This is a genomic window from Ruegeria sp. G2 (assembly GCF_056533505.1).
Map to the genome: position 1 here is coordinate 733,343 of NZ_JBQFON010000001.1, position 210,177 is coordinate 943,519.

General features: G+C 56.5%; 204 protein-coding genes, 5 tRNA genes and 2 pseudogenes (1 of these 211 running past the window's edge). 109 read left to right on the plus strand and 102 right to left on the minus strand.

The window, feature by feature from the left end; all coding sequences use genetic code 11:
- Window positions 1–1,681: the beginning of a vitamin B12-dependent ribonucleotide reductase gene (locus ACR0DU_RS03630; RefSeq protein WP_480872518.1), read on the minus strand. 1,937 nt of this gene lie to the left of the window's left edge; 1,681 of the gene's 3,618 nt are visible here — the first part of the coding sequence; its start codon is at window positions 1,679–1,681; the stop codon falls past the left edge of the window.
- Window positions 1,682–2,224: 543 nt separating this feature from the next.
- Here ACR0DU_RS03630 and ACR0DU_RS03635 point away from each other — a divergent pair.
- Complete coding sequence (locus tag ACR0DU_RS03635) at window positions 2,225–2,659, plus strand: hypothetical protein (protein ID WP_480872520.1); 435 nt, start codon at window positions 2,225–2,227, stop codon at window positions 2,657–2,659.
- A gap of 9 nt (window positions 2,660–2,668) precedes the next feature.
- Here the strand turns inward: ACR0DU_RS03635 and ACR0DU_RS03640 are convergent.
- From ACR0DU_RS03640 to pdxH, 4 genes are all read right to left on the minus strand, one after another.
- A tRNA-Pro gene (locus tag ACR0DU_RS03640) sits at window positions 2,669–2,745 on the minus strand.
- Between the two features lie 43 nt (window positions 2,746–2,788).
- Window positions 2,789–3,253 carry a DUF192 domain-containing protein gene (locus ACR0DU_RS03645; protein ID WP_319547241.1) on the minus strand — a complete coding sequence of 155 codons (465 nt, stop codon included), beginning with the start codon at window positions 3,251–3,253 and terminating at the stop codon, window positions 2,789–2,791.
- 10 nt (window positions 3,254–3,263) lie between these two features.
- Window positions 3,264–3,791: a cold-shock protein gene (locus ACR0DU_RS03650; protein ID WP_029621826.1), complete on the minus strand. Its 528-nt coding sequence runs from the start codon at window positions 3,789–3,791 to the stop codon at window positions 3,264–3,266.
- 121 nt (window positions 3,792–3,912) lie between these two features.
- The gene (pdxH, locus tag ACR0DU_RS03655; protein WP_010440273.1) at window positions 3,913–4,518 is read right to left on the minus strand and encodes a pyridoxamine 5'-phosphate oxidase; all 606 of its coding nucleotides are present in this window, start codon (window positions 4,516–4,518) and stop codon (window positions 3,913–3,915) included.
- A gap of 134 nt (window positions 4,519–4,652) precedes the next feature.
- Here pdxH and fabI point away from each other — a divergent pair, with 134 nt between their 5' ends.
- From fabI to trpE, 5 genes are all read left to right on the plus strand, one after another.
- Window positions 4,653–5,459 (plus strand): enoyl-ACP reductase FabI, encoded by an 807-nt coding sequence (gene fabI / locus ACR0DU_RS03660; protein ID WP_010440274.1) that lies wholly within the window; start codon window positions 4,653–4,655, stop codon window positions 5,457–5,459.
- Window positions 5,460–5,465: 6 nt separating this feature from the next.
- Window positions 5,466–5,975, plus strand: a complete 510-nt coding sequence (gene gpt, locus ACR0DU_RS03665; RefSeq protein ID WP_010440275.1) for a xanthine phosphoribosyltransferase — start codon at window positions 5,466–5,468, stop codon at window positions 5,973–5,975.
- 38 nt (window positions 5,976–6,013) lie between these two features.
- Window positions 6,014–7,189 (plus strand): aminotransferase, encoded by a 1,176-nt coding sequence (locus tag ACR0DU_RS03670; RefSeq protein WP_480872521.1) that lies wholly within the window; start codon window positions 6,014–6,016, stop codon window positions 7,187–7,189.
- A gap of 81 nt (window positions 7,190–7,270) precedes the next feature.
- Window positions 7,271–9,112, plus strand: a complete 1,842-nt coding sequence (locus ACR0DU_RS03675) for a peptidyl-prolyl cis-trans isomerase (RefSeq protein ID WP_010440277.1) — start codon at window positions 7,271–7,273, stop codon at window positions 9,110–9,112.
- An 11-nt stretch (window positions 9,113–9,123) separates the two neighbouring features.
- Window positions 9,124–10,635: an anthranilate synthase component I gene (gene trpE, locus ACR0DU_RS03680; protein ID WP_480872523.1), complete on the plus strand. Its 1,512-nt coding sequence runs from the start codon at window positions 9,124–9,126 to the stop codon at window positions 10,633–10,635.
- 24 nt (window positions 10,636–10,659) lie between these two features.
- On the opposite strand, the gene ACR0DU_RS03685 is transcribed toward trpE, so the two are convergent.
- The gene (locus tag ACR0DU_RS03685; RefSeq protein WP_480872525.1) at window positions 10,660–12,141 is read right to left on the minus strand and encodes a divergent polysaccharide deacetylase family protein; all 1,482 of its coding nucleotides are present in this window, start codon (window positions 12,139–12,141) and stop codon (window positions 10,660–10,662) included.
- A gap of 197 nt (window positions 12,142–12,338) precedes the next feature.
- On the opposite strand from ACR0DU_RS03685, the gene ACR0DU_RS03690 reads away from it, so the two are divergent.
- The 6 genes from ACR0DU_RS03690 to lexA all read left to right on the plus strand — a co-directional run bounded on the left by ACR0DU_RS03690 (window position 12,339) and on the right by lexA (window position 17,156).
- Window positions 12,339–12,920: an anthranilate synthase component II gene (locus ACR0DU_RS03690; RefSeq protein ID WP_170470574.1), complete on the plus strand. Its 582-nt coding sequence runs from the start codon at window positions 12,339–12,341 to the stop codon at window positions 12,918–12,920.
- Window positions 12,917–13,936 (plus strand): anthranilate phosphoribosyltransferase, encoded by a 1,020-nt coding sequence (gene trpD, locus ACR0DU_RS03695; protein ID WP_480872527.1) that lies wholly within the window; start codon window positions 12,917–12,919, stop codon window positions 13,934–13,936. Before ACR0DU_RS03690 ends, trpD begins: the two co-directional genes overlap by 4 nt.
- Complete coding sequence (gene trpC, locus ACR0DU_RS03700) at window positions 13,933–14,745, plus strand: indole-3-glycerol phosphate synthase TrpC (protein WP_170778474.1); 813 nt, start codon at window positions 13,933–13,935, stop codon at window positions 14,743–14,745. The genes trpD and trpC overlap by 4 nt, the downstream gene beginning before the upstream one ends.
- A complete protein-coding gene (gene moaC / locus ACR0DU_RS03705) occupies window positions 14,745–15,218 on the plus strand; it encodes a cyclic pyranopterin monophosphate synthase MoaC (protein ID WP_170778473.1) in 474 nt (157 codons plus the stop codon). The genes trpC and moaC overlap by 1 nt, the downstream gene beginning before the upstream one ends.
- The gene (locus ACR0DU_RS03710; RefSeq protein WP_480872528.1) at window positions 15,215–16,387 is read left to right on the plus strand and encodes a molybdopterin molybdotransferase MoeA; all 1,173 of its coding nucleotides are present in this window, start codon (window positions 15,215–15,217) and stop codon (window positions 16,385–16,387) included. Before moaC ends, ACR0DU_RS03710 begins: the two co-directional genes overlap by 4 nt.
- Window positions 16,388–16,457: 70 nt before the next feature.
- Window positions 16,458–17,156: a transcriptional repressor LexA gene (lexA, locus tag ACR0DU_RS03715; RefSeq protein ID WP_480872745.1), complete on the plus strand. Its 699-nt coding sequence runs from the start codon at window positions 16,458–16,460 to the stop codon at window positions 17,154–17,156.
- Here the strand turns inward: lexA and ACR0DU_RS03720 are convergent.
- Complete coding sequence (locus tag ACR0DU_RS03720; RefSeq protein ID WP_480872530.1) at window positions 17,150–19,177, minus strand: ComEC/Rec2 family competence protein; 2,028 nt, start codon at window positions 19,175–19,177, stop codon at window positions 17,150–17,152. The two genes, lexA and ACR0DU_RS03720, sit on opposite strands and share 7 nt — an antisense overlap.
- A gap of 78 nt (window positions 19,178–19,255) precedes the next feature.
- On the opposite strand from ACR0DU_RS03720, the gene gltX reads away from it, so the two are divergent.
- The 3 genes from gltX (at window position 19,256) to ACR0DU_RS03735 (ending at window position 23,186) form a co-directional block, all read left to right on the plus strand.
- A complete protein-coding gene (gene gltX / locus ACR0DU_RS03725; protein WP_480872532.1) occupies window positions 19,256–20,662 on the plus strand; it encodes a glutamate--tRNA ligase in 1,407 nt (468 codons plus the stop codon).
- A gap of 114 nt (window positions 20,663–20,776) precedes the next feature.
- A complete protein-coding gene (gene gltA / locus ACR0DU_RS03730; RefSeq protein WP_480872533.1) occupies window positions 20,777–22,072 on the plus strand; it encodes a citrate synthase in 1,296 nt (431 codons plus the stop codon).
- A 172-nt stretch (window positions 22,073–22,244) separates the two neighbouring features.
- Window positions 22,245–23,186 (plus strand): autotransporter outer membrane beta-barrel domain-containing protein, encoded by a 942-nt coding sequence (locus tag ACR0DU_RS03735; protein WP_480872535.1) that lies wholly within the window; start codon window positions 22,245–22,247, stop codon window positions 23,184–23,186.
- Between the two features lie 9 nt (window positions 23,187–23,195).
- Here ACR0DU_RS03735 and ACR0DU_RS03740 read toward each other — a convergent pair whose 3' ends face one another.
- Window positions 23,196–24,263, minus strand: a complete 1,068-nt coding sequence (locus ACR0DU_RS03740) for a PA0069 family radical SAM protein (RefSeq protein ID WP_480872537.1) — start codon at window positions 24,261–24,263, stop codon at window positions 23,196–23,198.
- 308 nt (window positions 24,264–24,571) lie between these two features.
- On the opposite strand from ACR0DU_RS03740, the gene ACR0DU_RS03745 reads away from it, so the two are divergent.
- Both ACR0DU_RS03745 and ACR0DU_RS03750 read left to right on the plus strand, forming a co-directional pair.
- A complete protein-coding gene (locus tag ACR0DU_RS03745) occupies window positions 24,572–25,270 on the plus strand; it encodes a corrinoid protein (RefSeq protein WP_170392964.1) in 699 nt (232 codons plus the stop codon).
- Between the two features lie 94 nt (window positions 25,271–25,364).
- Window positions 25,365–26,030 carry a DUF1638 domain-containing protein gene (locus ACR0DU_RS03750; protein ID WP_480872538.1) on the plus strand — a complete coding sequence of 222 codons (666 nt, stop codon included), beginning with the start codon at window positions 25,365–25,367 and terminating at the stop codon, window positions 26,028–26,030.
- A 3-nt stretch (window positions 26,031–26,033) separates the two neighbouring features.
- Here ACR0DU_RS03750 and ACR0DU_RS03755 read toward each other — a convergent pair whose 3' ends face one another.
- On the minus strand, window positions 26,034–26,444 hold the full coding sequence (locus ACR0DU_RS03755; protein WP_480872540.1) for a SufE family protein: 411 nt from the start codon (window positions 26,442–26,444) through the stop codon (window positions 26,034–26,036).
- Between the two features lie 141 nt (window positions 26,445–26,585).
- On the opposite strand from ACR0DU_RS03755, the gene ACR0DU_RS03760 reads away from it, so the two are divergent.
- On the plus strand, window positions 26,586–27,110 hold the full coding sequence (locus ACR0DU_RS03760; RefSeq protein WP_480872542.1) for a hypothetical protein: 525 nt from the start codon (window positions 26,586–26,588) through the stop codon (window positions 27,108–27,110).
- Here the strand turns inward: ACR0DU_RS03760 and rnd are convergent.
- The 3 genes from rnd to purM all read right to left on the minus strand — a co-directional run bounded on the left by rnd (window position 27,107) and on the right by purM (window position 30,014).
- Window positions 27,107–28,264: a ribonuclease D gene (gene rnd / locus ACR0DU_RS03765; RefSeq protein WP_480872544.1), complete on the minus strand. Its 1,158-nt coding sequence runs from the start codon at window positions 28,262–28,264 to the stop codon at window positions 27,107–27,109. The genes ACR0DU_RS03760 and rnd overlap by 4 nt on opposite strands.
- 110 nt (window positions 28,265–28,374) lie before the next feature.
- Window positions 28,375–28,971, minus strand: a complete 597-nt coding sequence (gene purN / locus ACR0DU_RS03770; protein WP_010440296.1) for a phosphoribosylglycinamide formyltransferase — start codon at window positions 28,969–28,971, stop codon at window positions 28,375–28,377.
- Complete coding sequence (gene purM / locus ACR0DU_RS03775; protein WP_480872747.1) at window positions 28,968–30,014, minus strand: phosphoribosylformylglycinamidine cyclo-ligase; 1,047 nt, start codon at window positions 30,012–30,014, stop codon at window positions 28,968–28,970. The genes purN and purM overlap by 4 nt, the downstream gene beginning before the upstream one ends.
- A 107-nt stretch (window positions 30,015–30,121) precedes the next feature.
- Between purM and ACR0DU_RS03780 the strand changes: the two genes are divergently transcribed.
- Window positions 30,122–30,198, plus strand: a tRNA-Ile gene (locus tag ACR0DU_RS03780).
- Between the two features lie 2 nt (window positions 30,199–30,200).
- Here ACR0DU_RS03780 and ACR0DU_RS03785 read toward each other — a convergent pair.
- Window positions 30,201–31,520 (minus strand): ATP-binding protein, encoded by a 1,320-nt coding sequence (locus ACR0DU_RS03785; RefSeq protein WP_480872546.1) that lies wholly within the window; start codon window positions 31,518–31,520, stop codon window positions 30,201–30,203.
- 44 nt (window positions 31,521–31,564) lie between these two features.
- Here ACR0DU_RS03785 and ACR0DU_RS03790 point away from each other — a divergent pair, with 44 nt between their 5' ends.
- The 4 genes from ACR0DU_RS03790 (at window position 31,565) to ACR0DU_RS03805 (ending at window position 33,944) form a co-directional block, all read left to right on the plus strand.
- Window positions 31,565–32,479 (plus strand): MBL fold metallo-hydrolase, encoded by a 915-nt coding sequence (locus ACR0DU_RS03790; protein ID WP_480872547.1) that lies wholly within the window; start codon window positions 31,565–31,567, stop codon window positions 32,477–32,479.
- Between the two features lie 74 nt (window positions 32,480–32,553).
- Window positions 32,554–32,628 (plus strand) — tRNA-Asn (locus ACR0DU_RS03795).
- Window positions 32,629–32,827: 199 nt separating this feature from the next.
- Window positions 32,828–33,709, plus strand: coding sequence for a hypothetical protein (locus ACR0DU_RS03800; RefSeq protein ID WP_170774049.1), 882 nt, complete (start codon window positions 32,828–32,830; stop codon window positions 33,707–33,709).
- A 160-nt stretch (window positions 33,710–33,869) separates the two neighbouring features.
- Window positions 33,870–33,944, plus strand: a tRNA-Asn gene (locus ACR0DU_RS03805).
- A gap of 19 nt (window positions 33,945–33,963) precedes the next feature.
- Here ACR0DU_RS03805 and ACR0DU_RS03810 read toward each other — a convergent pair.
- The 4 genes from ACR0DU_RS03810 to zwf all read right to left on the minus strand — a co-directional run bounded on the left by ACR0DU_RS03810 (window position 33,964) and on the right by zwf (window position 39,428).
- On the minus strand, window positions 33,964–35,583 hold the full coding sequence (locus ACR0DU_RS03810) for a long-chain-fatty-acid--CoA ligase (protein ID WP_480872548.1): 1,620 nt from the start codon (window positions 35,581–35,583) through the stop codon (window positions 33,964–33,966).
- Between the two features lie 106 nt (window positions 35,584–35,689).
- Window positions 35,690–37,300, minus strand: coding sequence for a glucose-6-phosphate isomerase (pgi, locus tag ACR0DU_RS03815; protein WP_480872550.1), 1,611 nt, complete (start codon window positions 37,298–37,300; stop codon window positions 35,690–35,692).
- A 5-nt stretch (window positions 37,301–37,305) separates the two neighbouring features.
- Window positions 37,306–37,977 (minus strand): 6-phosphogluconolactonase, encoded by a 672-nt coding sequence (pgl, locus tag ACR0DU_RS03820; RefSeq protein WP_170470609.1) that lies wholly within the window; start codon window positions 37,975–37,977, stop codon window positions 37,306–37,308.
- A complete protein-coding gene (gene zwf, locus ACR0DU_RS03825) occupies window positions 37,974–39,428 on the minus strand; it encodes a glucose-6-phosphate dehydrogenase (RefSeq protein ID WP_480872552.1) in 1,455 nt (484 codons plus the stop codon). Before zwf ends, pgl begins: the two co-directional genes overlap by 4 nt.
- Window positions 39,429–39,591: 163 nt before the next feature.
- Here zwf and ACR0DU_RS03830 point away from each other — a divergent pair, with 163 nt between their 5' ends.
- On the plus strand, window positions 39,592–40,545 hold the full coding sequence (locus ACR0DU_RS03830) for a radical SAM protein (protein ID WP_480872554.1): 954 nt from the start codon (window positions 39,592–39,594) through the stop codon (window positions 40,543–40,545).
- Here the strand turns inward: ACR0DU_RS03830 and ACR0DU_RS03835 are convergent, their stop codons facing one another.
- Window positions 40,546–41,241, minus strand: coding sequence for a lipid-binding SYLF domain-containing protein (locus tag ACR0DU_RS03835; protein WP_319547266.1), 696 nt, complete (start codon window positions 41,239–41,241; stop codon window positions 40,546–40,548).
- A gap of 102 nt (window positions 41,242–41,343) precedes the next feature.
- A complete protein-coding gene (locus ACR0DU_RS03840; protein ID WP_170470617.1) occupies window positions 41,344–41,613 on the minus strand; it encodes an usg protein in 270 nt (89 codons plus the stop codon).
- A 224-nt stretch (window positions 41,614–41,837) separates the two neighbouring features.
- On the opposite strand from ACR0DU_RS03840, the gene gyrA reads away from it, so the two are divergent.
- Entirely contained in the window at window positions 41,838–44,543 is a 2,706-nt protein-coding gene (gyrA, locus tag ACR0DU_RS03845; RefSeq protein WP_319547318.1) for a DNA gyrase subunit A, read from the plus strand.
- 286 nt (window positions 44,544–44,829) lie between these two features.
- Here gyrA and ACR0DU_RS03850 read toward each other — a convergent pair whose 3' ends face one another.
- Both ACR0DU_RS03850 and ACR0DU_RS03855 read right to left on the minus strand, forming a co-directional pair.
- Entirely contained in the window at window positions 44,830–45,720 is an 891-nt protein-coding gene (locus tag ACR0DU_RS03850; protein WP_480872556.1) for a DUF2950 family protein, read from the minus strand.
- A gap of 1 nt (window position 45,721) precedes the next feature.
- Window positions 45,722–47,023, minus strand: coding sequence for a DUF3300 domain-containing protein (locus ACR0DU_RS03855; RefSeq protein ID WP_480872558.1), 1,302 nt, complete (start codon window positions 47,021–47,023; stop codon window positions 45,722–45,724).
- Window positions 47,024–47,580: 557 nt separating this feature from the next.
- Here ACR0DU_RS03855 and ACR0DU_RS03860 point away from each other — a divergent pair.
- Both ACR0DU_RS03860 and ACR0DU_RS03865 read left to right on the plus strand, forming a co-directional pair.
- Complete coding sequence (locus ACR0DU_RS03860) at window positions 47,581–50,055, plus strand: response regulator (protein WP_480872560.1); 2,475 nt, start codon at window positions 47,581–47,583, stop codon at window positions 50,053–50,055.
- A 3-nt stretch (window positions 50,056–50,058) separates the two neighbouring features.
- Window positions 50,059–51,663 (plus strand): adenylate/guanylate cyclase domain-containing protein, encoded by a 1,605-nt coding sequence (locus ACR0DU_RS03865; RefSeq protein WP_480872562.1) that lies wholly within the window; start codon window positions 50,059–50,061, stop codon window positions 51,661–51,663.
- Here the strand turns inward: ACR0DU_RS03865 and ACR0DU_RS03870 are convergent.
- From ACR0DU_RS03870 to ACR0DU_RS03885, 4 genes are all read right to left on the minus strand, one after another.
- Window positions 51,660–52,109, minus strand: coding sequence for a response regulator (locus ACR0DU_RS03870; RefSeq protein ID WP_480872564.1), 450 nt, complete (start codon window positions 52,107–52,109; stop codon window positions 51,660–51,662). The genes ACR0DU_RS03865 and ACR0DU_RS03870 overlap by 4 nt on opposite strands.
- Before the next feature lie 460 nt (window positions 52,110–52,569).
- Window positions 52,570–54,039 carry a carboxypeptidase M32 gene (locus tag ACR0DU_RS03875; protein WP_480872749.1) on the minus strand — a complete coding sequence of 490 codons (1,470 nt, stop codon included), beginning with the start codon at window positions 54,037–54,039 and terminating at the stop codon, window positions 52,570–52,572.
- Between the two features lie 5 nt (window positions 54,040–54,044).
- Window positions 54,045–55,190 (minus strand): heme A synthase, encoded by a 1,146-nt coding sequence (ctaA, locus tag ACR0DU_RS03880; RefSeq protein WP_480872566.1) that lies wholly within the window; start codon window positions 55,188–55,190, stop codon window positions 54,045–54,047.
- A 62-nt stretch (window positions 55,191–55,252) separates the two neighbouring features.
- A complete protein-coding gene (locus ACR0DU_RS03885) occupies window positions 55,253–55,996 on the minus strand; it encodes an RNA methyltransferase (protein ID WP_170470631.1) in 744 nt (247 codons plus the stop codon).
- Window positions 55,997–56,150: 154 nt separating this feature from the next.
- Here ACR0DU_RS03885 and ACR0DU_RS03890 point away from each other — a divergent pair, with 154 nt between their 5' ends.
- The 4 genes from ACR0DU_RS03890 (at window position 56,151) to ACR0DU_RS03905 (ending at window position 59,373) form a co-directional block, all read left to right on the plus strand.
- On the plus strand, window positions 56,151–56,771 hold the full coding sequence (locus ACR0DU_RS03890) for a thiamine phosphate synthase (protein ID WP_170781725.1): 621 nt from the start codon (window positions 56,151–56,153) through the stop codon (window positions 56,769–56,771).
- A 55-nt stretch (window positions 56,772–56,826) separates the two neighbouring features.
- A complete protein-coding gene (locus ACR0DU_RS03895; RefSeq protein WP_480872568.1) occupies window positions 56,827–57,720 on the plus strand; it encodes a PfkB family carbohydrate kinase in 894 nt (297 codons plus the stop codon).
- Window positions 57,717–58,631 carry a pseudouridine-5'-phosphate glycosidase gene (locus ACR0DU_RS03900; RefSeq protein WP_480872570.1) on the plus strand — a complete coding sequence of 305 codons (915 nt, stop codon included), beginning with the start codon at window positions 57,717–57,719 and terminating at the stop codon, window positions 58,629–58,631. Before ACR0DU_RS03895 ends, ACR0DU_RS03900 begins: the two co-directional genes overlap by 4 nt.
- A gap of 64 nt (window positions 58,632–58,695) precedes the next feature.
- Window positions 58,696–59,373: a DUF502 domain-containing protein gene (locus ACR0DU_RS03905; protein WP_010440321.1), complete on the plus strand. Its 678-nt coding sequence runs from the start codon at window positions 58,696–58,698 to the stop codon at window positions 59,371–59,373.
- Here ACR0DU_RS03905 and ACR0DU_RS03910 read toward each other — a convergent pair whose 3' ends face one another.
- Entirely contained in the window at window positions 59,374–60,399 is a 1,026-nt protein-coding gene (locus ACR0DU_RS03910; protein ID WP_480872571.1) for a patatin-like phospholipase family protein, read from the minus strand.
- A gap of 65 nt (window positions 60,400–60,464) precedes the next feature.
- Window positions 60,465–61,238 carry a 3-hydroxybutyrate dehydrogenase gene (locus ACR0DU_RS03915; RefSeq protein ID WP_480872573.1) on the minus strand — a complete coding sequence of 258 codons (774 nt, stop codon included), beginning with the start codon at window positions 61,236–61,238 and terminating at the stop codon, window positions 60,465–60,467.
- Window positions 61,239–61,531: 293 nt separating this feature from the next.
- Between ACR0DU_RS03915 and ACR0DU_RS03920 the strand changes: the two genes are divergently transcribed.
- Both ACR0DU_RS03920 and ACR0DU_RS03925 read left to right on the plus strand, forming a co-directional pair.
- Window positions 61,532–63,358, plus strand: a complete 1,827-nt coding sequence (locus ACR0DU_RS03920; RefSeq protein ID WP_480872575.1) for an extracellular solute-binding protein — start codon at window positions 61,532–61,534, stop codon at window positions 63,356–63,358.
- A 531-nt stretch (window positions 63,359–63,889) separates the two neighbouring features.
- A complete protein-coding gene (locus ACR0DU_RS03925) occupies window positions 63,890–64,126 on the plus strand; it encodes a hypothetical protein (RefSeq protein ID WP_010440325.1) in 237 nt (78 codons plus the stop codon).
- Here the strand turns inward: ACR0DU_RS03925 and ACR0DU_RS03930 are convergent.
- A complete protein-coding gene (locus tag ACR0DU_RS03930; RefSeq protein ID WP_010440326.1) occupies window positions 64,115–64,738 on the minus strand; it encodes a helix-turn-helix domain-containing protein in 624 nt (207 codons plus the stop codon). The two genes, ACR0DU_RS03925 and ACR0DU_RS03930, sit on opposite strands and share 12 nt — an antisense overlap.
- A 65-nt stretch (window positions 64,739–64,803) precedes the next feature.
- Between ACR0DU_RS03930 and ACR0DU_RS03935 the strand changes: the two genes are divergently transcribed.
- From ACR0DU_RS03935 to ACR0DU_RS03955, 5 genes are all read left to right on the plus strand, one after another.
- The gene (locus ACR0DU_RS03935) at window positions 64,804–66,321 is read left to right on the plus strand and encodes a class I adenylate-forming enzyme family protein (RefSeq protein ID WP_480872578.1); all 1,518 of its coding nucleotides are present in this window, start codon (window positions 64,804–64,806) and stop codon (window positions 66,319–66,321) included.
- Window positions 66,318–66,977, plus strand: a complete 660-nt coding sequence (locus ACR0DU_RS03940; RefSeq protein WP_480454996.1) for a DsbA family oxidoreductase — start codon at window positions 66,318–66,320, stop codon at window positions 66,975–66,977. Before ACR0DU_RS03935 ends, ACR0DU_RS03940 begins: the two co-directional genes overlap by 4 nt.
- A gap of 73 nt (window positions 66,978–67,050) precedes the next feature.
- Window positions 67,051–68,259, plus strand: a complete 1,209-nt coding sequence (locus ACR0DU_RS03945) for a multidrug effflux MFS transporter (protein ID WP_480454997.1) — start codon at window positions 67,051–67,053, stop codon at window positions 68,257–68,259.
- Window positions 68,260–68,316: 57 nt separating this feature from the next.
- Window positions 68,317–69,981 carry a hypothetical protein gene (locus tag ACR0DU_RS03950; protein ID WP_480872581.1) on the plus strand — a complete coding sequence of 555 codons (1,665 nt, stop codon included), beginning with the start codon at window positions 68,317–68,319 and terminating at the stop codon, window positions 69,979–69,981.
- A 71-nt stretch (window positions 69,982–70,052) separates the two neighbouring features.
- Window positions 70,053–70,655: an SH3 domain-containing protein gene (locus ACR0DU_RS03955; RefSeq protein ID WP_480872583.1), complete on the plus strand. Its 603-nt coding sequence runs from the start codon at window positions 70,053–70,055 to the stop codon at window positions 70,653–70,655.
- On the opposite strand, the gene mfd is transcribed toward ACR0DU_RS03955, so the two are convergent.
- Together mfd and ACR0DU_RS03965 are read right to left on the minus strand one after the other, a co-directional pair.
- A complete protein-coding gene (mfd, locus tag ACR0DU_RS03960) occupies window positions 70,652–74,107 on the minus strand; it encodes a transcription-repair coupling factor (RefSeq protein WP_480872585.1) in 3,456 nt (1,151 codons plus the stop codon). The genes ACR0DU_RS03955 and mfd overlap by 4 nt on opposite strands.
- An 18-nt stretch (window positions 74,108–74,125) precedes the next feature.
- Window positions 74,126–74,653 carry a hypothetical protein gene (locus ACR0DU_RS03965; protein ID WP_010440333.1) on the minus strand — a complete coding sequence of 176 codons (528 nt, stop codon included), beginning with the start codon at window positions 74,651–74,653 and terminating at the stop codon, window positions 74,126–74,128.
- A 120-nt stretch (window positions 74,654–74,773) separates the two neighbouring features.
- Between ACR0DU_RS03965 and hemB the strand changes: the two genes are divergently transcribed.
- The 4 genes from hemB to ACR0DU_RS03985 all read left to right on the plus strand — a co-directional run bounded on the left by hemB (window position 74,774) and on the right by ACR0DU_RS03985 (window position 79,617).
- Window positions 74,774–75,772, plus strand: a complete 999-nt coding sequence (hemB, locus tag ACR0DU_RS03970) for a porphobilinogen synthase (protein ID WP_480872586.1) — start codon at window positions 74,774–74,776, stop codon at window positions 75,770–75,772.
- A 143-nt stretch (window positions 75,773–75,915) separates the two neighbouring features.
- On the plus strand, window positions 75,916–76,491 hold the full coding sequence (locus ACR0DU_RS03975; RefSeq protein ID WP_319547283.1) for a lipid-binding SYLF domain-containing protein: 576 nt from the start codon (window positions 75,916–75,918) through the stop codon (window positions 76,489–76,491).
- 163 nt (window positions 76,492–76,654) lie between these two features.
- Window positions 76,655–79,117 (plus strand): penicillin acylase family protein, encoded by a 2,463-nt coding sequence (locus tag ACR0DU_RS03980; protein ID WP_480872588.1) that lies wholly within the window; start codon window positions 76,655–76,657, stop codon window positions 79,115–79,117.
- Window positions 79,118–79,221: 104 nt separating this feature from the next.
- Window positions 79,222–79,617 carry a nuclear transport factor 2 family protein gene (locus ACR0DU_RS03985; RefSeq protein WP_010440337.1) on the plus strand — a complete coding sequence of 132 codons (396 nt, stop codon included), beginning with the start codon at window positions 79,222–79,224 and terminating at the stop codon, window positions 79,615–79,617.
- A 16-nt stretch (window positions 79,618–79,633) separates the two neighbouring features.
- On the opposite strand, the gene ACR0DU_RS03990 is transcribed toward ACR0DU_RS03985, so the two are convergent.
- The 5 genes from ACR0DU_RS03990 to trkA all read right to left on the minus strand — a co-directional run bounded on the left by ACR0DU_RS03990 (window position 79,634) and on the right by trkA (window position 84,517).
- A complete protein-coding gene (locus ACR0DU_RS03990; protein WP_480872590.1) occupies window positions 79,634–79,924 on the minus strand; it encodes a putative quinol monooxygenase in 291 nt (96 codons plus the stop codon).
- A gap of 32 nt (window positions 79,925–79,956) precedes the next feature.
- Window positions 79,957–81,228, minus strand: coding sequence for a GTPase HflX (hflX, locus tag ACR0DU_RS03995; RefSeq protein WP_319547286.1), 1,272 nt, complete (start codon window positions 81,226–81,228; stop codon window positions 79,957–79,959).
- Window positions 81,228–81,467 carry an RNA chaperone Hfq gene (hfq, locus tag ACR0DU_RS04000; RefSeq protein WP_010440340.1) on the minus strand — a complete coding sequence of 80 codons (240 nt, stop codon included), beginning with the start codon at window positions 81,465–81,467 and terminating at the stop codon, window positions 81,228–81,230. The genes hflX and hfq overlap by 1 nt, the downstream gene beginning before the upstream one ends.
- Before the next feature lie 132 nt (window positions 81,468–81,599).
- A complete protein-coding gene (locus ACR0DU_RS04005; protein ID WP_480872592.1) occupies window positions 81,600–83,141 on the minus strand; it encodes a TrkH family potassium uptake protein in 1,542 nt (513 codons plus the stop codon).
- Window positions 83,141–84,517, minus strand: a complete 1,377-nt coding sequence (trkA, locus tag ACR0DU_RS04010) for a Trk system potassium transporter TrkA (RefSeq protein ID WP_480872593.1) — start codon at window positions 84,515–84,517, stop codon at window positions 83,141–83,143. Before trkA ends, ACR0DU_RS04005 begins: the two co-directional genes overlap by 1 nt.
- Window positions 84,518–84,613: 96 nt before the next feature.
- On the opposite strand from trkA, the gene ACR0DU_RS04015 reads away from it, so the two are divergent.
- Window positions 84,614–85,093 (plus strand): hypothetical protein, encoded by a 480-nt coding sequence (locus tag ACR0DU_RS04015; protein ID WP_319544679.1) that lies wholly within the window; start codon window positions 84,614–84,616, stop codon window positions 85,091–85,093.
- On the opposite strand, the gene ACR0DU_RS04020 is transcribed toward ACR0DU_RS04015, so the two are convergent.
- From ACR0DU_RS04020 to dusB, 7 genes are all read right to left on the minus strand, one after another.
- Window positions 85,058–86,251 carry an MFS transporter gene (locus tag ACR0DU_RS04020; RefSeq protein WP_480872595.1) on the minus strand — a complete coding sequence of 398 codons (1,194 nt, stop codon included), beginning with the start codon at window positions 86,249–86,251 and terminating at the stop codon, window positions 85,058–85,060. The two genes, ACR0DU_RS04015 and ACR0DU_RS04020, sit on opposite strands and share 36 nt — an antisense overlap.
- Before the next feature lie 43 nt (window positions 86,252–86,294).
- Window positions 86,295–86,882, minus strand: coding sequence for a helix-turn-helix domain-containing protein (locus tag ACR0DU_RS04025; RefSeq protein WP_480872597.1), 588 nt, complete (start codon window positions 86,880–86,882; stop codon window positions 86,295–86,297).
- Between the two features lie 9 nt (window positions 86,883–86,891).
- The gene (gene ntrX / locus ACR0DU_RS04030; protein ID WP_480872599.1) at window positions 86,892–88,301 is read right to left on the minus strand and encodes a nitrogen assimilation response regulator NtrX; all 1,410 of its coding nucleotides are present in this window, start codon (window positions 88,299–88,301) and stop codon (window positions 86,892–86,894) included.
- Window positions 88,298–90,523 (minus strand): sensor histidine kinase NtrY-like, encoded by a 2,226-nt coding sequence (locus tag ACR0DU_RS04035; protein WP_480872751.1) that lies wholly within the window; start codon window positions 90,521–90,523, stop codon window positions 88,298–88,300. Before ACR0DU_RS04035 ends, ntrX begins: the two co-directional genes overlap by 4 nt.
- Window positions 90,524–90,685: 162 nt before the next feature.
- Complete coding sequence (locus ACR0DU_RS04040; RefSeq protein WP_010440348.1) at window positions 90,686–92,053, minus strand: response regulator; 1,368 nt, start codon at window positions 92,051–92,053, stop codon at window positions 90,686–90,688.
- A complete protein-coding gene (locus ACR0DU_RS04045; RefSeq protein ID WP_480872601.1) occupies window positions 92,053–93,132 on the minus strand; it encodes a two-component system sensor histidine kinase NtrB in 1,080 nt (359 codons plus the stop codon). Before ACR0DU_RS04045 ends, ACR0DU_RS04040 begins: the two co-directional genes overlap by 1 nt.
- Window positions 93,129–94,112: a tRNA dihydrouridine synthase DusB gene (gene dusB / locus ACR0DU_RS04050; RefSeq protein WP_480455010.1), complete on the minus strand. Its 984-nt coding sequence runs from the start codon at window positions 94,110–94,112 to the stop codon at window positions 93,129–93,131. Before dusB ends, ACR0DU_RS04045 begins: the two co-directional genes overlap by 4 nt.
- Before the next feature lie 178 nt (window positions 94,113–94,290).
- On the opposite strand from dusB, the gene ACR0DU_RS04055 reads away from it, so the two are divergent.
- The 15 genes from ACR0DU_RS04055 (at window position 94,291) to ACR0DU_RS04125 (ending at window position 108,002) form a co-directional block, all read left to right on the plus strand.
- Window positions 94,291–95,421, plus strand: a complete 1,131-nt coding sequence (locus tag ACR0DU_RS04055; protein WP_480872603.1) for a bifunctional 2-C-methyl-D-erythritol 4-phosphate cytidylyltransferase/2-C-methyl-D-erythritol 2,4-cyclodiphosphate synthase — start codon at window positions 94,291–94,293, stop codon at window positions 95,419–95,421.
- Window positions 95,418–95,915, plus strand: coding sequence for a phosphatidylglycerophosphatase A family protein (locus ACR0DU_RS04060; RefSeq protein WP_480872605.1), 498 nt, complete (start codon window positions 95,418–95,420; stop codon window positions 95,913–95,915). Before ACR0DU_RS04055 ends, ACR0DU_RS04060 begins: the two co-directional genes overlap by 4 nt.
- Window positions 95,912–96,379, plus strand: a complete 468-nt coding sequence (locus ACR0DU_RS04065) for a CinA family protein (protein ID WP_480872607.1) — start codon at window positions 95,912–95,914, stop codon at window positions 96,377–96,379. Before ACR0DU_RS04060 ends, ACR0DU_RS04065 begins: the two co-directional genes overlap by 4 nt.
- Before the next feature lie 208 nt (window positions 96,380–96,587).
- On the plus strand, window positions 96,588–97,769 hold the full coding sequence (locus tag ACR0DU_RS04070; protein ID WP_010440354.1) for an ammonium transporter: 1,182 nt from the start codon (window positions 96,588–96,590) through the stop codon (window positions 97,767–97,769).
- 140 nt (window positions 97,770–97,909) lie between these two features.
- On the plus strand, window positions 97,910–98,587 hold the full coding sequence (locus ACR0DU_RS04075; RefSeq protein ID WP_480872609.1) for an orotate phosphoribosyltransferase: 678 nt from the start codon (window positions 97,910–97,912) through the stop codon (window positions 98,585–98,587).
- 199 nt (window positions 98,588–98,786) lie between these two features.
- Window positions 98,787–100,277 carry a replicative DNA helicase gene (locus ACR0DU_RS04080; protein ID WP_480872611.1) on the plus strand — a complete coding sequence of 497 codons (1,491 nt, stop codon included), beginning with the start codon at window positions 98,787–98,789 and terminating at the stop codon, window positions 100,275–100,277.
- Between the two features lie 166 nt (window positions 100,278–100,443).
- Window positions 100,444–101,382, plus strand: a complete 939-nt coding sequence (locus ACR0DU_RS04085; RefSeq protein WP_480872613.1) for an isopenicillin N synthase family dioxygenase — start codon at window positions 100,444–100,446, stop codon at window positions 101,380–101,382.
- 48 nt (window positions 101,383–101,430) lie between these two features.
- Window positions 101,431–102,465 carry an alanine racemase gene (gene alr, locus ACR0DU_RS04090; RefSeq protein WP_480872615.1) on the plus strand — a complete coding sequence of 345 codons (1,035 nt, stop codon included), beginning with the start codon at window positions 101,431–101,433 and terminating at the stop codon, window positions 102,463–102,465.
- Window positions 102,462–103,244: an ABC transporter permease gene (locus ACR0DU_RS04095; protein WP_170470691.1), complete on the plus strand. Its 783-nt coding sequence runs from the start codon at window positions 102,462–102,464 to the stop codon at window positions 103,242–103,244. The genes alr and ACR0DU_RS04095 overlap by 4 nt, the downstream gene beginning before the upstream one ends.
- Window positions 103,241–103,987: an ABC transporter ATP-binding protein gene (locus ACR0DU_RS04100; protein ID WP_480872616.1), complete on the plus strand. Its 747-nt coding sequence runs from the start codon at window positions 103,241–103,243 to the stop codon at window positions 103,985–103,987. The genes ACR0DU_RS04095 and ACR0DU_RS04100 overlap by 4 nt, the downstream gene beginning before the upstream one ends.
- A 46-nt stretch (window positions 103,988–104,033) precedes the next feature.
- Entirely contained in the window at window positions 104,034–104,432 is a 399-nt protein-coding gene (locus ACR0DU_RS04105) for a hypothetical protein (protein ID WP_480455020.1), read from the plus strand.
- A gap of 87 nt (window positions 104,433–104,519) precedes the next feature.
- Window positions 104,520–104,969, plus strand: a complete 450-nt coding sequence (locus tag ACR0DU_RS04110) for a paraquat-inducible protein A (RefSeq protein WP_480455021.1) — start codon at window positions 104,520–104,522, stop codon at window positions 104,967–104,969.
- Between the two features lie 148 nt (window positions 104,970–105,117).
- Window positions 105,118–105,894 carry a DNA repair protein gene (locus ACR0DU_RS04115; RefSeq protein WP_480872618.1) on the plus strand — a complete coding sequence of 259 codons (777 nt, stop codon included), beginning with the start codon at window positions 105,118–105,120 and terminating at the stop codon, window positions 105,892–105,894.
- Window positions 105,895–106,015: 121 nt separating this feature from the next.
- Complete coding sequence (radA, locus tag ACR0DU_RS04120; RefSeq protein ID WP_170470696.1) at window positions 106,016–107,380, plus strand: DNA repair protein RadA; 1,365 nt, start codon at window positions 106,016–106,018, stop codon at window positions 107,378–107,380.
- Between the two features lie 40 nt (window positions 107,381–107,420).
- Window positions 107,421–108,002 carry a CvpA family protein gene (locus tag ACR0DU_RS04125; protein ID WP_010440366.1) on the plus strand — a complete coding sequence of 194 codons (582 nt, stop codon included), beginning with the start codon at window positions 107,421–107,423 and terminating at the stop codon, window positions 108,000–108,002.
- A 307-nt stretch (window positions 108,003–108,309) separates the two neighbouring features.
- On the opposite strand, the gene ACR0DU_RS04130 is transcribed toward ACR0DU_RS04125, so the two are convergent.
- The 5 genes from ACR0DU_RS04130 to ACR0DU_RS04150 form a co-directional block, all read right to left on the minus strand.
- Window positions 108,310–109,323, minus strand: a complete 1,014-nt coding sequence (locus tag ACR0DU_RS04130; RefSeq protein WP_480872621.1) for an alpha/beta fold hydrolase — start codon at window positions 109,321–109,323, stop codon at window positions 108,310–108,312.
- 19 nt (window positions 109,324–109,342) lie between these two features.
- Window positions 109,343–110,782 (minus strand): glutamine synthetase family protein, encoded by a 1,440-nt coding sequence (locus ACR0DU_RS04135; RefSeq protein WP_480717757.1) that lies wholly within the window; start codon window positions 110,780–110,782, stop codon window positions 109,343–109,345.
- A 101-nt stretch (window positions 110,783–110,883) separates the two neighbouring features.
- On the minus strand, window positions 110,884–111,282 hold the full coding sequence (locus tag ACR0DU_RS04140) for a cupin domain-containing protein (RefSeq protein WP_010440369.1): 399 nt from the start codon (window positions 111,280–111,282) through the stop codon (window positions 110,884–110,886).
- A gap of 4 nt (window positions 111,283–111,286) precedes the next feature.
- Window positions 111,287–111,721: a lactoylglutathione lyase gene (gene gloA / locus ACR0DU_RS04145; protein ID WP_010440370.1), complete on the minus strand. Its 435-nt coding sequence runs from the start codon at window positions 111,719–111,721 to the stop codon at window positions 111,287–111,289.
- A 19-nt stretch (window positions 111,722–111,740) separates the two neighbouring features.
- A complete protein-coding gene (locus ACR0DU_RS04150; RefSeq protein ID WP_480872623.1) occupies window positions 111,741–112,886 on the minus strand; it encodes an aromatic ring-hydroxylating oxygenase subunit alpha in 1,146 nt (381 codons plus the stop codon).
- Between the two features lie 393 nt (window positions 112,887–113,279).
- Between ACR0DU_RS04150 and ACR0DU_RS04155 the strand changes: the two genes are divergently transcribed.
- From ACR0DU_RS04155 to ACR0DU_RS04180, 6 genes are all read left to right on the plus strand, one after another.
- On the plus strand, window positions 113,280–113,789 hold the full coding sequence (locus tag ACR0DU_RS04155; protein ID WP_170781692.1) for an Lrp/AsnC family transcriptional regulator: 510 nt from the start codon (window positions 113,280–113,282) through the stop codon (window positions 113,787–113,789).
- 149 nt (window positions 113,790–113,938) lie between these two features.
- The gene (locus ACR0DU_RS04160) at window positions 113,939–114,271 is read left to right on the plus strand and encodes a hypothetical protein (protein WP_480872625.1); all 333 of its coding nucleotides are present in this window, start codon (window positions 113,939–113,941) and stop codon (window positions 114,269–114,271) included.
- A gap of 329 nt (window positions 114,272–114,600) precedes the next feature.
- Window positions 114,601–114,756 (plus strand): hypothetical protein, encoded by a 156-nt coding sequence (locus ACR0DU_RS04165; protein ID WP_010440374.1) that lies wholly within the window; start codon window positions 114,601–114,603, stop codon window positions 114,754–114,756.
- Window positions 114,757–114,772: 16 nt separating this feature from the next.
- The gene (gene purF / locus ACR0DU_RS04170; protein ID WP_170540129.1) at window positions 114,773–116,293 is read left to right on the plus strand and encodes an amidophosphoribosyltransferase; all 1,521 of its coding nucleotides are present in this window, start codon (window positions 114,773–114,775) and stop codon (window positions 116,291–116,293) included.
- A gap of 238 nt (window positions 116,294–116,531) precedes the next feature.
- Window positions 116,532–116,780, plus strand: coding sequence for a hypothetical protein (locus tag ACR0DU_RS04175; RefSeq protein ID WP_480872627.1), 249 nt, complete (start codon window positions 116,532–116,534; stop codon window positions 116,778–116,780).
- 42 nt (window positions 116,781–116,822) lie between these two features.
- Entirely contained in the window at window positions 116,823–117,467 is a 645-nt protein-coding gene (locus ACR0DU_RS04180) for an SDR family NAD(P)-dependent oxidoreductase (RefSeq protein ID WP_480872628.1), read from the plus strand.
- Between the two features lie 59 nt (window positions 117,468–117,526).
- On the opposite strand, the gene ACR0DU_RS04185 is transcribed toward ACR0DU_RS04180, so the two are convergent.
- From ACR0DU_RS04185 to ACR0DU_RS04200, 4 genes are all read right to left on the minus strand, one after another.
- Window positions 117,527–118,369, minus strand: a complete 843-nt coding sequence (locus ACR0DU_RS04185; protein ID WP_480872630.1) for an ATP-binding protein — start codon at window positions 118,367–118,369, stop codon at window positions 117,527–117,529.
- Between the two features lie 114 nt (window positions 118,370–118,483).
- On the minus strand, window positions 118,484–119,407 hold the full coding sequence (tatC, locus tag ACR0DU_RS04190) for a twin-arginine translocase subunit TatC (protein ID WP_170781687.1): 924 nt from the start codon (window positions 119,405–119,407) through the stop codon (window positions 118,484–118,486).
- Window positions 119,404–119,862 (minus strand): Sec-independent protein translocase protein TatB, encoded by a 459-nt coding sequence (tatB, locus tag ACR0DU_RS04195; RefSeq protein WP_170470712.1) that lies wholly within the window; start codon window positions 119,860–119,862, stop codon window positions 119,404–119,406. The genes tatC and tatB overlap by 4 nt, the downstream gene beginning before the upstream one ends.
- A 6-nt stretch (window positions 119,863–119,868) precedes the next feature.
- A complete protein-coding gene (locus ACR0DU_RS04200; RefSeq protein ID WP_010440381.1) occupies window positions 119,869–120,084 on the minus strand; it encodes a twin-arginine translocase TatA/TatE family subunit in 216 nt (71 codons plus the stop codon).
- A gap of 219 nt (window positions 120,085–120,303) precedes the next feature.
- Between ACR0DU_RS04200 and ACR0DU_RS04205 the strand changes: the two genes are divergently transcribed.
- On the plus strand, window positions 120,304–120,609 hold the full coding sequence (locus ACR0DU_RS04205; RefSeq protein ID WP_010440382.1) for a hypothetical protein: 306 nt from the start codon (window positions 120,304–120,306) through the stop codon (window positions 120,607–120,609).
- A gap of 21 nt (window positions 120,610–120,630) precedes the next feature.
- Window positions 120,631–121,302 (plus strand): helix-turn-helix transcriptional regulator, encoded by a 672-nt coding sequence (locus ACR0DU_RS04210; RefSeq protein WP_480872633.1) that lies wholly within the window; start codon window positions 120,631–120,633, stop codon window positions 121,300–121,302.
- A 63-nt stretch (window positions 121,303–121,365) separates the two neighbouring features.
- On the opposite strand, the gene ACR0DU_RS04215 is transcribed toward ACR0DU_RS04210, so the two are convergent.
- The 8 genes from ACR0DU_RS04215 to ACR0DU_RS04250 form a co-directional block, all read right to left on the minus strand.
- Window positions 121,366–122,529 carry a peptidoglycan DD-metalloendopeptidase family protein gene (locus ACR0DU_RS04215; protein ID WP_480872635.1) on the minus strand — a complete coding sequence of 388 codons (1,164 nt, stop codon included), beginning with the start codon at window positions 122,527–122,529 and terminating at the stop codon, window positions 121,366–121,368.
- Between the two features lie 59 nt (window positions 122,530–122,588).
- On the minus strand, window positions 122,589–123,239 hold the full coding sequence (locus ACR0DU_RS04220) for a protein-L-isoaspartate(D-aspartate) O-methyltransferase (protein ID WP_480872637.1): 651 nt from the start codon (window positions 123,237–123,239) through the stop codon (window positions 122,589–122,591).
- Window positions 123,236–124,018 (minus strand): 5'/3'-nucleotidase SurE, encoded by a 783-nt coding sequence (gene surE / locus ACR0DU_RS04225; RefSeq protein WP_480872639.1) that lies wholly within the window; start codon window positions 124,016–124,018, stop codon window positions 123,236–123,238. Before surE ends, ACR0DU_RS04220 begins: the two co-directional genes overlap by 4 nt.
- Before the next feature lie 118 nt (window positions 124,019–124,136).
- Complete coding sequence (locus ACR0DU_RS04230; protein ID WP_029621845.1) at window positions 124,137–125,222, minus strand: ABC transporter ATP-binding protein; 1,086 nt, start codon at window positions 125,220–125,222, stop codon at window positions 124,137–124,139.
- A gap of 80 nt (window positions 125,223–125,302) precedes the next feature.
- Window positions 125,303–126,349, minus strand: coding sequence for a methyltransferase domain-containing protein (locus ACR0DU_RS04235; RefSeq protein WP_480872641.1), 1,047 nt, complete (start codon window positions 126,347–126,349; stop codon window positions 125,303–125,305).
- A gap of 97 nt (window positions 126,350–126,446) precedes the next feature.
- On the minus strand, window positions 126,447–127,559 hold the full coding sequence (locus tag ACR0DU_RS04240) for a hypothetical protein (protein ID WP_480872643.1): 1,113 nt from the start codon (window positions 127,557–127,559) through the stop codon (window positions 126,447–126,449).
- A gap of 2 nt (window positions 127,560–127,561) precedes the next feature.
- Window positions 127,562–128,341, minus strand: coding sequence for an SDR family oxidoreductase (locus ACR0DU_RS04245; RefSeq protein ID WP_480872645.1), 780 nt, complete (start codon window positions 128,339–128,341; stop codon window positions 127,562–127,564).
- 70 nt (window positions 128,342–128,411) lie between these two features.
- Window positions 128,412–128,774, minus strand: coding sequence for a SnoaL-like domain-containing protein (locus tag ACR0DU_RS04250; protein ID WP_319544712.1), 363 nt, complete (start codon window positions 128,772–128,774; stop codon window positions 128,412–128,414).
- 109 nt (window positions 128,775–128,883) lie between these two features.
- On the opposite strand from ACR0DU_RS04250, the gene ACR0DU_RS04255 reads away from it, so the two are divergent.
- From ACR0DU_RS04255 to ACR0DU_RS04265, 3 genes are all read left to right on the plus strand, one after another.
- The gene (locus ACR0DU_RS04255) at window positions 128,884–130,488 is read left to right on the plus strand and encodes a peptide chain release factor 3 (RefSeq protein WP_170540165.1); all 1,605 of its coding nucleotides are present in this window, start codon (window positions 128,884–128,886) and stop codon (window positions 130,486–130,488) included.
- A gap of 41 nt (window positions 130,489–130,529) precedes the next feature.
- Window positions 130,530–131,435, plus strand: coding sequence for a glycosyltransferase family 2 protein (locus ACR0DU_RS04260; protein WP_319544713.1), 906 nt, complete (start codon window positions 130,530–130,532; stop codon window positions 131,433–131,435).
- Window positions 131,436–131,618: 183 nt separating this feature from the next.
- Window positions 131,619–132,971 carry a DEAD/DEAH box helicase gene (locus tag ACR0DU_RS04265; protein WP_170781677.1) on the plus strand — a complete coding sequence of 451 codons (1,353 nt, stop codon included), beginning with the start codon at window positions 131,619–131,621 and terminating at the stop codon, window positions 132,969–132,971.
- On the opposite strand, the gene ACR0DU_RS04270 is transcribed toward ACR0DU_RS04265, so the two are convergent.
- From ACR0DU_RS04270 to ACR0DU_RS04280, 3 genes are read right to left on the minus strand one after another with little or no spacing between them, the layout of a single operon-like run.
- Window positions 132,968–133,870 carry an EamA family transporter gene (locus ACR0DU_RS04270; protein ID WP_480872648.1) on the minus strand — a complete coding sequence of 301 codons (903 nt, stop codon included), beginning with the start codon at window positions 133,868–133,870 and terminating at the stop codon, window positions 132,968–132,970. The two genes, ACR0DU_RS04265 and ACR0DU_RS04270, sit on opposite strands and share 4 nt — an antisense overlap.
- 21 nt (window positions 133,871–133,891) lie before the next feature.
- Window positions 133,892–134,794 carry a fatty acid desaturase gene (locus tag ACR0DU_RS04275; protein ID WP_480872650.1) on the minus strand — a complete coding sequence of 301 codons (903 nt, stop codon included), beginning with the start codon at window positions 134,792–134,794 and terminating at the stop codon, window positions 133,892–133,894.
- On the minus strand, window positions 134,787–134,990 hold the full coding sequence (locus tag ACR0DU_RS04280; RefSeq protein WP_010440411.1) for a DUF2061 domain-containing protein: 204 nt from the start codon (window positions 134,988–134,990) through the stop codon (window positions 134,787–134,789). Before ACR0DU_RS04280 ends, ACR0DU_RS04275 begins: the two co-directional genes overlap by 8 nt.
- Before the next feature lie 108 nt (window positions 134,991–135,098).
- Here ACR0DU_RS04280 and ACR0DU_RS04285 point away from each other — a divergent pair, with 108 nt between their 5' ends.
- Together ACR0DU_RS04285 and ACR0DU_RS04290 are read left to right on the plus strand one after the other, a co-directional pair.
- Window positions 135,099–135,965, plus strand: coding sequence for a helix-turn-helix domain-containing protein (locus ACR0DU_RS04285; RefSeq protein ID WP_480872652.1), 867 nt, complete (start codon window positions 135,099–135,101; stop codon window positions 135,963–135,965).
- Window positions 135,966–136,041: 76 nt separating this feature from the next.
- Entirely contained in the window at window positions 136,042–136,224 is a 183-nt protein-coding gene (locus tag ACR0DU_RS04290; RefSeq protein WP_010440418.1) for a hypothetical protein, read from the plus strand.
- Between the two features lies 1 nt (window position 136,225).
- On the opposite strand, the gene ACR0DU_RS04295 is transcribed toward ACR0DU_RS04290, so the two are convergent.
- From ACR0DU_RS04295 to bcoG, 3 genes are read right to left on the minus strand one after another with little or no spacing between them, the layout of a single operon-like run.
- Entirely contained in the window at window positions 136,226–136,987 is a 762-nt protein-coding gene (locus ACR0DU_RS04295) for an SDR family oxidoreductase (protein ID WP_480872654.1), read from the minus strand.
- Window positions 136,984–138,450 carry a carnitine 3-dehydrogenase gene (locus ACR0DU_RS04300; RefSeq protein WP_480872656.1) on the minus strand — a complete coding sequence of 489 codons (1,467 nt, stop codon included), beginning with the start codon at window positions 138,448–138,450 and terminating at the stop codon, window positions 136,984–136,986. The genes ACR0DU_RS04295 and ACR0DU_RS04300 overlap by 4 nt, the downstream gene beginning before the upstream one ends.
- A 29-nt stretch (window positions 138,451–138,479) precedes the next feature.
- Window positions 138,480–139,403 carry a 3-dehydrocarnitine:acetyl-CoA trimethylamine transferase BcoG gene (gene bcoG / locus ACR0DU_RS04305; protein WP_170781671.1) on the minus strand — a complete coding sequence of 308 codons (924 nt, stop codon included), beginning with the start codon at window positions 139,401–139,403 and terminating at the stop codon, window positions 138,480–138,482.
- A gap of 132 nt (window positions 139,404–139,535) precedes the next feature.
- Here bcoG and ACR0DU_RS04310 point away from each other — a divergent pair, with 132 nt between their 5' ends.
- The gene (locus ACR0DU_RS04310; RefSeq protein ID WP_170781670.1) at window positions 139,536–140,522 is read left to right on the plus strand and encodes a GlxA family transcriptional regulator; all 987 of its coding nucleotides are present in this window, start codon (window positions 139,536–139,538) and stop codon (window positions 140,520–140,522) included.
- Window positions 140,523–140,597: 75 nt separating this feature from the next.
- Here ACR0DU_RS04310 and ACR0DU_RS04315 read toward each other — a convergent pair whose 3' ends face one another.
- From ACR0DU_RS04315 to ACR0DU_RS04325, 3 genes are read right to left on the minus strand one after another with little or no spacing between them, the layout of a single operon-like run.
- Window positions 140,598–141,644 (minus strand): aldo/keto reductase, encoded by a 1,047-nt coding sequence (locus tag ACR0DU_RS04315; RefSeq protein WP_170773916.1) that lies wholly within the window; start codon window positions 141,642–141,644, stop codon window positions 140,598–140,600.
- Window positions 141,645–141,676: 32 nt separating this feature from the next.
- Complete coding sequence (locus ACR0DU_RS04320; protein ID WP_480872659.1) at window positions 141,677–142,135, minus strand: DNA polymerase III subunit chi; 459 nt, start codon at window positions 142,133–142,135, stop codon at window positions 141,677–141,679.
- A gap of 4 nt (window positions 142,136–142,139) precedes the next feature.
- A complete protein-coding gene (locus ACR0DU_RS04325; protein WP_480872661.1) occupies window positions 142,140–143,618 on the minus strand; it encodes a leucyl aminopeptidase in 1,479 nt (492 codons plus the stop codon).
- A gap of 219 nt (window positions 143,619–143,837) precedes the next feature.
- Between ACR0DU_RS04325 and lptG the strand changes: the two genes are divergently transcribed.
- From lptG to rsmA, 5 genes are all read left to right on the plus strand, one after another.
- Window positions 143,838–144,938, plus strand: coding sequence for an LPS export ABC transporter permease LptG (gene lptG / locus ACR0DU_RS04330; protein ID WP_029621849.1), 1,101 nt, complete (start codon window positions 143,838–143,840; stop codon window positions 144,936–144,938).
- Window positions 144,938–147,103: an LPS-assembly protein LptD gene (locus ACR0DU_RS04335; RefSeq protein WP_480872663.1), complete on the plus strand. Its 2,166-nt coding sequence runs from the start codon at window positions 144,938–144,940 to the stop codon at window positions 147,101–147,103. Before lptG ends, ACR0DU_RS04335 begins: the two co-directional genes overlap by 1 nt.
- Window positions 147,094–148,347 carry a peptidylprolyl isomerase gene (locus ACR0DU_RS04340; protein ID WP_480872665.1) on the plus strand — a complete coding sequence of 418 codons (1,254 nt, stop codon included), beginning with the start codon at window positions 147,094–147,096 and terminating at the stop codon, window positions 148,345–148,347. The genes ACR0DU_RS04335 and ACR0DU_RS04340 overlap by 10 nt, the downstream gene beginning before the upstream one ends.
- Window positions 148,344–149,309: a 4-hydroxythreonine-4-phosphate dehydrogenase PdxA gene (pdxA, locus tag ACR0DU_RS04345; RefSeq protein ID WP_480872667.1), complete on the plus strand. Its 966-nt coding sequence runs from the start codon at window positions 148,344–148,346 to the stop codon at window positions 149,307–149,309. The genes ACR0DU_RS04340 and pdxA overlap by 4 nt, the downstream gene beginning before the upstream one ends.
- 81 nt (window positions 149,310–149,390) lie before the next feature.
- A complete protein-coding gene (gene rsmA / locus ACR0DU_RS04350) occupies window positions 149,391–150,233 on the plus strand; it encodes a 16S rRNA (adenine(1518)-N(6)/adenine(1519)-N(6))-dimethyltransferase RsmA (RefSeq protein WP_480872669.1) in 843 nt (280 codons plus the stop codon).
- A 56-nt stretch (window positions 150,234–150,289) separates the two neighbouring features.
- Here rsmA and ACR0DU_RS04355 read toward each other — a convergent pair whose 3' ends face one another.
- The 3 genes from ACR0DU_RS04355 to prfA all read right to left on the minus strand — a co-directional run bounded on the left by ACR0DU_RS04355 (window position 150,290) and on the right by prfA (window position 153,006).
- Window positions 150,290–150,868, minus strand: a complete 579-nt coding sequence (locus tag ACR0DU_RS04355; RefSeq protein WP_480872670.1) for a DUF4167 domain-containing protein — start codon at window positions 150,866–150,868, stop codon at window positions 150,290–150,292.
- A gap of 228 nt (window positions 150,869–151,096) precedes the next feature.
- Window positions 151,097–151,954, minus strand: coding sequence for a peptide chain release factor N(5)-glutamine methyltransferase (gene prmC / locus ACR0DU_RS04360; RefSeq protein ID WP_170781663.1), 858 nt, complete (start codon window positions 151,952–151,954; stop codon window positions 151,097–151,099).
- Window positions 151,951–153,006 carry a peptide chain release factor 1 gene (prfA, locus tag ACR0DU_RS04365; protein WP_480872753.1) on the minus strand — a complete coding sequence of 352 codons (1,056 nt, stop codon included), beginning with the start codon at window positions 153,004–153,006 and terminating at the stop codon, window positions 151,951–151,953. Before prfA ends, prmC begins: the two co-directional genes overlap by 4 nt.
- Before the next feature lie 62 nt (window positions 153,007–153,068).
- Here prfA and ACR0DU_RS04370 point away from each other — a divergent pair, with 62 nt between their 5' ends.
- Complete coding sequence (locus tag ACR0DU_RS04370; protein WP_480872672.1) at window positions 153,069–153,371, plus strand: hypothetical protein; 303 nt, start codon at window positions 153,069–153,071, stop codon at window positions 153,369–153,371.
- Here the strand turns inward: ACR0DU_RS04370 and ACR0DU_RS04375 are convergent.
- From ACR0DU_RS04375 to ACR0DU_RS04390, 4 genes are read right to left on the minus strand one after another with little or no spacing between them, the layout of a single operon-like run.
- A complete protein-coding gene (locus tag ACR0DU_RS04375; protein WP_480872673.1) occupies window positions 153,297–153,698 on the minus strand; it encodes a DUF1499 domain-containing protein in 402 nt (133 codons plus the stop codon). The genes ACR0DU_RS04370 and ACR0DU_RS04375 overlap by 75 nt on opposite strands.
- A gap of 55 nt (window positions 153,699–153,753) precedes the next feature.
- Window positions 153,754–154,701 (minus strand): agmatinase, encoded by a 948-nt coding sequence (gene speB / locus ACR0DU_RS04380; RefSeq protein WP_480872674.1) that lies wholly within the window; start codon window positions 154,699–154,701, stop codon window positions 153,754–153,756.
- Window positions 154,702–154,760: 59 nt separating this feature from the next.
- Complete coding sequence (speB, locus tag ACR0DU_RS04385) at window positions 154,761–155,729, minus strand: agmatinase (protein ID WP_480872676.1); 969 nt, start codon at window positions 155,727–155,729, stop codon at window positions 154,761–154,763.
- Window positions 155,730–155,741: 12 nt separating this feature from the next.
- Complete coding sequence (locus ACR0DU_RS04390) at window positions 155,742–156,905, minus strand: M20 aminoacylase family protein (protein WP_170781659.1); 1,164 nt, start codon at window positions 156,903–156,905, stop codon at window positions 155,742–155,744.
- A gap of 66 nt (window positions 156,906–156,971) precedes the next feature.
- On the opposite strand from ACR0DU_RS04390, the gene mazG reads away from it, so the two are divergent.
- The 3 genes from mazG to ACR0DU_RS04405 all read left to right on the plus strand — a co-directional run bounded on the left by mazG (window position 156,972) and on the right by ACR0DU_RS04405 (window position 159,277).
- A complete protein-coding gene (gene mazG / locus ACR0DU_RS04395; protein ID WP_170781739.1) occupies window positions 156,972–157,829 on the plus strand; it encodes a nucleoside triphosphate pyrophosphohydrolase in 858 nt (285 codons plus the stop codon).
- Between the two features lie 63 nt (window positions 157,830–157,892).
- Entirely contained in the window at window positions 157,893–158,831 is a 939-nt protein-coding gene (locus ACR0DU_RS04400; RefSeq protein WP_170781658.1) for a nucleoside hydrolase, read from the plus strand.
- Entirely contained in the window at window positions 158,828–159,277 is a 450-nt protein-coding gene (locus ACR0DU_RS04405) for a GNAT family N-acetyltransferase (protein WP_480872678.1), read from the plus strand. The genes ACR0DU_RS04400 and ACR0DU_RS04405 overlap by 4 nt, the downstream gene beginning before the upstream one ends.
- On the opposite strand, the gene ACR0DU_RS04410 is transcribed toward ACR0DU_RS04405, so the two are convergent.
- From ACR0DU_RS04410 to ACR0DU_RS04435, 6 genes are all read right to left on the minus strand, one after another.
- Entirely contained in the window at window positions 159,274–159,441 is a 168-nt protein-coding gene (locus tag ACR0DU_RS04410; RefSeq protein ID WP_010440483.1) for a hypothetical protein, read from the minus strand. The genes ACR0DU_RS04405 and ACR0DU_RS04410 overlap by 4 nt on opposite strands.
- 100 nt (window positions 159,442–159,541) lie before the next feature.
- Complete coding sequence (locus ACR0DU_RS04415) at window positions 159,542–159,859, minus strand: hypothetical protein (RefSeq protein WP_480872679.1); 318 nt, start codon at window positions 159,857–159,859, stop codon at window positions 159,542–159,544.
- Between the two features lie 135 nt (window positions 159,860–159,994).
- Window positions 159,995–161,272, minus strand: a complete 1,278-nt coding sequence (gene eno, locus ACR0DU_RS04420) for a phosphopyruvate hydratase (RefSeq protein WP_480872755.1) — start codon at window positions 161,270–161,272, stop codon at window positions 159,995–159,997.
- A 144-nt stretch (window positions 161,273–161,416) separates the two neighbouring features.
- Window positions 161,417–162,295: a DMT family transporter gene (locus ACR0DU_RS04425; protein ID WP_480872681.1), complete on the minus strand. Its 879-nt coding sequence runs from the start codon at window positions 162,293–162,295 to the stop codon at window positions 161,417–161,419.
- Window positions 162,296–162,431: 136 nt separating this feature from the next.
- A complete protein-coding gene (locus ACR0DU_RS04430; protein WP_010440496.1) occupies window positions 162,432–162,845 on the minus strand; it encodes a Fur family transcriptional regulator in 414 nt (137 codons plus the stop codon).
- A gap of 72 nt (window positions 162,846–162,917) precedes the next feature.
- Window positions 162,918–163,622 (minus strand): endonuclease/exonuclease/phosphatase family protein, encoded by a 705-nt coding sequence (locus ACR0DU_RS04435; RefSeq protein ID WP_480872683.1) that lies wholly within the window; start codon window positions 163,620–163,622, stop codon window positions 162,918–162,920.
- A gap of 215 nt (window positions 163,623–163,837) precedes the next feature.
- Between ACR0DU_RS04435 and ACR0DU_RS04440 the strand changes: the two genes are divergently transcribed.
- Complete coding sequence (locus tag ACR0DU_RS04440) at window positions 163,838–164,749, plus strand: adenylate/guanylate cyclase domain-containing protein (RefSeq protein ID WP_083829000.1); 912 nt, start codon at window positions 163,838–163,840, stop codon at window positions 164,747–164,749.
- Here ACR0DU_RS04440 and ACR0DU_RS04445 read toward each other — a convergent pair.
- Complete coding sequence (locus tag ACR0DU_RS04445; protein ID WP_480872685.1) at window positions 164,725–166,143, minus strand: protein adenylyltransferase SelO; 1,419 nt, start codon at window positions 166,141–166,143, stop codon at window positions 164,725–164,727. The two genes, ACR0DU_RS04440 and ACR0DU_RS04445, sit on opposite strands and share 25 nt — an antisense overlap.
- Window positions 166,144–166,230: 87 nt before the next feature.
- Here ACR0DU_RS04445 and ACR0DU_RS04450 point away from each other — a divergent pair, with 87 nt between their 5' ends.
- Window positions 166,231–166,650, plus strand: a complete 420-nt coding sequence (locus ACR0DU_RS04450; protein WP_010440502.1) for a cupin domain-containing protein — start codon at window positions 166,231–166,233, stop codon at window positions 166,648–166,650.
- 101 nt (window positions 166,651–166,751) lie between these two features.
- Here the strand turns inward: ACR0DU_RS04450 and ACR0DU_RS04455 are convergent, their stop codons facing one another.
- Complete coding sequence (locus ACR0DU_RS04455; RefSeq protein WP_480872687.1) at window positions 166,752–167,831, minus strand: anhydro-N-acetylmuramic acid kinase; 1,080 nt, start codon at window positions 167,829–167,831, stop codon at window positions 166,752–166,754.
- 230 nt (window positions 167,832–168,061) lie between these two features.
- On the opposite strand from ACR0DU_RS04455, the gene tyrS reads away from it, so the two are divergent.
- Both tyrS and ACR0DU_RS04465 read left to right on the plus strand, forming a co-directional pair.
- Window positions 168,062–169,312, plus strand: a complete 1,251-nt coding sequence (gene tyrS, locus ACR0DU_RS04460) for a tyrosine--tRNA ligase (protein ID WP_480872688.1) — start codon at window positions 168,062–168,064, stop codon at window positions 169,310–169,312.
- A gap of 254 nt (window positions 169,313–169,566) precedes the next feature.
- Complete coding sequence (locus ACR0DU_RS04465) at window positions 169,567–170,652, plus strand: DUF2652 domain-containing protein (RefSeq protein WP_480455066.1); 1,086 nt, start codon at window positions 169,567–169,569, stop codon at window positions 170,650–170,652.
- 385 nt (window positions 170,653–171,037) lie between these two features.
- Here the strand turns inward: ACR0DU_RS04465 and ACR0DU_RS04470 are convergent, their stop codons facing one another.
- Window positions 171,038–172,348 carry a YfiM family lipoprotein gene (locus ACR0DU_RS04470; protein WP_480872690.1) on the minus strand — a complete coding sequence of 437 codons (1,311 nt, stop codon included), beginning with the start codon at window positions 172,346–172,348 and terminating at the stop codon, window positions 171,038–171,040.
- A 304-nt stretch (window positions 172,349–172,652) separates the two neighbouring features.
- On the opposite strand from ACR0DU_RS04470, the gene ACR0DU_RS04475 reads away from it, so the two are divergent.
- The 4 genes from ACR0DU_RS04475 to ACR0DU_RS04490 all read left to right on the plus strand — a co-directional run bounded on the left by ACR0DU_RS04475 (window position 172,653) and on the right by ACR0DU_RS04490 (window position 176,860).
- Window positions 172,653–174,203, plus strand: coding sequence for a trimethylamine methyltransferase family protein (locus ACR0DU_RS04475; protein WP_480872692.1), 1,551 nt, complete (start codon window positions 172,653–172,655; stop codon window positions 174,201–174,203).
- Window positions 174,204–174,281: 78 nt separating this feature from the next.
- Window positions 174,282–175,385 carry a mandelate racemase/muconate lactonizing enzyme family protein gene (locus ACR0DU_RS04480; RefSeq protein WP_480872693.1) on the plus strand — a complete coding sequence of 368 codons (1,104 nt, stop codon included), beginning with the start codon at window positions 174,282–174,284 and terminating at the stop codon, window positions 175,383–175,385.
- 12 nt (window positions 175,386–175,397) lie between these two features.
- The gene (locus ACR0DU_RS04485) at window positions 175,398–176,129 is read left to right on the plus strand and encodes an SDR family NAD(P)-dependent oxidoreductase (RefSeq protein WP_480872695.1); all 732 of its coding nucleotides are present in this window, start codon (window positions 175,398–175,400) and stop codon (window positions 176,127–176,129) included.
- On the plus strand, window positions 176,126–176,860 hold the full coding sequence (locus ACR0DU_RS04490) for an SDR family NAD(P)-dependent oxidoreductase (RefSeq protein WP_480872696.1): 735 nt from the start codon (window positions 176,126–176,128) through the stop codon (window positions 176,858–176,860). Before ACR0DU_RS04485 ends, ACR0DU_RS04490 begins: the two co-directional genes overlap by 4 nt.
- Before the next feature lie 12 nt (window positions 176,861–176,872).
- Here the strand turns inward: ACR0DU_RS04490 and ACR0DU_RS04495 are convergent, their stop codons facing one another.
- Genes ACR0DU_RS04495 through ACR0DU_RS04510 form a run of 4 tightly spaced genes read right to left on the minus strand, consistent with a single transcriptional unit; the run spans window position 176,873 to window position 181,345 of the window.
- Window positions 176,873–178,213 (minus strand): NAD(P)/FAD-dependent oxidoreductase, encoded by a 1,341-nt coding sequence (locus tag ACR0DU_RS04495; RefSeq protein WP_480872697.1) that lies wholly within the window; start codon window positions 178,211–178,213, stop codon window positions 176,873–176,875.
- On the minus strand, window positions 178,210–179,706 hold the full coding sequence (locus tag ACR0DU_RS04500) for an aldehyde dehydrogenase (RefSeq protein WP_480872698.1): 1,497 nt from the start codon (window positions 179,704–179,706) through the stop codon (window positions 178,210–178,212). Before ACR0DU_RS04500 ends, ACR0DU_RS04495 begins: the two co-directional genes overlap by 4 nt.
- A 3-nt stretch (window positions 179,707–179,709) precedes the next feature.
- Window positions 179,710–180,627 carry a dihydrodipicolinate synthase family protein gene (locus tag ACR0DU_RS04505; RefSeq protein WP_480872700.1) on the minus strand — a complete coding sequence of 306 codons (918 nt, stop codon included), beginning with the start codon at window positions 180,625–180,627 and terminating at the stop codon, window positions 179,710–179,712.
- Between the two features lie 7 nt (window positions 180,628–180,634).
- On the minus strand, window positions 180,635–181,345 hold the full coding sequence (locus ACR0DU_RS04510; protein WP_480872701.1) for a GntR family transcriptional regulator: 711 nt from the start codon (window positions 181,343–181,345) through the stop codon (window positions 180,635–180,637).
- Window positions 181,346–181,477: 132 nt separating this feature from the next.
- Between ACR0DU_RS04510 and ACR0DU_RS04515 the strand changes: the two genes are divergently transcribed.
- From ACR0DU_RS04515 to ACR0DU_RS04525, 3 genes are all read left to right on the plus strand, one after another.
- Window positions 181,478–182,428 carry a GlxA family transcriptional regulator gene (locus ACR0DU_RS04515; protein ID WP_010440542.1) on the plus strand — a complete coding sequence of 317 codons (951 nt, stop codon included), beginning with the start codon at window positions 181,478–181,480 and terminating at the stop codon, window positions 182,426–182,428.
- A gap of 74 nt (window positions 182,429–182,502) precedes the next feature.
- Window positions 182,503–183,258, plus strand: coding sequence for an SDR family NAD(P)-dependent oxidoreductase (locus ACR0DU_RS04520; RefSeq protein ID WP_480455076.1), 756 nt, complete (start codon window positions 182,503–182,505; stop codon window positions 183,256–183,258).
- Window positions 183,259–183,267: 9 nt separating this feature from the next.
- On the plus strand, window positions 183,268–183,810 hold the full coding sequence (locus tag ACR0DU_RS04525; RefSeq protein ID WP_480872704.1) for a sugar O-acetyltransferase: 543 nt from the start codon (window positions 183,268–183,270) through the stop codon (window positions 183,808–183,810).
- A 193-nt stretch (window positions 183,811–184,003) separates the two neighbouring features.
- Here ACR0DU_RS04525 and ACR0DU_RS04530 read toward each other — a convergent pair whose 3' ends face one another.
- The 5 genes and pseudogenes from ACR0DU_RS04530 to ACR0DU_RS04550 all read right to left on the minus strand — a co-directional run bounded on the left by ACR0DU_RS04530 (window position 184,004) and on the right by ACR0DU_RS04550 (window position 188,200).
- Window positions 184,004–184,777 (minus strand): class I SAM-dependent methyltransferase, encoded by a 774-nt coding sequence (locus tag ACR0DU_RS04530; RefSeq protein WP_480872705.1) that lies wholly within the window; start codon window positions 184,775–184,777, stop codon window positions 184,004–184,006.
- 233 nt (window positions 184,778–185,010) lie between these two features.
- Window positions 185,011–185,175: pseudogene (locus ACR0DU_RS04535) on the minus strand (hypothetical protein); the annotation flags it as partial.
- Between the two features lie 384 nt (window positions 185,176–185,559).
- Window positions 185,560–186,819: pseudogene (locus ACR0DU_RS04540) on the minus strand (ABC-F family ATP-binding cassette domain-containing protein); the annotation flags it as partial.
- Window positions 186,820–186,887: 68 nt separating this feature from the next.
- A complete protein-coding gene (locus ACR0DU_RS04545) occupies window positions 186,888–187,622 on the minus strand; it encodes a GNAT family N-acetyltransferase (RefSeq protein WP_480606100.1) in 735 nt (244 codons plus the stop codon).
- A 101-nt stretch (window positions 187,623–187,723) separates the two neighbouring features.
- Window positions 187,724–188,200 carry an outer membrane protein assembly factor BamE gene (locus ACR0DU_RS04550; protein ID WP_170470812.1) on the minus strand — a complete coding sequence of 159 codons (477 nt, stop codon included), beginning with the start codon at window positions 188,198–188,200 and terminating at the stop codon, window positions 187,724–187,726.
- An 84-nt stretch (window positions 188,201–188,284) separates the two neighbouring features.
- Here ACR0DU_RS04550 and ACR0DU_RS04555 point away from each other — a divergent pair, with 84 nt between their 5' ends.
- From ACR0DU_RS04555 to ACR0DU_RS04590, 8 genes are all read left to right on the plus strand, one after another.
- The gene (locus ACR0DU_RS04555; protein WP_319544759.1) at window positions 188,285–188,821 is read left to right on the plus strand and encodes a YceD family protein; all 537 of its coding nucleotides are present in this window, start codon (window positions 188,285–188,287) and stop codon (window positions 188,819–188,821) included.
- Between the two features lie 205 nt (window positions 188,822–189,026).
- Window positions 189,027–189,233: a 50S ribosomal protein L32 gene (gene rpmF, locus ACR0DU_RS04560; RefSeq protein ID WP_008756996.1), complete on the plus strand. Its 207-nt coding sequence runs from the start codon at window positions 189,027–189,029 to the stop codon at window positions 189,231–189,233.
- A 24-nt stretch (window positions 189,234–189,257) separates the two neighbouring features.
- Window positions 189,258–190,343 carry a phosphate acyltransferase PlsX gene (gene plsX / locus ACR0DU_RS04565; RefSeq protein ID WP_480872707.1) on the plus strand — a complete coding sequence of 362 codons (1,086 nt, stop codon included), beginning with the start codon at window positions 189,258–189,260 and terminating at the stop codon, window positions 190,341–190,343.
- Between the two features lie 24 nt (window positions 190,344–190,367).
- The gene (locus tag ACR0DU_RS04570; protein WP_480872708.1) at window positions 190,368–191,339 is read left to right on the plus strand and encodes a beta-ketoacyl-ACP synthase III; all 972 of its coding nucleotides are present in this window, start codon (window positions 190,368–190,370) and stop codon (window positions 191,337–191,339) included.
- Window positions 191,340–191,435: 96 nt separating this feature from the next.
- On the plus strand, window positions 191,436–191,738 hold the full coding sequence (gene ihfA / locus ACR0DU_RS04575) for an integration host factor subunit alpha (protein WP_008755922.1): 303 nt from the start codon (window positions 191,436–191,438) through the stop codon (window positions 191,736–191,738).
- Between the two features lie 18 nt (window positions 191,739–191,756).
- Window positions 191,757–192,344 carry a MerR family transcriptional regulator gene (locus ACR0DU_RS04580; RefSeq protein WP_480872709.1) on the plus strand — a complete coding sequence of 196 codons (588 nt, stop codon included), beginning with the start codon at window positions 191,757–191,759 and terminating at the stop codon, window positions 192,342–192,344.
- A gap of 61 nt (window positions 192,345–192,405) precedes the next feature.
- Window positions 192,406–192,482, plus strand: a tRNA-Pro gene (locus tag ACR0DU_RS04585).
- Window positions 192,483–192,543: 61 nt separating this feature from the next.
- Window positions 192,544–193,623, plus strand: a complete 1,080-nt coding sequence (locus ACR0DU_RS04590; protein WP_480455192.1) for a 2'-deoxycytidine 5'-triphosphate deaminase — start codon at window positions 192,544–192,546, stop codon at window positions 193,621–193,623.
- A gap of 3 nt (window positions 193,624–193,626) precedes the next feature.
- Here ACR0DU_RS04590 and ACR0DU_RS04595 read toward each other — a convergent pair whose 3' ends face one another.
- From ACR0DU_RS04595 to argS, 6 genes are all read right to left on the minus strand, one after another.
- Window positions 193,627–193,866 carry a hypothetical protein gene (locus ACR0DU_RS04595; protein ID WP_480455083.1) on the minus strand — a complete coding sequence of 80 codons (240 nt, stop codon included), beginning with the start codon at window positions 193,864–193,866 and terminating at the stop codon, window positions 193,627–193,629.
- A gap of 65 nt (window positions 193,867–193,931) precedes the next feature.
- On the minus strand, window positions 193,932–194,582 hold the full coding sequence (gene scpB / locus ACR0DU_RS04600; RefSeq protein ID WP_480872712.1) for an SMC-Scp complex subunit ScpB: 651 nt from the start codon (window positions 194,580–194,582) through the stop codon (window positions 193,932–193,934).
- The gene (locus ACR0DU_RS04605; RefSeq protein WP_010440582.1) at window positions 194,575–195,369 is read right to left on the minus strand and encodes a segregation and condensation protein A; all 795 of its coding nucleotides are present in this window, start codon (window positions 195,367–195,369) and stop codon (window positions 194,575–194,577) included. The genes scpB and ACR0DU_RS04605 overlap by 8 nt, the downstream gene beginning before the upstream one ends.
- Window positions 195,359–196,366, minus strand: a complete 1,008-nt coding sequence (gene nagZ, locus ACR0DU_RS04610; RefSeq protein WP_480872714.1) for a beta-N-acetylhexosaminidase — start codon at window positions 196,364–196,366, stop codon at window positions 195,359–195,361. The genes ACR0DU_RS04605 and nagZ overlap by 11 nt, the downstream gene beginning before the upstream one ends.
- A complete protein-coding gene (locus ACR0DU_RS04615) occupies window positions 196,363–197,454 on the minus strand; it encodes an SPOR domain-containing protein (RefSeq protein ID WP_480872716.1) in 1,092 nt (363 codons plus the stop codon). Before ACR0DU_RS04615 ends, nagZ begins: the two co-directional genes overlap by 4 nt.
- Before the next feature lie 39 nt (window positions 197,455–197,493).
- A complete protein-coding gene (argS, locus tag ACR0DU_RS04620; RefSeq protein ID WP_480872717.1) occupies window positions 197,494–199,239 on the minus strand; it encodes an arginine--tRNA ligase in 1,746 nt (581 codons plus the stop codon).
- A gap of 136 nt (window positions 199,240–199,375) precedes the next feature.
- On the opposite strand from argS, the gene ACR0DU_RS04625 reads away from it, so the two are divergent.
- Entirely contained in the window at window positions 199,376–199,783 is a 408-nt protein-coding gene (locus ACR0DU_RS04625) for a hypothetical protein (protein ID WP_480872718.1), read from the plus strand.
- Between the two features lie 124 nt (window positions 199,784–199,907).
- On the opposite strand, the gene ACR0DU_RS04630 is transcribed toward ACR0DU_RS04625, so the two are convergent.
- Window positions 199,908–201,065: a deoxyguanosinetriphosphate triphosphohydrolase gene (locus ACR0DU_RS04630; protein WP_170781630.1), complete on the minus strand. Its 1,158-nt coding sequence runs from the start codon at window positions 201,063–201,065 to the stop codon at window positions 199,908–199,910.
- Window positions 201,066–201,141: 76 nt separating this feature from the next.
- On the opposite strand from ACR0DU_RS04630, the gene ACR0DU_RS04635 reads away from it, so the two are divergent.
- Both ACR0DU_RS04635 and xth read left to right on the plus strand, forming a co-directional pair.
- Window positions 201,142–201,465, plus strand: coding sequence for a HesB/IscA family protein (locus ACR0DU_RS04635; protein WP_170781629.1), 324 nt, complete (start codon window positions 201,142–201,144; stop codon window positions 201,463–201,465).
- Between the two features lie 280 nt (window positions 201,466–201,745).
- Window positions 201,746–202,525, plus strand: coding sequence for an exodeoxyribonuclease III (gene xth, locus ACR0DU_RS04640; RefSeq protein WP_480872720.1), 780 nt, complete (start codon window positions 201,746–201,748; stop codon window positions 202,523–202,525).
- A 4-nt stretch (window positions 202,526–202,529) separates the two neighbouring features.
- On the opposite strand, the gene ACR0DU_RS04645 is transcribed toward xth, so the two are convergent.
- Together ACR0DU_RS04645 and dksA are read right to left on the minus strand one after the other, a co-directional pair.
- Window positions 202,530–203,681, minus strand: a complete 1,152-nt coding sequence (locus ACR0DU_RS04645) for an FAD-dependent oxidoreductase (protein WP_480872721.1) — start codon at window positions 203,679–203,681, stop codon at window positions 202,530–202,532.
- Between the two features lie 72 nt (window positions 203,682–203,753).
- Entirely contained in the window at window positions 203,754–204,176 is a 423-nt protein-coding gene (dksA, locus tag ACR0DU_RS04650) for an RNA polymerase-binding protein DksA (protein WP_010440598.1), read from the minus strand.
- 376 nt (window positions 204,177–204,552) lie between these two features.
- Between dksA and ACR0DU_RS04655 the strand changes: the two genes are divergently transcribed.
- From ACR0DU_RS04655 to ACR0DU_RS04680, 6 genes are all read left to right on the plus strand, one after another.
- Window positions 204,553–205,398: an AAA family ATPase gene (locus tag ACR0DU_RS04655; RefSeq protein ID WP_010440600.1), complete on the plus strand. Its 846-nt coding sequence runs from the start codon at window positions 204,553–204,555 to the stop codon at window positions 205,396–205,398.
- 90 nt (window positions 205,399–205,488) lie between these two features.
- Window positions 205,489–205,938 (plus strand): GNAT family N-acetyltransferase, encoded by a 450-nt coding sequence (locus ACR0DU_RS04660; RefSeq protein WP_170781626.1) that lies wholly within the window; start codon window positions 205,489–205,491, stop codon window positions 205,936–205,938.
- Window positions 205,935–207,299 (plus strand): DUF2927 domain-containing protein, encoded by a 1,365-nt coding sequence (locus ACR0DU_RS04665; RefSeq protein ID WP_480872723.1) that lies wholly within the window; start codon window positions 205,935–205,937, stop codon window positions 207,297–207,299. The genes ACR0DU_RS04660 and ACR0DU_RS04665 overlap by 4 nt, the downstream gene beginning before the upstream one ends.
- 6 nt (window positions 207,300–207,305) lie before the next feature.
- The gene (locus ACR0DU_RS04670; protein ID WP_010440604.1) at window positions 207,306–207,473 is read left to right on the plus strand and encodes a hypothetical protein; all 168 of its coding nucleotides are present in this window, start codon (window positions 207,306–207,308) and stop codon (window positions 207,471–207,473) included.
- Between the two features lie 4 nt (window positions 207,474–207,477).
- Window positions 207,478–208,662, plus strand: a complete 1,185-nt coding sequence (locus ACR0DU_RS04675; protein WP_480455098.1) for a vWA domain-containing protein — start codon at window positions 207,478–207,480, stop codon at window positions 208,660–208,662.
- Between the two features lie 159 nt (window positions 208,663–208,821).
- The coding region (locus tag ACR0DU_RS04680; protein ID WP_480872725.1) for a hypothetical protein at window positions 208,822–210,177 on the plus strand (1,356 nt) is incomplete at its 3' end.

Genomic DNA, 210,177 nt, shown 5'->3' on the forward strand with positions numbered 1-210,177 from the left:
TCGCCCGACCCTCATCCGAGTCATAGCTGTAGCCCATGTTCATCAGCAGGCCGCCGATATTGGCATAACCCAGACCCAGAGTGCGGAAGTCATAGGACAGCTGCGCGATTTCCTTCGACGGGAATTGCGCCATCGTCACCGAGATTTCCAGCGTCAGGGTCCACAGCCGCGAGGCGTGCATGTAATCCGCCGCCTGGAACTCACCATCCTTAAGGAAGGTCAGCAAGTTCATCGACGCCAAGTTGCAAGCCGTGTCATCGAGGAACATGTACTCCGAGCACGGATTCGATCCGCGAATCTCACCATCTTTTGGGCATGTGTGCCATTCGTTCACTGTGTCGTGAAACTGAATGCCTGGATCGGCACAGGCCCAAGCGGCGTGGCCGACCTTCTCCCACAGATCGCGCGCTTTGACGGTGCGGGCAACCTTGCCGTCGGTACGGTTGATCAGTTCCCAATCGGCGTCTTTCTCAACGGCAGTCAGAAACGCGTTGGTCACGCGGATCGAGTTGTTCGAGTTCTGGCCAGAAACCGAACTATAGGCTTCCGAATCCCAGTCCGTGTCATAGGTCGGGAATTCGATGCTGTCGTGGCCCTGCTTGGCGTAATCCAGCACGCGCTTGATATAAGTCTCGGGGATCGCAACCTTTTTCGCCTCGCGAACCGCTTTCTTCAGGCTGTCATTCTTATTGGGATCATACGCATCATCCTGCGCGCCGTCCCAGTTGCGGATGGCCTCGAAAATGCCATTCAGCATCTTCTCGTGCATCTTTGATCCGGCAACGATCGAGGCCACCTTCTGCTCTTCGATCACCTTCCATTCGATGAATTGCTCGATGTCCGGGTGATCTGCATCGACGATCACCATCTTTGCTGCCCGACGGGTTGTCCCGCCTGATTTGATCGCGCCAGCGGCGCGGTCGCCGATCTTGAGAAAGCCCATCAGGCCCGAGGATTTACCGCCACCCGACAACGCCTCGCCTTCTGCGCGCAGATGGCTGAAGTTGGTCCCGGTACCAGAGCCGTATTTGAACAGGCGCGCCTCACGCACCCACAGATCCATAATGCCACCTTCGTTCACCAGATCATCGTCCACTGACTGGATAAAGCACGCGTGCGGTTGCGGATGCTCATAGGCGGATTTCGATTTAGTCAGCTTGCCGGTTTTGTAATCGACATAATGGTGCCCCTGCGCGGGGCCATCGATACCATAGGCCCAGTGCAGACCCGTGTTGAACCATTGCGGCGAGTTCGGTGCAGCACGCTGGGTCGCCAGCATATAGCGCATCTCGTCGAAATAGGCGCGCGCGTCTTCCTCGGTCGAGAAATAGCCGCCCTTCCAACCCCAATAGGCCCAAGCACCTGCAAGGCGATCGAACACCTGTTTCGAAGACGTCTCACCATCAAATTCAGCGCCATCTGCGGGGACCGAACGCCACAGGAATTCAGGAACGTCCTTTTCCTTAACCTTCTTCAGCTTGGACGGAACACCTGCCTTGCGGAAGTACTTTTGCGCGATAACGTCGCTGGCGACCTGGCTCCACTTTGCGGGAACCTCGATTTCGTCCAGACGAAAAACGATAGTACCGTCGGGATTGCGAATCTCGGATGTTGCGGACACAAAATCCAGATCGGCATATGCATCCTGTCCAGGTTTGGTGAATTTTCTTTCAATTTTCATGTCCGCTGCCCCAGCTACGATCTGTCCAAATTTTAGTACCCGGCACAAAATCTTGATGTCGCGGTGTGCCGCCCGCCCTGCCGTAATATTGAGACGCAAGGGACCAAGCGCTGCCGATAACAGCGCAGAACCGTAAATACGGTTTCACGTCATACTGGTTTGCATTCCGTCCCTCGTCCGATGCCTTTTCTGGTTATTGCTACCAGATTTAGTGGCTCGTCTTTCGGCCCATACAATCTGACGTATATTCCCATAGATGGTCAACGGGCTTTTTCAGTCATTTTTGGAATCTTTTAGCTTGACCTGATCTGACGAACCGGCGGTTTCTTGCCGGATCGCGATTCCTCCACAGGCCTGTCCCCGGATACCAATCAATCTGCGCTCGATGCGTCAGAGTGATTTCTCTTTTTTTCCGCCACAGTTAGAGGAAATTGATCAACCTGTCCGACATTAAGGACATATTCAGAGAATCATCGTCACCGCAACGTGGCGCGTGCCATAGTTTGTAAATCACGACATTTCTGGATGGGAAATCTATTCAACATGCGTTTGATTTCGTTGTTAACTATTATGGGCTTAATCGTGTCCTGCACAGCACAGGACGTTCCGCCTGCGTCTCGTAGCGCTCAATTCGATGGGTACCCGCAGAACCTGTTCAATTCCTTCAAGACAGACTGCGCTGGCCCTGGCGATAAATTCGTCAAAACCGGGACAAGCAGTTTTGAATGTCGCGAAATACTCTCGCCCGAGGCGACAGCCTATCTGATTCTCAATTTTGATGGATATTCTCAAAATCTGCCAAAGATCGTGACGCGGCTAAGTTCAGCAAAGAATCAAGCAGGCTACCGTGTGGATGCCGAATTGTTTTTTATCATTCCCCAAAAAAGCGGAAGCACACTTAAGATTCCAATCGAAAGCGATGAATTGGACAGGGATTTTTCCAGACTCTACACCGACTATGGCGGAACGCCGGTGTAAGAGTGGAAATGGTCGGGGCGGCAGGATTCGAACCTACGACCCCCTGTACCCAAAACAGGTGCGCTACCAGACTGCGCCACGCCCCGGACCGTGCGCCTTCCTAAACGCGCCGATCTGATTTGAAAAGCCCTAACAGGGCCAAATTGCAGGACCTTGCGAAAAAACTTGGTGGCGCATCTGTGTTCCTGGTCGAATACCATAGCGCGCGGCAAGTCCCGCATTGATTTCAAGCACGGCATAAACCGAATCGCCGCCTTCGATCGGGGTCAGATCGCCAGGGATCGCGCCCTCATGCACGCGCGTGACGGTTCCTGCTTTGTCGGTAAAGATCATGTCCAAAGGGATCAGCGTGTTCTTCATCCAAAACGCCACCCGCTGCGGTGGATCAAAGATGAACAGCATGCCAGAGCGGTTGGGCATATTCTCACGAAACATCAGCCCGCGTGATCGTTCCTGAGGGGTAACGGCCAACTCGATATCAAATCGAACCTGCGCAAGTTCATTTCGCAACTCGACACGGTCAGAACGGCATTCGGCTTGCGCGCCACCACTGATCAGAAATGTCAGGGCCGCTACGAATAATGCTGTTCTCATTCTTTAAGACCTAGGCGTTCAGCGCCGCTTCCCAGGCAAGAACCTGTGCCGCCATCCGTCCGCGCTTTCCGTCAATCACACGCATGGCCAAGGCTTCTCCCGGTTGCAGATCCGCAAGACCTGAACGGCGAAGAACCTCAATGTGCAAGAACACATCTTCGCTGCTTCCGAAGACATTGGCGAAGCCGAATCCCTTGCCTTTGTCGAACCATTTGACACGCGCTGCCTCTAATGGAGCATTGCCGATCACGGTCGGATCAAGCTCCGCAAAGTCGGCCAGCATCATTGTTTCTGCCCGCACGGGAGGATCAACGCTGATCACTTCGACCGCCTGAACACCGCGATCAGTTTTGTGCGTCATAATCTCGATACCAGCACCGTCGGCGACCGAGCTCTGACCAAAATTGCGCAACACATTGACATGCAACAGTATGTCCGGACCGCCATCGTCGGACACAACAAATCCGTATCCCTTTGCGGGATCGAACCATTTAACGTGTCCATGGACGCGATACATGCTGTTCAAATCTTCTGGCACTGTTTTCCCGTTACGATAATAGGCAAGCCGTTAAGGGTTTGTTGTTTATGATATTCACTCGCAAATTCAAGCTGAAAAAAACTATTAATAGCAATCAGTTGCATTTCACGGTACGCGAACATCACGGATTCAACCTCTGCACTTGCCAATCGGAATCGGCGTTACGCCTCTTCCATTGAAACCTGTCATGCAACCTGAAGGCTCCATCAGCCCAGAATTCCACTTCGACAGGTGAAACCCGATACCCTCCCCAGAATTCCGGGCGCGGCGGATTGGGTCCCAACTTTGCCGTCACCTTTGCCACCTCGGCCATCAAAGATGCCCGGCTCTCCAGAGGTTGCGACTGGCGAGAGGCCCAGGCACCCAGACGGCTCTTAAGCGAGCGCGAGGCATAATACGCGTCTGCCCCAGGCCCGTCTTCTTTGCTGACTATACCACGAACTCGAATTTGACGCCGCAAAGATTTCCAGTGCATCACAAATGCCGCTTTATGGGCACTGTCCAGTTCCTGTGCCTTGGCGCTGTTATAGTTCGTATAGAAGACAAATGCGTCTTTTTCGATTTCTTTCAGCAGAACCATTCTTGCATTAGGCAAACCTTCCGAATCCACGGTTGCCAATGCAATCGCGTTCGGATCGTTTGGTTCGGTCTTTTCCGCCTCAGCCAGCCACCGACCCGCGATTTCAAACGGATCAGTCCCGGCAAAGATGCCATTGTGCTCGTTCATTTCCATCCCCTGGAAATAATTAACCCGACCCTAAGGCGAGAACCCGCTGCGGGCAAGAGCGCATGGCCTTGCCGCAGGACAATCAATGGCATAAACCAACTCAACACAATGCGACGACAGGCGGAGAACCGAAGATGTCAAATCAGTTGATGGCCGGAAAACGCGGCCTCATCATGGGACTGGCCAATGACAAATCAATCGCATGGGGGATAGCCCGCGCCTTGTCCGACGCCGGGGCCGAACTGGCCTTTTCCTATCAGGGAGACGCGCTGAAAAAACGTGTCGACCCACTGGCTGCGCAATTGGGCAGCGAAATCGTTCTGCCCTGCGATGTCAGCGACGAGGAATCGATTGATAACCTTTTCAACTCGCTTGAAGAGAAATGGGGAAGGCTTGACTTTGTTGTTCACGCCATTGGCTTTTCTGACAAGAACGAGCTTCGTGGGCGCTACGTCGACACATCGCGCGCTAACTTCAATCTGACCATGGACGTATCGGTCTACTCTTTTACAGCCGTTATGCAGCGCGCAGAGAAGATGATGGGCGAAGGCGGTAGCGCAGTCACCCTCACCTATTACGGCGCTGAACAGGTCATGCCCCATTATAATGTTATGGGTGTCGCCAAGGCTGCGCTTGAGGCATCGGTCAAGTATCTGGCTGAGGATCTGGGAAAAGACGGTATTCGCGTCAACTCGATCTCGGCGGGTCCAATCAAGACACTCGCAGCCAGCGGCATCGGCGACTTCCGCTATATCATGAAGTGGAACGAGTATAATTCTCCGCTGCGTCGCAACGTGACCATCGATGATGTCGGCAAATCGGCGCTGTACCTGCTGTCAGACCTCAGCAGCGGTGTGACCGGAGAGAATCTGCACGTGGATTCGGGCTATCACATCGTCGGCATGAAGGCCGTCGATGCGCCGGACGTTGAAAAAGGGTAATAGATCATGAGCGCCAAGGACCGCCTGCCCCACGAAAAGGGCTTCCACATTAGTTGGGATCAGATTCATCGCGACTCGCGCGCCTTGGCTTGGCGTCTTGATGGGCAAGGTCCCGATGATGGCGCTTGGCGCGCCGTCGTAGCGATCACTCGGGGCGGCATGGCCCCTGCGATGATCGTCAGCCGTGAACTGGATATCCGCACGGTCGACACTGTCAGCGTGCGGTCGTATCACCACCAGTCACAGGGTGAGGCTGAGATTCTAAAAGCCCCCAATGCTGATTTGATGGGCGATGGGACGGGTATCCTGATCATAGATGATCTGGTCGACAGTGGAAAAACGCTTGAACTCGTGCGCGAAATGTATCCCAAGGCGCATTTCGCGACTGTATATGCCAAACCCAAGGGCCGGCCGATGGTTGATACCTTTATTACCGAGGTCAGCCAAGACACCTGGATCTTCTTCCCATGGGATATGGCCTTGCAATATGTCGAACCTTACCGGGGTACCGATTGATCAAGCGTTTGCTTGAACACTAATAACACGGACTTTCCATGAATATGACCCGTACCGCCGCCACCTTTGCCCCTCCGGTGATGGAGGCGCGGCGTTGGCTGGACGGGGTCGAGTTTCCTGAAGACCGTCCGCTGATCAATGTCAGCCAGGCGGCTCCGGTCGATCCACCGCCACTGGCCTTGCGGCAAGCTATGGCCGAATTCGCAGTCGAACAGGACAGCGCACATCTCTATGGCCCAGTTCTGGGCAATGATGAATTACGGACCGAGCTGGCTGCACAGATCAGCGAACACTACGAAGCAAGAATTAAGGCTAATCAGGTCGCGATTACTTCGGGCTGCAATCAGGCTTTCTCGGCCGTGATCTCGGCGATTACGGATCAGGGTGATGAGGTCATTCTGCCAACCCCGTGGTATTTCAATCACAAAATGTGGCTGGATATGGCCGGTGTCAAAGCCATCGACTTGCCCACCGGTAACGATCTGTTGCCCGATCCCGAGATGGCGCGCGCACTGATCAGCGAGAAAACGCGGGCCATTGCATTGGTCACGCCGAACAATCCCGGTGGTGTCGAATACCCATCAGACCTGGTACGCCGCTTCTATGAACTCGCGCAGGAAACAGGGATTCGTCTGCTGGTTGATGAAACCTATCGCGATTTCGACAGCCGATCTGGTGCGCCACATGAATTGTTCCAGCAGCCTGATTGGTGCGAAACCTTTGTGCATCTCTACTCGTTCTCGAAAGCCTATCGCCTGACTGGGCACCGAGTCGGCGCAATTGCTACCGGTTCATCGCTTTTGTCGGAGATTGAGAAGTTTTTGGACACCGTTGCGATCTGCCCCGGCCAGATCGGTCAATTCGCTGCGCTTTGGGGAATGCAGAACCTGTCTCATTGGGTTGCCGGTGAGCGTGATGAGATTCTAGACCGAAGGGCTGCAATTGCCGAAGGAATGCCTCGGCTAGAGGCAAAAGGCTGGCGTCTTCTGGGGCTGGGTGCTTACTTCGCCTATCTCAAACACCCCTATCAAATCGCATCGGACGATTTGGCCCGGCAGTTGGTGCCTGAGGCGGGCATTCTGCTGTTGCCCGGAACCATGTTCATGCCCGCGCATGACCCGGCAGGGAAACAACAGGTCCGCATCGCGTTTGCCAATCTCGACCGCGCCGGAATCGCGCAATTGTTCGACCGTTTGCAGGCCCTGTCCTTCTAAGCTTGCCCCTCGGCTGCACGCATCGTATTCAGGGCCGCAACTAGCAGGGCAGACACACGCCGACCAAACCAAGAGGGCACCATGGCCGCAGGCATGAAAAACCTATCCAAAACCTTTGTCTGGATTCTCATGGGTCTTTTGATGCTGGGCCTTGCTGGCTTTGGCGCCACCAGCCTGACCGGAACCGTGCGTACTGTTGCGCAGGTCGGTGATGAGAGTGTTTCGGTCGACGAATACTTCCGCGAACTTCAGCGCGAAATCAGGGCGGTCGAGGCGCAAACCGGACAGCCAATGCAGATTTCGCAAGCGCACGATCTTGGATTGGACCAATTGGCCTTGTCGCGTCTGATTGCACTGGCCGCGCTGGACAATGAAGTCGGGCAGCTTGGCATTTCGATCGGCGACGAGAACCTGCAGAACGAGATCGTCCAGATACCCGCATTCCAGGGGGTGAACGGTACATTCGACCGCGAAGCCTATCGCTTTCAGCTCGAACAGGTCGGGATGACTGATTCCGAGTTCGAATCGGATTTGCGCAAGGAATCTGCCCGCACAATCGTGCAGGGTGCAGTCATGGGCGGGGTTGAGATGCCGCGTGCTCTGACCGAAGCAATGGCGAACTATGTACTGGCCCGCCGCAGCTTTACCGTGGCGACGCTGTCCGCAGACGCGTTGGAGACGCCCGTGGCAGAACCGACAGAAGATCAGATTCAGACATTCTATGACGAGAACACTGATCTGTTTACACTGCCCCGCACCAAGCAACTGACGTATGCCATTTTGTCACCAGAGATGCTGCTTGATACGATTGAGATCGACGAAGACTCGTTGCGCCGCCTCTACGACCAGCGCGCAGAACAGTATTTCCAGCCCGAGCGCCGTTTGGTCGAACGCCTGACCTATCCCAGCGAAGAAGCCGCAACCGAGGCCCTGGCTCAGCTGGAGGTTGGTGGAGCAGATTTTGAACAACTGGTCCGCGATCGGCAACTTGAGCTGGGCGATGTAGATCTGGGTGACGTCACCCGCGAGGACCTTGGCGATGCCGCTGATGCTGTATTCGCTGCCGAGATCGACGATGTCGTCGGCCCGCTACCATCTGTTTTTGGTCCAGCCTTGTTCCGGATCAACGGATCACTGGCAGAAAACAATGTAAGCTTTGAAGATGCTGAGCCCGAATTGCGTGATGAACTTGCCTCAGATCGCGCGCGCCGTCAGATCGAGGCGCAGGCCGAGGACATCAACGATTTGCTTGCTGGCGGCGCAACGCTGGAAGAATTGGTCGATGAGACTGAATTGGAACTGGGCCAGATCGACTGGACCCAGCAAAGCGATGATGGCGTTGCCGCCTATGACGGCTTCCGCGCCGCCGCCGAGGCCGTGCAAGAGGGTGATTTTCCCGAAGTCGCGTTCCTCGAAGACGGTTCAATCTTTGCTTTGCGCCTGAATGAAGTGCTAGAACCCCGCCCTGAACCGCTTGAGAATGCCCGAGGGCGGGTTGCTGAGGCCTGGACACAAGCAGAGACCGCGAAGGCGCTACAAAATCAGGCCAACTCGGTGCTGACCCAATTGGCGACGGATGGAGATTTCACGGCGACTGGCCTGCCCTTCCGGGTCGAAAACGCCCTGACGCGCACTGCGTTCCTTGAGGATACTCCGGTAGATTTCATGACACAGGTCTTCGAGCTGGAACCGGGTGAATTACGCGTCATTCCCGGAAACGGCACTGCCCTGATCGTGCGCTTGGATGAAGAGCTGCCACCAGCCGAGACCGACGAACAGCGTCAGATGCAGGATGCTCTTGCAGCACAGTTTGACCAGGCATTGGCGCAGAACATCTTTGATATCTATGTGCGCAACGCCCAGACCCGCGCGCGCCCAGTACTGGATCAGCAAGCGCTGAACGCGGTACGGTCAAGCTATTAAAGAGACAGCACATGGCCCTGACCCCGGAATTCGAAACTTTCGCGCGCGCATATGACGCGGGTGAAAATCAGGTCGTCTATACCCGGCTCGCCGCCGATCTGGACACGCCTGTGTCTTTGATGCTCAAGCTTACGGGCGCACAAAAAGACGCCTTCATGCTCGAATCGGTGACAGGTGGCGAAGTGCGCGGTCGCTACTCGATCATTGGCATGAAACCCGATCTCGTCTGGCGGTGTCATGGCGAAACATCGGCCCTGAACCGGTCGGCCCGGTTTGATGCCGACGCGTTTCAGCCACAGGATGGCAACCCGATGGATAACCTGCGCGATTTGCTGGCCGAAAGCCGCATCGCGCTGCCTGACGATCTACCACAGGCAGCTGCCGGGCTGTTTGGCTATCTGGGCTATGACATGGTGCGGCTTGTGGAATACTTGCCGGATGTGAACCCCGACCCGCTGGACCTGCCGGATGCGATCATGCTGCGGCCTTCGGTGATCGCCGTATTGGACGGCGTCAAAGGTGAGGTCACGGTTGTGTCTCCGGCCTGGGTCAGCGACGGACAATCCGCTAAGGCCGCATATGCACAAGCTGCAGAGCGTGTCATGGACGCAGTGCGTGATCTGGAGCGCGCAATGCCCGCCGAGACACGCGATCTGGGCGACGCGATTGAAGTTGGTCATCCAGTATCCAACTTCACCAAATCGGGCTACATGGAGGCCGTTGAAAAGGCCAAGGAATATATCCGCGCGGGCGATATCTTCCAGGTTGTCCCGGCCCAACGCTGGACGCAGGACTTTCCGCAGCCCCCATTTGCCCTCTACCGCTCGCTGCGGCGTACGAACCCGTCGCCCTTCATGTTCTATTTCAACTTCGGTGGCTTTCAGGTTGTAGGCGCGAGCCCTGAAATCCTGGTCCGCGTCTTTGGGGATGAAGTCACGATCCGCCCCATCGCAGGTACCCGCCCGCGAGGCACAACGCCCGAGGAAGACAAGGCCAACGAAGTCGATCTGCTTGCCGACAAAAAGGAACTGGCCGAGCACCTCATGCTATTGGACCTTGGACGCAACGATACAGGCCGTGTGTCCAAGATCGGAACCGTCCGCCCCACCGAAGAGTTCATCATCGAACGCTACAGCCACGTGATGCATATCGTATCGAACGTGGTCGGAGAACTTGCCGAAGACAAAGACGCGCTGGATGCCTTCTTTGCCGGGATGCCTGCGGGTACGGTCTCGGGCGCGCCAAAAGTGCGCGCGATGGAGATTATCGACGAGTTGGAGCCCGAAAAACGCGGCATCTACGGTGGCGGTGTTGGGTATTTCAGCGCTGGTGGCGACATGGACATGTGCATCGCTTTGCGTACGGCCATCGTGAAAGACCACAAGCTGTATATCCAAGCTGGCGGCGGCGTTGTCTATGATAGCGACCCCGAGGCGGAATATATGGAGACCGTGCACAAATCGAACGCGATCCGACGCGCGGCGGCAGATGCGGCGCGTTTTACCGGCAGCGGAAACAGCTGAGCAAGCGGCAACAAGGTGTCGCTATTACCCGTCCGTCAAGGCTTCGGAAGCACCTTGTTCGACCTCTTTCATCATCACGGCTGAGATCGGTGCCATCGCCACCCGGCTGCCGCGATCCTCAAGCCCCCACAGCAACAAGGCCGAGATCGTTTCGGGGCGCAATCGGCCAAGCATTACGACCGCACCCTCCTGCCCGGCGCGGAATGCGGCTTGATCTAGAAAGCGCCGCATTATCTTGGGATCCTGCTTGGCCCCATCGAAATCGCGGAACACGACGCTAGACGGTACGCCATTGCGGGCGGCGAGTTTCTGCGCGGTGTTCAGACCATTGTCCTGCGTAACCAGCCCCCGGCCGGTATCACCTACAATCGCTGCGACCTGGTCTGCCAGTTTTCGGTTGCCCTGAATACCGCTTTCGACGCCCTCTAAAATGCCTACTGTGTGGGGTAACTCATCCAACCACACCGACAAGGATACTTCTGCATCCTGAGCGCTGGCAGCTTCGTGCATGTCAATCATCGCCAGCACCTCAAAACCCGCTTCGCGATGGCGCGCCATTTTTTCGGCTGCATCCGGGTCTGACGGGCTAATGGCAAAGCTTAGCGGGTATGGAAAATCCTGAAGCGCCTCGGCTCCAAATGCTCCTTCATCGTCGATCAAAATGATAGACATCAATGGCTTGGCTTCGGGGTTCTCAAAGATCGCAGCATGCGCTTCGATAGGTTTTGCCGCCACCTCAGGCACTACCTCGGTTTGCTCAACGGGTGCGTCATCCCTTTCGGTCAGGGGTACGACACGTTTGCCGATCAGTGAATTAGAGCTCGCGGTCCCTTCCCCGCCAATTTGAGGCAGCGTCAGCACGCGCGGCTTGCTGACCGGGCGTGTATCTTCTTCGCCCTCAACGGCAATCGGGTTATCGTTAGGCATGCCCTCGGTTACCGGAACCTCAAAAGTTACGTCCGGCAATTCTTCGGTCTCGGGTTCCAGTGCCGCCACTTGAGGTGCTTGTTCCTCAGGCGCTTCTTCCACGATCCGGGGCTCAGGTACCGCTTCAGGCTCTGGCGCTGGAGGCGCGTCTGCAACCCTGGCCGGTTCAGCCTCTGGTCTGGGCGTTTCTGGTTCCGCAAGCGGCGGCGGTGCTGTCGGCGCATCTGTCTGAACGGTCACCGCGGGTGTCGAAATTCCAGCAGGTGCTGCGGTGGCAACAGGCGAGTCACTTGACTGGGGAGGAGGCCCAGGCTCAAGCTCGACGTCTGCCAAACCATCCAGAGTATCTGACGAGAGTTCCGGGCTTTCGGGACCCGATGGTGGCAACTCAACCAGATCTGCATCGACACCAGTGCTATCGACATTCGCTGTTTCAGGCGCATCAGGCGCATCAGCCACTTCGGGTGCGGTTGCCGCGACTTCTGGCTTGCGCGACAAGGGTGTGGACAGCGACAGGACCGCGCCCAATGCCAGTACAGAGACCGCACCAGCGATCAATCCACCATAAAATCCGCTCATCGAAATCTCGCCTCTCGCGTTGTTTCGTGCCTCAACCACTCATACGCCATCTTCTGCGGCGCTCACTTGCACTGCGCCAAGTTGGGTATGTCCTCTTGACGCTGCCGCACAAGCCTGAGCATGTATGTCCCGACATTATACCGCGCTCAAGGGCTGCATCGCCAGTCTGAAATGCCGATAGGAAGATAAGTACCCAAATGCTGCTGCTGATCGACAACTATGACTCGTTTACCTACAACCTCGTTCATTATCTGGGCGAACTTGGGGCCGAGATGGTCGTGCGCCGGAATGATGCGCTGGACGTACAGGAAGCGATGGCGATGAATCCGGCTGGCATCCTGCTGAGCCCCGGCCCTTGTGATCCCGATCAGGCAGGTATCTGCCTTGCACTGACCGAAGCGGCAGCCGAAACGCAGACACCGCTGATGGGCGTCTGCCTCGGCCATCAAACCATTGGTCAGGTCTTTGGCGGCAAGGTCGTGCGATGCCATGAGATCGTGCATGGCAAGATGGGCACGATGAATCACACTGGTAAAGGCGTATTCGCTGGTTTGCCGTCACCATTCGAGGCGACCCGCTACCACTCATTGGTCGTTGAACGCGAAAGCTTGCCCGAGTGCCTTGAGATCACCGCCGAACTTGAGGATGGCACCATCATGGGCTTGCAGCACAAAGAGCTTCCCATTCACGGCGTCCAGTTCCATCCGGAATCCATCGCATCCGAGCACGGTCATGCCCTGCTCAAGAATTTCCTGAATGAAATGAAAGTCCCCGCATGAGCGATGCTCTGAAACCGCTGATCGGTGCTGCGGCCGATCGACCTTTGACCCGTGCCGAGGCTGAACAGGCCTTCGGAATCCTGTTTGACGGTGCCGCGACTCCGAGCCAGATCGGCGGATTGCTGATGGCGATGCGTACTCGGGGTGAAACGGTAGATGAATACGCTGCGGCTGCCGCCGTGATGAGGGCGAAATGCAATGCAGTGAAGGCCCCAGCTGGTGCGATGGATATCGTTGGAACCGGGGGTGACGGCAAGGGTACGCTCAACATCTCGACGGCCACGGCCTTTGTAACGGCGGGTGCCGGTGTCACCGTTGCAAAACATGGCAACCGAAACCTAAGTTCGAAATCCGGTGCGGCGGATGCACTTGGTCAGCTTGGAATTAATGTGATGGTCGGCGCGGAAGTGGTTGAAAAGGCGTTACAAGAGGTCGGTATCGGCTTCATGATGGCGCCGATGCATCACCCTGCGATTGCCCATGTCATGCCTTCGAGGCAAGAACTTGGTACGCGCACGATTTTCAACATTCTGGGTCCTCTCACCAACCCGGCTGGTGTGAAACGCCAACTGACCGGAGCGTTTAGCCGTGATCTGATCCGCCCAATGGCCGAAACTCTCGGCCTGCTGGGCGCCGAGCATGCCTGGTTGGTGCATGGTTCGGACGGGACCGACGAATTGACGATTACAGGCGTCAGCTGGATCGCCTCCGTTGAGGACGGCGTTGTCAAAGAGGTCGAGCTTCACCCTGAAGACGCAGGTCTGCCAGTCCACCCATTCGAGGATATTGTCGGTGGAACACCGGAAGAAAACGCCATCGCATTCCGTGCCTTGCTGGACGGCCAGCCATCGGCCTACCGTGACGCTGTACTGCTGAATTCTGCCGCCGCACTTGTTGTCGCAGATGCCGCCAGTGATCTGCGTGAAGGAGTGGCAATGGCCGCTGAAAGCATCGACAGTGGCAAAGCCCGTGAAAAGATCAACGCTCTGGCACGCATTACACAGGAAGCCGCATGACCGAGACCGTTCTGGACAGGATCAAAGCCTACAAGCTTGAAGAAGTCGCCTCAGACAAGGCAGCCAAATCGCTGGAAACACTAGAATCAGAGGCGCGCAATGCACCAGAGGTCCGGGGGTTTGCAGAAGCTCTGCACAAAGCCACGCGATCCGGCTATGGGCTGATCGCCGAGGTTAAAAAAGCCAGCCCTTCCAAGGGATTGATCCGCGAAGACTTTAACCCACCCGCGCTGGCCGAAGCATATGAAGCGGGCGGAGCTGCGTGCTTGTCGGTGCTGACCGATACTCCTAGCTTTCAAGGGGCAAAGGAATTCCTGACTGAAGCCCGTGCAGCATGTTCTCTGCCCGCTTTGCGTAAAGATTTCATGTATGATCCCTATCAGGTGGTCGAAGCCCGTGCGCTGGGTGCGGACTGTATTCTGATCATCATGGCCTCGGTTGAAGATGCGCAAGCTGCAGAGCTTGAGCAGACAGCGTTCGACTGGGGTATGGATGTTCTGATCGAAGTACACGACGCCGAGGAGCTAGAGCGGGCGACGCAGCTAAAAAGCCCTCTGATCGGGATAAACAACCGCAATCTCAAAACCTTCGAAACCACACTTGATACGACACGCCACCTGTCGAAGTTGGTTCCAGCAGATCGCACGATCGTGTGCGAAAGCGGTCTGAGCACGCCTGCTGACCTTGCTGATATCGCCCGCTATGGCGCGCGCTGTTTCCTGATTGGCGAAAGCCTGATGCGGCAAGACGATGTGGCCAGCGCAACCCGTTCGCTACTGGCCAATCCACTCATCCCCGGAGTGATGTGATGCCACTGACGCATTTCGATGCCAAGGGCGAGGCACACATGGTGGATGTGTCCGATAAGGCCGTCACGGACCGGGTTGCAGTCGCCGCAGGTCACATCAGGATGGCACGGGAAACCTATGATATTATTTCAGAAGGTCGCGCCAAGAAAGGCGACGTTCTTGGTATTGCGCGTCTCGCTGGCATCATGGGCGCAAAGAAAACTCCGGACTTAATTCCGCTGTGCCACCCTCTGCCCGTTACCAAAGTTGCGGTTGAGCTGACCCTGGATCCGGATCTTCCCGGCGTGCAGATCGAAGCCACCGTCAAAACTGCGGGACAAACTGGTGTCGAGATGGAGGCGCTGACGGCGGTCTCAACCGCCGCTCTGACTGTCTATGACATGACTAAGGCCGTGGATAGGGCAATGGAGATTGGCGGCATCCGAGTTCTTTTGAAAGACGGCGGTAAATCAGGTCGTTACGAGGCGTCATGATCTCCGTCGAAGACGCCCGAGCCCTATTGTTCGATCTTGTCACGCCTCTGTCTGCGGAAACGGTTCATCTTGCAGCGGCAGGTGGTCGCATCTTGGCGCAGAACGTCGCCGCAACACGTGATCAACCCCCTTTTGCAGCGTCTTCGATGGACGGATATGCGGTGAAAGCGACCGAAGTTGAGTTGCACGCGATGTTCAAAGTGATCGGCGAATCCGCAGCCGGAAAGCGCTTTGAAGGCAAGGTCGGGCCCGGTCAAGCAGTGCGAATATTTACGGGTGCGCCGATGCCTGACGGCGCGGATTTCGTCGTTATTCAAGAAGATGTCGAGCGCAGAGACAGCCTGATCACAATCTCTCATCCTCCCGGCGAAAAGACCAATGTCCGCCCTGCTGGCATAGATTTCGCCGTCGGCACCCAAATCATGGCCCCACGACAGCTCCGGCCCGAAGATATTGCGCTTTTAGCCGCGATGAATATCGCCTCCGTCCCTGTGACCCGAAAACCTGTGGTGGCATTAATATCGACGGGCAATGAACTGGTGATGCCCGGCGAGACGCCTGGGCCCGATCAAATCATCGCGTCAAACACGTTTGGCCTGAAAGCGCTCCTTGAAAACAACGGTGCGCATGTGCGCGTGCTACCGATCGCACAAGACACGGTTGGCTCGCTGGAAACGGCTTTTGGTCTGGCGCAAGGCGCGGACCTCGTGGTGACAATCGGCGGAGCGTCGGTCGGAGAATACGATCTGGTTGCAGATGTCTCGGAAGGCCTAGGGCTGGAGCAGTCGTTCTACAAAATCCGCATGCGCCCCGGTAAGCCACTAATGGCTGGACGCCTCGGCGACGCAGCAATGGTTGGCCTGCCCGGCAATCCGGTTAGCGCAATGGTCTGTGGGTATCTGTTTTTGGTTCCGATGGTTCGGCGCATGCTGGGAATAGAACAGGTACTTCCACCTCTGCAGCAGGCCCGGCTGACGGCACCACTCACTGAAAACGGTGGGCGCGAACACTATATGCGCGCGATTGTGGGCAGAGATGGCATTCGGGCGTGTGACGATCAGGACAGCTCACTTCTCAGTGTTTTAGCACATGCAAACGCATTGCTGGTACGACAGCCCAATGATCCCGCGCGCCCTGCCGGTGATAAGGTCACCTATCTGCCTATCTAGCAAATCCGTTGACACAAAACGTGAACATGCGTAGAACAAAAGAAAACGCATGAGCGATGAGGTACGAGCGATGCTGACCAAGAAGCAATTGGATTTGCTGGAATTCATCCACAAACGCGTGCAAGCGGACGGTGTTCCGCCCAGTTTTGATGAAATGAAGGCTGCGTTGGACCTGCGTTCCAAATCCGGGATCCATCGATTGATCACGGCGCTGGAAGAACGTGGCTTTATCCGCCGCCTTGCTCACCGGGCACGCGCCATTGAAATCGTCAAGCTTCCCGAAAGCCTTGGTGGTGAGCCGACGGCGGGCTTCAAACCCCGCGTGATTGAAGGTGACCGGCCCGAAGGGACCCGCCCAGCGAACTTCGAACCCGTCACCGTTGATGCGATGGAACTACCCGTCATGGGGCGGATCGCGGCCGGTGTCCCAATCGAAGCGATAAGCCATGTTTCGCACCGCGTGGCAGTGCCGGGCTCGATGATTTCAGGCAGCAGTGAACATTACGCGCTTGAAGTGCGGGGCGACTCGATGATCGACGCCGGAATCAACGATGGCGATGTCGTCGTGATCCGTGAAACCACGGCAGCAGATAACGGAGATATCGTCGTGGCGCTGATTGAAGATCAAGAAGCCACGTTAAAGCGCTTTTTCCGTCGCGGTCAGGCCATTGCACTTGAAGCAGCAAACCCGGCTTATGAGACGCGTGTGTTGCCCGAGGATAAGGTGAAAGTACAGGGTCGGTTGGTTGGTTTGATCCGTAGCTACTGACCGGGCTGAGGTGACCACAGGCGGCGTCCTGAAGCCTCTGAACTGGTGAGCAAACTCCCTTTGGAAATGGCAAGACTGCCTGTGTTTCGCAGTGCATCCGGGTCATAGATCTGACATGCACCTGTCAGAGACAACGACACAGACGAGATAATAATTTGATCTGGCAAGCACTCTTCAAAGGCAAGCGCAGCGCGTTTGCCTGTTAGGTGCACTAGCTCTTTGTCACCCAGCAGATAGCGTAGGACACCCCCTGAGGACTCAGGCCAGCGCTTCGCCGCCTTTGGTTGATCCGCGTCGTCTCCGTCATTCTCCAACCAAACCGATGCGACAAAACCGCTGCCTTTTGGTTTACTCAGCGCACGGCCTTGATCGGTCATCACGCCGACGAGCCCTCCGGTATCTGCGATCAGAACATCAGGGCGGCTCCCCTGCCCCCACGTCGCAGTAGCAACCACCGCCGGGACCAATCCAATCCATCGCGTGCGCCCTCGCCACAGGATCAACCAGAGGAAAGACACTGCTATAACAGGCAGTACAAATGCGCCTGGGCTAACAACAAACCCCCGCGCACCTTCAAGTCCCGAAACCCAGGACGCAACCGCAAGGATCCAATTCAGCCCCAAACCCATCACGTGCAGTGCGATCGCCTCAAGCCCGAATGGCGCAAGAAGTGCTGCGACAACGGCACTCGGAACGACCAGAGTGCCCATCACCGGGACCGAGACGAGGTTTGCGATTAATCCATAGTGGGACACGGTGTTGAAATGAGCCGCCCCGATGGGGGCAGTTGCGATCCCAGCGATGGCCGATGAAATCAACAAGGCCAACACCGGCCGCATCCAGAGTGGACCGGGCATTGGACCATAGTCTCTTAGGGCTCCGAAACCCGCGACCAGAGCGGTCGTCGCAGCAAATGACATCTGGAACCCAGGGCTCAGCAGTGTTTCAGGGCGCAGCACCAATACGATCAATGCGGCAACGGCCACCGCCCGTAGCGAGATCGCGCGGCGGTCCAGCATCACGGCTCCTAGCATGACGCAAACCATGACAAATGCGCGCTCGGTCGCGACGTTTCCGCCAGAGAGAAATAAATAGATAGTGGCAGCGACTAAGGCGCAGATCGCTGCCATTTTTCGTACAGGCAAACGCAGGGCCAGCATAGGCACCATCGACAATCCGATGCGGTATGCCACGAATACAAAACCAGTCAGCAAGCCCATATGCAATCCAGAGATCGCCAGAAGATGCGCCAGATTTGAGGCACGCAAGGACTCAAGCGAGGCCTTGCTCATACCGCTGCGATCCCCTGTGGTGACGGCGGCAGCAAATCCGCCGATCTCGCCAGGCAAAATTGCACGAACTCTGTCCGAGATCGCCATACGCCAAGCTGTAATACGAACACCGCTTTGTCCATCGCGAGCCGGGGTCGAAGACAAAACTGGAACACGGGTATATCCAACTGCGCCAAGCTTTTGGAACCAAGCGTGCCGGCGAAAATCAAATCCACCCGGTTCGACCGGACCTTGCGGCGGGGAAAGGTGCGCGGTGGTCATGATCCGCTGACCCGGGGACAACGCAACAGTTTCGCCATGTATCGAAAGTCGGATGCGCCCGGGCCTTTGATCAGCGGGAATATCGACAATCCGCACCTGATCCAGCATAACCCGCAGCGCATCCGACGCAGAGCGGTCCAGCGCTATGACCCTCCCCTCGACCGGGCCATAATAGCGCCATTGCAAGACCGGCTCTGCAACCATATGGGCCCGCGTTCCGGCCAGCAGAAAACCCAACGCAATCAGCGTCATCCCGATGGGCAGCGGGCGCCAGGCCTCTCTCAACCAAAGACTGGAACCAATCGCCAACAACACAAACGCAATGACCATTGCGTACACGCCTGCGCCGGGTTCAAACCTCAGGCTAAAGTACCAGCCGATCCCGACCGCTAGACAGACCGGAGACCACGGGAACAGATATCCCCGCTGGATCAGCAATGCGGTCTCGACCCGTGTCAGAACACGCATGGTTGCCCCCGTCCTTCGGGCTGGGTAGATAGTCGCCAAACTATGCCCGCTAAGGTTACCAAAAGGTTAATCCACACAATGTCCGATCAGGTCGTCACTCGCTTTGCCCCTTCTCCCACCGGATTTCTGCATATTGGAGGCGCGCGCACCGCTCTGTTCAACTGGCTTTATGCGCGGGGCCGCGGGGGCAAGTTTCTGTTACGGATCGAAGATACAGATCGGGAACGTTCGACTCCGGAAGCAACAGCCGCGATCCTCCAGGGTATGAAGTGGCTGGGGCTGGATCACGACGGGGACGTTGTCAGCCAATTCGAAGGTGCCGCCCGTCATGCCGAAGTTGCGCGTCAGTTGCTTGCTGAGGGCAAGGCCTACAAGTGCTATTCGACCCAAGAGGAAATCGCTGCGTTCCGCGAACAGGCGCGCGCCGAAGGTAAATCGACGCTGTTTCGCAGCCCATGGAGGGATGCCGACCCAGCCACGCACCCAGATGCCCCCTATGCGATCCGCATCAAAGCGCCGCAGGAGGGTTCCACCGTGATCCACGATCAGGTGCAGGGCGACGTGACCATTCGCAACGATCAGCTTGATGATATGATCCTGCTGCGCTCGGATGGTACGCCGGTCTACATGCTGGCGGTTGTGGTCGATGATCACGATATGGGCGTGACTCATGTGATCCGGGGAGACGACCACCTCAACAACGCTGCCCGTCAGATGATGATCTATGAGGCGATGGGGTGGGACATCCCGGTCTGGGCGCATATCCCACTAATACACGGCCCGGATGGAAAAAAACTTAGCAAACGCCACGGCGCATTGGGTGCGCAGGAATATCAAGCCATGGGCTATCCTGCCGCGGGGATGCGCAATTATTTGGCGCGCCTCGGTTGGAGCCATGGAAACGATGAATTCTTTACTGATGCTCAAGCCAAAGAGTGGTTTGATCTGGAAGGGATCGGCAAAAGTCCCGCACGGTTTGATTTGAAGAAACTGGAAAACCTATGCGGACAACATATTGCCATAGGAGAGGATGCTGCGTTGCAGCAGGAAATCCAGGATTATCTGTCTGCAGCAAACAAATCACAGCTGACCGAAACACAATCGAGTGATCTAGCGCGTGCGATGTATTGCCTCAAGGATCGAGCGCGCACTTTCCCGGAACTCATTGAAAAAGCCCATTTTGTTCTGACGTCCAGACCTATCCAACCCGACGAGAAGGCGGCTAAGGCCCTGACGTCAGTATCCGACGGTATACTGAAAGAATTGACGCCGCAGCTGCAAAATGCTAGCTGGTCTCGGAACGAACTGGAGGAGACCCTGAATTCGATCGCAGAGGCGAACGGGGTTAAGTTCGGCAAATTGGCCGGCCCGCTGCGGGCCGCGCTGGCAGGCCGGGCAGTTACCCCTTCGGTATTTGACATGATGCTTGTGCTTGGGCGGAATGAAACCCTGGCGCGGCTTGATGATGCAGCGAACCCTGACTGATTTCACATTCGGGTAATGCTGCTCCACTAAGAACGAACTGCGCGATACCACGCAGTCGTTGCCTGCTTTGACGGACAGCGATCCGGCAACTGTACGAATGAGGAAGGGATAAACATGACCGAGAGCCAACAAACAGCCAAACTGACTGTCCACGGCGAAAGCTACGATCTGCCGGTATTTTCTCCGACTGCGGGGCCCGACGTGATCGACATTCGTAAGCTCTATGGTCAAGCTGGTGTATTCACTTATGATCCGGGTTTCACGTCGACGGCGAGCTGCGACAGCACCATCACTTTTATTGACGGCGACAAGGGCGAACTCCTGCACCGCGGTTATCCGATTGAGCAGATCGCATCGAAATCTCACTTCCTCGAACTCAGCTACCTGCTGCTCTATGGCGAACTGCCGTCGGCAAAAGATCTGGAGCAATTCGAGACTACCATCACGCGCCACACGATGCTGCACGAGCAAATGCAGTATTTCTACCGCGGTTTCCGTCGCGATGCGCATCCGATGGCCATCATGGTCGGCGTAGTCGGCGCCATGTCTGCCTTCTATCACGATTCGACCGACATTTCGGATCCGCGTCAACGCGAGATCGCGTCTCATCGCCTGATTGCAAAGATGCCGACGATCGCGGCTTGGGCCTATAAGTACCATATTGGCCAGCCCTTCGTGTATCCGCGCAATGATCTGGACTATGCGTCGAACTTCCTGCAAATGTGTTTCGCAGTTCCTGCAGAAGATTATGAGGTGAACCCGATTCTAGCCCGCGCCATGGATCGTATCTTCATGCTGCAGGCGGACCACGAACAGAACGCGTCGACATCGACGGTACGTCTGGCGTCTTCGTCTGGTGCGAACCCGTTCGCCTGTATCGCGGCGGGCATCGCTTGCCTCTGGGGTCCGGCCCATGGCGGCGCAAACCAGGCCTGCCTTGAAATGCTGGAAGAGATCGGCAGCGTAGACCGCATCCCCGAGTTCATTGAACGCGCCAAGGACAAAGACGATCCGTTCCGCCTGATGGGCTTTGGCCACCGCGTTTACAAAAACTTCGATCCGCGCGCGACTGTGATGAAACAGTCTGCAGATGAGGTTCTTGATCTGTTGGGTATCGAAGATAACCCTAAACTCCAGGTCGCCAAGGCGCTTGAAAAGCAGGCCCTGGAAGATCCATATTTCATCGAAAAGAAACTGTTCCCAAATGTCGACTTCTATTCGGGCATTGTGATGGAAGCTATGGGTTTCCCAACCTCGATGTTTACTCCGATCTTTGCATTGTCGCGTACGGTTGGCTGGGTCAGCCAGTGGAAGGAAATGATTGCCGATCCACAAAACAAGATCGGTCGTCCGCGTCAGTTGTATCTGGGCGCGACAAGTCGCGACTACGTAGATATTGAAAACCGCTGATCGGTGACAGAAGTTGAATTGAAGGCCCCGCCTAACCGGGGTCTTTTCTGTTCCTAGCGTTACCTAAAAGAAACCGTTCTGAGGCAATCTTGGACTAGCGCCTTGTTCGTTCTTTTCGCGGCACGCCACTCAAACTACTGTTGCTGCGTCCAGCAATAAGATTCCGGTTATCATGCGTTCCGTCCTTGTGTTCCTTTTGCTGCTGTTTGCACAGACCGCCACCGCACAAAGACTGCTTGAAAGAGCTTTTGAACAGCAGCAGCAGGAAAATGCTGCTGGCTCGCTTGCGATTTTAGGGCTGGCTGGCATCCCGGACGATTCTGCCAGTGCAATTTCGTTGCAATCGAACACGGATAATCGCGACTACGATTTCAAATCCGCACAGCTGGGTGGCGGATTTCGTCTTGCCGAAGGCGTACCGATCTATCTCGAAGGCTACATCGGATACGCGCGCTATGATCCCGTTCTGACCTTCAGCGGCACCGGAGAAACCAATCGTGTACCTCTGAAATGGACCAGCCTCGCCCTCACTGGTGGAGTCGGCTATCAGTTTGACATTGGGGAGTTTTGGAAACTGACTCCGATGGCTCATATTTCGGTCGGGCGCACGCAATCCGATGCATCGATAGGGGCGCAAGCTATAGCCAACCGCCTTGGCCTTGACCGGGATTACCTTGATAGCGGTGGAATCTGGGCAGGTGGCGCGGGTGGCTCGATGACAGTTGCGTACGAGAAATCGCTATCTAACGATCGCGAGTTCGAAGCAAGCCTGCGCTATACGCATATCGAATATTGGCCTATCGGCGACAACGAAGACCTTTTGGTTGAATCGACCGCAGCGAATGCCGTCCTTTGGTCACGATATCGTTTTCCAACGGGTAAACGTATGTTCGGGCGCCCAGTTCGATGGGTTGGTGATCTGTCGGTATCCTATCTGATCGGGGATCAGGCACTGGTGCTGGGCACGGATTGGCTTGCCCGCGTCGGTGGCGGGATTGAGGTTGATCTATCCGATACCTGGGTGCCCTGGGTATCAACGACCCGTTTCATGGTCCGCTATTATGGAAGCGATACGGTAAACGGTTTCTCGGCCGGAATCGGTATCAGCTTCTGACTCATGAATTCAGAATAAACTTAACTGATCACCAGACTGGGGCGGTGGCGCGAAATCCGCACAATTCAGCGGCGGTAGGTCTACGGCGAGCCCCAGCCGTTTCACGGCGGCGCTGAACCGTTGCGCAATCATTTCGGCATAGGTCCCCTCGCCCCGCATTCGATGACCCCAACGCGGATCATACTCTTTTCCTCCATGCATCTCCCGTAGCCGCGCCATGACCTTCTCGGCCCTGCCTGGCTGATGCTCGGTCAGCCATTCCCGCCACAGCTCGGACACTTCGCGCGGCAGCCGCAACATAATCCAGCTTGCGGCGTCCGCACCCGCCTGCTTGCCGGCCTCCAACAGCTTCTCAAGCTCATGATCGGTTAATCCCGGCACGACAGGAGAGGTCATAACGCGCACCGGTATACCTGCTTCGGTCAGGACGCGAATCGTGCGCAACCTGCGCAGTGGAGAAGGTGCACGTGGCTCCATCTGACGGGAAAGATTAGCGTCCAGAGTGGTCAGCGAAATCCCGACCCGCACAAGACCGTTGCGGGCCATGGGCGCTAGAATATCGAGATCACGTTCGATCAATGTACCTTTTGTCACGATGCCGATTGGATGCTGAAAATCACTCAACACCTGAAGACAGCCTCTTGTTATCTCGCGGCTTTTCTCAATCGGTTGATATGGATCGGTGTTAGTGCCCAACGCAATCGTAGCCACCCTATAGCGTCGCGCAGAAAGCTCCCGACGCAATATCTCTGCGGCATTGGGGCGTGCGATCAGACGTGTTTCAAAATCCAACCCTGGCGACAGGCCTAGATATGCATGGGTTGGCCGGGCAAAACAATAAACGCAACCATGCTCGCAACCCCGATATGGGTTGATCGAACGATCAAAAGGTAAATCCGGTGATTTGTTGTAGGTGATCAGACTGCGGGCCACTTCGTCCTGAACCTCGGTCCGCAGCGGAGGTAGATCTTCGGACAAATCCCACCCATCCTCGGTCAGCTCGGTCAAATACTTCTCGAATCGACCTGCTGAATTTGATGTCGCTCCCCGGCCCGGCTGGTTCGTTCTTACGGCCATTTGTTCACCATATGTTCCTATTGTCAGTACTAATTTAAGCTGGGCCCAATGGCAAGGATTACACCTGCTTCACATCTGACCACCTTGAGGCGTTTTTGAAATCGGTCTGCGCGAAGGAAGTCAGAACAAATGAAACAAATGCAGGATGATCTTGCAGAATTCGAGGTCGCCCGACGCCAAAATTCGGCCTATAGGTCGGTCTCGGAACGACCTAGGTCGCAATCGTCACAGTAGTCCTGCGACGAAATGGCCAAAACGGAAAAAATGCCACCACGGGCCGCGAGCCCGCACAGCTCAGGGAAATACCCATGTCTGATGAAGAAGACATCGTCCTGTCCGAACTGAATGACGACGAACTCGTCGAACAGATGTTCGATGACCTTTATGACGGCCTGAAGGAAGAAATCGAAGAAGGTGTGAACATCCTGCTCGAGCGCGGATGGCAACCCTACGACATCCTGACCAAAGCACTGGTTGGTGGCATGACGATTGTCGGCCACGACTTCCGCGACGGCATCCTGTTCGTTCCCGAAGTTCTGTTGGCCGCCAACGCCATGAAAGGCGGCATGGCAATCCTGAAGCCATTGCTGGCTGAAACCGGTGCTCCGCGCGTTGGCAAGATGGTGATCGGAACCGTCAAGGGCGACATCCATGACATCGGTAAGAACCTTGTTGCAATGATGATGGAAGGCGCCGGGTTCGAGGTTGTCGATATCGGAATCAACAACCCGGTCGAAAACTATCTGGAAGCGCTAGAAAACGAACAGCCCGACATTTTGGGTATGTCCGCCCTACTGACAACGACTATGCCTTACATGAAGGTGGTAATCGACACGCTGGTCGAACAGGGCCTGCGTGATGAATACACCGTTCTGGTCGGCGGCGCACCGCTGAACGAAGAGTTTGGCAAGGCGATTGGTGCCGATGGCTACTGCCGTGACGCAGCCGTGGCGGTGGAAATGGCCAAGGACTTCATGTCGCGCAAGCACAACCAACTGGCCGGCTAAGGCACGCGACCATACCGTGAGACAGGCCGTCCTTTCTGGGGCGGCCTTTTTTGTCCAAAGCCTGACATATATAGTTGCCAACCAGAGTGATCACATGACCGACGCGCCGATACCAGATGATGAAAGCCTGACCCGTCAGGGTTACGCCACTCCGCGCGCTGCCGAGTCGATTCTGCTGATCGCATGTGGGGCGCTTGCCCGTGAAATTCTGGATCTCAAGGAACGGAATGGCTGGGATCATATGGCTCTGACCTGCCTACCCGCAATTCTGCATGTACACCCCGAGAAAATCACGCAAGCGGTCGAGGATGCGATCGCCAAACACCGGGATTCATACGACCGAATCTATGTTGTATATGCCGATTGCGGAACCGGAGGCCTGCTGCAGACTGCATGTGAACGTCTGGGCGTCGAGATGATTCAAGGGCCCCACTGCTATTCCTTTTTCGAAGGGAATCTGGCATTTGCCGCACATGGCGACGATGAAACCACTGCGTTTTACCTAACCGATTTCCTTGCCCGGCAGTTTGACGCATTTGTATGGAAACCGCTTGGTCTGGACAGACACCCGGAACTGCGCGAGATGTATTTCGGAAATTACACCAAACTCGTTTATCAAGCACAGACCGACAACCCGGATCTCACACGTCGCGCACAAGAATGTGCCGAACGGATGGGACTGGAATTCGAGCGTCGGCAGACCGGATACGGTGACTTGGAAACGACGCTTACGGATTGGGCAACACGCAACGCTACATGAAGATCAAGCGCTGGCCAACGCGACCTCGCGAATGCGTTCAATCATAGCACGTAGCCCGTTCGAACGTTGCGCAGACAAGTGCTCCTGCAACCCCAGTCTGGCAAGTTCTCCTCCGGCGTCGACCTTTGGCACATCGGCTACCGGCAAGCCGTTGTAAAGCGTGCGTAATACCGCAATCAGGCCCCGCACGATCAGCGCATCGCTGTCCCCGTCAAATTTGAATTGTCCATTCTCGATGTTCGGATGCAGCCAGACTTGGCTGGCACAGCCGTTCACTTTGGTCGCGGGAACCTTGAACGCATCATCCAGCGGTTCCATCGCCTTACCCTGCTCGATGACATGACGATAGCGGTCTTCCCAGTCTTCCAGAAACTCGAAATCTTCGACTATCTCTTCAAAGGCTGGCGTTGCCATGGCTGGTCTGTCCTTGCGTTACGCGATCACATTTGTGAACTATGCTCAGCTTCCCCTTCTGTCCAGCCCCCAGTGTGGCTTTTCAAGATGCTGAAATTGCGGTAACCCAGTGCGGGTAAAGTTGCGCAAAGTGTTGGGTCCATGCACAAATCTCTGACTGTTCTTCTGCTCTCCGCCACGGTTGTTTCCGCCTGTAACAGTTGGAGCAACTCTCGGGCGAACCCATCGAACTGGTTTGGCAGCAGCACACCTGCCCCATCAGAAGTTTCAGCCAGCGACGCAGATGCGTTGGTTCCACGTCAAAACAACGGTAAAGGCCTGTTGGCGCGGCCTGAAATTGAAGACAATAGCGTTCCAATAGCGGTCATCAACGAATTGCGTGTCGACCCCACACCTTCAGGCGCGATCATATATGCAGCTGGTACCGCCATTCGACAGGGCGCATATAATGCGCAGCTTGCCCGAGTAAGGTCCGAAGAACTTACCAAGAATGGCATTTTGGAATATACCTTCCGCGTGGATTATCCGGACTATGCAACCGTTCAGGGAAACGAACGCTCTAGAATGGTTTCTGAAGCTGTAAACGTCAGCGCTCAAGAACTGGAAGGCATCCGCATGGTCCGTGTCAAAGGCCAGCAGAACGCGCTAGAATCACGTCGCCGTTAAAGCGCAACCACATCCACAGCTTGCCCCTTGGCTGCTAGTGCAATCTTGCCCTCGCAAAGCTTAAGTGCATCCTCGCCAAAGACCTCAAAACGCCAGCCGGACATGGCTGGAACATCGCGCTCACCAGCGGCGATCTGGTCCAGATCAGCGCTGGACGCGATCAGTTTTGCGGCGACGCCTGCGCTTTCGGTCTTTGATTTCAGCAGAACGCGCAGAAGATCGGCGAGGGCCGGATTCACTTTCAGCTTGTCACGGCTATTGTCTACCTTTGGCAACTGATCTTGCGGGCAGTTCACACCTCTTTTTACTGCCGCCAGGATACCGTCAGCGATCGCCCCTTTGCGGGCCTCTCGCAACAGCAAACGTGATCCACCAAGATCATAGGGCGTTTTAGGCTTAGTCGACGCCATTTCGATTAGTGCATCGTCCTTGAAAACACGGCTACGAGGCACATTGTTCTCTTGCGCATGGGCTTCGCGGAACTGAGCCAGCTCTTTCACTACAGCCAGAAATTTAGCGGAATTTGTGCGTGTTTTGACCCTGCGCCACGCTTCTTCAGGACGAATGTCATATGTCTCGGGCCGTGTTAGAATACGAAGCTCTTCAACGACCCAGTGATCCCGCTTGCTCTTTTTCAACTCAGTAGACAGATGTTCATAGATTTTCCGAAGATGGGTTACGTCTGCCAGCGCATAGTTTTTTTGCGCGTCCGTCAATGGACGCCGCGACCAGTCGGTGAAACGCGATGTCTTATCAACGCCTTCTCTGCATATTTTCCGGACAAGTGTCTCATAACCGACTTGCTCACCAAAGCCACAAACCATCGCGGCAACCTGAGTGTCGAACAGCGGTGTCGGAAAGACGCCAGCGTCGACCCAGAAAATTTCCAGATCCTGCCGAGCCGCGTGGAATACTTTGACAACGCTTTCGTTCCGGAACAGGTCATACAAAGGCTCAAGCGACAAATCCTCAGCCAAGGGATCGACTAGAACAGCACTGCCCTCATCCTCGGACGGCACCGCGAGCTGAACCAGGCAGAGCTTTGAATAATAAGTCCGTTCGCGCAGAAATTCGGTATCAACAGTGACATAAGGATATTGTGCAGCAGCCGTGCAGAAGGCGGCCAGCTCTTGCGTCGTAGTCAGGGTTTTCATGCGCGGTGCTGTTCTTGCTTTTGTTTCTTGTGACTGCCCGTGTAGTGCTTGTCCCGAGCGATATGCGACCATAAGACGATTACCCTACGCGTGTAAATCGCCGCGCAAATTCAAGGCAACAGAACTGGGTCTTTGTTGCCCATACAATACCGGCGCAGGACCTCAGGATAGAGTTTGTGTTCCTGCACCAACACGCGGGCGGCAAGTTCCTCTGGCGTATCCCCTGCCTTTACCTCCACGCGCGCCTGTCCCAGAACCGGGCCGTCATCCAGCGCGGCTGTGACTTCGTGAACGGTGCAACCATGTTCTGAATCGCCAGCCTCGATGGCGCGGGCATGCGTGTTCAGGCCTTTGTACTTGGGCAACAGCGAAGGGTGGATGTTCAGCATTCGTCCTTGGAAGCGAGAAACAAAATCGCCGGTCAGAACGCGCATGAAACCGGCCAAACACACTAAATCTGGCTGCGAAGCCAGCAGCGGTTTGAGCAGTTCCGCTTCGAACGCGGCGCGATCTTTACCGAAAGGTCGGTGATCGACGGAGGCAGTCTTTACTCCACGCTCTGCGGCCTTTGTCAGCCCTCCGGCTTCAGGGTCGTTCGACAGCACCAAGCAAGGCCGGCCAGCATGGTCCCCGATCATGCTATCGACCAGCGACAGCATGTTTGATCCGCCACCAGAAATCAGGATCGCGACGCGCTTGTGACTCACAGCAGCTTGCCTGAGTACGCGACGCCGGGTGTTTCGGTGACAGATCCGATCCGGGCAACGGTTTCACCAGCTTCGGACAGCAGTGCTTCCAGTTTGTCTGCATCCTTAGCCGCGCAGACCACGATCATCCCGATACCGCAATTGAAGGTTTTCAGCATCTCGGATTCGGCGATGCCGCCAGTTTCGGCCATCCATTTGAACACAGGCGGCAATTCCCATGTGTTCAGATTGATCTCGGCCCCCAGCCCGTCGGGCAATACGCGCGGCAGGTTTTCGGTGAGGCCGCCGCCAGTAATATGAGCAAGCGCATGGATGCCCCCTGTGCGGATCGCCTGCAGCGAGGGTTTCACATACAGCCGCGTGGGGGTCAGCAGAGCCTCACCCAATGTTCCGCCGCCGAAAGGCGACTCTGCATCCCAGCCCAGCCCCGACATCTCGACCAGTTTGCGCACCAGAGAATAGCCGTTGGAATGCACACCGTTCGAGGCCAGCCCAAGCAGCACATCCCCGTCTTGCACACCCTCGGGCAGGGTCGCGCCGCGCTCCATTGCACCAACCGAGAACCCGGCCAGATCGAAATCGCCATCGGGATACATACCCGGCATCTCGGCGGTTTCGCCTCCGATCAGGGCGCAACCGGACTGCACGCAGCCTTCGGCGATGCCCTCGATAATCCGCGCGGCGGTATCGGTATCCAGCTTGCCGGTGGCGAAATAGTCGAGGAAGAACAATGGCTCAGCGCCCTGACAGATCAGATCGTTGACACACATCGCCACCAGATCAATGCCCACGCCATCCACAACGCCGGTATCGATCGCAATCCGCAGCTTGGTGCCCACACCATCAGTTGCACCCACAAGAATCGGGTCCTGATACCCAGCCGCCTTCAGATCAAACAGCGCGCCAAACCCGCCTAGCCCACTCATCACGCCCGAGCGGTTGGTGCGCTTGGCCGCAGGCTTGATCCGATCGACCAGAGCGTTGCCTGCATCGATATCCACACCTGCATCGGCGTAGGTGATTCCGTTCTTGCCCGCTGTCATGGCCAATCCCTCATGAGTGCTTTGCGCGCGGGTTATTCGATTGTGGGCCATGTTGCAACGGTCAGGCTTGACGCGGGCTGCCATCGTGATACCCAAGGCGCATCGGCGGGCCTGTAGCTCAATTGGTTAGAGCAGAGCGCTCATAACGCTTTGGTTGGGGGTTCGAGTCCCTCCGGGCCTACCACATCACCGCCCTATTACGATATCTGCGCATAAACCGCCCAATTTTTCGCTGCTGCCCAGTCGAAGGATGCCGCCGTGTACACGGGCGATGTCGGCGACGATGGCAAGGCCCAACCCAACACCGCTGCCCTGATTCTGGTTCCGAGCCGGGTCCAGACGCGTGAAAGGTTTGACCGCCTCAGTACGCTGTTCAATGGGTATACCGGGGCCGTCATCCTCGACCCGGACACGGATCGATTTCGGCGTCATCGACAGACTAACCTCAGCCCGTGAACCATAGCGGATAGCGTTTCCAATCAAATTTTCCACCGCGCGACGCATTGCCGACGGGCGCAATGTGGCAGTCCCCTGTCCTTCGACCGATACCAGTTCAACCTGCTGACCAGCGCGCTGCGCGTCATCGATAATCTGACTCAGCCAAATCTCGGGTTCGACCGCCTCAGGTGTGCTTTCTGCAGTCCCTCTTGAAAAGTCCAGAAACGCATCTAGTAGCGATTGCATTTCATCCACATCCTGCAACAGCGGGGCTGCCTCATCTTCGGGCAACAATGACAACCCCAGCTTCAGACGCGTCAGAGGCGTGCGCAGATCGTGGCTGACGCCAGACAACATCAAAGTGCGCTGCTCAATCTGCCTTTCGATTCGGGAGCGCATATCAACAAAAGCGTTGCCCGCCGCCCGCACTTCGATTGCCCCGCCAGGAGAGTAAGGCACCACGCGGCCCCGGCCAAACGCCTGCGCCGCATCCGCGAGCCGGGTAATCGGCCGCAGTTGGTTGCGCATGTATAAAAATGAGATCGTGGTAATCAACGCCGCAAAGAACACCATCGTAACGATAAGCTGGTGCGGTGCCGTGGGTGACAGGCGCCGTCGATCAAATTTCAATTCCAAAGTGCCAAGATGCGTGCTCAGATAAAGCCGCACCTCCTGTCCATTCGGCAGTGCGACGTCTTGCATTTGGGGCACCAACGCCTTCATTTCAGCATCGACTTGTGGTGCGATGAAATCATACCAACGACGCTTTCCAACCACCGGTTCTTGGTACAGCGGCAGAAAACGAGCCGTCATATTCAATGCCGATAGATCAGGCCGTGCGGCAGCCAGCGCCTGCTGCTGCGTCTCTGCACCCTCCATCACGTTCAATATAAGCGTGACCTCACGGGCTGCCGTTCGCGTCATCTGTGCGGTCACTTCCTCGAGATGCTTTTGCAAAAAAGCGATCGCCACAACCAAGAGTACAACGATGACTGGCAGCACCAGGATAAGTGCGGCACGCGCGTACAGGCTGCGCGGCATATAGGGTTTGAGCCATTGGGTCGACATGCGCTAAACCTAGCGGGCTGCCTGGACAAGAGGAAGAGGTCAGAATGCAAGCCTCCGATGATTTCAACCCAGTGCCTGGACAAGCTGTGATACTTGCTCAAGGCCTAAGACGGGTGCTTGCCCCAAACCCCTCACCGATGACATATCGCGGTACGAACACTTACCTTCTGGGTGAAACAGACATCGCCGTCATCGATCCGGGACCGCTGAGCGACGCACATTTGTCGGCGATTCTCGATGCATTACAGCCCAATCAGCGGATCAGCCATATCTTCGTCACTCACACCCATCTCGATCACTCACCCCTTGCTGCCCCTCTTGCGGTCCATACAGGCGCACCGGTTCTCGCTTTTGGAGGGCCTCAAGCAGGCCGCAGTGCGGTTATGACGGAATTGGCGCAGAATGGGTTTGCGGGCGGCGGTGAGGGAATTGATATGGATTTTCGCCCTGATATTGAGCTGGAAGACACTGCATGTATTTCTGCGGACGACTGGACGCTTGAAGTCATCCACACACCCGGCCATCTCGGCAACCATATTGCGCTCGCCTGGGGCGATGTTTGCTTTACAGCGGATCACGTCATGGGATGGGCCAGTTCGCTGGTCTCACCGCCCGACGGGGATCTGACCGACTTCATGGCCGCCTGCCATCGCCTTCGCGCGAGAGAATGGTCAGTCTTTCATCCCGGCCACGGCGCTCCTGTAACGGAACCAAGCAATCGCCTGGAGTGGCTGATTCAGCACCGTCTTTCGCGCGAATCTCAGATTCTTGACGAACTGATCAAAGGCCCGGCTACTGCACGTCAGCTTGCACAGCGTATTTATGTAGACACGCCTGGTGCATTGCTGCCCGCGGCGGAAAGAAATGTGTTCGCGCATCTGGTCGATCTGACCGGAAAGGCCCAGGTCGCACCCGTTGAGACGCTTTCAGCACAGTCCGAATTTAGGAGGCTCAGTTAGCAGCAAACTTTTTTCATCGGCAATGCGCTTCTCCTCTGGACGGAGAAAATCCGTGTTGTTATACGCCCCTCAGTTCCGGCGTAGCTCAGCGGTAGAGCAGTTGACTGTTAATCAATTGGTCGTAGGTTCGATCCCTACCGCCGGAGCCAATATCCATATGCACTCTCATTGCGCTGCCAGATCGTACTAACCTTCCAGAATTCTATTTTGGTGCAGTTCTGAAACGGCTGAGGCCTCTTGTTTTCTGATTGCCTTGTCGCGGTTCATATTGGTGATTAGGACTTAACCCTATAAACGATATTGGCGGATTGTTTAGCTGCAATCACGTGTACAGGAACAAGAACAAATATGCGCCACGAGTACGAAATAGGGATGCTGTGGGTCGAAGGCCCCCTCAGCTATGTAGAAGTTCTTTGCGCTCAATCTTTCTTAGATGCAGGTCATCATGTAAAACTCTACCATTATGGACACGTGCAAAATGTGCCGGAAGGTGTAGAGCTTGTTCACGGCGATACCGTACTCGGCAGTGATCGCTTTATCAAACACGGTAGAACAGGTAGCTTCGCGTTGTTCTCTGATGTATTCAGGTATCATCTTCTTCAACAAAATGACCGGATGATCTGGGCGGATCTTGATGCTTATTGTGTCAAGACTTTCAAGTCGGAGACTGGTCATTTCTACGCCTGGGAATCCGACTATCAAATTGCTGGTGGTGTTTTAGGCCTACCTTCAGACAGCGAAGCGCTTGGGCAACTTCTTGAGATGACCGAAGATGAATATGGAATTCCTGAATGGTATCCTGATGAAGAGAAGAAGCGCCTTGAAAACCTAAGAGAGGCTGGAACTCCGGTGCATGTTGGTGATTTACGTTGGGGCGTCTGGGGTCCGCATGCAGTGACACATTATCTGCAAAAAACCGGAGAATCGAAATACGCTTTTCCAGAAAATTGGCTTTATCCAATAAGTTTTAAAAACCGCCGCTTTTTAATGCGGTCAAAATGGGCCCGTAAAGTGCGCCGTGCTGTAACTGAAGATACTTATTCAGTTCATTTCTATGGGCGTAGAGTCCGGCAGTTTTTGGCCACTATAGGAGGCGTTCCTGAACCGGGCAGTTACATGGAACAGTTGTTGACTAAGCACAACATTAACACCGCTGCGGCACCTATTTTTACGCGGCAAGAGCGTGAGGCACAAAAGGCAACTCAGGAAGCAACTCCATCTGTAGAATAAACCTGCAGGTAGCCTTTCCAAGCGACAATGCTTACGTCGATGCTAAGAGAAAACTCACAAGCAAAAACACAGCGTTTTCTTGGCCTTTACTAATTATCTTCAAAAAATAATCTTATCCTCTGGACGATGCCAAAGCTGATTGTTATACGGCGCGGACCGTTCCGGCGTAGCTCAGCGGTAGAGCAGTTGACTGTTAATCAATTGGTCGTAGGTTCGATCCCTACCGCCGGAGCCATTCTTCCCCCGTTTAGCAATCACCCCATCAGCACGTCGCTAAAATCCGCACGCAAGTTCCGTTTCAGGACTTTGCCGGTTGCGTTCAATGGCAGAGCGTCGACGAATACAACTTTGTCTGGCACCTGCCATTTGGCGATCTTACCGTCGAAGAATGAAAGTAAATCCTGCTCGGTCGGCTCTTGGCCTTCCGCCTTCACGGCAACCAAAAGCGGGCGTTCATCCCACTTCGGATGTGGCACACCCACAACCGCCGCTGTCGCCAGTTGAGGGTGCGCGACAGCGATATTTTCCAGCTCAACAGAACTGATCCATTCGCCACCTGACTTGATAATATCCTTCGATCGGTCGCGGATGGTCATAAATCCATCCGGGTCCAATGTTGCCACGTCGCCGGTTGCGAACCAGCCATCCTGCAACAAGGCCTCATCTTGCATGTGGAAATAGCTGTCTAGCACCCAATGGCCGCGCACCATCAGATCACCCTGCGTTTCACCGTCATGGGGAAGGTCGCTGCCATCGTCATCTACGATTTTCAGTTCAACCCCAAAGGGCGGGCGGCCTTGGCTCTCGCGTAGTTTGTGTTGTGCTTCAATGGGCATTTCCAGATGCTTGGCCATAGGATAGTTCGTAGTGCCCAGCGGGCTCATTTCACTCATACCCCAAGCATGGACGGTATCGACGCCATAGGTCTCGCGAAAGGTTTCGATCATCGAAGGCGGGCACGCCGCACCCCCGATCACGGTACGATTCAGGCTCTCCAGTTTGGTTCCACATGTCGCCGCGTGCGCCAGAAGGCCCTGCCAGATGGTTGGCACACCCATCGCCAATGTCACGCCATAAGTGTCGATCAAATTGACCAATGCTTCCCCATGCAAACCCGGCCCCGGCAAAACCATGCGTGAGCCGGACATGGCGCTGGCATAGGGTGAACCCCAAGCATTGACGTGGAACATTGGCACCACCGGCAATACCACATCCATCGCGGAATAGCCGATCACATCACGTGTGTTTGACGCGAAGCTGTGCAGCAAGGTCGAACGATGCGAATACAGTACACCTTTGGGGTTTCCTGTTGTGCCCGATGTGTAACAAAGGCTAGAGGCGGTATTCTCATCAAAACTGGGCCATGCGTAGTCCGCATCGCCGGTTTCAATCAACTCGTCATAGAAGATCAAACCGGGGACCTGAGACAACGCGGCCTCATCTCGTGCACCCATCAGCACGAAATGCTGCACTTCGTTCAGATGCTCCTGAAGCGCGGCAACCAAGGGCAAGAAAGTTGCATCAAAAAACAGAACCCGATCCTGCGCGTGGTTGATGATATAGGTCAGTTGCTCTGGGAAAAGACGCGGATTGATCGTGTGACAGACGAAGCCCGCGCCGGATACGGCATAGTAGATCTCAAGATGGCGGCGGTTATTCCAGGCCAGTGTGCCCACTCGATCCTGCGGCTGTAGCCCAAGCTTCATAAGCGCCGAAGCCATACGGCGGGCGTTCTGCGCGATCCCCGCCCAGTTGGTCTGGGTCACGCTTCCGTCCGTCTCGACCGAGATTATCTCGGTCTGTCCGTGATAGCGTTCGGCGTGATCAATCAGCGACGAAATCAGCAAAGGCTGCGTCATCATCTGTCCCAGCATGGACAATCCTCCCATCGTCAGCGCTTGGCCGCGCCCTTCTACATTGGCAGAAACCCTGCCAAGATTTTAATTGTCTGACAATAAGAGAGTTTGGCTGAGTGCCGTGTCAACCTCGATGGCGTAGCGCGTACTCGACCAGACCGGCTGTCGAACCATCCTTGCCTTCGGTGCCAACTTCGCCATCGACAATGGGCCCCAGAGACGTCGCCAGTTCTTTGCCCAGCTCAACGCCCCATTGATCGAATGAATTGATGCCGAGCAACACGCCTTCGACAAAAACCCGATGCTCGTACAGCGCAATGATCTGGCCCAGCACATATGGCGTAAGCTGCGGATATATCAGGGTTGTTGATGGGCGATCCCCCGAGAACACACGGTGGCGCGCCTGACGCTCCAGCTCTTCGCCGGTCAAACCTTTATCCACCATCCGCGCGCGGGCTTCATCCAATGATCGGCCTTGCATCAGAGCCTCGGACTGAGCCAGGCAATTGGCCAGAAGCAGACGATGATGATGGGCCAATTCAGGCTCATGCCCATTGGCTGCCACCATGAATTCGCACGGGATCACGTCAGTGCCCTGGTGAATCAGTTGATAGAATGCGTGCTGTCCATTGGTGCCAGGCTCGCCCCAAACCACCGGACCTGATGGCATGGCCAACGCACTGCCGTCCATTGCGACAGATTTGCCGTTCGATTCCATTTCAAGCTGCTGGAAATACGCTGGAAGCCGCAGAAGGCGCTGATCATAAGGCAAAACCGCACGGCTGGCGTAACCCAAAACCTGCCGATGCCAGACACCGACAAGCGCCAACATAACCGGCATGTTTTCAACCCACTTCGCCGAGCGGAAATGCAGGTCCATCGCCTGCCCACCTCGCAGAAAAGCATCGAATGCATTTGAGCCTACTGCGATCATCACCGGCAATCCGACCGGGCCCCAGACCGAGTAGCGTCCGCCCACCCAATCGGCGAAACCGAACACGCGCTCTTCGGGGATGCCAAATGCAGCTGTCTTATCCACCGCGCTCGAAACGGCAGCGAATTGCTGCGACGGGTCTCCGCCTCCATCCAACATCCAAGCCCGCGCCGTCCGCGCGTTGGTCATGGTTTCGATGGTGGTGAAGGTTTTCGAGGCCACAATAACCAGCGTGCGCGTCGGGTCGAGCATGCGCAACGTGTCGGCGATATGCGCCCCGTCCACGTTCGAGACGTAATGCAACTTTGGACCATCGTGATACGGTGCCAGGGCATGTGTCGCCATGACCGGACCAAGATCCGAGCCGCCGATGCCGATATTCACAACATCCGTAAAGCTGCCCCCTGCCCCCTTGATCGCCCCGCCGCGCACCTCTTCGGCAAACACGCGCATCCGCTGCAATGTTTCCAGAACGTTTGGCATCACGTCCTGACCATCCACCTCGACCGGACCGCCATCGAGGTTGCGCAACGCCGTATGCAGTACCGCACGCCCTTCGGTCTCGTTGATCTTTTGGCCCGCAAACATCGCAGTCCGGCGATCCGCCAATTTGGCCTGGTCACAGAGTTGAATAAGTGCAGAGCGAATGTCGTCGTTGATCTGAGTTTTAGAGTAATCAAACAACAAGTCGCCGCTGGACGTGGAAAAACCCTCGGCCCGGTTTGAATCTGCATGGAACAGATCAAGTATTCTGCGATCACCGATCAATTTAGCCAGAGATTTCAGTTGATCCAATTGCATGGTGACTACTCCGCCCAGTGGACAGTCATGCCGGTTAGCACGGCCGCGATAGGCGCCTCTTCTGGCGGTAGTGACATGGCGCGATCCAGCGCATCGCGCTTGGATTCTCCGAAGATAATGAGGTGTTTTGATAACGCACCTTCGAGCACGGGTGCGGTCAGTGTTATTCTCGCCTCGGGTTGCACGTCTGTCCTTGCCACCGCAAGTGTGGGCGCGTGGCTGTCCAGCGCGGCAGTCAGGCCCTGCATCCCAGGAAAAAGAGAGGCCGTGTGCATATCCTCACCCATTCCAAGAACCAGGACCGACAGAGGCAAGACGGGAGTGATCAGGCTTTCGATCTCTGGCAGAACCGCCTCGGGCTCATGACCTGCGACAAACAATGGCAGGTACTGCGCGACAGAGGCGCGATTGGTCAACAGACGCTCACGGATAAGCCGCTCGTTCGAACGTTCATGGTCACCCGGTACGCACCGCTCATCTGTCGGCAACACGCGCACGCGATCCCACTCAAGATCAGCCGCACATAACCCATCAAACACCGGCCCCGGGGTGGTGCCTCCGGGAACGGCAAGCGAAACAACATCGTGGTGCAACAACGCGGACTCAAGGTCTCCGGCCAGTGCATTCGCGACATCAATGGCCAGCATGTCACGGTCTGCATATTCTTTAATATTCATGGGTTTATTCCTTGCCAGCGGCGGTGATCTCTCTTCATCAGCAGTTCGGCGTCGTCTGGGCCAGTGCTGCCATTTTCATAAGGTTTGGGCACGTCTCCGCGTGCCTGCCAGCCCGCAATAATCGGGTCGGTCCAGGCCCATGCGGCCTCGACCTCATCACCGCGCATAAACAGGGTCTGGTTGCCGCGAATGACATCCATCACCAGCCGCTCATAGGCGTCTGGCGGGTCCTGATTTTCGGGTCCAAGCGCCTCGGCAAAGCTCATGTCCAGCGGAACGTCAACCAGCCGCATCCCACCCTGCCCCGGCTCTTTGATCGTCACTTTCAGTGTAATGCCTTCGTTCGGCTGCAACCGAATCGAAAGAGCATTTGCGTGACGCCCCGCCTCTTCGCCGAAAATCGAATGCGGCGCATCCTTGAACATCACATTGATGACCGACGACCGCGCCACCAATTCCTTACCAGTGCGCAGATAAAATGGAGTGCCTGCCCATCTCCAGTTGCTGATATGCGAACGTAAAGCCACATAACTCTCTGTCGTGGACCGGTTGTTACCCACAACCTCGCGATACCCCCGACCCTGTTTTCCACCGGCAAACTGTCCCCGAACAATGTGGTGCGGTTCAACCGGGTCCAGCGCACGGATCACCTTGAGCTTTTCGTCGCGCACCGCATCCGGGTCAAACTTTGCGGGCGGTTCCATCGCGATCAGACACAAAAGCTGCATTAGGTGGTTCTGCATCATATCGCGCATGGCACCTGCACGCTCGTAATACTCTTCCCGCCCATCGATGCCGACTGTTTCCGCAACGGTGATCTGAATGTGATCCACGTACTGGCTGTTCCACAATGGCTCGAACAACATGTTGCCGAACCGGACCGCCATCAGGTTTTGTACCGTTTCTTTACCCAGATAGTGATCAATTCGATAGATTTGCCCCTCATCAAAATGCGACGCCAAAGTTGCATTCAAAGCGCGCGCACTTTCCAGATCGTGCCCAAACGGCTTTTCAACAACGATCCGGGTCTGAGGGGTGGCGAGATTATGCGCTCTGATCCGCTCGGCCAGCGGACCAAACAGTCTGGGACCCACCGAGAAATAGAACGCTCGGATTCGATCCGTGCTCAGCAATTCGGACAATGGAGCCCACCCGTCTTCGGACAAGGCATCCAGCGGAACATAATTTATGCGCTGCAGAAAACCATTTACCGCCTCCGGGTCTTTAGACCGTTTTGGCGTATACTGACGCAAAGATTCGGCAACTATATCCCGAAAGGATTCAACGGTCAGCGCACCCCGTGCCGCGCCTATGATCCGGGTGGCCTCGGGCCATTGTCCGGCGCAGTAACGCCGAAACAGAGCCGGAACGATCTTGCGCTGCGCCAGATCGCCGGTTCCGCCGAATATGACCAGATCAAATGGGTCAACGGGTATGACGCGAGAAACCATGGCTTTTCCTTACCTTGCCAGTCGTGGCATGTCCAATGTTAGCGCAATCAAAATGTCGAAATCTTCGAACATCAAAACTCTGTCAGCAGGGCGTCAACGTACTTAACTAAACCGGCACAAACGATTAAGTCGGTTTGGTAAATGCACAAAACCGGATGCCGGAATGAAAGACAACGCCACTCAGGCTGCAAATATCGGGAAGTTTCAAAACAGTTTGGTGACAGCGGACGGGCAAACACGCGCGTCTGTTGCGTTATCCAACCCGGAAACGTTGTGGTTCAATACCGGCACGCTGTGCAATATCGAATGCGTCAACTGTTATATCGCCAGCAGTCCCACCAATGACGCGCTGGTTTACATCGCAGCAGACGAGGTTCGCGCTTATCTGGATCAGATCGAAGAACGCCAGTGGCCAATCCGCGAGATTGGTTTTACCGGTGGTGAGCCCTTCATGAACCCTGAAATGATCGAAATGACCCGCGCAGCGCTTGAACGCGGCTACGAGGTTCTGATTCTGACTAACGCTATGCAGCCGATGATGCGTCGCACGATGCGCGAAGGGTTGCTGGAGCTGCAACGTGACTATGGCGGCAAGCTGACACTGCGCATTTCGGTCGATCACTACCGCTCGGAATTACATGATGAAGAGCGTGGAAAGGGTAGCTTTGCCAAGACGCTGATTGGTATGGAATGGCTGCGGGATAACGGCTTTAAGATGGCGATCGCCGGGCGTACCGTGTGGGGAGATTCTGACGCCGACAGCCGTGCAGGCTATGGCGCATTTTTTGCAGAACATGGCTTTGACATCGATCCTCAAGACCCGGGTCAAACCGTGCTGTTTCCCGAAATGGATGAATCCGTAGAAGTGCCTGAAATCACTACCGCTTGCTGGGGAATTCTTGATAAATCTCCAGATGCCGTGATGTGTGCTAGCTCGCGCATGGTGATTAAGCGCAAAGGCGCAGAACGTCCGGCGGTTTTGGCATGCACGTTGCTGCCATACTCACCTGAATTCGAAATGGGCGAAACCTTGGCCGAGGCTGAGGCCGACGTGCATCTAAACCACCCCCACTGCGCCAAGTTCTGCGTTCTTGGAGGGGCCAGTTGCTCCGGTTGATCAGTTAAGTTCGGGTGATTTCCAGAATTTTGTACCTGAGGCTCCCGCTGACACCCGCCACCCCTTCTTGCTCAGAACAAAGAAGGATCGGCCATCGGTAAAGCGCAGCGTGTCTCCCGCGCGATCCTCACCATACATTGCGCCCGTCTCCGCGGTCGCGTCGTAGCCGTGATCGATAAAATTCTCTAGATCTGCAGGGGTTTCGAAGAGGATCACGAACTTGGTTTCAAAGCCCCCGATCCCAATCGCTCCGCCAACGCCCCCGGTCCCCATGTTCATATAGGTGTGTTGCCCTGTGTCTTTTGAAACGGCCACACCGCGCCCGTAACCTGCAGATACCGGAAAAACCGTCACCTTACGCGAGTCAAAAACCGCGTATCCAGCGCAGACATCGTATAGTTCTTGTGCCTGTGGATTCTCGGCAAGTAGTTGATCAAGAATTTCGCCCGCCATCAAATCCAACTTGGCACGTGTCTCTTCAGGCGTGGCCTCGTTTCTTAGCAGTTCCGAAGTCGAATCAATGGTTTCGTCGACGGCGTTCGCACCTTTCTCGATTGTGTTACCAACACCCTCTGCACCGCGACCTATCGCGTTTGCAGTATTCTCAGCCCCCTTTTTGATCTTATCCAGAACCCCTTCGGCGATGGCAGGACCGCTCAGGAAAACCGCAGCGGCGAGGATAAGATATCTGGGCATAGAGTGATTCCGTATAAGACCATCAGTTTGGTCATTACATTATCTCAATCGCGACATTTGAGAACCGGACTTTCGATTCCTGAAAGTATATCCGACGCCCGATTAGTTCACGCGAAACTCTCCAACCATATTCCGCCATTCGCCCGGAGCGATCATCTTTCGATGTGTGAACCGAACAGAATGCAGTGGTCCTTCAATTTCTTTTTGCCAGAATTCCACGAATTCAAAAAGTTTGGGGTGATCCGGGGCAAGATCATAATCCTGCCAGATAAACGTATTCAGAACGTGTATGTAATCGGGCATGTGATAGAAAAATTCTGCGGTTGTCAGCCCGTACCCTTTCAACATGAGTTCGGTTTCGTTTTGCGCCATCCAGACCTCCAATTTTGTTGCAAGGTCTTCTCAGGGTAACACGAAAATCACCTAATACTTAGTTAACAATATGTTACTCTACTGTTACCGGGCTAATTTAGCCACAAGACGGTTGCTTGCTTGCACCTTATATGCCTGGTCTGATAAGGTGCATCCACAAGATATAGATCAAAAACAAGACACGGGCAGCCTACGTGAGCGATACGCCAGAAATACCTGAAAACATGGATGAAACACCGCCCGAGCGCCCGGTTTATGACGGCCCGACGGTATCCATCGAATCCGAGATGCGCACGTCCTATCTGGACTATGCCATGTCGGTCATCGTGTCGCGCGCCATTCCCGATCTGCGCGATGGTTTGAAACCAGTGCACCGCCGAATCCTGTATGCAATGCACGAAACCGGTAACACGCACGAAAAGGCCTACCGCAAATCGGCCCGCCCGGTCGGCGACGTGATGGGTAAGTACCACCCGCATGGTGATAGTGCGATCTATGACGCGCTGGTGCGGATGGCACAGGATTTCTCGATGTCCCTGCCGCTACTGGATGGTCAGGGCAACTTTGGCTCGATGGACGGCGATAACCCGGCTGCCATGCGTTATACCGAAGTGCGGATGGACAAGCCCGCCGCATCCCTGCTGGCCGATATCGAAAAAGAAACGGTCGATTTTCAGGACAATTACGACGGCAAGGACAAGGAACCCACTGTCCTGCCCGCCCGTTTCCCAAATATGCTCGTCAACGGTGCCGGCGGTATCGCCGTGGGTATGGCAACGAACATCCCTCCGCACAATCTGGGTGAAGTGGTTGATGCAACTCTGGCGCTGATCGATGACCCGGATTTGACCTCGGAACAGTTGATCGAATACGTCCCCGGACCCGATTTCCCGACCGGCGGCGTAATGCTGGGCCGGTCCGGCGCGCGCAAAGCTTATTTGGAGGGCCGTGGCAGCGTCATCATCCGTGCAAAGACCCGTGTCGAGGAGCTTCGTAAGGACCGCTACGCCATCGTTGTCGATGAGATCCCCTATCAGGTGAACAAAGCCGCGATGATCGAAAAGATTGCCGAGGCCGTGCGTGAGAAGCGGATTGAAGGTGTGTCCCATGTGCAGGACGAATCCGACCGTAATGGTGTGCGCGTTGTCGTCGAATTGAAACGCGATGCAACACCCGAAGTGGTGTTGAACCAGCTCTATCGTTTCTCACCGATGCAAACTTCTTTCGGCTGCAACATGCTGGCCTTGAATGGTGGTCGCCCCGAACAGCTGACTTTGCGCCGCTTCCTGACATCCTTCATCGACTTTCGCGAGGATGTGGTTGCACGTCGTACTGCGTACGATCTGCGCAAAGCACGCGAACGCAGCCATATCCTCTGTGGTCTAGCGGTCGCTGTTTCCAATGTGGACGAAGTGGTCGCCACGATCCGCTCGTCTGCAGACGCGGCACAAGCACGTGAAAAGCTGATGACCCGCCGTTGGCCGGCGGCTGATATCGAAGGCTATCTGCGTCTGATCGACGATCCTCTGTCAAAGATGAACGACGACGGCACCTATAACCTGACCGAGGTTCAGGCCCGCGCCATCCTTGAGCTGCGCCTGCAGCGGCTGACCCAACTGGGTGTCAAAGAGGTCACGGACGAGCTTGAAGAACTCGCCGCCAAGATCAAGGAATACTTGGATATTCTATCTTCGCGCGAACGCATCATGTCGATCATCGGCGATGAGCTGCGCAGCGTGCGCGACCAGTTTGCCGTTCCACGTCGCACCGAGATCGTCGATTGGTCCGGCGACATGGAAGACGAGGATCTGATCGAGCGTGAGGATATGGTCGTGACCGTCACATCGGGCGGATACATCAAGCGCACCCCACTGGCTGATTTTCGCGCCCAGAAGCGCGGTGGCAAAGGTCTGTCAGGCATGCAGACCAAAGAAGAAGACGTGGTCACCACCCTCTTCGTGGCAAATACCCACACGCAGTTGTTGTTCTTCACAACGGATGGCATGGTCTACAAGCTTAAGACCTGGCGACTGCCGCAATCGGGGCGGACTGGCAAAGGCAAAGCCATCGTCAACATCCTGCCGATTCCAACCGGGGTTTCTATTGCTGCAATTATGCCGGTGGATGTGCCGGATGAAGAATGGGAAAACCTGCAGATCATCTTCGCCACCAGTGCGGGCACTGTGCGGCGCAACCGTTTGTCCGATTTCACCAACGTCAAGCGCAACGGCAAGATCGCCATGAAGTTCGAAGAGGATCACGCCGACACCAAGTTGATCAACGCTCGTATCTGTTCCGAAGATGATGACGTCATGCTGGTCACTAAATCTGGCCGCGCAATCCGCTTCCCAACAACAGATGTACGGGTGTTCAACAGCCGGTCGTCTGTTGGTGTACGCGGTGTACGTCTAACCGGCGATGATGAGGTGGTTTCGATGTCGGTTATCCGCCACTTCAACGCCACCTCGGATGAACGGGCCGCGTACCTTAAAATGCGCCGCCTGATGGCCGGTGTCACCGACGAATCCGAGACGGACGAAGATGAAGGAAACGCCGACAGCGTGCTGCCGCAGGAACGTTATGCCGAGATGTCGGCTGCCGAGAACCTGATCCTGACCATTACGGCAGGGGGCGCGGGCAAGCTGAGCTCAAGCCACGATTACCCGGTTCGCGGACGCGGCGGTATGGGCGTGGCAGCGATGGACAAGGCCATGCGCGGCGGTAAATTGGTGGCATCCTTCCCCGTTGATATTGACGACCAGATCATGCTGGCCACCTCAAAGGGTCAGTCGATCCGGGTGCCGGTTGATGGGATCTCTTTCCGCTCCCGCAGCGCGGGCGGGGTGAAAGTCTTCAACACGGGCAAGGGCGAAGAAGTCGTCAGTGTTGCCTGGATTGCAGACCAGGGTGATGAAGAAGCCGAAGAATGAAGGATCGAGAAAGAAATCGGGTGAGTTAAGCTCGGTTTCTTTGGTCTAAACCTTCCAATTACAGCTCTGCGGACTTTTCAGTCATTCAGTCGAAACGTGTGAAGGCAGAAGAATGGATCAAGTCGTAAGATGGGCAATTTGCTCGCAGTCACAATGGGTGTTGCAAGAGCGATCCGGGCTGAACCTGTTCGGGTACACGTAACCATCGACTTGAAGCTTGTCACACGAACCGCAAATAGTGGCCTCAGCAAAGCGCAGAGTTTAAGCGACACTTTCAATCCAAATATTACTCGACCGGTGACCAATTCGTGTCTGGATCATAAGCAGAAATTTCAGATGCAATACTGAGTGTCTCCGGGCCAAAATCTGCCTCGTAGACTATGCCGTTTTCGCCTACCAGAAAGGAATGAATACCAGTTTCTCCGTAGTCTGCCGGTATTGCCAGCAAGGCATGTCCTGCAACAAAGTGATCCCCGACGAAATAGGGGTAGGCACCTCCTGGAGCGTTAGGGCCCTGCTCTTGCAAGATTGTGTAATAATAGCCAAGAAACGGTTCGGCTTCATAGTCAACCTGACCGTCACTCCACCCCGAAGCTGCGGCGCGGGCAAGCGCTGCACCGACAAAGCTGTCTTTTCCAGGCCAGAAGAGACCGTTCTGCTCTTCCGGATCGGAAATGATCGTCTGAGCGAATTCCATAACGCCATTCCCGTTATGGTCCACAAGCCGGAAAGCTGCCTGCAGGTCAACATAGGCCTCAAGCAATTCGATCACTTCCAACTCATTCAAGCCTATTTCACGAGCTGAAAGTTCCTCGATCCCAGCCTCCAGGTCAAAGCGCCAACCGTCATCTTTACGCAGAATTGGGATAGGAAAAGGCCAACCGTCTTCACCTAGAAGAAGTACAACGCCATCGTCCTCAGGCCGGAAGCGATACCCCTCGGCATACATGCCAAGCACTTCCTGCCTTCTTTCTTGATCTTCCGTCGGATCACCCGTTCCAACCAAATCCTCGGCTTCAGGCCCGAAAATTTCGATCAGCTTGCTCTGATCATTAGCCTTCAACGCATCAACAAAAGCATCCAGTGCGGTTTGCGGCGTATCAAATCTGGCTCCTTCAGAGAGGGCCGTGCTTGTGGTCGCGGCAAGCAACAAAATTGAAAATACTGATCTACGCATTTTACCGTCTCCGCTTGCCTTTAGCGGCGTGTCCACGCTTGGACGCGCTTTGAGTTCTGCTGCCGGACGCCTTTTTCTTCATCGCTTTCCCTTTGGATGCCGCGGGCTTGCGCTGCGTCGATGCGGCTTTCTTCGCTTGCGGCTTCTTGGCGGTCTGCGGTCTTTGTGCGACTGGCTTTTTCGCTGAATCTGGACGTTTGGTGCGATCAATGGCTTGTTGCTTTGCGGCAGCCTTGTCCCGATCAGCGTTGTTCCGGTTCGCCAAGGCACCGCCTGCTACAGCCCCTGCACCCGCACCGACCGCGGCTGCAGCCGCCCCGCGGTCCCGGCTAATATCTGCAGCACCAGATTCTCGGCTCAACTTTGCACGCAGCTCATCCGTGCGACCGTCAGGACGGTTAACCGGCAAGTCGCTACGGCCACCTTCGGGTCTTTTGTGGTCCGCTATTTTGTTCCGGGCCTCCTGTTGCCGGTCAGGATCGGGGTTCCATCCGATATCCGTTCGGTCACCTAAATCTATATCATTGCCGATATTGACGTTGCCATCCACGTCTATGTCGATGTCTGGATTTCTATAAATCGGACCGCCGCCCCAGCCACCGCAATTTCGGCACCCCCAGTAGTCGTTCCAATCATCGTCGTCGTCGAAAATTTCGTCGATCAGGGCAACAGCGCCAAAAGTCAGTAGTGCTGCGCCCACAACATCCCCGGTTGACGGGCCAGTATAAATCGTCTCGGGATTGTATTGTGGGACGTATACCGTCTCGGGTTCTGTCGGCGTAATTACTACGGTGTCGTCCTCAGACACTTCGACAGTTTGCTCGGGCCCTGAAACAAGAGCGCCGCTGTCAATTGCCTGATCCCGCATGACCTGCACCGCATCCATCACATCGTCGGACTGGGCCAACATGGCAGTGCCAACTGTCTCGGTCCAGTCGATATGGGTGGCCATCTGACCAACAACTTGGGGGAACGCCGTTGCCAACACACTGACAGAAGGATCCCATCCCATTGCATCGATTTCCGGTTCCAGTTCAACAGGGTCGCGGTCGGCGTTATCGAGCAAATACCGTTCAGCCTTAACAATTTCCAATGGCTGGGTTGCCGCGACAAATATCTGTATGAGTAACGTGTCGGGATAAAGAGCAACCGGGGCGACCAATGTCTGCAACTCAGCGTCAGTTAGCAGACTGGACGAGGTCGCCGAGGTATCATCTTTTGCCGCTACATCTTCGGACGACTCTTGCGTTAACGCTGAAGTAGATACGCAAATACCGAATGCAATTAATAGAAACCTAAACATATTGCGATCCTTCGATTTCTTGAAGGATCACCTAAGACTGCGATTCTGGCAACCGATCAGTCAATAAAACGGTTGTGGGATAATAATCGACACCCAATCAAGATTGAGCGAGTGTCCGCTTTGGGCTCGAAGCGGATGTTGCTATTAAGCAAAATCCTGAATTCGTTAACTTTCATACGCCTTATAGAGGTTAATATTCGGCCCTCGCTCAAAGCCCATACAATGCCTCAAACTTGTTCTCAAGATAGGTCAACAACGCCTTCGGCCCGGGCTCGACACCACTTGCCCTCTGGATGATTTCGCGTGGTGCATAAAGGCCGCCAAATTGCTGGACGTTCTCGCGCAAAACTATGGCCTCTTGAGCGTCATAGCAGAAATATAGGATGGCTCAGGAACAGTATTGAAATGAAAACTCGCTGCCCGAACCATGAGAACCTAACCGTACGCAACGAGCACATTCAAAAATGCAACCGTCGATAAATCTTGCAAGATTAGGGCCGTACCTGATTTAGTGACCGAAAATTGGGCGGCTTTTGGGGGAGAAGCGTGTGCCGGGCATGCAAGAACAGGATTACGAAGGCGAACTACGCATTTACGAAGCACTGAATGTGGTGTCTACGACACCCGTTTTTGCGCTTTCGTTTTTGACGGCGTTTGCTGTTCAGATCGTGCAGATTGGGCCTTCCCATCTGACGATCCCTGCGATCGGATCGCTTGCGGTACTGGCGATTGTGAACCTGTTGGGCATGCAGAGCTACTATAAACTGCGTACTAAACCCAGGCCTAGATCGATATCCCATCGGCGGCTGAAAGTCATCCTGGTCACCTCGATGGTTTTGGGGGCTGGTTGGGGTAGTTTCAACTTGTTCATGATGCCATACTTGGTTCCTTACGAGCAGATGATGCTGTATTTGTTTGCATTTGTCGGCGCACTGGGCGGGTCGACGACATTTTCGATGAGAGTGTCCTTTGGTTTCTCAAGCCAAATTCTGTTTTTTACTTGGATTGCCATGTTGCTGTGGGGTCCATTGGCGTGGTATATCAACACCTTCATCGTTCTTGGCGTGTTTTTGGCAATCGTAAAGCTTACGTTTCTGACACGATCAACTGCGATCGATAGCATCAAGTTGAGCCTGGCCAACTCAAGGGCCTTGAACGATCAACTTAAAGCCGAAAACCAGATACGTGAACTGGCCCGCATTCCGGAAGAGAACCCGAACCCGGTGTTGCGTATCACCGATCAGGGCGAACTGACTTACGCCAATAAGGCAAGCGCTCCATTAATCGAAGCGCTGAAGCTAAAAGTTGGTGACCGAGTGGGAACGGGTTGGCGTAAACGTGTTGCCAAGGGTTTGCAGGATGATCAACGGGCAGATTTCCAGTATAAGGCTGGTGGTCAGACCTATTCTCTTTTGCTGTGGCCGGTTCCGGAAGGAGGATACGCGAATATCTACGGTCGGGATATTACGCGGCAAAAACGTGTGGAGAGCGAGTTGCGGGTGGCCCGCGATATCGCTGAGACCGCCAATAAGACCAAAAGCACTTTCCTTGCCAATATGAGCCATGAACTGCGCACGCCGCTGAATGCGATCATTGGATATAGTGAACTGATGCTGGAAGAAGCCATCGACCAGAAGGATGACGCAAACCTGAGCGACTTGAAGAAGATCCAATCTGCCGGGAAACACCTGCTTGCGTTGATCAATGATGTATTGGACCTCTCCAAAATCGAAGCCGGAAAGATGGAGTTCGAACTGGAAACTTTCGACGTTTTCCAGATGATCAAAGATGTTAGCGCGACAGTGCAGCCGTTGGCTGAGCAGAACAACAACGCGCTGGAAATTGAGTGCCCCGAAGATATCGGCGAGATGGTCTGTGACTTGACCAAGGTGCGGCAAGCCCTGCTGAACTTGTTGTCCAATGCTTGTAAGTTCACAGAACATGAAAATATCACGTTATCGGTTGTAAAATCGAACGACACAGATCGACTGGAATTTGCGGTCACCGATCACGGCATCGGCATGTCGCCAGAGCAAGTCGAGAGGATATTCGATGCGTTTACGCAGGCAGATTCCTCAACGACGCGTAATTACGGTGGTACCGGATTGGGGCTTTCTATCACAAAAGCCTTCTGCGAACAGTTGGGCGGCAACATTCATTGCGAAAGTGCGCTTGGCGAAGGTTCGACCTTCACAATTCGCCTGCCGCGCATCTGTCGCGACCCGTCAACGGGCGTGATGCGTCTGGCTGACCGGTCAGAGAATGAATTGAACAACGACCCGAATGCTCCACTGGTTCTGTTGGTTGATGACGATCCGACCGTGCATGATCTTCTGGGTCGACGCCTACTTCGTGAGGGATATCGCGTCCTCGCATCGGCCAACGGCAATGAGGCATTGGAACTGGCCCGAACAACCCGTCCTGATGCCATCACGCTCGATGTCTTCATGCCCGAAATCGATGGCTGGGCTGTTTTGTCCAAGCTCAAGGACGATCCCGAACTTAGGGATATTCCTGTCATTATGTTGACTTTCGCAGAGGATCGCAAAAGAGGTTTGTCGTTGGGAGCCAGTGAATATCTGGGCAAGCCAATTGACACGACCGAGCTGCTGAGTGTCCTTAAAGAGCACTGCCCAACTCTGCCAACGCCACGCGTTCTGGTCGTCGAGGACGAGGCTGCAACGCGTGAGCTGATCTGTCGCGTTCTCGAAAAAGAAGGCTGGCAGATTGACGAGGCGATCAATGGACTGGATGCCCTTCAACGCCTCTCTCAGTTCGTGCCGGACGTGATTTTACTTGATCTCATGATGCCCGAGATGGACGGTTTTGAGTTCTTGGCGGGGATAAGAAAGAACCCGGAGTGGAAGAATATTCCCGTCATCATCGTGACCGCCAAATCCCTGTCCAGCGAGGACCGCGCGCAACTGAATGGCTCGTTCCAGATGCTGGTCCGCAAAGATGGGGATGAGATTGAAATCATTCTGAACCAGTTGAACGAAATCCTTTCGGCTTCTCGATCTGAAGACGTATAGGCTGTGAGTAGCGCCCCGAATACCCAACCCGAGCAGGCACAGGCAATGTGGCTGGCAAATTTACGCCAGAACCTGATTCCCCCGGTCAGTGCGATAGTCGGGCTATGTGAGTTTCTCGAAAGTGAGGCTGAACGCCTTACTCTGAAGGAAGCCGCATCAGACCTGAACCGAATATCTCAGGCTGCAACCGAACTAAGCGTGTTTGTAGACCAGCTTCTGCATCCCCGAATGGCCTTGAAGCTTACGGTAAGCGGTGACGAAGGAGTGAAAAGGCTTCGTCACGATTTGCGAACGCCGATGAATGCGATCAAGGGCTACAGCGAAATGCTGCTTGAGGATCTAGAGGATCTAAACGCAGGACATCTGGAGTTGGACCTGCGCGGATTGCTGAAGCATACGGATTCTCTATTGCAAGAAATTGATGTGCTCGCATCGTTGTCCGACAACCAGTCCGGCGATGGCTTCAAAATACCCGAGGCATCGCAGGACGCAGCTGAGATGTTCGCAAATCTGGCTCAAAGCATGCGCTCGATTGATCCGGTTGCGGAGACTGCTTCGCTAACCGGAACCATCCTAGTCGTAGATGATGTCGAAGCGAACCGTACGCTGCTTGCCCGGCGGCTCGAACGGGATGGTCATCAAGTCTGGACCGCCGACGGAGGATATTCGGCTCTGGAAAAGCTGTCTCAACACGCGTTCGATCTGGTCCTGCTTGATCTTATGATGCCGGATCTCAACGGTTATGATGTTTTGAAGCGACTGAAAGAAAACGATGACTGGCGCGACATCCCGGTCATCATGATTTCCGCGCTCGATGAGATCGAAAGCGTTGCGCGTTGCGTTGAGATCGGAGCAGAAGATTACCTCCCTAAACCGTTCAACCCAATCTTGTTGCAAGCTCGGATCAACGCCGCGCTTGAGAAAGGACAGTGGCGGGAGCGAGAGCGCCTCTATCTCTTTCAGATGGAGGCAGAGAAGCAAAAGTACAAAGACCTGTTGCATAGTATTCTGCCGCAAAAAATCGTGACACGATTGAACGATGGGGAGGCCACGATTGCCGACCGTCATGACGATGTGACTGTCCTGTTTTCGGACATGGTTGGCTTTACGGAGATGTCGGCGAAATTGTCACCCGCGCAAGTGGTTGACTACCTTAATCGGGTTTTTTCGGGCTTCGACAAGGCGGCTTCGGAACTTGGTGTGGAAAAGATCAAGACAATCGGAGATGCCTACATGGCCGCGGCCGGAGTACCCGACCACCGGAATGACCACGCTGAAGTGATCGTTGAACTGGCTTGTCGGATGTTATCTCAGGTCGAAGCGCTGAACCACGAGCTGGACTACCATATGCATCTTAGAATCGGCGTCCACAGTGGGCCCGTAGTTGCCGGAATAATCGGGTCACACCGTTTTCTCTACGATGTTTGGGGGGATACAGTAAATTTCGCCAGCCGTCTTGAAACAACGGGTGCGCCAGGCCGCATTCAAGTCTCAGAGGAGACCGCAAGGCGGGTTACGCATTGCTTTGACCTAACTGATCCGATGGATGTGAGGATTAAGGGCAAAGGCCAGGCAAAAACATATTTCATCACTGGACGGAAATCTTAGTAGTCGGATCTACCTCCAGAGGCTGACAGCAGTTTTTCCATTATCTCAAGCAAACGGTTGAGTTCGACAGGTTTGGTATCAAAGTCATCGCATCCTGCCTCCAGCGCCTTTTCCCGGTCGCTGGCCATTGCGTGTGCCGTCAGCGCAACCACCGGGATTGAGGCCGTCTCGGGTGCTGCCTTGATGCGCCGTGTCGCCTCCCATCCATCAATTTCAGGCAGGCTCATATCCATCAAAACAATGTCGGGATTTGCTTCACCAGCCATGGACACGCCTTCCAACCCGTCCTTCGCAACGATAACTTGGAAGCCTTTACGCGCCAACCGACGCGACAACATATCGCTGTTCATTTCGTTGTCTTCCACCAACAGAACTTTAGCCAAATTTCCCCCTTTACGCATGCGCGCCATTTGACTGCCCGCGAGACAGAGTGTTTCCGGATCCATTTTCAAAATGTCGAACATACCACTAGATTGCGCAAGTCGTTTCGGTTGAAGCATTCTTTCATCAATTCAGCTTCACGCAATGAACAAATTAGTGTCTTCAGGTAATGTCTTCTTTTAGTCCACCCAACCCGCTACGAATTTCGCTTTCCCACCCTTGCTGTTTTTTGCTGCGGTCGAGTTGCGACCAAAGAAGTCGTTCATTGTCAGATTGCCAATGGCGGTAGTGTCCGCGTCTCGTTCGTTGCCTGGGGAATTCTCGCTGCGCCGGGCCCGAATGGCGGCTCCTTACGCCGCATCGCCGTAATCAAGATAATGCACCCCCAGCAAAATCTGCGCTGTGTGCGTTTGCAGCGAGAAAATCGAATTCACAGGATGGGTTCGAAGCGGGCGTTGCTTTTGAGCAAGATCCTGAATTCAAAAACTTGCGAAAACCTTCAGGAAGTTATTATTCGGCCATCGCTCAAAGCCCATACAATGCCCCAAACTTGTTCTCAAGATAGGTCAACAACGCCTCCGGCCCGGGCTCGACACCACTTGCCCTCTGGATGATTTCGCGTGGCGCATAAAGGCCGCCAAATTGCTGGACGTTCTCGCGCAGCCATCCGGTAGCGCCCGAGGTATCGCCCGAAGCCAATTGCGAATCCAATTCGGGTACGGCCTTGCGCAAAGCCTGATTCAGACATCCTGCGTAGACATTGCCCAACGAATAGGTCGGGAAGTAGCCAAACAGCCCAACCGACCAGTGCACATCCTGCAGACACCCGTTCGAAGGCTTGTCGACCGCATATCCAAAATCTGCGGCAAAACGATCATTCCACGCGGCTTCAAGGTCGCTGACTTGCAGATCACCTGCCATCAGCGCACGCTCAAGATCGAACCGCAGCATGATATGCAGGTTGTACTGCACTTCGTCCGCTTCGGTTCGGATGTATCCACTGTGTACTCGGTTAACGGTGCCATAGAAGGCATCGGCGTCGGCGATGCCAAAATCGCCAAAGGCGTCTTTCATTTGATCGAAAAGCCAGCCGGTGAAGGCGCGGGACCGACCCAGTTGGTTTTCATAAATCCGGCTTTGGCTTTCATGCACTCCCATGGAGACACCGCGCCCTAAAGGCGTCAGCAAATAATCCGGGTCGATCCCCTGTTCATAAGCCGCATGTCCCACTTCGTGGATTGTGGAATAGAAGCAATTGAACGGGTCCGTTTCGCTGGTTCTGGTGGTGATGCGTACATCCAGCCCGCTGCCAGAACTGAACGGGTGTACAGCTTTGTCCACGCGGCCATTATTCAGGTCATAGCCAAAGGCGACGGCCAGTTTTTGCGTCAGGCGCATTTGGATCAACTCGTCAAATCTGCCAGTCAGAGCCGCAGGCTCGGGCCGATCTAGGACAGCTGCGCGCAAAGCAACCAGACGTGGGCGCATCTGGCCAAATATCTCGGCAATCTGCGCACCCGTTGTGTAGGGCTCGTAATCTTCGACCATTGCGTCGTAGATATCACCGCCTTGAGCGAGCGCTGCACCTTCCTCGCGCTTAAGTGCAACAACCTCTTCCAGAACGGGTAGAAAAGCAGCGACATCCTCGTTGGCGCGGGCCTGCGCCCATTTTCCCTGTGCCTCGGAAGTCACGCGTGCAATTGCTGTAGCCAAATCCGATGGAACCTTCACTGCCCGATCATATTCGCGTCGAATTTCCCGCAGCTGAGCCTTGTCCGCTTCGCTGCTTGCATATGCGCTCTCCAGCCATTCCGCCACACGCGGGTCTGAACGGCGTGCGTGAAGCACGGCTTCGATCGCAGCCATCTCTTCGGCCCGTTGTGGAGCTGCGCCGCGCGGCATTACCGTTTCCTGATCCCATCCCAGACGTCCGGCGATCTGGCCAAGGGCCGAAGTTTGGCGCTGATAGGCCATCAGGTCGTTGAAAGCTGTCATCTGGGTCATGCTCCGCGCAAAGAAGTTGCAATAGGATAGGCCGTGAGAAAACGTGCGCGCAGGATCAGCGTCCAAACCACGACGGCCATGAATTGGTGGAATATCGCGATTTGCCAGGGTGCCGCGTAGATCACTGTCATGATACCGACCACCACCTGTAGCGAAAGCGCAGCGAATGCGGCGTTGAAAGCGAATCGCGTCTGCGGATGCGCACTTGCCGCGCCGCGCCGCCAAACAACGACACCAAAAGCGAACAGCAGATAACCAGCGCAGCGGTGGATGAATTGCACAAGGCCCGGGCTTTCGAAGAAATTTCGCCACATCGGTTCAAGCATCGTGGCGTCCGCTGGCAGAAGCTGACCTCCGATCAAAGGCCAATCCGTATAGGAACGACCTGCGTCGATGCCCGCGACCAGCGCCCCAATGAGTATTTGCAAAAAGGCGAAATGCATCAGACCTGTGGAAAGCGAGAACAACCGGGTTTCCTTTGCGCGGCGTGCTTGCATCAGATCGCGCTCCTCGCGCGCCAACATGAAGATGTACCAAGCCAGAAACCCGAGGATGACGAATGCAAGCCCCAGATGCACCGCTAGTCGATAGCTTGCAACTGCGGTCATCCCCTCGCCTTGCGTCACACCCGACGCAACCATCCACCATCCAACAGCCCCTTGAACGCCGCCGAGCGCTCCGGGGATCAGCAATCGACCGGTCCAACCAGCCGGTATCTTGCGGGCAACAAGAAAACCGAAAAAGCCGACAGCCCAGACCAGTCCGATCACGCGGCCCAGTTGGCGGTGGCCCCATTCCCACCAGTAAATTGATTTGAAATCATCCAGCTCCATCCACTGGTTCTGGATGCGCCATTGATCGATTTGCTTGTATTTATCGAATTCGGCCTGCCAGTCAGCCTCGGAAGTCGGTGGGATGGCCCCGGTGATCGGACGCCATTCGGTAATCGACAGGCCGCTATCTGTCAGTCGGGTCAGTCCGCCGACCGCGATCATGATGACCACTAGCGCAAACAGGATCATAAGCCAGACGCGAATGGCCTGGCGTGCACCACCGCGCCCGCGATCGATCACACCCGGCTGAACCGCTTGTTGTTTTTCAGAGTCTGAGACGTCTTCGAAGATGCTGCGCTTACCGCTCATGCTGTCCTCTTGTGCCTTGGATTTCGTCGCAAGCTAGGTTGACTTGGGGGCGAGGTCCAGCCTCAGCCCCGATCCTTCCAGCGGACCATCTGACGCATCACCCCGTGCAGCATTTGCACATCCGCCCGCGTCATCCGCATCCTGGACCACAGATTGCGCAGGTTGGTCTTCATCCCTTCGGCCTTTTCGGGCGGGTAGAAAAATCCCGCCTCCTCCAGCCGATCCTCGTAATGCTCGACCAGCTTTTCGACCTCGATCCCCGTAGCCCAGTCGCCTTTGCCCAAATCCGTTGCCTCATGCACCACATCCCCGGTTTGGCGCATCCACTCGTAAGCCGTCAGCAAAACGCATTGCCCAAGGTTCAGCGACGCGTATTCGGGATTCACTGGCACCGAGATAATCGCGTTTGCCTTGGCGATATCCTCGTTTTCAAGCCCGGCGCGTTCTGGACCGAACAGCACGGCCACCTTTTCGCCAGCGGCCACCTTTTCCGCAGCGATCTGCATGGCCCGTTCGGGGCTGAATACCGGCTTGGTCAGGCCCCGTTGCCGTGCAGTAGTCGCAAAGACATATGTGCGGTCCCCCAATGCTCCGGCCAGATCGTCGAACAATTGTGCCTCATCCAGCAATCGCCCTGCGCCGCTGGACATCGCCACCGCCTTGGGGTTCGGCCATCCATCGCGCGGCGCAACGATCCGCATCCGATCCAGTCCAAAATTCCACATCGCCCGTGCCGCAGCACCGATATTTTCGCCCATCTGCGGGCGCACAAGCACGAAAGAAGGCTGGGATGTATCGCTGGGCATGGCTGTCTCCGAAAAGGTCTGCCTGCTCTAATCGCGTCTCCCCCGCAGGGCAAGGCACCCGGCGCGTCTAATCCAGCACGAGACGGCATAAAAGTTTGCTTCCCGCCCGCAATCCGCTAAACCGCGCGAAAGACTGAAAGCGAAGGACGCGCCAATGGACACCCCCGAGCAGCCACAGATTTATCTGATCACCCCGCCAACGATCACACTGAGCACGTTCCCCGACCAGTTGTCGCGCGTTCTGGACGGGGCCGAGATCGCCTGTATCCGCCTGGCTCTGGCAGGAAGTGACGAAGATACCATCGCTCGCGCCGCTGATGCCTGCCGTGAGGTTGCTCATGCGCATGACGTGGCGCTGGTGATTTCGAACCATGTACTGCTGGCGCAACGGCTGGGTCTGGACGGGGTGCATCTGGACGATGCGGCACGCTCGGTCAGGGCTGCGCGTAAGGAACTGGGGCCAGATGCTATCGTCGGCAGCTTTTGCGGAGCCTCCAGCCATGATGGTATGACCGCTGGAGAAGGTGGGGCAGACTATGTTGCCTTTGGCCCGGTGGGCAACGTCGCGCTGGGCGATGGAACCCGCGCTGAGCAAGACCTGTTCCAGTGGTGGTCTGAGATGATCGAGGTTCCGGTGGTGGCCGAAGGCGGGCTAACCGAAGACCTGATCCGAGACCTGACGCCCTGCACAGATTTCTTTGGCATCGGCGATGAGATCTGGTCACATGACGACCCGCTGGATGCATTGAACACTCTGATCGCCGCAATGCGCTGACGACTGTGAGCGTTAACCCTTGCACCCGCGTCGGGGCTGCGGCATGACACGAAGCATGACTCAGAACAGCGAAATCCTGTGTATCGGATCGGTCCTGTGGGACGTAATCGGGCGATCTGCCAGCGTCATGCGGCAGGGATCGGACGTACCGGGGCGGATTACCCGCTTGCCCGGCGGTGTCGCCATGAACATCGCCATGACGTTGGTGCGCTTTGGGATGACCCCTACGCTGCTCACTGCAATCGGCCGCGATCCCGAAGGCGATGAACTGGTCCACTCCTGCGCACGGCTGGGCATGGTGACCGACCACATCTACCGTTCGCAAGACTTGCCGACCGACCGCTATATGGCCGTCGAAGGTGCCAATGGATTAATCGCAGCCATTGCAGACGCCCATTCACTTGAGGCGGCGGGAGCAAAAATCTTACGTCCCTTGATGCATGGACCTTTGGGCTATGAAAATACACCTTTTGAAGGCCCCATCGCGCTGGACGGCAACCTAACCCTGAACCTGCTGGAAGAGATCGCGCAAAGCCCCGCCTTTGCCAGCGCCGATCTTCGCGTGGCCCCCGCGTCCCCCGGCAAGGCCGAGCGTTTGTTACCTTTTCTGAAACACGCGCGCGCTACGCTCTATGTAAACCTCGAAGAAGCTGGGCTTTTGTGCCAACGCGAATTCACCGATTCCGAGAGTGCTGCTCAGGGCTTGCTTGACCGTGGCGCATTGCGTGTTCTGGTGACCGATGGCGGCAACTCGGCCACTGTCGGCAGCGCTGAGAGTGTTCTGACCCAAAAACCACCTTCCGTTCTGGTCACCCGCGTGACCGGCGCAGGTGATACTTTCATGGCAGCCCATATCGCTGCCGAAGCAAGTGGCGCTGACAACGACGCCGCGCTCAAGCGTGCCCTACATGCCGCTGCAACATATGTTTCCGGAGAAACTCCACTGTGATCGACATCCAATATTCCGCCGAGGTTCGCGCCGCAAAAGACGCAGGCCAACCCATTGTTGCGCTGGAAAGCACTATCATCACCCACGGGATGCCCTACCCCCAGAACATCGAGGTTGCCGCACAGGTCGAACAGGACATTCGCGATGCGGGCGCAGTTCCCGCAACTATCGCCGTGATCGATGGCGTGCTTAACATTGGGCTTGAGTCCGATCAGCTTCAGGCCCTTGGACAGGCGCAAGGCGTTGCCAAGCTGTCGCGCGCTGACATGGCTGCTTGTCTTGCAACTGGCGGTACAGGGGCCACCACCGTCGCAGCTACCATGATCGCAGCGCATTATGCAGGTATCGAAGTATTTGCCACAGGCGGCATCGGCGGCGTTCATCAGGGGGCTGAAACCTCTTTTGATATCTCTGCTGACCTGCATGAGCTTGCGCAAACGCCTGTGACGGTTGTTGCGGCCGGAGCCAAAGCTATTCTCGACCTGGCCAAAACCCTTGAGGTTCTGGAAACGCTCGGTGTGCCGGTCATCGCACACGGACAGGACGAATTTCCGGCGTTCTGGTCAGCCAAGTCTCCGCTGGCTGCCCCCTTGCGGATGGACAGCGCAGAGGACATCGCCAAAGCCCATGCCGCGCGGCGGGCGCTGGGATTACCCGGTGGGCAACTCGTAGCCAATCCGATCCCGCAGGCCGATCAGATCGCTGCCGAGGAACTTGCCCCGATCATTGCTTCCGCACAGGCCGATGCCGAAACACACAGAATCACCGGCAAAGGCGTTACGCCTTACCTACTGCAACGCATCTACGAACAGACCAATGGTCGCTCGTTGACAGCTAATATCGCTCTGGTACGCAACAATGCACGGCTGGCGGCGGGCATAGCAATAGCGCTGGTAAAGACGGCTGAGTGACATAAGCCTATTGTACCAAGACCTCGGACTGCTTAACTAATTCCGCAAACCACTCAGGACCGCAATGAACACGCCGTTTGACGAAGAACCTCATCGCCGCTCGGGCCTTCTGTCCGGACTGCGCGCGTCATTTTTGACGGGCATTGTCGTCATTGCTCCGGTTTGGTTGACGATCTGGCTGATCTGGTCGGTCGTGGGCTGGATCGACAGCGCCGTGCTGCCATTGATCCCTCAGCAATTCCAGCCGGCCGAGTATGTTGGGATCAACCTGCGCGGCGTCGGCGTCATCATCTTCCTGATCTTCACGGTCATCGTCGGCTGGATTGCCAAAGGCATTTTGGGCCGCTCACTGATTCACTTCGCCGAAAGCCTCGTTGATCGGATGCCCGTCGTCCGGTCCGTCTATTCCGGCATCAAGCAAATCTCGGAAACAGTCTTTGCGCAGACAGAACGCTCTTTCGAAAAAGCCTGTCTGATCCAGTATCCGCGCCGCGGAATTTGGGCGATTGGATTTGTTTCGACCACAGCGCGGGGCGAAGTCAGCCAACGCGCCGAAACGGGTGGTGAGTTGCTCAGCGTCTTTGTCCCGACGACCCCAAACCCCACATCCGGTTTCCTGCTGTTTTTTCCAGCCGAAGACGTGATCCTGCTGGATATGTCGATCGAGGACGCAGCCAAATTGGTGATTTCAGCGGGGCTGGTATACCCAAACGAAAAAGACCCGACCCAGCCGCCGGAGTAGTCAGCCAAACATGGCAGGCAGGTCGACAGTACTGCGTTCGCCCAGATCATCCTTGTGGGCGCGCAAGAATTGATCTGCCGCAACGCGCCCGGCCTGCTTCAACCTGTTCAGAACAACCGGATTTGGAACGGTTTTTGTCGCAGCCGACAGATCGTTCATCAGAGCATCATCCGCAATCATATGAACCAGCACCCGGCTCATCTCGCCCGCTTTCAATTTTCCCTCGGCCAGCAGCCGCTGCACAAAATTAATCGCGCGCAATTCACGAAATAGCGATGAGTTAAAGCTGATCTCATTAATCCGGTTCTGAATCTGCTGAGGTGTCTTCGGCACCTCGTCCCTTTCTAAAGGGTTGATATTTACAATCACCACATCGTCGGGAAGGTCACCACCAAACAAGGGGTACAACGCCGGGTTGCCAGTATACCCCCCATCCCAATACGCTTCGGTACGACCAGATTTTGGATCATAGATCTCTATTGCCTGAAATAGGTTGGGCAGACAGGCCGATGCCAAAATTGCGTCGGTCGATATCTCATCTTCAGCAAAGACCCGAATTTTGCCACTGCGCACGCAAGTCGCACAGACAAAAAGCTCCAGCCCTTCATCTGCACAAATCTCATCAAAATTGAACCGATCCACAACCGGCTCAAGCGGATTGCGATAGAACGGCCCGTAAGCATAGGGAGACACCAGCCGCGACCATGTTTCGGCCATCGAATACGGCAGTGAATACTCAAGCGCCTGCGATATATGCGCGGGCTCTAATCCGCGCATCCAATGAACGATCCGCATATCACCAACAGCGCCCATGCGCGTCCATAAATCGTCGAGACAGGCCCGAGCGCCTTCGCGCCCCGCATGCACCATTCCGGATTTGAACGCGGCTCCGTTAAGGGCGCCAGCCGAGGTTCCAGTGATCGCCGCAACCTCGACATCCTCCTCATCCAGTAGACGGTCCAGCACACCCCAGGTAAACGCACCATGGGCACCACCGCCCTGCAAAGCCAGATTGATCCGCTTCATACTTCCGCCTCTTCATCTGGCCAAAAATATCCCGGGGGGGTTGGGGGCAGCGCCTCCATGCATCGTCAAAGCGCAGTCCACCCCCCGTCAACCGAGATCGTCGTCCCGGTGATCTGCGCGGCCGCATCTGAACACAGGAAGATGGTCGTGCCACCAAGCTGTTCAACCGTCGCGAACTCTTTTGAAGGTTGCCGTTCCAGCAGGACGTTCTTCACAACATCCTCGCGGCTCATGTTATATTCTTTCATCGTATTGGGGATTTGCGCCTCAACCAGTGGGGTCAGCACATAACCCGGGCAGACAGCGTTGCACGTGATCGGTTCCTGTGCCGTCTCAAGCGCAACGGTTTTGGTCATCCCAACCACACCATGTTTTGCCGCTACATAAGCTGCCTTAAAAGGAGAAGCAGTTAACCCGTGTGCAGAAGCGATATTTACGATACGGCCCCAACCTGCCGCGCGCATCATTGGCAAGGCTGCAGCCGTTGTGTGAAAGGCTGAATTCATGTTGATCGCGATGATCGCATCCCATTTATCAGTCGGAAATTGATCGATCGGTGAAACATGTTGGATGCCCGCATTATTCACCAATATGTCGCAGGCACCTGCCTGTTCGATAAGTGCGCGGCATTCATCGCCTTTCGACATGTCCGCCTTGATGTAGCGCGCGTTGGTCCCGGTCTCTTTCCCAATCTCGGCAGCCAGCGTATGATCTTCATCCCGGTCGGTAAACGAGTTCAGAACCACATCCGCACCCGCCTTGGCCAGCTCACGCGCAACGCCCAGTCCAATCCCTGAATTCGACCCTGTTATGATGGCTGTTTTTCCCGCCAAGCTCATGCCTGCTCTCCGTCCTGATTTCAATTCAGCCACACAGTGCCATGCTGCACCTGCAAAGGAAACGGGGAATGATACAGCAGGTGCATCCCGGCAGGTTTTGCCAAAAAAAACGCCCGCACGAAGCGGGCGTTAAGTTATTGAGGCAGGTTTCATACAGGCAAGAAACCTATCGAGCAGTGCATCCTTTATAAGCAATTCTTTGCATCCGTCCAAGCTAAAAGTTTGATAATAAGAAAAATCATGGCTACGGTGAATCCCAAACAAAATAAGGCCAGAGCAGGATTGTTTCCAAAATGAGCCCCGATTATCTCCACCCCCTCCGACCAGCAATTGCGGGAATCGCCTGTATTTTTGCGGCTTCACTCGCTTCGGCAGAATCAGCCCATGGCATAGCTATGTATGGCGACCCGGCACTACCACCGGATTTTGTGTCGCTACCCTACGCAAATCCCGACGCGCCCAAGGGCGGAAAGGTCGTATTTGGAAATACCGGCGGCTATAACAGTTTGAACCCGTTTGTGCAAAAAGGCACGTCACCCTGGCAGTTGCGATTTTGGACCCACGAAAGCCTGATGGGCCGGTCCTGGGACGAACCTTTCACTCTTTACGGGTTGTTAGCCGAATCAGTTGAGACGGATTCGGACCGAACCTGGGTCGAATTCACGCTGCGCGAAAATGCGGAATTCTCGGATGGAACACCGGTCACCGTCGATGACGTGATCTGGTCGTATGAGACATTAGGCACCGAAGGTCACCTGCGCTATCGCGGGCTATGGGACAAGATCGACAGCATCGAGCAGACCGGCCCGCGCAGCGTTCGGATCACCTTTAACGAACCGGATCGCGAACTGGCCCTGATCGCCGGAATGCGCCCGATCCTGCAAAAAGCGCAGTGGGAGGGGAAGTCGTTCGCAGACGCTCAACTGCACGATATACCCATCGGTTCCGGACCATACGTGATCGATGACTATGAGGCTGGCCGCTATGTAAACTTACGCCGCAATCCTGACTACTGGGGTGCCGATATCCCCTACCGCAAGGGCACGATGAATCTGGATGACATGCGGATCGAATTCTATGGTGACGGCACCGTTGCCTTCGAGGCATTCAAGGCAGGCGAACTTTCAGCCGTGCGCGAGTTTAACGCGGACAAATGGAACACTCAGTATAGTTTCCCGGCGGCGCAACGCGGTGATGTTGTAAAGACCGAAATCCCGCATCAAAAACCTTCGGGCATGACCGGTTTTGTCATGAACACCCGTAAGGCCCCCTTTGACGACTGGCGCGTTCGCGAAGCGTTGACCCTGGCGTTCAACTTTGAATTCATCAACGACACCATCACAGGTGGCGCGCAACCCAGAATTACGTCCTATTTCTCAGGCTCCGAGTTGGGCATGCAACCCGGTGCGGCCACCGGTCGCGTCGCAGACCTTCTGCAACCTTACGCCGCCGAACTGGCGCCGGGTACCATTGAGGGGTATGAATTGCCCGCGGGTGATGGAACCGAACGCAATCGGAGCAATATCCGCAAGGCGCTAAAACTGCTGGAAGAGGCAGGCTGGACAATTCAGGACGGTCAGCTTCGCAATGCCAATGGCAAACCGTTTGAAATCGACCTTGTCATCAGCCAGGGCAGCCTGAATGTGGTGCAGGATGTCGGTGTGATCGCGGAAATCTATGCACGCGCGTTGGAGCGCCTGGGCATTCAACTGACCGTCGAAAAAGTTGACGACGCGCAGTACACCTCGCGTATCGACGCGCAAGACTTCGACATGACGCCCTTCCGCCGCGCCCTTTCGCTGTCGCCCGGCAACGAACAACGCCTATATTGGGGCAGCGAAAACGCCGACACACCTGGGACTAGGAATGTCACGGGGCTGACCTCTCCTGCCGTTGACGGATTGATCGATGCAATGCTGGCCTCGGAAAGCCACGAGGATTTTGTGGCCGCTACGCGCGCGTTGGACCGCGTACTAACCGCTGGCCGTTACGTCATTCCTATCTGGAGCTTCGACGTCGGCCGCATCGCCCACGTGAAGGAATTGAAGCAGCCTACCTCGCTTCCGATTTATGGAGATGGCCCCGAATACATGCCACAGGTCTGGTGGTACGAGGACTGACAAGACCGCGCGGCTTTTAGTTCAGCGCATATCCGGGCCTAAAACTGGTTGATCCGGCAATGGCACGGCGACAGGGCAGATTGCCAGCCATAAGCGATTTTCGGCTGAACCCGTCACAAACTGTGACCAATACCAGAGCTTGTGGGTCGCGGAACCATTCGCGCCTACTGGTACACAAGTTGCACAAGTATTGCTTATTCGGTCAAATTCATCGCAAGGGGCTTTACGGACTCGTGGCATGGACTATACCTTGTACACATCCCGATGAATATCTTAGTGCAGATAATTGCAGCATTTTTCGGGTGCGAAATACTGTACTGACAGTTCAAGTCAGAAGAACAACGGACCGGCCGCCACTCACTAAAACAGCAGGTCCGTCGGCCCGTTGCGGTTTAGCCGCAGCGGGTTTTTGCCTTTGGTTGCCGTGACGGCAACCTGCGACATTTTGTCATGTCCGCAATATCCCCCCACACTCCGTACGCTAATACCGGGGAGAGCAATCCTGGAACCGAATAAAGGGAAGGCTCGTAGATGTTGAACTGGGCTGATCTGACGCAAGACTGGGGCGCGTCGTATGCGCGTGCAAAACGCAGATTTCCAAACCTGCGGGACAGGGACATGGCGCGCGTTGGTGAAGATCGTAAGCAGTTTGAAGCATATCTGGCCGAACGTCACCACCTGACTGTTAATGAAGCCCGGGAAGAGCTTGAGGATTTCCTGTATACCGAAGCGTTGAACCGCGAAGTTGCGCAAACCTTAAGTAAGTGACGTCACCCAAAGGATCGTGGCGTCCTCGTCACTAACCGAAATTACATTGTGCCCCATGCTACCGTCATAATAGGCGCTGTCGCCTCGACGCATCTCGACTGGTTCATAAAATTCGGTGAACAGGCGCACCACGCCGGTCAGGACATACAAGAACTCCTCACCATCGTGACGTACCCATCCATCAAACTCTTCCATAGATCGGGCGCGCACTCGGGCGCGATAGGGTAGCATCTGCTTTTTGGTAAGCGTTTCTGCCAGCAGTTCGTGCTCATAGGTTGTGGTTGCGTGCGCAGCCCCCGCGCCCATTTTGGTCACTGCCATTCGGCCTATGACCTGATCACGCTGGGGCGGAGTGAACAGTTGAGGCACCGAAATTTCCAGCCCTATCGCCAGCTTCTTCAACGCATCATAAGTCGGCGACATCTGACCGTTTTCGATCTTGCTAAGTGTCGACCTTGCCAACCCGGCCTGGTTGGCCGCCTGTTCCAACGTCCAGTTTCGGGCTTTGCGCAGCTCACGCACACGCGCCCCCAAATCGACGGGCTCAAGCTCGGTATTAATACCATTGTCGCGGGCAATTCTGACGATGGACTTATGATCATTCTTGCTCATGCGTCTTTCTATAGGGGCAGCATGCTCTGCTTGCAACGCGCCGTGCGCAGCTGTAGCCAGTTCCCATGTTGTCGATCTTTGATCAGGGACCACCGCCGCCCTGCCCGCGCCCATTCAATCTTGCCGCGCATGTCCTGCGTCATGCCCAAAGCAATTCGGAAAAAACCGCCCTATCTGTGCTTGGGCAGAACAGCGCAGTCGACTGGACCTACCGAGAGCTGAAAGCGGCGATCCTGGGTACAGGAACCGGCTTGCTTCAGAGCGGCCTCAAGCCCGGCGACATCATTTTGATGCGACTTGGCAATACAGTCGATTTCCCAATCGCATATCTTGGAGCAATCGCCGTTGGGCTGGTTCCAGTTCCAACCTCATCGCAACTGACAGACGTGGAAACCGTCAAGATCATCGACGATCTGAATCCTGCCGCCGTTTTGCGCGATCCGCAGGTCGCCTGCGCCGATCACTCCAACCAAATACGGCTGGATGAGCTTGTCGGAATGCGAACGCTGCCGCCGGCGGAGTTTGCAATGGGTGACCCCGAGCGATTGGCCTATGTTGTCTATACTTCGGGCACTTCAGGCAAACCCCGCGCCGTCGCCCACGCGCATCGCGCCATCTGGGCGCGGCAAATGATGGTCGATGGCTGGTACGGTCTGCAATCTTCGGATCGATTGTGCCACGCCGGAGCATTCAACTGGACCTACACTCTGGGTACCGGGTTGATGGACCCGTGGACCATCGGCGCAACGGCACTGATTCCAGAGCCGGGAACAAACATCCGAGATCTGCCCACCCTGCTGACCCAACAACGCGCCACGATTTTTGCAGCTGCCCCCGGGGTCTTTCGGAAGATCATGCAAGGCAATCAGCGACTAGACTTACCTGATCTGCGCCATGGCCTGTGCGCCGGAGAAAAGCTCTCACGTCACCTGCACGACAAGTGGGTGCGGTCCACCGGAACAGAACTATACGAAGCATATGGTATGTCGGAATGTTCGACCTTCATTTCGTCCAGCCCCAGCCACCCGGCGCGCGGTGAGGCGTTGGGTCAGCCGCAACCTGGGCGCCGGGTTGCCATTGTTGGTCCCGACGGCCCGGTCCCGCAGGGACAAGAAGGCACGATTGCCATTCATCGTGACGATCCGGGCCTTATGTTGACTTACCTGAACGCACCTGAAGAGGCCGACGCACGTATCGCTGGAAACTGGTTCCTTACAGGCGATCAGGGTGCGATGGCCGCAGATGGACAGATAACTTATATGGGCCGCGATGATGACATGATGAACGCAGGCGGCTATCGGGTCTCTCCGGTCGAAGTTGAGGCTGCCTTGTCGAACCACCCAGGTATCACGCAGGTTGGCGCCGCGTCGGTTGAGGTTAAACAAGACAGCTCGATCATTGTTGCATTCTACACCGGACCCGAGGAACTAGACGCGGAGACGTTGCGCGCCTATGTGTCTGACAAGCTGGCGCGCTACAAACAACCGCGGGCCTTTGTCCATCTGTCCGAACTGCCCACTGGGGGCAACGGCAAACTCCTGCGCCGCGCCCTGCCGGCCTATTTCAAGGCAACGTCCGAATGACACAGACCGTTAAGCTTGATATCATGTCCGACCCGATCTGCCCTTGGTGCTATATCGGCAAGACCCATTTAGACAAGGCGCTTGCCGAAATCCCGAACCATCCGTTCGTGATCGAATGGCATCCTTTTCAATTGAACCCGGATATGCCCGATGCAGGGATGGACCGGCGTGAGTATCTGGAGCGTAAGTTTGGCGGCAAAGACGGCGCTGTTCGCGCCTATGCACCGGTCGTCGAGCACGCCGAGAACGCTGGTCTGAAGATCGATTTCGAGGGCATGAAACGTACGCCAAATACGCTGGACGCACACCGACTGATCCATTGGGCCGGTATAGAGGGCAAGCAGAACGCCGTGGTCGATGCCCTGTTCAACGCATATTTCGTCGAAGCACGCGACATCGGAGATCGAGAAGTTCTGGCCGATATCGCAGACAGCGTTGGCATGGACGCGGCAGTCGTGATGAAATTGCTGCAATCGGAATCCGATCGCGAAGACATAAGAACCCGCGACAGCCATTCTCGCGAGATGGGCGTGAATTCGGTTCCCACTTTCATTGTGGCGAACCAACACGCCGTTCCTGGTGCACAACCCCCTGAATTATGGGGAAAAGTTATATCCGAGATCATGTCTCAGATTGAGGCTTCCCCTGCAGAATAGCACAGACCCCTGTGCATTTCTGATCTAGTCCGTTCCTCGGCACCGTGATAGCGCTGCTGGGAAGGAGCTCCCCATGACCAATCGCATGTCCCGGGGCGAATTCATTGCGCTGGTCGCGATGATGTTCGCCACGATTGCCTTTTCGATCGACTCAATGCTGCCCGCTCTGCCCGAAATCGGTAAAGAGCTTAGCCCCAATGACATGAACAAAGCGCAACTGATTTTGACATCTTTTGTGCTGGGCATGGGCATCGGGACGTTTTTTACGGGCCCGATTTCGGATGCCGTTGGACGCAAACCGGTTATCTATGGAGGCGTCGCCCTATATATCCTGGCGTCGGCAGTTGCCTGGGCCAGTTCTTCGCTCGAGCTGGTATTGGCTGCACGGGTTGTTCAGGGCCTCGGCGCTGCTGGCCCTCGAGTTGTGGCGATGGCGATCATTCGGGACCTCTATGCGGGACGCGAGATGGCCCGCATCATCTCGATTGCCATGATGATCTTCACGTTGGTTCCGGCCGCAGCACCGCTGCTTGGTGCAGGTGTTATCGCTTTGGTTGGATGGCGCGGGATCTTCGTATCCTTCATGCTTTTTGCTTCAATCATCGTAGTTTGGATGGCAACGCGGTTGCCCGAGTCTCTGGCTCCTGAAAATCGCCGCCCCTTTCGACTGCCATTAATGATCGCAGCTGTGAAGGAGATGATGACCCATCCCACCGTGCGACTTTCAATCCTTGTGCAGACGTTGTGTATGGGATTGCTGTTTACCATGCTGACAATGGTGCAACCGGTTTTTGACGTCATACATGACCGAGCCGAAAGCTTTCCGTTCTGGTTCGGCTTTGTGGCGCTGATCTCGGGCTCGGCCAGTCTGTTGAATGCCGCGCTCGTTGTTCGCCTCGGCATGCGCCGGATCGTGACCTGGGCCCTTGGTGCGCAGATCATTATCACCGGATGCGTAATTGTCCTGAACGCGATGCCATTGTCCCCGGACGCCTCATTCGCGCTGTTCGTGACGTGGCAAACTACCGTATTCTTCATGGCGGGCGTTACCATGGGCAACCTGAACGCCATCGCGATGGAACCGATGGGCCATATCGCGGGAATGGCCGCCTCGGTCATTGGGTCTATCGCGACGGTTCTGGCTGCGGCAATCGCCGCACCCGTGGGCTTGCTATTTGATGGATCGATTACGCCTTTGACGACAGGGGTGTTGATCATGTGCATTCTGGGCTTCGGCTTGATGCTGCATATGGGTCGGATCGAAAATCGACTGCCTGCCTGATCTGTGCAGACCTTCTGAAACCCGTTAAGCTCCTGCCAATTGTTTGGGAGGGGTCTTATGCGCGACTATTATGATCTTGGCACCTATTCCTGTGCAGTCACCACTGCATCGGCTGAGGCGCAGCTGTGGTTCGATCGCGGACTGGTCTGGACATATGGCTATAACCATGACGAGGCGATTGCCTGTTTTCAGAAGGCCGCAGACGCAGACCCCGACTGCGCCATGGCCCATTGGGGCGTCGCCTATGCGGCGGGGCCGAACTACAACCTGCCATGGGATCTGCGTGACGATCAGGGACAGACCAAATCACTGGCGATTGCCTATGACGCTACACAAAAAGCTATGGCCCTTCTGGAGATGTGCACACCGGTTGAACAGGCCCTGATTCGGGCGCTGCCAGCCCGTTACCCACAGCGGGATCCGATTGAGGATATGCACACCTGGGACTACGACTATGCCAACGCGATGCGCGCAGCATTTTCCGAACAGCCCGGCAATCTGGATCTGCGTACCATCTATGTCGAGGCATTGATGAACCTTACGCCCTGGCAGATGTGGAACCTGAAAACCGGACAACCTGCTGAGGGCGCGGCCACGCTTGAGGCGCAAGAGACACTGGAAAAAGCGATGGCTGATGATCCTGATGCGATGTCTCATCCCGGCCTGTTGCATCTCTATGTCCATCTGATGGAGATGTCGCCGACCCCGGAAAAGGCTCTGCAAGCGGGGGATATTCTGCGCACGCTGGTTCCGGAAGCGGGGCATCTGGTACATATGCCGACGCATATCGACGTGCAGTGCGGCCATTATCACAACGTCGTCTATTGGAATGAACAGGCCTCGGTCGCTGATTTGAAGTATTATGAGCGCGAAGGCGCGTTCAATATCTACACCGGCTATCGTCAACACAATTACCATTTTGCAATCTACGGTGCATTATTTCTGGGTCAGATGGAGCCCGCCCTGCGCGCCAATAAAGGCCTGTGGGACACCACACCCGAGGAGATGCTGCGGATCGAAAGCCCGCCCATGGCGGATTATTTCGAAAGTTATATGTCCATGGGTCCGCATATCCTGATCCGCTTTGGCCGCTGGGAAGAGGCGAAGGCGCTGGATCTTCCCGACGATCCGGATCTCTATCGTACGCTCACCGCAACAACACACTATGCCCGTGCCATCGCCCATGCGGCCACGGATGAGGTCGCGCAGGCCGAAGCTGAAGAGCAACTGTTCCTTGCCGCTAAAACCTGCGTGCCCGAAACACGCAGGCTGCACAACAATCGGGTCATCGATCTTCTTGAAATTGCAGCCGAAATGCTGCGCGGAGAAATCGAATATCGCAAGGGCAACTACGATATCGCCTTTGCCCATCTGCGTCGGTCGGTCGAGTTGGACGACACATTGCCTTATGACGAACCATGGGGCTGGATGCAGCCCACACGCCACGCGCTTGGGGCTTTGTTATTTGAACAGGGCCACGTCGCCGAGGCCGAGGCCGTCTATCGAGAGGATCTGGGCCTGGCAGGAGCGCTCGGTCGTGCCTCGATCCACCCCGACAATGTCTGGAGCCTTCGAGGGTTACGCGATTGCCTGAAAGAGCGTGGAGAGGCCATAGAAATCAAACAGATTCAACAACGTCTTGATCTGGCGCTCGCGCGTGCGGACAGTGCTGTTGGTGCATCCTGTTTTTGTGCGCAAGCCGCCATGCGAGCCGCCGAATGAATGCACTGTCATTGGCTCTTGCTTTGGTATTGTGTGGTCCCGCATTTGCGCAACGGCAGACATTTCCGCCAGTGGATCAAGCAGAACAAGACCCCACCCTGCTAAAGTTCAGGTCCGATCTGCTTGCAAAAATCGAGGCGCGCGATACCGAGGCCGTCGTGGCTGCCACATGTCCCGATATTTATCTAAGCCATGGCAGCAATGGCGGACCGGACGAATTCCGAATAAACCTAACTGTGCCGCCCGATCAGCTGAGCGAAGAGTTCAGAGACGAAGCTGACGAACTGCGCGATGCCTATTGGACAGATTTATACGAAACGCTATCGCAGCCAGGTTACTTTGACGAACAGGGTGAGTTCTGGATGCCAACACATTGGCAAATCGCCCTGCCCGCTTCCCTGGATCCGTTCACAGCATATTTCGTGGCCGCTGAACAGGTAACGCTGCGCCAATCCCCCTCGCGCGGTGGCCCGATAGTTGGTTTGATCAGCCACGAGGTGGTTATTGTTCCTGACTATCAAACCGATGAAACCTATCAAAAAATTCGACTGACGGATGGAACCACAGGCTACATGCACGGCGACTTTCTGACATCGATGGTTGGGTATCGCGCTGCTTTGGTGAAATCCGAAGCGGGCGATTGGCAGCTTTGCACCTTTGTGACCGGGGACTAGGCTTTTGCCTTTTTCTTCTCAGCCATCACCTTTTCGGCCAGATCGCGCGCGATCGCAAACGCGCCCTTGATCTTGTCGCTGTCCTTTTTCCAATCGCGCCGGACAACGATCTTGTTGTCCTTGACCTTGGCCAATCCACGCTGGTTCTGGATGAACTCGACCAACCCCTGAGGGGAAGCGAACTTGTCATTATGGAACTGGATCGTCGCACCTTTAGGTCCACCGTCGAGCTTGGCAATCCCTGCCCGTTTACACATCGCCTTGATACGTACGACCAGCATCAGTGTATTCACCTCTTTCGGCAAAGTGCCGAAACGGTCGATCAATTCAGCAGCGAAGCCTTCCAGCTCGACCTTCGTCGACAATGACGACAGGCGGCGATAGAGACCAAGACGCACATCAAGATCAGGCACGTAATCCTCGGGGATCAGCACCGGGACACCTAGGTTGATCTGCGGGGCCCATTGGTCGTCGGCATCCGACAGCCCTTCCATCTCGCCGGCTTTAATCTTGGCAATCGCCTCTTCCAGCATCGACTGATAGAGTTCATAGCCTACGTCGCGCATCTGGCCGGACTGCTCTTCACCCAGAAGATTACCGGCCCCACGAATATCCAAATCCTGTGATGCCAGCGTAAATCCAGCCCCCAGCGTATCCAATGAGCCCAAAACCCGCAGGCGTTTCTCGGCCGTTGCCGTCAGGCGTGCGCGCGGTTTGGTGGTCAGATAGGCATAAGCGCGGGTTTTCGAACGGCCTACCCGACCCCGGATCTGATAGAGTTGTGCGAGGCCGAACATGTCCGCCCGATGCACCACCATCGTGTTGGCGGTCGGAATATCCAACCCGCTTTCGACAATCGTGGTCGCCAGCAACACATCGTACCTGCCGTCGTAGAAGGCGTTCATCCTGTCATCCAGCTCACCCGCTGCCATCTGCCCATGGGCGACCACATAGGTCAGCTCAGGCAGCTGTTCTTTGAGGAATTCCTCGATCTCGGGCAGATCCGAAATACGCGGGACCACATAGAAGCTCTGCCCACCTCGATAATGTTCACGCAGCAGCGCCTCGCGAATTGTGACGGCATCGAACTCGCTGACATAGGTGCGGATGGCAAGGCGATCGATGGGTGGAGTACCAATGATCGACAGATCGCGCACTCCGGTCAGAGACAGCTGAAGCGTCCGCGGGATCGGCGTTGCAGTCAGGGTCAGGACGTGTACGTCCGAGCGCAGTTGTTTCAACCGTTCTTTGTGACTCACGCCGAAATGCTGTTCCTCATCGATGATCAGCAGACCCAGATTGTTGAACCGTATCCCTTTGGCCAACAGCGCATGTGTTCCGATCACGATATCCACAGTGCCCCGTGCCAGCCCGTCGCGGGTTTGTTGCGCCTCCTTTGCCGACACAAAGCGCGATAATTGCCGAACCTCCAGCGGGAAGCCACGGAAGCGTTCCTTGAAGGACGCTGCGTGTTGGCGTGCCAGCAACGTGGTCGGCGCGACTATGGCGACTTGCACGCCCGACATGGCTGCCACAAAGGCCGCGCGCATGGCGACTTCGGTCTTGCCGAAACCAACGTCGCCGCAAATCAAGCGATCCATCGGAGCACCAGAGTGCATGTCCTCCATCACCTCGGAAATGGCACGCAACTGATCGTCGGTCTCCTGATACGGGAAACGCGCGCTGAACTCCTCCCACGCGTGGGGTGGCGGGTCCATCACCGGGGCCTTGCGCAAAGCACGCTCGGCCGCGATGCGGATCAGCTTGTCCGCCATCTCGCGAATGCGCTCTTTCAGCTTGGCCTTCTTGGCTTGCCACGCGCCACCGCCCAAACGATCTAGCAGCCCCTCGTCATGGCCGTATTTCGACAGCAACTCAATGTTTTCAACCGGCAGATAGAGCTTTGACTGTTCCGCATACTCCAGTAGCAGGCATTCATGCGCAGCACCGGCGGCAGTGACGACCTCCATCCCCATGTAGCGACCAATGCCGTGGTCTACATGCACCACCAGATCGCCGGGGCTGAGGGATTGGGTCTCGGTCAGAAAGTTCTCGGCCTTGCGGCGTTTCTTCGGTTGGCGGATCAGACGGTCACCCAGCACGTCCTGCTCAGCGATCACCGTCAAATCAGGCGTTTCAAACCCATGCTCCAATGCCCAAACGGCCAGATGCAACCCGCGCTTCCCAACTCGCGTGCCATCGGTCACTGGGATCGCCTCGGCGAGACCTTCGTCCTCGATCAATCCGGTCAGACGTTCGCGCGCGCCTTCTGAATAGGAGGCGATGAGGACCGGACCTTTGTCCATCTTATCGGAGATGTGGCTGGCGAGAGCACCAAATAGGCTGATGCTCTCCTGTTGGCGTTCCGGGGCAAAGTTTCGCCCGATCCGACCACCTGCATCAATCACACCCGGTCCGCTGGCCTGCGGCAGCGGGCTGAACTGCAACACTCGCCGGTCGCCAACCGCCTTTTCCCATGCAGCATCGTCCAGATAAAGCAGCCCAGGAGGCGTCGGCTTATACACAGTATCCATGCGCGAGCGGTTTTCCAGCGCCAGCTTTCGCGTCTCATACTGATCAGCAATCGAATCCCACCGCGCCAACCGCGCTGGTGTGACCTGATCATCAAGTGAGATTGTTGCGCCCGGCAGGTAATCGAACAGCGTCTCAAGCTTTTCATGAAAGAACGGCAACCAGTGTTCGATACCCTGATGTTTACGGCCAGCGCTGACGGCCTCATACAGCGGGTCATCCGTGCCCGCTGCGCCAAATTCGATGCGGTAGTTCTGGCGAAATCGGGTGATGGCGGATTCGTCCAGAATAACTTCGGACACTGGAGCAAGCTCGACCACATCAAGCTTTTCTGTCGTGCGCTGCGAGACAGGATCAAACCGGCGCGCGCCATCCAGAACATCTCCGAACAGGTCCAGCCGAACAGGGCCACTTTCGCCCGGTGGAAAGATATCAATGATACCCCCGCGGATCGCATAATCTCCGGGCTCCATGACAGTCGGACTTTGGGTGAAGCCCATGCGCACCAGAAAGTTCCTCAGCGCTTCTTCATCTATGCGCTGATCTACGCGGGCGGTAAACGCGGCCTCGCGTAGAATCGCGCGGGCCGGAACCCGCTGTGTCGCTGCATTAAGCGTCGTTAACAGCACAAACTGCTCTGGCATCTGATGTACTAGTGCGGCCAATGTCGCCACGCGCGCAGCAGAGATATCCGCATTGGGCGACACACGATCATAAGGCAGGCAATCCCAGCCCGGAAAAACGAACACCGGCATGTGAGGCGCAAAAAAAGCCAGCGCCGCCCGCATCGCCTCCATCCGTTTGTCATCGCGCGCGACATGACAGACCGGACCACCCGAGCGGACGATCTCATTCAGAACCAGCTGTGCGTCAAACCCTTCAGGAGCACCGCCGACTGTAACGTGGTTCGGAGCCTTCATCATGCTGCCTCTTTGATATCACCAGCCCAGAACGCCAGCCGTAAAGTTCTGATACATGCCCCAAAACGAAGTGACCAATATAGAGATCATTCCGATGATCTGAGTATAGACCCGGCACCGGCCCAGATTCTTGGCAACGTTTTCCAACGTCAGCTCTTGTTGTCTCATTTTTTTTGCGGTCGATATATTGATGAGCATGACAAAGCACATCGGGCACATCAGCAAGAACACAGCTTGCGCGAATTCAAGCCCGTAAAAGAAACCCATTGTTGCCAACCCGGTCAGCACGAAACAACAGATCGCAAATATCGCAAGACCAGAAGTCTCGACAATATACAACACGCGATTCGTGTTGATCCTGGCAATGTCCAACAAATCCTGTTCTGACTGGCCACCGGAACGGCGCGCTCGTGCCACCAGATCGTGGGGCACGCCAATCGACCAATGGCTGGCCGATGACCAAAGAACAGCCAATCCGATCCAATACCACAGATTCGAAAAGCTTCGCATATCGATGATTTCAAATATCGAAGTGTAAATGTCCAAGCGTCTGCCCTTTATTCAACGTCCGCAGGGACCGTCATCGAATGGATGCGTCCATTGTTACCCTTGAGACCACCGGGAATTCATGCCACCCAATGCGCGATTGTTCAAGGAGAGTGCGCCATGAAACCGACCATCGCCCCCTATCCACTGACGCGGTTCCGCCGGGCCCGTCAATCCGAGGCGATCCGGGGGTTGGTGCGCGAGAACACCCTGACCGTCGATGACTTTATCTGGCCGATTTTTGTGCGCGATGGTGAAGGTATCGAAGAGCCCGTGCCCTCCATGCCCGGGGTCATGCGGCGTTCGGTTGATTTGATCGCAAAAGCAGCTATCGAGGCACAGGCGCTCGGAATACCTGCTATCTGTATCTTCCCATACACCGATCAGGCGCTGAAATCCGAAGATTGTGCCGAAGCGTGGAATCCCGACAACTTGTCCAATCGCGCTATTCGGGCGGTCAAAGAAGCGGCACCAGATATCGCTGTAATGACCGATGTAGCGCTGGATCCCTACAACATCAACGGCCATGACGGCTATGTTGTGGATGGCGAAATTGTGAATGATCAGACGGTCGAAGCGCTGGTTAAAATGACTCTGGCGCAAGCCGAAGCCGGTGCTGATATTATCGGCCCTTCAGACATGATGGATGGACGAATTGGCGCAATGCGTAGTGCGCTTGAGGCGGCGGGGTATCACAACGTCATGATCCTCAGCTACGCCGCCAAATATGCCAGCGCGTTTTACGGCCCGTTCCGTGATGCTGTTGGGGCCTCGGGCGCACTGACCGGGGACAAGAAGACCTATCAGATGGATCCCGCAAACTCGAACGAGGCGCTGCGTCTGATCGAACGCGACCTGACCGAGGGCGCAGATATGGTCATGATCAAGCCAGGGATGCCCTACTTGGATATTTGCCGCCGGGCAAAAGACAGCTTTGGCGCGCCGACCTACGCGTATCAGGTCTCGGGCGAATACGCGATGATACAGGCGGCAGCCCAAAACGGCTGGATCGACGGCGAAAAGGTGATGCTTGAAAGCCTGCTGGCTTTCAAACGCGCGGGATGTGATGGCATTCTGACGTATTTTGCGCCAGAGGCCGCGCGCATTTTGAACGGCTAACGCCTCAGATTGTCGCGACTTTTCGCCGATCTGCCGCGCACGCAGCACAGCTTTCCCGTGACAGGCGGGCGCAATCGGCGTATTCTTGCAAACAAGATCGGGAAGACCCGACAAATCAGGCACATACACAGAGACAGAGAAACATGAGCAGCTCAAACTCCCTCCGACTAAGCCGTCGCGGCTTTGCATTTGGCATGGCCGGACTGACGCTAACAGCCGCCTGCGGCAATGGCGTCGGGAATTCCAATGCGGTGGCGCTTGATGCCCGTGTTGATGCGACGCTAAACGAAATGTACAGCAGGTACCCTAATACCGTTGATATCGCCAACAAGGCTAATGGGATGCTGGTCATGCCATTGATCACCGACGCCGGGTTAATCTTCTTCGGTGGTGCCTATGGTCAGGGTGCGCTGCGCATTCAGGGTGCTACGGTTGATTACTATTCGGCCATTTCCGGCACGGCGGGCCTACAGATCGGCGCACAACAATATGCACATGTTCTATTCTTCATGACCGAGGACGCGCTGAATGACTTCCGCCGATCCAGCGGTTGGACCGCAGGAGCCGATATCGGATATGTCGTTGACGCAACCGGTGAGTCGCTTTCGACAGATACCAATCAATTGGGCAAACCCGTGCTGGCAGCGGTCTTTGGGCAGGCGGGCCTGAAATTCGGTGCAACCATAGAAGGCACCAAATACACACGCATCATTCCCTGATTTACGAGCCCCCCTTCCCCCTCAGAGAAGCCCTGCTACATCTTGTGGCAGGGCTCTTAGATTTTATGGATTTCACACATATTCCTGTGGCATTCCTCTTTCGGTCCGGATGGGCTTCCAGTAACCTCTGCGCAAACGAATACACAGATTTCTTGGGGGACAGATGGGTCTGGTCTTTCGCTGGCTGGTGAGAATTACGACGGGCCTGATCCTGCTTTTGGTCGCAGCAATCGGGCTGATCTATTTTCTGGCCAGCCAATCCCTGCCCGAATATGATCAAACCCTTGAAGTTGAAGGGATTACCTCCCCAGTCGAGATCGTCCGCGACACCGCGAACGTACCACATGTCATGGGCCAATCCGACCCGGATGTATTCTTTGGCCTTGGATATGCCCATGCGCAGGACCGGCTTTGGCAAATGACCGTTCTGCGCCGGACCGTACAGGGCCGATTGTCCGAAATATTCGGCCAGCGAACAGTCCATATCGACAAGCTCTTGCGACGACTGGACCTTTATGGCCTTGCCCATCGATCTGTCGACGTACAAGACGATTACACGCTTGCCGCATTGCGCGCCTATTCTGCTGGAATTAACGCCCGGCTGACCGAAATAAACGAACAGGCGCTAGGTCGTGGCGCGCCCGAGATGTTCTTGTTCAACGCGCCGGTCCCGCCATGGCAGCCCGGCGACAGTCTGGCCATCATGAAACTGATGAGTTTGCAGTTGTCCGGCCACCTTGCGGATGAGGTTCTGCGTGCCCGAACTTCTCTGATGCTGGACGATCCGGCACGTTTGGCTGACATTCTGCCGGATGTCCCTGGCCCCGGGATCGCTGCTCTGCCCGAATATGCTGCTCTGTTTCCGAACCTTCCGCGGTATGCGCAGGGAGCTTCGATGCCTGATACGCCGCTGTCACCTTTCCCCCAGCGCGGATTGGCAGGGGCGTCAAATGCCTGGACCGCCGCGCCGTCTCGTTCGGCCAGCGGTGGCACCTTATTGGCCAACGACCCCCATCTGGGCTTCACCGCACCCGGCATCTGGTATCTAGCCCGGCTGGAGCTTGCCAAAGGCGGAGTGATTGGCGCGACGATCCCCGGTATTCCTGCGATTTCAGCCGGGCGGAGCGAGCGCTTGGGATGGGGTCTGACCTCATCTTATCTGGACGATCAGGACGTCCATATCGAACAGTTGAACCCAGACAACCCAGAAGAATACCTGACCCCAGACGGATATAAGCGCTTCCAAACCCGGCCTTCGATCATCGAGATCAAGGACGCGGCTCCGATCACTTTGACCCTGCGTTGGACCGAGAACGGCCCCGTTCTGCCGGGCACGCATTACGATCTGGAAACCATTACGCCTCCGGGGCATGTGGCCTCCCTGTCATGGAGTTCGCTCACCCCCCGCGACACCTCCATGAGTGCATCTTTGGCACTGATGAATGCCGATACCGTTCGGCAGGCCATCAATATAGCTGAAGATTACATCGCGCCGTCACAGAACCTGTCATTGGTCGATCGAAACACGATCGGTTTGAAACTGATCGGTGCCATACCCCGGCGAGACCTTAACAACCAAAGTCGTGGCCGTATTCCAACCCCCGGTTGGCTGGAACGAAACCGCTGGCAGGGCCGGTTGCCTTATGCGGACAACCCGGAATTTGTTTCCCCAGCGGGCGGTATACTGGGCAATACAAATAACAAGATCATTGATCGCCCCTTCCCAGATCATGTCTCATATGAATGGGGTGACACCCAGCGCGTTCACCGTTGGGAACGCCTGATGCAATCGCGCGAAGTGCACACCCGCGACAGCTTTATCGAGGCACAGCTGGATACGGTCAGCTTTACGGCTCGATCCTTGTTGCCGCTGATCGGTGCTGATCTCTGGTTCACCGGAGAGGCGGCGCCTGATGGCACACCGGAACGTCAGCGGCAAATCGCGCTGGATTTGCTGGCCAATTGGAACGGTGAGATGAATGAGCACCTGCCCGAGCCATTGATTTACGCTGCCTGGCTACGGGCACTGCAAATCCGTCTGATATCGGATGAGCTTGGCCCCTTGGCGGCGGAATACAAACATGTCGAACCATTGTTCATCGAGCGTGTTTACCGTGATATCGATGGTGCTTCGGTCTGGTGCGACGTGCGTCAGAGCGCCCCTGCCGAGACATGCACAGACATGGCTCGGCTGGCGCTGGATGACGCAATCATCTGGATTTCGGAACGATATGGCTCAGCGCTGGAATCTTTGCGTTGGGGTGATGCCCATCAGGCGACCCACGACCACCCCGTGCTGGGCGAAGTACCGGTACTGCGTTTCTTCGTAAACATCCGCCAGTCGACCAGCGGCGGCGACAATACCTTGTTGCGCGGCCGCACTTCGGGCGAAGGTTCAGATCCATTCCAGAATGTGCACGGTGCAGGATATCGTGGCGTATATGATTTCGCCGATCCGGACAGTTCAGTATTCATAACGGCCACTGGTCAGTCTGGCCATTTTTTGTCGCGCTACTACGATGATCAGGCCCAGTTGTGGCGCAGAGGAGAATACATTCCCATGTCGTTGGATATCGGTCTTGCCCGCGCCGCGGCAGTTGGTGTGACCGTGCTCAACCCACGCTGACAGTATCGGCAATTCCCCGCCCCTTTTTCCGCGCCGCGTGGACGTGGTTGATTGAATTCGCCTAAAATCAACGAGCCGTCGCATCGCACCAAAGGGGGAAATGCATGGGCAGCCTTCGCGATATTTTGAATAATCTGGCGCGCGACTATGCCGTTGCGTGGAGTTCAGGCGACCCAGACGCGGTTGCCAGCTTCTTTTCGCCGGATGGTCAAATCAGCATCAATCGTGGCGAACCTCTGCAAGGACATGCCGCAATCGCAGAAATGGCGCGTCGTCTTTATGCGGATTTTCCCGATCTGGAAGTACGTTGCGACATGATGCGGTGGGCTGGATCACATGCCCTGTTCGTCAGAACGCTCGAAGGGCATCATCACGCCACTGGTAACCGCGTTGTCACGCGTGGATGGGAGCAGTGGGAACTGACATCGGACAACAAGATCAAAACTTCGCTGGAATGGTTCGATGCACAAGAGCGGCAAAGCCAGATTGATGGTGTCTGAAACGCGTCCGCACGCCTTACTCTGAAGTCACAATGTATTCACGGGGAATGCCTTGCGTGATCCGATACCAGTCCGAGTTTTTCGTCCTGTTCTGGTGCGCCTCAAAGGCCGCCCTGTTTGCAAACACCTCGGACACTTCAAACCGACCGGGCTGGTTGGCATCTTCGCAGACTTCGAATGAGATACACCCCGCCTCTGCACGGGTCAGTGAAATATGAGCAGGCAGCGCTTGTCGCACCTGTTCCAACCGGTCGTGAGGCACCGTAATATGACCACGCAAATGAACCTTCTTTTCAGCCTTTGTCATCGACAACCATTTTTATTGAGTGGGTCCAAAGTTCAAAGCGCGGCAAAGCGGGCCGCTTGTTTGTCAGTCCAAAATACAGTGATTTCGAAACCATCCTCGGTCTGCTCTTCGGATCTCACGACTTCCTGACGGAACAACCATGCCCGCTTTTGACCTTCAGCGAACGTCAAAGAGAGTGTTGATTCATGCCGGGCGCCCTGCAGAATCGTGGCAATTTCAGACAAAAGAGGCGCAATCCCCTCGCCTGTTACCGCCGAAATCGCAAATATTGCCGGATCACGCTCGGCTCGAGCCAGCGTGGCCTGGCGATCCTCGGGGCTGAGAAGATCAATTTTGTTCCAGACTTCCAGCCGGGGCCGGTCATCCTCGACCCCAAGAGAGGTCAAAATCGTCTCGACATCCTGTGCCTGTGCTTCGGTTTCTTCGTGACTGATATCTCGAACATGAACCACAAGATCGGCACCCAACACCTCTTCCAGCGTGGCGCGGAATGCGGCGACCAGTTCTGTCGGCAGGTTCGAAATGAAACCCACGGTGTCCGAAAGGATCACTTCGGGACCATCCGGCAGTTCGACCCGCCGCATTGTGGGATCAAGCGTGGCAAATAGCATATCTTTCGCCATCACCTTAGCCCCGGTCAGGCCATTGAATAGCGTGGACTTCCCGGCGTTGGTGTAGCCGACCAATGCAACGATTGGGTACGGAACCTTGGCCCGTGCGGCGCGGTGCAACGTGCGGGTCTTGACTACTTTCTGCAGCTGCCGCCGTAGACGCACCAATTGTTCATCGATCGCGCGCCGGTCCGCTTCGATCTGGGTTTCACCCGGCCCGCCGACAAATCCCAATCCACCACGCTGCCGTTCAAGGTGGGTCCAGGCCCGCACCAATCGCGTTCGTTGATAGCTGAGTGCCGCCATCTCGACTTGTAGCACCCCTTCGCGGGTACGCGCACGATCACTGAAAATCTCCAGGATCAGCCCGGTTCGATCGAGGATTTTGACCTTCCAGGCCTTTTCAAGATTTCGTTGCTGAACAGGCGTGACTGGCCCGTCGATCAGAACCAGTTCCACTTCGTTCTCGTGGAAACGCTCACCCAACTCTTCGATCTTACCGCTGCCGAACAGCAATCCCGCCTGAGCCCGCGGTAAACGCACAACTTCGGACCCGGCCACATCCAGATCGGGCAAAGCGGCAGCCAATGCCACCGCCTCTTCCAGCGCCGGTTCTGGAACGCGGCGCTGTTCATCTGATTTGATTTCCGGATGCAGCACCCAAGCGCGGGTGCGCGTCCTATCATGTTCCATCAAGAGGCGTCTTCGCCCTCATACAGGCTGATCGGCTGTGACGGCATGATGGTCGAAATCGCGTGTTTGTAGACCAGCTGCGACTGTCCGTCGCGGCGCAACAACACACAAAAATTATCGAACCAGGTGATTACACCCTGCAATTTCACGCCATTGATCAGGAATATCGTGACCGGGACTTTTGCTTTCCGTACATTATTCAGGAACGCGTCCTGCAGATTCTGTCTGTCCGAAGCCATATTGTTTTAATCTCGCCATTGTTCTTGCTACGCGCTGCGGACCAACGCGCTCCCTCCGGCGGAGTATGGAGTGGTGCGCGCAGATATTCCAGATGAAAAATCATGCAGTAACAGCAGACGCCTGCCGTAGGGTCAATCGCGCCACAGGGTTGGTGTAATCAGTGCGACGATCGCCAGGGTTTCCAAACGGCCAATAACCATTGCGGCGCAAACTGTCAGTTTGGCTGCACCTGACAGATCTATAAGTCGAATGGGGACATCAGTTGCCAATTCAATCAGCGGCCCCGTTGTGCTCAACGCCGCAACGCTCAGCACCATCGCCTGCTCAAACCCGACCCCCATGGCGGCCAGCAGCAAATCGAACAGAGCCAACGTCAAAGCAAACATCATCAGGAAGATCCAGGCGATGAAGGCCCCGTCGCTTTGGATACGTCGGTTGCCTCCGCCTTCGCCGCTGACAGAAGACGGATAGATCAGTCGGTCAATTTCGCGCTTACCATTCAGATAAAGTGCAAAAACGCGCAGCAGTTTGACCCCTCCTGCGGTTGTTGCAACACCGCCGCCAATCAACGCCAAACCCATCAGGATCAAACCAGGTGTCCCGAGGCCCGATAGTTGCTGCGCATCGTTCCAATTCGCGCTTTCAAATCCGGCTGTTGTCAGGAAAGACATTCCAGTGAACACCATTCCCCAGGCCACGTGCAACGCCTGCACAATCTCGATCTGAACACCAAGCTCGGCCGTTCCCGCCAGAACTCGGATAAACAACAATACCGCAACCGCCAGCACGATAAAGATACCGATCCGAAACTCAGGGTCTTTGTCCAGCCGCGAATAGCCCGAGGTCGCTGTATCGGTCGAAAAGGTCAGCCGCGACAACGCGAAGAAAAGGAACAGGAACATGATAGCTTCGCCGGTTATACCTGCTGTCGATCCTTCCAGCCCGCCCACAGGCGAAATACCCGAGGTCGCCATCACCGACATCGCGTGGCACACTGCGGTTAAGCCTTGTTCGCCTGCGATCAGCAAAAGAACCCAGATCACCGCTGTCAATCCGGCATAAATCGGAGCCAAAGCGCGCGACACGCGGATCAGATGGCCTCTTGGATCGGTCTTTTCGCTTTGGGCAACGCCCGAGACCGGTCGACCAGGTTGCCCTTTTGCGGTTACCTCGAATCCACCCAACGACAAAGGCGCGAGGATCGCCGCTGCAGAAATCCACATCAACAGCCCCCCCATCCATCCAACCAAAGCGCGCCACAAATGCAGCGGTGCAGACAGACGCTGGGGATCCGGGAACAGGTCAGCGCCGGTTGTTGTCAGCGCACTGACCATATCAAAATAAGCATTTAGAAAACTGGTTGTTCCCAGCGCATCATGAAACGGTATGGCCAGAAAGATCGGCAACAAGGTGAACGCGGCAAGTAGAACCGCCAATTGGCCAAGCGTCCCGCGCCGGGGCCTTCGGTTCGACATCGCAAGCGCAATGATCAAGACAGCGAACACACCTAACAGCCCGGAATAAAAGAAAGATCGTGAGGTATCGTGATCATCCAGTGCCAGCGCGTAGGCAGCGGGAATCCACATCGACAGCGCGACAATTCCCCAGATCATCAGCAACAGCGGTAGTCGCCGCAATACTCCGATCCGTTGCTGTCCACGTGCCTGCAACATCAGAAGAAATCGATCGAGACCTGCATCAGACGTTCAACCTCGGGCACGTCTTTGGCCAAAGCAAATATTGCAACGACATCCTTCTCGTCAATGCGGAGGCTTCCAGTTGGGCGCAGCACCTCGTCGCCTTTGCGGACGGCACCGACCAATACGCCCTCGGGGAAATCAATATCACGCAGCTTTTGCCCCGCCATCGGAGAAGTCGACAGGACTTCGGCCTCAATAACTTCGGCTTCGGCGTCGCCAATAGAATAAACCTGACGCACCCGACCGTGACGGATGTGGCGCAGGATCGAACTTACTGTTGTCGCACGCGGATTGATATAAGCGTCGATTCCCAGCGGCCCCATCAGGGCGACCATACTGGGGTCATTGATCAAAGCGATGGCCAGCGGGCAGCCCTCGCCCTTGGCACGCACCGCAGCCAACATGTTGGTGCGATCGTCGTCTGTGACTGCCAGCATCGCATCGGCGCGTTCAATACCTGCCTCGCTCAGCAAAGACGAATCCAGACCGTCGCCATTCAATACGATGGTGCGCTCCAGCCCCTCGGCAGCGATTTCCGCGCATCGACGGTCGCGCTCGATGATCTTGGCGCGGACGCGGCTTTCACGTTCTTCCAGCGTGCGCGCAACTTCCAACCCGACATTTCCGCCACCCACGATGACGACTCGATCTTGCTGACGTTGGGCTTTGCCGAACACCTCCATCGTGCGGTCCACATCCTTGACGCTGGTAAAGACATAGCATTCGTCGCCAACAAACAGCTGATCCTCGGATTCAGGCGCGAACAACGTCCCTTCACGACGAACACCAACAACGATTGAACTGAGCGTCGAGAACAAATCAGTCAGCTGGCGAAGCGGAGTGTTGACGATTGGACAGTCTTCTTCAACCCGAATACCCAGCAGCTGCGCCTTACCGTCCATGAAAATCTCGGTATCGAAAGCCGACGGAGCCGACAGGCGGCGCATTGCAGCGGCAGCGACCTCACGTTCAGGGCTGATTACTACGTCGATGGGCAGATGATCGCGGCGATAAAGATCAGAATGGATCGCTTCGAGATAGGATTTAGACCTCAGACGCGCGATCTTGCGCTGGATCGAAAAAACCGAGTGCGCCATCTGACAGGTGACCATGTTCACCTCGTCCGAATGGGTTGCAGCAATGATCATATCAGCGTCGCGGGCCCCTGCCCGATCCAGCACATCCGGATAACTGGCGAATCCAGCGATCCCCTGCACGTCCAGCGTCTCAGTCGCGCGACGCACCAGATCAGGGTTGTTGTCGACCACCGTTACATCGTTCAGTTCGCCCGAAAGGTGACGCGCAATCTGCCAGCCCACTTGGCCGGCACCGCATATGATGACCTTCATACTCTTGGCCTTTCTGCCTGAAATCTTTGAATGACAGATGCCCCCAAAGCGGTCAATTGAATTGTCATGGATGACAAGCTGAGCCAAAGTAACTGTATGAAAACAATTCTGCCCGCTTTGATTTGCTTGCTGACACTATCTGCCTGTGGTCCGCTTTCGCTGTATTACCGCGAGGGCGAAAGCGTTGCACGCATGCAGACCGAAACCACGAACTGTCAGGTGAAAGCTCTTAAAGACGCCCCTGTCGCCAATCAGGTCCGTCAAAGCCCACCGGTATACTGGCCCGGGCGCACCTATTGTGATGGCCGTGGGCGTTGCTATCGCAACCCTGGATGGTGGGAACCCGGACGGATCTATACCGTTGACGTGAATCAGGGGCTAAGAAACAAGGTCGAAGCACAGTGTATGGCACAGAAAGGGTACCGCCCGGTCAGCCTGCCGCCCTGCAAACAAGGTGTCAAATCGCGGGTTGCACCCGCACGTACCACAACTCTTCCACCGCTGAGCACTGAGTCGTGTTTCGTGAAATTTGAAGACGGGTCATTTCAAATCATCACCCCGGGACAGGCCGGCTGATTTGCGACGCTTGGCCAGCGCGAGATGAACAAATATGGCGATGCCATAGAATGCAGCCACGGCCATAAACATACCGACCTCATTTGCGCCCAAAAGAATGGCCAGTAAAACTGGCGTCCCTAGCAGATTTCCAGCATTCCCCATCTGCGCCATTGCGCCGTAGCTTAACGCCTGGGTCTCGGCAGTTTCGTTCAACTCGGGCACCGCGGCGAAACTACCGCCCTGAACAAGCCCAAGAACTGCAAACAATGCGATGCATCCGAAGGCAAGCGGAGCCCCCAGAAACAGCGAAATGATCGTCAGAATCCCCATGGCGAATCCCAGATTCACGACACTGACGCAGGACAGCACGGTCAAAAGCAGCGGTACCAGCAACCATGACAACACGATCCCGGCCAACGGCATCAATGCTGCGATCGAAGCACCCTGCCCTTCGGGTAAGCGCCCCGGCAGAATTGCCAGAAGCGAGACGAAAGTGAGCGTGTAGAAGAACCATCCGATCGCCGGAGCCGAGATGAATGGCGAGCGATAGGTCCTTAGGTGCACACCAAGCAAAGAAGATAAACTCCACCTCGTGCCGACTGGCTGATCTATGTCGATCCTGATTTTGCTGAACGCTATCAGCGCGGCAATCACCAACATCAATCCGCCATGCAAGGCAAAATACACCGGCAATCCATAGCGGTCGACAATTGGCAACCCGAACCAGGCATTCAACGCAAAGGCTACGCCAAAAAACGTACTCCATAGCACCATAGAGTTGTACCTAGCGCGACCGGTTGTGATCTGTGCAATCAAGGTCGGTGCCGCGACAACAATCGCAAGATGGGATAGCCCTTCGACCACCCGGCTGAGCAACATCAATTGGAATCCCGGCAGACTTGCTTGCAATATTGACAATGCACCCCCAAGAACCAAACCTGACAAAAGCAGACGGTTTGGCCCAATCCGCGCCGCAATCGCACCCGACATCGCACCCAGCGCTGCTCCCATCAGGCTGATAATCGATAGCAGCCAGCCGATCACCGCCGCATGATCGGGATAAAGCAATCCAATGTCAGCAAACGGAACGGCGATCTTGGCAAACTGGGTCGCAGCCCCGAGGCCTGCGAACCAAATCAGCAAAACTTGCAGAAATGTTCGGAAAGAGTCACTCATGAACTCGGTCTATCGCGACCTACACACCAGCGGAACGCATAAATTATGCGGCACCCTCTCGCCGACCGCTGACCAGACGAACCGGGGTGCCATCCGAAAGATACAATCGCTCCCAAACGATCCGTCCAGCGCTGATTCTGATTTGGTCATGCACGGCTTCCGAGGTCAGAAACGCCTTGGGCGCAGGCGAGTGCAAATCCCACCAACCATCGAGTTGCAGTTCCGCCTCGGCCTGTCGGATCTCATCCGTCGCAAATTGCCAGAGTGATACACCCAGCAACGCGTGCGCAGAGGTTTTCCAATCTCGTGCACGACTGGCCGAATAGGCAAGGCAAGTGTGTGTGGCTTCTTCAACAAGGTGTAGGCACTCGGACGAGTTTACCACCAGACGTTTAAGCGCGGAATCTTGTGCCTTTGCCGGACCAAGCGCCGCAAAAACAACCTGTTGAACATGGGCCGAAGGGGTTTGGCCACCATTTTCCCACCGAGAAATCGTGGCCTGATCAACCTCGATCAGATCAGCAAGGGCAGATTGCTTCAGGCCAACCACGCGGCGCAGCCGTTTCAGCCGCTTTCCAAAGGCTGGAAAGCCAATGGAAACGGCTGTGTTCTTCGCGCAATCTGCGGTCATTGAAGCAAATCACTCTGCGGGTTCGGGCTCATCAATCTGCGCCACCCGCGCCCCTGACTTGTTCGAGGTCACGACCCCCAGGGACTTGAGTTTGCGGTGCAAGGCGCTGCGCTCCATGCCGACGAAGCTGGCAGTGCGGCTGATGTTACCACCAAACCGATTGATCTGCGTCAGCAGATACTCACGCTCGAATGCTTCGCGGGCCTCGCGAAGCGGTAGCGTTGCCAGAGCACCGGACAGGACAACCCGTCCGGTTTCATCTGCCTTCTCTTCTTCATTGGGCAGTTCGCGTGCCTCAATCGGGCCGGTACTATCCCCAAGGATCAGTACCCGTTCGATCAGGTTCTTGAGCTGACGCACATTGCCGGGCCAGGTCATCGTTTGAAGCAGCGCGACGGCCTCATCGGAAAGTTCACGCACTGGCAGGCCCTGCGTGTCGTTGCACATCTCGATAAAATGCTGCGCCAAAACCGGTATGTCTTCGCGGCGCTCTTCCAGAGATGGAACTGAGATCGGTACAACGTTCAGACGATGATACAGTTCTTCGCGGAACCGCTCTGCTGCAATTTCCTGTTCCAGATCGCGGTAGGTCGAAGAGATGACGCGCAGATCAACCCTCACTTTGTCTGACCCGCCGACGCGCTGGAACTGCTGATCGACCAGAACGCGCAAGATTTTGGACTGCGTCCCCAGCGGCATATCAGCGACCTCGTCGAAATAGACGACCCCGCCATGGGCCTCTTCCAGCAGGCCTGACTCGACACCACGCTCCGAGGATTCACGGCCGAACAGAACCTCTTCGACCCTCTCAGGCTCGATCCCGGCGCAGTTTACCGTGACGAATGGTGCATTGGCGCGATTGGAATGGGCGTGGATATAACGTGCTGCGATCTCTTTGCCCGAGCCCGCAGGTCCGCTGAGCATGACCCGACCATTGGACTTGGTCACCTTATCCAACTGCCCCTGCATCGCCCGGAACGAAGCCGATTTGCCGATCATATCGGAACAGCTGACTTCCTGCCGTTTCAACGAAGCATTCTCGCGGCGCAGCCGCGAAGTTTCCATCGCGCGGCGGATAACCACCATCAACTGATCAATATTAAAAGGCTTTTCGATAAAATCGTATGCCCCCTGTTTGATCGCGGCCACCGCGATCTCGATATTGCCGTGCCCGGAAATGATCACCACCGGCACATCCGGGTTGTCGCGTTTCACCGCCTTCAAGATGTCAATCCCATCCATACGACTGTCTTTCAGCCAGATATCCAGGATCAACAGTCCGGGAGGTTCGGCATTGATCGACGACATGCACTCATCCGAGTTTGCCGCCAGCCGTGTGGAATAGCCCTCGTCCTCTAGAATATCGGACACCAATTCGCGAATATCGCGTTCGTCATCTACGATCAGAATGTCGCTCATCTTTGGCCTGCTTTCAGTTTGTTTGTTTTAATCGCCTGTTTTTCCGGCGCATCTGTCGGGCCGCCTGAGGCCCCGGGAAGACGAATGACAGCCATCGCGCCGTAATGGTCCTGTCCGTCAAATGTGGGCGCATCTTCTAATGTCAGCGCTCCGCCATGTTCTTCGATTATCTTTTTGACGATAGGCAGGCCCAAGCCCGTGCCTTCGTCACGCGTGGTTACATAAGGTTCAAACAGCCGCGCCCGATCTTCTGGCAGGCCGATGCCGTTATCGGCAATGGTGATCTGCGTTCCCGCATCGTCGTTGCTGACCGCCACCTTAATCTGAGGTTCAAGATTGTCCGGGGCGCCTTTTTCTTTCAGCGTTTCAATAGCCTCGCCCGCGTTCTTGATCAGGTTCGTCAAGGCCTGGCTCAACATGGTCGAATCCACATCCGCCAGAATAGGCTGTTCGGGCAGATCCGCGTCGATCTGAACATCGGGTTGGCCCGCCTGCTGCAACAACACCGCCTCACGCACCAGCGTCACAATGTTTTCTTCGCGCCGCTCCGGTTCGGGCATCCGCGCGAACTTCGAGAACTCATCGACGATCCGTCGCAGATCATTGGTCTGACGCACGATCACATCTGTCATCGATTCAAGGCTGCTGCAGTCCTCTTCATCCAGCTTGCGCGAAAACTTGCGTTTAATCCGCTCGGCGCTCAGCTGGATCGGGGTCAGAGGATTCTTGATCTCATGCGCAATGCGACGGGCCACATCGCCCCAAGCCGCCATACGCTGTGCACTGACCAAATCGGTCACATCGTCAAAGGCCACAACGTAGCCTTCCAAGCCGCCATCTTCACCACGACGCGTCGCCATGCGTACCAGCAAGTTCTCTAACCGACCCTTTCGAGTCACTTTCACTTCGCCCTGAACAGCCTCTTGCCCGCTGTCCTTGAGCGTCTCGAACAATGGCAGGAATTCGGGCACGGCTATGCCTATCGCAAGATGATGCTCACCGCCCGACCAACCCAACAGGCGCTCTGCGGACCGGTTCACAAAAGTTACGCACCCTTCGGAATCAACGCCCACAACCCCAGACGTCACCGAACTGAGCACCGAGTCGAACAACCTTCGGCGGCGTTCGATCTGGCGCGTATTCTCAAGCAAGGTATCGCGCTGCCCCTTCAACTGGCGGGTCATTTGATTGAAGTATCGACCCAGCATCGCGATTTCATCATCGCTGGCCTCTTCGATGACCTGAACGCTCAGATCACCTGCACCGACTCGTTGCGCAGCCGTTGTCAGCCGCCCTACGGGGCGTGAAAGGCGCTCGGCAAACCACATGCCCAGTGACATAGCCGCCAAAATCAAGATCACCGCGAAGCCCAGATACAGAAGACCGAACTCGAACAGTACCCGGCCCCGCTCACTTTCGAGCTGACTGTAAAACTGCGCAGTCTCTTTGGTCTCATCCAGTAGGGTCAAAAGCTGTCCGTCAACCTCGCGGCTGACATATAGGTATCGGTCCAGATAGGCCTGCAATGGTACAAGCGCGCGGAACTCGCTGTTCTCCCAATCTGCGATAATCGCCACACCCTGATCATTGGCCTCAATCATCTCTTCGGGCGTCGGTGCCTCGTAGTCGAACAGGTAAGACCGATCACCACGCGACCGAATTTCAGCACTGCCATCAATCACATAGGCCTCACGCAATCCGCGTTGAATCTGGGACTGCCCCTGCGCCAGAACCTCACGCAATTCGGCATCTGAGATGTAGTAATCTAGTGATCGCGCGTTATCAAGAAATCGCGCCAGAACGATTGCGTCCTGCGTCAGCCCTTCGCGGTGCTCTTGTTCGTAGGCTTCGGCGGCCGTAAGAGATGACCCAACAACCTGCCGAACCCGATCCGAGAACCAGCCTTCAAGGCCGATATTCACCGTAAGCCCTGCAAAAATAGCAACCGTAACGGTAGGAACCAGAGCCAGCAGCGTAAACGCGCCGATCAAGCGCAGGTGAAGCCGTGACCCTGCTGATTTCGCGCGTCGGGCGGCGATCAGACTGAATAACTGCCCCAACACCAACGCTGCGACGACCAGCACATAAACCAGATCGGCCAGCAGAATCAGCCTCAGCGTCGGCGCCGCCGCGCCTAAATCAAATGGACCAATGACCAGATAAGTTGCCAGCGCCAGAATGGGGCCCAACACGACCAGACCCAAGGTACTGAAATTGCGCATCCTCCGGGACTTGCGCCACCGGTTGATCGATAGGATCGGCCCGTTCTGTGCCCGGGTTGCCACCGTCTGCCCTCATTCTGATGTGCCGCCTGCGCGGCTTACCGCCATATGTCGTGGTCGTTCCCGGGGTCGAACCCGAATGCCACGGTTTGTGTGGCGATATTACATCAGTTTGCGGCGGCGTGTCACCTGAATATCGAGGTCGGTAATCTTTTTCCGCAACGTATTTCGGTTAATCCCCAGAAGATCAGCACATTTTGCTTGATTTCCACCGGTCGCATCCAGCGCAATTTCGATCAGAGGCGCTTCGACTTCACGCAAAATACGCTGATAGAGCCCGGGCGGTGGTAGGATATTCCCGTGTAAATCGAAGTATCGCCGCAGGTGACGCCCCACCGAAGCTGACAGTTTTTCACGCTCGCCATCCCCCAGAACCGGCTCAGCCTCAGGCTGACTGCCCAAAACCATCTCGACTTCGGTGCGAGAGATTTCTTCTGCACGGCTTGTCAGGCTGAGACGACGGATGGCATTTTCCAGCTGCCGAACATTCCCAGGCCAGGAATATCGACGCACAAGCTCCACAGCTTCAGGACTGAGGCGGCGTTTCGTCCCGCTTTCGCGCTCTTCCCTCGCAAGAAAATGGTCGGTGAGCAACGTGATATCATCAACGCGTTCTCGCAGAGCAGGAACATGTACTGTCGCACCGCAGAGACGATAATAAAGGTCCTGCCGCACGCGACCGCTTTCCATTGCGTCAGTAAGGTCAGATTGGCTGGTGGCCATGAAACGCGGTACATGATCGCCCGGAGTGTCCATCATGCGCACGATCCGGGCCTGAATCTCGTCATCGATATCGGCGATCTCATCGATCAACAGCGTGCCGCCCCGCACGCGCGCCATGACTCGCGCCGGGCCTTCCAGATCACTTAGATCAGCGGCAGTCGCGGTGACAAAAGGCAGAGTTCGACGGTCTGAAAAATCGTGAATAGCGCGCGCAATCAAAGATTTACCTGTACCACTTTCACCCGATATCATCACTGACAGATCGGTGTTCATCACCCGCGCCACGAGACGATAGAGCGCTTGCATAACTGGGGTGCGCCCAACAAGCGGCAACTCGTCTGGACGATCTTCGCTGGCTTCGACAGGCTCAGCCTGAGCATGCTGTTTCTGATCAAGCGCCCGTGCGGTCCGCTTCATCAGATCAGGCAAATCGAAGGGCTTGGGCAGATAGTCATAGGCATCCGCCTCGGCAGCCTGAATGGCCGTCATGATGGTGTTCTGGGCCGAGATCACGATGACCGGCAATCCAGGTCGATCCTGTGCGATCTTTGGCAACATCTCGAGCCCGTTTCCATCCGGCATCACCACATCCGAGATCACAACGTCGCCCTTGCCTTCGGCCACCCAGCGCATGAGCGTGGTCAGCGAAGATGTGGCATGCACCTTGCACCCCGCCCGCGTGAGGGCCTGCGTCAGAACCGTGCGGATCGTGCGGTCGTCATCGGCAACCAGAACTGTGCCATCCATCAGATGCTCTCCTTGTCATATGTGCCCTGTGGCGCGCGCCGCAGGGACAAACGGAATACAGTGCGCCCAGGCACCGATTCCGCTGATATCCATCCGTCGTGGTCGGATATGATCTTGCTGACCAGCGCCAGCCCCAGGCCGGTTCCGTTTTCTTTACCCGAAACAAACGGATCGAAAATCTCGCCCTGAATATTCTCCGGCAATCCGGGACCGTCATCGATGATCTCGATTTGCAAAGGCAGCGAGTGACCGGAACCATCACTGCGACGCAGCCGGAAAGAATGTTCGAAATAGGTTCGAAGCCGGATTATGCCACTGCCATCAGCAGCCTCAGAGGCGTTCTTGAGCAGATTCAAAATCACCTGCAAAAACTGGTCCGGGTCTCCGTATGCCAGTGGCAAAGATGGATCGTAGTCCTCAACAATGGTCATATGAGCGCCAAACCCCAGCAGCGCCGATCTGCGCGCGCGGTCCAAAACATCGTGTATATTGACTGGCTTGAAATCAGGCTGAGACAGGTTTCCGAACTGTTCCACCTGTTCCAGCAGCTTCACAATACGACGGCTTTCCTCGACAATAAGATCTGTTAATTCAAGATCTTGCTGTGAGATATTCATGCTGAGCAACTGTGCCGCACCGGTGATCCCGGCCAGAGGGTTTTTGATTTCATGCGCCAGCATCTCGGCCATGCCAATGGCCGATTGCGCCGCCGATTTCACGGTATTGCCTCGGGTCATCCGCCCAGACAATTCACGTGGTGAGATGATCATAATCATGGATCCGGGATGCCCCATTAATGGCGCGATCTGCAGGGCACATTGCAGCGGCGCGCGATTACCCGAGCCCACATCCACATCATTCACAAACAGGGGCGTGCTCTGCTGACGGGCGCGTATGAAAGCCTCTTCCAAGGGCGCATCGACTGCGATCTGATCCCAGACTGGATGCCCGATTACAGCTTTGCGCGAAGCGTTCAGGAACCCCTCACCCGAAGAATTGACATCCGATATGCGGTCGTCAGGATCGATGATAAAGGCCGGAACCGGCAGCGAGGTCCAGATGCTCTGATCCGAGGTCATGCCGCCACCTCTGCCGAGCTGTTCAAAGCATCGCCCAGTAGTTGCAGAACTTCATCCGTATCGCGTGATGTCAGTACTGCGCGCCGTAAGGTGGCAGGCGTCCGGGCCTCATCCATGTACCATCCCAAATGCTTGCGTGCGACGCGCAAGCCCAGCTCAGTACCGTAGAATGAGAGCATCGCCTGATAGTGGGCGCGCACCATCTCGATCAGGTCGGCTCCCACCGGAATGTCCGGAGCTGCAGCTCCATATAGATCGTGACAGATCTGCGCCAGCAGCCATGGCTTACCCTGCGCGCCCCGGCCCACCATCACGCCATCCGCACCAGACTGCACCAGCGCGGTTTGCGCGGCCTCCGTATCAATAATATCCCCATTTGCGACGACCGGGATCGAGACCGCCTCTTTCACCGCCCGGATCGCCTGCCAATCTGCCCGACCTTTGTAGAACTGACAGCGCGTACGCCCATGGATGGTGACCATCCGGATGCCAGCATCCTGCGCCCGTCGCGCCACATCCGGCGCGTTCAGCAATTTGTCATCCCACCCCAGGCGCGTCTTCAACGTGACCGGTACGTCCACGGCATCCACCACGGCCTCTATCAGCGTCAACGCGTGATCCGGCGTCTTCAGCAGGGCTGAACCGGAATAGCCGTTGGTCACCTTCTTTGCTGGACATCCCATGTTAATGTCGATCACTTGGGCGCCCCGGTCGACGACCTGCCGGGCAGCCTCGGCCATCCAGTGCGCCTCGCGACCGGCCAATTGCACCGCCGTGTTCTCAACATCCGCCGACAGTTCTGCCCGTTCACGGACGCCAGGTTTGGCCTGCACCATCTCTTGGCTGGCAACCATTTCGCTGACCACCATGCCTGCACCGAAGCGCATCACAAGATCCCGAAAAGGCCGGTCGGTGATTCCGGCCATAGGTGCCAGCAGCACCGGCGGGGTCAGGTCCTTCTCAGCAAGACGCAGGGTCAATGTGCTTAATCCTTGAGCAGTTGCGCTTTTAATATCGAAATTGCAGCATATGAACAACAAATCGACGGCATTCAAGCCCGCTAAATCATCAGATGCTTAATCTTTAGGCAGATTGACGTGGGTGATTGCCTCTGCATTCACCGCCCCCTAAACAATGCCCAATCAGGAGAACCCGCAGATGACCACAGCCGCCATCATCGTCGCCGCCGGGCGCGGCCAGCGCGCCGGAGGCGGAGTGCCTAAACAGTGGCGCGCTTTGGGTGGGCAGCGCGTGGCAGATTGGACCATTGATCGCTTCAAAGGGCTCGTCGATCATATCGTTCTTGTTCTGGCGGAAGACGATACATCTGCCTGGGAAGAATTCTCTGCAACAGACCTGATCCTTGCACCGGGTGGCAGCGACCGGGCCGGATCTGTGCATAGCGGCTTGCAGGCGTTGGAAGCACACAGCGTCGAAAAGGTCTTGATCCACGATGTCGCTCGTCCCTGTGTCAGCGCGAGGGTAATCCGGGATGTGCTGGCTGCGCTCGATGCACATCCTGCAGCGGCTCCGGGTTTGGCCGTCACTGACGCACTCTGGACCGGAGATGGATCGGTGGTGACAGGAACACAGGATCGGTCTGCTCTTTACGCCGCGCAGACGCCGCAGGGGTTTCACTATGGCGCGATCACAGCCGCCCACGCCTACCATCCCGGAGGCGCGGCAGATGACGTCGAAGTTGCACGTGCTGCCGGGATTGATGTGACGATCATTCCAGGCGACGCGGATAACCTGAAAATAACCCGGCCCGAAGATTTCGAACGGGCGGAACGCATAATGGGTATGAACATGGATGTAAGGCTGGGCAACGGCTACGACGTGCACCGATTTGGAGGCGGAGATCACGTGATCCTGTGCGGTGTGAAAGTGCCGCATTCGCGCGGGCTTCAAGGCCATTCAGATGCCGATGTCGGTATGCATGCGGTGACCGACGCGATCTATGGCGCGCTGGCACAGGGCGATATCGGGCAGCATTTCCCGCCCTCCAACCCGCGGTGGAAAGGTGCGGCCAGTGAGATTTTCCTGCGCCACGCCGTCGAGCTTGCTGGGCAGATGGGTTATGCGATCTCGAATGTCGATTGCACGCTGGTCTGCGAATATCCCAAGATCGGCCCTCATGCCGACGCGATGCGTGCCGAGATGGCACAGATCATGGGCCTGCGGACCGACCAGGTCTCGATCAAGGCCACGACGTCCGAGCGGCTGGGCTTTACCGGTCGCAGCGAAGGGATTGCGTCGCTTGCGACTGCCTGTCTGGTGAAGTCATGACCGCGGCGCGCCTGATCGGAACCGTCGGCGGCGTCGGCTATCTGCGCCCTGCCCCCGGAACCTGGGGATCACTGGCTGCATTGCCACTGGCATGGGTTCTGCACACATTGGGCGGCTTTCCCTTACTGGTCATCGCGACGTTGGCAGCATTCTTCGGCGGCCTTTGGGCCACGCGTGTGATGACGGCAGGACAGGATGATCACGACCCGTCCGAGATCGTCATCGATGAAGTCGCAGGTCAGTTCATCGCAATCTGGGCGATCTCCTACCCGTCATGGGCCCATGGGATCGATATCACGGCGCTCTGGCCTGGCTGGATCGCAGGCTTCCTGCTGTTCCGGCTGTTCGACATCACCAAACCCGGCCCCATCGGTTGGGCCGACCGGCGCGGTGATCCATTGGGTGTCATGCTGGATGACGTGATCGCGGGCATTTTTGCAGCCGTCGGCGTCGTGATCCTTGCTGACATCGCGCATGGGGTGATGGGCCTATGACCGTGATCGACCTGTTGAACCGCGCCAAGTCGCAGGGTGTGATGATCGCAACGGCCGAAAGCTGCACCGGCGGCATGGTCGCCGCCGCACTGACTGACATCCCAGGCAGCTCAGCCGTAGTCGAGCGCGGATTTGTCACCTACACCAACACCGCCAAACAAGAAATGCTTGGCGTACACGTCGACACGCTTGAGGCCCATGGTGCTGTCTCGGAAGAGGTTGCACAGGAAATGGCCGAGGGCGCGCTGCACCACTCACAGGCGCAATTGGCGGTCTCGATCACCGGCATTGCAGGCCCCGGCGGGTCCGAGCACAAACCCGAAGGCCGCGTTTGCTTTGGTTTGGCAGCAGATGACCAACCAACCCGCACCGAGACTGTCGAATTCGGTGCTCTGGGGCGTGAAAACGTGCGCAAAGCCGCTCGCGATCATGCATTACTTATGCTGCTGAGCAGCGTTTCGTAGTCTGCCCAAATTTAGGGCAAATACGCCCGATAGGCGCAAAATTGATCACCAGTTGAAAAAAAGCCACCGAAACGGGCGGCTTTTTGTATTGCTGCCTCTTTTTTCCCCACCTCAGCTCGGCTTCAACCCGCTCCACACCACTCACGCGGTGTCGGAGGTAGATGTGGTTTGTCTATCCGACGCCCCAATAGGGAAAGGAGAGCGGCCCATGAACGGAGCCGATACAGCGTGGATCATTGTGGCAACAGCACTGGTCCTGTTCATGACATTGCCGGGTCTTGCCCTGTTCTATGGTGGGCTTGTGCGTGCCCGAAATGTACTCAGCGTTTTCATGCACTGCTTCTCGATTGCTTGTTTGATGAGCATTCTTTGGCTAGTCGCAGGGTATTCGATCGCCTTTGGACCGGGTGAAAGCGGCCTCTGGGGCGGTCTTGGCAAAGCCTTCCTGAACGGAGTGGACGCCGATAGCCTTGCGGGAACCTTACCCGAGATCCTGTTCTTTGCCTTCCAGATGACCTTTGCCATCATCACCCCTGCCCTGATCATCGGCGCATATGTGGAGCGTGTTGGCTTTGGCTTTGTTCTCACCTTTTCGGCGCTGTGGATGTTGCTGTGCTATGCGCCCGTTGTCCATTGGATCTGGGGCGGCGGCATGCTGGCGGATGGAGGCATTCTTGGCGAAATCGGCGTGCGCGACTTTGCGGGGGGCATTGTCGTCCACGAAACTGCCGGCCTGGCCGCGCTGATCATCGCAGTTATCCTCGGACCGCGGCGCAATCGCACGACACCTCCACATAACCCCGGCTATGTAATGGTGGGTGCTGCAATGCTGTGGGTCGGTTGGTTCGGTTTCAATGGCGGCTCACAACTGGCTGCCGACGGCGGCGCGGCGATGGCCATGACTGTCACCCATTTGTCTGCCGCAACTGCGTCGCTGACATGGGCGTTGTGGGAACGCATCCGTTTTGGCAAAGCCTCGATGGTCGGCCTTGTAACTGGCACCATTGCTGGTCTGGCGTCGATCACCCCGGCCTCGGGTTTTGTGGGTCCGGTTCAGGCTCTGATCATAGGAGCAGTCGCAGGTATCCTGTGTCAGGAGGCCGTCAATGTGATCCGTAACAAGCTGAACATCGACGACACGCTGGACGTTTTCGCCGTTCACGGTGTCGGGGGTATCTTTGGTACTCTGATGATTGCGCTTTTCGGTCTGGGAACTTGGACTGCGCAACTGGGCGGCTTGGTCATCGTAGGTGCCTTTACGGCAGTTGTCACGATTGTGTTGGTCAAGGTGGTTGCACTCATCACCCCGCTTCGCGTAGACGCCGAGACTGAAACAAACGGGCTCGACCTCTCGGTACATGGGGAACGCGCCTACGACATGAGCAGCTAAGCCCACCTTGGCGCTCTGCCGCCCGTAAGGGCAAAGCGGACCTCTTGGGGGTCCGCTTTTCTTTTGGTCAGCCCCCTCGACTCTGGACCAGAGGTCGGGCTATCAGCCAGCGACACCCTTCCAGCCCAGAGGTTTGCGCCATGATCCCCAGTTCTTTCCCCGACAGCACCGAAATCGCCCGCTTGACTGCGCGGATGCTGCTGGAGATCAAGGCGGTTCATTTCAACTCGCGCGAGCCCTTCACGCTGGCATCCGGCCTGCCCAGCCCGACCTATATCGACTGCCGCAAGCTAATCTCCTACCCGCGCATCCGCTCAACCCTGATGGACTTCCTGACTGTCACAGTGATGCGCGACGCAGGGTTCGAGGCATTCGACAACATTGCAGGCGGTGAAACTGCGGGTATCCCCTTTGCCGCCATGGTTGCGGAACGCATGGCCCTGCCAATGACCTATGTGCGTAAGAAACCCAAAGGCTATGGCCGCAATGCCCGTATCGAGGGCGCGATGACCGAGGGCGAACGTGTACTGCTTGTTGAGGATCTGACCACCGATGGCGGCTCGAAACTGTCCTTTGTCGATGCGATCCGTGAGACGGGTGCGACCTGCGGCCATACCGCAGTAATCTTCTACTATGGCATTTTCCCCGAAACCGAGAAGACACTGGGCGATCATGGCGTAAAACTGCACAGCCTTTGCACCTGGTGGGATGTGCTGGCAGAGGCTAAGGCGCAGAAAGCGTTCGACAATGAGACGCTGGATGGGGTCGAGGCCTTCCTCAACGACCCACGTGCATGGCAGGAAACCCACAAAAGCTAACGCAACGGCATCTGTGTGCGCCTTGGAAACAATGATCGCGCAATGCGATCCAATCGCACAATATGTTGACGAACAACCTCATCATCCTTCAATATGATGGGGTCTGGAGATATGCACAGCCTATCCCCAAAAACATACAATTTGCCCCGACTCACGGGGCTCGGCTATGGAACATGCCCAAGGGGCATAGAGAGCAGCAATGAACGAGATCAGCAGTATCGAGCAGGCAGCCGCGCAGATTCAGAATCCGGAAACAATGCCGCACTCCATCGAGGCCGAGCAGCAGCTTCTGGGTGCGATTCTGACGAACAACGATCTGTATGATCGCGTCGCATCGATTATTGGGGCTGAGCATTTCTATGATCCGGTTCATGCGCGCATTTATGAGGTCGCCTCGACACGCATCGCCAAGAACGCGTTAGCCTCGCCCGTGACGCTAAAATCTTTCATGGCTGAAGATGAGGGTCTGAAAGAACTGGGTGGTCCGGCCTATCTGGTGAAACTGGCTGGCGCTTCAATCAGTGCCTTTGCGGTGCATGACTACGCCCAGATGATCTATGACCTTGCCATCCGACGCGAATTAATCCGCCTGGGCCGGGACATTTCGGACAAGGCAGCGCGGGTTGATGTGGCCAGCGAACCCAAGGAACAAATCGTCGAGGCCGAACAACAACTCTATCAGTTATCCGAGCAGGGCCAGACCGAACAAGGTTTTCAATCCTTCCTTAAGGCGGTCACAGAAGCCGTCAACGTCACCAACGAGGCTTACCAGCGCGGTGGCGGCATGGCGGGGATTTCCACCGGTCTGGCCGATCTCGACAAGCAATTAGGCGGGTTGCACCCGTCTGACCTGATCATTCTGGCCGGGCGTCCGTCGATGGGTAAAACCTCATTGGCGACCAACGTCGCGTTCAACGTGGCCAAGGCTTACAAGCGCGGGCAAAAACCCGATGGCAGCGAAGGCGCAGTTGACGGCGGTGTCGTCGGGTTCTTCTCGCTGGAGATGAGCGCCGAACAACTCGCGGGACGTGTACTGGCCGAAGCCTCAGAGATTTCTTCGCACAAGATCCGCCAAGGCGACATGACAGAATCCGAGTTCCGTCGCTTCGTGGAAGCGGCCAAGGAATTAGAGGCCTGCCCGCTGTTTATTGACGACACCCCCGCCCTCCCGATCTCTCAGCTTGCAGCGCGAGCGCGGAGGTTGAAGCGTACGCATGGGTTGGATTTGCTGGTCATCGACTATTTGCAGCTTTGCCGAGGCATGTCTGACAACCGGGTCAACGAGATTGCCGAGATTTCGATGGGCATGAAAGCCATCGCCAAGGAACTGAACATCCCGGTCATTGCCCTGTCACAGCTCAGCCGTCAGGTGGAAAACCGCGACGACAAGCGCCCACAACTGTCAGACCTTCGGGAATCAGGATCGATCGAACAGGACGCTGACGTGGTCATGTTTGTATTCCGCGAGGAATACTACAAAGAACGCGAGAAACCCGGCGATCACGAGTTGGAAAAAATGGAAGAGTGGAAGCAAGCCATGGAACGCCTGCATGGCAAAGCCGAAGTCATCGTCGGCAAGCAACGCCACGGCCCCATCGGCACGGTAGAGCTTTCGTTCGAAGCGCAGTTCACCCGCTTCGGAAATCTGGTCAAACCTTGGCAGCAGGAAGGTCAGATCGATGGATATTGACGTTTACAAAATCTCAATGCACTGATCCTGCCATGCGGTATTCTCTTCAACCTTTGCCACGTCGCGTCATACTCGCACGCCACTACGGACATCGGCGCAAACGCTTTGCGGGATAGATCGGGGGCACGCTTCGCCCCTGAAACCATCCCAACAAAGCGAGAGAGAAATGACAGAATTCACAGAAATCCCGGTCGTGCGACTGGGTAAACGATCTGACGAGGAAGTTGCCAACGATTTCCGCGCTGCTTACGGAACAACCGGCTTTGGATATATTGTTGATCACGGTATCGATCAGGCCCTAATTCAAGCTGTCTTCGAAGCCTCCAGGCAATTTCACGCATTGCCATTGGCCAAAAAACAAGCAATCGCGGTCGATACAACCCATCGCGGCTATATTGCCATCAATACGTCGACTGATGTGAACTCCTCCCTCGCTGATGTCACCAAACCAAATCAATCCGCCAGTTTCATGATGATGCGCGAGGACGCATCCGTTGACCCGAATATCTATCTCTCTGGCCCCAATCGCTGGCCAGAATTGCCGCAGTTCCGTGAAACACTTGAGACCTATGTCGAGGTCATGTCCGGATTGGGCCGCCGACTGATGAGGATTGCACTTTTGGCGTGCGGGGCCACTGATTTCTCGATCCTATCGGCCTTTGACGAGCCTACTAACTGGTTGCGCCTTCTGCACTATCCACCGCAGCCCAAGGCCAGTCCGGACGACCTGTTCGGTTCTGCGCCGCATACGGATTTCGGATGTCTGACCTTGCTGGCCCAGGATCAGGTCGGCGGATTGCAGGTTCAGACACCAGCGGGAAACTGGGTCGATGTTCCGACAAAGCCGGATGCGTTTGTGGTGAATGTGGGCGACATGTTGCACCGCATGAGCAACGGTCAACTCATGTCAACACCTCACCGCGTTATCAATCGCTCAGGACGTGAACGATACAGCGTTCCCTTCTTCTTTGATCCGCATGTGAATACAATCGTTCAACCTCTACCTGGCACTGGTCATCCCAGGTACAACCCCCTGATATTCGGAAATTTCCTGCGTTCTGAGCTAGAAGCAGCTTATGAGGCGCACAAACCAGGCAAAAATTAGATCAATCCCCCCCTTGACGTCGGCCGCACAATGGCATGAACAGCTTTTATGAGTACCGCACATCTTACGATTAATCTGCACGCACTGACACATAACTGGCGTGCGCTCGACGCAAAAACCAACGTCGAAACCGGGGCTGTCGTAAAGGCCGACGCCTACGGATTGGGTGCCGAACCCGTCGCTTGGGCTTTGGCCGAAGAAGGGGTGCGCAAGTTTTTTGTCGCTGTCGCCGAAGAAGGTGCGGTCGTACGTGAGGCGGTTGGCCCCGGACCACTTGTCGCGGTCTTTTCAGGCCATATGGAGGGCGACGCTGATCTCTTGCGCAATCATGCTCTGACACCTCTGATCAACTCCCCCGAACAGTTCAAACGCCATCGCGAGGCCTTGCCCGACCACCGCTTTGGCATTCAACTTGACAGTGGAATGAACCGTCTGGGGCTTGAGCCTGCTGATTGGGCAGAACTGCGCCATGAGGCCCTTGCGCTGAATCCGTTGGTGGTTATGTCTCATCTGGCTTGCGGGGATGAACCGGAACATCCGATGAATCAGCAGCAGTTGCGGACTTTCAAACAGATGACTGATGGGATGGATGCACCGCGTTCGCTTGCAGCCACCGGTGGCACATTGATGGGACCCGAATTTCACTTTGATTTCTGTCGTCCGGGGATCGGCCTGTATGGCGGGCTGCCCTTTGCCGGGGCCAAACCGGTTGTGACCGTCGATCTGCCCATCATTCAGGTGCGCGATGTCTCTGTCGGCGAAACCGTAGGCTACGGAAACAGTTGGACCGCGCGCCGCCCGTCCAAGATCGCAACCGTGGCAGCAGGTTATGCCGATGGGCTACATCGTGCCATTGGCGGCGGCATTGACGCATTCGCTGGTGATCAGCCCTGCCCGGTGGTAGGACGTATCTCGATGGACTTGATCACCGTGGATGTTACCGACTTGCCATACACTCCTGAACGCCTGCGTATCCTTAACGGGCACCAAACCGTCGATGATCTGGCTGAAGCCGCCGGAACCATCGGTTATGAGATACTTACCTCACTCGGCAGCCGCTATTCCCGAGGCTATGTGGAATGAGCCCCATCTCATTGCTGGGTGAGCTGGGACGCGCCATTCTGAACATGCTGGCCGCATTTGGCCGCGTCGCGCTGTTTGCGCTTGATGCGGTTTCGCATATTTTCCGGCCGCCGTTTTATCCACGCGAGTTCGGCATCGCCTTGCTGAATATCGGCTGGCTGTCCCTGCCCGTGGTCGGTCTGACCGCCATCTTCACTGGCGGCGCACTCGCGCTGCAGATCTACGCTGGTGGCGCGCGTTTCAATGCCGAAGCTGTGGTGCCCCAGATCGTCGCCATTGGCATGGTGCGAGAGCTTGGACCGGTGCTGGTCGGCCTGATGATCGCCGCCCGCGTGACGTCTTCGATCGCCGCCGAGATTGCGACGATGAAAGTGACCGAGCAGATTGATGCTTTGGTCACGCTCTCCACCCACCCGATGAAATACCTCACCGCCCCGCGCGTGCTGGCCGCCCTGATCACGGTTCCAGCGCTGGTCGGGGTCGGAGATATCATCGGCATTGCAGGCGGTTACACTGTCGCCACGCAAAATCTGGGCTTCAACCCGGCGGCCTATCTGAAAAACACTGTCGATTTCCTTGAACTACGCGACATTGTCTCGTCGCTGGTCAAAGGCGCGGCCTTCGGCGTGATCGCCGCCATCATGGGCTGCTACTACGGCATGTCCTCGGGCCGCGGCGCGCAGGGCGTGGGCCGCGCCACCAAAGGCTCGGTCGAGGCCGCCGCCGTCCTTATCCTCGCCGCCAATTTTGTCCTCACAGGGGTGTTCTTCTCGCTATGATCCGGATGGAGAACGTACATAAAGCCTTTGACGACAACCACGTCTTACAAGGCATGAACCTTGAGATTCCCAAAGGCACCTCAATGGTCATCATCGGTGGTTCGGGTACCGGCAAATCCGTAGCGCTGAAATGTATCCTCGGCCTGATCAAGCCTGACAGCGGCATGATCTATGTCGACGGCAAGGACGCCACCAAAGGCGACCGCGACGCGTTTCTGGCCCGTTTCGGGATGCTGTTTCAGGGGGCCGCATTGTTTGACTCGCTACCCGTCTGGCAAAACGTCGCCTTCCGCCTGCTGCGTGGTTCGCTGAAGCGTCCGGTAGAGGAAGCCCGCGAAATCGCCATCGAGAAACTGCGCCGTGTGGGCCTGAAAGCCAACGTCGCCGACCGCTTCCCGGCCGAGCTGTCCGGTGGCATGCAAAAACGCGTCGGCCTCGCCCGCGCCATCGCCGCCGAACCCGAGATCATCTTTTTCGACGAGCCCACCACAGGGTTGGACCCGATCATGTCAGGCGTCATCAACGACCTGATCCGAGAGATCGTGACCGAGATGGGCGCCACCGCGATGACCATCACCCACGACATGAGCTCGGTCCGCGCGATTGCTGACAACGTCGCGATGCTGCACGGAGGCGTGATCCAGTGGGCCGGCCCGGTCGGCCAGATGGACGCCTCGGGTGATCCCTATGTGGAGCAGTTCATCAGCGGCAGTGCTGAGGGGCCGATTGAGGCGGTACGCTAACTCTTAAATTAACAGTTGAACTGGCGACTAGAACCGAGTCGAAACGATGTTTTTCTTGCTTGCAGTGCTCTTATTTCTTCCAATTTCAGCTGCATGGGTCGCTGTAACGCTAGGAATGAAAATCAGGGATAACTCCACGCACAGAAACGTTGGTCTGATCCTGATTTGGACGCCGTTTTTTTGCTGTGCTTGGATATTGCTATCGATAGTCGTGATATTTAACGCAGCAAGCTACCCAGAAAGCTTTCTAGAAACGATGTTGAGCGGAAATTGGCTGGAAGCGGTAGTGATCGGACCGGTCTTTTTCAGCGCTGTCGCGACAATTGGTGCCGCTGCATTCGCCATCTCTGAGAGGCTTTACTCAGTTCATGCCTTCATGACCATTCTCTTGTGCATACCGGTTATTCGATTGTTTTTTGTGTGGTCAGCAGAATTATTTGGCTGATCGGTCCTGGTCATTCAAGGTTGCACCAATCAGACATGACATTGAGTTTTTACTTGGATTCCTGACATCTCTAACCAATCTAAGCATATGCTCCGCCTCGCCACCCTTTCACTCCTGATCCTCTACCCCATCGCGTGGTTCGCCCCGCTGATGCGCGCAGGCCTCCTGCCGATCTTCGGCCTCAGCGAGATCAGCGTCATCACCGGCCTCCAGTCCTTGTGGAAATCCGACATCTTCCTCGCGCTGGTCGTCACCGTCTTCGCCCTCTTCGCGCCCTACATCAAAACCATCGGCACTGCGCTTGTCCAATGGGATATGTTGGACCCACGGGTCCAACCCGCGCTCAACATCCTGGGCAAATTGGCGATGGCCGATATCTTCCTCATCGCGCTTTACATCACACTGGCCAAGGGCATCTCCTACGCGACCATCGAAACCGCGTGGGGTCTCTACCTGTTCACCGGCTGCATTCTCGCTTCGCTTGCCTTGGGCCACATTACAGAGATGACATCCGGATCACGAAAACCTCAGACCTAATTGATTGAAAACAGATTTCTGAGTATCATCTTCATATTTCGAGCAGTAAATTTTGTAGTTTTCGGGTCCGTAGCGGATCACTTTACGTCTGTTTAACCTTCCGCTTCGGCCCGGTTTTTGTACCGGTTGAAGAAGGAGAACGACGATCATGGCCGCCCTCCACACAATAACATTACAATTTCAGAATGCATTATTAAGACTAACCTTTTTCCTGATCTGCGCCGCAGCATTGTTCGCGGTGACGACCACCATTTTATCCGCGTTTGGCATCCTCCCCTGGCTCTCGTTGCAGGCCGGTCTCAGCAACGGTGTAACGATTGACGCAGGTCTATATGTTCAGGCCGGATTGACCGCCCTGATCCTGATGCTGGTCTTCTACCTGCCATCAAACGCCCGCATGATGGCGCTTGAAAACACCCATCGGAAGTTCACGATGAACATGCAGGACGTGGCCGGGGCCTATCAGGTCGCCCATGCCGCCGACCGCAGCGGTGCATTTGCGTTGTCATCCGAATTCGATGCAGTGAAAGAGCGTATGGCCTTTCTGCGCGATCACCCCGATCTGCAATCGTTGGAACCGCAGGTTTTGGAACTGGCCGCTCAGATGAGCCAGATCAGCCAGGAGCTTGCCGATACCTATTCCGAGGCAAAGGTCTTGCGCGCCCGAACCTTCCTGCAGCAAAGGCAGGAAGAGATCGAGCAGTTTCAGCATCGCATTGAAGAGGCCCAGATTATCCAACACGAATTGCGCCAATGGACCCGAGATATCGAGATCGAAGAATCCATCGCCAAATCCCAACTGGCGCGGCTAAGGGACGAGTTGTTCGACCTGCTGCCCGAACTCTCAGCACAACTGCAATCGCCTAACGACGATAAATCCCCCGCCAGCGTAGTTGCCATGACCCCGCCGCGGGCTGCGGAATAGGCGCGATCAGCGCCTGTCGCGAACGATGGTCCGCAGGGCCTGAGGACGCGGCACGCTATCGGCGGTGAGGAAAACCCGCGAGGGCTTGAAGAACCGCCCTTCCTCGGGCACGAAGGGCGGCATGGCAAAGACACAATCCTTCACCTGCTCCGCCTGCGGTGCCTCACATACAAGATGGTCCGGCCGCTGCGACGGCTGCGGCGAATGGAACACTATCATTCAGGAAGCGCCCCTCTCCGCTGGACCGGCCAAGAAATCGCTGGGCGGCAAGCGTGGCCAGTCGATCACGCTCTCCGATCTTTCGACCGAGGAGACACCCCCGCCCCGCACCTTGTGTGGAGTTGAAGAACTCGATCGTGTCCTCGGTGGCGGCCTCGTCCCCGCCTCGGCCCTATTGGTGGGGGGCGATCCTGGCATCGGCAAATCAACACTCCTGCTGCAGGCTGCCGCGCGCTTTGCGCGCAATGGTATCAAAACAATCTATGTCTCAGGTGAAGAGGCCAGCGCGCAGGTCAGGATGCGTGCACGTCGGTTGGGTTTGGAAGAATCTCCCGTTCAACTGGCAGCCGAAACCAATTTGCGGGATATCCTCACCACGCTAGAGGCCGAAAAACCCGGCCTCGCCATCATCGACTCGATCCAGACCATGTGGGCGGACAATGTGGACAGCGCACCAGGCTCAGTTTCGCAGGTTCGTGCCGCCGCGCATGAACTGACCACCTTTGCCAAACGCCACGGCGTTTCGATCATCATGGTTGGCCATGTCACCAAAGAAGGTCAGATCGCAGGTCCGCGTGTGGTCGAACATATGGTCGACACAGTGCTCTATTTCGAAGGCGAACGCGGCCACCAATTTCGTATTCTGCGCGCGGTAAAGAACCGCTTTGGCCCTGCAGATGAGATTGGCGTTTTTGAGATGACCGGCAAGGGCTTGGCGCAGGTCACCAACCCCTCGGCCCTCTTCCTATCCGAACGCGGCACACCGAGCCCCGGTTCGGCGGTGTTCGCAGGCATCGAAGGTACTCGCCCCGTGCTGGTCGAGTTGCAGGCGCTGGTTGCTCCATCGCCTCATTCGCAGCCTCGCCGCACGGTGGTAGGATGGGACAGTGGTCGTTTGGCAATGATCCTCGCCGTGCTGGAAGCGCGTTGTGGAATCCCCTTTGCGGGGCTCGATGTGTATCTGAACGTCGCCGGAGGACTAAAAGTCAGCGAACCTGCCGCAGACCTCGCCGTGGCAGCTGCACTGCTAAGTGCCCGTGAAGATACTGCCCTACCCGCCGATACCGTCGTTTTCGGAGAAATCTCGCTATCTGGGGCACTTAGACCGGCCCCTCAGACAGAAAACAGGTTGAAAGAAGCGCAAAAACTTGGTTTCACAGCGGCAATTGCTCCGGCAGGTGGCAAAACCGGCACTGTGGCAGGTCTGACACTCACCCGACCCTCTGATTTGGTGGGGTTTGTTGGCGAAACGTTCGGAGCAGGTTAAAGTCGCGCCTTGAGAGGCAGAAAACGAACAGGCGAGGGCCATGGAAGGTTTTACAATAATTGACGGGGTTGTGGCCCTGATCATCGTGCTGTCGGGCTTGTTGGCCTATTCGCGTGGTTTCATGCGCGAGGTTCTCGCCATCGCTGGCTGGGTTGCCGCTGCCGTCCTGGCCTTCATCTTCGCGCCGCAGGCCGTGCCACTGGTCAAAGAAGTGCCCGTCGTCGGAGAATTCCTGCGCGACAGTTGTGAGCTTTCGGTTATCACCGGCTTTGCCGCCGTTTTTGCTGTTGCCTTGATCGTCGTCAGTATCTTTACACCACTGTTCTCTTCTCTGGTGCAGCGTTCCGCGATCGGTGGTCTGGATCAGGCACTTGGGTTCTTCTTCGGCATCGCACGCGGCATCCTGCTGGTTGCGATTGCCTTTTTTGTCTACGACACCGTAATGACCGGCCAGTCTTACACGATGGTCGACGAAAGCCGCTCGGCAAAAGTCTTTGAACAGTTCAGCGGCAAGATCGAAGAACAAAACCCCGAAGCCGCGCTGGGCTGGGTCACCGCTCAGTACGAGGAGCTGGTCGCAAGCTGCACTGCAGATAATTCAACGGACGCATCCGACGGCTGATCACGCCATTTAGGCCTGTAATAAGGAACGAGGTGATCAATCCACCCCGTTCCGGCTCTTGTCGAAGACCATGTTAGCTGGTCTACGACAAGTGCGCAGTGTAGCTGTGAGCTCAATTGGACCAGTGTAGCGGTTTGGTATTAGCGACTGCTGCACGTAATAAAACGGATTTTTGAACGTTGAAGAAATAAGCCAAACAGTTCAAAGCCAACAGTTTGCGTTTTGGTTGCGATTGTTTTGCCCTTCATTCGAAGGAAGAAACGGGTGATTTGTGAATTTCTACTGCCCCGTAGTTTTTCAACAAGCGCTAACTTTCAAGAAGTTCACGAATATTGGCATCTAGCTGCGTCGTGAAGCCCTTGTCACTTCCTGGGTTTGCAGCGCAATGGCCCCAGGGCGAATGATACGGGCGGAAGATGGCGTTGGGCATGAAGCTGGCTTCATTTTCATTGTCTTCTGGTGGAAAGTATAAATCCTGCGTGCAAGGCATCAGGATGGCACGAGCTTTGATGGCACTCAGTGCCAGTTTGTAATCCCCATTGTAAAGCGGTCCGGCAGAGATATCGCCTGCCTGCCAAGTTGCAAGCTTTGCCAACAGGTCGTTGGCATCCCAGCCCTGCACATGATCACGCTCCCAATCCTGCAACAACTCCTCGATAGTTTCGAAACCCATCTGCCGATAAAGTCCCTCGCGATAAAAGGTCTGAGAGAAAGCCCAGCCTGCGTAAACTCGACCAAAGGCCTTCAGCCCTGCTTCGGGTTGGCTAGCATAATTGCCACCGTTCCAATTTTGATCCGCGCAAAGGGCCGCCTTAACCCCTTCGAGGAAGACGAAATTGTGTGGAGAAGTTCTGGCTGAGGCGCAGAATGGCAGGATCGCCTGAACCATGTCTGGGTATTGCGCTGCCCACTGGTAGGACTGACAGCCCGCCATTGACCAACCCGCAACAAGGGCGATTTTTTCGATCCCCAGATGTTCGTGGACCAACCGGTGCTGGGCAGCAATGTTGTCCCACATTTGTACCAGCGGGAAACGCGGCCCGTCCTGCGGTGCAGGCGTATTCGATGGTGATGACGAACGACCATTGCCAAACAGGTTGGGGCTGACGATGAAATGCCGCGCCGGATCAATCGCGCGACCCGGACCAAAGAAGCCTTCGTTGCGGGTATTTGTGCCGGTGTAAAATGTCGGCAGAACGATGACATTGTCACCTGCCGCAGACAATGTGCCGTAGGTCTGATAGGCGAGCTTGGCATCCTTGAGCATCTCACCCGACAAGAGCGGAAGGTCACCCAACTCGTAGATCTGATAGTCCGCCATTGTCTAGCCCTTCCCGCTTTTAGTAGAGCCGAAGGTATTCCTGTACTTCCCAATCGGTGACCGATTGGTGGTATCGCTCCCACTCATCATTCTTGTATTCTAGGTAGGACTGACGCATCACGGGGCCCATCACATGTTCTGCCATGGTGTCGCCCCGTAAAGCCTCGATCGCATTGAACAGAGTGCGAGGCAATCGACGGATCCCCAGTTCAGCAAGTTCAGCTTCGGTTTTTGAGTAGAGATCAAAATCCGTTGGTTTGCCCGGGTCGATCTTGTGTTTGATCCCCTTAACACTGCAACTCAGATGCATCGCCATTGCCAGATAGACATTCATGGTCATATCGCAGGCGCGGTTTTCGATGCAATGGCGGCTTTGCGGCAGGCGGAACTGGGCAGAGCGATTGTTGAAACCATAGGTGATATTGGTCGGGGCCCAAGTGACAGTGCCACCCTCAAATCCACCTACGCGAGGCACGAGACCATTGTAGGAATTCACGGTCGGACAGGTGATCGCGGTGATCGCTTCGGCGTGCTGCATCAATCCGCCAACGGCCCAGCGGCTTTCGTCGCTCCATTCCCCGTCGGGGGTTTCAAAGATGTTTTCACCGGGACGGCTTTCATGTTGCATCGACATGTTGATATGCGCACCCGATCGCCAGTCGCCCACTGTCGGTTTTGGCATAAAGGTTACGAACATCCCGTGCTTTTTTGCCACCTCTTTCAAGGTAATTCGCAGAAACGCCAGACGGTCGGACATCTCCAGCATGTTAGTATAGTGAAAATCCAGTTCGAATTGTGAATACGCACCCTCAGCGACTACATCATGCAGGTTCCAACCCAGCCCTTCGATGATGTCGATCATGTCTTTCAAAAATGCCATCGAGTCGATCGAGTATTCAACGTCATAGCCAAATGCCTGACGGCGTGGACGGACCCCGATAGCAGGGTCGTCGTCAAAGGCCTTCACTGGTTGGCCGGCATCGTCATATTTCATCACGATGAACTCGGGTTCGACACCGGCATAGCCTGTGTATCCTTCCAGCGCAGCCTCGTGCATGGCGCGTTTCAGGGCCTGACGCGGGCAGACATTGTAAGGCGCGTCTTCCCAATACAGATCGGAGAAGATGATTGCCATCGATGTGTCCCACGGACAGACGTAGACCGCGTCAAGATCCGGCACCACCACCTGATCGCTGTCAGCGGGGCTGAGTTCGGGCACGTAAGAAATCGAATGCACCGCAAATTGCGGTCCTTTTCCAAGGCAAAGCGGTTCAAAATCGCTCATCGGGACGGGCTTGGTTTTTGGAATGCCGTGCAGGTCGATCCAGGCAGCCATCACATATTTGACGCCGGCCTCTTCCAAACGTTGTTGAACTTCTGGGATACGCGGGCGGTTCCGCTCTACTGCGTCGTGAAATGTCTCGTAGTAAATACGGGCGTTGGCATTGTCCTTGGGCATTCGGCGTCCTCCCATCGAATAGCAATTGGATTTGCTTCACCGAGGTGACACCTCGGTGTTGGTTCAGGTTTCGTTTGCTCGGTCACACGGCGGAAAAATGTTCAGCCGGGAACAAAATCGTCAGGGTCAATGCCGGGAACTTGTGTGATCCCCGCCAGTTGTTTCCAGTTGTGTGGGTAGGCGGCATAGAAGATCACGCATTTGCCGTCCGCTTCGTAGGAAATGTGATTGTCCTTGGGGACAAACAGCACGTCACCACGATTGCAGACATAGCTTTTGCCGTCACAGACCAATCGGAACGTCCCCTCGAGGCAATAAATGATCTCGTCGCAGGTCAGATCCCACGGCACCTTGATGTTGTTCAGAACGTTGATGCCACCGCACATCGACTTGCTGAACTCGCTGGTCACCATCGGTTTAATGTACGTATCGCTGTCGCCCATCGTGTCGTAGCGTTTCTGAACCAGGTCGAATTTGAAAAGTTGAGGTGTATCACCCATTGGGTCAGCCTTCCTGCGCCAAGTGTTTCAGTATGGATTCGTTCAATTCGACCTTGTAACCATCAGGATCCTCGCAGAAGGCGATGACCCTTGTACCGTTTTTCATTGGCCCCGGCGGGCGGGTGATGTTTACACCGGCTGCTGCCAGTTGCTCGCAGGCGGCGTAAACGTCTGGAGTTTCAATGCAGATATGACCCCAACCGTCACCCTTGTCATAAGGCGTGTCCTGATCCCAATTGGCGGTCAGCTCCAGCGTGGGAAACTCAGCCTCGGGCCCGTAACCGATAAACGTGTTGGTGAATTTCCCTTCGGGATAATCCGTGCGCCGCAACACCTCCATGCCCAAGATTCCACAATAGAAATCCAGCGACTTCTCCATGTCTGTGACCCGCATCATCGTATGGGCCAGACGAAACCCTTTGGATATGGAGTTGCTCATTGATCTTGTTCCTTCTTACTTATGCGCCGGCTACATCACGCTCGATCAAATCTTGAAAGGCGCGCACGCTATCTTCCCAGGCCGGCGACAACAGGCCCCCATCTTCGGCGACCGGGGATTTGCGGCCCTCAAACATGCGTTCAACCATCTCGTGATCTTCCTTGTGGACGTCCCACCAGAGGTTTCTGAGGGCCTCTATTTCCTCAGCGCTCAACTTTTGGCCTTCAGTGGTGTAAAGCGCTCGGTACTGGCGCATCTTTCCGGGGCCGACGGGCACGTTAAGATAGACGCCCAGTTGATCCGGGAAATAGCGGCCCAGGATAAAGTTGGGATACAGCGTCAAATAGCGCGAGCTCACACCCAAACTGCCGGATGTGCCCAATTCTTCCTCAAGGTCCACTGCGCTACCGATGCAGGTGCCATCAATGATAGTATAGTGATCCTCCAACGGCTGATCCGTCGTCGAGGAATGTACAAACTGGACGTGGTAAGGCTCGATAAAGTTCTCCATTATCAGCTTCCAGTTGGTGTCGATCTCACCAAAATCGAGCAGGCCAATGGGTTCCAATTTGCTGTAATCCATTCCCGACAACTGGTTGATCAATGGCGCGGCATAGTCTTCGAATTCAGGCGCGTTCCCATCCAGATTTACGAAAATCCAGTCATGCCAGACATAAGTGCGTACGGGTTTCAGCCGATGCTCTTTGATGTCGAAACCGTCAAACTCTTGCTTGCCGGTGCCTGCAAAATGTGGAGCTGCCCGCAGGCGACCATCCAGATCATAGGCCCAGGCATGATAAGGGCAGCGGATCAGTTTGCCGACATTCTTAGGCCTATCAACCAGCGTCATGCAGCGGTGCAGGCAAACATTGTGAAACACCTGAATGTCGCCTCCACGACCACGCACCGCCAGCAGCGGCAAGCCGGCACAGGTGATAGGTTGTGCATCGCCTGGGTTGCTCATCTGATGGGCAAATCCAACAAAAACCCAGTTCTTGGCTAAAACCGTCTGGCATTCCCGTTGCCAGAACTCCTCGCTGCGGTATGCGTCGGCGGTCAGACCGTGCTGAGGCCCGCAAGACGCCTGTGCTTTTCGCTCGGCAATTGTCATTTGTCCTCCCTTCGACACTGACACCAGCATCCGCCGATCCAACGGCATGCGCATGGATTCACCGTTTCTCGCGGATGGCCTGTTTGCAGGCTCTGTACCGCCGCGACGGGTTTAGATTTTAACTCTACGAATATCGCATTATTTTGGGCTATTCCCCTTCGATATCCGCTTATGTAATGAATTATCGGGTAAGAATCGGAGGCGATCTGGTCAAAAAGCGGCATTTCGATACGAATTTCGAATAATTTAGTTGCGCCGGCTGTTAGATCCACAAATCCAGCATTAAATAATAGAAATTTCGGCAATCTGGCCTTCGGAAACTGTGGCGAGAAGATCAAAGCATGTCGTTTTCCGCACTTCCTTCCAGAGGATCCCTAAGAGTTAATTGCGGATTTCGATGCGCTCTCTTAACCTTGGCTGCGAATACAGCAATCGAGCATCAGGCCTATGTCAGTCAAAAAGCAACCGAACGCGCGTGCCGCCCAGAGCATTCGATCCCCCAAGGATGATTTAAACCAGCAGATCATCCGGCTCTTACAACAGGATGGTCGGATGGCATTTTCTGAAATTGCACAGCAACTGGATGTGTCGGAGGGAACCATTCGCAACAGGGTGAGCGGACTGCGAGACAACAACATGCTGCGGATTGTTGCGATGTCGGATCCGGTGGCAACGGAATACACGACAGACGCGATGATTGGCTTGAACGTGGCGACCGGCGTGACCCCAAGACAGGTGGCCGAGCGACTTGAAAGAAACCCACGTGTTGTATTCATCCTGTGGGTCGCAGGTCGTTATGATCTGATTATCGAGCTGGTGAGCGACGATAGCGACGCACTAAAAGATTTTCTGGAACATGAAATCCACGCGAGTAACGATATTGCGAATGCCGACGTCATGCCGGGGCTGAAGAATTTCAAGAACCAGTTCCTCCTAAAGCAGGGTGCAAAGGAGTGATTAGGAAGAAGTCGACCGCTAAAAGTGATAGCACGAGAGGACTTCAACAAAATTCTTTTGCTAGATACTCAGCGCCGATCATAGTGCCGGCCCCGACAATAGCCGGTTGTTGAATTTTGCGATCGATTTTGCCAAACCAGTCATTTTGAATGTCGAAGCCAGCAGCAAGCAACTGTTTCGCGCTGGCGATTGGTCATCGAACTAAAGCAAGCGAACGGCCGGTGAGCCCCACAATGCGGATATCAATTGCTAAACTTGGATCACCAGATATCCCAAAGATCATCCCAGCGTTGAGCTTGGACTCATTTGTAAGAAAAACCTGTCGGAAACGGAAAAACAGCGCGCCTTACAATATTCTCAGCATTAAAATTCGGCGCTCGCATATTCTGTGTCAGATTCATTCAAAATCAAACGAACCCTTCACCCCCGCAGATATTGCAGCGAATGGCTTTCAATCCAAAGCACCCGTCGCAGCGGCTTGAGATTGGTTTGCCATACTGGTCGCGGCTTTTGACGACCGTTCCAGATCCTTTGCAGATCTCACAGGGTGCACGGCCTGATCCTCGGCATCGGTGACACCGACGCTTGACGGGCTGTTCCTTGGGATTGTTTTGCTTGTGCTGCCACATGGCTATTTTCCATCCCAAACTATCGGGCATCTGGAGCAGACACCTGACCTAAAGCACAGCACAGGTCGCCTCATTTGTCATCTTAAACCCGCGAGCGGCGCATTTCAGGCCTGCGGCAAATCGCGAATGTGATCCTTTGGTGACACGCGCGGCAATAGGCAGTATGTCGGAGCCGAAGCGACATGGAATCGGAGCTGCCGATCTTGCTGTATTTGTTCTATTCTGCATTGGCCGCTTTGGCGCTTGTGCATGCATGCCATACATTCCGGCTGCAACAACCCAATCAGATACGCAGTAGCAGTCGATCCGACCTGAACACCAGCCAGATCAAGTCATAGAAATTGGAGCCCGTGTATGTGTGGGATTTTGGGGATCGCAAGCCGGACACATGATGTCTTTGCGGAAATCTATGACGGGTTGCTGATGCTGCAGCACCGGGGTCAGGACGCCTCGGGGATCGTCACCTACAACGGCGAATTCTTCCGCGAGAAAAAAGCCAATGGTCTGGTCAAGGACGTCTTCAACGCCAGCGATGCGGAAACCCTACTGGGCAAGATCGGCATGGGTCACGTCCGCTATCCCACTGCAGGATCGCTAAGCGCCACCGAGGCCCAGCCTTTCTTCGTGAACGCGCCCTACGGAATTTACCTAGTCCATAATGGCAATATCACCAACACCGAAGAACAGCGCGAAAAAGTGACTGCGAAATACAGCCGTCACCTGCGCACCACCTCGGATTCCGAAGTGTTGCTAAACGTGTTGGCCGACAAGGTAGCGGACGCCATCAAAGTCAATGGCAATGCCGACCCGATCCGCAACTTGTTTGCAGGTGTAAAGATGACCATGGAGCGGGTACAGGGTGCTTATTCTGTGATCTGTCTGGTCGCCGGTGTTGGTATGCTCGCCTTCCGCGATCCGTATGGTATCCGGCCCCTGTCGGTCGCCAAGCGAGAAGCGCCCGGTGACGGTGATGATTTTGCCTTTGCCTCGGAAGACGTAGCGTTTGGCATCAATGGTTTCGACAAATTGCGCGATCTGCGACCCGGTGAGGCGATCCTGATCGATCTCGACGGGAATATGCATGAGTTCCAGGCTGTCGAAGGCAAGCTGACGCCCTGCATTTTCGAGTATGTCTATCTGGCACGTCCGGATTCGCTGCTTGATGGCGTGTCGGTTTACAAAACCCAGATGCGCATGGGCCAAACACTCGCCAAGCAGATTCAGGATTCGGGGCTAGAGATCGACCGGATCATCCCTGTGCCAGATAGCGCCCGCCCCGTCGCACTTGAAGCCGCCAAGATTACCGGCATTCCCTATCGTGAGGGGCTGGTAAAGAACCGCTATGTAGGCCGAACCTTTATCATGCCAGGTCAGGCCGAGCGCCAAAAATCCGTGCGCCGTAAGCTGAACGCCGTGCCGTTGGAATTCGACGGACATAATGTGCTGCTGATCGATGACTCGATCGTGCGCGGCAATACGATCAAGAAGATCGTCCAGATGTGCCGCGAGGCTGGTGCAAAGAAGGTGTACATCGCCAGCGCTTCTCCACCCGTAAAATACCCCAATGTCTACGGAATCGACATGCCCACCAAGGCCGAACTGGTTGCCAATGGTAAAGAGATCGAAGAAATCCGTGAAGAGCTGGGTGCGGACGCGCTGTTCTACCAGAATCTAGACGATCTGATCTGGGCCGCCAAGGAAGGCAATCCTGAGATCGAATCCTTTGACTGTTCGTGCTTTGATGGAAACTATATCACCGGGGTAGATGAGGACTATCTGGACAGTCTTGAAAACAGCAGCCGAGTCAGCAAGAAACGCGAGGATATGCAGGTCGTTGGCGGTTCGTGGAACGCGGCCAAACTGGCGTCGGGCTGATCAGGCGAATCAAATGATAGCGACAGGTCATTTCCCTGAGGTGGGGTGGCACTCATAGGTCAGAATCCGCCGACAACTCTCTGTTGAACGAGATGCGTTTGCAAAGGGTTGGGCGACCTGGGTTAGCGACCTATTGGAAATGTGATTGCAACCCTTTTGGTTCGAACGGCCGCATGATACCCGATCGCCGTAAACCACTCACAATGCAGGGCCCGGGCACACGATCCGGCCGCAGATCATGGCAAATTCAACGGTCAAAAGCGCCGCAACGCAAGCGGGTGCGCTAAAGAAAAACTCGGTCTCTGTGCTGGGCGTTTTTGGCCCTAAGTCCGAGTTGCGCGCTCTGGTTCGTCTGTCCTCGGGGCGGGTAAAGAAAGTAAAGCCAGGCAGCCGTGTCGCCTCGGGCAAGGTGATCGCCATTGATGAGGAAGGTGTCGTGCTGCGACAAAGCGGCCAGAACCGCAGGATCGACATACCTGGCAGTTGATCCAGACTTGACGCCTTGTGCGCACGGGTTCAAACCCCACCTATGACCGATCAGACCAAAATCGCCCTGATTACCGGGGCCTCACGCGGGCTGGGCGCGGCACTGGCCGAAGCCCTTTCCCCCGAGTATCACATCGTTGCCGTCGCCCGCACCCAAGGCGGGCTGGAAGAGCTGGACGATCGCATTCAGGCCAAGGGGGGCTCGGCCACTTTGGCCCCGATGGACATCACCGATCCCAATGCAATGGCGACACTTTGCCGTGGCATTCACGACCGCTGGGGTAAGGTTGACCTGTGGTTGCATACAGCTGTCCATACCTCGGCCCTGACACCAGCAAATTTTGTTGAACCCAAGGAATGGACCAAAGCGGTCAGCACTAACGCGACAGCCACCTCGGTTCTGATTCCTTATGTGTCGCCCCTGTTAGGCGATGCAGGTCACGCGGTGTTCTTTGATGATCCCAAGGCAGGTGAAAAGTTCTATGGCATCTACGGTGCCACCAAAGCCGCGCAAATGGCTTTGGCCCGTAGTTGGGCAGCCGAGACAGCTCGCACAGGTCCGCGGGTTACGATCCTTGAACCCGCTCCGATGCCTACAGCGGTGCGTGCACGATTCCATCCCGGTGAAGACCGCAAGGCACTGACCAGCCCCGCGGATGAGGCGGCGCGGATCGTGGCCGGGCTTTGATTGGCCCTGACGGGCCATGCCTCCGGCGGGGATATTTGTGGCCAGATGAAGCAGGCGGTTTACGCGATGTGGACACCGTTGCGCCCGGCGAGATCGACAAAGAACTGCCAAGCCACGCGGCCCGAGCGTGCGCCGCGGGTGGCTTGCCATTCGATGGCCTCGGCGCGCAGGGTTTCCTGGTCGATCGTGACGCCATGGGCGGCACAGTAGCGGTCGATCATGGCGAGATATTCATCCTGATCGCAGGGGTGAAAGCCTAACCACAGGCCGAAACGGTCCGACAAGGATACCTTTTCTTCAACAGCCTCAGACGGATTAATAGCGCTGGAACGTTCGTTTTCAATCATATCGCGTGGCATCAGGTGGCGGCGATTTGAGGTGGCATAGAACACCACGTTTTCCGGGCGACCTTCGATGCCGCCATCCAGAACAGCTTTGAGTGACTTGTAGTGTTGATCATCATGGCTGAACGAAAGGTCATCGCAAAACAGAATGAACCGGTGCGGCGCTAACCTCAGGTGGTTCAGCAGACGCGCGACTGAGGACATGTCTTCCCGTTGTAGTTCGACAAGTTTCAAATCCGGGTGTTCTGCTTGCAAAGTGCCGTGCACTGCCTTGACGAGGCTGGATTTTCCCATACCTCGCGCGCCCCAGAGCAGCGCGTTGTTGGCCTTGTACCCAGCCGCGAACCGGCGGGTGTTGTCCAGCAGCGTATCGCGGGAGCGATTGATGCCGACCAACAGATCCAGATCGACGCGGTTAACCTCCGAGACGGGCACCAGCCGGTCCGGTTCCACATGCCATACAAATGCAGGGGCCGTGCTGAAATCGGGTGCGTCCAGCGGCGCGGGCGCCATGCGTTCCAACGCGTCGGCGATACGGTTCAGGGCTTGATCGTCCATCGGCTCCTCCGGGTATTCCGGCGGAGTTGAACCACGTTCCGAACTACACAACAAGGCCCGCACATAAAAAAGGCGCGCCGAAGGTGGACGCGCCTTTTGAAATCAGGTCACAGGCTACTTTGTCTCGTCGTAATCCTGCATCATATCCGCATCCGCCTCGGCCTCTTCATCGTCATAGTAGCCGTCGGCGCGCAGTTGTTCTTCGCGCTTTTTCTCGACGCGGGCGACAAGGAAGATTGACACTTCGTATAGTCCATAGACCACGGTGAACAGGATCAGCTGCGTGATCACATCTGGTGGTGTCACCAAAGCAGCCAAAACCAGAATACCGACCATCGCGTATTTGCGAACGGCACCCAGACCCTCGGCCGAGACCAGCCCAGCCTTGCCCATCAGTGTCAGCAGAACCGGCAACTGGAAGCACAGGCCAAAGGCAAGAATAAACTTTAGCGTAATATCCAGAGATTCATTGACCTTCCCGAAGAAGGTGATTTTCACGCCTTCTGTTGTTTCGGGAACAACAATGATCTCTTCCGGGACATCATCGGCCGCCGGGGCCAGCAGGTTTGCAAAGATCGAACTGACATCTGCAAACCCAAGGAAAAACTGCATCGCCAAAGGTGTCACAACAAACTGCGCAAAAGCCGCCCCCAACAGGAACATAAACGGTGATGCGATCAGAAACGGCAGGAAAGCTCCCTTCTCGGACTTGTAAAGCCCCGGAGCTACAAACCGCCACAGCTGATATGAGATCACGGGGAATGCCAGTGCAAACCCGAAGACCATCGATATCCGAAACAGTGTGAACAGGTATTCCTGTGGAGAGGTGTATTGCAGTGTTGGTGACGGATCACCAAGCTCACGCAGGGTCGCCTCGATCGGACGCACTAAGAACTGCAGGATCGGTTCGGCCACTATGAAGGCAAGAACAATCCCCACGATAAAGGCAAGCACCGACCGGATCAGCCGGGTACGAAGCTCGGCTAGATGCTCGATCAGAGGCGCCGAGCTGTCCTCGATCTCGTCGGTTTTAGTCATGACTTGCTTTCAGTTTTCAACGCGGCTTCGGCCTCTTCCGCCTTTGCAAGCGCATCTGCGGCTTCCTTAGCCTTGCGTTCAGCGGCCGCACGGGCCGTGGAGGCTTGGATCTTCTTTGCCTGCTCTGCCCGTTCAGCAGCCAGCTTGCCGGTCTCGCTATCAGGGTCGAACTTGGTCGGGTCAATGGATTTGGCCACGTCACGCGCGGCCTCGTTGATCCCGTCCATCGCGGTACTAACCGGATTAGTCGCCGCGTTCAGGCCCTTCTTGATATCATTGACGCCAGCTTCATCCGCCGCTTCGTTCATCGCAGTGCTGAACTCACGCGCCATACCGCGTGCCTTGCCGACGAACCGCCCGACATTGCGAAACAGCACTGGCAGGTCCTTCGGCCCCACCACGATCAGCGCAACGATGCCGATGACCAGAAGCTCGGTCCAGCCCAGATCAAACATCTAAGCTCAGACCTTGTCTTTGTCGGTCTCAGGGGTGACGTCTTTAGCCAGCTCGGAGGCGTCCTGTTCCAGCTCTTCCGAACCTTCCTTGATGCCTTTCTTGAACGAGGTGATGCCTTTACCCACTTCACCCATCAACGAGCTGATCTTGCCACGTCCAAATAGGACGAGAACCACAACAGCAATGAGCAGGATACCCGGAAGGCCAATATTGTTGAGCATGTCTTGTCTCCTTCTACGTCGGCGCATCGCGCCGGGAATACGATCTGGCCCTGTGTCTACGCCCGTACGGGCCATTGCAAAAGTGCGCCAGATCAATTCCGCGCGCGAATTTGAACGGATCGCACAATTTTTGCGGGCTGGCATTTCCCAACTGACAGGTTTATGTCAGTTGTAGTGGCCTAGAAGGACGATATCGAAACCTGGTCAACGGAGAACCACATGACCCATGTCGCAGAAATCGTCACTTTCACACTCGCCGAAGGCACAAAACCCGAACAGTTCGTGAAACTGAGCCAAGCATCCGAGGCATTTGTCCGCGCCGCCCCCGGCTTTGCCCATCGCCAACTGAGTCAGGGCGAAGATGGTCGCTGGACGGATTATGTTGTCTGGGCAGATATGAAATCCGCCAAAGATGCTGCGGCTGCTTTCATGCAACAAGATTTTGCACCCGCTCTGATGGCGGCAATCAATCCCGAAAGCGCTCAGATGCGCCACGAGACCGTGCTATGGAACATGACCGCCTAACCGCGGCTCAGACGGCGTGTCATGCGCCGTACTGACCGTCTGTTCGATATCATCCAGATCCTGCGCGACGGCAAGCTGCACCGCGCGCAGGACATAGCGGACCGGCTCGAAGTGTCGGTCCGTACGATCTATCGCGACATGGATACGCTGGTAGCCTCGGGCGTTCCGGTCGAAGGCGAACGCGGCGTGGGTTACATGGTGCGTGAACAGATCACACTGCCCCCGCTGAACCTGACACCCGCCGAGCTTGAGGCTCTGAACCTCGGCATGGCCATCGTGGCTGAAGCCGCCGATCCCGATCTCAAGTCCGCCGCTGAATCTCTGGCCGACAAGATTGACGCCGTACTGCCCACTCAAGTCGTGGCCGAGGCCGACACCTGGAAATTCGCCGTCTACCCGTTTGCCGATGCTGCGCGCGGATTGGCCCACATGGCCCCGATCCGCGCTGCGATCAAATCACGCCAGAAATTACAACTAAGTTACCGCCGCATCGACGGTATCCTGACCGAACGCACCATCCGCCCTTTGCACATGGAATACTGGGGCCGCGTCTGGACCCTCACTGCATGGTGCGAACTTCGCAATGGCTTCCGCGTTTTCCGCATCGACCTGATCGAGGCCATCACACCCTTGCCAGAACTCTTTTCAGACGAACCCGGCAAACGGCTGAGCGATTACGACCCCTACGGGTGATCCGCGCTTCATCTGGCCACAAATATCCCCGCCGGAGGCATGGCCCGGAACGGGCCATTCAGGTCACTTAAGATAGGGCTCAGGATCAACCGACTCGAACCCCTGACGCACCTCAAAATGCACATAGGCATTGTCGCCACCACGCAGCGCGGCGATTTTCTGACCCCGTCGCACCCTGTCACCCTTTTTCACGGTGATATTGTCGACATTGGCATAGACGGTCAGCAAATCATTGTTGTGCTTGACCACAATGATCGGAACCTGATCGGCGTCTTCCGTGATCGCCGCAACGGTACCTGCCTCGGCCGCCGTTACTGAAGCACCTGGAGACGCCGCAATGTCGATCCCTTCGTTCTTGCCTTTGGCATAAGTGCGAATGATCGTCCCGTTCACAGGCGCTGCCAATGCTGAACTGCCTGAATTCGTAGGGGCTTCGGCAGTTACATCTGGTGCGGGTGTTGCAGCGGCAACCTTCTCATCCGGCAATGGCTGTGTCGCGCTTGGCGGTGTTGGCGTCGGAGAGCCCTCTCCCGGCTGTGTCACAGCCGTCGCGGTTGCTGCTGGTGCGGCAGCGCGCGGCGCTGCCTGATCCTTGACGGGGATCAGCAGATACTGGTCCTCACGCACGGTAAAGTCCGATCCCAACCCGTTCCATTCAGCAAGCGATTCCACAGACACCTGATAGAGACGCGAGATCGTATAAGCGGTTTCGCCGCGTTTTACCTTATGCCGAATGGGCTCTGGCCCGGATGCAGCAGGCGCCGGGGTCGCGGCGGGTTGCGCAGGTTGCAGGGTGGATGTCTGAACCGAACCGGTATCGGGTGCGTCATCAATCGCAGTCCCAGCTATGGTTGCAATATCAACACCACTCGAAGCACCGACTGAACGCGGCAGTGCAAGCACTTCGCCGTCCCGTAGAGAGTCATTCGGCTGCAAACCATTAAATCGCGCCAGTTCGACCACTGGCATGCCGATACGGGCAGCGACATCACCAACCGTATCACCCCTGCGGGCCACTGCCACTTGATAGTTTGGATAGGTTATCACCCCCCGTGCATCCGGTGACGGTCGGCTGGCGGTGGCTGCCAGAGCGGCATCTGTCGTAGAAAACCCGCCAACATTCCCGCGCAAGTCATAGTCGAACGGTCCTTCACACCCGGCCAGAATTGCCAGCACGGCCACGCCCGTTACACAACGGCGCATTGCTGAATGGGAAACTGCTCTCATTTTTCTGTCCTCAACACCTGCCCCTGTTCTCCGGGGTTCCGGCGCCTTTTAATATACCTTTACGCTCCGTCTTTTCCCAGCCCCTCAAGCAGAGGCACAAAACGGACCGGCAACAATTCGTCGTAATCCAGACCGGTCTCGGTACGCGTGACCCGGATCAGGGTCTGCACCGCATCCGACTGGCCCACGGGTAACACCATGATACCGCCGATTTTCAACTGCGCCAAGAGTGGCCCCGGAGGATCTTCGGCGGCAGCGGTTACAATGATACGGTCGAACGGTGCCTGTTCGGATAATCCAAAAGAACCATCCGAGAGCATCGCCGTCACATTTGTCAGCCCCAACTCACGAAACAGCTCACCGGTTTCACGCACCAGCCGTTTATGGCGTTCGACAGTATAAACCCGGCGCGCCAGTTTGGACAGAATCGCCGCCTGATAACCCGATCCGGTGCCCACCTCCAGAACCGTGTCCCGCGGGCGCACTTGCAAAGCCTGCGTCATCAGACCCACAACCGACGGTTGGCTGATGGTCTGACCACAGGCAATCGGCAAGGGAGTGTCCTCATAGGCCCGCTCGGCAAACAGTCCCCTCACAAACTGGCCCCTGTCGATTTGCTCCATCGCCGCCAGAACGCGCGCATCAGTGACCCCGCGCGAACGCAGCGCAAATAGGAACTGCATGATGGTTTCAGCGCTTGGTCCTGTCATTCGATGACCTTCAACGCCTCAAGCGTGTCGTGGGCGGTCAGATCGGCTCGCATCGGTGTCACCGAGATATACCCTTCAAGGTTAACGGCGGCATCCGTGCCCGGAGCAGTCGGATTGTGCTGATATCCGCCCTTGATCCACAGGAACCGCCGCCCCGACGGCGAGCTGTGGGGTTCGACCGAGAAATGCGTATCCCGGCGGAATCCCTGCGGTGCTACCCGGGCACCCAGCACTTCATCGGCGGGGACCGGTGGAAAATTTACGTTGAAGAACAGTCGATAATCACCCGATTCTGGCGGGGTGGCATCCAAAATGCGCCGAACAAGTCCCGCTCCGTAACGGGCTGCTGCCTCAAACGGATCTTCCAGCCCCAAATTGCGCGGGCCAAAATACTGTGACAAGGCAATCGCGGGCAGACCCTGCAGGGCAGCCTCCATCGCTCCACCGATCGTACCGGAATACAAGGTGTTTTCAGCCGAGTTATTGCCCCGGTTAACCCCGGACAACACCAGATCGGGCGGAGCGTCTTTCATCACGTCGTGCAGACCGGCCAAAACGCAATCCGCGGGCGACCCTTCGGCGGCAAAGCGACGCTCACCCAGTTTGGCCAGCATCATCGGGTGGGTATAGCTGATGCAATGACCGACGCCCGATTGCTCAAAAGCAGGTGCGACCACCCAAACCTCGCCTTCGGGGCCAGCCAGTTCAGCTGCAATCGCTTCCAGCACGATCAGTCCCGGCGCGTTAATGCCGTCATCATTGGTCAGAAGAATTCGCATGCCCGGTCCACCCCTCGTTTTGCCCTTGATAGACCCGCCTCTGCGCTGCGACAAGCAATGCGCATACGCAATCTGAGGCTTTCACGCACCACTTGGGTGAAAATGAAGGGTCTGAGCGTCAGGCCGGGAACACAAAACACCGGTCGCGGCGAATTGTCAGCCACATGACCCGGCCCTCTTTGGGCACAAAGACGTTAGGAACCGTGGCCTTCAGGATCGAGCCATCGTAGTCCATTCGAAACTCGACAAGGCTTTCATTTCCCAGAAATCGAGCACGCTCAACCACACCTCGGGCTGCAACACCGTCTGTAGGTGTCGGCGCAGGCCCTTTGCCATTGCGGTCGAAATCCAGTTTGACATGCTGGGGCCGGAATACGATTTCAACATCGGTTGCGTCCGGCACACCTGGCGCGAGAAAACGGCCAAACGGAGTATGCGCCAAAGCACCATTAACTTGGGACTTCAACACATTGACATCACTAAAGAATGCAACTGCCGCCTTGTCTGCAGGACGGGTATAGACATTGTACGGCGCCCCTTGCTGCACAATCTTGCCGCGCCGCATCAGCGCGATCTCATCGGCCATCCGCATCGCCTCGTCCGGCTCATGCGTGACCAACAGAACGGCAGCATCCTCTTCCTTAAGGACTGCCAGCGTCTCATCCCGAATACCGTCTCGTAGACGGTTATCGAGGCCCGAGAACGGCTCATCCATCAGCATGATCCGTGGACGTGGTGCAAGCGCCCGCGCCAAAGCCACACGCTGTTGCTCCCCTCCCGACAACTGATGCGGAAATCCATCAATAAACCGCATCAAATCGACTTTGGTCAGCAATTCTTCAACCCGCGCGCGCTTCTGCTCTTTGCTGCCCTTCAGGCCAAATGCGACGTTGTCTGCCACGCTGAGGTGCGGAAACAGAGCAAAATCCTGAAACATCAGCCCAATCTCGCGCCGTTCAGGGGGCACTCGAAACACAGTGTCACAGATCAATTTGCCATCGACATAAATCTCGCCCGAGGTCTGCATCTCGACGCCAGCGATCATGCGCAAGGTGGTTGACTTGCCACAACCCGACGGTCCCAGCAGACAGGTCACCTGCCCTGCCTGTACGGTCAAGGACACATCATCCACAACCGTCCGCCCAGCAAAGCGCGCAACCAGATTGCGGATTTCCAATCGAGGAGGAGTTGTCGTCACTGTCACCGATGGACCCCGTTGCCTTTCCCGATCAATTCCATCGGGCTTAGGCGGGGATAGCAACCCCGCCCTTCAGGCGCAAGGGATCAGCAACACCCAGTTGACGCAGCTTCGCCCTGTACAACAAACGGGCTATCACCGCCGCATCCTTCGAAGATCCCATAGTGGTTTGAGAAATCGCCGATGAACTCGAAATGTCGTGCAAACCGAGTGTCTTGCAACATCATCCATGTATTGCCACAGACCGGGAACACTTTGCCAGTCTCAATCGTGTGGTGATCATCCAGCACAAATTCATGCGGCGCATGCGGCACTGTGCCCTTGTAGATCACAGCCTGACCGTAGTCTTCGCAAGCCGGCTCAAGCGCGGGCAGCTTGAACAGACGGTATGTGGCCGAAATAAAGCTGAGCGGTGCCACCCTTTCCTCCAGAGCGAAGTTCTCGATCGTCAAAGGACGATGCGTGACCCTACGCGGATCACCAAACCCGGCAGCGCGCGACATCGACAGGAAGTCATTCCAATAGAGCGCCCCCGACAAGCACTCACCGTACAGCACCTCGTCTTCGGCCATGGCTTTGGGAACCCGGCGGTCAGCATAGACGTCCGAGAAATACATCTCACCGCCTTTTTTCAGCAAACGATGGACCCCGCGCAGCACCGCAGCCTTGTCAGTCGCCAGATTGATTACGCAGTTCGAGACAATGATATCGAACGATCCCGGTTCTAGGTCCAGCTCATCCAGCTTTTCGATAAAACCGTGATGAAACTCTACATTGCTTTTGGAATGCCCAAATGCCTCAGCGTGATAATCCTGTTGAGCGCGCGCAACATCCAACTGTTCCGGCGTCATGTCGACGCCGACAACACGGCCATTTTCACCAACCATCGCCGACAGCGCATACACATCCCGCCCCGCGCCACAGCCCAAATCAAGGATGTGCATTCCTTCCAGATCCAGCGGAGCAATTAGCCCACACCCATAGTAACGTGTCAGCACATCATCATGAATTTGCGATAGAATTTTCTTGACGTGATTCGGCATATCATCCGGGGTACAGCATGCATTCGTTTGCAAATCCGCACTGCCTTGCAGCACTTCGCCATAGTAGTTCTGCACAGCTTCATGCTTCATCGCGGCATTCCTTTTGTCACTGGTTGCACTGCAGTTAATGCAGCAAGCCGAACCGTGCAATCCACCACCGCCCAATTTGACGATACCGTGACCGCGCTCAGCCCAGCAATTCGAAACCCACGCCCGCGCGCACCCGTCCGTTCACCTGAACCTCTAACCGATGTGGCCCGGGCACCAATTTGAATGTGGTCGCGTTGCCCTTGAGCTTGTGGCGCTTTGTGACGACCAATTGTCCTTCTTCCAAACTAGTTTGTTTCAACTTGTGAACTTTAGGTGAAACCTTTCCCCCAGGCCTTTGAAAATGTACAATATAATCGATCAAAACAGGCTGTCCACTCGCGCCCTTCAATTGCGCTTCGAAATCAAGCGCCTCACCAATCCGAGCCGGACCATTCACCTGAACTTCGACCGCGATATCAGCTTCGGGATCATACCCAAGAGCTCTCATCGCACCCGGGTGCCCAGACTTTACCAGACCCCGCAAAGCGTGCGCTGTCATCCACTGCAACTCTTCCGGATCCTGTTGCTGTTCCTCCTCCCACTTACGCAGTCGTTCCAGCACCAGACCGGGGTCTTTCTTGGTGATATCATTCAGATGGTTGGCGACTGATCGTGTCACATATCGCGTCTGATCCCCATGCAGCTGGTCAAGCAACGGCAAGGGATCAGAGACGTCCAAGCCAACAGCCTGCCCCCAAGGCAGGCGTGGCCTTGTCCCTTCGCTGACCAGACGGCGCACGTGATAGCTGGGATGGCAACACCAGTTCTGCATACGCTCAAAAACTTTCTCGGGATGGTGGTTCAGGAAAGGGCGGATCGCCCATTCCATCGAAAAGCGTTGCGTAAGCTCTTCCAAGACGTCCAGCGACAATTCAGGGTGATCCAGCCCGATCGCGCAGACCCAATCGCCCAGAGGCGCAAAAATGAAATCGCCGAAGTCATCATCACTCTTGCCGGGATCAAGCGGCGGCGGCAACGCATCCAGAATGACCGGGGCAACCGCTGGAAGATCACCCGGAACGGCTTCTTGCAAACATTCTGCAATCCAGGCCATCCGCTCTTTCAATTCCAGCTCAAGCAATCGCGACATTATTCGTGCTTCGAGTGCACCTCCGTCGAAATGAAGGTCAGCTTCCGCGAACAAACCCGCAAGATAGCTTACTTTTTCAGCGTTGAAGAGTTGATCTTTCAGAGAAAAGTTTTGCGCCATGCTTACATCGTCAGATTAGTGCCCCCACCATCCAGCAAAATATTCTGCCCGACGATGAAACCGGCATGTTGTGAACATAAAAACGCGCAAGTCGCCCCGAATTCTTCCCGCGTTCCATAGCGGCGTGCTGGAATGGTCGCGGCGCGCTCTGCCCGTGCATCATCGATCGAGATACCTTTCTGCGCCGACACGCCGCCATCCAGTGCGTCCGCCCGATCGGTTGCATGGATTCCCGGCAGCAGATTATTAATTGTCACCCCGTGCGGCGCCACCTGCCGCGAAGTGCCCGCCACGTATCCGGTCAGACCAGTACGCGCCGCATTCGACAATCCCAAAACAGCGATCGGTGCACGTACGGATTGTGAGGTGATGTTCACCACACGGCCCCAGCCTTTATCCATCATTCCCGGAAGCAGAGCCTTCATGAACGCAATCGGTGTCAGCATGTTTGCATCCAGCGCTTTGATGAAGTCGTCGCGTTCCCAATCGGACCACATCCCTGGAGGTGGACCACCTGCGTTTGTAACAAGGATATCAACACCCTGCGCGGCGTTTATCACCTCAACCTGACCTTCAGATGTTGTGACGTCACAAGCGACGGTCTGTACGGCAACGCCATATGACGACCGCAAACGTGTTGCCTCGGCTTCCAGCGCCTCAGCCCCGCGTGCGTTCATCACCAGGTCGACACCGGCTTCGGCCAGCGCCTCAGCGCAGCCCAGACCCAAACCTTTGCTGCTGGCGCAAACCAACGCACGTTTTCCACGAATTCCAAGATCCATTCTGACCCTCCCTATCTTTGCCCTCATTTAGCATCGGCCCGACAAGGAAGGCCAGAAACGGATCAGTGGCTCAATAGAAGAACTCTTCCCGCACGATCTTGCCGTCGGCGACGTGATAAACAGCAACTTCGCGCATATCAAAGCTCTCACCAGACTCCTTCACCTTGCCCTGAACTTCGAAGATAACGGCAAAACGGTCTTCGCCATGCGGGAACGGATCACTCACAGAAGCGCCTGAAACCTCGTGCGCGCCTTCCCACCACTCATGTTTGCCTCGTATTGCGTCACGGCCATGAGTTTCGCGCCCCATGCCCATTGCATCCGCAGCCTCAACCGAGACAGCATCCGCTGCGTAAAGCTTGTCCAGATTTTCTTTGGCTCGGTTTTCTCGGCAACCCGCAACCAATTCGCCTGCGATTTCTTTCAAATTCATTGGTCCACTCCATATTTTGTTCACTATATGTTCTTATTGCCATACCCCCATGATTCGAACCACCCCCTTTGTCTTGCCTCGGCAGGATTCCCCGCCTATACGCGCGTTTATGCTTGATACCTCGAACCAACCCACTCTGCCGCCCGAGATTGCCCGTCGCCGGACATTCGCCATTATCTCGCACCCGGATGCGGGCAAGACAACGCTGACGGAAAAGTTCCTGCTTTATGGGGGGGCCATTCAAATGGCCGGTCAGGTGCGCGCCAAGGGTGAGGCACGGCGCACGCGGTCGGACTTTATGCAGATGGAGAAAGATCGCGGTATCTCGGTCTCGGCCTCGGCGATGTCCTTCGACTACGGGAATTTCCGGTTCAATCTGGTGGACACCCCCGGCCACTCGGATTTCTCGGAAGATACCTATCGCACCCTGACGGCCGTAGACGCCGCCGTCATGGTCATTGACGGTGCAAAGGGTGTGGAAAGCCAGACGCAGAAACTGTTCGAGGTCTGCCGCCTGCGCGATCTGCCAATCCTGACCTTCTGTAACAAGATGGACCGCGAAAGCCGCGATACGTTCGAGATCATCGATGAAATTCAGGAAATGCTGGCCATAGACGTCACGCCTGCCGCGTGGCCCATTGGCGTGGGTCGCGATTTTATTGGTTGCTACGACATGCTGCGCGACCGGCTGGAGCTGATGGACCGCGCCGACCGGAACAAGGTGGCCGAGAGCATTCAGATCAACGGGCTGGATGACCCCAAGCTGGCCGAGCATGTGCCGGCTGAACTGCTCGACAAGCTGCTGGAAGAGGTTGAGATGGCGCGCGAATTGCTGCCCAAGCTCGACCCACAAGCGGTTTTGGAAGGGCACATGACCCCGATCTGGTTCGGTTCGGCGATCAACTCGTTTGGCGTTAAGGAACTGATGGAAGGCATCGGAGCCTATGGCCCGCAGCCGCAGGTTCAATCTGCCGAACCGCGCCAGATCGCGCCCGATGAAAAGAAAGTCGCCGGGTTCGTGTTCAAGGTGCAAGCCAATATGGACCCCAAGCACCGCGACCGGGTGGCGTTTGTTCGTATGGCGTCGGGCCATTTCAAACGTGGCATGAAGCTGACCCATGTGCGATCAAAGAAGCCGATGGCAATCTCGAACCCTGTGCTGTTCCTCGCTTCTGACCGCGAATTGGCCGAAGAGGCTTGGGCCGGTGATATCATCGGCATTCCCAACCATGGCCAGTTGCGCATCGGTGACACGCTTACCGAAGGCGAAGCGATCCGCGTGACCGGCATCCCCTCCTTCGCGCCGGAACTGCTTCAAACCGTCCGCGCGGGCGATCCAATGAAAGCCAAGCATCTGGAAAAAGCCCTGATGCAGTTTGCCGAGGAAGGCGCGGCCAAGGTCTTTAAACCCTCGATCGGCTCAGGCTTTATCGTCGGGGTTGTCGGTGCGCTGCAATTCGAAGTGCTCGCCAGTAGGATCGAGATGGAATACGGTCTCCCTGTGCGGTTTGAGGCGTCTCAATTCACCTCGGCCCGCTGGGTCAGCGGTGACAAGCCCGAGGTCGACAAATTCGTTAACGCCAACAAACAGCACATCGCGCATGACCATGACGGCGACATCGTCTATCTGACGCGTCTACAATGGGATATTGACCGGGTGGTTCGTGACTATCCAGCGCTGAACCTGACCGCGACGAAGGAAATGATGACCTGACGGATTCCGCGGCCAATCCAGAAAAAACCACATGGGGAATTGTGACCACCATCCGTGCCCCGCGTAAGGATATTTTGCGCTTTGCCGCCCACCACCTCGATATCGGCGCGGACCGGATTCACATCTTTCTGGACGAGCCAGTCCAAGGCGACATCACCGGCCTGCGCGAACACCCCCGGATCCGGGTGCGCACGTGCGATGCGGCGTTCTGGAAGCGTCGCGGTCGTGAGAGGCCGGACAAACATCAGGTCCGACAATCGTCGAATGCCAATTTGATCTATAATCGGACCGATCTGGACTGGGTCGCGCATATCGACGTCGACGAGTTCCTTTGGCCGATGTCCCCGATCCCAGATCTGCTGAGCCAAATTCCGGATGACGCCCCCGCCGTCCGCGTCCGCCCGATAGAGGCTCTGGCGGGGGGCGAGGACCTCTACAAAGCCTTCATTCCCGAAGGAAAGAACAGACAGGCGCTGGTCGAATCGCTCTATCCAAAATTCGGCGCCTATGTTCTAGCCGGTTTCATGAGCCACATTCAGGGCAAACTGTTCGTGCGCGGTGGTTTGAAAAAACTGAGCGACCGTATCCACAACCTCTATCAGCACGGTGAGTTTCTGCCAGTGAGAACCGAGCTGCCGCAGATCGATCTCTGCCACCGCCACGCCCCGGATTGGGAGCATTGGCTGGCGCATTACCGCTTCCGCCTTGAACGCGGCTCGTACCAGGCCAGCCCGGATCGCCCGCGAAAGATCGGCGCGCTAGACAGGTTCGAATTGTTCACCCTTCTGGAAGCCGAATACGGGCTGGATGGTCTTAAGGAATTCTATGATGAAATCAGCGCCGCTGACCCTGAGGTTCTAGAACGGCTTGAAGATAATGACATGATGCGCCACCGCCCGCTGGACCTGGACCGGAAAGTCGCGAAACACTTTCCCGGAAGCATCTGAATTGTTGCAGAAATCCCTGTTATCGGCGGATATGGAACAGGTTAAGCCGACTTCATTTGACCCTGCCCCACGTTTTTGTTATGCCCGCGCCACAGCCGAAACGCGCATGAGGCGCATGGCCATCCGGGCCCGGCATATTCTGACGCGCGGGCCAGGTCGAGTGTCCGCATGAACCGGACATACATGACAAAATTTAACGAACTGAACCTGAACCCGAAGGTCCTCAAAGCCATTGAGGAAGCCGGATACGAAACTCCGACCCCGATCCAGGAAGGCGCAATTCCAGCCGCACTGGAAGGGCGCGATGTTCTTGGGATCGCCCAGACTGGCACCGGCAAAACCGCCAGCTTCACCCTGCCGATGATCACTCTGTTGGCCCGTGGGCGTGCGCGCGCACGTATGCCTCGCTCGCTAGTGCTGTGCCCGACTCGGGAACTGGCGGCACAGGTGGCCGAAAATTTCGACACCTACGCCAAGCACCTTAAGCTGACCAAAGCGCTGCTGATCGGTGGCGTTTCGTTCAAGGAACAAGATGCCCTGATCGATCGCGGTGTTGACGTGTTGATCGCCACTCCGGGCCGTCTGCTGGACCATTTCGAGCGCGGCAAGCTGCTGCTGACCGGCGTTCAGATCATGGTGGTGGACGAAGCCGACCGGATGCTCGATATGGGTTTCATCCCTGATATCGAACGCATCTTTTCACTAACGCCATTTACCCGCCAGACCCTGTTCTTCTCGGCCACCATGGCGCCCGAGATCGAACGGATCACCGACACGTTCCTTTCTGCACCGACCCGGGTCGAAGTTGCGCGTCAGGCCACTGCCTCGGAAACCATCGAACAGGGAGTAGTGATGTTCAAAGGCGGTCGCCGGGATCGTGAGGCCAGCCAAAAACGCAAAACCCTGCGCGCTCTGATCGATTCCGAAGGTGAAAAGTGCACCAACGCTATTATCTTCTGCAACCGCAAAACAGATGTAGATATTTGCGCCAAATCGCTGAAGAAATACGGCTATAACGCTGCCGCGATCCATGGTGATCTAGACCAGTCGCAGCGAATGAAAACACTGGACGGGTTCCGCGATGGATCGTTGCGGTTGCTTGTTGCTTCAGACGTCGCGGCGCGGGGCCTGGATATCCCCTCGGTCAGCCATGTGTTCAACTTCGACGTTCCCGGCCATGCCGAGGATTACGTCCACCGCATCGGCCGCACGGGCCGCGCCGGGCGCGAAGGCAAGGCGATTACCATCTGTTCGGGCCGCGATGAAAAGGCTTTGGCAGCGATTGAAAGCCTGATCCAAAAAGACATTCCGCGCATCGACAATCCGGTTAAGGCCGATGAGCCGAAGCCAGACGCGCCGAAGCCTGAGAAAAAGGCCAAAACCTCGGAAAGCAAGAAAAGCGAAAGCCGTAAAGAGCGTGAGCCCAAATCCCGTGGCCGTGGTCGTCGCGAAGATGGCGGGCCAGCAGTTGTGGGCATGGGCGATCACCTACCCAGCTTTATTGCGCTCAGCTTTGATGAGCGTCGCGCTGGCTAGATCGTCAGCACAAGCGCCAGAATCGACAGGCCAAGCAATGTCATCCCGGCGACCTCTCGCCGGGTAATGGTTTCGCGGAAAAACAGCAGCGAAGCGAACAGGCTGAGGATCAGTTCGATCTGACCCAGCGCCTTCACATAGGCCGCGTTCTGTAGTGTGAATGCAAAGAACCAGCAGAACGAACCGCATAGGCTGGTCAGACCTACGAAGATCCCGGTCTGACGGGTTTCCCACACTGCGCTCAACTCGGCCCGGTCTCGCCACAACAGCCAAAGCCACATGCTGAGGAACTGGAACGTGACCACCGCAGCCAGCGTCACCAGTGCCCGGAACCACGCATCGATATCGCCCAGTTGCAGTGAGGCACCGCGATAGCTGACCGAGGAAAAGGCGAACAATACGCCTGAGCCCAGACCAAGGCGCGAGGCTTTGTTTGTTAGATGTTGCCACCAAGCCCCGGTGCCTCCGGGTGTTTTTGACAGCAGCAGAACGGCCAGCAATCCAAGCAGAATTGCTCCAAGCGCCCCGGTTGACACCTGATCGCCGAGGATGAGGAACCCAACGATAGCGGTTTGAATAACCTCGGTTTTCTTGAACGTAATCCCAACTGCAAAGTTACGCTGCTTGAACAGCGCCACCACGCAAATCGTAGCCATTATCTGCGAGGTCCCGCCGATAACAGCAAAGATCCAGAACTTTGCCGTCAACGCTGGTAATTCGTACCCTGTCGCGCCCAAGGCAACTATAAGCCCCAGCAAGGCCAACGGCATCGAATAGGCAAATCGTGCAAATGTCGCCCCGGCAGCCGTAAGTTTCGCACTGCTCAGCGATTTCTGCAGCATGAACCGCACCGTCTGGAACGAAGCGGCTGCGATGGTGACGGGAATCCATAAACTCATGGTTTCCCTTCTGTCGTTAAATCAAGGCTTTGGCCAGAGCGGATGCGCCACTGGATCCTTGGCGTGCCAAAAATATTCCCGAAATATTTGCGCATATGAACGGTATACATAGGCCTCGTTACAAGCCAGATAGCGCTCTTTTCCTGCACGGTAGAGTGTCGGCAAACGGTACCACGGCGCGGCTGGATTCATATGATGAACGACGTGCAGGTTGTTGTTAAGAAACAGAAATGCAAGGATGCCACGATCTTCGACAATCACGGTCCGGGCACGGGATTTCTCATGGGCGCGATGCTCCAGGAATGTGCGGATCTTGACCAGACCCAGCCCGATATATGCAGATAAGGCAAAGGCCCAAATCGGCATTTGCGAAAGTGCGGCGATCCAAAGCACCGCAACAACGCCGGGCAAATGTAGCGCCCATGCCAACAGAATCTCCCGATCCCCGCGCAATGCACCTCGTATTTCATCCCTCAGGAACGCAATCTGCCCAATTGCAGGCCCCAGAACCATCCGCCCAAGCAGAGTATTGTTCACCTGATACATCCGCCTCTGCCAACCGGCCAGAGACGCCCAGACCTGCGGGTCAAGATAGTTGGTCTCAGGGTCATCGTAAGGATCGGTCAGGTTCGCATCACAGTGATGCGCCAGATGCAGGTCCCGAAACCGATTGTATGGAATGAACAAGGTCAGCGGCAGCGCCATCAGCGCTTCATTCAACCATTTACGACGGAATGGATGCCCGTGCAGCGCCTCATGGGTCAGTGAGGAATGCAAAGCGGCCACCAGCCCCATGACTGGGATTGCCAGCCAAAGGGACATATCAGCCAGCCAGAAGATCACGCCAAGCCAAACCGAGTAACACGCGAGGATCAGGGCAAATGTCGCCCACTCGGGCGACTTGGGTGTGGTGGGATCAGCCATTGCGGCCCCACGAAATCCCGGCCCACACGCGTTCGTAAATCACGTACATCGTCAGACCAATGGCCGTGTTGACCAGAGCAACCATTCCCCCAAGCGCTGCCGAGCCTGTAGCGATCAAACCAACCAGCGTCATCATTGCCAGTCCCATCGCATTCCACACCAGCGCTTTCACGACTGACCTGCGTCGCGTTTCCATTCCAGACCCCATTCTTGTTTTTGTAACACCAGCGTTACAGACACATCCAAGGGTCGGGAATTCTGAATATGATTAACAATTCACAACATAGGTGATATAAATCACCATATGATTGAAAAAATCGACAAACGGGATCGTGCCTCGCAGTTCCGGCAACGCCTGGCCAGGGCGATGCAAGATCGCGACGTCAGTCAGAGTGCGCTGGCACGTAGCATCGGTGTTGACCGATCAACTGTCTCACAATTGCTGACCGGAGCAGGCGCACGCCTGCCTAATGCGCATGTGGTTGGCAGCTGCGCCTCGGCGCTCGGGGTATCCGCCGACTGGTTGTTGGGCCTCTCCAACCGACCTGAAAGCGCGGCGGAATTGCTGGCCAGCTCCCTTACGCTGACTGAAGCCGCGCGAGCGCTTGTAGATGAGCGAATCTTTGAATGGCACCAAGAGGCCGCCGGCTACAAAATACGTTATGTCCCCGCCACCCTGCCCGACATGCTCAAGACCCGTGCAGTTTTAGAATGGGAATACGCTCCGCATTTGGGCCGTACTGCGGATCAAGCCATTGGCGCTTCGGCGGACCGGCTGGCCTGGATGCGCAGCGCTCAGTCCGATTATGAAATTGCGATGCCGCTTTATGAGCTCCACAGCTTTGCTCACGCCACCGGATACTACGAGGGGCTGCCGCTGCAGGTCCGGCTGGATCAGATCGACCATCTGCTAAGCCTGTGCAAACAGCTCTACCCCCGCCTTCGCATTTATCTATTTGATGCCAAACGGCTTTACTCTGCCCCGGTTACGATATTCGGTCCGCTTCTATGTGTATTCTATGCTGGAAGCCACTATATGGCCTTCCGCGACCGCGACCGGATTGAGGTGTTCACTCTTCATTTCGATCGGCTTGTGCGCGAGGCGGAGATGACCGCCCGTGATTTCCCAAAGCATTTGCAGCAATTGCGTGCCGAAATTACAAGGACATGACCTGAGCGATATCCTGTTGTATAGTCATTTGGCGCGAACCCATAGACATTCCGATCTGAGATGGAGGATGACGGGAATGGACGCACTCAAAACCGCAGAATACGCACGTGCCCTTTACACGGCTCATGGAGATCGGGCCGAGGCCGAAGCTGCGCAGAAAATGCGCGAAAGCCAAGCCGCCGGAAACCAGCAGGAGGCGCAGGACTGGAAAGCCGTCCGCAGCGCCATCCGCCAGATCCGCGGCCCCAATCAGGGCTGATCTACAGTTTCGGGTCAGGATTGACTGTATGACCATCCACCGCGATCACCTGACCCGACACCAGCCGCGCCGCATCTGACGCCAAAAATACAGCCATGTTTGCAATGTCCCGCCCCTCGACGAAGCGGCCCATGGACGTGCCTGAGGCGTAACCGTTGTAAACCTGATCACGGGTCATGCCCTTTGCAACGGCTTCGCGTTGCAGCACGCCCTCCATGCGTGGTCCTTCTACTGAACCGGGGCAGATTACATTGCATCGGATTCCGTGCGGCCCCAATTCCATCGCCAGCGTTTTGCCCAAGCCCACCATGCCCCATTTCGCCGCGGCATAAGGCGCGCGGTTGGGATAGCCGTATTGGCCTGCAGTCGAAGACGTGATCAGGATCGCACCACTCCTCTGCTGCTTCATTATTGGAGCAGCGTATTTGGAACACAAAAACGCCCCTTCCAGATTTACTGAAAGACAAGAACGCCAATCAGTTAGAGGCACATCCTCAACTGCAGCGGTCGGCCCGGCGACGCCTGCATTCGCGCACAGCACGTCGAGCCCACCCCACGCTGCCTCAACTTCTTTGAATGTAGATGAAACAGCGATTTCATCCGAAACGTCCAATAGACTTTGCTTCCAGTCTGATGGACATTCTGCCAGCGCATCTGCGTCAATATCCGCCACCCAGACCTGCGCCCCGGCAGCATCAAACGCCTCCGCTATTGAGCGACCGACACCCGAGGCGCCGGCAGTAATCAGAACCCGGCTGGTCATGCAGGTTTGCGGATCGCAGCGCCCGCACCTTCCGGATAAGGCAATCCGGCCTGCGCCTCAGCAATCCGCGCCATTGCAGCCTCGATTTCGGGTGATGGCGGACTGGGGCGGCGGGTTTCAAGGCTAACATGCAGCAAAAAGCTTTCGCCCGTGGCCAACAACGTCTCACCTTCGTACATGCTGTGGAAGACATGCAGCTTTTTGCCCTGCCCCAACAGCATCTGCGTACGGCACTCGATCCGCGAACCGGCATGGGTCTCGTGCATATATCGGATGTGGTTCTCGGCGGTGAAATAGCTGCCGCCAGTGGAGATATACTCCATGTCGCAGCCGATTATCTCCATGAACCGATCCGTGGCGGCTGCAAAAGCTTCAAGGTATTTGGCCTCGTTCATATGGCCGTTGTAATCCGTCCAATCCAGCGGCACGGCGCGCGATAGCGTCAGAATGGGCTGGCTCAGATCCGCTTGATCCAGGGTCGGCAAGGCTCCCGGTTTCAGCGCCGCGTCATGTTGGTTCAACACCGCCCCGGCCCCGTAGTTCTGCGCCTTCAACGCCCGCATCATGCCCACAAGGTTGTTGTCGCGAATGCGCTCCAACTCCCTAATTGAGTGCATGCCCGATTGTGCATCCGACTGATCTGCGATCATGTCGACCAATTCATCGGTGAACTCGGGTACATCCATCAGCTTGGTCCAGGGCCATTTCAACGCCGGGCCGAACTGTGCCATGAAATGCCGCATCCCGGCTTCGCCACCGGCCACGCGATAGGTTTCGAACAGTCCCATCTGCGCCCAGCGGATGCCAAACCCCATGCGGATGGATTCGTCGATCTCCTCGGTTGTTGCGATACCGTCCTTGACCAGCCACAGCGCCTCGCGCCAGACGGCCTCAAGGAAACGGTCCGCGATATGCGCGTCGATCTCTTTTTTGACGTGCAACGGAAAGAACCCGACCGAGGTCAGCAGTTCCTTCGCCTTCGCGACCATCTCAGGTGTATTTTTGTCAGTCGGCACAAGTTCGATCAACGGCAACAGATAAACCGGGTTGAATGGATGCGTAACCACGATTTGCTCGGGCCGCGACGCACCTTCCTGCAGCTCAGACGGTTTGAACCCGCTTGTCGAGGACCCAATGATGGCACCGGGGTCACATGCCTCCTGCAGGCTTTTGTAGACCTTCAGTTTCACGTCGAGCCGCTCCGGCACGCTTTCCTGAATCCATATGGCGCCGTCTACGGCGTCACCAATCTCATCATGAAAACTCAGCGCCCCCTCCGGCGGCAGGGGCACATCGCTCAGGCCTGGCAGAGAGCGGCGTGCATTGTCCAGCACCTCGCCAATCTTGCGTTCCGCCTCTGGATCCGGATCAAACACCCGAACATCCCAGCCATTCAGGAGAAACCGCGCAGCCCATCCGCCGCCGATCACACCGCCACCAATGATTGCAGCAATCTTTTTCATATCGCTTGACCTTACTCGTAGTGCGCGCCTCAGCCCGCCACTCCTGCCGGTGCCCGCTTGACCAGACCCAGTTTCTCACGCACTTCCTGCGGCCCGATCACGCGCGCACCCATGTTTTCGATGATGCTGCCCGCACGCTCGACCAACTGCCAGTTCTCGGCCAATACACCCTTCTCGAGCCACAGATTGTCCTCTAACCCGACACGCACATTGCCACCCGCCAGAACCGATGCCGCCACGTAGGCCATCTCGTTCCGACCCAATGAAAACGCACTGAACGTCCAGTCATCTGGCACGTTGTTTACCATCGCCATGAAGGTGTTCAGATCATCCGGCGCACCCCAGGGCACACCCATGCACAGTTGCACCAGCGCATTCGGTTCCAGAACACCCTCTTTCACCAGTTGTTTGGCAAACCACAGATGACCGGTATCAAAGGCCTCGATCTCGGGCTTCACACCCAGATCGGTCATCATTTGCCCCATCGCGCGCAAAGCGCCGGGGGTATTGGTCATCACATAGTCGGCCTCGGCAAAGTTCATCGTGCCACAATCCAAGGTGCAGATTTCCGGCAAGCACTCGGCCACGTGTGCCACACGCTCGGTAGCACCAACCAGATCGGTTCCGGCCTCCGCCAATGGCAGCGGATTTTCGATCCCGCCGAACACCATGTCTCCGCCCATGCCAGCCGTCAGGTTCAGCACTGCATCAACCTCAGCATCACGTATACGGTCCGTCACCTCACGATACAGCGCCAGATCGCGCGACGGTGCACCCGTCTCAGGGTCTCGCACATGGCAGTGCACCACCGCCGCACCGGCCTTGGCTGCAGCAATCGCGCTGTCGGCGATTTGCTTGGGTGAGCGCGGGACATGAGGGCTGCGATCCTGTGTTCCGCCCGACCCAGTCACGGCACAGGTGATAAAGACTTCGCGGTTCATTTCCAAAGGCATGGCGTTTTCCCCAGCTTATACCCGGTTTTACCTTGGGTTTTCCCCAGGCTTCTCCCCGGATTCCGATTTGCGTCAACGCCAACTCTGGCGCAGCCTTGGACAAACCACTTGGCAGAATGCGAATCAGACTTGATGAAATCCGCAAAAAACATACTCCAACCTGAACATCGCGCCCTGAAAACGGCGGTGCTGGTGCTGGACGAATGCAACACGCTCAGCTTTGCTGCTGCGGTCGACCCGATGCGCGCAGCTAACCGATTGGCAGACCGGCCCGCTTTTGACTGGGACTACGTTACCGCCACTGCTGAGCCCGCCATGCTGACGAGCGCTCTGAATGTACAAGGCATCCCATTGGCACGCCTGCAAGGCTGCGACCTGATGATTGTCGTTGCGGGCTTCCAACTCGCGCGTCACGCAACGCCTAGCCTACTTGCCGGTCTTCGCAGGGTCGCCGCCTCTGGCGCTACAATGGCTGGGATAGATGGCGGCCCCTGGTTGCTGGCCGAAGCTGGACTGCTGGATGGTCACGCTGCGACGACGCATTGGGAGGACTTGGAGAATTTTTCTGCCCGCTTCCCGAATGTCGATGTGCGACCCGACCGGTTCACCGTGTCCGAAAACCGCCTGACCTCGGGCGGTGCTGTCCCAGCGATCGATATGATGCTGCACATCATCGCCGCCCGCCATGGTGCTGGATTTGCTGCCCGGGTCTCCGGACTGTTCCTCTACGAAGGCACATCCGAACCCTCAAAACCGCAAAGCCGTACCGGAGCGCCGCATCGCCATACTGCCCTGACCGCCAAGGCAAACTCGCTGATGGAATCATCTCTGGACGAACCCCTTCCACTGGCTGACATCGCTGACGCTCTCGGCACCAGCGCCCGCACCCTACAGCAGCAATTCCGGCTACGCCTGAATACCACACCGCAAGACCACTACCTGCAACTCAGACTGGCCGAGGCACGCCGACTCGTCACCGATACCGACATTCCTTTGATGGATGTGGCACTCGCCACAGGCTTCGCGTCACAATCGAGCTTCGCCCGCGCCTTCCGCACCGCACATGGCCTATCGGCCCGCGACCTCAGGCAAGACCGCACACAACCCACCCATCACTGAGGCGATCCAGCTTCATCTGGCCAAAAATACCTCGGGGGAGTCGCCAAAGGCGACGAGGGCATAGCCCCCATCCCTTCAATATGGCATCGGAAACGCCCGGTGCGCCGCACTGATCTCGGCCATCACTTCGGACGACAGCTTCAGATCCTTGCCCACCAGAATATGCTCCAACTGCGCCACCGTCGTCGCGCCAAAAATGGTCGATCCCATAAACGGCCGGCTGCAACACCACGCCAAGGACATGTGCACCGGATCCAACCCGTGTCGCTGCGCGATATCCAGATAAGCAGCCACAGCATCATACACGCGATCCGTTTTGCGCCCGCCCATATTCGGGACTAACGCCATGCGTGATCCTTCTGGAATAGCACCACCTTGATATTTCCCCGTGAGAAAACCCGCCGCCAAGGGTGAGAATGACAGTAACCCGACATCTTCGAGCAGACACAATTCAGCCAGATCCGTATCGAACAACCGGCAGAGCAGCGAATACTCGTTCTGGATCGAAGCGACCCGAGGTCCGCCGACCTCATCCGATGCCCGCAACCACTGCGCGGTGCCCCATGCGCTCTCGTTCGACAGACCAAAGGCGCGGATATTTCCTTTATCCACCTGTGCTTGCAGCGCCACCAGACTCTCGCGCATCTCATCCACGATCTCATTCCGGTTGTGCCCCAAGGGCGCATAGTCCCAGTTCTGCCGGAACATGTAGCTGCCGCGATTTGGCCAATGGAACTGATAGAGGTCGATGACATCCGTCTGCAATCGACGTAATGATCCTTCAATCGCCTCAGGAATGGTTTCTTTCGAGATCGGAGCCCCATTGCGCGCATGCACAAACCCCTCACCGGAATGCTTCGTGGCCAGCACATAGTCCCCACGCCGCGAGGGATTGGCGGCATTCCAGTTGCCCAGAATCTCTTCAGTCCGCCCGATTGTTTCCTTGGAAATTGGATTCACCGGATACATCTCGGCGGCGTCGACAAAGTTGATTCCACCCGCAAGCGCCATATCCATCTGGCGGTGCGCCTCAGCTTCCGATGTTTGTGTGCCAAAGGTCATTGTGCCCAGACATAAATCCGACACCATGATCCCGGTACGCCCCAAAGGCTTCATATCCATTTAAAATCTCCCAAAAAAATTAATGCTGCCGATCAAGCCTCGGCCTTCTTCTCCCATCGTCCGGATTCCTCGGACCAATATTGAGCCGCGCATCCTGAGCCGGTCAGGGATTTCCATTGCCCACGCGCTTGTTGCACCGCCTCCGGGTCGTTGCCGTCAAACAGAATACAGACACGCTCCAACGCCGAAACCTCTTCCGCCTCAATCGGTGCCCCATCGACGGCCATCACGCAAGTCGCCCCATTGGCGGCCTCTGGTCCGGTCGTCAGCAAAATCAGCTGCGCCGCGTCATGCGGGCCACCTTCACGGCCATGTGGCAGGAACCCCTCTTCGGGACCCAGCCACAGTTTTTCATCCAGCCAGTCCATCCGCGCTGGGTCAATCCCCCGCACGGCAATCCGCCACCCGGCCTGCCGCGCCTTGTCCAACAGCACAGGCAGGGTGTGCTCCAACGGCTGACGAGTCAGGTGGTAGAAATAGACCGCGCCCACGGATCTATTCGCCCGTGGTCTCGAAATTGTCCTGTACGAAGCGGCTTAGCGCACGGACGCCCCAGCCGGTGGCCCCTTTGGGCGCATAAGACGTCTCGGAGGACACCGAGGCCACACCAGCGATATCGAGGTGAATCCAAGGTGTCTCTTCCTTGACAAAGCGCTGCAGGAACTGCGCCGCGGTGATCGAACCGGCTGGCCGTCCCCCTACGTTCTTCATATCCGCAATGCGTGATTTTAGCTGCTTGTCATAACCTTCGCCCAATGGCAGCCGCCATGCGCCTTCATCCTCGGCCCCGGCGGATTTCAGGAAGGCATCACAGAACGTGTCATTATTCGAAAACACACCGGCATTCTCATGCCCAAGTCCGATGATCACTGCCCCCGTCAAAGTGGCCAGATCGATCATGCCCACCGGCTGGAACCGATCCTGTGCGTACCACATGACGTCGCACAGAACCAAACGACCCTCTGCGTCGGTGTTGATGATCTCAACAGTGTCGCCTTTCATCGATTTGACGACATCACCGGGGCGTGAAGCATTGCCCGACGGCATGTTCTCGACCAACCCGACCAGCCCAACGACATTTGCCTTGGCCTTGCGCTTGGCCAGCGCACGCATGGTTCCGGCAACAACACCCGCGCCGCCCATGTCCATGGTCATGTCTTCCATGCCACCCGCGGGCTTCAGCGAGATACCCCCGGTATCGAACACAACACCCTTGCCGACCAAGGCCAGCGGCGCGTCATCCTTGTCACCACCATCCCACTGCATCACCACAACTTTCGAGGGACTGACTGAGCCCTGCCCGACGCTCAGCAGCGTGCGCATGCCCAGTTCGGCCAACTTGTCTTCTTCCAGAACCTCGACCTTCAGGCCCAGCGATTCCATCTCGACCAACCTGTCCGCGAATTCGGTTGTCGTCAGCACATTTGCGGGTTCATTTGTCAGATCCCGTGTCATGCGCACCCCATCCGCGACGGCATAGAGCGGCGCAAATTTGGCCTCGGCCTCTTCCGGTTTAGAATGACCGATAACGATCTCGCCCAACAGATCAGATTCCTTGGTTTTGTGGACATCAAAATCGTAGGCCCTCAGAACCATGCCCAAAGCCAACTCTTCGATTCGCGCGTGGTTGGCGGCCATGACCAGCACGGATTTACCAGCAGACAGCTTTGCCAGATTAGCCCCGGCCTTTCGTGCTTCGTCGAAATCGGGTCGGCGCGGCAGGACCAAAATATCCAGCGCCTCGGCCTCCATTCCTGCCGGCCATGCGAGCGAGATTACATCACCCGATTTCACTTTGCTGAAACGCTCGCTTTCTATCAGCCGTGCAATTCCACCTTTGGTCAACCGATTGGCCCGTCGCGCGGCAGGGCTCATCTTGCCATCGGCGGGAATGAGAATGGCCACGCGCCCTTCGGCCTGCGCCATCGCATCAAGGTCAAAAGGGGTGAAACGGACGGGCATGAGACTGCTCATATCATTCTCCTGAAATATGCGTTGCATAAGACCTAGCCCGCGCAGCCACCATTGACCAGATAGCAGTTTTCCCCGCCGACCAATTGCATTATGGTCGCGCGAAAATAACGGCAGGCTCGGGGGAGATAACGTGAGATCAATCGGCAGCTACAGGCCGTCGCGCATGAATCCATGCCCGGCTGTGATTCTCGTTTGCCGAAGCCTATTGGGGACACGCGCGTGATCCTCGACCGCTATTTTGCCCGCCGCTTTATCCAAAGCTTTCTCATAATCGGCGGAATCTTTCTGACTTTGATGATCCTGATCGATCTGATCGAGCAGGTGCGCCGGTTCGATGGTACTGGCCTGTCCTTTGGTCAGCTATTGCAGTTGACGCTTCTAAACACGCCAGCCGCGATTAGCGAGATGCTACCGCTTTTGATGATCTTGGCCACTATTGCTTTGTTCGTTGGCCTTGCCCGCAGTTCCGAATTGGTCGTGACCCGAGCCATCGGCCGGTCTGGAATCCGCGCGCTACTGGCCCCGGTATTGCTGGCGTTGACAATTGGAACACTCGCGGTTGCTTTGCTGAACCCAATTGCCGCCGCCACTTCAGAAGAATTTCAGCGTCTGTCGGATGGTTACCGAAACCAAGGCAGTTCGGCCCTTTCGATCAGCCGCGAAGGGCTATGGCTGCGCCAGGGTTCAGCCAATGGCCAGTCGGTGATCCACGCAACGGGCACGGTCAACGGAGACAGGTTCGCCTTGAAAGACGTAACCATCACCACATTCGCACCCGACGGTAAACCGAACCAACAAATTTCAGCCCAACAGGCCGATCTTGAGGATGGGTTCTGGACCCTGCATCAGGCCAAGATCTGGCCTATTCAGGATGACCTCAACCCCGAAGCAAATTCCAGCACGCACGAGGTACTGAACCTCCCAACAACGCTGACACGAGATCGGATTCTGGACACTTTAGGACAGCAGGATTCAGTATCCGTCTACGACCTGCCGCAATTGATCCGAGATCTGGAAGAGGCCGGATTTTCCACCAAACAGTATGAAGTCTGGTTGCAGGTACAACTTGCGCGGCCGCTGTTTCTGGTCTCAATGGTCTTGATCGGTGCGGCCTTTACAATGCGCCATGTTCGGTTTGGTGGCACGGGTGTTGCTGTACTAACTGCCGTTTTGCTGGGGTTCGGCATTTATTTCATTCGAAACTTTGCGCAAATTCTTGGCGAGAACGGACAATTGCCGATCCTTGTTGCGGCCTGGGCTCCACCTTTTGCGGGTATCCTTTTGTCACTAGGTCTTTTGCTTCATGCGGAGGACGGCTGATGCGCCCTATCCTCTCCTTACTACTTTCGACCGCATTGATCCTGTCCCTGCCTGCTGTTGCTATGGCACAGTCGGAAGTGCCAGGCGCCACCAACGACACCGGTGCGACTGAGCAAAATCAACCAGCCCTACTTGTGGCCGATGAGATTTTCATCACCCCGGACCGCAAACTGGTCGCCGAAGGAAATGTCGAAGCTTTTCAGGGCGACGTGAAACTCACAGCCCAAAGCGTCACCTATGATCGTGAAACAGGTGAGCTGACTCTGGTCGGCCCGATCCGGATCGATCAAGGTGGGGACAGCACATTGCTGGCCGATTCTGCGCAATTGGATAGCGGCATCCAGAATGGCCTGTTGATGGGCGCACGCATGGTATTTGAGCAGCAGGTTCAAATCGCTTCGGTCCAAGCTACCCGTGCAGCGGGGCGATACACACAGTTCAGCAAAGTGGCGGCAACCTCATGTCATGTCTGCGCAAACGGCACCCCTCCGATCTGGCAAATTCGCGCGCGCAAAGTCACGCATGACCAGCTCGAAAGGCAACTGTATTTCGAAGGCGCCCAGTTCCGCATTTTGGATGTACCTGTCTTTTATTTCCCCACCCTGCGCCTGCCCGATCCAACTCTCGAACGCGCGACAGGTTTCCTGGTGCCATCAATCCGCACGACCTCGCAGTTGGATACTGGCGTACAGGTCCCTTATTTCTTCAAAATCGGGGATCACAAAGACCTGACGCTGACACCCTATCTGTCATCCAAAACCCGCACCCTCGGATTTCGGTACAGACAGGCGTTCAAATCCGGTCGCATCCGATTAAGAGGCGCCTATACACGAGACGATCTTCGACCTGGCAAAGATCGCGGATACCTCTTTGCAGATGGTCGTTTCAGCCTGGGAAACAGCTATCGACTGACGTTTGACATCAAAACAACCTCGGACGACTCGTATCTGGCCGACTATGGCCTGCCCGATTTTGATCGCCTGCGCAGCGAGATTGCCCTTGAAAGGATTAGACGCGACACTGCGTTCAGGACCGGCTTCATCCACTATAAGACTCTGCGGGATAGCGAAGATCAGGACGAGATCCCATCGCGTATCTTCGATCTTAATTATCGAAAACGTTTATTCCCCAAAGCTCTCGGGGGCGAAGTTCAACTGGCTTTTCTTGGCCACACTCACACACGCACCAGCGATGAGGATATTGTTGGGCGCGATGTCGCCCGCGCGACTTTTGACGCAGAATGGCTGCGCAACTGGACTTTCGCAAACGGGCTACGTGCCGAGGCCCAGCTGGGCGCAGCAATTGACACGTTCAACATCAGAAATGACAGCAGTTACCCGAACAATGTGACGCGCTCGACGCCGCGCGCGGCCTTTACTTTGCGCTACCCAATGCTGCGACGCGAGCAATCTGGCGCGACGCAAATCCTGGAACCTATTGCACAAATCGGCTGGACACATGTTTCAGATAACGATGTGCCCAACGACGAAAGCACATTTCAAGAGCTCGATCAGGGCAATCTGCTGGCACTTTCGCGATTTCCTGCGCCTGACCGGCGTGAAGATGGCACAACCGCCGTGGTTGGCTTGAATTGGTCCCGCTACAACGCTGATGGTTGGCGTGCGCTCGCAACAATTGGGCAAGTTTTTCGGTCTGACGCCGATCCGGATTTCACGCTGACATCAGGATTGCAGGGGACCAAATCGGATATTCTTTTGGCCGGTCAACTTAACAATGGCAAAGGTTTGACACTGGCGGCACGTGGACTGCTGAATAATGACTTCAGTTTTACGAAAGCCGAGTTGCGCGCAGCGTGGGTCAAAGGAGATACGGCGCTATCTGGCGGCTATGTCTGGCTGGAACCGGACCCGGCTGAAGCTAACAATGACGAAATATCAGAGCTGCGCATATCGGGTCGCTATCGCGTAGATCAGAACTGGCTGACCCGCGCCAGCGCACGCTATGATTTCAGCGAATCTGAGCCACTCCGCCTGGGGTTTGGTTTGACCTACCAGAATGAGTGCGTGCAGGTGAATGTGAACGTCAACAGACGCTTTACCTCCACATCAAGTATTGAGCCTTCGACGGAATTCGGCTTTACCGTAGCCCTGACAGGGTACTCCGTCGAAGGCAATGGACAAAAGTTTAAGAGAAGATGCAGTTGATCTCAGGTTTCACAAAATCTCTTCGCGCGGGCTATCGTAATTCGGTCCTGCCGGTGTTGGCTGCCGCGTTAGTTGCCCTGGCGACACCACCGGCCCAGAGTCAAAGCCTTTTCTCTCCTGCAATCCGGGTCAATCAAGACATTGTCACTTGGTATGAACTGCAACAGCGCCAACAGTTTCTGGATCTTCTGGGTATCCCCGGCAGTTCCGACACAGAAGTCCGCAATGCATTGATCGATGACAAGCTGCGTAAACAGGCCATGCGTGAGGCCGGGATACAGGCAACGCCAGAAGATGTTCAATCTGGAATTGATGAATTCGCCTCACGCGGCAACCTGAGCACGGACGAGTTTCTAAGACTACTGAACGAAGAGGGTGTTTCCACGGAAACCGTACGAGATTTCGTGGCCGACCAATTATCCTGGCGGGATTATGTCGCCACTCGCTTTTTGTCGCAGGCCCGTCCGAGCGAGGATGAAATCAATCGCGCGTTGGGACAGGGCGGCGGCGGCGGCTTGCAGGTTTTATTGTCAGAAATCATCATTCCGGTAACCCCGCAAACACTGGCTCAAGCTGAGGCTCTGGCTGACGAAATTGCATTGCTCCCTGATCAGGAGAGCTTTTCAGCCGCCGCAACACAGTACTCAGCAGCGGCTACACGTGAAAATGGCGGGCGGCTCGAATGGCTTTCGATCACAAATCTGCCACCCGCTCTGCAGCCGGTCATCCTGGGCTTGAAAAACGGCGAGATTACCGATCCGCTTGCTCTGCCAAACGCTGTGGCGCTATTCCAGATGAGGGGTATCCGTGAAACAGCGGGTAGCGCGCCGCGATATTCCGAAATCGACTACGCCATCTATTACCTCCCGGGTGGCCGCAATACAGATACACTCGCAAAAGCCACCAAACTCAAGGAAGAGATCGACACCTGCGATGATCTCTATGGATTGGCCAAGGGTCAGTCGCCGGATATTCTTGATCGTATCACCGCTAAACCGTCCGAGATACCACGCGATGTCGCATTGGAACTGGCCAAACTTGATCCAAATGAGGTTTCAACAGCACTGACACGAAACAACGGTCAGACGCTGATGTTCCTGATGCTGTGCAACAGAACCCGCGATCTGGGTGAAGAAACGACCCGAGTGGACGTAGCCAACGCGCTGACACAACAACGCTTGCAGGCTCTTGCTGACAGCCTGCTGGAACAGCTCCGAGCCGAAGCCGTCATCATCGAGCAATGACACCACCTATCGCACTCAGCTGCGGCGAACCTGCAGGAATAGGCCCCGAGATCGCGGCCAAAGCCTGGCAATCATTGCGCGATGAATGCCCGTTCTTCTATATCGGCGATGCCTCGCACCTCCCGGCAGGCACTCCGATCACTCGGATATCCGACCCAGCAGAAGCCCTTGCAGCAAGCGCCACTGCCCTGCCCGTTCTGCATGTCGAGTTTTCGTCTATAAATACACCCGGACATCCCGAAGCCAAAAATGCGCCCGCTGTCGTTGATGCTATTGAACGGGGTGTCGAGTTGGTCCAATCCGGTGCAGCATCGGCGCTTTGTACAGCACCGATCCACAAGAAGGCGCTGATCGATGGGGCTGGATTTGCATTTCCGGGACATACCGAATTCCTAGCCTCACTGGCGGGACAGTCGCGCGTCGTGATGATGCTCGCGAGCGATCAGTTGCGGGTGGTACCAGCCACCATTCATATTCCGCTATCGCAAGTCACAAGCGCGCTCACTCCAGAAGTTTTGCGTGAAACGATCGAGATCACCGCACGGGGTTTGCGCGACCAATTTGGCATCCCCAATCCTAGAATCGCCGTGGCTGGATTGAATCCCCACGCGGGCGAAGAGGGAAAGATGGGGACTGAGGAGCTCGACTGGATCGCGCCGCTGATCACCGATTTCTCCTCCAGTGATTATTCGGTGACCGGCCCGCACCCCGCCGATACCATGTTCCACGCCGCGGCACGTGCGCGCTACGATGCGGCGATAGCGATGTATCACGACCAGGCGCTGATCCCGATCAAAACGCTGGATTTCGACCGAGGTGTAAACGTGACGCTGGGCCTGCCCTTTGTCAGGACCTCGCCGGATCACGGCACGGCCTTGGACATTGCAGGCCAAGGGATCGCAAACCCAACCAGCCTGATCGAAGCACTCAGACTGGCCCAGAAGATGGCGCAATCCCGCTAATGCTTCATCTGGCCAAAAATATCCCCGCCGGAGGCAAAAAATATCTGGCGCACCAAATCCAATCCGAACAACGATAAAGCCATGAGCGCCATCGACTCCCTCCCCCCGCTGCGCGAGGTTATCGCCACCCATCAGCTCTCGGCCCGCAAATCGCTGGGTCAGAACTTCCTGCTCGACCTCAACCTGACCGCCAAGATCGCGCGGCAAGCCGGGGACCTGACTCAATGCGATGTGCTTGAAATCGGCCCCGGCCCCGGTGGTCTGACCCGTGGGCTGCTGTCCGAGGGCGCGCGCAAGGTCGTGGCCGTTGAAAAAGACACCCGCTGCATCGCAGCCTTGAACGATATTGCCGCCGCTTATCCCGGCAGGCTCGAGGTCATCAACGGTGATGCGCTGGAAATCGATCCATTGGCCCATCTGACGCCTCCGATTCGCGTGGCCGCGAACCTACCTTATAATGTCGGGACCGAGCTTCTGGTCCGCTGGCTCACCCCGCCCGACTGGCCGCCTTTCTGGCAAAGCCTGACCCTGATGTTTCAGCGCGAAGTGGCCGAGCGTATCGTGGCCCAACCCGGTAGCAAGGCCTATGGCCGCCTTGCCATCCTCGCCCAATGGCGGGCCGAAGCGCGCATCGCGATGTCCCTGCCGCCCGGAGCGTTCACACCTCCACCGAAGGTCTCCAGCGCGGTGGTTCACCTGACAGCGTTGCCCGAGCCCCGGTATCCAGCGGACGCCCGCACCCTGTCCCGTGTGGTCGCGGCGGCCTTCAATCAACGTCGCAAGATGCTGCGTGCCTCGCTCAAAGGTACGGCCCCGGATATCGAAGACCGCCTGCTTGCCGCTGGTATCAAACCCACTGAACGCGCCGAGCAGATTCCACTGGAAGCTTTCTGTGACTTGGCTCGCGAAATTCAGAAACCCTGATCGCAATAAATAGCCCCGGGTCAAAACCTCGGGGCTTTTGTCGGCGTGAGCCGATCTTATTCGGCCGCTTCTGGTGCGTCGCCTGTATCGGCGGGCGTATCCTCAGCTGCAGGCGGTGCTTTGGGCTTGCGCGCCCGCGGTTTACGCGCCGGCTTTTCCTTCTTCTCCTGAGCCGGAGCTTCGGCACCTTTGCTTTCGGGTGTCTCGACCAGCCCGCTTTCAGGTGTCGGTTCGGTCGAGGCGAAATCCATCACATCAGGTTGCGGAGCTTCGGCAGGGTCCGCCTGACGAGCCGCTTCGCGCTCCTGACGTTCGGCGCGCTCACGGTCACGTTCAGCTTGCCGCTCGCGGTTCTGGCGCTCTTGCTCTTCGCGGCGCGCTTCGATCTCGCGCTGCGCCTCGCTCAGCATGCGCAGGTAATGCTCGGCGTGTTGCTGAAAGTTCTCAGCCGCCACACGGTCATTCGACAGCTGTGCGTCGCGCGCCAGTTGATTGTATTTGTCAATGATCTGCTGCGGTGTGCCACGCACTTTGCCCTCAGGGCCCGAGCTGTCGAAAACCCGGTTTACGACGTTGCCGCCAGAAGGACGATTGCGGTTGTTCTTGGCCCGCGAGCGGGATTTGGAAGATCTCATCTTACTTTACGTCAGCCTTATCAATTCACTGTCGATCAACCCGTATCTAACGCTGCTCAGTGGCTTTGTGCCGTTACGCGCTATCGACTTTTTGGGCTTGGCGTCAGGGGTGCGCTGAAACAGCGTCAACCTCGCCGACTAATCCTGAGTAAACATGTCCTGAGCGCTCAGACAAGAGGATTCTCACAATTGTCGCAGCTTTTTTACATCAATCGGCATTTTTCAGCTTCAGATTCCCCTGGATCGTGGCATTCTTGCCCCTACAACCCGGTCACGCCCGTCCAGGTCAGGGATCACCTGCGTGCGCGTCAGTCCAGCGGCATCAAATAACGCTGAGACATAAGCGCCTTGTGTTGGACCGATTTCTACCAAAATACGCCCGCCAGGCATCAGATAATCTGGGGCCGAGGCAGCTATACGACGGTACGCATCCAATCCGTCGCCCTCATCCGTCAAAGCCATGCGCGGCTCATGTTCACGTACTTCCGGCGAAAGATCATTCATTTCTTCCGCCGAAATATAAGGCGGATTCGAAACAATCAGGTCAAATTGCCCCTGAATGTTTTCAAACCAATCCGACCGCCGAATCTCCAAACGCGCCTGAACTTGATGCTGAACAGCATTGGCGCTGGCCTGCAGGCAGGCCGCTTCGCTCAAATCCACCCCGACGCCCGAGGCGCTCGCCCGTTCAGCCAGCAAGGTAATCAAGATACAGCCCGAGCCCAAGCCCAGGTCCAAAACATGATCAAACGGTTCACTTAGAGCTGCTTCGATCAAAGCTTCGGTTTCTGGACGAGGGTCAAGTACATCACGGCTGACCCGGAACCGACGACCATAGAATTCGCGCTCGCCCAGAAGGTGCGACACCGGCACCCGGATGGCACGAAGAGAAATCAACTGGTCATAGCGCTCTGCGATATCAACGGGCAGTTCCTCGGGTGCGATCAGCGTCACACGGCTGGCCTCGATCCGTGCCGCATGGGCCAGCAGCACCCGCGCATCCCGTGCCGGATCGGGCACCCCTGCCGCGCGCAAACGCGCGGTGGCCGCTACCATGGCCTGCGCAGCTGTCAGTGCCGCAATCATTGCGCCATCTCGGCCAGCAGCCGGGCCTGATCATCTGCGGTTAGCGCATCAATCACCTCATCCAGATCGCCCTGCATCACCTGATCCAGCTTATAGAGCGTCAGGTTGATGCGGTGATCCGTCATACGACCCTGTGGGAAATTATAAGTCCTGATCCGTTCCGACCGGTCACCCGAGCCCACTTGGCTGGCGCGATCCGCTGACCGCTCGCTGTCGATCCGCTGCCGCTCCAGATCGTAAAGGCGCGTTTTCAGCACCTGCATCGCAATCTCACGGTTGCGATGTTGCGATTTCTCAGAGCTGGTCACCACGATACCGCTGGGCAGGTGCGTGATCCGCACCGCCGAATCCGTCGTATTAACGTGCTGCCCACCCGCGCCGGAACTGCGCATCGTGTCGATGCGGATGTCATTCGCGTCGATCTGGATGTCTACATCCTCAGCCTCAGGCAAAACCGCGACGGTCGCCGCCGAAGTGTGAATACGCCCGCCGCTTTCGGTTTCGGGCACACGCTGTACGCGATGCACGCCAGATTCATATTTCATCCGCGCAAAGACGTTGTCGCCCTTGATATGAGCCACTACTTCTTTGATCCCACCGAGATCCGAGGCCTGTTCCTCGATGATTTCAAACTGCCAGCCACGCGCCTCGGAGTATCGCTGGTACATCCGCAGCAGGTCTCCGGCGAACAGAGCCGCCTCATCGCCACCTGTACCGGGCCGTATCTCCAGCATCGCCGGGCGCGCATCCGCCGCGTCTTTGGGCAATAATGCCAGCTGCAAGGCATGTTCGGCCTCGAGGATTCGCGCCTGCAGTTCGGGAATTTCCTCCTCGGCCAGCTCTTTCATGTCTGGGTCGGCCAGCATCGCTTCGGCCTCGGCCAAATCGGAGACCAACAAACGCCATGCCATGATCTGATCAACCACCGGCTTGAGGTCGGAATACTCCTTGGCCAAGGCCGCAATATCTCCGCCCGATGCGCCATCAGCCATGGCCGCTTCGAGGTATTGGAATCGCTGGGTGATCTGTTCTAGGCGTTCTTCGGGGATCATCCGCGCGGTGTCTATCATCCGGGGGCTTTGGTCAAGGCCTTGCCTTGTGCTAGGCTTAGCGCATGAAACGACTGATCCTGGCCCTGACACTTGTTGCAACCCCTGGTTTGGCCGACGTTGTTGGCCCCAGGGGCAAGGTGCAGGACTGCTATTGCACCGACAAATCAGGCACCCGCGTCGAATTGGGAGAGATGATCTGCCTGCAGGTCGACGGTCGCATGTTCATGGCCCAATGCCAGATGTCACTGAACGTGCCCATGTGGCGCGAGGTGCAGGAGGGGTGCTTGTCGTCAGGGTTGCAGCAAAGCCAGCCAACCGGCGACCCGGTCCCGATTGACGCCAAAATCCTTTCGGCCAAATCTTGAACGCGCGTAAATGCGCAGCGTATCGCCGTCCTGCTGCACGGTCGTGTAGTCGGGAAAACCGAACACCATTGAACGGGTGACATAGGTTATCATTCCATCTTCGATAGAACCCGCCAGCACCGTGGTGCGCGGAGCCGCGCGGGCTACCTGATCGAGTTGCTCCATCCCCCTCGGAGCTGCCTCTACGATCCGGATTACGCCATTCCTAAGATCTCGGTCCACACCTTCGGGTGCTACATGCCAGCGCGTTGGGTCAGAGGGGGCCAGACGGATATAGGCCGCCATCGCAACGCCCAACGCAATCACCAGCCAAAGCACCATTTTCATCGGCCCTCCGATCCCTTTGCATATAACCTATCCGGTCCGGGCGTCGCGCTCATCCCTATCGCGACGTCACGCCGGGCAGAATACACAGCATCTCGAACAGCAGATTCGCCGCCGTCAGCGCCGTGTTGCCAGACGGATCATAGGGCGGAGACACCTCAACCAGATCGCATCCCACCACGTTCATGCCCGCCAGCGCATGGATCAGTTGCAGCGCCTGTGGGGTGGTCAGGCCCGCAATCTCGGGCGTGCCGGTGCCGGGCGCATAAGCCGGGTCGAGGCTGTCGATGTCATAGGTGATGTATATGGGATGATCCTCGACCGTCTTGCGGATCAATGATCCGATTTCGGTCAGGTTCTGCTGCCACAGCTCCCACGCGGGATACTGGCGAAAGCCCCAGCCCTGCGCCTCGGCGAAGTCGCTGGCCGCATAGCCCGAGCCGCGAATGCCGATCTGGAAGGTCATGTCAGGAACGATCAGCCCTTCCTCATAGGCGCGGCGGAAGACGGTGCCGTGGGTTTCCTTCTCGCCGAACATCTCGTCATTCACGTCGGCATGGGCATCCACATGGACCAGAGCCACCGGACCATGCCTGGCCGCCATTGCCCGAAGGATCGGCAGAGTGATCGAGTGATCTCCGCCCATCGCCACCGGGGTCACGCCCTGCGCCAGAATGCCGTCATAGCTGTCCTTGATGATCTTCAAACTGTCGGCCAGCGAGAAGGTGTTGATCGCCAGATCCCCGATATCTGCGATCTGCAGATGGTCGAACGGCGCTGCGCCATTGGCCATGTTATAGGGTCGGATCATCGCGCTTTCGCTGCGGATCTGCTTGGGGCCAAACCGCGTGCCCGACCGCCACGAGGTGCCGATATCCATCGGAACCCCCAAAACCGCCACATCCAGCCCCTCAAGCGAAGACGCCTGCGGCAGCCGCATGAACGTGTTCGGCCCCGAAAACCGCGCCAGATCATTGCCGCCAATGGGTTGGTTGTATTGGGTCATGTGATGTCTCCGATCCGATCCCTGACCAAGCAGATACCGGGATTATGCCTAACCAAAGGTTAAGGCTTCACCAGCTTGTTCCATCCCAGCAAACAAATGATCTGCGTCGCCACATGCGCCCCCGCAATCGCCGTTGCGCCCGAGGTATCGTAGGGCGGAGACACCTCGACCACGTCACCGCCCTTGATATTGATCCCGGCAATGTCGCGCAGGATGATCTGCGCCTGGATCGAGGTCAGACCACCCCAGACCGGCGTCCCCGTACCGGGCGCAAAGGCCGGGTCCAGACCGTCGATATCAAAGCTCAAGTAGACGGGGCTGTCGCCCAGAATGCCCTTGATCTTCTGCGCCACGGCGGCGGGGCCGGATTCGTAGACCTCGCGCGCGTCGATGATGTTGACGCCCAATGTGTCCTCGTTGGTGGTGCGAATACCCACCTGAACCGAGCGTTTCGGATCGACCAGCCCCGATTTTACCGCCTTGTAGAACATCGTGCCGTGGTCCACGCGGGACATGTCGTCATCGGCCCAGGTATCCGTATGCGCATCGAATTGCAGCAACGACATCGGCCCGTATTTCTCGGCATAGGCTTTCAGGATCGGAAAGCTGATATAGTGATCCCCGCCTAGCGTGACCGAAGCGACATCGGTCTTCAGAATGGTACGGATGTGATCGGTCAGGGTGTCGGGAAAGGCCGGGATATTGGCATAGTCATAGGCCATGTCGCCATAATCCACGATGGCCAGCTCACTCAGAGCATCAAAAGGCCAGCCATAAGGCGCATCAGGCGATTGCAACGCACTGGCCTCGCGGATCGCACGAGGGCCAAGCCGGGTTCCGGGGCGGTTTGTCACCGCCTGATCGAAAGGCACGCCGGTTACCGCGATATCCGCTCCGGTCAGGTCTTTGGTATAGAGCCGCCGCAGGAATGAGGTCGCGCCGCCAAAGGTGTTCTCATAGGACAGCCCCTTGAGATCGGGGTTGGTGAACGCCTCATCCACCTGGTTCTTTGCATCTTCCAGTGCCATGTCTTTTCCCTATCAGCCCAACGGCTGTGCCTTTTCAACGATCCGCGCGAAGAAGGACGCTCCGATCGGCGCGACGTCATCATTGAAGTTGTATTTCGGATGGTGCAGCCCGGCACCCTCTCCTTGACCCATGAACAGATAAGCACCGGGTCGGGCCTGCAGCATGTAGGAAAAATCCTCTGCCCCCATCTCACGCCCAGCATTATCCTTCACACGTTCCGCACCCGACACATCCCGCGCCACTTCGGCCGCAAACGCGGCCTTTTCGGCATCATTGATGGTGGCAGGATAACCCTCTTGATACTCCAGTTTGGCCTCAACACCGTACGAGGCCGCCTGCCCTGCCACAATCTGCGCCATCCGTTCTTTGACCATTTTCTGCACTACAGGATCAAAGGTGCGGACAGTGCCGTTCAAATAAGCGGTGTCGGGAATGACATTGTTCACCGTTCCGGTGTGGATCTGCGTCACCGATACCACCAGATCGTCAAGTGCATAGTGATTTCGACTGACAATTGTCTGAATTGCCTGCGCCATCCCGCAAGCCGCCATCACCGGGTCTTTCGTTTCATGTGGCATGGCCCCGTGGCCGCCAACACCTTGAATATGAATCTCAAACGTATCCACCGCCGCCATCAAAGGCCCCGGCGTGGTTTCGAACAGACCCTCAGGCCGACCCGGAGTATTGTGGATGCCATAGACCTGAGAGATATCGAACCGATCCATAATGCCTTCTTCGACCATGACGCCCGCGCCGCCACCTTCTTCCTCGGCAGGTTGAAAGATCAGGGCAACGCGGCCTGCGAAATTCCGTGTCTCGGCAAGATAGCGCGCTGCGCCCAACAGCATGGTGGTGTGGCCGTCATGCCCGCACGCATGCATCATGCCGGGGTTCTTCGAGACGTAGTCAACGCCCGTCTCCTCGGTAATCGGCAGCGCATCCATATCGGCACGCAGACCAATGGTCGGACCCTCGCCCTGCCCATTGATGATCGCGACCATGCCTGTTTTGGCGATCCCTTCGTGCAGCTCATCCACGCCGAACTCGCGCAAACGCTCGGCTACGAATGCAGCGGTCTCATAGCATTCGAATTCCAGTTCGGGGATGGTGTGAAGGTGCTGGCGCCACTTGGCCATATCGGCGGCGTAATCGGCAATTCGGTTGACGACGGGCATCTGGGGTGGACTCCTGATCCTGACTGCGGGATGGATGCATCTGACACCGGAACGAAAGGGTTCGCAATGGCCGAAAATCCTCTGATCCACGATACCGATGCGGGTATCGAGCGTTTGCTGGAAATCATGCGTCGTCTGCGCGATCCGGAAACCGGCTGCCCTTGGGATATCGAACAGGATTTCGCCACCATCGCGCCCTATACGATTGAAGAAGCCTATGAGGTCGCCGATGCCATCGAACGCAAGGCCTATGACGAGTTGAAAGGGGAGCTGGGTGACCTGCTGTTCCAATCCGTCTTCCACGCGCAAATGGCTGAAGAGGCTGGGCATTTCACCTTTCAGGACGTAGTGCGCACCATGTCGGACAAGATGGTTGACCGCCACCCGCATGTGTTCGGTGACGAATCCCGTGACAAGTCCGCCAACCAACAAACGAAGGATTGGGAGACCATCAAAGCCGCCGAACGCGCGGGCAAAGAACAGAAAGGCGCACTGGACGGCGTCGCCGCCAACCTGCCTGCTTTGCTACGTGCGCATAAACTGCAGAAACGTGCCGCGCGTGTGGGCTTTGACTGGCCCGACGCCAGCCATGTGCTGGCAAAGATCACCGAAGAGGCCGCCGAACTGGAAGAAGCGCGCGACAGCATGGATGCCGATGCGCTAGAAGATGAATTCGGTGATCTGCTGTTCGTGATCGTCAACCTCGGCCGCCACTTAGGCATCGAACCCGAGGCTGCCCTGCGCCGCACAAACGCGAAGTTTACCCGCCGTTTCGAGAAGGTCGAAGCCCGGCTGGCTAAACGCGGAAAAACGCCCACCCAAAGCGATCTGGCCGAAATGGATGCGCTGTGGGATGAGGTGAAATTCGAGGAGCACCGCGCCAATGGCAAACTCCCGCCGGTGAATGCTCCGGCAGACACGTAATTCGGCTAGACAAGTCCCGCGACACTTGCGAGTGTCCCACCTTCACGGCCCTCGGAGACCCCAATGCCCCGCAAAATCATCATCGATACCGATCCCGGTCAGGACGACGCCGTTGCGATACTTCTCGCCCTTGCCAGCCCTGAAGAGATCGAGGTTCTGGGCATCACCGCCGTCGCCGGAAACGTTCCGCTGGAACTAACCGCCAAGAATGCACGCATCGTGTGTGAATTGGCGGGCCATACCGATATCCCCGTCTATGCCGGATGCGACCGACCGCTGAAACGCCCGCTTGTCACCGCCGAACATGTTCATGGCAAAACCGGGCTCGACGGTCCTGTTCTCCCCGATCCTGAAATGCCTCTGGCCGAAGGACACGCGGTCGATTTCATCATCGAAACCCTGCGCGCGCATGAGCCCGGCACGGTCACGCTCTGCCCGCTGGGGCCGCTGACCAACATCGCCACGGCCTTTCTGAAGGCGCCCGATATCATCGACCGGGTGCAAGAGATCGTTTTAATGGGCGGCGCCTATTTCGAAGTTGGAAATATAACTCCAGCTGCGGAATTTAACATCTATGTCGACCCGGAAGCGGCTGATATCGTGTTTAAATCCGGCATCCACATCGTGGTGATGCCGCTGGACGTGACCCATGACGCGCTGGTCACGCCTCATCGCAATGACGCCTTCCGAGCATTGGACAGCAAGGTCGGTCATGCGGTGGCAGAAATGACCGATTTCTTCGAACGCTTCGACAAAGAAAAATACGGCTCGGAAGGCGCGCCGCTGCACGACCCCTGCGTGACCGCCTATCTGATCCGACCCAATCTGTTCTCGGGCCGCCACATCAATGTTGAGATCGAAACCCAATCAGAACTGACGTTGGGCATGACCGTGGCCGATTGGTGGCGAGTCACCGACCGCGCACCAAATGCCATGTTCATAGGCGACGTGGACGCTCAGGGCTTCTTCGACCTGCTTACAGAAAGGCTTGCCCGCCTATGACTGCCGCACTCCGCCTTGCCCGTCCCGACGATCTGGATCGCCTGATGGCACTGGTCGCAGCGTTTCATTCGGAATCCGGCATCGCGCAGGATGACGAGAAACGCCGCAGCGCGCTGGCCCCTTTGCTGGATGGCATTCCGCATGGCTGCATCTATCTGATCGGGCCGGGCCGTGCGCCGCTGGGCTATGTCATCCTCACCTTCGGCTGGTCAGTCGAGTTTGGTGGCATGGACGCATTTGTGGATGAGATTTACATCCGCCCTGCTGTCCGAGGCCGCGGTATCGCAACCGAAGTGCTGCATGATCTCCCCAAAGCGCTGGCCGAAGCTGGCCTGACCGCCCTGCATCTTGAAGTCGACCGCACCAATGAGACTGCGCAGAAACTTTATCTGCGGTCAGGTTTCAAACCGCGCGAACGCTACATGCTGATGAGCAAATTGCTCTAGCGCGATTCACCCCGGAATATCACAGCGGGGTTCACCATGTCCTGAACCGGATCATCCTGCGAGACCTCCATCCCCGTGATCGGATAGGTCCCCGGCTCCGAGCAAGCGGCCAGAAGCCCAACGGAAAGCATTGAAATTACAAGAAAGATCTTTGAAGCAGACATATCGTCCCCCTTTCTGCAATACAGGCAGAATATCGGGGCTTGTTCCGCCGCAATAGGAACAAGTTCACACATAATGATTTTTATGTCGGAATATTCTAGCTTAGAGGCAATTCTTGTTGAACGTCTGTTCCATGGTTTTTAGTTGCCTTGGCACCCGCTTGGGCTGCGGCAACGCGTTGAGCTGCTCGGTTATGTTCTCGCCACTGTACCAGGAGTCGAACAAAAGGGCTTTGATGTCATCGTCCAGCACCGTATCGGCGACGTTATAAGTACACAGACATTCCTCCATAGTGATCTGCCCGCTGGGATCACCTTCCACCATCTTCTGACACACGGCTTCTGGCGGTCGATCAGCCAACACCAATTGAGGCGAGATTAACAGCGAAACTGCACCCACGATGAGTTTTAGATGGCTCATATGACGTCCTCTCCCATCGACCACCGCGTGATGGCCTATCTCACACAGATTAGACGGAACGACGACAAGACAAAGAAAAAAATAGCCCCGGCGATGACGCCGAGGCCCATTCAAGTCCAAATGTAGAGACGCAGATCAGCGTTTCAGGATAGACGAACCTGCATATTCCGCGACCTCGCCCAGCGATTCCTCAATACGGATCAACTGGTTATATTTCGCCAACCGGTCCGAGCGCGCCAGCGAGCCTGTTTTGATCTGGCCACAGTTTGTCGCGACCGCCAGATCGGCAATCGTGGCGTCTTCGGTCTCGCCCGAGCGGTGCGACATTACGTTGGTGTATCGCGCGCGGTGGGCCATATCGACGGCACGAAGGGTCTCGGTCAGCGAACCGATCTGGTTCACCTTGACCAGCATCGAGTTCGCACAGCCACGCTCGATTCCTTCGGCCAGACGCGCCGGATTGGTCACGAACAGATCGTCGCCGACAAGCTGCACCTTGTCACCGATGGCGTCGGTCAGGGCCTTCCAGCCATCCCAGTCATCTTCGGACATACCGTCTTCGATCGAGATGATCGGGTAATCGTTGACCAGTGCGGCCAGATAGGCGGCGTTTTCATCGGATGTCAGCGATATGCCCTCGCCCGCCAGCACGTACTTACCGTCCTTGAAATACTCGGTCGCGGCGCAATCCAGCGCCAGATGGATTTCCTCACCCGGCTTGAAGCCCGCTTTTTCGATGGATTTCAGAATGAAATCCAGTGCCTCACGAGTCGACGCGATGTTCGGAGCAAAGCCGCCCTCATCGCCCACACCAGTGGCCAGACCAGCCGCTGAGAGTTCTTTCTTCAACGTGTGAAATACCTCAGACCCCATGCGCACGGCCTCACGGATATTCGCGGCCGAGGTCGGCATGATCATGAATTCCTGAATGTCGATCGGGTTATCGGCGTGTTCTCCACCATTGATGATGTTCATCATCGGCACTGGCAATACGCGAGCCGAAGTACCGCCTACGTAGCGATACAGAGGCTGTGTGGTGAAATCCGCCGCCGCCTTGGCCGTCGCCAGCGAGACACCAAGAATGGCGTTCGCACCCAGACGGCCCTTGTTCTCGGTCCCGTCGAGTTCAATCATCGCCTGATCAATGGCCACCTGCTCAGTCGCATCAAAGCCCACCAGTTCTTCGGCTATCTCACCGTTAACGGCAGCGACCGCTTCCAGCACGCCCTTGCCCATATAGCGGGCCTTGTCGCCATCACGCTTTTCCACTGCCTCATAGGCACCGGTTGACGCGCCCGAGGGCACGGCAGCGCGGCCCATAGTGCCGTCTTCCAGAATCACGTCCACCTCGACCGTCGGGTTACCCCGGCTGTCCAGAATTTCGCGTGCGTGGATGTCGATGATCGTGCTCATGATATGGGTCCCGATGATGCCAACAGTTGCATGCCTCATAGCAGCACGCGGCAAAAAGTAAACCGTTTCCGTTATCGCTAACACGTATATTTTTCAGCCTTTAGGGCTAACAGTTTGCTGTTTGCGCCAACAGGTAGCGGGTGCTTAGGCCGCTGCCAGCGCCTGCGCCAGCTGGCGTTCTCGAATGAAGGTGTACAAACCTGATCCGATAATCAGACCGGCACCGGCCAGCGTCATGCTGTCAGGGCGTTCGCCGAACATCAGCATGCCGGCCATGATCGAGAACACCAACCGGGTATACCGAAACGGCGTCAGCGCCGAGGCCTCGCCGATCCGCATCGCGGTTACGATGCCATAATAGCCCAAAACGCCGAACCCGATGGCACCCAGATAAGGCCCGATCTGCGCAGGCTGCAGCGGCACGATGGGCTGTGCTGTTAACACCATCAGGGCCGCACCAGCCAGCGCTACTCCGATATAGGCCTGCAATGCGACGACCGACGAGGCTACACGAACATCCAGCCTGCGTGTGATCAGATCACGCGCTGCGATCGCGACAACCGAAACCAAAACAAACAGAGATTCTGGCTGGAAACCTTCGAGCCCGGGGCGAATGATCATCAAGACGCCGACAAAGCCAATGCCGATGGCGCTCCAACGACGCCAGCCGACCTGCTCGCCCAGAAACAGCGCAGCCCCCATCGTAACGAATAGCGGCATCGCTTGAAAAACCGCAGCGACGGTCGACAGATCGACCAATGACAAAGCGGTCACGAAGCTGAGCGCTCCAAAAGCCTCAGTCCCTGCCCGAAGCAGTGGCAGCGGTTCCCACGCGACAGGATCGAAAATGCGTTTACGTGTCACCAACGACATGATTGCAAAGACGGTTCCGCAGAACAGACCCAACACGATCATGATCTGCCCGGTCGAGACACTGACCGAAAGGTACTTGATGAACATGTCCTCAAGCGCGAAGGCTGCCATCGAGCCGATGATCAGCAAAATGCCGTTTACGTTGTTCATGCGCGTTTCCGTTGGAATTGACCGCTAACAGGCGAGTCCTTCCAGCACAAAAATCGTAACCTTCACGACGTCGCAAGCAGTATTGCGACATGTTCGATGATTTCCCGTGCGCCGACCAATCGATTTTCGTGATGAGTCAGTCTTTTTCCAGCGGTACGCCGTACAATTCCAGGCGATGGCCTTTCAGCTTATACCCAAGCTTGGCCGCAATCTTTTCTTGCAGTGCTTCAATCTCGGGGTCTACGAATTCGATAACCTCTCCTGACTGCATGTCGATCAAGTGGTCGTGGTGATCACGCTCTGCGTCCTCGTAACGCGCGCGGCCATCACCGAACTCCAACCGCTCCAATATCCCGGCCTCTTCGAACAGCTTAACGGTGCGATAGACCGTGGCGATCGAAATCCCCGAATCCTCGGCCGAGGCGCGGGCATACAGCTCTTCCACATCCGGGTGATCCTCGCTCTGCTGCAATACCTGGGCGATGGTCCGGCGTTGACCCGTCATGCGCAGGCCCTTGGCTTCGCAACGGGCGATAATCGTATCGGACATGGTGACCCCCGGAACTGTTCGAAACTCTGTCATAGTATGTCTGAGTGCCTTGCGCCACACAGGATTTACGTATCAGGCAGCGCGTCGCAAATCGGCCCAAACCGGCAAATGGTCAGACGCGATGTGCGCCGGTCGCGCATCGTGCACCCCATGCAAAGCTGCCTCAAGCCCCTGTCCCACTGCGATCCTGTCCAGCGCGCCCAATGGCTGTGCAGCCGGAAAGCTGGGCATGGGCGGCAAAAACCTCATGTCCGGGGCCAGATGATCCAGAACCGGTTGTCGCGACCATTCGTTGAAATCGCCAGCCCAGACGGTGGGCATATCCTCAAGATCGGAGTCACAGCGCTTGATATGGTTGATTTGCTGGCGTCGCGACGCGGGCAATAATCCCAGATGCATCCCCATCACCCGCAAGGGCCCGATCTGTGTATCAAATTCAACCCGCACAGCACCACGCGGCTCCAGCCCCGGCAGCTCGTGATGCCCTGTCCGGCGCACCGCAATTGTGTCTCCACGCCAGATGACGGCGTTGCCGTGCCAACCCAGACTGCCCGCACCACCCAGATCGACAATCTGCCAGCCGGCTTCGTCCAACATGAAATGCGGCAACGCGGCAGGGCGCGGTGGCAAACGTTTGTCGGCCTCCTGCAGCACAACAATATCCGCCTGCATACTCTCAATAACCTGCAATATCCGCTGCGGTTGCCGTCGGAAGTCGAGTCCCACACATTTCTGAATGTTGTAACTGGCTAGACGCAGTGTTGACTGAAGGACCATGGGATTCCGATGTTTACTCAAACACTAAGAGTGCCACGCTCAGCGCCTAGTGCAACATGAAATTCCTGCAGGAACCAGATAGATTGCTTTGGTTCAATCATCACTAATCAACTTAAAATTGCTTTTACCACAATGCGCTCCACCAAAACGCAAATATCGTGTACACGTGCATCTCTATGGGTAAAGTGCCCGTAAAGCCAAACTAAGGATCAAACGTGAATACAACATTCGCCACCCTGGTAATCGCAGACATTTCAGGGAGCACCCCATTGTACAAAGCAGTGGGCGAAGGCGAAGCGCAGCGCCTTATCCAAATGGAGCTTGATCGGCTACGTCGCGTACTTGCAACCCATGGTGGCACACAAGTTGGCCAGAAAGGGGATGATGTTCTAAGCTTTTTCCTGGATCCAAACGCAGCATTGAATGCAGCGATGGGTCTGATCGAACAGTCCCCGGAAACCTCACTGTCGGTGCATGTTGGTGTACATTGCGGGCCGATCGTCATCGCCGAAAAAGGTGTTTATGGCGAAGCGGTGAATGTGACCGCCCGTCTTGCCACAGCCGCCAACCCAGGAGAAGCCTGTGTCAGCAATGGCGTCGCGACGATGCTACAGGAAAACTTGCGCCAGATTCTCAAACCGCTTGGGCAACTCAACCTCAAAGGTTTGACAGAGCGGTTCATGGTCTATTCCTTGATGAACCCGGACATGGACCCGTTCACGCAAACCAGATTGCCACTGTCCCATGGCCGGACCGAAGATCACTGGAAGCCAGCGGAACGTTTGACCCTTTTGCTTAGCCATGGGGAGCGCTCGTGGCGCTGCCACGAGAATGGCGAGCTGGCAATTGGCCGATCACAAGATTGCGACGTCGTGCTGTCCCAACCATGGGTGTCGCGCCTGCATGCTGTCCTCAGTATCAAGGATGGCAAGCTGATCCTGTCAGACCGAAGCACATCCGGCACCTATTTGAAATCTGAGGCTGGTCGTGAAATCCAGCTCAAGCGTGAATCCGTTATGTTGGCAGACAGCGGCTGGATTTCTCCAGCGCTGCCCATTGAACAGTCCGAAACCTGCCTGCAGTTCGAGCTTTTGGGCCGCAGTCAGGTACCACAGAACGTGGCATGAACCACTTCGCTCTCGGATGGAGGGCGTGTCAGATCAACCGCATCGGACTGATCCTCGTAGGGTCGTGACAAAACGTCGTTCAAACGATGGAATGGTCCGTAATCTCCCTGAACGGCCGACTGTATCATCTGCTCAATCCGGTGGTTGCGCGGAATGAAAGCCGGGTTTGCAGAACTCAATACAACGTCAGGAGTATCTTCGCGCTGCAAACGCGCGCGCCATCCTTCAGCCCATTCGTCATACGCCGCAGGATCAGTGAACTGATCCCGCGCATGATCACCGCCCAGCGCACGAAACGTGTTGGTAAAGTCTGCCTGATTCTGCGCCATCCGCACCAGCAGGTCCGAGATCAGTTCAAGGTCTCCCTCCTCAGCTCGAACCAATCCGATCTTGGCCCGGAACCTCTTCAACCAATGCTCTTGCATCAGGTCAGGCATGGCATGGACAATTTCGGTAGCTTCTTCAACCGCAGCATCCTTCTCCTCGATTTGCTGAATCAATGAAGTCGCCAATTGCGCCAGATTCCAGACCGCAATCTCGGGCTGGTTGGAATAGGCATAACGCCCCATTCGGTCAATCGAGCTGAACACCGTATTCGGATGATAGGAATCCATAAAGGCGCAAGGTCCATAATCTATGGTTTCACCCGCGATCGAGCTGTTGTCCGTATTCATCACCCCGTGAATAAATCCAACGCTCATCCACTGGGCAATCAGTCGCGCCTGCGCATCGCGCACAGCACGCAGTAATCCCATCGGACCTTGTGCGTCCGGATAATGACGCTGAATAGCATAGTCTGTCAGCTTTCGCAGATTGTCCAACTGTCCTCGGGCGGCAAAAACCTGAAAGGTACCCACGCGTAAATGGCTCTGCGCCACGCGCGTCAGGATCGCACCGGGCATCGGACCTTCCCGTAACACGATCTCACCGGTCTCGACCGCCGCCAGGGCGCGTGTCGTCGGAATGCCCAGCGCATGCATCGCCTCAGACACGACATATTCGCGCAACACCGGCCCTAGCCAGGCGCGCCCGTCGCCCCGGCGCGAAAACGGCGTCTGGCCCGAGCCTTTCAGCTGAATATCCCGCCTGACCCCGTCTGCGCCGATGGTCTCGCCTAACAGAACTGCACGCCCATCTCCAAGCTGGGGGTTATAGGTACCGAACTGGTGCCCGGAATACAGCTGCGCCAAGGGTTCCGCACCTTCCGGAACGATATTTCCCGCAAACGCCCGCGCCATCTCTTCAGCCTCATCGGGCGTTATCCGCAATAGCTTTGCCAGATTGGTATTAAACGCGATCAAATTCGGCGCGCGGACCGGTACAGGAGCCTGCCGCGCAAAAAACCCCTCCGGCAGGCGGGCGTAACTATTGTCAAAAGGGATCATCATGGTCATGCGGCAAACATATGCGCTGGTTACACAATTGCCATAGCGGATCATGCGACGCCGTGCATAATCAGCGCAATCGAACCCGAGGCCGCCATGAACCCACAAGACATCATCAATCACCTGGATCTGCAACCGCACCCCGAAGGAGGTTGGTTCAAAGAAACCTGGCGGGCCGACAATTCCGGCCGTGCCACCGGTACCTGCATCTACTTTCTGCTGACCGAAGATCAAAGCAGCCATTGGCACAAAGTCGACGCGACCGAGATCTGGCTCTACCATTCAGGCGCACCGTTGACCTTGTCGATCAGCGCAACCGATGCGGGTCCGGCAATCGCTTACACGCTCACCCCGGACTTGGCCAACGGCGCACCCCAGCTGATTGTTCCCAAGGGGTATTGGCAAGCAGCGCGCAGCACCGGAGCTTACACATTGGTCAGTTGCACGGTATCCCCAGGCTTTGAGTTTGAAGGTTTCGAGCTCGCAGAACCCGACTTCGATATTCCCGCAAAATAATAATCACTGGACCCACAGGATTACATCCCAAAGGTATCCGCTTCTTTATCTGGCTCAAAATATCCCGGGGGAGGAAGCGCAGCGACCGGGGGCAGAACCCCCTACCCGCCAACCACCTCACCCCGCGCTGGCGACGACACGACGCCGCCTCCAACCAATGCACTAACCCCGGTTGTACCCGGACCAGATGTCGGTAAGCCCCGCGCTACCCGAACCGCAAGATAGGCAAATGCTTGGGCTTCAAGCATATCGCCGTCCAGACCAACCGCCTCAACCGGCCCTACTGGGCAATCCAGCGATACGCGCAGCATTTCCATCAACACCGGGTTCTTGCGGCCACCCCCCGTCACCAGAATGCGCGAAGGTGGCTTGGGGCAATGCTCCATTCCCTGCACAACACCTGCTGCACTCATGCCCGTCAACGTGGCGACCGCATCTGCATCGTTCAGTTCTTTCACCAGATCGATCATTTCCGAGAAGTCATTCCGATCCAGCGACTTGGGTGGCATACGATTAAAGAAAGGTTCGGCCAGAAACAGCTCCAGCGCACCGGTTTCGACCGTCCCACCACGCGCCAGCTCGCCATCCTGGTCCATCGGCAGGCCCAATCGCGCCTGCATCAGGTCATCTATCGGCGCATTGGCTGGCCCGGTATCGAAAGCCAGCAACGCCCCAGGTGCTTCGGGTCCATCAAATGACGGATCGACATAAGTCAGGTTTCCCACACCTCCGAGGTTGAGGAAACACATCGGCTCTTGCGCCCCAATCCACTTGGCGCAGGCAAAGTGAAAGAACGGTGCCAACGGTGCCCCTTCACCGCCCAGCGCCACATCGTCGCTGCGAAAGTCCCAAACCACTGGTAATCCAAGGGCCTGCGACAGGCCCAAACCGTCACCCACCTGCAAAGTCCCACGCCCACGTGGTTCATGCGCCAGCGTTTGGCCGTGGAAGCCGATCAGGTCAACTTCTTCGAATTCAGACAGAACCTCGGCATGCGCGCGAGTTACCAATTCCGCTGCAGTATCGACTTTGGAGCCATGCCACTGCCCGAGCGCTGAGCGCAAGGCCTCACGCTCTTCCTCTGAATACGCCCGGTAGGCAATTGGTCCAAAATCAAAAATTTCCTGCCCATCGGTTTCGATCACTGCCGCGTCGACACCGTCCAGAGAGGTTCCTGACATGGCACCTAACGATCTGATCGCTCCCGATTTGCTGATGACCCTGCCCACATCGACCTCATTGTTCCGTTCAAACACCCGTTCGCCGGGTTCTGGGCACAACCTGCACGGTAACGCCAAGCCAAGGCAAGACACATCAGGCGCGAGCGGCACTTTTCTTGGAAATGGTGCCTTTTCCTTGCCTCTGACGCCGCCTATACAGTGCTCCGCAGTAGTAACCCCGAGGGCACGATATGACCTACCACCCCAAATCGGATTTCATCGCCACGATGATCGAGCGCGGCTTTCTCGCCGACTGCACCGATTATCAGGGCCTTGACGACGCGCTGATCTCTGGGGTGCAGACGGCATATATCGGCTATGACGCCACGGCGCAGTCTCTGCATGTGGGTCACTTGATGAACATCATGGTGTTGCGCTGGCTGCAAAAGACCGGTCACAAACCGATCACCCTGATGGGCGGCGGCACTACGAAAGTGGGTGATCCGTCATTCCGCTCGGACGAACGCCCATTGCTGGGCCCCGAACAGATCGACGCCAACATCGCGGGCATGAAACAGGTGTTCTCGAAATACCTGTCCTATGATGACAGCGAGACCGGCGCGCTGATGCTGAACAATGCCGAATGGCTGGACAGCCTGAACTACCTCGATTTCCTGCGCGATATCGGGCGGCATTTCTCGGTCAATCGGATGCTGAGCTTTGAATCCGTGAAATCGCGGCTGGATCGCGAGCAATCGCTGTCGTTCCTCGAATTCAACTACATGATCCTGCAGGCCTATGATTTTCTCGAATTGAACCGCCGGTACAACTGCGTTTTGCAGATGGGCGGCTCGGACCAGTGGGGCAACATCGTGAACGGTATCGACTTGACCCGCCGCGTCCTGGATCACGAAATCTATGGCCTGACCACGCCTCTGCTGACCACAAGCGATGGCCGTAAAATGGGCAAGTCGCAGGGCGGCGCCGTGTGGCTAAACGGCGATATGCTGTCGCCCTACGAATTCTGGCAGTTCTGGCGCAACACCACCGACGCTGATGTGGGCCGGTTCCTGAAAATCTTTACCGAGCTTCCGGTAGACGAATGCGACCGCATGGGCGCGCTCGCGGGATCCGAGATCAACGAGTCAAAAGTGCGCCTTGCAAACGAAGTCACCACCCTGCTGCACGGTGCCGAAGCTGCGGCAACGGCCGAGGCAACCGCGCGCGAAGTGTTCGAAAAAGGCGGCGTTGGCGGAGACCTCCCGACCCTGACCCTCAGCGCTTCGGAACTGGGTGACGGCATGTCCATCGTTCAGTTGATCGTCAAATCCGGCCTCGCCAAATCCGGTAAAGAGGCCAAGCGCCTGATCGCTGAAAACGGCGCCAAGCTGGACGATGCCCCGCTGACTGACGCAGGCCTGTTAATCGACGCAGGCGCACTGTCATCGCCCATCAAATTGAGCGCAGGCAAGAAACGCCATGCGCTGGTGAAACTTGGTTAATCCAGTCAAAGAACTGCTATCAAGCATTTGTGCTTTGGAGAAAATGTTGCAGATCGAGTAACTCGATCTGCAATTTTTTTTGCATTCACTCGACGGGGATTGCCTTGAGCCCGAAAGAGAAGATCAATTGTCAGAAAATGGTATCAGCCGGTGCCATTTCTGGTCGTTCAGCTCTTGTTTGTGAACTGCGTTGCCCGAAATAGTTTCAAAGTCTACCATGAGTATTGACGCTCGAAATTAGGGATATTGTGATTGTGTCTGTTCAGACAGGTTACCTGCTAATCGCCGATATCACCGGTTACACAGGATACTTGACCCGGTCTGAGTTGGAGCATGCCAACCCAATCATCCATTCTTTGCTTGAGGCAATTGTGATGGAACTGAAAGACCCGATGAAGTTGCGAGGCCTCGAGGGTGACGCCGTTCTCGCTTATTCGAGTGGACCGTTCCCTTCAGGTGAAACTTTCCTCAACATATGTGAAAGCCTTTATCGGGCGTTTGCCGAACGCCGCCGGAACATTGTGCAGAACACGACTTGTCCCTGCAATGCATGTCGCAACGTTGCTGATCTCGATCTGAAGATCCTTGCGCATCACGGGAAATTTGAAGAGCTTTCGATTGGCCCGATGAAAGATATTTCCGGTGCTGACGTCATACTCGTGCATCGGATGGCAAAAACAGATGTGAAAGAGGATACAGGTATCCTCAGCTACGCGCTGTTCTCAGAAGACGCGTTCCAGGCAATGGGCATCGAGTCTGATCTCATGCAATACAGCGCTCAGTTCGAGCACTTTGGCGACGTACCCATGCAGGTCTACGACCTTGCTGCAGCCTGGCAACGATACCGTGAAGTCGCCGGACCTGTCCGCGTTACAGACGAAGAAGCAGTATTCACAACTCGGCACATGCTGAACGCACCCCCGGGAGTGGCTTGGGAAATGCTTACAGATCCCCGGCTCAAGATGCGCTGGATGATGTTGAAGGACGCCTATCGCGAAGGAGATGCATCGCGCACATCGGTCGGCGTTCGGTTGCACTGCATTCATGAAGCCGCACATTTTCAGATGTTGATCGTCGACTGGCAGCCATTCGAATATGTAACCGACATTCTGCACAACTCCTCCATCGAAGGTCTTACGAATATTGAGACTTATGAATTGGTCCCGATTGAAGAAGGCACCGAAATTGTATTTCGTATGGGCCGACTAACAGACTCTGACGGAAAACACCATCCGGCGGAGGAAGCTGCGGTGATCGAATTATTCGAGAGTTTTTATCCGGTGGCTTTTGGCATTCTCGATGAGATGGCGCTGGAGTTTAATCAAAAGAAACAAGAGTGATAACGCTGAATCTTTGACGGCATCTACGCACCTAAATGGGCTGAGAATACCGTACCATCATCGAACAAGATGCTATCTTTGCAAACAGGGTTGTTCACCTAGAGCCAGATTATTCCGGTTGCCCGCAAGGTGGCAGATGCGGGCCTGATGATCACCGCAGAGGTGCCGCCAACGCCGATCATACAAAGTGCAGAAAAAAGTGGAACGCTGGTGAAACTGGGTTGATCTAGGTAAACGGCCACCTTTGGGCTTCCACAGATTAGCAGCTGGTATTTCAGATTGAACAATTCAATCTGAAATATATTAGCGCCCGGCTGGCAGAGGTGCGCTTTGAGTTCTAACTGGGCAATTCCTCGCGTCTAAGTCCACTAAAGGTGAATGACGTTCAATCGATGCGATTACCGCGTCTATGCAATTCAAGTTCATCGATCCGAGCCTCGATCAGATTCAGCATTTTAAGATACTCGATGCTCTCGACATCTTTGTAGGTATTCTCAAATTCTTCTTCGGACATGATCTGGGGAATATCTTCGAATCCTATGATGACATCATTTTCCGACCGGATCCCATGTATGAGTTCAGCCCAATCAGGGGCTGGTGTAGACATAAATTTGTTCGACATCCGAATTCCAGAATTGTTCGCCGCCAAGTCAGTGAAGTCGAAACCTCCGGACTTAACGGTGTCGTAGAGTTCCTTGAATTCTCCTACTGATACGGCAAAGCCACGGTTGCTTGCAGCTTGCAACGCGGCGGCAGTTGTGAAGTGTCGGCGACTGTCAATGCGTCCATTCAGAGTCAATTCACCACAATCAGCTTTCCAGTTATTGTCCTCAGCAAATTCACTTCCGACCATACCACCAACAATCAAGGTAAAATCTTTCGCGCCACAAATCAGTGTAAGGGCAATAATCGAGGACGTGTAAGCGTTCGCCACACCCTCGAATTGGCTTCCTTCGTGAGCGGCCTCTAGCATAAACAGCAAGTAGGGGAGGTAACTTCCACTTGTCGGCAGTTCGCCGAGATCCATTGCTGAACGAAACTTCAAATAATAGCGGTCAATGTCTCCTGAGTCGGGCATGTCGGAACCACGCAAGCTCCCAAAAATCCCTCGCATTAGTCCGTTACTACCCATTTCGTTCATCGTCAGACGGAAGGCCACGTTGCCATCATGAATATGCATGCTATCCGCGACGTTCAGAACGATATCACCGAACTGCTCTCCCACAATTACATTACCGCCTATTCGCGCGACGCTAATTGCGAGACTTGGAGGGACTGTGACGGGCCCTAGTTGAACGCTTGAAAGCACAAATCGGCCTTCAAATTCAGGTACAGATGCACGCAGGTTCATCCATTTGTTAGTGTACGGAACCGGGACTGAGGCAATTCCATAAACGCTCTTACCATCAACACTGAGTTCGCCGCGAAATCCGGGAACGAAGCGCCCTCCTAGCTTTAAGACACTATTGAGTTGATCCTCGTTCGTAGTGAATGAAGCCGTTTCTGATAACTTTGGCTGAATAGCGGACCTCAGGCCTCGTACGAATTCACGCGCTTCTGTCACATCTTTAGGAGAAGGTGGTGCTCCTGCTTCGACTAGTGGAGCGTCCTCGACGACGACCAGGACAAACACAATCAAAGCCATCAACACTGCGGCAAATGAAATTATCGATATCTTTAGAAACCTGCGCAACATGCATAATCCACTCGGCCAACAACACTATTTAAGTATGCAAGCCCTCAAAAAAGAAATCATCTGAAATCGATGAACGCCAACCTGTGAAACGAATTTGGATAATGCAGCCCAAGCATCGGAAAATGCCAATGCTTAATTGGTCATGAGACTGTCAAACCTGAGACAACAATACCAACATCAATAACCTTCTTCGGATTGCCGCATTATTGACGACTCCCGGCGTCGTATTTCGCAACAGACTTTCGCATTCCTGCATGTGAGCCCCACCCTTTCCGTTCCATTCTGAACCGGAAGGAGGCACCATATGACCAGAACTGCCACTGCCACACGTACCGGAGGGCGCTCTGCCCGTCGCGCCATCCGCACCGCTCCAAACTTCGAGATGTTGCCGGGTCTGACCCGCGGCATTCCGTTATGTGAAGTGATGGATGGCGCACAGGTTGAACGCATCGATGCGGCCTCGATGGATATTCTGGAAAACGTGGGCGTTCAGTTCCGCGACCCCATCGCGCTGGAAGACTGGAAGAAGGCCGGTGCAAAAGTTGACGGTGAGCTGGTCTTTCTGGATCGCGGTCTGGTGCGCGAGTTAATCGCTACCATCCCGTCAGACTTCACCTACCACGCGCGTGATCCAAAAAAGAACGTGCGGCTGGGCGGCAAACACTCGATCTTTGTGCCGATGACCGGCGCGCCGTTCCTGCGCGATCTGGACGATGTGCGCCGCAACCCGACGCTGGACGATCTGGCGATGTTCCACAAGCTCAGCCACATGTTACCCGCTCTTCATTCGTCGGCCCATCATATCGTCGAACCCTATGACCACCCGATCAGCCAGCGACATCTGCGGATCACTTATTCGTCGATGAAACACTCGGACAAGACCTTCATGGGCATGACCACCAGTCCCAAGAATGCCGAAGATGTCATGGAGATGTGCGCCATCCTGTTTGGCGAGGATTTCCTTGAGGATCACCCTGTCACCACCGGCAACTGCAATGGCAACTCACCGCTGGTCTGGGATGAAACCATGTTGGGCGCGATGCGGGCCTTCTGTCGCCGTAAGCAGCCCGTGCTGTGCTCGCCCTTCGTTCTAGGCGGGGCAAACACGCCTGCTAGTGTACCCGCCACCGTGGCGCAGCTGAACGCCGAAGCACTCAGCGCGTTGGCCTATACGCAGGTGATCCGCAAAGGCGCACCTGCGGTTTACGGGCATTACCTGTCGACTGTCTCGATGAAATCTGGTGCACCGATGGCCGGCACGCCTGAGATCAGCCTGATGAACTTCATGATCGGACAGATGGCCCGGTACTATGACGTACCATGGCGCACCTCGAACACGCTGGGCGGGGCAAAAACCTTTGACGCGCAGGCAGGCTATGAATCCGCAACCACTCTGCAGGCGGTGATCCATTCCGGCGCCAACTACATTTGGCATTCGGCCGGTTGGAATGAGGCCGGGATGCACTGCTCGACCGCGAAGTTCATCGTCGACGCGGAACAATGCGCCATGGCCTATCGCATGGCCGAGGGTCCAAAATGGCACGATTTCGATCAGGCGGTTTCCGCCGTTGTTGATATCGGCCCCGGCGGGCACTATCTGGGGCACCCCCACACGCAGGACAATTTCCAAAGCGCGTTCTTCATGCCCGACATGTTCGACAATAATTCGATCGAGCAATGGCAGGCTGAGGGATGTGTCGAAATCACCGAACGCGCCCTCAAGCACGCCCGCAAGCTGTTGGCTGAGTACCAAGAACCGACGCTCGAAATCGCAAAGAACGAAGAGCTGCTGGACTACATCGCACGACGTGAACGAGAAATTCCGGCAGCCGATGAGTTGAATCAAACATACTGAGATACACTCCCCTGAAACTCACCCGCCCGAACTATTGGGCGGGTCTTTTCCATTCAGAGACATCGGGAAACACAAAACGTGAGAATTGCTGAAATCCACATCTACGGCCATGATCTACCGGTGAAAAATGGCCCATACACCATGGCCCGCGCCCAGGTCTGGGCTCTGGATACAACTCTGGTCAAACTGGTTGCTGATAACGGTCTAGTCGGATGGGGCGAGACCTGTCCGGTCGGTCCCACCTATGCCGAAGCACATGCGGCAGGCGCACGGGCCGCGCTAGCGCAGATGGCACCAGATCTGCTGGGCGCTGAGGTCTCGCCGCTTGGCTTGCATCGCCAAATGGACAGCCTGTTGAACGGTCATAACTACGCCAAAGCGGCAATTGATATCGCGGCGCATGATCTGTTGGGCAAACACTATGGTGTAAGTGTATCGACACTGCTGGGAGGTGCTGTAACCGACAAAGTGCCCTCGTATTACGCAACAGGCGTCGGCGCACCGGATGACATCGCCCGGTTGGCTGCGGATAAGCAGTCCGAAGGCTATCCTCGCCTGCAGATCAAGGTCGGCGGTCGCCCGGTAGAGCTGGATATCGAAACCATCCGCAAAGTTTGGGAGGTGATCGGTGGCTCTGGCATGCGCCTTGCCGTGGATGGCAACCGTGGCTGGACCACCCGAGATGCGCTGCGTGTGAGCCGCGAATGTCCCGACATTCCCTTCATCATGGAGCAGCCCTGCAACACAATCGAAGATCTGCAGAAAATCCGGCCACAGGTAACTCACGCGATCTACATGGATGAAAACAGCACCAGTCTGAACACCGTCATTACGGCGGCGGGCACCGGGCTGGTCGATGGGTTCGGCATGAAAGTCACCCGTATAGGCGGCCTGCACCATATGCGTGCCTTTCGCGATCTATGCGAGGCCCGCAACCTGCCCCATACCTGTGACGATAGCTGGGGCGGCGACATTATCGCGGCGGCCTGCGCCCATATCGGTGCTACGGTGAAGACCGAATTGCTCGAAGGTGTATGGCTCGCTGCACCCTATATCGAAGGCAACTATGATCCCGAAAACGGCATCCGGATTGAGGGCGGCCATATTCGCGTCCCGACCGCACCGGGGCTTGGCGTATCACCTGACGAAAGCCGATTTGGCGCGCCAGTCGCATCGTTCTGATTGGGGGCAAACATGGATTTCAATGGAAAAACAGCCCTGGTGACCGGTGCCGCCGGGGGTATCGGAACCTCTCTCGTGCAGCGCCTGCGCGCAGCAGGTGCGCAAGTGGCGGTGGCAGACCGCTCGCTGGAGGGGATCGAAGCAGAAGCGCATCTGCCCGGCGATCTGTTGGATCCGGCCCATGCCGACGGGCTACCCGCGAAGGCCGCACAGGCCCTGGGCGGTCTTGATATTGTGGTCAACAATGCGGGCGTCATTACGCGCGGAGCGGTGACCGAGACTTCGGATGAGGATTGGGCCCTATCGCTGGGTGTGAATGTCGAGGCGCCGTTCCGCATCTGCCGGGCCGCCATTCCAATCATGGCCGCGGCAGGTGGCGGAGCAATCGTGAACACCGCGTCCTGCTGGGGCCTCCGACCCGGCCCGGATCATGCGGTCTACTGCATGACCAAAGCGGCCATTGCCAGTCTCACACAATGCATGGGGCAGGATCACGCGCATCAGGGCATCCGCATAAACGCCGTTTGCCCGAATGAAGTGAACACACCGATGCTGCGCTCGGGCTTTGCCAAACGCGGGTTCGATCCCGATAGTGCAGTTGCCGAGCTTGGGAAATCAGTGCCGTTGGGCCGGATTGCCGAACCCGAGGATATCGCGGACGTGATCCTGTTTCTGGCCTCGGACGCCGCGCGGTATATGTGCGGTGCGTTGGTTGAAGTGAACGGAGGCAAGCCGGTGCAATGAACAGATTTGTCGGAAAAACTGCGCTGGTCACTGGCGGACGCAGCGGCATCGGGCGCGCCATCGCCCAGCGTCTGCGCGACGAAGGGGCCGATGTCTACACCGCTCAACGTGGGCAAGACAACGACTTCCCCTCCTTCCATGCGGATTATTCAGACCCCGATAGCCCCGCACAGATCATCGAGCAGGTCATTGCTCAAGCGGGTCGGCTGGATGTGCTGGTCAACAACGCGGGCATGATGCAGGAAGCATCGGTCGACGAACTGTCTCTGGCTGATTGGCAACGCAACATCATGGTCAACCTGACCGCCCCGTTCTTGCTGATTAATGCCGCTCTACCTCACCTGCGCAAGACCAAGGGGAGCATCGTCAATATCGGCTCGATTGAGGGGTTTGGCAGCAATCCCGGTCATACCGCCTATTGCGCCTCAAAAGCCGGGCTGCACGGGCTGACCCGCGCGGTTGCCGTCGACCATGGCGCAGAGGGCATCCGCTGCAATGCGGTTGCTCCGGGCTGGATCGACACCGATCTCAACCTCGATTTCATCGACAGCATGGACGACCCCGCCGCGTTCCGCCGGGATATCGCCCGTATTCATCCCGTAGGCCGCACTGGTGACCCCAAAGAAGTCGCCGCACTGGTCGCGTTTCTGGCTGCTGATGAGGCCGGGTTTGTCACCGGCCAGATTTACACCGTCGATGGCGGGCGGATGGCAAAGCTTAGCCTGCCCTGACCAGCAGGCGGGTTATTCCGCCCCGGATCGCCACTCTTTCCAGCGCAGATACGCATTGGCACCCGCTGATGCGAAGGGCTCGGGTGGCAAGCGCGGCGGCATCGGCTGCGCTAGAAAATGGTCTGAAACCTGGGAGTCTTTCCCCAGCGCAAGCTCTGCTACGCCCATTCCTTGCAACGTGCCGCGGGCGATGCCCAATCCGTTCTGGCAGCAGGCGGCATAGACCCCTTGATCAACCTCACCAAATGCGGCTGAACCATTGCGGCTAAGGCACAACATCCCGGCCCAGCGATGCTCCATCCCCACATCGGGCAGGTTCGGAAACCGTTCTCGGAATTTGCGGTCGTGCACAGCGCCTGCCCGATCCAACTGGCTATCGCTGCTTCGGATATCCGGATGATAGCTGGAACAGGTTCGGATCAGAATACGATCCCCATAGCTGCCCGAAACCCGCCGCACCGAAGTGCCCATCGGATCCGCAGGCGTCACCGACCAGCGCGGCTGCCCGCCCAACTTGGCGATCTGCGCTTCGCTCAACGGTTCGGTGATCGACGCGTAGAGACAGATGTGCATCAAACGCCGCTGATAGAATCCAAAGCTTTCCAGATGACCATTCGTGGCCATCACAATCTGCCCGGTCGAGATCTTCGCCCTATCGGTCTCTACCTCCCAGCCACTGCCCTTCTTACTAAACCCCGTGACGGGTGAATTCTCAAACACCCCAATCTGTCCTGCAAGGTACGCGGACAGGGCACGGACGTAAAAAGCGGGCTGAATCATCACGGTTCCCGGCGCAAACAGGCCAGAACTGTAATGCGGACTACCCGTCAGCGCCTGCATTTGGTGTGCATCATACAGCTCGTAAGACTCTCCCATCTGCGCCAGATGTTCCGCATAGTCTGCGTTGTGCCGATCTCCATCTGGTGTCGCTGCGGCATTGATCTTGCCGCACGGGTCAAACATCTCCAGCGACAGATCACATTCTTCTGCGACTTGCGTCGCAAAAGAAATGGCCTGCCGGTTCAGCGCAATCGAGGCCCGGTCCGCCTCCAGCCCGTCGCTTGCATAATTGTCCGAGGCCAGATCATGCGGCAAATCGATCATGAAGCCCGAGTTGCGCCCGGCCGAGCCTTCGGCAAAGCGCCCTGCCTCCAGCACGACAACCTTCAGCCCCGGATCAAGCTGATGCAGCCGCCGCGCCGCAGACAGCCCGGCAAACCCGCCCCCGATGATGGTGATATCGGCGGTCTGGTCTTGCTCAAGCCGGGGCAAGTCCTTTTGTGGAGGCAGGATGGCGTTCCATCCCGCCGCACCGGTTTGCCGAGGCAACCGTTTGGCCGAGTATCCCGTCAATCCACCGCCTCATCTGCGTCATCGGCCAGGTCAATCCAGATGGTCTTCAACTGGGTATACTGATCATGCGCATGGACCGAGTTATCCCGACCACCAAACCCGGATTGCTTATAGCCGCCAAACGGCGTGGTGATGTCCCCTTCACCAAAGCTGTTGACCGTGACGGTTCCCGCCCGGATCGACCGTGCGCCCCGGATGGCGCGTTTGGCGTTGGCCGTGAAGATCGACGCACACAGGCCATATTCAGTGTCATTGGCAATGCTGATCGCCTCGTCAAAACCCGAGACTTCGATCACCGACAAGACCGGGCCAAATATCTCTTCACGCGCCAATGTGCTGTCATTGCCTGGCACTTCGACCACGGTGGCTTCGACAAAACCCTTCTCGGCCTTGCCGCCTATCAGCACGGTTTCGGCCTGCTCCAGATAGCCGCACACCTTGTTGTAGTGGCGTTCACTGACCAGCGCACCCATGCGGGTTTCGGGATCCAGCGGATCGCCGACATTCCATTGCTTGGCATGATGCGCGATCCGCTCCAGCAACTCCGCCTTCACGTCCTTGTGCACGATCAGCCGCGACGAGGCCGAGCAATTCTCGCCCATGTTCCAGAACGCGCCATTGACGATGTGTGCCGCCACCCGATCCAGGTTTTCCGCATCGTCCATCACAATGGCCGGGTTCTTGCCGCCCATCTCAAGCACCACCTCCTTAGCATTGCTTTCGGCGGAATAGTTCAGGAACTTCTTGCCCGTCACGGTCGATCCGGTGAACGAGACCATGTCGATATCCATATGTCGCCCGATGGGTTCACCCACCTCGGCGCCGCCGCCGGGCACCACATTCAGCACACCGCGCGGCAATCCCGCCTCTGCAGCCAGCTCCGCCACCTTTAACGCGGTCAGAGAAGTCTCGGCCGCCGGCTTTAGCACCACTGAACAACCCGCCGCCAGCGCGGGCCCGATCTTCCAGGCCAGCATGAGCAGAGGGAAGTTCCACGGCAGGACCAGCCCAACCACACCGATGGGTTCTCGCACCACCATTGCGATGTGATCATCACTGGCCGGTGAGACCTGATCATAGATCTTGTCAATCGCCTCGGCATGCCATTTCAGGCAGTGGATCGTCTCGGGCACATCCACGGTTTCGCAATCATAAATGGTCTTGCCGCTATCGATGCTCTCCATCACCGCCAGTTCCCTCGCGTTGCGGGTGATCAGCTTGCACAGACGGATCAGCACATCTTTGCGCTCCGAGGGATGCATCTTTGACCAGCGCCCGTCGTCAAACGCTTCACGCGCCTTTTCAACGGCGAAATCCACATCTTCGACACCGCAGGCTGCAATACTGGTCAGCACCGCGCCAGTGGCGGGGTTCACGGTCTCGAACACCTGTCCCGAGATTGCCGGGCGATAGCCGCCATCAATGAACGCGCCCGTCGGCAAATCCTGATGCACAGCGATGGATTCGTATTCATCTTTCGTCAGCAAGCTCATGCCTCAATCCTCCGCCACGATATCTGCGATTTTGCGTTTTAGAATGCGCGTCACCTGTTCCAGCCCGCGTTTGTCATCTTTGTTCAGGCCTTTAAGGGGCGACCTGACCATCCCCGCATCGATCCCGTTCATGGTGACGCCATGCTTGATCGTCTGGATGAACTTGCCGCCCTGCTCCAGCACCCGCATCAGCGGCATCAGAGCGCTCATGATGCGGCGACCCTTGGCAAAGTTGCCCTCGATCACACAGGCCTGATACAGCGCCACATGCTCGGCAGGCAGAAAGTTCGACCCGCCGCAGACCCAGAACGGTGCGCCCCAAGCGAAGAACTCCAGCGCCTGATCATCCATGCCGCAGCCCAGCTGAATATGAGGGTAATCCCGCGCCAGCAGGTGTACCCGATTGATATCGCCCGAGCTTTCCTTGATGCCGCAGAAGTTCCGGCTGCGCCCCACACGATCCAAGAACTCTTCCCCCATCATCGTGCCGGTCCGGTGCGGATAGTTGTACAGCATCACCGGCAGATCAGCCGCCTTGTCGATAGCCAGAGCGTTCAGCGCATTCTCACGGTCTGTCGGCACCGAATACGGAGGGCTAGCCAACAGGATCGCATCCGCGCCCATTTCGCACGCGCCTGAAGCCAAGGCAATGGAATCGCTGGTCAGCATCGCCCCGGTTCCCACAACCAGAGGCACCCGCCCCTTCAGCTGATCATGCGTAAAACGTGCCAGTTCCAGCCGCTCATCAACCGTCTGCGCATAGTTTTCGCCGGTAGACCCGCCCGAGATCAGCCCGTGCACACCCTGTTCGACCAGATAGTCGATCACCTCAGCCAGCGCGTCCCAATTCACGCTGCCATCCGCCGCGTAGGGTGTCACCACCGGCGTGTAGATACCCTCAAATCTGAAGATCGGAGTCATGTTTCCCTCATGCAGATGTCTTGCTGGAGACCTGCCCCAGCGGAAAATCCAACCCCTCAGGCATCACGAACAGCTCAATCTGATCGCGTGACAGGGTCCAGTGGTCGTCGGCAAGCTGCGCAGCAGCCGCCTCATCGCCCGCCTCAATGGCGGCGATGATGGCGTCATGCTGGTCGCTCGCCTCTGAAAGGTTCTCAGCCATTCGTGCGGTCTGCGGGCGATAAAATGTCATCCCGATCCGCGCGTGATCGATCAGCAACCGGTTGAACGATGGGGATAAATAGACATTCCCCGCCATCTCTCCTGTCACCTCGTGAAACCGGGTATTGGCCAGCGTCCGCTCCTCAGCCGAGCCTGTACGCAAGGCTTGCCGAAACGTCTCTTGCGCCTCTTTCAACTGATCGATCTGATCGTGCGTCGCATTCGCCGCGGCCAGACGCAGCACCGCGCCATAGACCATCGGCGCCACCAGAAAGAAATCGCGTAGCGTGGTATGAGACATCTCGGACACCCGCGCCCCGCGATGGGTGCGCAGGTCCAGATACCCCTCACCGGCCAACTGCCGGAACACTTCGCGCAACGGCGTGCGCGACAGGCCAAAGGCCTGCGACAGCTGCGCCTCGTCCAGATCCTCTCCGGGGCTCAGGCGCAAGGTCAGAACCGACATCTTGAGATGTTCGGCCAACGCCTCTTTCGGTGATCTGTCCTCGCCCTTCATCCCAAGCCTTCTATTGCCGTTTTCGAATCGCGTATGCGCATAGTGGTATCTCAAGAAAATACATGTTGTATACAGTTAGTTTTCGTGCAGCATGCCGGTACATTCAGAAACGCCCTGATTCCGGTCCACCCCATGCACAAACCGCAACACTTCACTTTCATACTGGTCGAGGAATTCTCGCACCTCGCCTTCTCATGCGCGGTCGAACCGTTGCGCATTGCCAATTGGGTGGCGGGTGAAGAGCTCTACCAATGGTCCTTTCGGTCAGAGCACGGAGAGCAGGCGGTTTGCTCCAACGGATCAATAACTCTGGTACATGGCGGGCTGCAGTCCGTGCCCAAATGCGACCAGTTGTTTGTTTTGTCGGGCATTCACATGCGAAATCATGTCACGAAGCCACTGCTGGCCACATTGCGCCGTGAACGCGCGCGTGGGACCAATATCGGCGCGCTTTGTTCTGGTGCTTGGTTGCTGGCCGAAGCCGGGTTTCTGGACGGTATGCAGGCTGCAATTCATTGGGAATATCACGATTCTTTTATGGAGGCTTTTCCCGAAATCAACCTGGTTCGCAGCGTTTTTGTCGCTGACGAAAAACACATGACCGCATCGGGCGGCACGGCCACTGCCGATCTGATGCTGCACCTGATCGAACGGGATCACGGCCACGACATGTCCGTCGCCGTTGCCGATCAGATGGTCTATAACGCCGTGCGTAATGCCACCGCTGATCAGCGCGTCTCGCTGCAATCACGCAACGGGATGCGCAATGCGCATTTGGCCAAGGCGATCAACATCATGACCGAAAACATCCAAAGCCCGCTGTCGCCATCAGTCATTGCCGCCGATATCGGCATTTCGACACGACAACTCGAACGCCTGTTCGGAAAATTCCTGAACACTTCGCCTAAAAAATACTTCATGGAATTGCGCCTAGAGCGGGCTCGTAATCTGCTTTTGCAGACCGAGTCCTCAGTGACCGAGGTCGCCTTTGCCTGCGGGTTCGAAAGTGCCGGTCATTTCTCGCGCGTCTATCGTGCGACCTTTGGGATCACGCCCATGCAACAGCGCAGCAGGCTGGATTGATCAATACTGTGACTGGACAGCACCCCTTGCTTGCGATTATCTGAACAAGTGTTCAGATCAAGATGAGGCCCTTCATGCAACTCTCAACCACAGCTGCAGTCATCACCGGCGGTGCGTCCGGCCTGGGTGAAGCCACAGCCCGTCATTTTGCCGAGAGCGGCGCACAAGTAACCATCCTTGATCGTGATGCCGAGCGCGGCCCTCAGGTCGCGGCTGAGATTGGTGGGTATTTTGCACAGACCGATGTGACGGATGAGGCCTCGGTCGCTGCGGCCATTGCGCAGGCGAAAGACAAGATGGGTCGCATCACCGCGGCCGTGAACTGCGCCGGGATCGCGATCGGAGCCAAAACCGTCGGCAAAGACGGCCCCCACCCCTTGGACGCCTTCCAGCGCACCATCGACATCAATCTGGTCGGCACTTTCAACGTCTCACGCCTTGCCGCTGCCGAAATGGCTAAGAACAATCCCGAACCGGACGGCGCGCGCGGCGTAATCATCAACACCGCCTCTATCGCCGCCTTTGACGGGCAAAAGGGTCAGGCCGCTTATGCAGCATCGAAAGGCGGCGTGGTCGGCATGACCCTGCCCATGGCCCGCGATCTGGCATCCTCTGGCATCCGCGTGATGGCCATCGCACCGGGTATTTTCATGACGCCCATGCTGGCTGGTCTGCCCGAAGAGGTGCAGCAGCAACTTGCAGCGGACGTCCCCAACCCTGCCCGCCTTGGCGATCCCCTTGAATACGGGCGGCTGGCCGGGTTTATCGTCGAGATGGGCTACCTTAACGGAGAAGTCATCCGCATCGACGGTGCCCTCCGGATGCGGTAAATCAATGCCATGACCGAGCGGCAGAAAATGGAGGCAGGCGACTGGTATCGCTGCCTTGATCCAGAACTCGATGCGCTGCGCGCCACCGCGCGCCGTGCTGTCCATGCCCATAACACTTGCCCGCCCGATGACAGGGGCGCATTGGCTCCGGAACTCGCGGCGCTTCTTGCCCATGTCGGTCAGGACAGCTTTGTCGAGGCACCATTCCATTGTGCCTACGGAATAAACCTGTCTCTGGGTAATCGGGTTTATCTGAACGCTGGCTGTGTCGTTCTCGACACCGCGCCGGTGCGGATCGGCAATGATACGATGCTTGGGCCCACGGTACAGATCTACTGCGCCGAACACGCGAAAGACCCCGCCTTGCGCGCGCAAGGTCTGGAAATCGCTCACCCTGTGACAATTGGCGAGAATGTCTGGATCGGCGGTGGCGCGATCATCATGCCCGGCGTCACAATCGGAGACCGCGCCATCATCGGCGCCGGAAGCATAGTTACGAAAGACGTCTCGGTCGGAGCGACCGTCGTCGGCAACCCGGCCCGCCCGATTTGACCTCACGCGTGGCCGCAAGCCATATGTCCAGCACCTTGTTTTTCTTCTTTTCTTAGGCCCGACCCACAGGATAACGCGGAGCGGCGACAAAAAGTTCTGAGCCTGGGTGTATCTGTTTTGCTTTCGTTGGTGTTGTCACCTTTGCGAGACTTTGCTGCCGTTCGCTGTCGCCGCCCCAATGTCTGCTTGTCGATCAGGATGGTTTACTGACGGAGAAACTAAATCGGCCAGTCGAGAAGAAATGCTCCCCACTTGCATTAAGCGCCGCTTGTTCTTCTGCCCACGCCTGCAGGTCATCATCTGGAACAGTTTTTTGTCCCTTCACGTAAGCCACAATGAAGGGCACCACCATTTCGCCATAGCAACCATCGTATCTGTCCGTATTAATGATGGAGAAATAGCTCACTTCATTGACTACCAAACCCGCGTTTCGAAGACGAGCACCAAGCGTTCGCGGAAGTTTGCTGTCGGCGCAATGCGATGCAAAAGCCTTGAGCACCTTGTCCATTCGATCCGGGTACTCGCTATGCCAACAGACACCCTCCCAATCCGTCGCAAGGATCAAAGCACGTCCGCCGGGTTTGAGAACACGAAAAACCTCGCTGCAAAACTTCGCTACATCAGGCACATATTCAGCAACTTGGGTGCTAACGACCACATCGAAGTAACTTTCTTCAAACGGGAGCTTGGTCGCGTCGGCGCAACGATAGCTTAGCCAGTCATGCCCACTTCGTTTCGTTGCGCGTTCTACCATTTGTTCCGAAATGTCGATGCCTACAACTTCACCATCGGGTCCTGTTTGATCCGCTATTTGAGCCGCGAGAAAGCCGGGGCCGCTTCCAATATCCAAGACCCGCTCGCCCTTTCGAACCGAAATCCTTCGAAGGGTGTCGTCTCTTTGAGAAACTACATCCAGCCCAAGGTAAACCGCCTCTAATCGCTCCGCTGCCGCGTCGTCGTATTCCATGCCCATAAAGTGATCCCCCCGGTTCCTGGCAGTCACGCTAACATTTTGGTTGCTGGTCGGGAAGTGGGGCGGCATCGCTGAGCGTTACCGATACGAAAGCAATTCAGACATAGGGGCTCTCTGCAGCATTGGGGAATAAGGGCTCGGAGCGATTAACAAGTCGTATTCAAACCATTAACCTAAGTTTTGTACAATTCAGACAATTCAACCGAATGTAGATGTATAACTCGGACTTAACCAGTTTCGGCCTTCTCTTCCAACAACAGCCACTCTTCCTCGGCCGCTGACAGTTTTTCCTGCCGTTCGACCAAGGCGTCAGTCGCTTTCTGAAACTTGACCGGTTCGCGGGTGAACAGCTCGGGGTCCGACATCAGTTCCTCAAGCTTGGCGATCTCGGCCTCAAGGCGCGCGATCTCGGCAGGTAGCTTCTCTAGCCGGTGCTTTTCCGAGAACGAGAGGCCGTGTTTTGGCTTTGCCTCTTGCTTCACCTTCGGCTTTGAAGATTTTGTTTTATCTTCTTTTTTCTGAGCTATCTCTCCACGTTGCGCGATGTAGTCGGACCACCCTCCGGCGTAAACGGTTGCGCGCCCATTGCCCTCCATCGCGATGGTTGTGGTCGCAACCCGATCCAGAAAATCCCGATCATGGCTGACCAGCAACACAGTGCCATCATAGTCGTCCAGCAGTTCCTGCAGCAGATCCAGCGTTTCAACATCCAGATCATTCGTCGGTTCGTCCAGCACCAGAAGGTTTGAAGATTTTGCCATCAGCTTGGCCAACAACAACCGCGCTTTTTCCCCACCAGACAAGGACTTAACAGCCGCTCTTGCCTGTGCGTCATCGAACAGAAACTCTTTGAGATAGCCCACCACATGCTTGGGCTGCCCACCCACCATCACTTGATCAGCCTTGCCAGACACCCGCATCTCAGGATCGCCGGTCAAGCTGTCCCACAAGCTCATTTCCGGATCCAACTGCGCACGCGCCTGATCAAATACAGCGATCTCAAGATTGGTGCCCTGCACCACAGATCCTTCATCAGGATCGACCTGACCCAGTAGCATTTTCAGCAGCGTTGTCTTACCCACACCGTTGGGGCCGACAAAGGCCACACGGTCACCACGCTGCACCAGAAGATCAAAGTTGCGCACGATCTGCTGAGATCCAAATGCCTTTGAAACGCCAGTGGCTTCGATGACCTTGCGCCCGGATTTTGGACCAGATTCCAAAGCCATAGCGGCAGAACCCTGACGTTTGATCTGCGCTGCCCGCTCGGCTCGCAATGCCTGCAGCGCCCGCACCCGGCCCTGATTGCGCTTTCGGCGCGCGCTGATACCTTCAACAGCCCATCGCGCCTCGGACTTGATCAAGCGGTTCAACTTGTGGCGCTGTTGATCTTCTTCTTCCCAGACCTTGTCGCGCCAGCTTTCAAAAGCCTCAAACCCCTGCTCCTGCCGCCGTACAACGCCGCGATCAATCCACAGAGTCGCGCGGGTCAATGCACGCAGGAAGGCCCGGTCATGCGAAATCAGAACGTAAGCCGCACGGGTCGATCCCAACTCACGTTCAAGCCATGCGATCGCTTCGATATCCAAATGGTTCGTTGGCTCGTCCAGCAGCATCAGATCTGGTGCCTCGGCCATTAGCTTTGCCAATGCCGCCCGCCGTCTTTCCCCGCCAGACGCAGTTTCAACCGGACGGGCGGGATCGAATTTTAAGCCTTCGCCAGCGCGTTCGACCTTATAGAGCTCGCCGGGCTCCAACCCGCTTGAGGCATAGTCACCAAGCGTCGAGAACCCCTGCATATCGGGATCCTGCTCCATGTAACCCACAGATTTACCCGGGGGGATGACAATATCGCCCTGATCGGCCTCAACCAATCCGGCCATTACTTTCATCAGGGTAGATTTACCTGATCCATTACGTCCGACCAGCGCAACGCGATCACCGGGCTGAATCACAAGGTCCAGACCGGAAAACACCGGATCCCCCCCGAAGGTCAGAGAGATACCGGACATCTGCAATAAAGGAATTCTCGCCATGCCCGCCAGCTAAACTGGCTGGGGCAAGGCGTCAACGCCCCTGTTTCACCTTTTGAATAATACCCATCTCACCCGGCCACGGCCCGCAGCAGGCGTTTGCGCGCAGCTGGAATTGCGCTGATTTCAAGTCCTGTGAACACATGCAACGTGTTCATCTGGCGATCCACGACCGCATGATCACTGACCCACCCCCCCATTATCAGATAAGTGCGCAGCAATGGCGGCATGCGCAGCATCGCCAGTTTTGCATTTGGTCTGCGACGCAACCGTGTGGCAAACCGAAAAACATCGGGTGCCTTGACCCTTGGCAACCACCGTTTTGGGGCCAAATGCTTGTCTTTGAGCATGGCAAAAGCATCCAGATACTCAACCGTCTCAGTCCCCGCAAAGGACGAGCAGCCAAAAAGCATTTCGACCCCGTTCTGGTCGACATATGCCGTCATTGCCCCCCAGGCGACACGCAAGATATCCGGATCGTGCCGGTCAGGATGAATACAGAAACGACCCATCTCGACCATTGGCCCCGTAAAGCCACGCAGCGCTGACAGGTCATAGAACTGAGCCGAATAACTGCGCCCTACTTCGTCACCGTCCTGCATCGTCAGCATGCGGAAGCAGCATACCAACTCTCCATTGGAGCGCATGTCCTCGATCAGCACGTGATTGCAGTGCTCATCAAAAACATCGCAATCCTGATCCTCGGTCGCGAAGGCCAGCGTCCGCAGCTTCTGTGCCTCGGCCACATCACACGCGGTTTGTGCTAAGCGCGCTTGATAACGGCCCTTCTCCAACAAAACAGCCATGGTCGCATCCTCCTGCGGTGGCTGACCGGTCAATCATCTGAAACACTTATATAGTGCATGTGACCGTCATATGACCGCCACACCGCCCCTACACAGCTTAGTTACTGACTGACCCCCGGAATGTTCGCCGGATTGAAGTTGCCGATATTACCAAGAAGCTGACGCAGGAAGCCTTTGTCCTCAACATTGGAATCGGTCACACGGCGGTCGAGGACAATGACATAGCCATCTTCCAGACCAAACCGCTCGATATTGCGGACGACACCGCGTTGGTCGAAGCTGATTGCGACCAACTGGCGCGAAACGACCTCGGGCTTTTTCGGTCCATAGTGACGAATTCGAGACGCGACGTAGTAATAACCCGAATCCCGTACAACGCCAGATGCCGTTGGCGCACCGATCGTTTCTTCGACGCTTTCGCGCGTGTCGACGCCGACTTTGATCTTGGCCAGATCCTCCGGCGGCGGCACATAGCCGTGATTCTTGAAGATCGGCGAACACGCGCCCGCGACTGCCAAACAGACAGCAAAGACAAGCGTTTTCGATGCTGGTTTCAGCCTGTTCACACCCTTCAACATTGACACCCTCTTGCCATGGCCCCTTGCGGACCCTATCCGATTACAGAAACCGGCGCTCCGGTTCAACACAGGAAAGACTCAACTATGAGCAACCAAACATCATTACGGGTGGCTGACCTGCCCCAGAACGCTGCAACCCCGTTTGAACTGCGCCCAGATAGCGACACGCTTGAACCGATCAAACGGGAGCTCGGCCTGCTGGGGCTGCGCAAGTTGAGCTTTGTCGGGCAGCTAAGCGCCCAGGGCAAACGTGACTGGCTTCTGAAAGGCAAACTTGGTGCGACGGTGATCCAACCCTGCGTCGTAACGCTTGAACCCGTGACAACCCGGATCGACACGCCAGTCACTCGCGTGTTTCTGGCGGATTGGACCGATCCGGACGAGCCTGAATTCGAAATCCCAGAAGATGACGAGACCGAACCATTGGGCGCTGAAATTGATCCGGCGCAGGTTATGATCGAAGCGTTATCACTTGCGTTGCCGCAATATCCCCGCAAGGACGGTGCCGAACTTGAGCAAGCCGACTATACTGAGCCCGGAAAACAAGCGATGACCGACGAGGATGTCAAACCCTTTGCGGGGCTGGCTGACCTGCGGGATGCGTTGAAAAAAGACGAGTGACAGGCAAGGGATTTCCTGTCATAGCAGGCGGCCAGAAAAACCGCTTGAACATGACGAGAATCGCAGTATTTTCGCGCGCTCATTGGAATTTGGGTTGGACATTGCGGGGCAAGCCCCTTAAACGCGCGTCAAACCACGAGAAAACAAAGTACGTAACCCGGCTGACAGCGAATCTTTCAGCCCATATCAGACAAAGGTTGAGACCATGGCCGTCCAACAGAACAAAGTTTCCAAGTCGCGTCGCAACAACCGCCGCGCACACGACGCTCTGGTTGCTGCAAACCCGAACGAGTGCCCGAACTGCGGCGAGCTGAAGCGCCCGCACCATGTTTGTGCCTCTTGCGGCCACTATGACGATCGCGAAGTCGTCGCTCAGGCCGACGAAATCGACCTGGACGAAGACGCGGCCTAAGCCTGATTGGACGCAGGCCAAGGCATGACGGATCAGCCCACGCAAACCGGACGGATCATCATCTCGGTTGACGCTATGGGCGGAGATTCGGGCCCTGCCGTCGTTGTGGCGGGCATTGCCAAGTCTGCGGACAAGAACCCGAAGATCGGGTTCATCCTGCACGGCCAGGAACAGGAATTGCGCAAGCTGGTTGCCAAACGACGTGTCCTTGATGGGCGCGTCGTTTTTCGTGATTGCCCCGACGTCGTCACGATGGAAGACAAACCCAGCCAAGTTGTGCGCAGCGGCAAGAACACATCGATGTGGTCGGCGCTGGAAGCGGTGCGCGCAGGCGAAGCGCACGGCGCGGTGTCCTGCGGCAACACTGGCGCATTGATGGCAATGTCGATGCTGCGGCTGCGCAAGCTGCCCGGCGTGAACCGCCCTGCTATTGCGATCTTATGGCCCTCGCGTAACCCGCATGGCTTTAACGTGATGCTGGACGTGGGCGCGGATGTGCGTGCCGATGCCAAGGATTTGCTGCAATATGCTCTGATGGGTGCTTCATACGCGCGCAACGGGATGGCGCTCAGCCGCCCCCGCATCGGCCTGCTGAACGTCGGAACTGAAGAGCACAAAGGCCGCGCCGAATTGAGAGAGGCGCACGCCATGATCTCGGACTTTGCCGATCAGGCGAATTTTGAGTTCGTGGGCTTTGTCGAAGGCAGTGATATCCCCGGCGATAAGGCTGACGTGATCGTCACAGACGGTTTTACCGGCAACGTTGCGATCAAAACCGGCGAAGGCACTGCGAACCTAATCGGTGATCTGCTGCGCGAGGCATTCAAATACTCGCCCCTGTCCCGCTTGGCATCGATTCTGGCGATCACATCGCTAAACCGCCTTAAAAAGCGGATCGATCCGCGTCGCGTAAACGGTGGCGTGTTCCTTGGCCTTAACGGAACCGTGGTCAAATCCCACGGCGGAGCAGACGCGACAGGAGTTTCGGCTGCGGTCAAACTTGCTTTCACATTGGCAGAATCCGGCTTTGCCGAAAAATTGGCGGCACGGGTTGCATCAACTGCCGCACTTGCACAAGATGCGGCCCATTCCGTGTCTCAATCGGAATAATAACAAAAAAGGCAGTACCCCAGCATGGCAGGCCGCTCAGTTGTTGTAGGTGTCGGACATTATTTGCCGGAGCGCGTTGTACCAAACGCCGAATTCGAAAAAAAGCTGGATACGACGGACGAATGGATTCGCACCCGGTCCGGTATCGAGCGGCGGCATTTCGCAGCCGAGGACGAAACCACATCCGATCTGGCCACCAAAGCGGCCGAGGCTGCGCTGGCCGATGCCGGACTGACGGCAGATGATATCGACGCGATTGTGCTGGCAACCTCGACGGCGGATCTGACTTTTCCATCGGCTGCGACTATGGTGCAGGCGCGGTTGGGTATGACCAAAGGCTTTGCGTTTGATGTGCAGGCCGTCTGCGCCGGGTTCGTCTTTGCACTTTGCAATGCCAACGCTCTGATCCTGTCTGGACAAGCGAAGCGCGTGCTGGTGATCGGAGCCGAGACATTTTCGCGAATCATGGACTGGACCGACCGGTCCACCTGTGTGCTGTTCGGCGATGGCGCAGGCGCACTTGTGCTGGAATTACAGGATGGGCAAGGCACTTCTGATGATCGCGGCATTCTTTCCACCGACCTGAACTCGGACGGGCGATACAAAGACCTGCTTTATGTTGATGGCGGGGTTTCGACCCAATCAACCGGTCACTTGCGGATGCAGGGCAATCAGGTCTTCCGCCATGCCGTCGAGAAGCTGGCCAAAACCGCCGAAGTGGCGCTGGAGCGAGCAGGCCTGACAAGTGACGATGTCGACTGGATTGTGCCGCATCAGGCCAATATCCGCATTATTCAAGGCACTGCCAAGAAGATGGGCCTGCCGATGGAAAATGTCGTTGTCACCGTGCAGGATCATGGAAACACCTCCGCTGCGTCGATTCCCTTGGCCTTGTCGGTGGGCAAGAAGAACGGCCAGATCAAAACCGGTGATCTAATTGTAACTGAAGCGATCGGCGGCGGTCTGGCATGGGGTGCGGTTGCCCTACGCTGGTGATGGGCGCAATCCGGCTTACGAAGCCGCCTGCAATTCATTGATATTGACAGTGAATTTCGCATCGCCATATGCTCGCTCATCAACAGGGGAAAAAGTATGGGCGATAAAACACTGACCCGAATGGATCTGAGCGAGGCCGTCTTTCGTGAGGTCGGCCTGTCACGCAATGAAAGTGCGCAGCTTGTCGAAAGCGTTCTGAACCACATGTCCGACGCGCTGGTACGTGGCGAGCAGGTCAAGATTTCGTCTTTCGGTACATTCAGCGTTCGGGACAAAACCGCCCGCATCGGACGTAATCCCAAGACCGGAGAAGAGGTTCCGATCCAGCCGCGCCGCGTGCTGACTTTCCGCCCGTCGCACCTGATGAAGGATCGCGTCGCTGCAGGGAACCGCAAGTAAGTTCAGGACAGTTTGGTTATGAGTAAGTCCCCCGACGCCTTTCGCACCATTAGTGAAGTTGCGGACTGGCTAGGAGTTCAGGCTCATGTTCTGCGCTTTTGGGAAAGCAAGTTTACGCAGGTAAAGCCGGTAAAGCGTGCCGGTGGGCGGCGATACTACCGCCCGAATGATATGCGATTATTGGGTGGCATCAAGAAACTGCTGCACGAGGATGGCACCACCATCAAAGGCGTACAGAGAATCCTGCGGGAACAAGGCGTTGCACACGTTGCTTCACTTTCACCGAGCCTGGATGACAGCCCGCCCGTTTCGCCTCCGAATGACACGGTTGTTCCGTTTACCGCAGCATCCTCGGCGCAGCCTGCGAACCAGATTAACATGGATCTCGGCGAACCCGGCCAAGCTCCGGCACCAATAAAGCCCGACATTAGCGACCAACCCAAGCTGCAACCTGATGCAATGGACGCCGCTCCACTTATGGGTGGAATAGCATCATTGGCATGGAACCGGGCAGAGTATGACGACAAGCTTCTGCACCAAATTGCACCGATTGCAAGAGACCTGCGCCGTTGGCTGGATCGCGTTGAAAACCGGGCGGCGGGATAGCAAAAAAGGCGATGATTTCCTCTTGCCCCTGCCGGGAAAGTCTTTATGAACACCTCAACGTCGGGCTATGGCGCAGCCTGGTAGCGCGTCCGTCTGGGGGACGGAAGGTCGCAGGTTCGAGTCCTGCTAGCCCGACCAAATCACACCGACGTTTATGGCACATAGGCCAGATCCCGCTCTGGCAGCAGAGGGGATCGAAATGACAGGTGTTTGCCCAAATCAGCAGCTTGAGGCGATGATCGCGCGTGGTGAGATTACTGCAAGCCCGGACATCATCCCTGCGCAGGTGCAGCCCGCCAGCCTTGATCTACGTTTAGGAACAGTAGCTTACCGGGTACGTGCCTCATTTCTGGCAGGCGAAGGACGGTCTGTTGCAGATCGTCTGGCCGAGTTTGAAATGCACCGCATCGACATCACCGAAGGCGCGGTTCTGGAAAAAGGTTGCGTCTATCTGGTGCCGCTGATGGAATCGCTCGCCCTCCCCGATGACGTCAGTGCGGTGGCCAATGCCAAAAGCTCGACCGGGCGGCTGGACCTACTGACCCGTACTATCACCGATGGTGGTACCGAGTTCGATCGGGTCCCCGCTGGATATACTGGTCCTCTATATGCCGAGATCTGCCCGCGCTCTTTCTCGGTTTTGGTGCGCCCCGGAATGCGGTTGAATCAGATCCGTTTCCGCAAGGGTCAGGCTGTGTTGAGCGACGTCGAACTGTCCGCGTTGCATAGTCAGACACCGCTGGTCGATGGCCCAGCCGTGATTCAGGACGGTCTGGGATTCTCGGTCGATCTGCAGCTACCCGATACCGACCTAGTTGGCTATCGCGCCAAACCACACACCGGGGTGATCGATCTGGACCGGATCGGCGAATACGACCCGCAGGAATACTGGGAAGAGGTGCGCACCAAAGACGGACGCATCATCCTCGACCCCGGCGCGTTCTACATTCTCGTCAGCCGCGAAGCAGTGCATATCCCACCGATGTATGCCGCCGAAATGGCCCCCTATCTGGCCATGGTCGGTGAGTTCCGGGTGCACTACGCCGGTTTCTTCGACCCGGGCTTTGGTCATGCCGAAGCGGGCGGCGCAGGATCGCGCGGCGTGTTGGAAGTGCGCTGCCACGAGGCGCCCTTTGTGTTGGAGCACGGACAGGTCGTCGGGCGTTTGGTATATGAGAAAATGGCTGAGATGCCGACGCAGCTGTATGGCGCGGGCATTGCCTCAAACTATCAGGGGCAAGGCCTCAAACTGTCTAAGCATTTTAAGGCCGTAGGCTAACAATCAAAATTTCATGAAGCGGCGCATCTGCCGAGTTACCTGTTTCATCTGCTTGACGCTCTGCTTCTGGCGCCCAGCCGCATCGCGCATTTGACGATTTGCTTCGGAATCACTTTGGGTCTCTGACGGCCCCGGTTTGCGACCGGCCCGGCTCGCCATATCAATACCCTTGTCGACCCCACGGTTCACAAGGCGGCGCAAAACCTGACGCACGATCATGTCAATGATCCGATTGGCATTCATTGGTTCAACTCCGTTTCCCGCGCACTACAATAGGCATGTTCTGTGCCAACAAAAGGGCTGATTGATCACTCTTCCTCGAACAGCTCGGTCTGATCTTCGTCTTCATCCCGATCCTGCCCTTCACCCAACGGCACTGTGCCTGGAGGCGGCCGGTTTTCCAACAGCCCCGCCGCGCGCAGTTCTTTCAGACCCGGAAGGTCACGGGCGTTTTCCAGACCGAAATGATCCAGAAATTCGGGCGTTACCACAAATGTAACTGGACGGCCCGGCGTCATGCGGCGGCGCCCCAGCCGAATCCACTCCATCTCCAGAAGCTGATCAATGGTGCCACGCGAGACGGAAACGCCGCGGATTTCTTCAATCTCAGCCCTTGTGCAGGGTTGGTGATAGGCAACAATCGCCAACGTTTCGATGGCTGCCCGGCTCAGCTTGCGCGTCTCAACCGTTTCTTTCTGCATCAGGAAACCCAGGTCGGGTGCGGTACGGATCGCCCAAGCCTCACCAACGCGCACCACGCGCACACCGCGCCCTTCGTATCGTTTCTGCAGCGATTCAACTGCTTGTGCAGCATTGCTGCCATGGGGCATTCGAGCCTCGAGATCACCAATTGTCACGGGCTCGGCGCTAGCAAACAGCACGGCCTCGACCATACGTTCCTGCTCGGCCAATGGCGGCGCTTCAAACAGAGTGCCAGTCTCTTCTGGGGCGTCAGTCACGTGTTTCGGTCCTCTTACGCAGATGGATCGGTGCAAAGGTCTCGCTTTGCTTCATCTCCATATGTCCTTCTTTCACCAGCTCCAGCGAGGCCGCAAAGGTCGCCGCCGTCGCGGACCTGCGGCGCACCGGATCAGCATCCCAGCCTTCGGGCAGATAGGTCTCCATATCCGTCCAGGCACCGGCAAAACCAATCAGCGGGCGCATCCGTTCCAGCGCCTGCTCCATCGTGAAGACGGCATCGCGGTCCATCACAAAGGGTCGGAATTCATCTCGGGTGCGGATGCGCGCATAGCCCTGCATAAGGTCTAGCAGCGTGGCAGAATAGGTCACGGTGCGGATACGGGTGACATCCTCGCCCTGCCCTCGTTTGAAGAAGTCACGACCCAGCTGATCGCGTGCCATCAGACGCGCGGCTGCATCGCGCATGGCCTGCAAGCGTTCCAGCTGGAATGCGAGGTGTGCTGCCAGTTCTTCACCCGAGGGGCCTTCGTCATCCGGGTCGGGCGGCAGCAACAGGCGCGATTTCAGAAAAGCCAGCCATGCAGCCATCACCAGATAATCCGCCGCCAGCTCAATCCGCAGCTGCCGCGCCTTTTCGACAAAGGTCAGATACTGCTGCGCCAGCGCCAGAACCGAGATTTTGCGCAGATCCACCTTTTGGGTGCGTGACAAGGTGAGCAGCACGTCCAGCGGGCCTTCAAACCCGTCGACGTCAACAATCAAGGCCTCGGCGGCCAGCCGATCTGCGACCGAGACCGGGTCTTCGCTGAAAAGGTTATCCTGCATATACCTGCCCGCCCATTAGGGCAGATAGTTCCGCTTCGGCGGCTTGGATGTCAAGTTCCCGTGGCGGCTGGCGTCGGGCCAACGCCCGATCTGCGCGGACCTGTGCCGCATCGGTCATTTCTCCAGCGGCTTCGAGCACCTGCGCGCGTTCTTCAAACACCCCGTTGCAATGCAAGGCCACATCGCACCCAGCGTCCAAAGCCTGACGGGCCAAATCAGAGGGCGTGCCCTGCAAAGCCTTCATCGTGATATCGTCGGTCATGATCAGACCGTCGAAACCGATCCGCTCCCTGATCAGCGTCATCATTCCAGCCGAGATCGTCGCAGGCCGAGGGTCAATCTGGTCATAAACCAGATGCGCCGTCATCCCCATCGGCAAGTCGTTCAGCGCGCGGAAAGGTGCAAAATCTGCCTCTTCTAGTGCTTTCAGCGAAAGGTCCACATGCGGCAGGTCGTGATGACTGTCGAGCGTTGATAAGCCATGGCCAGGCATGTGCTTCACAACCGGCAGAACACCGCCATCCAGATGGCCATTGGCTACGGCCCGGCCGATTGCAGAAACCTGTTCTGGATCAGACGCATAGCAGCGATTTTTCAGGAACGCATGGGTATCTTCACGTGCAAGATCGACCATCGGTGCGCAGTTGCTGTCGATGCCCAGAGCCAGCAGTTCATCCGCAATCAAGCGATAGCGCAAATACATCGCACGCTCAGCCTGATCCCCGGCACGTGCGACATGGTCCAGCGGAGGCAACCATTCATGGGCTAAAGGTGCGCGCAGGCGCTGCACGCGGCCCCCTTCCTGATCCACGGTGATCAGGCAATTTCGACCAACAGCCTCGCGAAAGTCCTCGCACAGGGCGCGGGTCTGGTCAGCGGATTCGATGTTGCGGGCAAACAGAATGAACCCGAACGGGTTCATCTCTTTAAACAAAGCTTTCTCATCCGGCGTCAGACGCAGCCCTTCGGCATCGGTGATAACCGCGCCAAATCTCACCGGACGGCGACCGGGATACAGTCGGCACCTTGCGCGACTAGGGCCGCGCAGAACTGGCGTGAGTCGCTCAGATCATCAAACCCCATGACACGCAGGCGATAGAAGGTGCGCCCGCCGCTTGAGGTTTTCTGGATAACACGCTGTTTTCCATCCATATACTCGCCAAAACGACCATTCAAGCGCGCCCATTCGGCCTGCGCCACATCAGCGCTTTCATAGGCACCAAGCTGCGCCAGCCGGGTCCCTTTGGCCAACGTATCCGGATCGACATCCAGTCCTACGGCAGCTTTTACGGCAGCGTTGATCGCCGCCTCGGTGGCGCTGTTTGACGCAATCGAACTTGGGGTCGCGCGGGCTGGACGCACATGCGGACGCAGCGAACGGCGCACACCTGGCAGTGCTGCAATCTTCGGGTCTGGCTGTTGCGCGGCGTAATCAGCCGGATCGATTGCAGGTTCTTCCTCGGGCGTGACCAGCGAGGCCAATTGCACACCCTGCTCTGGCGTCTGTTCAGGCTGAGCTTCGGCACTGAGCCCTTCGGCCAAAGCGTTCACGATGGCCTGATCAGTGGCGGGTTCTTCGATCACCTGCACGGCGTTTGTAGCCTCAAACGCGGCCATGGGCGTGTCTTCATCAGTCAGCGACACAGGGCGCGGCGCGAGGATCAGACGATCTGCCGGCGGCGCGGCAGTCCCAACCGCCGCAACTGCATTCACCGCAAGGCCCTGATGATCGGCAGGCGTACCACCTGGGTTTTCGGGTTGCACACGCATCGGCCCCTCAGCAGCGCGCACGACCGGCACGCCGCTAACGTCGCGCATGATCAGCTGGTAACCCCAAACGCCGACACCGGCGACCAGCGCCAGGGACGCAACCGCCCCAAGCACGTTGACAATGCGACCAAGCCCAGCGCCAGCGCGCGGGGCCTCATCATAGCCATAGCTTTCGTCGGGATAGTCAAATGCATCCTCAGGATGCGTTTGATTCGAGTAATGCATCTGCTCGGGGCTGTGCTGCCCCGAGTAATCGTAACGTGCCATTTCCGCCTCACCGCCCGATTGCGCCGTAAAAAGTGGCGCGCGGGTCATTTCTTGTCTGCCTCAGACCGGCGGTTCGGGCGATATTTGTTACCGCATCTCCTGCGCCGGGGTGACGCCAAGAATACCCAAGCCCGCTGAAATCACAACAGAAACAGCCCGGGCCAGTGCGATTTTCGATTGGCTTGTGGCAACATCGCCATCCTGAATGAAGCGCAACTGGGTTTCGTCATTGCCCTTGTTCCACAGCGCGTGGAAATCCCCTGCCAATTCATATAGATAGAAGGCAACCCGGTGCGGTTCATTCGTGCGTGCGGCGATTTCAACCAGACGTGGCCATTCTGCCAGCTTCTTGGCAACAGTCAGCTCAGACGCGTGATCAATCTTGCCCAGATCGGCCTGACCGAGGGTTGCATCATCCGTAACAATCCCAGCCTCAGCGGCGCGGCGCAGCACACTCATGACGCGGGCATGGGCGTATTGGACGTAGAACACCGGGTTTTCGCGGCTTTGTTCCAGCACCTTGTCGAAATCGAAATCCAGCGGTGCGTCGTTCTTGCGGGTCAGCATGACGAACCGCGTCACGTCCGGACCCACCTGATCGACCACATCTCGCAGGGTCACAAAGTTCCCTGCCCGTTTGGACATCTTGAACGGCTCACCGTTCTTCCACAGCTTCACCAGTTGCGTCAGCTTGATATCCAGCGGAACCTGACCATCGGACAGGGCCGAAACCGCTGCCTTCATCCGCTTGACATAGCCGCCATGGTCAGCACCGAACACGTCGATCAAAGCGTCAAATCCACGGGTAACCTTGTCATAGTGATAGGCGATATCCGGCGCGAAATAAGTCCAGCTGCCGTCTGATTTCTTGACCGGGCGGTCCACATCATCCCCGTGTTCGGTCGATTTGAACAAGGTCTGTTCGCGCGGCTCCCAATCCTCGGGCTTCTTGCCCTTGGGCGGCTCAAGCACGCCTTCGTAGATCAGGCCCTTGTCGGTCAAAGACTGCAGCGCCGCCTCGATCCGACCCGTGCCGTATAGCGACTTCTCTGAGAAGAACACGTCCATCTCGACGCCCAGCGCCTTCAGGTCGGCGCGGATCAGGTCCATCATCGCGTCGGTGGCAAAGTTGCGCAGCTCTTCCAGCCATTCGCTTTCCGGCTTGTCGATCAGGCTGTCACCATATTTCTCTTTCAGCGCCTCGCCAATCGGGATCAGGTAGTCGCCAGGGTACAGACCTTCGGCAATTTCTGGGCTTAGACCATTCGCCTCGCGATACCGCTCATAGGCCGAACGCGCCAACACATCCACCTGCGCGCCGCCATCGTTGATGTAGTATTCGCGTGTCACATCATGGCCCGAATAGGCCAGCAGGCTTGCCAGCGCATCACCGAACACAGCCCCCCGCGTGTGGCCCACATGCAGCGGGCCGGTCGGGTTGGCCGAGACATACTCCACGTTGACCTTCTGACCATGCCCCATGGTCGAACGGCCATAATCGGTGCCTTTTTCCAGCACCGCAGCCAGCACGCCCTGCCAGACCGAAGGCGCAAGCCGCAGGTTTAGAAAGCCCGGGCCCGCCACCTCGGCGCTGGTGATCCGGTCGTCTGCAGACAGCTTGCCTGCCAGCACATCTGCAATGTCCCGCGGCTTCATCTTCGCCGGTTTCGCCAGCACCATCGCCGCATTGGTCGCCATGTCGCCATGCGCTGCATCGCGCGGAGGCTCAACCGCCACGTTGTCAAAGCTCAATCCCTCTGGCAGCGCGCCTTCGGACTGCATCTGCGCCAGCGCGTCCAGTACAAGGCCGCGGATCTCGGAAAACAGGTTCATTTCGGATGTCCTTTTACTTGTCGCGGGGTTTAACACGCATCGCGGCAAGGTCAATGGACGCCCTTAGTTTGTACTTGGCATAACGCACAGGCCGGGTAGTTTCGGGCCTGACGCCACACACGCCCCGGAGATCCCCATGTACCGCGCTCTGCCCTTAGTCCTGCTTCTATCTGCCGCCATACCCGCATGGGCCGAACTATCGACGCCCGATGGTCACGTCATTCTGACACTGGGTGGCGCCGTCGATGAGACCAACCTGCCCGCACGAACAGAAAATGACGGTGGCCTGTTCGGTTACCTCGAAGTCACGCACGCAGGAGCAGCCGGGTTCGACGCAACCATGCTGGAGGGATTGGAGCAGATCAAGATCACTATCCCCTATGGCCCGCCAGAGAACCAGCGCGACTATATCTTTTCAGGCCCACGGCTGTCCGAAGTAATGAAGTTGGCCGGAGCAGAGGGTAAATCCGCCCTGCCATGGCAATGGACGGTTATCAAGCGGAAATCCCTTGGCAAAGCATCAAAGCACACCAACCGATTGTAGCCACCCATGCGGACGGCGTGCCCATGGGAATCGGCGGCTATGGCCCCACGATGATCGTTTTTCCGCCAACTGATGACGTAGAATTGGCCCAGATACAGGCCAGCCAGCAAGTTTGGGCCATTGCCTATATCGCGATTGAATGATCTCCGGTCAGGCGGGCATGGTCCTGCAGCGCAAACCTGTCCGTCATACCCGCGATATAATCCGAGACGATCCGCGCCAACGCCGTTTCGTCAGCCGCCGCCTCGATATCGCCGTGCCAGTGCCCAGGCATCTGCTTCGGGTCGGCAAGATAAATCGGAAAGAGCTCTTCGACCACCTTGCTGACCTTGGTGCGCACTTGCATCACGCTTGGTGCACGATACATACGCGAAAATAGAAACGCCCGGATTTGTTTGAGCTGAACCCATAACCCATCTGAGAACTGAATGACCGGATAGCCCAGGTTCCGAATATCCTCGACCGATTGCGCCCCTGAGGAAGCGATCAACGCGCGCGACGTGTCGATAACATCCGAGACCATCACGCCAAAAACCCGCCGCAGCGCTTCATGGCGACGCCGGTATGGGTCCAGACCCGGATATCTGCGATCGACTTTTGCAAAACAGGCATCGATGATCGGAAGTTGCTGAATGTCGTCATCGCTGAACAGACCAGCGCGCAACCCATCGAACAGATCGTGATTGTTATAGGCTATGTCATCAGAAAGCGCGGCCACCTGCGCCTCGGCGCTCGCGTGTGTGTTGAGTTCGAGGTCATAGCCCTGATTGCACTCGGCCAGCGCCCATGGCAATTCGCCTACGACGGGACCGTTATGCTTGGCGATGCCCTCCAGGCATTCCCAGGTCAGATTGCAGCCGTCGAACTCGGCATAGTGACGCTCAAGTTTGGTTACGATCCGAATGGCCTGTGCGTTGTGGTCAAAACCGCCATAGGGCTTCATCAACGCGTGCAGTGCATCCTCTCCCGTATGACCAAAAGGCGTGTGCCCAAGATCATGCGCCAGAGCGACCGCTTCGGTCAGTTCCGGGTTCAATCCCAAAGCACCAGCAATCGTCCGCGCCACCTGCGCAACTTCGATTGAGTGGGTCAAACGGGTACGATAGCTGTCACCTTCGTGCTCAACAAAGACCTGTGTCTTGTGCTTGAGCCTCCGAAAGGCACTGGCATGAATGATCCTGTCGCGGTCACGCTGAAAGCATGAACGAAAGCTGCTCTCTTCTTCCGGCACCAACCGCCCCCGCGCGCGGCCCGGATCCGAGGCAAAACCCGCTCTGTCCAATGGTGTTGTCCTTGTCGCCTGTCTTCAGGTTTCATATATTGTACGATGCTAAGGAAATAAACCTTTGGAGACCGGCATGAATCTGCCCCCAACAGTTACAGACCGCGCCTTTGATCGCTTGGCCGAGATTGGTGCCGCAGATCAGGGCCAGGCCCTGCGCGTCGCAGTAGAGGGCGGTGGATGTTCAGGATTTCAATACGAAATTGCGCTGGATAAGCCTAAGGAAGACGATTTGGTTTTAGAGGGCAAAGGCCAGAAGGTTATCGTCGACTCGATCTCTCTGCCATTTCTGGAAAATGCGGTGATCGATTTCACGCAGGAACTGATCGGTGCGCGCTTTGTTATCGAGAACCCCAATGCCACATCTTCCTGCGGCTGCGGTACATCTTTCTCAATGTAGCCAAAGTGGGGGCTTTGCCCCCACACCCCCAAGGTATTTCTAGCCAGACGAAGTGGGATTCGCTCTCTGACCGTTTAGGCCAGAGAGCTTCACCTGGCACGGTCATCGGCGCCTCCGCCTGTACCGCATAATCATTATTTTCAAGTATGGCTAAGAATCCGTTTCTTTATCTGGCCCAAAATACCTCGGAGCGCGAGGCAGAGTCTCGCTAGCCCGTTCTGTTCCTTGCCGTCAGGTGCAATCTGCGCGATAGGTTGCGGATGGCACCGGAGGATCGCGCATGAAAGTCGCCACGTTCAACATCAACGGGATAAAAGCTCGGGCCGAGGCGCTACCGCGCTGGTTGGATGAGGCGCAGCCGGATGTCGTTTTGCTGCAGGAAATCAAATCGATTGATGAGAATTTCCCAAGCGAGATATTCGAAGAACGCGGATATAACGTGGAAACGCACGGGCAAAAGAGTTTCAACGGCGTCGCAATCCTTTCGAAACTGCCGTTGGAGGATGTCTCCCGAGGCCTTCCCGGTGATGACGACGATGAACAGGCCCGTTGGATCGAAGCGACTGTCATCGGTAAAAAAGCTCTTCGCATCTGTGGGCTGTATCTGCCTAACGGCAATCCGGTGCCGGGGCCGAAATATGACTACAAGCTTGCGTGGATGGAGCGTCTCTATGAACGCGCGCGTGATTTGCTGGCCACCGAAGAGCCCGCGCTGATGGCCGGGGACTACAATATCATTCCGCAAGCCGAGGACGCAAAACGACCCGACGCCTGGCGCGAGGACGCTCTTTTTCGGCCCGAAAGTCGCGCTGCATTTCGAAAAATCTTGAACTTGGGCTTTACTGAAGCCTTCCGCGCTCGCACGCATGGTCCGGGTCATTATTCGTTCTGGGACTATCAGGCCGGTGCGTGGAACAGAAACGACGGGATTCGGATCGATCACTTCCTTCTGACTCCGCAGGCAGCAGATCTGATGCGCGATTGTCGGATCGACTTCGAGATTCGTGGGCACGAAAAACCTTCGGACCATGTGCCGGTTTGGGTCGATCTCGATCTCTGATGGCTTACGCCGTCGCGTCGTAGCTGTAGATCCATTCATAGCGCCGCGCCAAGCGTGGACCGATAGCCATCAAGGCGGCCTGAGCCGCCATCCTCATGGGTCCGCGAAGGTGGAAATTGCGCGCATTGGCTCCGGCGGCGGCAACCACTTGCCGTGCGCGAGGGCGACGGCACGTCTCGTACGTAGCAAGGGCTTTTTGTATGCCAGACTGCTCATCAAAAGACCGAACCAATACCCAAGCGTCTTCCAGCGCAAGGCACGCTCCTTGAGCCATAAACGGCAACGTCGGATGGGCTGCATCCCCCAACAGCGCAACACGTCCGTTCTGCCAGCAATCCGCGACGGGCCGGAGGAACAATGCCCAAACATTTGGTTCCTGAACCTGCTCAAGAATGTCCCCAACTAGTCCGCCAAAACTAGAAAACCGCGCTCGCAAATCCTCAGGGTCGCCGCGCCGGTGCCAGCCTTCTTCCCGCCAATCAGATCGCTCTTCAATCGCGACGACATTCATCAGAGTATGGTCGCGAAGAGGATACGTTACGACATGCCGTCCTGGTCCCATGGTTAGCACGGCACACGGCTTTCGGTCGCGCCGTGCCCAGGGGATCGTTGCACGCCAAGCAACCTGATGTGTGAACTTGGGTGCCTCGGGTCCATTCAATCCCGCACGGATTTTGCTTCGTCCGCCATCAGCAGCAATTGCACAATCAGCGCTTAATCTGGTGCCATCCTTCAGAACAATCTCAGCTTCAGAAGGATGCTTGAACACCCGTGCAACCCCTGCACCCAATCGAAACTCGATACCTTCGCGAAGGGCAGCCTTGTGCAGTAGACCCAGCAAATCGGCACGATGATAGTAGTAGGTTGGACCTGAGACCGGAGCCGGTATCTCACTGACAGATCGCCCAGTCCGAAAATCGCGGAGTAACGTCCCGTAGGACTTTAAACCAGCCTCAGGCGGTTCGCCGACGACGTTTAAGGCCCGCAGCACTACCATTCCGTTTTCGCTGATTTGCAATCCAGCGCCAACCTCGGTCAATTCGGGAGCCTGCTCAATAACCGTGACCTTGGCCCCACGTTGCCGCAACGCCAGTGCCGCCGCCATACCGCCAATGCCGCCGCCAATAACGCAGAAATTCAGACCGTTAATGTTCATGGCTCTGCCATAACGCAAAAACGCCGGGGCGACAGGCCCCGGCGTTGATGTTTTATCTAGATTATCCAGCGATCAATCGTCGCGGTGGACCTTTTCACGGCGTTCGTGGCGCTCTTGCGCTTCCAACGTCATCGTCGCGATTGGGCGTGCGTCCAGACGCTTCAACGAGATCGGATCACCGGTTTTCTCGCAATACCCGTATTCACCCTCGTCAATCCGACGCAAGGCCGAATCGATCTTGGCAACCAGCTTACGCTGACGGTCTCGCGTGCGCAGTTCCAACGCGCGGTCGGTTTCTTCGCTTGCGCGATCAGCGACATCAGGAATGTTACGGGTGTTGTCCTGCAACCCTTCGATCGTATCGCGGCTGCCTGCGAGTAGTTCTGTCTTCCAATCCATCAGCTTGCGGCGAAAATACTCAAGCTGTCGATCATTCATGAAAGGCTCATCTTCAGCCGGTCGATAATCGTCCGGCAGAAAAACTTCCTGCTTCATATTTGCTCCCTCGGTATGGCCTGAAACGTCGGTTGCTGTTGTATTAGCTGACATTCGGCACCCCCTTCTGCGGAGCGTGTATCCGACGGCGCTGAGATTGTCACTACACAAACGTGTCGCTCGTCGCCGCGTCACTCCGCCTGCTCTAATAACGAGACTTGTAACAACAAAACCTTGTTTTTCTGTGGTTATCACATGGCGTTTTTCGGGCACCGATAGACGTCAGGCTAGTCTGATGCAGGCGAATCGCCCGAGAGGGATTGAACTCACGGTAGAAATCATCTCAGCGCGACGCAGCGGCCCGGCTTGTAAAAATACCTGCCCCTCTGTAACCCGTGGAAAGCAAAAACCGCCCAAACACCAAATGAGGGGTCCCATGACCGCACGTTTCCAAGGCACCGCAGAATATGTTGCCACCGACGATTTGACCATTGCTGTGAATGCTGCCGTCACCCTGGAACGCCCTTTGCTGGTCAAGGGTGAACCCGGTACCGGCAAGACTGAGCTGGCGAAACAGGTTGCGGGTGCTTTGGGGCTGACGATGATCGAGTGGAACGTGAAATCCACAACCCGTGCACAACAGGGCCTCTATGAATACGACGCCGTCAGCCGTCTGCGTGACAGCCAGCTTGGCGATGAACGGGTGCATGAGGTGTCGAACTACATCCGCAAGGGCAAGCTGTGGCAGGCTTTTGACGCCGATGAAAAGGTGGTTTTGCTGATCGATGAGATCGACAAGGCCGACATCGAGTTTCCTAACGATCTGCTTCAGGAACTCGATAAGATGGAGTTCCACGTCTACGAGACCGGCGAGACAATCAGGGCCAAGAACCGCCCAATCGTGATCATCACCTCAAACAACGAAAAGGAACTGCCGGACGCCTTCCTGCGCCGCTGTTTCTTCCACTACATTCGCTTCCCGGATGAGGCCACGATGCGCCGGATCGTCGAGGTGCATCACCCCGGCATCAAAGACGCTCTGCTAACCACCGCGCTGACCCAGTTCTACGAAATCCGCGAAACGCAGGGTTTGAAGAAAAAGCCCTCGACCTCGGAAGTGCTGGACTGGCTGAAGTTGCTCTTAGCTGAGGATTTAAGTGCCGAGGATCTGAAGCGCGACGGCGTTAATGCGCTGCCAAAACTGCATGGTGCGCTTCTAAAAAATGAGCAGGACGTACATCTGTTTGAACGGCTGGCCTTTATGGCGCGCAGCAAGCGGTGATCACGGCTTGTCATCGGTACGCTCGGATGTCAGCATTGCGTTAACGAAAAACCCGGCGACAATCGGGCCTCCAGAGCAGGAAACATGGCAATGTCGACCACCCCCACAATCCGCCCTTTGCGATCAGAGGATCGGGACCAATGGGCCGATATGTGGCGTGACTACCTTGCATTTTATGAAACCGAGGTGCCGGATTCGACTTACAAAAGCACCTTTGCTCGGCTCTTAGGTGATGATCCGAATGACTTTTCCTGTTTTGTCGCCGATCTGGATGGGCAGCTGCTCGGGCTGACCCACTACCTTTTTCATCGCCACGCCTGGAAAGAGGAAAGTGTCTGCTATCTGCAGGATCTCTATGCCCGCCCCGAAGCGCGTGGAACCGGTGTTGGACGCGCCTTGATTCAAGCCGTCTACGACGAAGCGGACAGGCAGAAAGCCCCCTCAGTCTATTGGCTGACACAGGAAAACAACCATACCGCGCGCAAACTCTACGACCGCATCGGCAAGTTGTCGCCGTTCCTGAAGTATCAGCGACCATGAGGCTTTTGGGCGCAACCCTCCTTCTGGCGGCGCTTTCCGCCTGCACCACGGTCGACCGGATTGAGACGCCGACCCGTACCCAGGTGATCGAAGCATCGCTGCCGCCGTCTAAATCCTTCGGTGCGGCCCGTCCCAGCCCGCCTGCCCGTTCAAACAAGAATATCGCAGCTGATTTCCTGTCGTTGCATTTCGCGCTTGAAAGCGGTGCGGAACTTCCGGTCTTTACTCGGTTCGACGAACCGATCACGGTGCGCCTGACTGGGACACCCCCTCCAACGATGCAGACCGACCTGAGCCGGCTACTGACACGGCTGCGACGGGAGGCGAAGATCGACATCCGACAGATTCCAGAGGGTCAGGCGAATATCACCATCGAAGCCGTAAGCCAGAAACAGATTCGCCGCATCCTTCCGCAGGCTGCGTGTTTCGTCGTTCCAAACTCTTCAAGTTTGGAAGAATACCGCCGCGACCGGCGGAAAAAGAAAAGCAACTGGACCGAACTTCGCAGCCGCGAGAGGATCGGAATTTTCATCCCTTATGATGCCAGCCCACAGGAAATTCGCGATTGCCTGCATGAAGAGTTGGCTCAGGCCCTTGGACCGCTAAACGATCTCTACCGCCTGCCGGATTCTGTATTCAACGACGATAACTTTCACACGGTTCTGACCGGGTTCGACATGTTGATCCTGCGAACGGCCTACTCGCCCGAGTTGCAGAACGGTATGACAAGCGAACAGGTCGCGGCGGTTTTGCCCGGTGTCCTAAGCCGGCTGAATCCGCGCGGGGATCGCGTTGCACCGCAACCGGTAACCGAGACACCCCGCGCCTGGATAAACGCAGTACAGCGCGCATTGGGGGCTGGTGCGGGCACCACCAAGCGGGTCAATGCCGCGAAAGAAGCGGCACAGATCGGGCAACAACAAGGCTGGACAGACCACCGCCGCGCCTACCCGCATTACCTGCTGGGGCGCATGGGGCAGTTCGACGACCCCGAAGCCGCGCAGAGGCAATACGACATCGCGAAGAAGTACCTGCGCTCCACACCCGGAACAGAGGTCCAGCGCGCCCATATCACAGCCCAGACTGCGGCATTTGCCTTGGCGCAGGGTCAAGGGGCGCAGGCGCTGCCCGAATTGAACAGTGCGATTGATGTCATGACGCGCTCTGAAAACGCCGCGCTGCTGGCGACTTTGTTGCTGCTGAAATCCGAAGCTTTGCGCCAGTCTGGGCAAATTGATCAGGCACGCAGCGTTCGGCTGGACAGTATCGGGTGGGCGCGTTACGGCTTCGGCTCGGAATTGGTGGCACGCTCGGTATCGCAAGACATTGCGCAAGCGGCCGCCGCAGGTACGGGTGGATAACGGCATATGGTAGTGGTTTTGGGCATGGCACTTTTAGGGGCTTTGCTGGGCGTTCGAACTGCGCGGAAACGCAATGGCAGCGGTGCAGATATGGCCCAGTATGCTGCCGGATACGGGATCGCTTTTGCGCTAATCGGACTGGTGATCTCGCTGGTTCTGGTGCGATTGGTTTAAAGATATGTTCCTGCCCTTTTTTGAGAACCTTCGAAACGCCGGTATTCCCGTTTCCTTACGCGAATACCTGACTTTTCTGGAGGGAATGAAAAAGGGCCTCGCCACCTACGATGTCGAAGCTTTCTACTACCTCGCCCGCGTGTCGATGGTGAAGGACGAACGCAATATCGACAAGTTCGACCGCGCCTTTGCCGCAAGTTTCGAAGGCCTGGACGCAATCAGTTTTGAGCAGGTGCTCGAGGCCGTCGATATTCCCGCCGAATGGCTTGCAAAGATGGCAGAAAAACATCTGAGCGCCGAAGAAAAGGCCGAGATCGAGGCGCTGGGTGGTTTTGACAAGCTGATGGAGACACTGCGCGAGCGCCTGAAGGATCAGCAAGGCCGACATCAAGGCGGCAACAAATGGATCGGGACAGCAGGTACCTCGCCATTCGGGGCCTATGGCTACAATCCCGAAGGCGTGCGCATCGGCCAGAAAGAAAGCCGCCATCAACGCGCGGTTAAAGTCTGGGACAAGCGTGAATTCAAGAACATGGATGACACGGTTGAACTCGGCACCCGCAACATCAAGGTCGCCCTGAAACGCCTGCGCCGCTGGGCGCGTGAGGGCGCTGCGGAAGAGCTGGATCTGGATGGCACAATCCGTGCCACTGCCGAGCATGGCTATCTGGATGTCAAAACTCGTCCTGAACGGCACAACGCCGTTAAAGTGCTTTTGTTTCTCGATGTGGGTGGTTCAATGGACCCGCACATCAAGGTGGTCGAAGAGCTGTTCTCGGCCGCGCGGACCGAGTTCAAGCATCTGGAATACTACTACTTCCACAATTGCCTCTATGAAGGTGTCTGGCGTGACAACCGCCGCCGCTGGGATCAGCAGACGCCAATGCACGAGGTGCTGCGCACCTACGGTCCGGACTACAAATGCATCTTCGTTGGCGACGCTTCGATGAGCCCCTACGAGATCGCGTATCCCGGTGGCGCAAATGAGCACTGGAACCAGGAGGCCGGACAAGTCTGGTTGCAGCGCGCGCGCGAACAGTGGACATCGAACCTATGGATCAACCCGGTGCCCGAGAAGTATTGGGAATACACGCATTCGATCGGCATGATCCGCGAGATTTTTGAGGATCGCATGGTGCCCATGACGCTGGCGGGGCTAGAACAGGGCATGCGGGAACTGACACGTTAGGGCCGTTGGAATTCTGATTGGCCGGATCCGGGAAACAATCAGACTGAATTCTCATGATTCACGCTCCAAAATGAGCACTCCGGAAACAATCTAAGCTAAGTTCCCCACCTCTCTCAAATCCATGATATACAGAGCAGGGTTTGAGGCTGGGGGGCTGAGATGACCAATTCCAAATTTCGCAATATTCTGACGTCTGTTTTGACGGTTACTTCGCTGGTTCTTGCATCGGGAGCTGTCGCTACCATTATACTGGGTCCCGATGCGGCTTATGCCAAGAACGACAAGAGCAATGGTAACGGGAAAGGAGCAGGCCGCAGTGGCGGAAAAGGAAAATCCGGCAAAGGCAATGACAGCACCAAGGGCGGCAAAGGAAAATCCGGTAAAGGCCATGGGGCCAAAAGCACGGATAAAAATGCAGGTGGTGCCAAGTTCAATACTCGACGCTCAGGCAAAGCTTTTAAATTTAATAAAAATCAGAATGCAAAATCCCAACGGTCGGCCAAGAACAAGAATAAGAATAAGAATAAGGGACAGAACAGCAAAGTCCGGGAAACTACACTGGCGGGTTTTGGACGAGAGTTCAAACGCGATGTTGAGCAACTTTTTGGAAAACGTACGCGATCAAAATCCAATACAAGTGCCAACCGCGTAAAGAAAAGTCACCGTCAAGCTTCCGTAGCTCCGCTCGAGCATTCCCCGCGCCCTGTTGCCCGTACGGATTATTATTCCAAGCGCCATGTCGACAAAAAGCCCGGCACGCGTCGTTACCGCGATCCGCTTGTTGCAGCGATCACCGATCCCTATGGCTCGGATAAGCTGCGTAACCTGAATGCGTCCAAGGCGGCAGCGCCGGCGTTCCGCAATGCCTCAGCCAACAGCAATGTGGGCAAGATCGCGACCTATCAGGCTGCGGCGGAAACCTACTATGACTTGCGCGGAGACCTCTATGAGGCGCGCCGTGAACTGCGTGACCTGAACGAGAGCTATGATGGCCGCAGCAGCGAAGACATCGCTGATGACATCGCCGCGCTCGATCCTGCAGACCCGAATTACGACGACGATCTCAGTGCACTTGAGGATGAACTGCGTGATGCAGAAACCTATGAAGAGGCGCGCGACGATCTGCGCGCGGATGTGAGGGACCTGAGATACGAAACCCGCGACGCATTGCAAGATGCGGAGGCTGCCTTTTATGACGCTTCGAAAGGGCGGACATTGACCAAGGCGACGCTGGGCGAGTTCCATGGTTATCTCGACCTGCCACAGCCAGGTTACCGGCACAAGGACTGGGCAACGATCCAGCCGGTGCCTTACGATCCTGATGACTACAGCTATTCGGATGATAAGACGTTCTATGATGAAACCGACTATCGACTGCGCTACGACAAGCCATATTCCGATCGCAAGAAGGACCGCTACCGCTATTACCGCGATCCGCTTGTTGCAGCGATCACCGATCCCTATGGCTCGGATAAGCTGCGTAACCTGAATGCGTCCAAGGCGGCAGCGCCGGCG

What these genes read in the sequence shown, in the direction of transcription:
- ACR0DU_RS04085 (WP_480872613.1), top strand. Translation starts at nt 100,444, where the DNA reads ATGACAGAATTCACAGAAATCCCGGTCGTGCGACTGGGTAAACGATCT.
- ACR0DU_RS04245 (WP_480872645.1), bottom strand. Translation starts at nt 128,341, where the DNA reads ATGGATCTTGGAATTCGTGGAAAACGTGCGTTGGTTTGCGCCAGCAGC.
- ACR0DU_RS04220 (WP_480872637.1), bottom strand. Translation starts at nt 123,239, where the DNA reads ATGACAGGACCAAGCGCTGAAACCATCATGCAGTTCCTATTTGCGCTG.
- ACR0DU_RS04140 (WP_010440369.1), bottom strand. Translation starts at nt 111,282, where the DNA reads ATGGGTGATACACCTCAACTTTTCAAATTCGACCTGGTTCAGAAACGC.
- ACR0DU_RS04070 (WP_010440354.1), top strand. Translation starts at nt 96,588, where the DNA reads ATGAACGGAGCCGATACAGCGTGGATCATTGTGGCAACAGCACTGGTC.
- ACR0DU_RS03785 (WP_480872546.1), bottom strand. Translation starts at nt 31,520, where the DNA reads ATGTCGACCCAATGGCTCAAACCCTATATGCCGCGCAGCCTGTACGCG.
- ACR0DU_RS04390 (WP_170781659.1), bottom strand. Translation starts at nt 156,905, where the DNA reads ATGCCCGTCGTCAACCGAATTGCCGATTACGCCGCCGATATGGCCAAG.
- ACR0DU_RS04290 (WP_010440418.1), top strand. Translation starts at nt 136,042, where the DNA reads ATGGACGCACTCAAAACCGCAGAATACGCACGTGCCCTTTACACGGCT.
- ACR0DU_RS03860 (WP_480872560.1), top strand. Translation starts at nt 47,581, where the DNA reads ATGCAAGAACAGGATTACGAAGGCGAACTACGCATTTACGAAGCACTG.
- ACR0DU_RS04250 (WP_319544712.1), bottom strand. Translation starts at nt 128,774, where the DNA reads ATGAATTTGAAAGAAATCGCAGGCGAATTGGTTGCGGGTTGCCGAGAA.
- ACR0DU_RS04675 (WP_480455098.1), top strand. Translation starts at nt 207,478, where the DNA reads ATGTTCCTGCCCTTTTTTGAGAACCTTCGAAACGCCGGTATTCCCGTT.
- ACR0DU_RS03855 (WP_480872558.1), bottom strand. Translation starts at nt 47,023, where the DNA reads ATGTTTAGGTTTCTATTAATTGCATTCGGTATTTGCGTATCTACTTCA.
- ACR0DU_RS03925 (WP_010440325.1), top strand. Translation starts at nt 63,890, where the DNA reads ATGTTGAACTGGGCTGATCTGACGCAAGACTGGGGCGCGTCGTATGCG.
- ACR0DU_RS04410 (WP_010440483.1), bottom strand. Translation starts at nt 159,441, where the DNA reads ATGTCTGCTTCAAAGATCTTTCTTGTAATTTCAATGCTTTCCGTTGGG.
- argS (WP_480872717.1), bottom strand. Translation starts at nt 199,239, where the DNA reads ATGAACCTGTTTTCCGAGATCCGCGGCCTTGTACTGGACGCGCTGGCG.
- prfA (WP_480872753.1), bottom strand. Translation starts at nt 153,006, where the DNA reads ATGATCCCCGAAGAACGCCTAGAACAGATCACCCAGCGATTCCAATAC.
- ACR0DU_RS03740 (WP_480872537.1), bottom strand. Translation starts at nt 24,263, where the DNA reads ATGGCCGTAAGAACGAACCAGCCGGGCCGGGGAGCGACATCAAATTCA.
- ACR0DU_RS04530 (WP_480872705.1), bottom strand. Translation starts at nt 184,777, where the DNA reads ATGGAATACGACGACGCGGCAGCGGAGCGATTAGAGGCGGTTTACCTT.
- trpD (WP_480872527.1), top strand. Translation starts at nt 12,917, where the DNA reads ATGAGCGATGCTCTGAAACCGCTGATCGGTGCTGCGGCCGATCGACCT.
- ACR0DU_RS04045 (WP_480872601.1), bottom strand. Translation starts at nt 93,132, where the DNA reads ATGACCTCGGATCAGAGCATCTGGACCTCGCTGCCGGTTCCGGCCTTT.
- alr (WP_480872615.1), top strand. Translation starts at nt 101,431, where the DNA reads ATGAGTACCGCACATCTTACGATTAATCTGCACGCACTGACACATAAC.
- ACR0DU_RS04280 (WP_010440411.1), bottom strand. Translation starts at nt 134,990, where the DNA reads ATGGAAACGCGACGCAGGTCAGTCGTGAAAGCGCTGGTGTGGAATGCG.
- ACR0DU_RS04335 (WP_480872663.1), top strand. Translation starts at nt 144,938, where the DNA reads ATGCGCCCTATCCTCTCCTTACTACTTTCGACCGCATTGATCCTGTCC.
- ACR0DU_RS03635 (WP_480872520.1), top strand. Translation starts at nt 2,225, where the DNA reads ATGCGTTTGATTTCGTTGTTAACTATTATGGGCTTAATCGTGTCCTGC.
- ACR0DU_RS04490 (WP_480872696.1), top strand. Translation starts at nt 176,126, where the DNA reads ATGAACAGATTTGTCGGAAAAACTGCGCTGGTCACTGGCGGACGCAGC.
- ACR0DU_RS03745 (WP_170392964.1), top strand. Translation starts at nt 24,572, where the DNA reads ATGTCTGATGAAGAAGACATCGTCCTGTCCGAACTGAATGACGACGAA.
- mfd (WP_480872585.1), bottom strand. Translation starts at nt 74,107, where the DNA reads ATGAAGGCTCCGAACCACGTTACAGTCGGCGGTGCTCCTGAAGGGTTT.
- ntrX (WP_480872599.1), bottom strand. Translation starts at nt 88,301, where the DNA reads ATGAGCGACATTCTGATCGTAGATGACGAACGCGATATTCGCGAATTG.
- ACR0DU_RS04375 (WP_480872673.1), bottom strand. Translation starts at nt 153,698, where the DNA reads ATGAAAATGGTGCTTTGGCTGGTGATTGCGTTGGGCGTTGCGATGGCG.
- mazG (WP_170781739.1), top strand. Translation starts at nt 156,972, where the DNA reads ATGGCCGAAAATCCTCTGATCCACGATACCGATGCGGGTATCGAGCGT.
- ACR0DU_RS04355 (WP_480872670.1), bottom strand. Translation starts at nt 150,868, where the DNA reads ATGAGATCTTCCAAATCCCGCTCGCGGGCCAAGAACAACCGCAATCGT.
- ACR0DU_RS04500 (WP_480872698.1), bottom strand. Translation starts at nt 179,706, where the DNA reads ATGAGCTTGCTGACGAAAGATGAATACGAATCCATCGCTGTGCATCAG.
- rsmA (WP_480872669.1), top strand. Translation starts at nt 149,391, where the DNA reads ATGAGCGCCATCGACTCCCTCCCCCCGCTGCGCGAGGTTATCGCCACC.
- ACR0DU_RS03980 (WP_480872588.1), top strand. Translation starts at nt 76,655, where the DNA reads ATGGGTCTGGTCTTTCGCTGGCTGGTGAGAATTACGACGGGCCTGATC.
- ACR0DU_RS04400 (WP_170781658.1), top strand. Translation starts at nt 157,893, where the DNA reads ATGCCCCGCAAAATCATCATCGATACCGATCCCGGTCAGGACGACGCC.
- gpt (WP_010440275.1), top strand. Translation starts at nt 5,466, where the DNA reads ATGAGCGCCAAGGACCGCCTGCCCCACGAAAAGGGCTTCCACATTAGT.
- moaC (WP_170778473.1), top strand. Translation starts at nt 14,745, where the DNA reads ATGCCACTGACGCATTTCGATGCCAAGGGCGAGGCACACATGGTGGAT.
- ACR0DU_RS04570 (WP_480872708.1), top strand. Translation starts at nt 190,368, where the DNA reads ATGGCAGGCCGCTCAGTTGTTGTAGGTGTCGGACATTATTTGCCGGAG.
- ACR0DU_RS03975 (WP_319547283.1), top strand. Translation starts at nt 75,916, where the DNA reads ATGAGCAGCTCAAACTCCCTCCGACTAAGCCGTCGCGGCTTTGCATTT.
- ACR0DU_RS04150 (WP_480872623.1), bottom strand. Translation starts at nt 112,886, where the DNA reads ATGCGCATGCCGTTGGATCGGCGGATGCTGGTGTCAGTGTCGAAGGGA.
- ctaA (WP_480872566.1), bottom strand. Translation starts at nt 55,190, where the DNA reads ATGAGCGGTAAGCGCAGCATCTTCGAAGACGTCTCAGACTCTGAAAAA.
- tatC (WP_170781687.1), bottom strand. Translation starts at nt 119,407, where the DNA reads ATGACTAAAACCGACGAGATCGAGGACAGCTCGGCGCCTCTGATCGAG.
- ACR0DU_RS04545 (WP_480606100.1), bottom strand. Translation starts at nt 187,622, where the DNA reads ATGGCTGTTTTGTTGGAGAAGGGCCGTTATCAAGCGCGCTTAGCACAA.
- ACR0DU_RS03870 (WP_480872564.1), bottom strand. Translation starts at nt 52,109, where the DNA reads ATGGATCCGGAAACACTCTGTCTCGCGGGCAGTCAAATGGCGCGCATG.
- ACR0DU_RS03685 (WP_480872525.1), bottom strand. Translation starts at nt 12,141, where the DNA reads ATGAGCGGATTTTATGGTGGATTGATCGCTGGTGCGGTCTCTGTACTG.
- ACR0DU_RS04265 (WP_170781677.1), top strand. Translation starts at nt 131,619, where the DNA reads ATGACAAAATTTAACGAACTGAACCTGAACCCGAAGGTCCTCAAAGCC.
- ACR0DU_RS03945 (WP_480454997.1), top strand. Translation starts at nt 67,051, where the DNA reads ATGACCAATCGCATGTCCCGGGGCGAATTCATTGCGCTGGTCGCGATG.
- xth (WP_480872720.1), top strand. Translation starts at nt 201,746, where the DNA reads ATGAAAGTCGCCACGTTCAACATCAACGGGATAAAAGCTCGGGCCGAG.
- fabI (WP_010440274.1), top strand. Translation starts at nt 4,653, where the DNA reads ATGTCAAATCAGTTGATGGCCGGAAAACGCGGCCTCATCATGGGACTG.
- purF (WP_170540129.1), top strand. Translation starts at nt 114,773, where the DNA reads ATGTGTGGGATTTTGGGGATCGCAAGCCGGACACATGATGTCTTTGCG.
- bcoG (WP_170781671.1), bottom strand. Translation starts at nt 139,403, where the DNA reads ATGCCTTTGGAAATGAACCGCGAAGTCTTTATCACCTGTGCCGTGACT.
- ACR0DU_RS03750 (WP_480872538.1), top strand. Translation starts at nt 25,365, where the DNA reads ATGACCGACGCGCCGATACCAGATGATGAAAGCCTGACCCGTCAGGGT.
- ACR0DU_RS04475 (WP_480872692.1), top strand. Translation starts at nt 172,653, where the DNA reads ATGACCAGAACTGCCACTGCCACACGTACCGGAGGGCGCTCTGCCCGT.
- ACR0DU_RS04110 (WP_480455021.1), top strand. Translation starts at nt 104,520, where the DNA reads ATGCTCCGCCTCGCCACCCTTTCACTCCTGATCCTCTACCCCATCGCG.
- ACR0DU_RS04370 (WP_480872672.1), top strand. Translation starts at nt 153,069, where the DNA reads ATGAAACGACTGATCCTGGCCCTGACACTTGTTGCAACCCCTGGTTTG.
- dksA (WP_010440598.1), bottom strand. Translation starts at nt 204,176, where the DNA reads ATGAAGCAGGAAGTTTTTCTGCCGGACGATTATCGACCGGCTGAAGAT.
- hfq (WP_010440340.1), bottom strand. Translation starts at nt 81,467, where the DNA reads ATGGCTTCGGACAGACAGAATCTGCAGGACGCGTTCCTGAATAATGTA.
- ACR0DU_RS04325 (WP_480872661.1), bottom strand. Translation starts at nt 143,618, where the DNA reads ATGAGCAGTCTCATGCCCGTCCGTTTCACCCCTTTTGACCTTGATGCG.
- ACR0DU_RS03840 (WP_170470617.1), bottom strand. Translation starts at nt 41,613, where the DNA reads ATGGCGCAAAACGAAACCGAACTCATGTTGAAAGGGTACGGGCTGACA.
- ACR0DU_RS04270 (WP_480872648.1), bottom strand. Translation starts at nt 133,870, where the DNA reads ATGAGTTTATGGATTCCCGTCACCATCGCAGCCGCTTCGTTCCAGACG.
- rpmF (WP_008756996.1), top strand. Translation starts at nt 189,027, where the DNA reads ATGGCCGTCCAACAGAACAAAGTTTCCAAGTCGCGTCGCAACAACCGC.
- ACR0DU_RS04615 (WP_480872716.1), bottom strand. Translation starts at nt 197,454, where the DNA reads ATGACCCGCGCGCCACTTTTTACGGCGCAATCGGGCGGTGAGGCGGAA.
- ACR0DU_RS04135 (WP_480717757.1), bottom strand. Translation starts at nt 110,782, where the DNA reads ATGCCCAAGGACAATGCCAACGCCCGTATTTACTACGAGACATTTCAC.
- ACR0DU_RS04595 (WP_480455083.1), bottom strand. Translation starts at nt 193,866, where the DNA reads ATGAATGCCAATCGGATCATTGACATGATCGTGCGTCAGGTTTTGCGC.
- trkA (WP_480872593.1), bottom strand. Translation starts at nt 84,517, where the DNA reads ATGAAGGTCATCATATGCGGTGCCGGCCAAGTGGGCTGGCAGATTGCG.
- ACR0DU_RS03800 (WP_170774049.1), top strand. Translation starts at nt 32,828, where the DNA reads ATGCGCCACGAGTACGAAATAGGGATGCTGTGGGTCGAAGGCCCCCTC.
- surE (WP_480872639.1), bottom strand. Translation starts at nt 124,018, where the DNA reads ATGCGAATTCTTCTGACCAATGATGACGGCATTAACGCGCCGGGACTG.
- ACR0DU_RS04185 (WP_480872630.1), bottom strand. Translation starts at nt 118,369, where the DNA reads ATGGACGATCAAGCCCTGAACCGTATCGCCGACGCGTTGGAACGCATG.
- ACR0DU_RS04635 (WP_170781629.1), top strand. Translation starts at nt 201,142, where the DNA reads ATGAATCTGCCCCCAACAGTTACAGACCGCGCCTTTGATCGCTTGGCC.
- ACR0DU_RS04065 (WP_480872607.1), top strand. Translation starts at nt 95,912, where the DNA reads ATGACCGTGATCGACCTGTTGAACCGCGCCAAGTCGCAGGGTGTGATG.
- eno (WP_480872755.1), bottom strand. Translation starts at nt 161,272, where the DNA reads ATGAGCACGATCATCGACATCCACGCACGCGAAATTCTGGACAGCCGG.
- ACR0DU_RS03950 (WP_480872581.1), top strand. Translation starts at nt 68,317, where the DNA reads ATGCGCGACTATTATGATCTTGGCACCTATTCCTGTGCAGTCACCACT.
- ACR0DU_RS04210 (WP_480872633.1), top strand. Translation starts at nt 120,631, where the DNA reads ATGCGCCGTACTGACCGTCTGTTCGATATCATCCAGATCCTGCGCGAC.
- ACR0DU_RS03670 (WP_480872521.1), top strand. Translation starts at nt 6,014, where the DNA reads ATGAATATGACCCGTACCGCCGCCACCTTTGCCCCTCCGGTGATGGAG.
- hflX (WP_319547286.1), bottom strand. Translation starts at nt 81,228, where the DNA reads ATGGAACATGATAGGACGCGCACCCGCGCTTGGGTGCTGCATCCGGAA.
- ACR0DU_RS04525 (WP_480872704.1), top strand. Translation starts at nt 183,268, where the DNA reads ATGACCGAGCGGCAGAAAATGGAGGCAGGCGACTGGTATCGCTGCCTT.
- ACR0DU_RS03990 (WP_480872590.1), bottom strand. Translation starts at nt 79,924, where the DNA reads ATGACAAAGGCTGAAAAGAAGGTTCATTTGCGTGGTCATATTACGGTG.
- trpE (WP_480872523.1), top strand. Translation starts at nt 9,124, where the DNA reads ATGGCCCTGACCCCGGAATTCGAAACTTTCGCGCGCGCATATGACGCG.
- ACR0DU_RS04670 (WP_010440604.1), top strand. Translation starts at nt 207,306, where the DNA reads ATGGTAGTGGTTTTGGGCATGGCACTTTTAGGGGCTTTGCTGGGCGTT.
- gyrA (WP_319547318.1), top strand. Translation starts at nt 41,838, where the DNA reads ATGGATGAAACACCGCCCGAGCGCCCGGTTTATGACGGCCCGACGGTA.
- ACR0DU_RS04645 (WP_480872721.1), bottom strand. Translation starts at nt 203,681, where the DNA reads ATGAACATTAACGGTCTGAATTTCTGCGTTATTGGCGGCGGCATTGGC.
- ACR0DU_RS03920 (WP_480872575.1), top strand. Translation starts at nt 61,532, where the DNA reads ATGAGCCCCGATTATCTCCACCCCCTCCGACCAGCAATTGCGGGAATC.
- ACR0DU_RS04055 (WP_480872603.1), top strand. Translation starts at nt 94,291, where the DNA reads ATGACCACAGCCGCCATCATCGTCGCCGCCGGGCGCGGCCAGCGCGCC.
- ACR0DU_RS04470 (WP_480872690.1), bottom strand. Translation starts at nt 172,348, where the DNA reads ATGTTGCGCAGGTTTCTAAAGATATCGATAATTTCATTTGCCGCAGTG.
- ACR0DU_RS04205 (WP_010440382.1), top strand. Translation starts at nt 120,304, where the DNA reads ATGACCCATGTCGCAGAAATCGTCACTTTCACACTCGCCGAAGGCACA.
- ihfA (WP_008755922.1), top strand. Translation starts at nt 191,436, where the DNA reads ATGGGCGATAAAACACTGACCCGAATGGATCTGAGCGAGGCCGTCTTT.
- ACR0DU_RS03760 (WP_480872542.1), top strand. Translation starts at nt 26,586, where the DNA reads ATGCACAAATCTCTGACTGTTCTTCTGCTCTCCGCCACGGTTGTTTCC.
- ACR0DU_RS04435 (WP_480872683.1), bottom strand. Translation starts at nt 163,622, where the DNA reads ATGGTCCTTCAGTCAACACTGCGTCTAGCCAGTTACAACATTCAGAAA.
- ACR0DU_RS04020 (WP_480872595.1), bottom strand. Translation starts at nt 86,251, where the DNA reads ATGAGTGACTCTTTCCGAACATTTCTGCAAGTTTTGCTGATTTGGTTC.
- ACR0DU_RS04200 (WP_010440381.1), bottom strand. Translation starts at nt 120,084, where the DNA reads ATGCTCAACAATATTGGCCTTCCGGGTATCCTGCTCATTGCTGTTGTG.
- ACR0DU_RS03645 (WP_319547241.1), bottom strand. Translation starts at nt 3,253, where the DNA reads ATGAGAACAGCATTATTCGTAGCGGCCCTGACATTTCTGATCAGTGGT.
- ACR0DU_RS04430 (WP_010440496.1), bottom strand. Translation starts at nt 162,845, where the DNA reads ATGTCCGATACGATTATCGCCCGTTGCGAAGCCAAGGGCCTGCGCATG.
- pdxH (WP_010440273.1), bottom strand. Translation starts at nt 4,518, where the DNA reads ATGAACGAGCACAATGGCATCTTTGCCGGGACTGATCCGTTTGAAATC.
- ACR0DU_RS04605 (WP_010440582.1), bottom strand. Translation starts at nt 195,369, where the DNA reads ATGCAGGATAACCTTTTCAGCGAAGACCCGGTCTCGGTCGCAGATCGG.
- ACR0DU_RS04625 (WP_480872718.1), top strand. Translation starts at nt 199,376, where the DNA reads ATGTACCGCGCTCTGCCCTTAGTCCTGCTTCTATCTGCCGCCATACCC.
- speB (WP_480872676.1), bottom strand. Translation starts at nt 155,729, where the DNA reads ATGGCACTGGAAGATGCAAAGAACCAGGTGGATGAGGCGTTCACCAAC.
- hemB (WP_480872586.1), top strand. Translation starts at nt 74,774, where the DNA reads ATGAAACCGACCATCGCCCCCTATCCACTGACGCGGTTCCGCCGGGCC.
- gloA (WP_010440370.1), bottom strand. Translation starts at nt 111,721, where the DNA reads ATGAGCAACTCCATATCCAAAGGGTTTCGTCTGGCCCATACGATGATG.
- ACR0DU_RS03940 (WP_480454996.1), top strand. Translation starts at nt 66,318, where the DNA reads ATGACACAGACCGTTAAGCTTGATATCATGTCCGACCCGATCTGCCCT.
- ACR0DU_RS04590 (WP_480455192.1), top strand. Translation starts at nt 192,544, where the DNA reads ATGACAGGTGTTTGCCCAAATCAGCAGCTTGAGGCGATGATCGCGCGT.
- pdxA (WP_480872667.1), top strand. Translation starts at nt 148,344, where the DNA reads ATGACACCACCTATCGCACTCAGCTGCGGCGAACCTGCAGGAATAGGC.
- speB (WP_480872674.1), bottom strand. Translation starts at nt 154,701, where the DNA reads ATGACCCAATACAACCAACCCATTGGCGGCAATGATCTGGCGCGGTTT.
- ACR0DU_RS04310 (WP_170781670.1), top strand. Translation starts at nt 139,536, where the DNA reads ATGAAATCCGCAAAAAACATACTCCAACCTGAACATCGCGCCCTGAAA.
- ACR0DU_RS03790 (WP_480872547.1), top strand. Translation starts at nt 31,565, where the DNA reads ATGCAAGCCTCCGATGATTTCAACCCAGTGCCTGGACAAGCTGTGATA.
- plsX (WP_480872707.1), top strand. Translation starts at nt 189,258, where the DNA reads ATGACGGATCAGCCCACGCAAACCGGACGGATCATCATCTCGGTTGAC.
- gltX (WP_480872532.1), top strand. Translation starts at nt 19,256, where the DNA reads ATGTCCGATCAGGTCGTCACTCGCTTTGCCCCTTCTCCCACCGGATTT.
- ACR0DU_RS04415 (WP_480872679.1), bottom strand. Translation starts at nt 159,859, where the DNA reads ATGAGCCATCTAAAACTCATCGTGGGTGCAGTTTCGCTGTTAATCTCG.
- ACR0DU_RS04450 (WP_010440502.1), top strand. Translation starts at nt 166,231, where the DNA reads ATGAACCCACAAGACATCATCAATCACCTGGATCTGCAACCGCACCCC.
- ACR0DU_RS04555 (WP_319544759.1), top strand. Translation starts at nt 188,285, where the DNA reads ATGAGCAACCAAACATCATTACGGGTGGCTGACCTGCCCCAGAACGCT.
- tyrS (WP_480872688.1), top strand. Translation starts at nt 168,062, where the DNA reads ATGACCTACCACCCCAAATCGGATTTCATCGCCACGATGATCGAGCGC.
- ACR0DU_RS04455 (WP_480872687.1), bottom strand. Translation starts at nt 167,831, where the DNA reads ATGTCAGGAACCTCTCTGGACGGTGTCGACGCGGCAGTGATCGAAACC.
- ACR0DU_RS04240 (WP_480872643.1), bottom strand. Translation starts at nt 127,559, where the DNA reads ATGGCGCAAAACTTTTCTCTGAAAGATCAACTCTTCAACGCTGAAAAA.
- ACR0DU_RS04580 (WP_480872709.1), top strand. Translation starts at nt 191,757, where the DNA reads ATGAGTAAGTCCCCCGACGCCTTTCGCACCATTAGTGAAGTTGCGGAC.
- ACR0DU_RS04100 (WP_480872616.1), top strand. Translation starts at nt 103,241, where the DNA reads ATGATCCGGATGGAGAACGTACATAAAGCCTTTGACGACAACCACGTC.
- ACR0DU_RS04425 (WP_480872681.1), bottom strand. Translation starts at nt 162,295, where the DNA reads ATGAACAACGTAAACGGCATTTTGCTGATCATCGGCTCGATGGCAGCC.
- zwf (WP_480872552.1), bottom strand. Translation starts at nt 39,428, where the DNA reads ATGGTTTCTCGCGTCATACCCGTTGACCCATTTGATCTGGTCATATTC.
- ACR0DU_RS04080 (WP_480872611.1), top strand. Translation starts at nt 98,787, where the DNA reads ATGAACGAGATCAGCAGTATCGAGCAGGCAGCCGCGCAGATTCAGAAT.
- ACR0DU_RS03830 (WP_480872554.1), top strand. Translation starts at nt 39,592, where the DNA reads ATGAAAGACAACGCCACTCAGGCTGCAAATATCGGGAAGTTTCAAAAC.
- ACR0DU_RS03935 (WP_480872578.1), top strand. Translation starts at nt 64,804, where the DNA reads ATGTTGTCGATCTTTGATCAGGGACCACCGCCGCCCTGCCCGCGCCCA.
- prmC (WP_170781663.1), bottom strand. Translation starts at nt 151,954, where the DNA reads ATGATTGCGGCACTGACAGCTGCGCAGGCCATGGTAGCGGCCACCGCG.
- ACR0DU_RS03710 (WP_480872528.1), top strand. Translation starts at nt 15,215, where the DNA reads ATGATCTCCGTCGAAGACGCCCGAGCCCTATTGTTCGATCTTGTCACG.
- ACR0DU_RS04060 (WP_480872605.1), top strand. Translation starts at nt 95,418, where the DNA reads ATGACCGCGGCGCGCCTGATCGGAACCGTCGGCGGCGTCGGCTATCTG.
- ACR0DU_RS04295 (WP_480872654.1), bottom strand. Translation starts at nt 136,987, where the DNA reads ATGACCAGCCGGGTTCTGATTACTGCCGGCGCCTCGGGTGTCGGTCGC.
- ACR0DU_RS03915 (WP_480872573.1), bottom strand. Translation starts at nt 61,238, where the DNA reads ATGAGCTTGGCGGGAAAAACAGCCATCATAACAGGGTCGAATTCAGGG.
- rnd (WP_480872544.1), bottom strand. Translation starts at nt 28,264, where the DNA reads ATGAAAACCCTGACTACGACGCAAGAGCTGGCCGCCTTCTGCACGGCT.
- ACR0DU_RS04660 (WP_170781626.1), top strand. Translation starts at nt 205,489, where the DNA reads ATGTCGACCACCCCCACAATCCGCCCTTTGCGATCAGAGGATCGGGAC.
- ACR0DU_RS03735 (WP_480872535.1), top strand. Translation starts at nt 22,245, where the DNA reads ATGCGTTCCGTCCTTGTGTTCCTTTTGCTGCTGTTTGCACAGACCGCC.
- ACR0DU_RS04340 (WP_480872665.1), top strand. Translation starts at nt 147,094, where the DNA reads ATGCAGTTGATCTCAGGTTTCACAAAATCTCTTCGCGCGGGCTATCGT.
- ACR0DU_RS04215 (WP_480872635.1), bottom strand. Translation starts at nt 122,529, where the DNA reads ATGAGAGCAGTTTCCCATTCAGCAATGCGCCGTTGTGTAACGGGCGTG.
- ACR0DU_RS03890 (WP_170781725.1), top strand. Translation starts at nt 56,151, where the DNA reads ATGGACACCCCCGAGCAGCCACAGATTTATCTGATCACCCCGCCAACG.
- ACR0DU_RS04160 (WP_480872625.1), top strand. Translation starts at nt 113,939, where the DNA reads ATGTCGAAGCCAGCAGCAAGCAACTGTTTCGCGCTGGCGATTGGTCAT.
- ACR0DU_RS04105 (WP_480455020.1), top strand. Translation starts at nt 104,034, where the DNA reads ATGTTTTTCTTGCTTGCAGTGCTCTTATTTCTTCCAATTTCAGCTGCA.
- ACR0DU_RS03875 (WP_480872749.1), bottom strand. Translation starts at nt 54,039, where the DNA reads ATGACAGCTTTCAACGACCTGATGGCCTATCAGCGCCAAACTTCGGCC.
- ACR0DU_RS04155 (WP_170781692.1), top strand. Translation starts at nt 113,280, where the DNA reads ATGTCAGTCAAAAAGCAACCGAACGCGCGTGCCGCCCAGAGCATTCGA.
- ACR0DU_RS04505 (WP_480872700.1), bottom strand. Translation starts at nt 180,627, where the DNA reads ATGACTCCGATCTTCAGATTTGAGGGTATCTACACGCCGGTGGTGACA.
- ACR0DU_RS04315 (WP_170773916.1), bottom strand. Translation starts at nt 141,644, where the DNA reads ATGGATATGAAGCCTTTGGGGCGTACCGGGATCATGGTGTCGGATTTA.
- radA (WP_170470696.1), top strand. Translation starts at nt 106,016, where the DNA reads ATGGCAAAGACACAATCCTTCACCTGCTCCGCCTGCGGTGCCTCACAT.
- ACR0DU_RS04485 (WP_480872695.1), top strand. Translation starts at nt 175,398, where the DNA reads ATGGATTTCAATGGAAAAACAGCCCTGGTGACCGGTGCCGCCGGGGGT.
- ACR0DU_RS04255 (WP_170540165.1), top strand. Translation starts at nt 128,884, where the DNA reads ATGCTTGATACCTCGAACCAACCCACTCTGCCGCCCGAGATTGCCCGT.
- ACR0DU_RS04025 (WP_480872597.1), bottom strand. Translation starts at nt 86,882, where the DNA reads ATGACCGCAGATTGCGCGAAGAACACAGCCGTTTCCATTGGCTTTCCA.
- ACR0DU_RS04095 (WP_170470691.1), top strand. Translation starts at nt 102,462, where the DNA reads ATGAGCCCCATCTCATTGCTGGGTGAGCTGGGACGCGCCATTCTGAAC.
- ACR0DU_RS03905 (WP_010440321.1), top strand. Translation starts at nt 58,696, where the DNA reads ATGAACACGCCGTTTGACGAAGAACCTCATCGCCGCTCGGGCCTTCTG.
- lexA (WP_480872745.1), top strand. Translation starts at nt 16,458, where the DNA reads ATGCTGACCAAGAAGCAATTGGATTTGCTGGAATTCATCCACAAACGC.
- ACR0DU_RS04405 (WP_480872678.1), top strand. Translation starts at nt 158,828, where the DNA reads ATGACTGCCGCACTCCGCCTTGCCCGTCCCGACGATCTGGATCGCCTG.
- trpC (WP_170778474.1), top strand. Translation starts at nt 13,933, where the DNA reads ATGACCGAGACCGTTCTGGACAGGATCAAAGCCTACAAGCTTGAAGAA.
- ACR0DU_RS04005 (WP_480872592.1), bottom strand. Translation starts at nt 83,141, where the DNA reads ATGTTGCAGGCACGTGGACAGCAACGGATCGGAGTATTGCGGCGACTA.
- ACR0DU_RS03895 (WP_480872568.1), top strand. Translation starts at nt 56,827, where the DNA reads ATGACTCAGAACAGCGAAATCCTGTGTATCGGATCGGTCCTGTGGGAC.
- ACR0DU_RS04115 (WP_480872618.1), top strand. Translation starts at nt 105,118, where the DNA reads ATGGCCGCCCTCCACACAATAACATTACAATTTCAGAATGCATTATTA.
- ACR0DU_RS04665 (WP_480872723.1), top strand. Translation starts at nt 205,935, where the DNA reads ATGAGGCTTTTGGGCGCAACCCTCCTTCTGGCGGCGCTTTCCGCCTGC.
- ACR0DU_RS04125 (WP_010440366.1), top strand. Translation starts at nt 107,421, where the DNA reads ATGGAAGGTTTTACAATAATTGACGGGGTTGTGGCCCTGATCATCGTG.
- ACR0DU_RS03910 (WP_480872571.1), bottom strand. Translation starts at nt 60,399, where the DNA reads ATGAAGCGGATCAATCTGGCTTTGCAGGGCGGTGGTGCCCATGGTGCG.
- ACR0DU_RS04175 (WP_480872627.1), top strand. Translation starts at nt 116,532, where the DNA reads ATGGCAAATTCAACGGTCAAAAGCGCCGCAACGCAAGCGGGTGCGCTA.
- ACR0DU_RS03835 (WP_319547266.1), bottom strand. Translation starts at nt 41,241, where the DNA reads ATGCCCAGATATCTTATCCTCGCCGCTGCGGTTTTCCTGAGCGGTCCT.
- pgl (WP_170470609.1), bottom strand. Translation starts at nt 37,977, where the DNA reads ATGAATATTAAAGAATATGCAGACCGTGACATGCTGGCCATTGATGTC.
- ACR0DU_RS04275 (WP_480872650.1), bottom strand. Translation starts at nt 134,794, where the DNA reads ATGGCTGATCCCACCACACCCAAGTCGCCCGAGTGGGCGACATTTGCC.
- ACR0DU_RS03985 (WP_010440337.1), top strand. Translation starts at nt 79,222, where the DNA reads ATGGGCAGCCTTCGCGATATTTTGAATAATCTGGCGCGCGACTATGCC.
- ACR0DU_RS04165 (WP_010440374.1), top strand. Translation starts at nt 114,601, where the DNA reads ATGGAATCGGAGCTGCCGATCTTGCTGTATTTGTTCTATTCTGCATTG.
- ACR0DU_RS03885 (WP_170470631.1), bottom strand. Translation starts at nt 55,996, where the DNA reads ATGCCCAGCGATACATCCCAGCCTTCTTTCGTGCTTGTGCGCCCGCAG.
- ACR0DU_RS03755 (WP_480872540.1), bottom strand. Translation starts at nt 26,444, where the DNA reads ATGGCAACGCCAGCCTTTGAAGAGATAGTCGAAGATTTCGAGTTTCTG.
- ACR0DU_RS03675 (WP_010440277.1), top strand. Translation starts at nt 7,271, where the DNA reads ATGGCCGCAGGCATGAAAAACCTATCCAAAACCTTTGTCTGGATTCTC.
- ACR0DU_RS03720 (WP_480872530.1), bottom strand. Translation starts at nt 19,177, where the DNA reads ATGCGTGTTCTGACACGGGTCGAGACCGCATTGCTGATCCAGCGGGGA.
- ACR0DU_RS04510 (WP_480872701.1), bottom strand. Translation starts at nt 181,345, where the DNA reads ATGAAGGGCGAGGACAGATCACCGAAAGAGGCGTTGGCCGAACATCTC.
- ACR0DU_RS04655 (WP_010440600.1), top strand. Translation starts at nt 204,553, where the DNA reads ATGACCGCACGTTTCCAAGGCACCGCAGAATATGTTGCCACCGACGAT.
- gltA (WP_480872533.1), top strand. Translation starts at nt 20,777, where the DNA reads ATGACCGAGAGCCAACAAACAGCCAAACTGACTGTCCACGGCGAAAGC.
- ACR0DU_RS04550 (WP_170470812.1), bottom strand. Translation starts at nt 188,200, where the DNA reads ATGTTGAAGGGTGTGAACAGGCTGAAACCAGCATCGAAAACGCTTGTC.
- ACR0DU_RS04130 (WP_480872621.1), bottom strand. Translation starts at nt 109,323, where the DNA reads ATGGCGGACTATCAGATCTACGAGTTGGGTGACCTTCCGCTCTTGTCG.
- ACR0DU_RS04520 (WP_480455076.1), top strand. Translation starts at nt 182,503, where the DNA reads ATGCAACTCTCAACCACAGCTGCAGTCATCACCGGCGGTGCGTCCGGC.
- ACR0DU_RS04445 (WP_480872685.1), bottom strand. Translation starts at nt 166,143, where the DNA reads ATGACCATGATGATCCCTTTTGACAATAGTTACGCCCGCCTGCCGGAG.
- ACR0DU_RS03930 (WP_010440326.1), bottom strand. Translation starts at nt 64,738, where the DNA reads ATGAGCAAGAATGATCATAAGTCCATCGTCAGAATTGCCCGCGACAAT.
- ACR0DU_RS03690 (WP_170470574.1), top strand. Translation starts at nt 12,339, where the DNA reads ATGCTGCTGCTGATCGACAACTATGACTCGTTTACCTACAACCTCGTT.
- tatB (WP_170470712.1), bottom strand. Translation starts at nt 119,862, where the DNA reads ATGTTTGATCTGGGCTGGACCGAGCTTCTGGTCATCGGCATCGTTGCG.
- ACR0DU_RS04235 (WP_480872641.1), bottom strand. Translation starts at nt 126,349, where the DNA reads ATGAAGCATGAAGCTGTGCAGAACTACTATGGCGAAGTGCTGCAAGGC.
- ACR0DU_RS04040 (WP_010440348.1), bottom strand. Translation starts at nt 92,053, where the DNA reads ATGGATGGCACAGTTCTGGTTGCCGATGACGACCGCACGATCCGCACG.
- ACR0DU_RS04285 (WP_480872652.1), top strand. Translation starts at nt 135,099, where the DNA reads ATGATTGAAAAAATCGACAAACGGGATCGTGCCTCGCAGTTCCGGCAA.
- ACR0DU_RS04015 (WP_319544679.1), top strand. Translation starts at nt 84,614, where the DNA reads ATGAAAACAATTCTGCCCGCTTTGATTTGCTTGCTGACACTATCTGCC.
- pgi (WP_480872550.1), bottom strand. Translation starts at nt 37,300, where the DNA reads ATGCAATTGGATCAACTGAAATCTCTGGCTAAATTGATCGGTGATCGC.
- ACR0DU_RS04035 (WP_480872751.1), bottom strand. Translation starts at nt 90,523, where the DNA reads ATGCGCAATTTCAGTACCTTGGGTCTGGTCGTGTTGGGCCCCATTCTG.
- ACR0DU_RS04180 (WP_480872628.1), top strand. Translation starts at nt 116,823, where the DNA reads ATGACCGATCAGACCAAAATCGCCCTGATTACCGGGGCCTCACGCGGG.
- ACR0DU_RS03850 (WP_480872556.1), bottom strand. Translation starts at nt 45,720, where the DNA reads ATGCGTAGATCAGTATTTTCAATTTTGTTGCTTGCCGCGACCACAAGC.
- ACR0DU_RS04515 (WP_010440542.1), top strand. Translation starts at nt 181,478, where the DNA reads ATGCACAAACCGCAACACTTCACTTTCATACTGGTCGAGGAATTCTCG.
- ACR0DU_RS04075 (WP_480872609.1), top strand. Translation starts at nt 97,910, where the DNA reads ATGATCCCCAGTTCTTTCCCCGACAGCACCGAAATCGCCCGCTTGACT.
- ACR0DU_RS03810 (WP_480872548.1), bottom strand. Translation starts at nt 35,583, where the DNA reads ATGCTGGGACAGATGATGACGCAGCCTTTGCTGATTTCGTCGCTGATT.
- ACR0DU_RS04300 (WP_480872656.1), bottom strand. Translation starts at nt 138,450, where the DNA reads ATGAAAAAGATTGCTGCAATCATTGGTGGCGGTGTGATCGGCGGCGGA.
- purM (WP_480872747.1), bottom strand. Translation starts at nt 30,014, where the DNA reads ATGACAGCGGGCAAGAACGGAATCACCTACGCCGATGCAGGTGTGGAT.